The sequence below is a fragment of the Paenibacillus graminis genome, from assembly GCF_000758705.1.
Classification (GTDB): domain Bacteria; phylum Bacillota; class Bacilli; order Paenibacillales; family Paenibacillaceae; genus Paenibacillus_AQ; species Paenibacillus_AQ graminis.
Window position 1 is genome coordinate 1,094,909 of the sequence record NZ_CP009287.1, and the last position, 230,686, is coordinate 1,325,594.

The following is a 230,686-nucleotide window of genomic DNA, read 5'->3' on the forward strand; positions in this document are numbered from 1 at the left end:
GCAGGCGAATCCGCTCGTTCACATTCCGCAGCCCGATGCCGAACATCTCGCCGTCGGCTCCGTTTCTCAGGCTGCCGTTCAAGGCACGCAGGGTGTTCTCATCCATACCAACACCGTCATCTTCAATGCAAAATACAGCTTTGCCGTCCTCTTCCCAGCCGATGATCCTCAGTGTGCCGGGACCTTCCTTGGGTTCCAGGCCGTGGAAGACCGCGTTCTCGACAATCGGCTGAAGAACCAGCTTAATGACGGGCAGCGGCAGAAAAGCCTCCGGAACTTCAATATTCAGCATGAATTTGTCCGGGAAGCGGATCTGGAGCAGATGCAGATAATTCCGCACATGGTCCAGTTCATGGCGGATCGTGACCATCTCTTCACTGCGGACAATGCCGTAGCGCATCTGTAATCCCAGAAGATAGGTCAGCTTTGCTACACGGGGGTCCTCGCTGCTCTCTGCCAGCATGCGGATGGATTCCAGCGTGTTATAAATGAAATGCGGGTTAATTTGGTTCTGCAGTGCCCGCATATCGGCTTTCTGTTTTCTTTTCTCCGTTAGGGAGACCTCATGCAGCAAATCCTTGACCCGGATAATCATCCGGTTGAAGTGGCTGCCAAGCATGCCGATTTCATCGTTGTATTTGGGATGCAGCCAGACGTCCAGATTGCCGTGCTGAACCTGCTTCATCAGCCGGACCATTGATTTCAGGGGCTTGGTCAGCGCATGAGAGATAATGGTGGCGACGAACAGGGCAAAAGCTATAATCACGAGCGTCGTCAGAATTAGTGTATTGCGGTTTTTCTCCATCGGCGAGAGGATGCTGGAGAGCGGAATGGTGACCAGGGTTGTCCAGCCGGTTTGCTTCGATACAGTATATACAGCCAGATAAGGTACCCCGTCCAGCTTGATCTGAAAATGCCCCTGATCCAGCTTCACTTTGTCCAGCAGCAGTTGTCTGGTGAGCGCCTGTTCTTCCGGGGTCTCCCCCTGTTTGCCCTCACCGGCGTACAGAAGATTCCCCCGATCGTCCACCACCAGTGTATTGCCCTGGGTGACGGCATTTACCGGCTCCAAAATCCCCTTGAACAGGCTGATGTCGACATCGAAGACGAGAATCCCGATTTTTTTCAAAGTGCTTACAGAATTAATGGTGCGCAGAACACTGAATACTTCCCGCTGTGCGGATGAATTTACCCGGATGCTGTGTCTGCCCTGTATAACAGGAGCTGTTCCTCCGGCTTCGCTGAGCTTTTTCCATGTGGACAGCCGCTCTGCCGGAAAAATCTCATTAATGCCCACAGCCGTATCGTAAAAAACAGAATCATGCTGGTCTGCCATATAGACCGCCAGTATTTCGTTTTTCATGTGTTTCAGATAGCTGAGGAACATCGACATCCCGGTACTTTTTTCCCAATCGGTATTCTTCTGTGTCAGATAGAACTGCACATCGGTATTATACAGCGGCAGAGAAGTATACCGTTTCAGGTCGGCCACATAGCGGTCAATGGTATCCGAGGCGTTGGAAGTCATTTGACCCGCCCGCTCAGTGGCATTCACCAGGACGGAGTTGAACATGGAGCGGGAGGACAGATAGCTGACATAGGTGATGGGCATAGAAATCAGGAATACAAACACAACAATCAGCTTCCGTTCCATTGGCAGGTTAGCCAGGAACAGCCACATTTTGCGAAAAATCCTCAGGATCGTTGACACTACGTTTATTCCTCTCCGCACATCCCCCTTATTTGACCGCCCCGCTGGTTACACCTTCAAAAATATAACGCTGCAGGAAAAAGTACAGAACCACTGTCGGCAGCAGAATCAGCAGGATCGCAGCGCAGATCAGATTCCATTCGCCCGAGTTAACCCCCTGAAAGCGCATCAGGACGGTGGTGACCACGCCAAGGCTCTGTTTGGGCATATAAAGATAAGGGATGTACATGTCATTATAAATGCTGATCGTCTTCAGAATCACCAGCGTAGCTGTGGCCGGAGTCAGGAGCGGGAAGATGATCGAACGGTAGATTTTGAACAGGGAAGCCCCCTCAACCATGGCGCTCTCATCAAGATCCACAGGAATGTTGCGGATAAACTGCAGATAAAGAATAATCTGAATCACGTCTGCACCGATGTAGAGTACTATAGGGGCACCAAGCGTGTTGTAGAGGCCCATATTTTTTATGATACCAAAGGTGGCAACCTGAGTAGTGATGCTGGGAATGATGGTAGCGACCAGGTAAGCTCCGAATACAACGGGCTTCATTTTAAATGAGAAGCGGCCAAGCACGTATGCAACCATTGTCCCAAACAGAATGTTCAGGGTCAATGTAATTATTATGATGACGAGGACATTGCCGAATCCGCTGAGGAGCCCCCCGCGCTGGAAGACGGCGACAAAGTTGTCGAAGTTCAGGAAGCTTTTGGGCAGTGCCATCGAACTGCTGGAGTTGAACTCATCCGTAGATTTGAAGGCATTCACTACAACTACATATGGAGGAAAGAGGACGACAAACACTCCGATCAGAAGCGAGAAGTATTTGATGAAATCAACAAAACGGAATTTGGTGTGTGCCATGTTTACTTGTCTCCTCCTCGGTTAAGAACCAACTGCTGCACCAGCAGTACAATAACGACAAAGAACAGCAGAATGATGCTCATAGCCGAAGCCAGCCCGTAATTGTTAAAAGCGAATGCCGTATCGACTACGCGCTGCACATAGGTCTGGCTCGCGCCCGCAGGTCCGCCTTTGGTGAGCACGAACGGCAAATCGAAGACTTCCAGCGCACCGGTAACGGTCAGGAAGAGATTCAACTGGATAACCGCCTTCATATTCGGCAGGGTAACTCTCCACAGGGTCTGGAAAGAGCCTGCTCCGTCGATCTTGGCCGCTTCATAAATATCGCGCGGAATGGCCTGCAGGGAGGCGATGTAGATGACCATATTGTAGCCCATGAACCGCCAGAAGCCGGTGGAGGCCAGGGAATAGTTGACAAGCCCTTCGGTCCCGAGCCAGCTGGTCTGCGCCAGTTGATGAAGTCCAATATTGTTCAAAAACAGATTCAACGAGCCGTTGGTGGTATCAAACACATAACCGAACATAAATGCAACCGCCACACCGTTCATAATGTAGGGCAGGAAGAGCATAATCCGGAATCCGTTGCGGCCCCGCAGCTTGCTGTTCAGCACCACAGCGAAGTAGATAGCCACTATGTTTTGGACAAGCCCCATTACGAAATAGGCAAAGTTATGAGTAAACACCTTGAAGATATCAGGATTGCTGAACACCTCACGGTAATTGGCCAGCCCCACCCAAGGCTTCTCTGGGCTGTAGCCGTCCCAGTCCGTGAAGCTGTAATAGATCAGCTTAATAGCCGGGTAATATGTGAATGTAGCGAGTAGTAACAACGGAATAAGCAGGAATGACACTATAATAATAGTCTTCTGTTTGTTATAGGATAACGTTCCGAACATCGCTTTACCTTCTTTCCTTTATAACCTTTGTTATTGACGGCAAAATGGATTATCCGTGAAGGCGATAATCCATTTTGCGCCGTGTTTATGGAATTGCTGCCGTTACAGCTTAATCTTTAGATCAATAACCAAGGTCTTTCTTAGATTTAGCCCAGGCTTTGTTCCATTTATCAAAGACGCTTTGCGGATCTTTGGCAAGTACAAATTCCTGGAGCATAGCCGGCAAATCAACCTGTGCTTTGTTGCCAATTTCAGTGACTTTGGCATCATCAGGAGATGCTTCCTGAAGCTGTACACCGGTAGCTTGGAATTCCTGGATCTGAGGCAGTTTAGATTCTTTGCCCTTCAGCGGTGGAAGGAATCCGGCGAAATCTTCATATCCTGATTCTTCGATCATCCATTTCACGAAAGCTTTGGCAGCGTCTACATTTTTGCTGTCTTTAGAAACGGCATAGAAGAAGTCAGGACTAAGCGGAGCGGTAATTGTACCTGAGTTGTCATATGGCAGCGGGAAGAAACCTACGTTGTCGGAAGTGGTGCCGGCATTGATGACTTGGTTGATAACCCAGTTGCCCAGGAAGTACATGCCGAATTTTCCGGCTGCGATATCTTTCTTGGACTGTTCCCAGTTGGTGGAGTTAATGTCTTTTTCCAGGTAACCCTTTTCATTAAGCTCTCTCAGCAAACTGAATGCTTTGCCGTATCCGTTATCCATTGTGAACGGAGCTTCTTGGTTCAGCTTTTCGTTAGGGAAATCGGCTTTGCCTTCAATGACGCGTGGCATGTCGTAAACCCAGTTGTTCAGCGGCCATTTGTCCTTGAAGTTGGAAGCAAGCGGAACGATGCCCTTGGCTTTCAGCTTTTCGCAGGCAGCAAGGAATTCATCCCAAGTCTTAGGCAGTTCCGTGATGCCTGCATCGGCAAATGCTTTTTTATTGTATACAATACCGGTTGTGGAGTTGCCGCTCGTGATGCCGTAGACCTTGCCATCAGTGGCTTTGAAATCTTTGAACGTAATTTGATCATTCAAGCCGAGATCATCCAGAGGGGCGAAATATTTCGGCAGGTCGGAGTTAGGCACTGTCGGGATAAACATGATGTCAGGAAGCTCTCCGCTGGCCATTCTGACTTTGGCTTGCTGGTTATAGTCGGTTTGGGAAGCTTCGAATTCCACCTTGATGTTCGGATATTTCTCATTAAAGCGCTTTACATATTCGTCATACTCTTTGCCGATCATGTCGGTTCTGTTGGTGAGGAACGTGATTTTGCCGCTAATGTCTGCTCCGCCTGCCGCTGGTTCGGTTGCTGTCGAATTTCCGCCGCTGTTACTTGGCTCAGCAGATGCTGCTGGCTCGTTAGTGGCTGTCGAGGCATTATTATTGTTGTTGCCGGAACCACAGCCAGTCAGAGATAAAGATAGAGCTGTAACGATAACGAAACCTAACGGAAATAACTTTTTCTTCATTGTGCTTTCCCCTTTTCATTTTTGTTAGCGTTTACAATAGTAATTATACCGGTAAATTTCCGATCAATAAATGGCTTGAATTATTATTTATTGTCTTTATTTGTTCTTTTTAAAAGAATATAATTAGCATGTTGATAACAACAGAATAACAAAATACAATAGAAATGAAAGCGATTCATGAAAGCGTATGCTCACCAGACTCCAGGCGTATGCTTCTGCCGACACCACTTATAGGAGGTTCCATGAAACTACAACTGAAATTGGACAACTGGCAATTTAGAGCCTGCGGGGAAGAAAAGTGGCTTCCGGCAACTGTGCCGGGAACAGTGCATACCGATCTGCTCCGCAATGAGCTGATCCCTCCCCCTTTTTATGGAAAGAACGAGCATGAACTGCAATGGATCGACAAGAAAGACTGGGAATACCGGACGGTTCTGCAACTGGACGAGGAGTGGCAGCAGCGTGCTGTTACTGAACTGGTTTTCAAAGGACTAGATACCTATGCAGATGTATATGTGAATAATGTGCACATACTCTCGGCGGACAATATGTTCCGGGCCTGGACCATAGATGTCAAGGAGCTGCTGCGGGCCGGAGAGAATGAGATCCGCGTGCGGTTCCGTTCCGTAGTAAATGAGGATCTGCCGAAGCTGGAACAGCTTGGTTATGCGCTCCCGGCGCCCAATGACCAATCCGCGCTGGGAGGACTTGGGGAACAGCAGATCAGCGTATTCGCCCGTAAAGCGCCTTATCATTACGGCTGGGACTGGGGTCCAAGATTCCTGACCAGCGGTATCTGGCGCGAAGCTGTGCTGGAAGGCAGGGATCAGGTTGCTATTACTGATTTGTATATCCGCCAGAATGCGGTGAATCAACAAGAAGCCCGGCTCACTGCACTTGTGGAGGTGGATGCTCCATCGGCATGGAACGGTCTGCTGCGGATCAGCTGCGGCGGCCGGGAATGGACCAAATCAGCTTCGCTCCAACAGGGCAAGCAGAGGCTGGAACTGGAAATCGTTCTGGATCAGCCCCGTCTCTGGTGGTGCAACGGCCTCGGGAAACCTGAGCTGACTGCCTTTCGGGCAGAACTGCTGAAGACAGGGGAGGCCGCAGCGCAAGCTGAAGTTACCACCGGTCTGCGGGAGATCAAGCTGGTCCGGGAGCCGGATGACCGGGGAGCTTCCTTTTATTTTGAGCTGAACGGCGTACGTATATTCGCCAAGGGCTCCAATCACATTCCGAACGACAGTTTTTCTACGGAGGTTACGGAGGAGCGTTACCGCCATGAGGTCGCTTCGGCTGTCGCCTCCAATATGAACATGCTGCGTGTGTGGGGCGGCGGGATCTATGAAGAAGAGACTTTTTACCGGCTGTGCGATGAGTATGGTCTGCTGGTCTGGCAGGATTTCATGTTCGCCTGCAGCATGTACCCGGGAGATGAGCCGTTCCTGGAGAATGTGCGTGAGGAGGCAGTCTATAACGTCCGGAGATTGCGCAACCATCCGTGCATCGCTTTGTGGTGCGGTAATAATGAGATGGACTCGGCCTGGTCCCACTATGAGGATAACATGGGCTGGGGTTGGAAGGAAAAGTTCAGCCAGGAGATCCGTGAGAAGCTGTGGAAGGATTATGAGGCGGTTTTCCACCGGATTCTGCCTGAGGCCGTGGCCTCCTGCCACCCGGATGTGGCTTACTGGGCATCTTCTCCAATGCGGAATCTGACTTATGACATGAAGCAGCACGCTACACGGATGGCCGGTGAAGGGGATGTGCACTATTGGGGCGTATGGCATGGGAGCGAGCCTTTTGAGAACTACAATGTTAAGGTTGGCCGCTTCATGAGTGAATACGGCTTCCAGTCTTTCCCCGAGCTGAAATCGGTGCTCACCTATGCTGAAGAACGTGATATGGAGCTGGAATCCGAAGTGATGCTGGCTCATCAGAAGAACGGACGCGGCAATCTGCTGATTAAAGAATACATGGATATCTATCTGCCCCGGCCAAAGGATTTCAAGAGCTTCCTGTATATGAGCCAGATTCTTCAAGCGGAGGCCGTGCGGACCGCCATTGAAAGCCACCGGAGAAACAAGCCTTACTGCATGGGCACGCTGTACTGGCAGATGAATGACTGCTGGCCGGTTGCCTCCTGGGCGGGCATGGATTATTACGGGCGCTGGAAGGCGCTGCAATACACGGTACGCAAAAGCTATAAAGATCTGCTTCTCTCTATCGACAGTCCGGACGGGGAAAATCTCCGGATTCACGCCGTATCTGACCGGCAGGAGGGAATGGCAGGCGAACTGCGGGTCCGGCTGCAGGACTTTAGTGGAGCTGTGCTGCAGGAATGGATACAGCCGGTAACCCTTGCGGCTGACTCGGCAAGCGTTGTGTTTTCAGAGAAGCTTACGGCATTGCTGCAGGGCCGCGAGCCTCGGCGGGTGCTGCTGGCTGCCACTTTGCAGGCGGGCGGACAGCAGCTTGACCACAAGCACCATTACTTCGTTCCCGGGAAAGAAATTGCATGGACCCGGCCGGCAGTTAAGGTAGAAGAGGCTCCGGGCAGCGGTGGACTAAGCTTCATAGTCACAAGCGATGCGCTTGCCAGAGGCGTGTATCTGACAGCGGAAGAAGAAGGCATCTTCTCGGACAATTTCTTCGACCTGCTTCCGGGCGATTCGAAAACCGTGGAATTCTTCCTGAGCGGCAGCGGGGAACAGGATTTCACTCCGTCTGCCCCGAGGGGCCTGGAGATTTACACAATGGCAGATTATATAGATGAGAACCTGCTGTCTGAGGCATAAACTGCATGGTGAAAGGATAGGGGGGAAGCCAGCGCAACAGGGGAAGCCGGGGAAATCGGCTTCCCTTGTTTGTGTTTGAACTATGGAGGGATGGCCCCGGACCTTACATGAATGTATGGCAAGCGGCGTAGTGGGCGTGAGGCGCGGCGCAGCAGATGGCAGGGAAAGAACGGCAGAAATGCCGTTGTTGAGGTACCACGCGGCAGATGGCAGGGAAAGAACGGTAGAAATGCCGTTGTTGAGGCGCGGCGCGGCAGATGGCAGAGAAAGAACGGCAGAAATGCCGTTGTTGAGGCGTGGCGCGGTAGATAGCAGAGAAAGAACGGCAGAAATGCCGTTGTTGAGGCGCGGCGCGGTAGGTGGCAGGGAAAGAACGGCAGAAATACCGTTGTTGAGGCGCGGCGCGGTAGGTGGCAGGGAAAGAACGGCAGAAATGCCGTTGTTGAAGCTCCGTGCAGCAGATAGCAGAGAAAGAACGGCAGAAATGCCGTTGTTGAGGCGCGGCGCGGTAGGTGGCAGGGAAAGAACGGCAGAAATGCCGTTGTTGAGGCGCGGCGCGTACCTCTGATCCAGCCATATATGGTTGTTGAGTAAAATAAGAGGTATAAATACCTTTGAAAATTCCCGTCCATAAGCAGGCCACTGGGCCAAACGGTGTTATCGAATTCCCGGCGGCCGTGCTTCCGGCTAATTTTCTACTTTTGAGCGGTACGGCAAAAACGGCAGCCGCGCCTACTTGCCTGATCGGCGGAGTCACCATTAAGTGGGGCGCCATTGCTGCCAAGTATTCGCATGACAATCACAATCTGCTGGTCGTGGGTCACGACCTGGAGGACATGGCTGTAGCGGCTAATACGGTGATTGCGGAACAAGGCGTGTCAAAAGCAGCAGTTGCACGAAATTCTGCTGTACAAAGTGCAATTGAATGCAGTAGCCGGCCTGATCCCGAAAGGGACCAAGCAAGCAGGTAAGTAGGCAGTAAGGTGTAGACAGTTGGGCAAGCAGTTAGTCAGGCAGGTGGGCAAGTAGTCAGGCAATTAGGCAGCAGGTAGGCTAGCTGACAAGTAGGCAAGTAGTCAAGGAGGTAGGCAGTTAAGCAGGTGGGCAAGTAGTCAGGCGGCCATCTCATAGCAGTGCTGCATGCAGCTGGCTGTCTGGCAAGTAGCTAGGCAGTTTGGCAGCCAGTCAGCCATCTCATAGCAGTGCAGCCAGCCCTGTTCTCCTTGCTCTCCTTCAAGCAATCTTGCCCATAAAGTTTTGGCTTCCAGGACATATTGTATATAATGGAAGTATTTCTTGATTCCGGAGGAGGCGGTTGTGATGGCAGAGATGGAGCGGGCGGAAAGCTCAGATTATGCGGACAACCCGGGGCAGCGAAAAAGTTCCGGGAAACGGAAAAAGCCAACTTTTATGCAAATCTACCTGATTGTGTTCCTGCTCGGGATTGCTGTATTCTGGGTAGGTTCTTTCATCCAGATGTTCAGTTCGTTTGAGGAACGGGTATCGGGCCGCATCAATCTGCAGGATATTACTTCTATTGAAATCATCCGCTCGTTGCCCTCAACAACTGACGAAGTGAAGGTCACAGTGACCGATCCTGCCAAAATTGCCGGCATCATGAATGCCTTTGCCGGTGTTAAATTGATGAGTTCTAATGCTTCCCACAATTTTAACAGAAGCTACTGGATCAGTATCATTGTAGGCAAATCTTTAAGGTTCGGCGTTCGCCTGGACAACCAGAAGTATATCTACATTAATGACTTGGCCAGAAAAGATAAATACAGCAGCGGGTCTTTTAAAATTATCAATCATTATGACATACGGTCAATCGACAGCCTGTTCGACTGAGTGGGCGGATTCCATTGACTTGCAGATGCCCCGCGCCTATGATGATTAATAATATAATTGTGAAACGCACAGAGGAGAGAGACAGCATGGATATGGAGATTGAACGCAAGTTCCTGCTGCCGGAGTACCCGGAGCGGCTGATTCAGGAAGGCCGGGTGCAGGTGATTACGCGGCATAGCATTGACCAGACTTATCTGGCGATTGAGGACGGGCAGGAGCTGAGAGTACGCAAGATCACTGACCTGGATTCGGGAGAGATTACGTATACCCACACCTTCAAGGATGGCAAAGGCATCAGCCGCAAGGAGATTGAATATTCCATCTCTGAGGGATTATATAACCAGATGATCGAAGCCGTGAAGGCTGTGCCGCTGGTGAAGACACGCATTACCGGCATTTGGAACGGCGTGACCGTAGAGATTGACCTCTATACCCAGCTTGAGCTTGCCGTACTGGAGGTTGAATTTGATTCGCTGGAGGCAGCGGAGAGCTTTGTGGCCCCCGAATGGTTCGGCAAAGATGTCAGTGTAGAGAAGAAGTACAGCAACAAGACTGTCTGGAAAGAGCTGCAGAACAGATAACGTGAAGCTGCCCTGCGGCATCCCATGGTTACGCAAAAAGTTAACATAGAAGTAACGGACTTTAACGCTTAAACGTGTTAATATAGAATGAGTTTAAGGCTTGGGCAGCGCGGCTTCATTTTCAGCATACCGGCCGGCCTATATGAGGGTTAACTACAGAGGGGTTCAGGAGGATGAGAGAGGTATGGAGTATATAAGCACAAGAGGCAATGTAAAAGCTAAGGGCTTTATTGATACGGTTCTGATGGGGCTGGCCGATGACGGCGGGCTGATGGTGCCCTTCCAGATTCCGGTGATCTCCCCCGAGAAGCTGGCGGAATGGCGGAGCCTGAGCTTTCAGGAGCTGTTCCTTGAAATTTTCTCTTACTATACCAATGATGAAATTCCCTACGATGCACTAAAGGAAATGGTCTACACCAGCTACAGCAATTTCCGTGCGCCGGAAGTGACGCCACTGCACAAAGTGAATAATTCCTTGTATGTACTGGAACTGTTCCACGGGCCAACCTTTGCCTTCAAGGATGTGGCACTGCAGTTCATGGGCGAGTTGTATTCCTACATTGCTAAAGTGCGGGGCGAAATCATCCATATTCTAGGAGCGACCTCAGGCGATACGGGAGCGGCGGCGATCCAGGGTGTACGCGGCAAGGAAGGGATCAAGATCTGTATTCTCCATCCGCACGGCAAGGTCAGCAAGGTGCAGGAGCTGCAAATGACAACCGTGGACGACAGCAATGTGCTGAATCTGTCCGTTGAGGGCAACTTCGATGATTGCCAGAAGGTGATTAAGGAACTGTTCGCCGATCTGGACTTTAAGGGCAAATATCATCTGCGGGCGATCAACTCGATTAACTTCGTGCGCATTCTGGCGCAGACGGTCTATTATTTCTATGCCTATCTGCAAATTGAAGGCAGTGATGAGAAGAAGATCAACATCAGTGTGCCATCCGGCAACTTCGGCAACATTTTCTCCGGTTATTTGGCGAAAAAGATGGGATTGCCGGTCAACAAGCTAATTATCGCCACGAATGAAAACAATATCCTGGAACGGTTCGTGAACACTGGTGAATATAAGCCGGGAAGCTTCACGAGCACTTACAGTCCTTCGATGGATATACAGGTAGCCAGCAACTTTGAACGGTACCTCTATTACCTGGTGGGCGAGGATGCGGAGAAGCTCTCTGCCTATATGTCCAAGCTGCAGACCGAAGGGAAGATTACTATCGCCGGAGAAGCGCTGCAGCAGGTGCAGGCTGATTTTGCCGCACTGGGTGTGAAGAACCAGCAGTGTCTGGATACGATCGGGAAGTATAATGAAGAGTATGATTACCTGCTCGACCCGCATACGGCCTGCGGTATTGCAGCATACGAGCAGTTTAACGGCGCAGGGGAAACGGCCATTACTTTTGCGACAGCCCATCCGGCCAAATTTGACGAGTCCATTGCCTTGGTTGGTATCAAGCAGGAGTTTCCGGAGCAGATCGCGGCCTTGTTCTCTTTGCCTCAGCACCAGACTGTAGTGGAGCATGATAAAGATGTGATTGTACGCGAGCTGCAGGCCTTTTACGAATAGTACAGTCTCCCGGCTGTTTTCTGCAAGCTTCCTCATATTGTAACAGCCCCCGTTCTTGGGAGAGAACGGGGGCTGTTTGGCGTAAACAGGCATCTTCACGGCATCGGTAAGGAGGAGGTGTTCTGCCGCTTCCGGGCTTTTTGGCAATAGTCCGCGATTTTGTAAGAAATATAATAGCCCAGCATTTTTTCGGAGTCGGAGAAGGGGGTTTCAAGCAGTCTGCTGATATGATCCAGCTTGTATCTGAGGGTATTCCTGTGTATATACAGTTCTTCGGCAGTGAGCTGCATGTTGCGGTTATTTTTGAGATAGACAAAGAAGGTATGGTACAGGTTGGATTGATGGGCAGCATCATATTCCTGCAGCTTCAGCAGCTCGGGATCGCGGTAGCCGGGTTCCTCCATAGACAGGGCATCGGCAGAAAGCAGCTCGTAGAGATGGATATCGGAGTAGAAAGTCAAATGCTGCCCGGGGCAGAGGATGCCACCGATCCGGATCGCGCTTAGGGACTGGAGAAAATGTGTTCTGCACTGGGGAAGACTGGAGAATTTGCTGCTGACCCCAAGCATGATTCCGGACTGGGCCAAAAATTCCCGCAGATGGGCAGGGATATGCTCTTTGGACAGAACCCCGTCATGGATCATCACAATATGTCCCTCATAATAGGTGAAAGGGCTGCCGGGAAACAGCTGTTGTAAACGCTCTCTTAAAAAGTCGTCATAATGTCCTGAACCCTCATAGCGGGAAAGGTCGAACAGCAGCACAAGCAGATGCTGGCCAAACCTCAAGCCTGCGCTTTTCATCCTGTCCCGGATGACATGGCTGTCCTGAAACTGCTGATCCAGCAGTGCGCAGATGAAATCCTCCACCTTCATATTCCTAGTGTTGCGGTAGTAGCTGTTCTTGCCCATCTCTTCCCCCAGGATGGTGGCGGCAATGGCCAGCAGTTCCTTGTCTTGGGGACGGAGAGGATGCTTGCAGCCAAGAAGCAGCACGTTGCCGATCGGTTTGCTGCCAACTTTGATCTTGGAGATCAGCTTGGTGTTTGCGGTTTCCTCGCAAGTGACTTCATAAGATTCGTCGGTCTGCTTTCCCCGCCGGACACTGTCCAGCTTGTTCACAGCGGCAATAAAGTCGTAAGAGCAGTAACCCTTGCGGATATTCTCGCTCCATAAGTAATCGGTAATCTCATCCGGGTCAGAGTGGGCCACAATTTTGAAGCTGGAATCAAATACAATGACGGGATTGCGCAGGAGTGCTGCAGCGGTCTGTACGATAGCGGACAAGCCTGCGCCTGAAATGTAAGCCGTGAATAAGGATGCGGTGTAATGCTCCATTTCGATCTTGTCTGGCCGCAGTTCATCTAGAGAAACATCCATGGGGATCACCCTTTTTGAGGAGTTTTTTTTATCATAGTGCACAATGCACTAGAAAGAAGTGATTTTTGGCTCTTGTTCATATATTCACAAAGTTTCGGAGGGCTTACACTGATGGTGGAGGTGCTAAGCAGATGAAATACGAGAAACTGATGGCCGCAGGGAAAATTGGCCGCCTTGAGCTTAAGAACAGAATTGTCATGCCGGCTATGGGCACATCCCTGGCAGCGGCCAGCGGAGAAGCTTCGGATGAAATGATTGCTTTCTATGAGGAGCGTGCAGCAGGAGGCTGCGGCCTGATCATTACTGAAATTACCCGGGTGGACAATGAGACAGGGGTGGGCACACCTAACCAATTGAACGCAAGCGATCTGCTATTTGTTCCGCGGTTGGAGAAGCTGGCCAGGGCGGTCCATCGTCATGACAGCAAAATATTTCTCCAGCTCCAGCATCCGGGCCGGCAAAACCACGGGCGGCTGATCGGCGGCAGGCAGATCGTTGCTCCAAGTGCGGTGATGTCCTCGGCAATCGGAGAAATGCCCCGGGAGCTGTCGGCCCAAGAGGTAGAAGAACTGGTGCGGAAATTTGTTTTTGCAGCCCACATAGCCAAAACTGCGGGTATAGATGGAGTCGAAATCCATGGCGCTCACGGGTATCTGGTCGGACAGTTCCTAAGTCCGCTTACGAATTTGAGAACCGATAAATACGGTGGTTCGCTTGAGGGCAGAATGTTGTTCCTGACGGAGATTGTGCTCGGCATCAAGCAGGCCTGCGGGGCGGGGTTCCCGGTCTCTGTCCGCATTGACGGCGATGAGTTTGTTCCGGGAGGCATTACGCTGGATGAAGCGCTTGAAACCGCGAAACACCTGGAGAGCCTGGGTGTGGATTGCATAAATGTAAGCAGCGGCACTTATGAATCATCGAATACGATTATTGAGCCGATTTCCTATCCGCAAGGGTGGAAAAAACATCTCGCCGCAGCCATGAAGCAGGCCGTTCGAATTCCGGTGATCGCCTGCGATGTCATCCGCAAGCCTGAATTCGCGGAAAGTCTGCTCCAGGAAGGAAACACGGATTTTGTCGCAGTCGGCAGAGCCCAATTGGCCGATCCGGAATGGGGCAACAAAGCGGCAGCGGGAAAGGAATCCGGGATCAGAACTTGCATTTCCTGCCTGTACTGCATCCAGGAAGTGATGGAGTGCAAGGTCATCAAGTGTGCCGTCAATGCCAGAGCCGGCCGGGAGCTTGAATTTGCGGAACCGGCAAAGGACGGGGGAAGCAGAGCGGTGGCTGTAATCGGCGGCGGACCTGCGGGCATGGAGGCTGCGCGGATTCTGGCGCAGCGGGAATTCAAGCCGGTGCTGTTTGAAGCCAGGGATGTGCTCGGAGGCAGTGTAGAGCTGGGGAGCCGCCCGCCGCTGAAGGAGAAGCTGAACTGGTTCATCGACAATATGCAGCATCAGCTGGAGCAGTTGGAAGTTGATATCCGGCTCTCTACGAAGCCTACGCTGGACCAATTGAAGGAGCTTGAACCATATGCGGTAGTGGTGGCTACCGGGGCGCAGCCGGTTATACCAGCTATTCCTGGAGTGAATAAGGCGGCGGTCTGTACGGTTGTTGATGTTCTTGGTGGTAATGCTGTGATCAGCAGCCAGCGGGCCGTTGTGATCGGCTCCGGCATGACCGGCCTGGAAACCGCCGAATACCTTGTGGACAGGGGGAACCGGGTTACGATAGTGGAGATGCAGCCGCGGATCGGCCCGGATGCCTATCTCCCGAATCTGATCGACATCGTTACCCGGCTGAAAAAGTCCGGTGTCGAGCTGCTCGCTTCAACGAAGCTGGTAGAAGTGAAGGACGGATCTGTCGTGCTTGAGAATACCTCCACGGGCGAAGTCACGGAGAGAGAAGCCGATGCCGTGGTTCTGTCCATTGGAGTTACGCCGGAATCTTCCTTCACGGAAGAGCTTAAGCAGGCTTTGCCGAATGTGAAGGTGATTGGCGATGCCGGCAAGCCCGGCAGAATCGGGCAGGCGATTCAAACCGGCTTCGAAACGGCTTATATGCTGCGTTGATACCAATTTGAGGAGGTACAGTCATGGGGAGTTTTGTGAAAAGGTTCACGGATATCCAGAAGTATGGAGGCAAACCGACCACTTTTTATGATGCGGAGATGCTGACACTGTATTGGGAAACGAAGCCTGAGATCATCGCGCGTCTGCTGCCGAAGCCGCTGAAGCCTGCCAGCCGGCCGCTGGTTAACGCTTTTGTAGCCAATTATCCGGCGACGAACTTTTGTCCGCCTTACCGCGAAGCCGGATTGTTCGTGCTGGCGGACTATAACGGCCAATTGGGCAACTATTGCCTGTCGATGCCGATTACGAGTGATATCGGCATGGCAATGGGCCGGGAAGTCTGCGGCCTGCCCAAGAAAATGGCTGATATCTCCCTGAACAATGCAGAAGGCTTCATGGGCGGGACGATCAGCCGGCACGGCATTGATTTTGTCAGCATGGAGGCGCGTATAGAGGACAGGTTCAATGACAGTGCAGCCGGGGAAATCCTGGACGAATATTATGGCAAAGACATTCCGCTGTACAACATCAAATATGCCAACGCCATTGACGGAAGCGGCTTTGATCTGCTGCCAATGCTGGTTACACAACGCCTGGTCAGCGACGTCAAGGTCTATAAGGCGGCTGAGGCTGCGATTACGTTCCAGGATTCCCCGCATGATCCTTGGAGCGAGCTTGAAGTCGTCAATATGCTGGGAGCCGTTTATACCGTAAGTACAAATGTGCTCGAAAAAGGCAGGGTGCTGGAACCGCTGAATCCGATGGAGTTTCTGCCTTACTGCTATCTCCGCTGGGACTGGTGGGAGAATAAGCTGCAGTCCGGGGCGTTGTGAACGAGGTAATCCCATGAAGGGGATGCTAACAACATTTATTAGGAGGCTAGACTATGACTAATCTTTTTGATTTAACCGGAAAGAAAGCTGTCATTGCAGGGGCGTCCAGCGGAATCGGGGTTCAATTCACCGAGATGCTGGCCGGACAAGGGGCGGATGTCGCAATATTGGCGAGAAGATATGACAAGCTTGTTGCGGTGGCGGAGGAGATCGGAGCCAAATACCCCGAACGCAGAATTATCCCCATCCAGTGCGATGTGCGGCAAGAGGACGAGATTATAGAAGCTGTCCGGAAGGTTATGGAAGCTTTTGGCCAGATTGATATCCTGCTGAATAACGCCGGTGTCGTGGACGCCGTGCCGATTGAAGCGCTGGAGGAAGAGGCCTGGGACCGTGTGCTGGATACGGATTTGAAGGGAGTTTTCCTGATGTCCAAACATGTCATCCGGCATATGAAGGAACGGAAATACGGCAAAATTATCAATACCGCCTCAATGCTGGGGCTTACCGCCTCCGCTTCGGTCCCTACACACTCTTACAATGCAGCCAAAGGGGGAGTGATCCACCTGACCCGGGGAGTAGCGGCTACGTATGCCAAGCATGGAATTACTGTCAATGCGATCGGCCCAAGCTTATTCCGCAGCGAAATGACGGAGAATACACTGTTCACGGAGCAAGCGCTAAAAATGTATAATGCCGTTTGCCCGATGGGCCGCCCCGGAAATCCGGGTGAGCTGAACGGCGCGGTGCTCTATTTTGCCTCGGATGCTTCCAGCTATACTACCGGCCAGACCCTGTTCGTAGACGGTGGATGGACTATTATATAATGTATTGGAAGGAGTAAGGAGCGCCTGCAGGCATGCAGGTGCTTTTTTTCACATTCTCAAGCAGCAGAATTTGTCGGAAAATTGTCCGGAAAAGTGGACATCACTACCCTGGAGTGAGAAAATAGCATGTAGAGTCAGTATGAACTAAAAAGGACGGGATCACTTCATGACAATTCGATTCGGGGTTATTGGAACCAACTGGATTACAGACCGTTTCATTCAAGCGGGTCTTGAGAATGAGGAATTTATCCTTACTGCTGTATACTCCCGTACGGTGGAGAAGGGGCGCGATTTTGCGGCAAAATACGCTGGAGCTTCCATATATACGAATCTGGAGGAAATGGTGGCCAGCAGGGAAGTAGATGCGGTATACATTGCCAGCCCCAATTCAATGCATGCCGAACATGCGCTTGTCTGTATGAACCATGGGAAGCATGTAATCTGTGAAAAGCCTGCGGCCTCCAACAGCGCGGAGCTGCGGGCGATGATCGAAGCGGCGCGGAACAATGATGTGCTGTTCATGGAAGCGATGAAATCCACCTTCATGCCCAACTTTGGGGTAATCAAGGACAACCTGTACAAGCTGGGCCAAGTACGCCGGTATTTCGCGGGCTATTGTCAATACTCTTCAAGATATGATGCTTACCGCCAGGGAACCGTGTTGAACGCCTTTAATCCAGCCTACTCCAACGGTTCCCTGATGGATCTGGGCATCTATTGCCTGTACCCGATGGTAGCGCTGTTCGGCAAACCGGAGTCAGTACGGGCGGTAGGCCTGATGCTGGCTTCCGGTGTAGACGGCGAGGGCAGCATTGTAATGCGTTATCCGGATATGGATGCCGTAGTCATGCACTCCAAGATTGCCGACTCCTATCTGCCGGCCGAGATCCAGGGGGAGAATGGCACAATGGTGATCGACAAGATCAACCAGCCTTACCAGGTCAAAATCCACTACCGCGACGGTACGGTTGAAGAACTTACCCTGCCGCAGGTATTTGAGCCGATGTATTATGAGGTGGAGGAATTTATCAGTCTGATCAAGAACGGGCAGCGCGAGAGCCATGTGAACAGCCACGCCAATTCTTTGGCCGTTGCCGAGGTGATGGAAGAAGCCAGAGCACAGATCGGCTTGCGTTATGCCTCGGACCTATAGCTGAAGCTTTCGGACGAATGTTGAAATGGGGAGCGGAACTTGAAAACCTTTAAAAAAGTCTACATCGAGATTACAAGTGTCTGCAACCTGGCTTGCAGCTTCTGTCCGCCCACAGAGCGGCAGAAAAACTTCATGAAGCTGGATACCTTTAATACCATTCTCGACGAGATCAAACCGCACAGCAATCATATCTACCTGCATGTCAAAGGCGAGCCGCTGCTTCATCCGAAGCTTGGCGAACTGCTGGATGCCGCCCACGCTAAAGGGTTCAAGGTCAACATCACGACCAATGGTACATTGATTCATAAGGCTGGACCCAAGCTGCTGGGCAAGCCGGCGCTGCGGCAGATGAATTTCTCGCTGCACAGCTTTGACGGCCATGCGGGCTCGGAGAACCGGGAGGGGTATGTGTCAGAGATTATTTCTTTTGTGCGTGAAGTCACGTCACAGGGGGTTATTGTCTCCTTCCGGCTGTGGAATCTGACCGAGGACAACCGGACGAATCTGGAGAAAAAACGCAACCGCGAGACGCTGGCGCTGCTGGAGGAAGCCTTCAATCTGGATTTCAACATTGAAGAAAAGGTGGTGCCCGGCAGCGGGGTGAAGATTGCCCCGCGCGTCTATCTGAACCAGGACCACGAGTTCAGATGGCCTGCCTTAAGCGAGCCGGAGGATGACGGCAAAGGCTTCTGCCACGCGCTGCGCAGCCAGGCGGCGGTGCTGGTCGACGGCACGGTGGTCCCGTGCTGTCTGGATGGCGAGGGTGTAATCAACCTCGGCAATATCCATGAGAAGCCGTTCTCCGAGATTGTTGAGGGCGAACGCGCGAACAATCTGTTCTATGGCTTCTCCCGCCGGGAAGCGGTTGAGGAGCTGTGCCGCAAATGCGGGTACCGGCAGCGGTTCGGGACGTAGAGCTGTTCTATGAAATAGAAGCACACGAACATTTATAAGAATTACGGATAAGACCGATATTGATATAGAATATACTTTATTTAGTATATACATATACAATTTAGGAGGTGACTTATGAATGTATCGCGTTCTATTCAGCGCCCGCCATTTCCGGTAGCCGATCATGACCGGCAGCAGCGAAGGGGAACAGAACAGAACCCCGGTTCAAACATGAGGATTCCGGGAAAACCGGAATCAAAGCTGCTTGATCATCTGAACAAGCAGAAGCAGTCCCTGATGGACAGGCGTTCCGAGTATCTGGGCAACGCCCTCAAAAGAGGGGAGAGTCAAGAAGCTATCAAGGCCGAGCTTGCCTCAATAGATGAGCAAATTCAGCAGCTGGAGCAGCAAATTCAAAAGCAGGCTATCGACAACCAGAACAAGACAAAAGGTCTGGAGGAAGACAACCCCAAAAAGAAGGAGGAGGCTCTTCAAGAATCGTGGAGTCCGGACAACCAAACGCCTGAAGAGCAGCAGCTTGCCTATACTACATACAACATGAACGGCGTCATATCTGCAGGCAATGATCTGAAGCAAAGCAGTGCTGTGCGAATAGCCCAAACCACCTTGCAGACTGAAGCGAAATCCTGGGAAAAAAGCAACCCGGCGAAGTCAGCAGGTCTCCTTCAAAAAGTGACCAATCTGGATCAGAAGCTAATAAGCATTGCTAAGGACATCCAGGAACAAATGAAAGAAAATGTACAATCGGCACCTTCGCCGGTTATCCGGGACGAATCTCCTGCGAACGTGCAGGATAAGGAGGACCCGGCCGCCGACACCGCCGAAGGCAGTCCTTCCCGGCCGGAATTAGAGATCTACGCAGAAGCTAATAAGACAACGGCTCCCCCGGGCAGCCGGATTGATAAAGTAGTCTAGTATTTTTTCCAGAACAGCACTACGAATCAAACAGCAAGCTTCCATCCGGGAGCCTGCTGTTTGAGGTTACGGCCTATACAACATGATCAGGAGGCGATCCGCATGCTGAAATCCCTGCAAGCCATTGAAGCGTACCGTGAGGACGGCAAGCTGTCCGGCGGGAATTATCCCTGGCTGGACTATATTGTTCAAGCGGAAGAAACCATAGTCAATCTTGAGCGGGTTGACTCGCTGCAAGAGCTGGAATATATCAATCCGGTGCTGGAGTATGTGGAGCGGAGCCTTCGCCTGCTGGATAGTCTGCCTCTGTCCTACTGGATTAAGGAGCTGGCGGAGGAAACGCTGATCTGGGCAGAAACAGCTAAGGGCGGAACTCTGCGCCAGCGCCGTCTGTGGCAGGCAGAGGGCATTAATATTTTTGTACATAATATCGGTTCGGCTGAGTTATACCTGAGACATACGGGGGGGACCGGGATGGGGGCGTATGGCGGGCAGGGGGTTCCGGCGCTGGAGCCGGGGGGGACCGAAGCAGCCAAGCAAGAGATCGTGCACCGGCTGATCGGGACCCATGGACTGATCGGGCAGCAGATCCGCGGTGAAGTGCCGCCATCCGTAAATCGTCCGCTGGCGTCGTTGGTGGAGGAAGGGCTGCTGACCGCCGATGAGCTGGAGCGGCTGCTGTTCGCTCTGAATCACTGCATTATTTCCGCCGTGTCCCCCGAGCTGTGGCAGGCGGTGCGCACCGAGGTGATGGGGCTGATTGCGGTCATCTCTTCCGGGGATCTCCATGCTGGGGTGCCAATGAAGGAGCGCCTGCGCAGAATGCGTGCCGGGGCGATTACCGGAGGTGAGGATTATGATGCGGAGTGGAGCAGCCTGATGGAGGAGGGCTTCAATCCCGATGTCCTGGAACCTATGCAGCCTATCACCTTCTGGTATGTGGAATCGGCGCTGCAGACCTTTTCGCTGGAGCAGTTTCTCAAGATTATGGCGCTCACCGCCTGCGGCAGCAAGCTGTCCGGCCTGAACCATATCAGCTACGAGGCAGTCATGAACAGCATTTATTATGACTACAAGGGTATCAAGAAAATCAATGTATACAAGAAAAGGATTATCGAAAAGTATCTGTCCGGCCTGGCCTGGGAGGATATTCTGAATAGAGCCACCCCGTTGGGCAATCCGCATCTGGTTCACCGGCTGCGGCGGGAGGAGCATCTGCCGGACACACTTTTCTTCAATTTCGAAATCTCTCCGGCGGCAGAGAAGCTGATCGAGTTCTGCATGGAGGCCGAAAAGTCGGCACTCTACGAACGGGCCGTGCTGATGTTATTTGATTTATTCGAGCTGCGCCGCGATGCCTTTGACCGGTTCCATAATGAGGATACGTACTTAAGCCAAATGAATGAGACGGCAGACTATAAAGCGGTCATTCTGGAGTATGTCACCGGCCGGAAGGTGCTGGACATCGGCCCAGGCGGCGGTGTGCTGCTGGATCTGATCGAGGAGCGTTTGCCGGGAGTCATCCCGGTCGGCATCGATATTTCCAGCAATGTGGTGGAGGCGCTGCGCCAGAGAAAGCAGCGGGAGGGACGCCTCTGGGAGGTGCTGCAGGGCGATGCGCTGAACCTGAAGGACTTCGTAGAGCCGGGCACGGTGGATACTGTGATTTTCTCCTCGATTCTGCATGAGCTGTATTCCTATGTGCCGCTGAATGGCACGAAGTTTAATCATGCGACCGTAGCAGCGGCACTGGTGAGCAGCTTTGAAGTGCTGGCCGAGGGCGGGGCAATCATTATCCGTGACGGCATTATGACCGAACCGCCAGATCAGCGGCGGCGGGTCCGTTTGCTGGAAGCGGACGGAATGGCGGCGCTGGAACGTTATGCCAAGGATTTTGCCGGACGGGCCATTCAATATGAAAGGATAGATGAACAAGAGGTGCTGATGCCGGTCAACGATGCCATGGAGTTCCTGTACACCTATACCTGGGGAGAAGAAGCCTATATCCATGAGGTTCAGGAGCAGTTCGGCTACTTCACCCCATCCCAGTACAAGACCTTTATTCAGCAGACTCTGGGCGAAAGGGCGAAGCTTGAAGTTTTCCGCCATTATTTGCAGGAAGGCTATACGGACGCTTTGCGGGACCGGGTAATGGTTATGGATGAAAGCGGACAAGAGGTGCCGCTGCCGGACAGCACCTGCTTTATTGTGATACGGAAGAAGGGTTAGGCTCTCAGGCTGCTTGTTTCCATTCCGGGAGAGAATAGCTTCTATATAGATTCAATAGGTTCAATAGATTCAATAGGTTCAATAAACTCAATAGATTCAGTTCAACCCCTCTTAGGTAATTGGTAAAAGGTTGGGCACCCTTTAGTTGGAATTTCCCCACTTCATGGTGCCCTAATTGAGCTGCGGAAGAGCGGTAGTTGGAATTTCTCCACTTCATTCGGCTGATTTCGGCCTGAAAGGGAGGCAAAGGCTGAATGAAGTGGAGTTTTTCCACCTATTTCTGATAACAACGCAAATATGGCGGAATTAGTGATCCTTTTTCCACTTAAATTGACTGGGGGCATTAGCGGTGCAGCGAATGCAGTTGGCCGTGTATGCGTAAGCTGGCTGTGTATGAATCAGTTGGTTTATACGCAAGTAAGTTGGCTGTGTATGATTCAGTTGGTTTAAACGCAAGTAAGTTGGCTGTGTATGAATCAGTTGGTCTATACGCAAGTAAGTTGGCTGTGTATGAATAGTTGGTTTATACGCAAGTAAGTTTGGCTGTGTATGAATCAGTTGGTCTATACGCAAGTAAGTTGGCCATGTGCCCATCAGTTGGTTATACGTAAGTTTGCTGTGTATGCTTATTGGCAGTGGATGGAGCTTGGCTAGTTGGCTGTCTATGCGTAAATTGCAGGCAATTGGCTAGTCTTTCAAGCATTGCAGATTCTGGTGTGAAAATAGTGCCGGGTTTTTGCGCCGCGACTGGGCAATCGGCCCGGCCCTATGGATACAGCTGCCCCTGTGCAGATACCTGACCCTGTCCTTTGCGGAACTCTGAAGGCGAGCATTTCATTGCCTTGCGGAACACTTTAATGAAATAGCTGACGTTGTCGAAGCCCACCTCAAGGGCGATGTCAGAGATTTTACGTTCCGTTTGCTGCAGGAGATCTGCCGCCTGGCGTATACGGTAAGAGTTGATATAGTCGACCGGGGTTTTGCGGGTCATAGCTTTGAAGAAGCGGCAGAATTGACCCTCGCTCATCGGAATGAGCTCAGAGAGATCGCGGGTCCGGATCGGTTCCTGGTAGTTGTCCTGAATATAGAGAATGATCTTTTTGAGCCGGTTGATCTTGGTTGTATCGGCGCTCTCCGACTGGCTGTGGTTCACAGAACGGCCCTCGATGGCGATCTGGGAGAGCATGATGAGCAAAGTTCCTTTCATAAAGGACTCGAATCCGGGCAATTTATTATCATATGCCTCCATCATGCGCTCCAGATGGCGCAGCAGCTCAAGCTGCCACGGGATGGCCGGGGAAATATGCCGGGGGAAGCTTTGACGTTTCTCCAGAAGCGGCAGAATCACTGTCTGCTGAATGGTGTCATATTGGGCGCTGGCCAGGAGATCAGGATGAAAGACCAGTGCGCAGAACCGGCAGGGGCTGTCCTTGAGCGCATAAGCGGCATGGATGTCACCGGATTCGATGAACACAGCTTCGCCTGCACGGAGCGGAAAATAATCGGTATCTACCTGAAACATAATCTCGCCTTCCAGCAGCAGAAAGAATTCAGCCTCCTCATGCCAATGGGTATCCAGGACAGGGGTTCCGGCCGGAAGCTCGATCCAGTAAGCGGCGAGCGGAAACATCACATCGCCATGCACTCGGTCTTCCTTGAGAAGACGCTGCGAGGTGCGGTCCATAATAAACCTCCCTTTTTGATGAAATATAAGAAAGTATAAGTTTCGCCCTATCCTCTACTCTAGCCTTCCATTTCCCGCTGAAACGGATTCCGGTCCTTTTATGGACGGCAAAGCCGCTTCTACTTGGGACGTCAGAATAGTGTTATAAATGAGCTATAATATATTAGTTTTGTCTAATTATTATCGTTATAATGCAACTATAAACACCAAATTGAAGGGTGGCAAGTATACACATGAAATTTACAGACGGCCTCTGGCTGGTTCGCGACGGAATCAATATCAACGGTGCGGTTCAGAACTATGTGGTAGAAAAAACTGCCGAAGGTTTGACCGCTGTTACGCAGACAACTCCAATTACAGGACGCGCGGCGACACTGAACTCTACGCTCCTGACTGTGAAATTCCATTCCCCGCTTCCGGGTGTGGTAGGTGTTAAGATTATTCATAATGATGGCGTAGTGGACCACGGTCCGGCTTTTGAATTGACCAAGGGAACCGGCGATCATGTCCAAATCGAGGAAACCGGAACACAGACCGTGCTGATCAGCGGCGGGCTTCGTGTGGTGATCAACAAAGGCACCCACTGGTCCGTGGACTTCTACCGGGGCGACGAGCGTATTACCGGCAGCGGTTTCAAATCGATGGCCTACATTACAGACCAGGACGGCAACACGTTCATGCGTGAAGAGCTGGATCTCGGCGTAGGCGAATTCGTCTATGGTCTGGGCGAACGCTTTACCGCTTTTGTCAAAAACGGACAGGTGGTAGACATCTGGAATAAAGATGGCGGCACCAGCTCCGAGCAGGCCTATAAGAACATTCCTTTCTATGTAACAAGCAAGGGCTACGGCGTATTCGTCAACCACCCTGAACTGGTTTCGTATGAAATCGCTTCGGAAAAAGTGAAAAAAGCCCAGTTTAGCGTAGCAGGCCAAAGCCTGGAGTACTTTGTAATTGAGGGACCTTCCATTAAGGAGGTCATTACCAAATATACATCTCTCACCGGTAAGCCTGCACTGCCTCCGGCATGGACTTTCGGCCTGTGGCTGACCACTTCGTTCACCACCGACTACGATGAAGCGACTGTCAATTCCTTTGTAGAAGGCATGGCCGAACGGGATCTGCCGCTGCATGTGTTCCACTTCGACTGCTTCTGGATGCGTGAATACCAATGGACCGATTTCCAATGGGACCCGCGCGTATTCCCGGACCCGGTCGGGATGCTGAAGCGTCTGAAGGAAAAAGGCCTGAAAATCTGTGTGTGGATCAACTCCTATATCGGACAACGTTCACCGCTGTTCGAAGAAGGCAAGAAAAACGGCTATCTGATCAAAAAAGCAAACGGCGACGTATACCAGACCGATCTGTGGCAGGCGGGCATGGGACTTGTAGATTTCACAAACCCTGCAGCGTGTGAGTGGTATGCCGGCTACCTGCGTGATCTGGTGGATATGGGCGTAGACAGCTTCAAGACGGACTTCGGCGAACGGATTCCAACCGATGTGGTGTACTTTGACGGCTCCGACCCGCAGAAAATGCACAACTATTACACCCAGCTGTACAACAAGGTGGTCTTTGAAGTATTGGAAGAGAAGCTGGGCAAAAATGAAGCCGCCGTATTCGCACGCTCGGCAACGGCCGGCGGGCAGCAATTCCCGGTTCACTGGGGCGGCGACTGCTACGCGGACTATGAGTCGATGGCAGAGAGCCTTCGCGGCGGCTTGTCGCTCGGCCTGTCCGGCTTCGGCTTCTGGAGCCATGATATCGGCGGCTTCGAGAATACCGCTCCGGCGCATGTGTTCAAACGCTGGCTGGCCTTCGGCCTGCTCTCCAGCCACAGCCGCCTGCACGGCAGCACCTCGTACCGCGTGCCTTGGGCATACGACGACGAAGCCGTGGATGTTACCCGCTTCTTCACCAAGCTCAAATGCAGCCTGATGCCATACCTGTATGATGTCGCCGGACAGGCGCATGAGCAGGGCTGGGCTTCGATGCGTGCGATGGTGATGGAATTCCCGGAAGATCCGACTTGTGAAATTCTGGACCGTCAATATATGCTGGGCGATTCCCTGCTGGTCGCTCCGATCTTCCAGGAAAACGGCGAAGTGAAGTACTATCTGCCGGCTGGACGCTGGACCCACCTGCTTAGGGGTGAAACGGTACAAGGCGGATCATGGCGCAAGGAAACACATGATTTCTTCAGCCTGCCGCTGTTCGTCCGCCAGAACTCGCTGCTGGCTACAGGCAGTGTAGATACCCGTCCGGATTATGATTTTGCGGACGGTGTGAAATTCGGCCTGTATTCGCTGGAAGACGGGGCAGCAACGGCTGCAACGGTCCGCGACATCAAAGGCGCGCCTGAGCTGACCGTTAAGGCAGAGCGCAAAGGCAGCACCATTTCCGTTACTGCCGAAGGCAGCGGCAAGCCATTCACCCTGGCAGTGAAGGATCTCGGCGCTATCGCTTCCGTGGACGGTGCAGAACAAGCAGACGAAGCTACAGTGAGAGTAAACGCCGGAGCCAAATCCGTATCGTTCACGATTACACTGAAATAAAATGAATGCATCGATAAAATAGTTGAACTGCAAAAAACCTCTCTGTACGATATGGCTGCGAAGGCTGCCATGCGGGGCTGGGAGGTTTTTTTGCTGTGGCGGGACTTGTCCGGCTGAGCGCCGAAGCTGTCTGGAAAGGGACAATCCCCCGGGCCAAAATCAGAATTGTGTTATATATCGGCTGAATCGTATTAGTTTAAAGGCTATAATGTCCGTATACTGTGATTGTTTACAGATCCGTATGAAAGAAGGAGTTACATCACGATGCACAGTCAAGAGAACCAAGCCGGAGTGTTCAGCCAGTCTGAGTACACCTCGGCTACAGCGCTGTCCACAGCTGCCAATTATATTATGAACAGGGCGGAGCCATTCATCCACACCTATCGGACATACATCCGTCTGCGCGGGAATGGCAGCCTGACTCTGAAGTTTTGGCATAGCAATGCGGTGGATTCCACCTGGGACATGGGGCTTGAAGCGAAAGCGAGCGAGCCGGGAGGCGAATGGAGCATTGAAGCGGCTTATATTGCCGACGGAGGACCGGAGCCGGATGGTACGGTCCTGCCAGGCACGCAGGTGCCCGTAACTTTCTGGGGAGAAGCAGCGAAGCAAGTAGCTCCAGGGGAAACTTTTTGGAGTGACGAAGCGGTTCTTATGCTGCCGGAGGGCCACTATCTGGCTTTTACCTGGACGATAAGAACTGCTGCTCCCGGCAAAACCTTCCCTTACAATGTGGAGGGGATGCTGGTCTCGGCCTACGATGCCTCCGGAAATTACGCCGGGCAGGAATCGAACGCTGCTTTCAGCGTATCGGACAAGCTCCTGGTGCTGCCAAGCTATATCGGCTACAAGAAGAAAGTGGCCAAAAGACTCGTATTGCTGGGAGATTCCATTACGCAAGGGGTGCGGACAGCAAAGGATGAATATTCCTACTGGGCGGCGCGGATTGCCGATGGGCTTGGAACCGGTTATGGGCTGTGGAATCTCGGATCAGGATGGGGGAGAGCCTATGATGCGGCCACTGACGGATCTTGGCTGGACAAGGCTAAGCAGGGGGATGAGGTGCTGATTGTGCTGGGCGTGAATGATCTCGATATCGGCAAGCGCTCGGCTGCAGGGCTCCTTGCAGATCTCACGCATATCGTCTCTCTGATCAGAGAGGCTAACCCCGAAGCGGGGATCATCCTGGGCACCGTGCCGCCATTTAACTTCGAAGGCGAGCGGGAGGCGGCGTGGAGAAGTGTGAATGCACAGATTCTTGCGGCCCCGCCTGCGGGGGTGAGCCGTGTATTTGATATCGCGGCCGTACTGTCCATGCCGGCTCCATTAGACCATAGAGTCCGTCCGGAGTACATGAGCAATACAGACGATCCGCATCCGAACGGCACCGCCGGCAAGGCGGTGGCGGACGCTTTTCTGGAATGGTATACATAGAACTTAGCGGCAGGTATGGAGGTGAACACAAGTCTGAAGAACACCCATAGCACACTGGGCATATTATGTAGTACTTTAAACAGGAAGGTAGTGCTTGCCATGGGTATCCAGATGGGATCACAGCAAAAAGTGCTGTATCAAGCAGATAACAATTATGTCCACAACCTGACATCTGTCAGAAAACACTTACACAGTATATGCAGACAACATGCAAATCAGTTTGTTCGGGTACAAACATTGGACGGTCAAGTAGTCACCGGGAGAATTTTGGGATGCGATCGGGGTTTATTTTATTTGGGAGTGAAAAATTACGGAGAACAACGGGCTTTTTTCGGAAGCAGCAGTGATGAAGCGATATTAACCCTTGTGCTCTATGAATTGCTTGTAATCACACTGTTGTACACTTAATAATCGAATGAGAACCTACATGATTGTAGGCTCTCATTTTTTTTGGCTTATGGCTGATTAAAATGTTTTAAGGATGATCACCAACAGAATATACAGTACCAAGATTGTAGTAGTGGAAGTAACAAGTCCTCCAATATTTCCGCAACCGCTCATTGCACTACCTCCTTCGCGTTATTATCTTACAGACCCAAGATATGCACCTTCCCCAATCTCTGTATGGACGATTGACCAGATTAAAAAAATTGAATGATCAGGGGATGATCTGGGCCCGGTAGTCCTTGGGCGAGAGGCCAACCTGTTTTTTGAACACCTTGCTGAAATATTTGACGTCGTGAAAGCCGACCATCTCCGAGATCTGCGACAGCTTCAGGTTGGGATTCTGCAGCAGCAGCTTGGCTTTGTCGATTCTGACACTGCCGATATAATCGGAGAAGTTAATGCCGTATTCCTGCTTGAATTTGCGTGAAATATATTCACGGCTGACATAGAATTTGCCGGCCACTTCTTGCAGCGATAAGTCGGATGGATAGTTCTGTTCGATGTATTTCACAATTTCTGTCATCGGGTTGCGTTCCTTCACCGCTCTGGCCGTAAGCTCCTGTGAGAGGCGTTGCAGCAAAGCAAAGGACCAGTCGCGCCAGGCGAACAAAGAGAAGGAATAGCCGCTTGGCAGGGGTGCCGGGGTCAGCGTGTCCGCCCGCTCAAGCTCTGCCAGAGCGCTGTCTGCTTGTGCGCCGAGGGCCTCCCGTACCAGCCGGGAACGGAACAGCAGGGCATCGGCCTTCCAGGAATTCAGCATCTCGGGGGTAACAACACCCCGGCGGCTTAGCTCCCGGGTCCAGTGCTGGGCTGCGGCTGACAGCACCTCCGGGTTGCCGCTGATCACCGCCATTCTCCACTCCTCCTGCACGTCGGCAAAGATAACCGGAGGTTCACTTCCGGTATCTGCAGGATCGGAGGAGGAGGGGGAATGGCAGTAGTCCTCATGTCTTAACAGGTTCCGCCGGAGCAAGGCTTCGGCGGCTTCTGCGCGTTCAGCCGGCAGCCCCCCCGGCAAGGCTCCCACCGAGCTGATGCCAAAATGCATCCGAAACTGCAGCGTCATGTAAATTCCCTGGTTGATCCGGTTGATCAGCTCGGCTACAGATTCCTGAACATCCCACAGGATAATAGCGATTTCCGGCGGCCCTCCCCAATACCGGAAGGCAATCCCATTGCTCTGCAGCTGCAGGAATTCATTGCAGATGTTAACGATGGCGTAATAGAGCAGCTCGCTGTCTCCTCCGAACCGTTTGATCAGCGGGTTGTTGCCGGGATCGGTCTGTACCAGAATCAGCCGTGAGGCTTTGGCGGTATGCGGGATCACCCCATCGTCCCAAAGCCTGCGCAGTGAAGCTTCGGCATTGATCGGATCATCGATCAGCGCCGACAGCAGCTTTTCCCCATAGATGGGTCTGATTTCATTCAGGCGGATGCTTTGCTTCTGCCGGTGGCTGCGTTCTTCCTCCTCCGACCGCCAGGCGGCTACTGCCTTGGATACTGCATTATTGATCATTTCCGGCTCAATGGGCTTCAGAATATAGTCAATCCCGCCGTGGCGGACGGTCTGACGGACAAAATCAAAATCATTATGGCCGCTGACCACAATAAACTTGGTGTTTCCGGCGAATTCATTGACCCAGGCCATCAGCTCGATCCCGCTGCCCGATTCCATCATCATGTCCATGATGACCAGGGCAGGCTTCTCCTTGCGGATCAGTCCGATGGCTTCATTGCCGTTTCCGGCTTCTAGAATTTCCCCGATCTGATGGGCATCCCAGTCGACCAGAAGTCTGACCGCCTTCCGGACTCTGGCTTCGTCGTCTACAATCAGCGCTTTCATATGGTTTCACTCTCCACTACAATATCAATTTCCAATCTGACGATTACTCCGCCGGCCTTATCATTGTCCACGATCAGCAGAGCGCTGTCCCCGCAGACCAGCCGCAGCCGGGCCAGCACGTTGGGCAGGCCGATCCGTGCCCCCGGAGCATCCCGCTTGCTGTCGGTGCTGTCCGTTTCTTTCAGCGTGTCTATATCCAGCCTGCCGGGATGCTGAAGCTCCTGCCGGAGGGCTTCCAGCTTCAGCACAGGAATGGAGCTGCCGTTGTTCCGGATGATAATCTCCATCCGCCCGGAGGCAAGCCGGGCCGCCTTAATTTCGATCAGGCCGTCGGTGCGGGCGAGATTGAAACCATGCTTGAAGTAATTCTCCACAATGGGCTGAAGGATCATTTTGGGCATCAGCGCATTCAGCAGCGAATCTTCCATATCGCAGCGGAAAGTGAACTTATTTTCAAAACGTTCCTTTTGCAGCTCGACATAGGCTTTTACATGCTCCAGCTCATTTTGTACTGTAACAATCTTCTCATCATTGTACATGCTGTAGCGCATCATCTTGGCCAGCGCGGAGAGCAGGGCATAGATCTGCGGCACCTTAAGCTCCAAAGCGAGGGTGCCGATAATCTGCAGCGTATTGTTCAGGAAATGAGGGTTGATCTGCGACTGCAGCGCCCTCAGCTCATTGGTTTTATTCGACAGCTCCAGCCGGTACTCCCGCAGAATCAGATTGTTGATCGTATCCATCATGCTGCGGAAGCGCTCGGTGACAAGGCCGATTTCATCTTTTCCCGCCGGGCGGATATCAATCTCCAGGTTCCCGGTCTGGACCTGATTCATATACCGGGTCAGCTGCTTAATCGGGGCGGTTATCCGGAACGAGACAAGCACGGTCAAGACAATGATTGTAATGAGCAGCAGCACCAGCAGCAGGATGTTGATAACGGCCGCCTCCTTGGCTTCCCGGAACAGATAGGAGACAGGGATTTGCTTGACGAGAGTCCAGTTTAGACCGGTGCTTTCAATCTTTTGATAAATGAACACGGATCCGTCCTGCTCAAAGTAACCCTGGTCACCTGTGATGTCAGCGAACTGCTTGCTGTACCACGCTGCATTCAACGGCTTGCCGAGTGAACCGGCATCCTGGCCATAGACCAGCGTTCCGGTACTGTCTACCAGGTAGATGTTTTCCTGATCCTGATCGTACAACTGGTCTATAATATCGCCAAGTGCTGCCAGTTTGACATCAATCGACAGATAGCCGAGTGGTTCAGAGGAAGGAATACGCTCAATTCTTCGATGCAGCGTAAAAACCGGCTCTGGTATGAACTGCGTCAACGGCAGTTTTAGCCCATAAGCGTCATTTAGATGGGTGCTTTGCACTTTCACCGGGGAACTTCCTGTAACGTGGGATTCCTCATACGGGGCGTTTCCAAGCCAGCGTTTGGGCGTTGTATTATCGGTGATCAGTGTTGCTTTGCCATCCTTGACACCATACAGGTACACCTGAGAGATATTGGGCAGCGAGGTGGAGATGTAGCTGAGTGAATTATAGATGGCGATATCAGAGGACAAATCATCATAGCCGGCTTCAAGCAGACGGTAAAAATCCGAGTCGGAGTATACAATCAGCGACAGCCGGCTAATCTCCTGGACCAGGCTGTTGATATTTTTATAGCCTTGAAAGAGCAGGTTTTTATTCTCATCCACGGCCCGTGTTCTTAGCGACTGTGTGGTATAGGAATAGCTGATAAACATCGTTGCGATAATACAAACTAGGGTTGGAAGGAGTAAAAAAACAATCAGTTTCGTGCGGATACTGTTCCATTTCATCGATTCTTGTCACCTCCGATCAATATTTTACACCTGAAAGATCACCTGAGTAGGTGTAAGAGGCCCCTCAAAAAACAGATAATATGTTTAGATCATAAACAAGTAAGTGAGTAAAGGAAAGGGGGACGGGTGAATGCGCGGTTCAAAGTTGTCCCAATTGGGTCAACAGACTTTTTTCGTCGGTCCGGCATTATTGTTTTTCACCCTGATTACGATTATTCCATTTCTGATGGGGATGTACTATTCTTTCACGGACTGGAATGGGGTATCGGGGAACGTAAGCTGGGTTGGCGCTGATAACTTTACAGCGATATTTACAAACGATCCGGATTTCTGGTCATCCTTCTGGTTCACCGTAAGATTTACTGTGCTGGGAGTTGTTTTGACCAATATAGTAGGTTTTTTTCTGGCCTATTTTCTGACAAAACCATTAAAAACACGCAATATGCTCCGTACCATTTTTTTCATGCCGAATGTAATCGGGGGATTGCTGCTTGGGTTTATATGGCAGTTCATTTTTATCAAGGGTTTCGCCACGATGGGCGATATCACCGGCTGGTCCTTCTTTAATCTTCCCTGGCTCGGAGATGCAACCACCGGCTTCTGGGCGATTGTCATGGTTTTTGTCTGGCAGTCTTCGGGTTATCTGATGGTGATCTACATTGCTTCACTCAGCAATGTCTCCAAAGAGGTGCTGGAAGCAGCTGAAATTGACGGGGCCTCCCGTATGCAGGTGCTCCGCAGCATTATTGTTCCTTTGATTATGCCTGCGGTAACGATTGGTTTGTTCCTGGCCATTTCCTGGTCCTTCAAAATGTTCGACCTGAACCTGTCCCTGACGAAAGGCGGACCGTTCAAATCCACAGAATCTGTGGCCATGAATATTTACAATGAAGCCTTCCTGAACAACCGTTATGGTCTGGGTACGGCCAAAGCGCTGCTCTTCTTCCTGATTGTAGCAATTATCACCGTCATTCAGGTTCGTGTGACAAAGAGCAAGGAGGTAGAAGCTTAATGAAAGCAAAGTCTAACGGCAGATGGAACATCGGAATTGAAGTGCTTATGATCCTGCTGGCCTTGCTGTTTCTTTCCCCATTCTACTTCCTGCTGGCGAACTCGGTAAAATCCTTTGGTGAGATTCTAAGCAATGCGGCAAGCTGGCCGCAGGAATTCATGTGGTCCAACTACACGAATGCCTGGAAGTTAGCCCGCTTCTCCGAAGCGTTCCGCAATTCGCTGATCGTAACTATAATCTCTGTGGTTCTGATCTCGCTGTTCAGCGCAATGGCTGCTTACCGGATGGTCCGCGCCAACACACGGTTCAATCAAATTCTGCTGCTGCTGTTCGTAGCGGCGATGGTGGTTCCGTTTCAGACGATTATGATTCCGATCCTGAAAGTCGTTAATATCCTTGGGGTCAATAACTCCTTTGCCGGTCTGATTATCTCCAATCTGGGGTTAAGTATTCCGATGGCGATCTTCCTGTTCCACGGCTTCATCAAGTCGGTTCCTCTTGAGATTGAAGAGGCGGCAACGGTCGACGGCTGTAATCCGATCTCGGCATTCTTCCGGATCGTGCTTCCTTTGCTGAAGCCGATGCTGATGACGATCATCGTCTTGAACGCACTGGGCATCTGGAACGATTATCTGCTCCCGTCGCTGATTCTTCAGGCGCCCGGGCTGCGCACCATTCCGCTGGCTACCTTCTCGTTCTTCGGGCAATATACGAAGCAATGGGATATGGCGCTTCCGGCACTGACCCTTGGGGTGGCTCCAATCGTCATTTTTTATCTGTTCATGCAGCGTTACATTGTTGAGGGAATAGCGGCCGGCTCGGTGAAGGGTTAATTCCCGGGCCCCCGTTCCAAATATAACAGCAGTTAATTTATTCTAGGGGGAAATTAGAAATGATGAAGAAACGTTCTGCATTGATGCTGTCATCTGTAATGCTAATGTCAGTCATGCTTGCGGCATGCGGCGGAAATTCCAATAATACCGCATCTAATAATGCATCAAATGGAAGCGCTGGCAACACGTCCGGCGCAGTGAAAACGGTTAAAATCTTTCAGTTCAAAACGGAAATCGTTGAAGGCCTGAATGAGCTGAAGGTTGAATTCGAAAAAGAGCATCCTAACATCAAGCTGGATATTCAAACCGTCGGCGGCGGCGCGGACTATGCGGCAGCCCTGAAGACCAAGTTTGCTTCCGGGGATGCGCCTGATATTTTCTCCAACGGCGGATATGCCGAAATGGACCTGTGGGGAGACAAGCTGGAAGACCTGTCCGACCAGCCTTGGGTGAAGGACCTGATCCCTTTGGCGGCAGAGCCAATGACTAAAGACGGCAAAACCTATGGTATGCCAATGAATCTTGAAGGTATCGGCTATGTGTACAACAAGGATCTGTTTGCCAAAGCCGGCATCACCGAAACTCCAAAGACCATCACCGAGCTTGAAGAAGCTGCTAAAAAGCTGCAGGCTATCGATGTCACACCTTTCGGCAACGCGTATCAGGAATGGTGGCTGCTGGGCAACCAGGGCATCAGCGTAGCCTTTGCACAGCAGGATAATGTAGATGAGTTCATCAAAGGCCTCAATGGGGGCACTGCAAGTATCGTAGGCAACCCGGTATTCAAGGACTGGAGCAACCTGCTTAATTTGACGGTAAAATACGGCCAGAAAAATCCTCTGACTACCGATGCCAACACTCACCTGGCGATGTTCGCCAAGGGCGAAACGGCTATGATGCAGGAAGGCAACTGGGCCCAAACGCTTGTGGACAACATTACGCCTAACATGAACATCGGCATGTTCCCTATGCCAATCAATGATGACCCAGCGAAAAATGACAAGATGACTGTAGGGATTCCTGCCAACCTGGTTGTAAATAAAGATTCCGGCTCCAAAGAAGAAGCCAAAACATTCCTGAACTGGCTCGTAACTTCCGATATGGGTAAAGAATATATCACTAAAAAATGGAAGTTCATCCCTGCATTGAAAACCATTGAAGCTACTCCAGAGGATATCGGAGCACTCGGTTCCGATGTATGGAAATACGTGCAGGACGGTAAAGTATACGGTCTGCAATCCTCCAAATTCCCTGATGGTGTGACTCAAGAATTTGCCAGCGTAATTCAAGAGCTGATCGCCGGTAAAACGGACGAAGCCGGTTGGGAAAAAGGCATGCAGGCAGCTTGGGATAAGCTGAAGAAATAACCATAGCGGCATACACTGCGATATAGAGTCCTATAGGACCATACTTGATTTGGAAAAGCGGATTTGCAAAGGGACGTCTCCTGGCTCAGGCGGAAGGATGGCGTCTTTTTTTCGTCATCCGGGAGACAAAGGGGAGCAGCACGGCTTGCGGATTAATTTTCGGGCCTGCAGTCTGTTGCTGTGGGCCCTGAAGCTCATCACGGTGAAGCAGATCCAGCAGATCATATACGCTTTTGATTTCACTGGTATTGATAACCTGTTCTCTGCCGTCCGGGTCCCCGGGCACCTTGAAACTCCAATCCTTGTTTTCCATTACTCCCACTCCTTTGAATTTTTAATAACCGATTTGAACCTTGAATCACCCGGCAAATGAACTTCGGATATGTATACTTAAGCTCATTTTGTCTCTGTTTTCATCATAATCCGTGAAGCGGATCATGTATAATGAAGAGAAATGATGGACGACATCACTGCGGCTGATGGCAGATCCGGGGGGGAGAGGGGCGGACTATGGATATTGGTCTTCTTAAAGTGTTTCAGGCAGCCGCTGAAGAAGGGAGCATTTCCAAAGCGGCCCAACGCCTGAACTATGTGCAGTCCAATGTGACGGCAAGAATTCAGCAGCTGGAGCAGGAGCTGAAAACTCCGCTCTTTTACCGGCACAGCCGGGGCATCACGTTGACTTCGGCCGGACAGACACTCATGGAATACACGCTCAAAATAATAAATCTTCTGGAGGAAGCAGCACAGGCGGTTCTGGATTCGCCGGTTCCGAAGGGCTCGATCACGGTCGGCTCGGATACGACGGCTGCCGTGCGGCTGCCTGCCATCCTATCCGCTTATCGCGGGTGTTACCCTGACGTCGAGGTTCAGCTGCAGATCGGACGAAACAATGATCTCATCGATGCCGTCCTGCAATATACCGTGAACGGAGCTTTCGTGGACGGACCGGTCGAGCATCCGGAAATAGTCCAGGAACTGGTCATCCATGAGAAGCTTGGGCTTATCATTCCGGATACAATCGACTATCAGGGCCTTCAGTCGGTACATGACAAGACGCTGCTGATCCTGAATGCGGAATGCATTTACCGCACCAGGCTGGAAGCGTGGCTCGGAAATGAGGGCTGCCGGCTCGGGAAGGTAATGGAGTTCGGGACCATGGAAGGATTGCTGGGATGTGTAAAAGCGGGGATTGGATATGCGGTTCTGCCCGTATCTTATTTCAACCGGATGAATGTAACAGAGGGAATCCGCTGCTATCCCTTTCCGGAGAGGTATGCGGAGGTTCCGACAGTGTTTATCCGGCGGCGTGACCTGTATATGACCAGCGCCTTCCGGGAATTCATAGAAGAGCTGAAGATGCGCCTGCCGGAAGCTGTGTGCGGAGCGGATATCCCTGCGGAGAACCCGGCGGAGCCGTAAAATTACAGGGAGCGGTCCGGTACTCGGTCCATGGGTCTGAAGGCATCAGCAGGGGTGTTACTCATGGGTACTAACGGGTATAATGGATAAAAGGAGATGATTTCCATGTCTGACTTTTTGAATGCTGGTCCTAACGTGCCCAGTCCGGATCCCGACGCCCACAAAGCCAAACATGATGCCGACGTGCGCAACTATCATCAAAAAGGCATAACGGGCTTCTGGAGGCAGGTTACCGATCTGGTGATAGCGGTGGCGGTGCTCGCAGTTATCGTGGGTCTCTGTATCTGGCTCTTTTAACGGATTTGCCCTCATGGTCTTTTGTAGGATTTGTCCAAATATACACAAGCAGCGGCACTCCGGCTGGTTCAGCCCCGGGTGCCGCTGCTTGTGTTCTGAATCTCTTCCGGAATGGACTATATAGATTGAACTAAACAATTTTATGAACAGAGCTAGTCATCCTTAGGGAAAAAGGATCACTAATCAAGCTCATTCGGCTTACGGAGTGACTTATGTTGGAAAAAGGATCACTAGTTTAGCTGAAAATTCCTATATGAGATGAATATGCACCAATTAAGTATACAAATTCCAACTAAAACCTACCCATTGCCAGGATTTCAGCAGATTAGGTTTACTTTTTCCACTTAGATTAGTTCCTGATGACCCTCACTCACGTTCCTCAAACTACTTTCCAGTTCTCCAACCCATATAGAGATTCAATGCAGCCGCCGGAATTGATCCGGTGTGGTTCCGGACTGCTTGCGGAAGGTGGCCACGAAGTGGCTGACATCGCGGAAGCCGACCTGCTGCGAAATGGCTTTTACTGTTAGATCGGGCTGGCTGACCAGCAGCTCCTTGCTCTTGCGGATACGCAGGCGGACAAAATAGGCATATGGAGAAAGGCCGAAGGTCTGCAGAAACAGGCTGTTAAGGTAGCGGCCCGACACATCAAGCTGCACAGCCAGGTCATGCAGGCCGATATCGGGATCGCCATAATGGCCGTCCATCCATTTGAGCAACGGCTGCACCTTGTCCACGTTGCGGGAGATGGAGGTATTGTTATGCAGGTGCCCGTATTTGCTGAGCGTCAGGAGGAACCGGTAGGCATCGGTAGAAGCACCAAGGCTGAACATATCCTCGGCGGCATCGTGCCGGTCGAGCATTTCCTTCAGCATCAGGGGCAGCGGAGCCTCACTCTCCCAGCGGTAATAGGAGTTGGCGTTCATCCCGAGTGAATCCAGAATCTGCCGGGCAGAGCTTCCCCCGAAGGTCAGATAATAGGTACACCAAGGTTCAGCAGACAGTGCTTCGTATCTGTGGGAGATCCCCGGGAGCAGAAGTACGCCGCTGCCTTCGGCGAGCGTAAGTTTTTTATTCTCAAAATGGATAATTCCCTCACCCTGCGAGGTCTGGAGCCAATGATAGGCGTGGTAGCCCTCAGGACGGGATACCTTCTCCTGATCGGGGTTGTAGCCCATGCTGTCGAGTGTAATCGGCAGGTGGTTTCCGCCTTCCTGGCCGAACACAATTCTGCGGGGGGCTGTCACGGGCAATTGTATCCTCTCCTTTTGTTCCATATTATTATATGTCCTGGCGGTAATTTTATATTTAAAGGGAAACGTAAAGCGTTTACAATAAGAATATACTTATACTATAAAGGATGTGCGATACGTGATCAACGATAAATTGCCGAAGATTTGGTACGGCGGAGATTACAATCCCGAGCAGTGGGACGCTCCGGTATGGGCAGAGGATGAACGGATGTTCAAGCTGGCGGGCATTGATGTCGCTACGATTAATGTATTTTCATGGGCGCTGATTCAGCCTTCCGAGGATACCTATGATTTCTCCGGACTTGATGAATTGATGGACCGCTTATATAACAATGGAACCTATGTCTGCCTGGCTACAAGCACAGGGGCCCATCCGGCCTGGATGGCCCACCGTTACCCTGAAGTGACCCGGGTCGATGTGCAGGGCAGAAAGCGCAAATTCGGCGGACGCCACAACTCCAATCCGAATAGTCCGGTCTACCGTAAATTCGCTGCCAAGCTTGCGGGCAAGCTGGCTGAGCGCTACAAGGACCATCCGGGCCTGGTCGCCTGGCATATTTCCAATGAATATGGCGGCTACGACTATTCCGAGCAGTCTGAAGCCGCTTTCCGGGTCTGGCTGAAGAACCGTTACGGCTCACTGGATAAGCTCAACAAAGCCTGGAACACCCGCTTTTGGGGCCATACCTTCTATGATTGGGAAGAAATTGTTGTGCCAAACGAGTTAAGTGAGGAATGGAACGGCAACCGGACCAACTTCCAGGGAATCTCCCTTGATTACCGTAGATTTATGTCACTTAGCCTGCTGGAATGCTACAAGCTGGAATATAACGCCATCAAGGAGCACAGCACAAATGTTCCGGTGACAACTAACCTGATGGGCTTCTACCCTGAGCTGGATTATTTCGAGTGGGCGAAGCATATGGATGTTGTCTCCTGGGATAACTATCCTTCCCTGGATACACCGGTCAGCCATACGGCTATGACGCATGACCTAATGCGCGGTCTGAAGAACGGCCAGCCGTTTATGCTGATGGAGCAAACGCCGAGCCAGCAGAACTGGCAGCCGTACAACTCGCTGAAGCGTCCAGGCGTAATGCGCCTGTGGAGCTATCAGGCGGTAGCGCGGGGTGCGGACACGGTGCTGTTCTTCCAGCTCCGCCGCTCCATCGGCGCCTGCGAGAAGTATCATGGTGCCGTCATTGAGCATGTGGGACATGAGCATACCCGGGTATTCCGTGAATGTGCCGAGCTTGGCAGAGAGCTGGAGCTGCTGGGCGATAAGCTGTTGGATGCGCGCAGTGCAGCGCAGATCGGCATTATCTACGACTGGGAAAACCGCTGGGCGCTTGATCTGTCCAGCGGACCTTCCGTAGCGCTGGATTATGTGAACGAAGTGCATAAATATTACGACGCGCTGTATCAGCAGAATATCGAAGCCGATATGATCGGTGTCGAAGAAGACCTCTCCAAGTACAAGATTGTTATTGCTCCGGTGCTGTATATGATCAAGCCGGGATTTGCCGAGAAGGTCGAAGCCTTCGTGAAGGCGGGCGGCACATTCGTTACGACTTATTTCAGCGGGATCGTGAACGAAAATGATCTGGTTCCTGTCGGGGGCTACCCGGGCGAGCTGCGCAAGGTGCTCGGCATTTGGGCTGAGGAAATCGACGCGCTGCTGCCGGGAATGGGCAATGAAATCGTGATGAGCAAAGAGTGGGGCGCGCTGAACCGCACTTATCCGTGCGATCTGCTATGCGATCTGATTCACGCGGAAGGCGCTGAAGTGCTGGCTGAATATGGCGCTGATTTCTATAAAGGTATGCCGGCTCTAACCGTGAACCGCTTTGGCGAGGGCAAAGCTTACTACGTGGCCACCAGTCCGGATGCGGCGTTCCTGCAAGGGTTCCTGTCGAACCTGTGTGCAGAAAAGGAGATTCAGCCGCTGGTCAGCGCCCCGGAAGGCATCGAATCCGTACAGCGCGTCAAGGACGGTGTATCTTATCTGTTCCTGCTGAACCATAAGGAAGGGGAGCTTAGCGCCGATATCGGTTCCGTGCAGCGCACCGATCTGCTGACGGGCCAGACCTTCAGCGGCACGGCCGTTGTCCCGGGACGGGGGGTTCTGATTTTGTCGGACAAGAGCTAGGATTAGTTCGGAAGAGTGGGGAAAAGTAGATTTAACTTGGGCGAATTCACTTGAAAAGGTAGAATTGGACGGAATAACTATCCTTTTTCCAGCTAACGCTTGCGGGGAAGCGGGATTAGAAAGAATTAAGTTCACTTGCCTATCTGATAGACACGTATTATTACGCGTGCTAAAATAGTGGGTATAAAGAAGATCAACGGTTTCGTATAAATTGCTAGTTTAAGCGAAACCCACCGTTAGGGTGCCAACCTATTCGCGGTGGGTTTTCGCTTGTTCCGAAGTTTCCGATGCAGCACGACACAAGGTTGACCAATCGGCGCCACCCCCTTTCGGTAAGCTGCGCCGTGGTCCGAAAACATCCACCACATTAAAAGTCCATGGAGCAAATTATAGCATCCCATCCGCTCACATTACTATTCATTCAACCCCAGAACAAGAAAATGGTTTGGAAAGATAAAGGATGTTCGATCTTTGCTTTTGCGAACTTCGTTAATTGATTGCGAAGAGTAACGGTTCAGGAGAGAGGCAGCACATGACAACATTACTGGTAACAGGCTACCGTGCGCATGAGCTCGGGATTTTTGACAGCAAACACCAGGGGATTCCTTATATCAAAAAGGCACTAATGAACAGATTGGTCCCGCTCGTCGAGGAGGGGGTAGACTGGATCATTACACCCGGCCAATACGGCGTGGATCTGTGGGCCTGCGAAGTGGTGCTTGAGCTGAAGCAGCAGTATCCCGGTCTGAAGCTGGGCATTATCACCGCACACGCTTCGCCGGAGGACAAGTGGAAGGAGGACAAGCAGAACGAGTACCGGCGGATTATTGCCGGGGCCGATTATTGTGGGGCGGTCAGCAATGCCCCGTATGACGGGAGCTGGCAGTTCCGGGCCAGAGATGACCTGTTGTTCCGCAAAAGCGATGCGATTCTGCTGTTCTACGATGAAGATGCCGCCGAGGGTAGTCCGAAATTTTTCAAAGAGCGGGCATTGAAGCTTAATGCAGAAGGAGACTATGGCCTCTATCTGATGCATGCCGAGGAGATTCAGAATATTGCTGATGAAGAGAGCCAGCAAGGCTATGAATAAGGAGGACAACCAATGGGTTCTGTGAATAGCGAAGAGGATATTTGTTATGTCATTTTGTTAAGTCCAACCCCGCAGGACCGGAGGGATATGAATATCATCCGGGCGCATGTCAAGCATCTGCAGGAGCTTGAGCGCAGCGGACAGCTTGTCATGTGCGGACCCTTCAGCGACAGTCCGGGAGGCATGGTCATCATCTGTGCCGATTCCCGCGAAGAAGCAGAGCAGATCGCACAGCGCGATCCGTACATTCTCACGGGAATCCGCAGCTATGAGCTGCGCACCTGGGGACTGTCGCATGCAGGGAACCGGCACATGGGCATCGCAGAAGAATAGAAGAGGCAGCTCTTCCCGCAGAAACGGTACCGTCTCATTAGAGGGCGGTATCGTTTCTTTTACAATATAAGACTGCTATAAGCTTCCCTTCTATTTCCCGCAGAAACGGTGCTGCCCTTTATAAAGCCGGCGGTGCCGTTTTCCGCTTATATAAAGCTTTGCAGGGAAGGTGCTTTGCGGACCTTGTAATTCTGCTCGTAGGCATAGGCCAGCCGGATCAGCACCGGCTCCTCATAGGCCCGGGCAGAAAAGGTCACGCCAAAGGGAGCGCCGGCGGAGGTGTAGCCGGCAGGCACGACGATGGACGGATAACCTGCCCTTGAGGTAATCCGCGCGCCGAAATCGGCCGGGAACAGCAGTGCGTCAAGCTGGTGCTCCTTCATGGCGGCATCGATTCCGAGCTCCTTACAGAGCCGGAGATCCGTTGCCCGGTCGCGCAGATACTGCGGCTCGGTGAACGTCCCGGAGGAGGTATATTCGGCATCCAGCAGCGTGGATTGTCCATATCTCAGCGTCTCCACAGGATGGGCATGGTTGAAATCGATGATGTCCTTCAGCGTTCGCATCGGGGCTCCCGGGCCGAGACGGGCCAGATAGGCATTCAGTGAGGTTTTGAATTCATTCAGCACAACGGAGGAGTATTTGATTTCCCTTGCTGTCCGGATGTCTGCGGGATCAATGATGATGGCGCCAAGCCCGCGCATCCGCTCCACCGAGGCATTGAACAGCGCCGACTGCTCGTCTGTCAGCTCCTCAAAATAATAATCCCGCGGAATGCCGATCCGCGCGCCCTCCAGCCCGTTCGGGTCGAGAAACACCGTATAATCCTCATGCAGACGGCCAACGCTTGTGCCCATGGCGGCATCGCTGTTATCCTTGCCCAGCATCGCGTTCAGCAGCAGAACAGCATCGCGGACCGTGCGCGCCATGGGACCGGCGGTGTCCTGTGTGTTGGAGAGCGGCAGTATGCCGGAACGGCTCAGCATGCCTACAGTCGGCTTGATGCCGATGACCGAGCCGAGATTCCCGGGATTCAGAATCGACCCGGAGGTTTCCGTGCCTACGGATACTGTGCAGAAACTGCAGGCCACAGCTACTGCAGAACCGGCACTGGAGCCGCCTGTCGGAGTGGATATGTTGTATGGATTAAGCACCTGTCCGCCGCGCGAGCTGTACCCGGAAGGCATGCCATTCGTCATGAAATTGGCGAATTCCGTCATGTTGGCTTTGCCCATAATGACCGCCCCGGCTTCTCGCAGCCTAGTGACAATAAAGGCATCTTCCCCGGCAAAAGAATCTGCCAAAGCCAGCGAGCCTGCGCTGGTATGCATTTTATCGCCTGTGTTGATATTGTCTTTGAGCAAGACCGGTATACCGTGCAGCGGCCCGCGCGGCCCCTGCAGGGAGCGTTCCGCATCCAGAGCTTCGGCGATGAAAAGGGCATCGGGATTAATCTCCAGGACGGAGTTCACCGTCAGCCCGCTTTTGTCATGCTCAGCGATGCGTTCAAGATACATGAGGACTAATTGCCTGGACGTCATTTGGCCGGTTTCAAGCGCAGCCTGAATCTCCGGAATGGTAGCCTCTACGATTTCAAAACTCATGCGGTTCACGCTTCTTTCCCTCTAGGTTATGGCCTTCTTGTTCATCTAAACATAATTTGCCTTGTGTTGATAGGGGATACTCCACAGCTCCTTCGGCGTCTGCGTCGGCCGCACCTGTAGAGCAAGCCTCAGAGCAAGGGGTTCCAACGTTAGACGAGCTTATCCAGAAGTCGGCAGAAGCCGCCAAGGACCTGAAAAGCTTCGGGATGGATTCGCAGGTCTCTCAGAATATGACCATTAAGGGCGAAACGGCCAAGCAGCAAAAAGTAGAAATGACCACTAAATCTGAATTAATCAAGGAACCGCTGCAAATGCACCAGACTGTCAAGGTAGATACAAACGGGCAAGGTGTACAGAATGTGGAGCAGTATATCACCGATTCCGGTATCTACTCCCAGACAGGCGGTCGATGGTTGAAAATCCCGACAGAGATGTCGAAACAGATAACAGCTTCGCTGGAGCAATCCGCCAACCCTGAGGCGCAACTGGAGCAATTCAAAACCATTGCCAAGGATACGAAGGTCACCGCACCAAGATGAAGACAACGATCAATCAGCATAATGAGATCAGTGAGATTAAAGTGCCGGAAGAAGCACTGAGTGCCAAGGAAGTACAGATGCCTGCTACGAAATAATGCGGGTAGTGACAGGCTGCTATCAACTGTATAGTCTTTTGTATTTAAAAAAGGACAGTTCCGAAGCCGAAACGGCTGCTGGGACTGTCCTTTGTAGCCTTTGTTGTCCGATAGGGATCAGCGGTCTTTAAGTCCGGGAACCCCTCCCGGTCGTTCCGGACACAGCAGCCCTTATTTCTCTGAATTCTCCTGTTCAGCCATTCTTCCGGACAGAGAAGACGTTATATTGAGAGTCACTGCTGTGCTTGAATACTTTGGCCAGACGCCCGAGCCTATGGAATACTCTAGCCCTGAGTCCGGGCAAATCCTTCTTCCGCCAGATATTCCTCGGCTTCCTCAAGTGTCTCAAAGGCCATCTCCAGCTGAAGCCCGGCGTAGAGATACCACAGGTCATCCTCCGGCTTCAGGCTCAGCGTGTGCCCTTCATGATTGGTCCACAGCGACTCTGCAGCGGGTGCCGTTTTTTTCTTCCTTTTGCCGGGTGCGGGCGCCTCCGGAATAAACATGGACAGGGAGGCAATAGACGCCTCCAGCAGGCTCCGCAGCTCGGACTCGCCGTAGTCGCGGATATTCACCATGCCCTTGTCATCGGTCTCATAGCCCCGCAGCAGTCCCCCGTACACAAACCCGTTGCCATTCGGATGGAGATGGAAGGCTACGGTCTTTTTCTCGTGGCGGCTTTGCTCAAAGTGATAATTCACCCGGCCGAGCGACACGTTTCTCCGCTCAAGCTCGGGATAGGAATCAAGAATCGCCAATTTCTGTTCAAAAGTAAGCATATACAGCCTCCGGTTTACGGTTTCAAATACAGTCGTCTGATTATACCATGCCGCCCGCTTCAAGGACCAGAACCGGACGCCAGCCGGCCGGGGTCTACCGCCATAATGGCAGGGTTATTACAAACGTGCAGCCTTGCTCCGGCCTGTCGCCAAGCCGGAGGCTTCCGCCCATTGCCTCGGCAAGCAGACGGCTGAAGGTAAGGCCAAGCCCCAGCCCCCGGAGAACGCTTTGCTTGCCGCTGCTGCGGAAGAAGGCCTCGAAGATCCGCCCGCGGTTCTCCTCGGGGATGCCCGTTCCATTATCCGTGACGGTAATCACTGCATATCCCTGCGGGTTCTCCTCCAGGCGGAGGTCCAACTGGAGCATCTGTCCCGGCGGCTTGGCCTGAACGCTGTTGTTCAGCAGATTGACCATAATCTGCTGAATGCGCAGCGGATCGCCCCGCAGGAACAGGGGCAACTTCGGCAGCTGAAGCTCCGGCGTACAGACCTCCACGCTCTGGGTCAGCTTCCATTGATAGACGATCTCCTCCAGCAGCGGAACGGCCTCCAGCCTGTCATGGCGGATCGCGACAATGCCAGCGGCCAGGGCGTTGTAATCCAGCAGATCTGCGACCATGCGCTGCAGCCGCCCGGCCTCCAGCAGGGCAATGTCAAGGAATTCGCTGGCCTCCCCGCCTTCGACAATGCCCTCACGCACCGCATGCACCAGTCCCTTGATGGAGGTAACCGGGGTCTTCAGCTCATGGGACACCCCGGCCAGCATCACTGCCCGGGACTGCTCGAATTGCTGCAGCTTGCCTGCCATCTCCTGGAAAGAGAGCAGCAGCTCGTGAATCTCGCGCTCCTTGGCCTCCGTCTCCAGGATGATGTTATATTTCCCCCCGCTGATCTGCGAGGCCGCGGAGGCTACCCGCTGAATCGGCTTGGCCAGCTTGATGGACAAGAGATAGATGGTCAGCCAGCTTAAGATGATCAGGAAGACGATCAGAATGGAAAAGAAAGTGATCTCCTCCCGCGGAATGTATCGCAGCGAGCGTTTGGACTGCAGCACCATCACCTGTCCCAGTGTCTTGCCGTTTCCCTGAATCTGGGCGCCGGCCGCCTTGAACCCTGGGCTTCGCGCCGCATCCAGGCTGTCGTTAAGCTCGTAGCGCATTTCCTTCTCGGTCATCTCCGGCTGCGAGAACAGCAGCTCGCCCTTGGGACCGGTGATGATGACGCACATTTCCTGCGTCAATTTGAAGAACCGCTTGCGGTCCTCAATCAGCCCATGCAGAGCCGGAGTGACATTCAGGCTGCCGTCTGCACTGACGCTGCGGTCGGCAATCTCCTGGGCGAGCAGGGCGGTGGTCTGCATCCGGTTGTTCATCGCTTCCTGCTGAATCCACCAAAAGGTCACAAGCGCGGTGAGCAGGAGGCCTGTGCCAATAATCAGCAGATAGCGGACTGTCCAGTAGGAGAGGATGGAGGTGCGCTTTTTTTGCTGCTGCTTCTTCTTCAGGCGGTCCATAATTGATACCCCGTTCCTCTAAGCGTGCGGATTTCGCCTTCCCCGGCAGGCCAGTGCGAAAGGGCCTGGCGCAGCCTTTTGATCGACAGATCCACCGCCCGGTCGCTTCCGTCATAATCCATTTCCCATACATGCTCCAGCAGCTGGTCCCTGGTGCAGATCTGATTCGGGCGCTCTGCGAGGAAGAGCAGCACCGACAGATCACGGGGGCTTAACGAAACCTCGGCCCCGTTCAGGAATACACTGCGGGCGCCAAAATCTATAAACAGGCTGCCATAATGGCGCTTGCGGCTGCCGTCGGACCACTGCGAAGGGCGGCGCAGCACCGCATTTACGCGGGCCACCACCTCTTCGGGAATGAAGGGCTTGGACATATAATCGTCGGCCCCTCCGTCCAGTCCGGCCAGACGGTCGCCGATAGAGTCTCTGGCCGTCAGCATAATCACGGGACAACTGCTTTTCTCCCGGATCAGGCCCAGCAGCTCGAAGCCGTCCATGTTCGGCAGATTAATATCAAGCAGGATCAGGGAAGGCGGCGCAGCCTCGAAGGCTTCCAGTGCAGTGCGCCCGTCTGCAGCGAGAGTGACCTGAAAGCCCGCCTTTTTGAGATAGGCCCCAAGCACGCGGGCAATCGCTTCCTCATCTTCGACAATCAGAATGGATTTTATCATAATATAGTCCAGTCTCCTTAACGACATTCAACGGTTAGTTAAAATTACGACAATTTTACCACAAATGCCGGCCACACTGCTTTGACTTATTCCCGACATATTGCTTTGTTAGAATGGGAACCAGGCCATAGAGGGCATATGCAAAAATTTGGATGGAGGGAATAGGATGAAGAAAAAAACAACCGCCATAATCGCCGCCGGAGTCGTTATCGCAGGAGCAATTACCGCATTTGCTTTCTTGAATAACACCTTGGGCAACAATGTTGAAATCGAGTCCGTTATTCCGACACAGGAGACAGGGGCGTCGAACGGGACGAACACGGCGAATGCGGCAGCCGCACCGACAGGAGCCGCCGTTACAGCAGAGCAGTTAAATGGTGTCTGGAACATCGCCGACACTTCCAAAGTATACTGGTCGGTAACGACCTCCAAGGAAACAGTCAATTTCGTAGATCCTACAGTTACAGGAACCTGGAATGTGAACCTAAACGACTCGGGCGCGATGACCGGTGAAGGAACGGTAGAGATGAGCGCCCTGGACTCCGGCAACGCGAAGAGAGATGAGCATGTAAAAGGAGCGGACTTCCTGGCAGTCACAGAATTCCCGCAGTCCACCTTTGTCGTCAAATCCTTCTCGGAGCTGCCGGCGGAATGGACGGAAGGTACAGCGGTACCGGTTCAACTGCAAGGCACGATGACAGTAAAAGGCAAAGAAAAAGAGGTCACCTTTGATTCCCAGGCTGTATACAGCGGCGGGCAGCTTATGCTGTCGGGTACAACCACTGTGACCTTCGCGGATTTCGGCATGGCCAACCCGCACTCGATTGTATTGGACACCGAAAATAATCTGGAGGTCCGTCTGGAGCTTGTACTGTCGAAATAAAAGAACCAGCTCAGTAAAATCAATGAAAAAACTCTTCCCGGCTGCTGCCTATTAGCGGCTTTCAGGAAGAGTTTTTTGATTTTCGCTGGATATCCAACCTGCTCAGCGGTATATTTTTACTTATACTGTGTGGAGGGGGAAGCTCTGTGATTGAAGTAGCAGCGGCGATTATATATAACCATGAAGGCCGTATCCTGATCGCGCGGCGGAGGCAGGGCAAATCCCAGGCCGGCTTGTGGGAATTTCCCGGCGGCAAGCTGGAGGACGGCGAAGACGCGCCGGCTTGCCTCCGCAGAGAGCTGATGGAGGAGATGGGGATCGCCATCCTGCCTTATGCGGCTTTTGGTGTGAATGAGCATAACTATGACGGATTCACAATCAGGCTGATTGCCTGGGAGGCCGAATATCTGGAAGGCAGGATCACGCTGAGCGACCATGACGCTTTCCGCTGGGTGACTGCGGAGGAGCTGGACGGGTTTGCTTTTGCTCCGGCCGATATCCCTTTTGTGAACAGGCTGCTGGAGCCGTTAAGGTAAGCGGGCCAGCAGACGATATACTATATAGTGGAAAAGTACGTACTTGAGCTGCGGATTTCAATAGCGGTTTATTTACTGCGGGTAGACGCAGGCAGCTTGCTGCGCACCCGATGTTTGTAGCAACAGGAGGTTGACAATGTATGTTCAAAAGCAGACTGACGATGATCGTATGCAGTGCTGCGGCGATGGTTCCTATCGTGCTGTATTTCTATCTCTACTCGCGGATGCCGGATTTCGTGCCGATTCATTACAGCGGAGCCACGGCTGACCGGTTTGTAAATAAATGGAGTATTGATGTCGCCATGCTCTGCCTGCTCAGCTGGTTCGGCTTCGGCTTTATGCGGCTGCTGCAATTTTTATTGCGCAGAATGTTCCTGAGCAGCTATATCCACAACATGGCGTCCATTCACCGGATCTGGAATGCGGCAACCCTGCTTGTGACGGCGGCCTTTGCCGCGATTAGCATCTGTGCTCTGCTCGCTATGCTGTAGCGGGGATGCTCTTTCCGAAAGTTATATTAGCAATCCGATATTGTAGCTATAATAAGGAATATAGAATAAAACCTATTCTTAACCCTTTCGGCTAAACTAACTCGAATATGGGAGAGCAGAATGAACAAGAGGCAAACAGAGATAATGCGGAATTTGTTAATGGAACCAGAACGCTTATGGCTGGTGCAGGATTTGGCGGATCAGGCCGCCTGCTCGGATAAAACCATTCGAAGTGATCTGAAGGTCATTCAGGATTATATTAACAAGCATTCCAAAGCACAACTTGTGAGAAAGCCGGGGCTTGGGATTTATCTGGAGCTGGGTGAAGAAGACCAGTCTGTTTTGCTTCATCTGCTGTATTCCGAGGAGCATAAGACAGAACATGAATCTGATGAAGAAAGAGTGCTGCATATCGCCTACCGGCTTCTGATGAACGCCAGCCCGGTGACTACGCAAGAGCTTGCTGAACAGTATTATGTGAACAAAACGTTAATCCGCAGAGATCTGGAGAAGATTGAGCACTGGCTGCATAATCTTGACCTGGCGTTAATTATCCGGCCCCGCATAGGTCTTATGATTAAAGGCACCGAAAAGAATAAACGCCTGGCCCTTGCCAGGCTGAACCAGCTGATTGACAGCCCTGAACTTACGGGACAATGGATGCGCAAACAGTTTGAATCACATGAAATTGCAGCTGTAAATCATGAACTGAAAATATTTCAGGAACAGCACAGGCTCTTGTTTACAGATGAAACCTTCGAAGGGTTGATGCTGCATATTCTGCTGATGGTCAAACGGACCAAGCTGAACCAGCCCGTTTCGCTTTTGGAACAGGATATTTCCTTCCTGCAGGAAAAAGAGGAATATACTTGGGCTGCAGCATTTTTACAGCAATTGCATAAGCTCTTTTCAGTTTCATTCTCACGGGAGGAAGCAGCCTACCTGACCCTGCATTTGCTGGGCGGAAAATTCAGATATGGGCAGGAGGAGACAGAGGGAAGACGGACCCTGTTGGCGGACAGCCATCCGCTTCTGCCGGAACTGATCAGGCAGCTGGTCCAGCGGATGTCGGAACTGAATATGATCGAGTTCTCCAGGGACCAGGTGCTCCTGAACGGACTCAAGATTCATTTGTACACTACACTGAATCGTCTCCATTATGGCTTGAAGGTAACCAATCCGATGCTGGCCGATATCAAAAAGATGTATCCCTACATGTTTGACCGTGTGATTGAGGCTCTGGAAGCGGCAGGCCAAGCAGTTCGGCAAACGTTTCCAGAAGAAGAGGCGGCCTATATCACTCTGCATTTTCAAGCTTCTGTTGAACGGCTGCAGCAGAGTGAGCGGCAGCCGCAAAAGGCCGTCATTGTATGTCACATGGGCATCGGGATGTCTCAATTGCTCCGTACCAAAGTGGAACGCAAATTCCCGTCGGTGCATGTGGGAACAACTATATCCAAAGCTGAGGTCAGGAGATATCTGGCCGCACATGACGTGGATTTGGTTATATCCACCGTGGCTCTCCCCGAGGACGTTCAGCATATAGTCGTCTCCCCGCTTCTGGAACCCAGGGATGAGCGCTTGCTGGAGCAGGCCATCCGGCGGCTGGATGAGCCTGACCGCAGGGTGGAAGAATCCGTTTTTCTAAAGTATACAACCCCGTTCCTGGTCTTTCTCCAGCAGGAGGCGCAGCGTCCCGGAGCGTTAATTGCCAAGCTGGCAGGAGTTCTTGAACAGAAGGGTTATGCGGAACAGGGTTATGCGGAGAGTGTGCTGGCCAGAGAAAAACTGTCCAATACCGCCATTGGCGGAGGCGTGGCTATCCCGCATGGGAATTCGGAGTATATCAGACAATCTTCTATTGTTATTGCTGCGCTGAAGCAGCCGCTGTCCTGGGGGAGCGAAACCGTACAATTGGTGTTCCTGCTTGCGGTCAAACCTGACGAACGGGAAGAAATGCGGAAGCTGTTCAGAGAATTGTCCCGGATTAGCGAGCAGCCTGCACTGGTCAGCGCGTTGGCCAAAGAAACGGATGCAATGGTCCTGCTCCGGAAGCTAAACGGATAAATTACAAATGGAATATGCGTTGGAGGAGGGGTGTCTCAAACAGCCATGAAGCGGCTGCTTGGGATACCCCTCGTTTTTTGGGCAGAATGGACCTGGGCACTTATGGAGGATGGTGATGCTTTTGTTAGTATTAATCCGTTTTTCCGGAAGTTCCGGTAAAAAGTTTATCCGATATCGGTATATAAGGCGGGTATACTTTTCAATGTAAGCGCTAAGAATACTCGAAAAGGATGATGACTATGAAAATATTAGCGATAACCTCGTGTCCTAACGGCATTGCACATACCTATATGGCAGCTGAGAATCTGCAGAAGGCAGGAAAGAAATTAGGCATCGAAATTAAGGTTGAGACACAGGGCTCCATCGGTGTGGAAAATGAGTTGACGGAGGACGAAATTCGTGAAGCTGACGGCATCATTATTGCAGCGGACAAGACCGTAGTGAAAGACCGGTTTGTCGGGAAGAAGCTGCTGGTGGCCGGAGTGCAAGAGGGTATCCGCCATCCGGAAGAACTGATCCAACGGGTGATTAAAGGCGAAGTGCCAGTGTACCAACCACAGTCTCGCTCTACCGACAGCCGTCCGGGGGATAAAGCGCCGAAACAAAACCCGGTTTACCGCCATTTAATGAATGGAGTCTCCTATATGGTGCCCTTTATCGTCATTGGAGGGCTGCTGATCGCAATTGCCCTGACGATTGGCGGTGTGAAAACGCCGGGCGGTCTAGTGATACCGGAAGGCTCCATCTGGAAGAACATTCAGGATATCGGTTCTGCTGCATTTACCTTTATGGTGCCAATCCTGGCAGGATTTATCGCATTGAGTATTGCAGACCGGCCGGGACTTGCTCCGGGTATAGTCGGCGGATTTATCGCCGCGAACGGAAGCTTTTATGGCAGTGAAGCAGGGGCAGGGTTTATTGGCGGGATTATCGCTGGTTTTCTGGCAGGTTATGTAGCACTCGGCATCCGTAAAATTAAGGTTGGGCGGGCGTTACAGCCGATTATGCCCATTATCATTATTCCCGTGCTCTCCTCACTGATTGTGGGTTTGATCTTTATCTTTTTCATCGGAGCTCCTATTGCCCAATTGTTTGTAGCGTTAACCGGCTGGCTTGCCGGGATGCAGGGAACAAGCTCGATTCTGCTGGCTTTGATTCTGGGCGCTATGATCTCCTTCGATATGGGTGGTCCGGTTAATAAGGTCGCCTTCCTGTTTGGATCGGCCATGATCGGTGAAGGAAACTATGAAATTATGGGCCCTATCGCCGTAGCTATATGTATTCCGCCGATCGGGATGGGTCTGGCTGCAATGATCAGCAAACGTAAATTTGCATCTGCTGAACGTGAAGCCGGGAAAGCGACATTCACCATGGGGTTGTTTGGGATTACTGAAGGCGCGATTCCTTTTGCTGCCCAGGACCCGCTGCGCGTGATTCCGAGTATTATGGCCGGCTCAATGGCTGGTTCGGTCATTGCGATGCTGGGGAATGTAGGCGACAAAGTAGCCCATGGTGGACCTATTGTAGCTGTATTGGGTGCTGTTGACCATGTTGTTATGTTTTTCATTGCCGTTATCGTCGGCTCTGCCGTGACGGTGGCCATGGTGACTCTGCTGAAGCGGGACGTTGCAGCTGAGGATTATCATCCAGAAGAACCGGCTGATGCTCCAAAGAGCACGGGAAATGTTCAGCTGGCCAAACCAGCCGGGACTTCAACAGCCGTCAGCGCGGAAACGTCTTCTGGACATATTGAGAAACTGACGGATATTGTAACACCGGATCTGATTGAGCTGAATTTAGCTGGAACCACACAGGACGCTGTTATTGATGAAATGATTGCAGTTCTGGTTGGAATCGGGGCCATCAGCTCTGCGCGCGACTTTAAAGAAGGGATACTGGCGCGTGAGGACGAAAGCTCTACGGGCATCGGCATGAATATTGCCATCCCTCATTGTAAGTCGGATGCGGTCTTGAAGCCGAGCGTGGTTTTTGGCATCAAGCAGGACGGAGTGGATTGGAAAAGTGTAGACGGCAGTCACGCGAAGCTGATATTTATGATTGCCGTCCCGCGCAACAGCAAGGAAAACACACATCTGAAGGTGCTGCAAATGTTGTCCCGCAAGCTGATGGATGATGATTTCAGAGAAGCGCTTCTTGCGGTTGCGACGAAGGAAGAGGCTTATCAGCTGCTGGGGCAGGTGCACTAATTCAGGGTGGAAAAGTAGATACAGGCTGGCGATCCCCAACCCCGGGGACCGCCAGCCTGTTTGTGTGCCGTTCCCGCCTAGCCTGTACTCGCAAGGTATAGTTTGATAGAATCAAAAGTACCTCAGGCCAATCATAAGGAGGATTCATCAATGACAATCGGTAACGCTTACAAGGTAAAATGGGGAATTCTCAGCACAGGCTGGATCGCGCACCAGTTCGCAACCGATCTGGCCCATGCATCGAACGGGCTTGCCTATGCTGTAGGTTCGCGCAGTCAGGAGAGTGCAGATGAATTTGCCAGAAAGCACGGCATTCCCGTAGCCCATGCCACGTACGAGGATTTGGTCAATGATCCGGAGGTGGATGCTGTTTATATCGGGACACCCCATCCTTTTCATAAAGACAATGCGCTGCTCGCACTGCGTGCAGGCAAGGCGGTACTCTGCGAGAAGCCGTTTACGGTGAACAGCGGTGAGCTTGAAGAGATTGTGGCGTATGCCCGTGAGCATAAGCTGTTCCTGATGGAAGCTATGTGGAGCCGCTACCTTCCGGCTAACGTCAAGGTCAGAGAATGGATTGCCGCGCAGCGGATCGGAGACGTCCGGCTGGTGAAGGCGGATCTCGGCTTCCGTGCCGATTGGAACCCGGAGGGCCGTCTGCTGAACCCGGCGCTGGGCGGCGGTGCGCTGCTGGACGTCGGCATTTATCCGGTTTCTTTTGCCTCAATGATCTTTGGACCCCACCCGGAGAGTGTGGCCAGCACTGTACATATGGGGGAAACGGGGGTAGATGAGCATTTCTCGCTGCTGCTGTCCTATGGCGGGGGCAAATCGGCTTCCTTAAACGGCGGGGTACGCCTGAATATGATGCAGGAGGCCTATGTGTTCGGGACGGAAGGCCATATTGTCGTAAAGGGCTCTTTTGTAAATCCGAGGTCAGCCGAGCTGTATGCCGGCGGTGAGCTTGTGGAGACCTTTGAAGATGACCGGACTTCTACCGGATATGCCTTTGAAGCCGAAGAAGTGGGGCGCTGTCTGCAGGCGGGGCTTACGGAGAGCCCGGCGCTGACGCTGGATGAATCTTTAGCCGTTCTGAAGCTGCTGGATCAGGTTCGTGCGGAGTGGGGACTCGTGTATCCCGGGGAATAAACGACACGATGATTGCTCCGTTCAATGACGGGCGATAGACAGAAGATGGATAACAGGAGGTGCGAAATGACACTGGACAGCGACCGGTATCAAGGCTGCCTGCAAGGGCTGGCAGCAGGTGATGCGCTGGGGACTACCGTCGAGTTCAAGGCGCCGGGGACGTTTGCGCCACTGGAGGACATTGTCGGCGGCGGAGTGTTCGGGCTGCAGCCGGGGCAATGGACCGACGATACCTCGATGGCACTGTGCCTGGCGGACAGTCTGCTGGCGGCTCCGGGCTTTGATCCTGCCGATCAGATGCGGCGGTATGTGCGGTGGTTCCGCGAAGGGTACCTGAGCAGCACCGGGGAGTGCTTCGACATCGGGAACGCCACGCGCTCTGCGCTGCTGCAGTTCGAGGCCAGCGGCGAAGCATACAGCGGCTCGGAAGATCCGCGTAGTGCCGGGAACGGCCCGGTCATGCGCCTGGCCCCGGTGGTTATGTACTATGCGGAGGACCCGGCGGCGGCCATAGAGTATGCTGCGAGAAGCTCGCGGACCACCCATGCCGCCGCAGAGTGCGTGGATGCCTGCCGCCTGATGGCCGCTTATATCCTCGCCGGGCTGCACGGCTGGAGCAAGCAGGAGCTGCTGGCCCCGGACGCCTTCGGCGGCTGGCTGGAGGAGGAGACGCTATCTCCCGGCATTCTGGACATTAAGCGCGGTTCTTACAAGCTTAAGGCACCGCCGGAGATTAAAGGCTCCGGCTATGTGGTGCAATCGCTGGAAGCGGCGCTGTGGGCATTCCACAGATCGTCCAGCTTCGCCGAAGGCGCGTTGCTGGCCGTTAACCTGGGTGATGATGCCGATACCACCGGCGCGGTTTACGGCCAGATTGCCGGAGCCTATTACGGCCTCGGCGGCATACCCGCGCAGTGGTCGGGCAGACTTGCCATGCGTGGTCTGATCAGCGATTACGCCGGACGGCTGTTCGGCGAGCGGGCAGGAAGGTAAGCGGATAGCATCAGGCAGGAAGTAAAGTAAATAGAGCAGGTAGAAGCTCCGCGGCGGCGGAGCTTTTTTGAGGTTCGGGAAGTTATGATATTCTTCCGTTTTGGATAGGGGAGGATTCGTGGCGGGTTCGCTTTGAACCGCCGCAGGCGGGAACGGGATGAAACAACGGCAGAAATGCCGTTGTTGAAGCGCCGCAAGCGGGAATTGGACGAAACAACGGCAGAAATGCCGTTGTTGAAGCGCCGCAGGCGGGAACGGGACGAAACAACGGCAGAAATGCCGTTGTTGAAGCGCCGCAAGCGGGAACGGGATGAAACAACGGCAGAAGTGCCGTTGTTGAAGCGCCGCAAGCGGGAACGGGACGAAACAACGGCAGAAGTGCCGTTGTTGAAGCGCCGCAGGCGGGAACGGGACGAAACAACGGCAGAAGTGCCGTTGTTGAAGCGCCGCAGGCGGGAACGGGATGAAACAACGGCAGAAATGCCGTTGTTGAAGCGCCGCAGGCGGGAACGGGATGAAACAACGGCAGAAGTGCCGTTGTTGAAGCGCCGCAGGCGGGAACGGGATGAAACAACGGCAGAGGCTCCTAGGCCCCCTAATGGACAAGGTTTTTTACGAGGAGTTTGCCCCGGATTTGGATTCGGTTATGACCAAAAGTACCAATGACATCTACTATCTGACCGTTGACCATTTTATCCACCAGAGCTATACGGATATTGCGCTGCTGTCGCCGAAGCTTTTTGCCAAAGGCATTGACCCGGTGCATACTATCGATATCACCCGTTCTTATGTGGGAGCTTTCTTTGACCAATATTTAAAAGCGGAGCCGCAGCTGCTGCTGGAAGGGCCATCGGCTGATTTTCCCGAGGTAAAGTTTGATCAGGACTATACGAGCTGAGGAATCCAGACTGCTGAGCGGGTGCTTTTCCGCCTTTCCCGACAGGAGGGAACGACCCGGACAGGCAGCGTCTTGTGCAAGCGATGGAGGTTCTTGGAAGTTGAATGCGAAGTGGAAAAAGTAAAACTAATTCGCTGGTAACCGCTCCTCAGACGATGGTTAGTGGGAATTAGTATACTTAATTCGGGGCTTTTAACCGCTTATCGGCCGACATGGATAAATTAGATTTACTTTTTCCCACTAAGCTTGATCTAGCGGCGGACGGCAGGAAATTAAGCCTACTTTTTCCACTAAGGACCCTGGGTTCTGCTCTGGTACCGCCCTGGTACCTCTATGGTACTGTTCTGGTATTGCTCTGGTGCCGATTTGGTGCCTCTCTGGTACCGCTTGGTACCTCCAAGTGTAAGACTTACCGGCTCAGTGTTGCGGTGAACAATGTATCGATAGGCAGGGGGATTAGGCATGGAAGGAATGACACGCGGAAAGTTGGCGAAACGGACCGGGCTGAGCATGGCAGCCATCCGTTATTACGAGGACAGCGGCGTTCTCCCTGTCCCCGCGCGGATAGCTAATGGCTACCGGATCTGTACGGAGGATTATCTGGTAAAGATTAAGTTTCCCTGGGGTACTCGCTGAAAGAAATCCAGGAAGTGCTGCATATGCTGGGTCAGGACATGGATGCTGAAGCTTTAAGAGAACGGGTCCGGGGCAAAATCGCGGAAATTGACCAGCGGATACAGGCGCTGCGTTCCATTCAGGATATGCTTGCCGGTCTGCTTCAAACGCCCAGTGATGAGGTTCATAATTACCTGAAATCCTTTCGTCCGCCGGATAAGGACTAGGCCTGTTGTCTGGCCAGCAGTTCTTCTGTGGCTACCGGGAACAAGGTTTTCACGATTTCAAGGATTGCTTTCGCGTAGTCCTGGATCTCTTGCTGGGCATCATGCTCCAGCCGCTGGTTCAGAAAATGGGCAACGGACTGCAGGGAAGCCGTCCAATACCAGCGAACATACAGGCCGTATGCCGCAAGGAACAGTCTGGCCTGTTCGGCGCAGATGCCATCGGCCAAAGCGGCTTCATATTTCTGCATGCCCAGCTGGGTGTACTCCATAAGTTCTCGCGTATATTTCTCGCCAAGCTCCCAAGCCACCAGACCGCCGCTGCCTTGTTTTGAATTCTCGGGAGCTCCTCTCCACTGTCCGGCAGAAGGAATATAAAAAGCCGGTTCCTCCGTAATATACCTGCGGCTGGATTCATTCCACGCCTCCAGACTGTCTCCAGTGCCCTCATAATGAGCTGAACCCACTACATATTTCCACCACTGCCTGGCGACCATGAGCGGAGCATAGATTTCCAGTTGGATTACGATATAGTAAGCTCTCTAATTCTTATTCGGGAATAGGGGGCTTTCTCCTGCAACAAGCGGCAGTCTCTAATTCTCTAATCGATATGAGCATGGTATAATTTCCCTGGGTGATCATCATTTCTATAGGGTTAAAGGAAGTGACAGCAGGTGCAGCTTAGGCAAATGGCCGTAGCCTTCATATTTAATAAGCGCAGGGAAGTGTTATTTCTGCAAAAGAAACCAACCAGTGCGTTTCTTCCCGGACTGCTTGTTCCCGTCGGAGGACATATGGAGAGCGGTGAGATCAGCGATCCGAAGCGGGCATGCCTTAGGGAGATTCAAGAGGAGACTGGGCTGGGAGAACACGCGCTTACCGGATTGGAACTCCGGTACATCGTGCACAGAATGAAGGATGAGCGGGAGATCCGCATTCAATACATTTTCACAGGAGAGGCAGCGGCGGACAGCGAACTGGTTGAGAGTGATGAAGGCCAACTGCTCTGGGTGGACTGCAATGAAGTATCCAGCCAGCACGTCTCAGCTTCTACTGAAGCAGTGATACGGCACTTCCTTGAAACTGGAATATATAATCACAAAACTTACATTGGCACCATGCACGGTAAGCAGGGACAAGCAGCAATGAACTGGGCGGTGCTCGAGGATTGGGAAAGCAGGGTGAGTCTATGAACGGAACGGTGAGCATTTTAGGTGTGCCATTTTCCAAGCTGACGCTTGAGGAGACGACACTTCATTTAGCTGAACAAATTGAGAACAAGCGGGACAAGCTGTTTCATCTGATCACGGCCAATCCTGAAATAACGCTCGCAAGCCAATCGGATGAGCTGCTGCAGCGCATAATCCAATCAGCGGATATGGTTGTTCCAGATGGTATCGGCATCGTATTGGCGGCGAGAAGACAAGGTAATCCCATCCCCGAAAGGGTTACGGGATATGATCTTCTGCTGAAACTATTGGAGCAGGGGAATAAGCGGAGCTGGAGTTTTTATTTTTTGGGTACAGATGAAGAAACCAGCAGGCAAGCGGTGGAAAAGATCAAGCACAGTTACCCAAGAGTCAGGATTGCCGGCAGGCATCATGGATTTTTTGACGCAGCGGAGGAAACGGAGATCATCGCCGGCATTCAACAGTCCAAGCCGGACATTCTTATTCTTGCTATGGGTGCTCCGTTCTCGGACAAATGGCTTCATAGGCATAAGAGTGAGCTTGCGGGAGTTCAACTGGTTTTTGGCGTAGGGGGCAGTCTGGATGTGATTTCGGGAAAAGTAAAGCCTACACCTCCTGTATGGAAAAAGCTTAACCTCGAGTGGGCACACCGCTTGCTGTTTTCTCCCGTTGCCAAGGGACAGAAATCGCGCTGGCGCAGACAATCCGCGCTGCCGAAATTTGTATACCGGACGATGATCCGTCAGATGATCCGGAGATAATGGAGGGCAGATGGACAAAGAGAATAATGATAAAATACTGCGGCTTATTTCGCTAATTTCAACTGGAGCAGAGGATTACGTCAGGACTGCTTTTGCCAAACAAAGGGTAACGGTTGTGTACTATGAAGAATCCGGGGATAATCAGGGTGTGTTTTGTTTCGCAGAGGATGACGATTGCATTATCGCTTACGCTGTTTTTAATCAAATAGCCCGGATCGGTTTATTGTTAAGGGTTATAGAGAATAGTATGAAGCCTTACCTGGAAGCGGATGAGTGCAGAGAATTGTGCTTTAATGTATATGGTGAAAATAGGGATGTTATTGAATTTGTCAGATCCCTTGGTTTTGTCTCAGATATGGAAGGGTATCAGCTCATGTATGACTCTGCTTCGCAGCTTCTCTTGGACGAACAGTCTGAATTATGGGAACGGGAGTTCACGCCGGATATGCTGGAGTCGTTTATTGAATTATTTGACGGAGCATATTATTCATTAAATGAAGACAATGGCTGGGAAGTAGATCGATACCGGAACAACCCGGATACCTTTATGAGGACACTTACCGGATACGGATCGGCTGGAGGGGTGCAATCATTTTGGCTGCATCATCAATTAGTGGGTGCATGTATTTCAGAAGGACAATTTATCCGCGATGTCGTTGTAGCACCACAATACCAGAACTGCGGGTATGGGCGAACCATTTTGCAGGGCTGTGTTAAACGCATGAGGGCCTTGTATGCCGAGGGAAACATCTATCTGCGGGTGGCGGCAAGCAACACAGGGGCTAAAAGATTCTATGAAAGAAATCATTTCGTCGAGTGCGGCTTTTTTGCTGATCATACTTACCCAAGTCCAGACCGCTAAAAGGCTCTATATGTACACTCGGCAAATTGGCTGTGAAGTTTGTTGAACCTTCCGCTTAAGGAAGTCTGCCGTCTTGCTGTCCAAGATCATTTTGACCAATCCATGAAGACAGTGAAGGAGAGATGCCTGGTGATCCGATTGTGCGAGAAGAAGGACGAGGAGAACATGTACCAGATTATCAACGATGCCGCTAAGGCATACCAGGGTGTCATTCCGGCGGACCGTTATCATGAGCCGTACATGAGCCGGGATGAACTTGTACGGGAAATTCAGGATGGGGTCGTCTTTTGGGGATTTGAAGACAATGGGGAACTGTGTGGTGTGATGGGGATTCAGGATAAAGGCGAGGTGTCACTAATCAGACATGCCTATGTCCGAACGGCTCAGCGTCAAGGCGGGATTGGAAGCAAGCTGCTAAAGCACATTATAGAACGTACAAGCAAGCCAATCCTGATCGGTACATGGGAAGCGGCAAATTGGGCAATCTCTTTTTACATCAAAAATGGCTTCAGGCTGGTACCTGCCGACGAGAAACGACACTTGCTCAGCCAATACTGGAGCATCCCGGAACGGCAGGTCGAAACGTCAGTAGTTCTTAGTAACCAGGGCAGGCCGGATAGATGATATTTTGATCTGCCGGACTGTGCTTTCGTACAGGTCCATCTTTCCAGTTCCACAACCCATAGACTGGGGCTTATCATTGAAGAGAACGTCAGGTGCAATGCTTTAGATTTGATGTACTAATAGAGAGGGGGTATCCCAAATGGGATACCCTCTTGCTGTGAAGTGCAGGAAGGCTATCTGCCATCCTTGCGGATTCTGGAAGAACAGAGTGCAAAAACAAGCGCCAGGGCACTGACGAGCGCGCCCAGCAGGCATACCCCATTCCATCCTGCGTAACTGTAGACCTGGGTAGAGGCGATAGAGCCGGAGGCGCTGCCCAGAGAATAGAACATCATATAACCGGCAGTGAGTCTGCTGCGTGCCTCGGGCCGTACCTTAAAGATCAGGCTCTGGTTGGTGACATGTATGGCTTGTACCGCCAAATCCAGGATGATAATGCCTATGACCAAAACAAAAAGCGAATGCTCCGCCCGGCTGATCGGCAGCCAGGACAACAGCAGGAGACTTAGGGCGATGACGGTGGTGTGCCGGCCGAAGCCCCGGTCTGCAAGCCGTCCTGCCTTGGCTGCGCCTAAGGCTCCGGCGGCCCCGGCCAGACCGAAGGCTCCGATAGCGGTATGCGAAAGTGAATAAGGCGGAGCACTGAGAGGCAGCACCAGTGAAGTCCATAATATGCTGAAAGCGGTAAAAATGAAGAAAGCGAAAACGGCGCGTACCCGCAATATTCGTTCATGGGCGAACAACAGGAACACGGAATGTACCAGAGTCAAGTAAGACAAGGATTTTTTGGCGGCCCCTGCAGCAGGAAGTACTTTGTACAATGCCGCGGCCATAAACAGTGTCATTCCCGCAGATGCCAGATAAACAGACCGCCAACCCGCAACATCCGTCAATAATCCCGCAAAAGTCCGCGCAAGCAGGATACCTATCACGATTCCGCTGGTCACCACACCCACAATCCGCCCCCGCTCGGCGGGAGAGGCGAGACTCGCGGCGAACGCTACGAGAGTCTGTGCGGCAACGGCGAGTAATCCTACCCCGGCTATGCCTATGGACAGCATAATTCCGCTTGAGGCCGTCCCAACTATTAAAAGAGCCAAGACGGATAATAGCATCTGTCCGGTGATTAAGCGGCGCCGGTTCAGCAAATCGCCAAGCGGAACCAGCAGCAGCAGTCCTGCCGCATAACAGATTTGAGTAAGCGTGATAATAATGCCGACCGCAGAATGCCGGATACCGAACTCCGCGGCGATGGCATCCAGCAAAGGCTGGGCGAAATAGATGTTGGCGACGGAAAGCCCGCTGGCGGCTGCAAACAAGAGGGCGGTCTTTCGCGAGATGGAAGGGGTCGTTTGTGGGCTGTGTTTCTCTTGGACCTTCTCCATGGGCGCTGGTTCAACTCCTCCAAAAGTATTGTGGATCAGTAACATACCGATCAGTACATTATAAATCCTGCTTAATATAACCCCTAAAAATAAGTAATGTCAATATTAATCCGTGGATGTAAGGGGCATGGGGATTACAATTGACAACCCACACTTTAAAAACTAGAATTATAACATACCAATCGATATGTAAAGGAGGAACTTATGGTGCGGCCACGTGAGTTCGACGAAGAGAAGGCGCTGCATGCTGCCATGCAGATCTTTTGGGAAAAAGGCTATGAAGCGACCTCGCTAAGCGACCTTACTGCAACAATGGGCATTCAGAGGCCAAGCATATATTCGGCTTTCGGAGACAAGAAGGGTTTATTTGAAGCTGCCTTGCGGATGTATACCAAATCCCATGCGGCCAGTGTGCGGGCCAGTCTTCAGAAGAAGGCTCCTGTGAAGGCGGCTTTCCGCACTTTTTTTGAACATTTGGTGGAGGAAGAGTACAGGGAGGAAGGTTCGAATAAAGGCTGTTTCTGCATCAACACAATGGTGGAGCTATCACCGCATGATCCGAAGTTTGAGATACTGACCAGAGAACACCAGATGTATCTTGCCGTGATTTTTCAGGAAACGTTGGAACGGGGGATGCGGACAGGTGAGCTTGATCCCCGTACGGATGCCAAAGGGCTGGCCCAGTCGCTGGTCATTGCACTGATTGGGCTTACTGTAATGATGAAATGCCGTCCCGAGCGGAATTTTATGGATCAGGCTGTACATTCGATGCTTAGCAGTAACGGCTTATATTAAGTGTGTAAAAGCAAGAGGGTGTCCAGCAGGAGACACCCTCTTTGCATGAGGTTTATGAAGGCTGCTTCCGGCCAGCAAGTACGGTCAGATCCACCGAAATCTCCAGTTCGTATAGCTGAAGCGCGTTCCGGAGCCTGGCTTTGTCTGCAGCCCAGGACAAGGGAGTCATGCTGATCACTTGCTGTAGGAGAGGTGGTTGCAGGCAGACCTTGTATTGGAAGCGCCGGGCCTCAGTTATTTCAAAAGTCTCACTAAAGCGTTCACGGATTTCGTTATCCGCGTTCGTCTGTCTGCTTAAGCACCCATAGAGCAGCTCGCGCAGCTCTTGAAGATAACCGGGGCCGGGAATGACTTTGACGATGATTCCGTCAGGAGTAAGCAGCCGTTGAAATTCCGCATAATTGGAAGGGGCAAGGATGCTCAGAACCGAATGAAACTGCCCGCTGCCAAAGGGTGAATGTGCAAGATCGCCTACACACCAGATAGTACTTTCGCTATTGTTCTTGGCAGCGAGCGCAATGCCTTCTTTCGAGATATCGAGCCCCACGCCAAGCAGTGAACGGTGCGGACCAGCCGCTGCGAGTCCCTGAATGGCTGCCAGATGCGAGCCTTCACCGCAGCCGGCGTCGAGAATCCGGTGCGGCCCGTTCCCGGCAAGCTCCCTGCCTGTAATCAGGCCGGAGATATAAGTATCTACAGGTGCAAAGAACCCGCTGTTTACGACAGCTTTTCTGGAGGCAAACAGTTCCTTCCCGTATTTTCCTCCCGCCGGGCGGGGGAGCAGATTGATATACCCGCCCCTCGCCAGGTCAAAGCAGTGATGATTGCTGCAGATCAGGCTTTTACATCCGGTAAGGCTCATCGGACATGCACAAAGAGGACAGCAAAACAGCCCCGGATTAGCAGCCATAAGCCCGGCCAGAATTATTTTTTTAGTGGTTGCGGACATGTGAATACACCCCATTCATTCGTTTTGGTTGAATGAAAAAGGCACAAACAAATAAACCCGGGGCCTTGTCTTTTCAAAAAAAGACCGGGTTTAATGCACTGTGCCTCTCATTAACGCAAACGAATGAATTTTATGATCATGGCCGCCCGCTCCAATCCCAAAGAGTGTGGGGAGATCCCCTTTTCCAATATAGCATCACTGGTCTTGGGGTCAAAGCGGCAGGAGAATATTCCCTTGTGGGCGAATCCTATCTAGATGATGTTCAAGTTTGAGGAAAAGAGGTTTTGTCATGTCCCGAACCTTTCAGGTTGTGCTGAAAAAGGTAGTCGATGACTCCTACGCGATTGAGATCGGGGAGTTGCTGTTCGATTCGCTGATTGCGGATTTGCAGCAAGGGCTGGTGCCGAATGTGAGCAAATACGCCATTATTACTGATTCTACGGTTGAGCCGCTCTATGGCCGTCCTTTGCTTGAACGGCTGCGGCAAAATGGCTTTGCAGCTGAATTGTTTTCTTTTCCGGCAGGGGAAGCGTCCAAAACCCGGGAAACGAAGGCGCTGCTGGAGGATCAGCTGCTAAACCGCGCTTACGGGCGGGACTCCTGTATCATCGCCATAGGCGGCGGGGCGGTGACTGATCTGGCCGGATTTCTGGCCGGAACCTTTGGCCGCGGAGTGCCAAGCCTGAATTATGCAACAACCCTGCTGGCCGCAGCTGACGCATCGGTCGGCGGCAAAACCGGTGTGAATACGCCGGTGGCCACAAATCTGATCGGCCTCTTCCACCAGCCGCGTAAGGTGTACATAGATTTGGCTGCTTGGCGCACGCTTCCCGCACGTGAATTCAGAAGCGGGCTGGCCGAAACCATCAGGCATGCGTGCCTGGGGGATGCGGATTTTTTCAGCTACCTGGAAGAGAACATGGGCAAGGTCATTTCGGACCGCGGACAGCTCGTGCTCGATGCCGGAGTCTGTGAGCATATTGCGCTTGCCAACTGCCGGATCAAATATGAAGTGGTAGAGCAGGATGAGCGTGAGAGCAATTTGCGGCAGATTCTCAATCTGGGCCACACCGCCGGGCGGGCGCTTGAGGCGCTGAGCGGCTATAGGCTGCTGCATGGAGAAGCGGTTGCGATCGGGCTGGTTGTTCAGGCTAAGCTGGGAGTGAAGCGCGGATACATGAGCGAAGATCAGGCGGAGCGATTAATTGCGCTGCTGAAGAAGGCGGGATTGCCGACGGAAATACCGGCTTCCATCTCGAACAGGCAGCTGGTGGATAAGATGTATACCGATAAAAAAGTACGCAGCGGCCGCATCCGTTTTGTGTTCCAGGACGGGATCGGTGCGATGAAATGTTTTGCGGATGGCTCCTATTCCATCCCGGTCGAAGAAGCCGATATTCTGGCAGCGCTGGAAGAGATGCCGCGTATGTAGGGTTTCTTATGGCATTAGTAGAATCAGCCGAATTCAATCGCCTTTTTCCAGCTAACAGCTAACGCTGGCGAAGAAGCCGGTGAAAGGTATTAGTTGGAAAAGCGTTTTCCACTTGGAATGGCCGAGGAAGGCCACGTAAAGGGTTCCCCTAAGGTGTTAACCCTCGGAAATCTTGCACGGAATACAACAAAATGTGCCATAAGCAGGCCGAATGGATGAAGATCTTGTACGGTATACAACAATCCGTGCCCTAAGTACGCGAAATAGACGAAAATCCTGCGAATAGTACAACAATGTGGGCCTGGCTCCACCTATTGGTCACAAATCCTGCATGTTGTGCAACAAATGCGGCCTTCCACAGAAACAACAGCCTTCCGCAGAAGGCCCTCCCAGAGGTTAACGCGGGTTCTGCTCAAAACAACAAGGGCTGACCCAAGCAGCCATTTTATGGCTTTTGAGCCAGCCCCGAACTTCCGGCCGGTTATTTGGTTGATACCGACTTGTACCAGTCGTTGACTTCCTTCGTGATTTGGTCCCCGCCGTTAGCTTTCCAGTTGGTGACAAATTCGTCAAAGGCATCAACCGGCAATTTGCCGTAGATGATTTTGTTGAAGGTTTCCATCTCGGACTGGCGCAGCAGGTTCCACTTGGAGACCATAGTCGGTGTGGCTGCACCGGTAAAATAGTTCTGCTTGCGGATATCTTTCTGCGACATTACGATCTTGGCGGCAGCCCAGTTCTCCGGCTTGCGGAACTCAGCCATTTGTTTTTCATAGGGGGTTACCGGTTTTTCACCGTTTGCAAGCTTGACGAGTGTCTTCATATACAAATCAGGAATACGGGCCGGGCCGGTCAAGAACGGGAATTCGTTGGAGAAGTCCTTGATCTTTTCTTTATCGCTGGTTGGCTGGCCATCAATGATATCCCAGTCGTAGCCTTTGGCAAAGCCATATTCGTACGGGCTGCCAGCAGCCGGATTAGCCAAGTTGTCGAGCAAATAATTGTAGTACAGGAAGATCGCTTCCGGATGCTTGGCATCCTTATTAATCATAATGCTGGCGTTGACACCGGAATTTTGCCATTTGGTGCCGATCAGACCATCCGGTCCTGCAGGAATCGGATAGGCCTTGTACTTGGAGCCTTTTACATTCTTGAGCAGATCGGGAGCAGGCCAGTCCGGTACCCAGTTGGCCCCTGGCAGAATGCCCGCGGTGCCTTTGGTCCAGCTTTCGGCTGATTTGGCTTCATCCCAGAGAGCGGAGTCCGCATGAATATAACCTTTATCCATCCATTCCTTCAGCTTCGCAAGAGCTTGCTTCGCACCCGGATTTACAGAACCATACTCCAGATTGCCGTTTGCATCCTTGTTCCATTGCTCCTCGATGGTGCCGTAAGCGCCAAACAGCCAGTCCAGTGAGCCCATCCAAGTGTTTGTATTGTTTTTTAGTGAAATCGCGAGCGGATACACATCTTTGGGAGCCAGGCCATCAGGGTTCTGATTCTTGAATTTGTCCATAATATTTTCCAAGTCGGCGATGGTCTTGGGCGCCTCCAGATTCAGCTTCTCCATCCAATCCTCACGGAGCCACAGCAGCGTATCGTCATTGTCAGTGTATTCCAGAATCGGCATATTATATTTCTTGCCGTCTCTCATGAACGGATACCACAGCTCAGGATGTGCCGCCGCATGGTCCTTCAGAATTTTGTTGGCGTACTTGTCAAACAGCTCATCAATCGGAATGAACTGGCCGGAATCAATCAATTGGTTGGTTAATACCGCATTGGTCGGTACCGATACGAAATCAGGCAGCTTCTCGCCGGAGGAGATGGCAAGCTGAAGCTTTTGTCTGTATTGGTCGTCATTGGCGGGGTACCAGGTATCTTTATGTTTGATCCCCAGAGTCTCCAGCATCCAGCGGTCATGTACATTGTTTTCCTTCGTGTCGCCGTGCACGTATTTCTTCGGCATTAATACGGAGCTGATTTCAATCGGCGGATCGTATTTGCCTTTGGCGAAGGCCGCATCGGCTTCAGACGTGCTGGCACTGCTATTGGAAGCCGCATTGCCTTTTGATGCATTCTCATCCGATGTCCCGCTGCAGGCTGTGAGTGTGACGAGAGCCGTAATCATGAGGAACGAGCCTAATTTGTTGAGCTTAACCATCATCATTTCCCCCTACTGAGTGTAATCCTTACATGTGTACTGTACCAACTTCGAGGGGAGGGTATCTATATGAGTTTCTTAGTTTCGATAGGACTCTATTATGCTATTTTTTCCCGTCCCGGTATTCCTGCGGCGTGACCCCAAACTGGCGTTTGAATACTTTGATGAAATAGGCAGGGTCCATATATCCAATGTCCGTGCTGATTTCATACACCTTTTTGCTAGTAGTCTTCAGCATATGGCAGGCACGGTCCATACGCAGGCGTGAGATGTATTCGCTGATGCCTTCGCCCGTTTCGATCTTGTAGATTTTGGATAGATGGGTCGGATGCAGATTGACATGGTCTGCCAGAACCCGCAAGGAGACATCAAGATGCAGATTCTTATCCGTAAATTCCTGAATCTTCTTCACGTACAGGGAACGGATGTCTTTGATCTCGCTGGAGGTCCCCTCTTTCAGCTTGGCAAGTACGCTGAGTGACCACACTCTAAGCTTGTTGATGGAGGTAAAGGCTTCCCCGCTCTGCAGCTCTTCAATATCTGTCCCCAGCAGCTTCACCAGGGTAAGGCCATTCCGGTGCGCCAGGTTGGAGAAAGCAGCCGTGATTAAGAATCCGGCCTCCATGCAGTGCTCCCAGGATTCGGGCCATTTCTCATCCAGCTCTGCGCATACATCCATCAGCTTGGCCCCGGCTGCTTCCCAGTGGCCGGATTCAAGCAGATTAATCAGGGAAGGCGGGGTGTACAGTGCGTCCAGCGGCCCTTGCTGGGACGGTTCGTGCAAGTCGCTTACCCTCATGACGAATTCCCGCTCGTCTCCGACAATCTGGCGGAAATAGGCTGACGCCCGGCGGAACTGTTCGGGCAGCTGGTCAGGGAACCTGAACCATTCCGTAATCACTATCGACAGGGAACCCTTCAGGAATTGCTTAACCTTGTACTGCAGCTGCACGGACAGCTGCTCCAAAAGGCCGTCTGTCCCCAGGTCTGCGGCTTTTTCCTTCAGCTGCAGCAGAAATACAAGATACCCATGCTCTTCCTTGACGCCCCAGACCTCCATACATTCGCCAATGATCTCTTCGGCCATATTGATAACCGCATATTCAATGAGCGGCTGGCCGTTGTTCTTATATTGTCCGAATTCTTCCTCCAGCCGGACAAGCATCAGAGCACAGTCTCCAGTGCGGAAGGGAAGACCGTAATTTTCCAGCTTGCGTTCCCATTCGTCGGCCGGCATCCGTTGCCCCTGAAGGGCACTCAGCAGGAGCTGGCCGCGCAGCAGCGGCAGATTTTCCCTCAGCGTATATTGGGTCCGTTCCAGGGAGCTGATCAGCTCCCACTCGGCGTTCAATTGTCCAATCGCGGTTTGGACGGCACCTAACAGTTCGCTGTCTGTCGGCGGCTTGAGCAGATAATCGACTGCGCTGTGCTGAATGGCGCTTTTGGCGAATTCAAATTCCGAGTGCCCGGATAAGATAATGCATTTGATTTTCTTATCCCGTCTCCGTATCCGCTCCATCAGCTCAAGTCCCGTCATTTCAGGCATTTGAATATCAGAGATCACAATGTCTATAGGGTGTGTCTCAATAATCTGAAGCGCCTCGGAAGCGGAGTAAGCCTTGTGTACTTGTTCAATTCCCAACGTGTGCCAGGGTTTGGTCGTGGACAGGTTGTCCACCCAGTGGGCTTCATCGTCAACAATGATCATTTGCATGTGCTGTCTCTCCTCGTAAGTTAGTGGGCAGGGAATGCTCCTCCTGGACCGGAATCTCCCAGACAATCTCTGTCCGGAAGCCCCCCAGCGGCGATTCCGTGAAATGCAGAGCGGATTGATTGCCGAACTGGTGAATGAGCCGCTGATTCGTATTCCAAAGACCGCAGCCCATCTCCTCCTGCAGCGGCTCCCGCATCTTGCGGTTGAGCGCTTCCTGCTGCTCCGGGCTTAGACCCGGTCCGTCGTCGTCGATATACACCCGGCAGCAGCCGCCGGAGATCCCGCCGCTGATCCTGATTTCACCGGAGCTGTAAGACTTGCCGACCCCGTGGATGACGGAGTTCTCCACAATCGGCTGCAGGAGAAGGCGGGGGATAGAATAGCCCAGCATTTCCTGCGGGATATCAATGTGATACTCGATGCGGCCATTTCGCAGCTTTTGAATATCCAGATAGTTGACGAGCAGTTTGACTTCATCGTTCAAGGTGGCTGTATCCCGCTCCATCCGGGTCGTATAGCGATAGTAGGCGCTGAGATTATAGGCCATCGATACGACGGCTTCCTCATCCTTCATCTGGGCCATGTTGATAATATAACCCAGGCAATTGTAGAGAAAATGCGGATTGATCTGGGCTTGGAGCTGCTTCAGGGTGGCTTCCCGGGCCCGGATTTTTTCGTTGAAGACATTTTCGATGAGATCCTGAATCTGATGGGACATGTCATTGAACCGGTAGAAGAGGAACGAGAATTCGTTATGATCCTCCGAGTGAAGGCGTACGGAATAGTCGCCCCGCTGCACCCGCCGGAGTCCTTTGATCAGTTTTTTGATGGGCCGCTGCACATTCTGGTAGAGCAAAATGGAGGCCGAAATTCCCACAACAAACAGCAGCAGCATGGATACATAGAATAAATCGCGGCTGACAGATATAGGCCCGAGGATGCGGTCAAGTGGCACAACGTCAACCAGATACCATTCCAGATAAGAGGATTTGACGGAGCTGACCAGATAATTTTTATGTCCCAGACTGATTACGTGCTGCGTGCTGCTGTCCGGCGAATGCTTATCCAGATAACCGATCAATTCAGCAGTTAACTTCTGGTCCGCGGTACGGTTCAGGATCGGCGTTTCGCCTTTGTGATAGAAGAACGGGTCCCCCTGTCCCCCCGTTTTATAGGTATCCAGCATGTTCTGGATATTCTCCGAACTGAAGCTGGCCTCAACCACCAGATCGCTTCCGGTAAGCGTTCCCTGCGGGGCGATAGAATCGCTATGGAACCAGTAAAAAGCCTTGGATTTGCTGGAGGAATCCGTTTCGTCATCACTGTAGGTCCATTTGCCACTCATATTTTGAATCAGGTAATTTTCATCATACCCGGTGGGTTTGTCGTAATTAGAGATGACATCCTTGTTCTGCTGGGAATATACAGCGTACCTGGAAGGCCAGACGTCGGTTAAGCCGGACTGAAGCATCATCTTCTCCCGAATGACAAAACGGGTCTGCATCCGGTCATAGCGGTCCTCCCAGATGCCCAGGCCGTTGAATTTCCGCACATTCGGGTCCTTGGAGAACACCAGGCTGAAATCCATCATCTGGTTGATCCGTGAATCAATCTGGCTGGACAAGAAAGTAAGCTGTTTGGTGTTAGACTCCTGCAGCTCTTTGCTTACCACATCGAAGGTGACGTTGTTTGAATACGTATACACAATAATGATCGGCACAAACAGTACAATAATCAGACTGTTCATTTTGGCGAATAAACTGAATCTGCTCCAGGATTTTTCTTTCACGATCATAAAAGCTTGGCTAAAACCCATTTTTGTCCCTCCAGACAATGCCCCTAATAAATCCCTATGTGAGCCTAACAAAGTAATATAGTCAAAGCTCAGAAATGCTTGCTACTATTTATATCAGAGATTCATACAACACACAAAATAATTTTTTTGAAAGCGGGAGAGAGCGATGGAAGCTAACACTATACAGCAGGTCAATCCTGGAAAAACGCCGCGCTTATCGGGGAAGAAGAGGGTTAAGCAGCCGTGGATGCTCCACTTTATGGTGCTGCCGGCGGCGGTTATGGTGTTTATATTTTCTTATATTCCCATGGGTGGAATCCTTATGGCCTTTCAGGATTATAAGCCGAAGCTCGGGCTATTAGGCTCCCCTTGGGTAGGACTGAAACATTTCGAATACATGTGGGAGAACGATTACTTCCTGCAGATTACCTGGAATACACTGTTCTTTGCCGGCACTAAAATAATCATGAACTTGATTATCCCGTTTTTCTTCGCTTTACTGCTCAATGAGGTCAGAAAAATGGCGCTCAAAAGAACCATCCAGACGCTGGTCTACCTGCCGCACTTTCTATCCTGGGTTACTCTTTCGGGGATTCTGATTGACATGCTTGCCCAGACGGGGCTCATCAACCAGTTCATTTCCAGTGTCTTCGGCATTAAGCCGATATTCTTCCTGGGCGACGGCAGCTGGTTCCGGTTCACGATCATTTTCAGTGATGTCTGGAAGGAATTCGGGTTCAACATGATTATCTTCCTGGCCGCGCTGTCCGGAATCAGTCCCTCCCTGTATGAAGCTGCGGAAGTGGATGGGGCAGGGCGCTGGAAACAGACGGTCTATATTACCATTCCGGCGCTGATCCCGATTGCGATTGTGGTAGCCACCCTGGCACTGGGCAACGTGCTGAACGCGAACTTTGACCAGGTGTTCAACCTGTACAGTCCTTTGATCTATCAGCAAGGCGATATTATTGACACGTTTGTCTACAGAGAAGGTCTCCTCAGCGGACAGTTCAGCTTTGCTACGGCCGTGAATTTGTTCAAATCGGCGATAAGCTTAATTCTGATCGTGATCTCCTATCGGCTGGCGTACCGTTTTGCCGGCTACAGAATTTTCTAGAAAGGATGACATCCCATGTATCACAAAACACTGTCCTACCGCGTATTCAGCGTATTCAATAATGTCTTCCTGACGCTTATTTCCGTACTGTGCCTGCTTCCGCTCTTTCATCTGCTGATGGTGTCGCTCAGTTCAACGGCTCCGGCCAATGCCGGGCTGGTGACCTTTTGGCCGATCGGATTCACCCTGGAAGCCTATGCAAAAACGTTTGACAACGCCAACTTCCTCTCCTCCCTGTGGGTGTCGGTAGAACGTACCGTGCTGGGAACGGCAATGGCTTTGGTGGTGAACACCATTGCTGCCTATGCACTCTCCAAGGAAACGCATGTTTTTCGGGCACGCAATATTTACCTTTGGTATTTTGTCATCACGATGCTGTTCAGCGGCGGCCTGATTCCCGGCTACATCCTGATTCTGAAGCTTGGGCTGATGGATTCCCTGATGGCGCTGATCCTTCCGGGACTGGTGGCGGTCTTCAATATCATCCTGCTGCTGAATTTCTTCCGGACGGTGCCCAAAGATCTCGAAGAAGCCGCCTTTATTGACGGGGCAGGGCATTTCCGGACCTTTTACAGCGTGTACCTGCCGGTTTCCATGCCCGTGCTGGCCACGGTCTCCTTATTCATTATGGTTGGGCACTGGAATGCATATTTTGACGGGATTATCTATATCAAGGATGCTTCTAAGCTCCCGCTGGCGACCTTTATGCAGACCATTATCGTGCAGGCCGACATGTCGAAGCTTGATCCGGCTGCCGTAGCCAATCTGTCGCAGCGTACTATCCGGGCATCACAGATATTTATCAGCGCCTTGCCGATTCTGCTGGTCTATCCTTTTTTACAGCGGTATTTCGTAACCGGGATTGTGGTCGGTGCTGTAAAAGAATAGCCGGATCTGCAAAAGGATCTGACTCTATAAGGAACATATAAAGAAGCCGATACTCTCCTTTCACAGGGGGCATCGGCTTTTTTGTTATTTCTCAGGAAACTACGCTATCCTTTTCAGAACCTGCGGGCTTTGCTTGGAAAAACTATGGAAGGGCTGTGGAAGGACAAAGGGGAGGATCGTAGGTGTAAGGCTGCACGGCAATGCAGCGGAGTATCCTTTTCCAGCTAGTGTTTGCGAAGAAGCAGGTGAGCAGTGCTAGTTGGAAAAAGGAGACTTATTCCTCCTGAAAATCAACAATCGTGGGGGTGTAAGTGGAAAAAGGAAACTTAATTGGGCGTTATTTACTCGTTAGGAGTGAAATGAACTGAATAGTTACCCTTTTTCCATTTAACCTGCGAAGAATATGGTACTGGAGCAATTTAGTTAACCTTTTCTTTTTCCACCTATACAAGCAATTGTGGCAGGATGACTAATGAATACCATAGACTCTGAGTACAGAAGTAGGGGAAGATTTAAGTTTACTTTATCCGCCTGGAGTTGCAATAGGCTGCTGTAAGATCTCCCCTTATGGATTAGGGATTGGATTCGTACTCCCCAATGATTCTACTATAAATACAGGCACGTATTCCTCTCCGGCATCGGTCCCCGCATAATCATAGCCGTACTGGAACTGGCCGGTTGCCAAGGCAGGCCCGGTTACGGTACCCACATTTCCTTGCAGCGCCAGATAACGCCCACCCGCGATGGCCACTGGTCTGCCGGTGGTATCAATATAAATATCAACCTGCAAGGTTACAGTCTCCAGAGGGTGAAGCTCCAGCTCCGAGGCGTCGATTAGCGGATACTCCTGATAGATTTCAGCAAATTGGTAAACGCCATTCGTCTGGCGGTATATCGCTGTCTGGCCTTCCGAACCTTCCCCCATATCCGCATTGGCGACGCGGATGGAAGCATCATCCGGCTGCAGCTTGTAGCTGCTGCCGGCAAACGAGAAGAGCAGGGAGATTCCTTCAGGCTTGATGGTATAGCCCGCGAACGAAGTCCGCCCATCTTCGCGGCTGCCTTCAGCGACCACAACCGGCACTCCGGCAAGAGCGGAGAGCTGGTCATCAAAAGCAAGGCGGCTCAGCGTCTCAAAGCCGGGAATAACCTCTCCGGTCCTTGTAGTAACAGCCCCGTCTTCGCTCATGTCCGCATAGTACAGCTGTCCGCTGCTGTCCGTTCCGGCGACAGCGAGTCTGACTCCGTATTTTCCGCTGACAGAAGTGGTCAAGACATATTTGCCCGGCGTTTCTCCGCCGGGAAGGAGACGCGCAGGCTCGGCCATATTCCATGCGAGCTGTGCAGCGGCAATTTCTGCCGTTGTGTCCTGAAGCGGGGACAGGTCGCTATAGCGTTGAATAGCCTCGGCGTACCCGCCGTTTCGGACCAGCCTCGCTGCACCCCGGAGCAGCTTCGCGGCGGTGCTGTCGATCCGGGACAGCACCTTGGAGGAAGCCAGGCCAGCCGAAGCGGCATATTTGCGGTATGCCGCAGCATGAGCGGAGAAGGCGGCAATCTGGCCGCTGTCCATGTCTTTGCTGAGGATAAGCTTGGCGCTTTCCTCTATCTGGCTGGCTATCCAGGGAGCCGTATAGCTGTGGCTGCTGTAGGCATCGGCAAGAGACAAGGCGTAATCCAGCATGGGGGAGAAGCTGCCCGCTGCTGCAAGCGCCTTAAGCCGGGTGATGTCATAGGTTTTGAACTCCAAAGCCAGCAGCTCTTTTTTGGCGTCTGCCCCTCCTAAGTACACATCGGGAATGCGCAGCAGATTCCATTTGAAGATGTCTGCTTCATTAATGGCGCTGCTGCTCCGGCTCCGGCCCGCCGCCAGTTCGGCAAGAAACTGCACCTTGAATTGCTGGAAGCCTGTTCCGAGCTGATCAGAAACGCCTGAATCCGCCGACAGCTGGCGATAGTAGGACTCATAGGGACCGCCAGATTTCATATATTGGCTTTTCAGACTCAGCAGGGAGGCATAGCTCTCCATGAAGCCGTCAAAATCTTTAGTCGTCAGCTGGTCTTCAATTTTCAGCTTAAGCAGTTCCAGTCCGCTGCGGATCGCTGTAACCGGAGCCAGCTCTTGTAATCTTGCGGCGGTCTCCGCTTCCCTGTAGTGAATGGAATCATTTGCTTGCGCCAGACGGTACTGATTTTCGGCGGCAACCAGGTCACCGGCGGCGTAGAGCCGGCCGGCTTCCCGGACCGTCCCGATCTTGCTGTGGAGCCTGATGCCCTTCTGTCCCAGCAGGACCAGCATCAATATACACAAAATGATCATAATATTCCGCAGGGATAAGGCTTGTTTGATCGTCATATTATAGTAGCCTCTCTGTAAATTACATTACATGTCCGGCTTGCGGTACTCTATTTAGAAATCGGGGTCCCAGCGGTACTTGGCTTCGCGGACTTCCGACACTTTGAGATCCAGGCCATTCCAGGCCTCATACGGACTGGAGGCGATCATTTTGGACAACCGCAAAAAACGGTCCTTGGGCAGCTCTTGTATGTATCTTCCAATCATAGAGGAGTAGAGCAGCACGTAACGCTTTAACCGCACAGCTGCTGCGGCCACCGCAGCCAGAATCGCTGTCCCTTTGTCCATTTGAAGAATCTGCACCTCATAGGTTTTGACATAGCGTAAAGTGCGGTCCTTGATAAGCTCGGGCCGCACTTTGGCAATCTCACCGATATATTCGGCCAGCAGCGGCTCGAAATCCTTGAGCAGCAGCTGCTCAAGCTCCAGTTGCATGTCCTTGCGCAGCTGGAAGCCGTGGAGCAGGGCAATGCGCTGGCGGGCGACCCGGTCGCCACGGAGCAGAATGGAGATTTCGCGCAGCTTCTCATAGGCCAGCACATCGTTCTCGCGCAGAACGGATACTGCCTCCTGGCGGTTGATCTCCAGGCCGTCCCGGATGCTGTCAATGCTGCGGCCAAGCAGCGCATTCAGTGCATACAGATTTTCGTTCTGGCGCACTTTACGCTGCGTAAGGAGTAGCAGTCCGGCCAATACGATTCCGCCGGCCCCGCACAGCGCCATCTGCTGCAGGCTTTGACCAAAATAGACCGCCCCCAAAGTCAGCAGGAGGATGAACAGGAGCCGGGTATGCATTTTGCGTCCGGCAAGGGTAACGGCGTTCTGCTCTACTGCCGTCAGGGCCGCACGGCCGCATTGGCCGCACCGGTCTTCACTGAGTGCGGTATAACGGCCGCAGCGGCGGCAGATGCGCAGCTTGTCATAGGCATACCGCGGAGTCTTGAATGGCCGGAACGTCACGGGTTTCTTGTTATTTACGGGCATGGTCGCCTCCGTTCAGCGCAGCCAGCAGCCGCTCATCAATGTCATCACGGGTCAGCGGCTTGCGCTGGCGTGAAGCATAAATGAGAATCTGAATGACAGCATAAAGAAACGTAATCCCGAGAATGGCGTATGAAATCATGGAACTCTTCCTTTCTTCTTGGCAGCAGGGCGACCCGGGGTGCGGAGTTTAGCCTTGGAATGGCAGGGCAGCAATGCAAACAACGTTTTTATCCAAATTTCAGGAACGTAGTCTATACTAAGGCAGTTGAATGAATTCCTGAATAACGACTCTTAGAGCCAGCCCCGGTCCTGCGGTCCTAAAGTTGAAGTTTACAAGGTTTAATTATATCATAATGGCATGCTATTGACAGAATTTAGCTATACTGACGACTCTGCCGTACCTGACCTAATTTAACACAAGAGGAGCCCTATTTATGCTTCGTACACCGTTTAATCATTTCAAGACAGCCAAGAAGATACTGCGGCCTATTGCTCTGCTGCTGCTGGTATTGTGCATTTCTGCCGCGCCATTTGCGTCCGGCAGAGCGAGTGCAGCATCGCCCGCGCCCTCTCATATTGACGCTGTACTGCTGATCGATGTCAGCAACTCCATGAATAAGAGCGACAAGAATAATATCGCGGGTGAAGCGATGAAAATGTTCATAGATATGCTGTCGGCGCAAGGTGATAAGGTCGGAATTGTGGCCTACACCGACAAGGTCCAGCGGGAGAAGGCGCTGCTGCAGATTGGCTCTGCCGCCGACAAGCAGGATTTGAAGGACTTCATTGACGGCCTGGACCGCGGAGCCTACACCGATATTGCCGTCGGGATGAAAGAGGCCGTGAAGGTGCTGGAGAACGGCAGCGATCCGGGGCATGAGCCGATGATCGTGATGCTGGCGGACGGCAACAATGACCTTAACGAAGCAACCGGCCGTACGCAGAGCCAGTCGGACCAGGAGCTGGATGCTGCTGTGGAAACGGCCAAGCAGAAGGGCTATCCGGTCTATACGATCGGGCTGAACGCCAACGGCAAGCTGAACAAGGAGATTCTGGCCGGGTTGTCCAATAAAACGTCCGGCAAGGCGTTCACCACCGATTCGGCGGATGATCTGCCGCAGATTCTCAGTGAGATTTTTGCCGACCATTTGAAACTGAAGGTTGTTCCGGTGCAGTCCATTACGGCGAACGGCAGCTACCAGGAGGTCACAGTTAATGTACCCAACGGCAGTGTGCTGGAGGCCAATATTTCCATTATGTCGGCACAGCCTGTTACCGCGAAACTGACAGATCCATCCGGCAAGGAAGCGGCTATCCCCTCGAACGGTGTGCTGCTCTCCAAATCCAGCACCTACAGCCTGATCAAGCTGCTGTCGCCGGAGCAGGGGGACTGGAAGCTTCAGGTGAAAGGCGTGCCGAAGGACAAAATCGATATCAATCTCGTGTTCAACTATGATCTGGAGCTGAAGCTGGACGCGCTCCCGTCCAAGACTTACAAGAAGGGCGATACCGTAGAAATCTCCTCCCACCTGTTCAGCAATGGGGCTCAGGTAACGCTCAGCAGCTTATATCAGGATATGAAGGCGGTGCTGCTCGCGACAGATACCGATACGGGTAAGGTGCAGGAGCTTCCGATGGATAATTCGGGTGCGGTGTTCAAGGGCTCCTTTGAGATTCCGGAGGGCCATAACTATGAACTGAAGGTGCGGGCGGAGGAGAGCAGCTTCTACCGCGAAAGCGATGTGCTCACGATCAATGCCAAGACGGGTGCGGTGGCCACAAGCCCGCCTGCTGGAGCAGGGGGCACTGAACCGGTACAGGAACAGTCTTCATCCAAAACTCTCTATTATATCATTGGCGGGATTGTGCTGGTATTGGCGGCGGCTGTGGTGTTGTGGCTGCTGCGCCAAAAATCAAACCGCGGCTTTGTCGGGCAGATGGTAGTGGAGGTGCTGGACGGCAACACTGGCGAGAAGACCTATCCGCAGTATAAGAAGCTGTCGGCCTTCAGAGGCAAATTTACACTCCACCAGCTGCTGCAGCTGGCGCCGGAGCTGAAGGAGAGCGAGAAGCTTGTGTTCACTCCAGGCAAAAATGACCGCCTGATGCTGCGCGGCAGCGAAGAGATATCTGTTGAACGGTCCGGACGTGTGGTCGATACGGCACGCGGTCTGGAACTGAAGAGCGGGGACCGCATTTCCGTAGCGCTGCAGACAGTAGACAAGACCATTTTACTTGAGTATTTGATATAAGGGGGAGCACTCATGAAACCGGTAGTAAGAGAACATATTCAGCAGCTCGACGTATCGCTGGGCGGAGGAATCGTCAGCGACAAAATCAGAGTAGATACCATTGACAACCCGATCCTCATCATTGGCCTGGGGGGCACGGGCATCGACGCCCTGCTGCGGCTGAAATACCAGATTAACCGCCGCTTCAAGCTGCCTGAAGATCCGTTGTCCAAGAAGAAACGGGATAAGCCGGACAACGTGGAGTTCCTGGCGTTTGAGACGAATGAGCAGGACCGCGGCAAAAAATACAAGGGCATCGGCCTCGACCCGCAGAATGAATTCGTGCTGCTGGCCAATGCTGAGATTGGCGGACTTCTGCAGAACCGCAGTATTCTTGAACCGTACATTACGGACTGGCTGTCGCCTGAGCTGAGCATTACCGATGGCATGAACGGGGCCGCCGGGGTGCGCCAGGCCGGACGGCTGCTGCTGTTCACGAAAATCAATCAGGTTGTGTCAGCTATCGACAAGAAGATTAAGACCCTTTCTGTGGGCACCAGCAAAAAGCTGATGGTATTCCTGCTTACCGGCTTGTCCGGGGGAACGGGCAGCGGCTCGTTCCTGGATATTGCCTATATTGTGCGCGGGATTATTGAACGCGACTACGGTTCGGCCGGCATCGACCGTGTGAATACGCTCGGTTATTTGTTCACGCCGGATGTAAACCTGTCTAACAAAAGCCTCAGCGAGCATACCCGTGAATATATCCGCAAGAACGGCTATGCAGCGCTCAAGGAACTGGATTACTGGATGAATGTCGACAGCCGGGGCGAGCGGTTCCGCCAGCAGTACGGCAATATTTTGACGGTGAATTCACCGCTGCCTCCGTTCAACCTGTGCCATCTGATCTCTGCGACCAATACTGAAGGCAAGCTGCTGGAGAATGCCTATGACTACTGCATGAACGTGACGGCGGAGAATATTACGAACTTCATGGCCAGCGAGGAAAAGCAGTCGGGCGAGGAATTCGCGATCCACGACTATATCAGCAACATCCGCACGAACATTGCGCAGATGAACAAGACGTATCCTGCCAATTATGAATACAACATCATCGGCGCTTCTTCTGCGGTGCTGCCGATTGAGGAAATGACGACGTATCTGGCATTCCGCCTGTTCGACAAGATGGACAAAATGTTCCAGCAGGCACCGGGGCAGGAGGATGTGGAGAAGCTGGCGCGCAAGCTGGGCATCGATCTCGACAGCATGATCAAAACCTTCGAGTCCCGTGTGCCGGAGCCGCTGCCCGGCTATGAGAACAGCGAGCGCCTGAACCACAGCAATGTCATCAAACACCAGGTGGTGGATATGGATACGGAGCTGGAACAGAACTTTCTGGCCCGTGCCCGTGAGGAATATATCAAGTCCAAGAAGCAGCTCCCCGGAGAAATCACCGGACGTTTCGGAGAAGAGCTGGAGCGTATCTTCCTGCATCCCGAGCAGGGTCCATTCTACGTGTCGCGGCTGCTCTATACCGAGAAGGGCTTCTGTATTCTGAAGCTGATCCAGTCCTATATCGAAGCGCTGCGCGAGAGCCTGCTGCGGCTGCCGCGTGATATTGAGACGGCGCAGGACAGCGCGCAGGAGAAGCTGGGCGATGCGCGGAGCGCTTTTGTCTCCAAGGAAAAGAAGAAAAATGCCTATATCGAAGCCAAAATCAATGAATACTGGCTGCACGCCGACGTGGAACGCACGGAGCAGATGATTGAATTCTATGAAGATCTGTTTGAGCTGCTGAATGAAGAGAATAACCGGATCTATGGGGTGTTTACGGAGATTCTCAGCGCGCTCAGCACGATCTTTGAGAAGAATGGCGACATCCTGATCAACGGTGAGGAGCAGGCCGACCACAAAGGCAACAAAACCTACTATTGGAATATCGTCAATGTGCCGGACATTGCGTCAACCATCTCCAAGGTGATGGACCAGAAGGACGGCGACGATCTGATCCGCGACTTCACGCGGGAGATGCTGAAGCATTCGGGGCGCTGGGTCAAGGAACAGGAAATTGACATTGTACGCTCCATTTCCGAGTTTCTGAGCGATAAGTTCGGCGACCTGATTACCCGTTCCATGGAGGAATTCCTGGTAATGAAATACGGACGCGAGGAGCCGCTCGACAAATTCGTGGAGCGGATTATCGCCGGACGTCTGGATGAGGATGCCGTACCGATTTTCCACCTGAGCAACAGCTCCGGCAGTCTGCACTTCCCGTCCTGGGGATTTGTTTCTGTGCCGGTCAAAGCGCCGGGCATCCTGAAGGGAATCCGCAATTACCAGAACAATGCGCTGGGCAAATCGCAGTTTACCATTAAGGAAAGCCAGGTCAAAAACCGGATTTTCTGGCTGAATACGCGCAACGGGGTGCCGCTGTTCGTATATACGCCGCTGCGGGTGTACGAAGAGAATTATGAGCGGACCATCCTCGACAAGGAAGGAATCGGACGCCATCTGGTAATGACCGACAAGAACAACTGGACGTACCTGCCTTCGCCGATTCCGGAAAAATCCTGGGGCGATACTTATGTCAACAACCGTGTCCGTGAGTACAATGCCAGAGTGCGGGCTGATTTTGCCAGAGCGCTGGAGAATGGGGTCATTATCGAGAAAGGCCTCGACGAAAATACGAGCAGCCGTTTCTCGGTCATCCTCACAAAGGCGTTTGATGTGGATAAAATGCTCAGCGGCTATGACCTGCAGCTTGGCATGTCGCGCCCAAATCTGGGGGAAGTGAAAAAAGCGGCCGACGAGCTGAAGTCGCTGCGTGCAAACGGACTGGAACGCGAAGGCGTTAAGGACATTTTTGGCAGCATTAACAAGGAAATGGCGCAGGAGAATCTAATCCGTTCGCCGCAGCTGATTGCGAGTGTCCGCGAGGAATTGGCCAAATATGACGCGCTGGCAGCCAAAGCGGCTGAACTGGAAGGGCTGCTTCATCAATATCTTGACGAAGACAATTGGATCGACCAGTTCATTGAGGCGCTGTACACCGACACTATCACCAAAAAAGGTGCACTGTACGTCTATGACCGCGACGAGGAAGAGGACGCTTGGGAGCCGTTCGCCAACTTAATGAAGGAACGGAGCTATGTGGAGTATGCCGTCTACCGGCATTTCCGCGGGCTGGATGAGAAAAGCCGCAGCATACTGCTGCGCAAGGCGGCGCGCCGTGCCGGGGAAATGACTGCTGCCGAGGATGTCACTCCTCTGCTGTATAAGCTGGAAGGATTGTACGTCTCCTTCCTGGAAGCGCGCGACAGCCTGGAATACGAGCGGGTAGAGCATGCGGATGGCGATGAAATGTACAGCTTCTACCAAAGCCTGACCGGCAAGCTCGGCAGCATCCGCAGAAAGCTGAAGTAAGCCTATGATCAAAGCACAGGCATTAACCTATGCAGAACAATATGCGGCGCAGGAAGAAGCGCAGCGGAGCAAAGGGGACGGGCGCAGCAGCATCCATTATCCCGCTCTGTTCCTGTTCCTGGGCGATAAGGTGGCTTCGGCTATCGGCCCGGTGCTGGACGGCTGTGAGCGGAAATGGGACAATGCGGGCGGGATTATGGCGCTTCATGCCGCTTCCGCCTGCGCAGAGCAGGCTGGTGACGGAAGCCCGTCACAGCCTGAGTACGCCAGCAGGAACCGGGTGCAGGCCGAGGGCGGCAGAAAAGAGCGGGTTATGGGCATGGCCCTGCCGGAAACAGCGGGCCGTGATCCCCGCACAGTCCGTCAGGATATCTACCGCGAGTTTCACGAAGACAGCCGGTTTCTGGCCGCGATGAACCGCAGCCTGCGGCGCTTAAGCAACAGCATAGCGGATTATGGACGGCTGTACTCTTCTTTTGACGTTATCCATCTCTCCATCATTACGCGGGTCGATGACCCGCTTAATGTGCTGCTGCCGGAGGTTGCCCTGTTGGCCCGGGCTGTGCTCAGCCAGTCGTTCAAGTCGGTGCAGACTGACCTGTATGCGCTGATCAATGAGCGGGAGCAGGGGGACAACTTCGGTTACTCCAGCTCGGTAGGGCTGGCTTTTCTGCGTGAGCTGGACGGGATGCAGCAAACGGATTACACCCTCAGCGCTCCGCTGCTGGTCACGGAAGACGGATTGTCCATTCCGGTGGCCCATGGGCCTTCCGCACTTTTTGATCTTGTCTACCTGCTCTCGGACAAAAACGAACGGGGCATGATGTCATCTCATGGCATGGACGACAACTATGAAATTATTGCCCACATCAGCCTGCTCAAGAACCGAGTCCGCCCGGCAACAGATACGGCTACCGGACATGGCGGTTACAATAATATGACTTTCAAAAGCGGCATCCGGGGCAGCTCTGGAAGGCAGGGTTATGCTTCTGCCGGTTTCTCTGCGGTACGCCGGCCCAACCGGCAAATCGCTCTTGCAGTGCTGTATCATGCTTTTCATTATCTGGCTGCGAAGCTGCAGGAGGGCGGGGCGGCCAGCCTGCGCGAGCGGCAGGCGCTGCTTGGCCTGAGCGCCGATTCCCTGCGTGAACGGGCAGCGGCGCTGCTGCCGGATGAAGCGGGCATTGAAGAGATGACCGGGCTGATGAGCCATGGCCGGCCCTCCTATAGCGAGCTGAAGCCGTTGTCGCTGCGCGAAGCCGAGGCGCTGCTGTTCGGAGACGGCGGGCAGGCCTATTTCCGCAGCAATTTTGCGGAGGTGACCGCCAGAAGGGTGGCGGACACCGACCCTGCCCGCGAGTGGGCCGCTGTGCTGTCGGCCCAGGAGAAGGCGGTTCCGCCGCTGACGTTCTACCAGCTGGCGGAATGGACCGCCGAGCAGCCTGGCGGCGGCAGTGTGCTGCATGCGCTGCGCCAGCATATGGCCGGGCTGCGCGCGGCGATTCTCTCTGCGCAGGAGGAGCTGGAGCAGCTCTACGCGGAGAGCGTCGAGCGACAGCCGTTCCAGCGCGTGCCGCTGCTGGACAAACGGACCGTGCGCAATTTCATTCATTATTTATTTGCGCAGCTGTACAGCAGGAAATATGAGCTGCTGCGCATGGAGAGCGAACTTGCGCTGTGCCTGCGCTACGACGCGGCGCTGGAGCAGCTGCACGCGGAGAGCAAAGCCAAGGTGCAGACCATGGAAGCGCTGGAAGAGGAGCTGCACGGTCTGGCGCTTGCCAGCATCGGGCGGACCAGCGAGACCGTGGACCAGAACATTATGGAATATTACCGCAATGTCACAGAAGAGGTTATGCGTGATATTGAAGCGCGGCGCGGTCCCGGGATCTTCTTCAGCGACCGCTTCCTGGGCAGCGTTTCGGAGCTGCTGGGCCAGGGCAATGCGGCAGCAGCGGAACGGCTGATAGAGCTGTGCCGCCGCGAGCTGCTGACGGCGGAGGCGTTCGCGCTGCCTTTCGAGGAAGAGCTGCTGCGGCGCGCCAATGTTGCGGCAGCTTACGACAACCGCGAGATTGTCTCGCGGGAGGAGCTGTTCAAGCGGCTCTACCGCAGCCTGGAGGACGAGGCCAGCATCAACGTCCGCCTCTTCGAATACACGCAGGAGCACCGCCACGAGGAGAAATATTTCTTCGGCGACAGCAGCTCCGAATTCCTGCGTTATGCCTTTGGTGCGGATGAGACGACACGCATCTACCGCCTCGGCTTCGTGCATGAGCAGCGCAGAAGCGGTATTGAGAAGCTGAACCTGATGGGCGGCTTCCATCTGGAGGATCTGCTCTACTACCGCAACGGCAAAGTCTACTATGAGACCTACGCCGCCAGCGGCTACCGGCTGCACGGTATAGCCGAGGAACAGCTGCCGGAGCTGAGGTAACCCGCGGCGAAGGAGCAATCTATTGCAGCATGTGCACTAGAACGGCTCCGAATCCGCGGGGAAAGAGCAAACTACTGCACTTTGTGCAGCAGATTTCAACGGATTCGCCTGAATGTGGCTTTTCTTGCATATTCCATTGCACGAAATGCAATAGAATAGGAATATGGCCTCTTTTCGAGCCATTCTGCTGCATTAAATACATTAGAATGGCAGCTGCTCCTCAGACTGCGCCATCAGAGATTATATGTGCTTAAATCTAGTTTTTCCCGGAAAGGGTGGATAGCGATGCAGCGTAAAATCAATCTGCTTTTGCTTCTCTTCAGCCTGCTAGGCGGTGGAGTGGCCTTTGTGCTAGGCGAGCTGCTGCTGGACCAAAGGCCGTACGATCTGCCGTCGATTGTGCTGGTCGGCATCTATTTTGCTATAGTGGCACTTGGGGTCGGCCTGGGCTGCCTGCTAGCGGAGATGATCTCGCCAAAATTGAACGGCTTGTCGTGGAAGCAGCGGTATCTGGGTTTTTCGTGGAAGATGCTGCCTTTGACGCTGGTGCTGCTGTTCGCGGTGGGCTCCGTAATGGAGTTTGTGTATGAGCTGAACTTCGGCGGCGTGAAGCCGGTCAAAGATGTGGTCATGGTCATTGATGACTCCGGCAGCATGATGCAGAGCGATCCGGACAACAGCCGCTATAAGGCAGCCGAATCACTGGTGCAGCGCATGGATGAAGATAACAAGGTGGCTGTGGTCACGTTCAGTCAGGACGCCACGGTGGTTCAGCCGCTGATCCCGTTGTCCAGCTCAGCGAACCGTGAGCAGGTAACATCAGTTATTAATAGTCTGAAGACCACAGATGGCGGTACAAATATCAGCGGTGCGCTCACAGAAGCCATGGGTGTAATTAACAGTGACAATCAGTCTGGACGGGGAGCCATGGTAATCCTGCTGTCCGACGGCTTCAGCCAGTTTGACACCTCTAAGGAACTTACGGAGTACGTAGACCGCGGGATTGCCGTAAATACGATTGGCCTGGCGCTGGATGATCCGTCAGGATCAGCGTTGCTCCAGGATATTGCCACCACTACCGGCGGGCAATATTATGATGTGACCAAGGCAGATCTTCTCGGAGGTGTGTTCCAGCAAATCTATGACCGGCTGGGCGACCGGACACTGCTGACTGAGCGCAGTGATTATACGGCGGATAGCCCGTATTATGCCGGAGTACGGATTTTGGCGCTGCTGCTTGTGGGTACGGCTCTGGGGATCGGACTTGGCATCGTGTTTGACAACCGCCATTTAGCGCGTAGCTTTGGCGTCGGCGGTGCGGTTTCCGGCTTGCTTGCCGGACTGATTCTGGAATTTGGCCTGGACGGCCATGCCTTCGGTGATGCTATGACCCGTTTGCTGGCCCTGCTTGTTCTGGCTGCGATCATTGCATTGTTCACCTTTGTGATCCCTTTTGGAGAAGGACGGCTTTCCCGCAAAAGAGGACGAAGCACCGATGCGGCTGCTCCATCGTCCGCAGGCTTCCCGTCTTCGCGCAGAAACCGGGGCAGCAAAGGGTTTTGACAGCGGATGCTCAATGAAGTAAAAATGCCGCACCGGTCTCTGACCAGCCCACCATGCTGCGTGATACGCGTACAGCGGTTGAGATGCTGTAAGAGAAATTGAATGAGATACTGTAAAAGAAATTGATAAGGAAAGACGTATTGAAAGGAGCCTACAGTCATGAGGTACGCCGAGGTTGATTCCTCCACACCGGTCATTACGGAAGTGTCCTCCCGGGTGGAGGACAGATTCTGTACGCTGCGGTGGCGCTGGCCGGACGGCGTGCAGGCGGTCTGCATTCATAAGGCACCTGCGGAGGCGGCGGACAGCGGAGAGCTGCCGCCCTCCGGCATGAAGCTGTACACCCGCGAGGAGTACAAGGCAAATAACGGATACCGTGACCGGCTGGACGACATCGGACTGGTTGCCTATACGGTTTACGCACGGATGACGGAGGGAACGGATACTCTGCTGGTGCGCCAGCGGGATGGGGCCAACCGGACGCTGGTCAGCGCGGGCAAAGCACGGATCTACTATTCCATCCAGCAGAAAAAAAGCCTGTTCGGCAAGCAAAAAACCGTACATATGACGATAACGGCTGAAGTGCCGGTATCCAAAGATGTGCTGTGCTATGTCAAGAAACGGGGCGGCTTCCCGGCATCCAAAGACGACGGCGTACTTTTCCCGTTCGTCCAGGACTTTGCTGCCGGACGCAACATCCTGCCGCCGATCGAAATCGGCAAGGAGGACGCTGTGCGCATCTTTTTTACGGATGGCCGTAAATATGGCTTGTTTTACGAACTGGTGCCGGAGTGAGCAGAGGCAGCGGGAACATCCGGTGAACGGATGCATGGCTTTCAAGCAGGGGCAACGGAACTGTAACTGCATTTCGTACATGTAAAAGCTGCCTTTTCAGCAGAATCAAACGCTTAATTGTACTTTGTACAACTATATTTTGGAAATCATCTCACTTTGGGCATTTTGCCTCTCTTTACCTGCATGAAATACAGTGAAACTAGAGGGACAGGCAGGGGGCTAATATAGCTGTACAAAGTGCAGTTATAGCTAAGCAGCAGGCTGGATGCAGGAACTGAAGGTTTCACCGTCCGTTATGCGTTCAGCACAATTAGGAGTTAAAGGGAGCCCGGGCAGTTGTGCTCACGCTATATAAGCTGAACTTGAGAATGGCAGCAGGCTGTCCAGTGGATTTTCAGAAAACACAGAGTTTCCATCAGACATCAAGCTAGATTCTTAAGTTCACTCTATTTCCCTGCGAGTCAATGCTTCCGAAGCGTGTTTTGTTCGAAGCGACTCAAGGGAGCAGAGGCTCACAAAACTTAAGCGTATGCTTTCGAAGCGAGTTTTGCTGCAAAGATTCTCGAAAGAAGCGGAGATTCCGCAAAACTTTTAGGAGGACAAGAGATGTCTTTTTTTAACCGGTTTAAGAAAAAGAATCAGCCGCAGGCGCGGCCGCTTTTTTATGATATTGTCTGTCCGTATTGCTTCACGCGGTTCGAACCGGAGGATGTGGTATTCCGGGCCATGCACAGCCGCGAGGATGATGAGAATTATGCACTGGGCGAAGATGATGCACTGAACAAATACCGCGAGCGCTTCGGTCTCGATACGGTTGACGATATGGAGGCTATACTGAATCCGGCGGATATTCCGGAGGAGTACCACCACTATACGGACCATGTGCTGACCGGTCTTACAGACCGCTATGGCGTGCTTACCCGCAGACGGCTCTGTCCGTCCTGCCATAATGAGCTGCCTGTGACTGCGGGCAAAGTGCCGAGCAATATTATCTCAATCATTGGCGCTTCCCAGGTGGGGAAGTCGGTGTACATGACCTCGCTGATCCATACGCTGCAGCATACGACGGCGGGACATTTTGACGCAGCCTGCATGCCGCTGAATGCCGAGATCAGCCGCAAGTTCCGCACACTGTACGAAGAACCGCTGTTCGAGCGGGGGGATTTGCTGGCTTCGACCCAGAAGGAAAAGATGCAGGAGCCGTTTATTTTCCAATTTGTGTTCAAGGATGAGTCCAAGCCCCCGTTGACGCTCGTATTCTTCGATGTGGCCGGTGAAGGGATGGTCGATCAGGATTATCTCGGGCTGCATGGCCAGCATATCAAGAACTCCGCAGGTATTCTGTTCATGGTCGATCCGCTGCAAATCCGCTCCATCCGCGAGAAAATCCGGATCAACTTCGGGGACCGCCCCGGTGAATGGGTCTCCCAGTATGACGAGCCGCGTGATGTAGTGCTGACCATGTTCGGTGATTTCATCGCCTACCAGGAAAAGAGCAAAACCGATATCCCCACGGCCGTTGTGCTCGCCAAAAGCGACATGCTGCATTCGCTCAAGGATGAGGACGGCGATTACATCAAGTCCAACAGCAATGTGTTCAACAACTATGTGCACCGCAAAACGCTGAATCTGGACGAGTTCCACAATATCGACGGCGAAATCCGCCGCTTCATTGAGAAGGTGGACCGCCCGTTCAAGGATACGATGGATGTGTATTTTGCGAACACGGGGTATTTTGCCGTATCGGCACTGGGCAGCAATCCGGTGAATCAGAAGGTGGAAGGTGTGGTCAGCCCGATCCGGGTGGACGAGCCTTTCATCTGGCTGCTGCACAAGCTGAATTACATTGAGGGGAGCGACGGGCCGTGAACAGATTTTCGGGGTCCATGATCGCCCAGCAGATGTATACCCGGGAACGGCGTGGTGTGTACCGGGCGACAGAAGGATTCGATACGGTAGCGAAGTCGGAGAGCCTGGACAATAATTTTGTCAAAAAAATTCTGCATCCCTTCTGTCTTTACGATTCTCCGGCAGAGCTGGCAGCACACGGCGAGAAGAATGAGGAGCTCTACCCTGCCGCGCTGCACTTATTCCATACCGAAACGAATGATACGGTGATTGGGCAGAGCCGGTATTTGGCGGCAGATTTCACGGGTCAGCGGAGTGCTTTTTTTGCCCATAATTTCGTGGTGCCGCCCATCCGCTCAGAGGAGATTCTGGAGGGTTACGGGAACTTTCTCCATGCGGATTTTGCCGGGAGCTATGCGGGAGAGCTGGGCGGAACGCTGCCGGAGCTTACGGCTATCCCTGTATCACAGCTGGAGCAGAAACCCCATCCGTTAAGTATCCTGCGCGGGCTCGGCATCACGGAAGAATTGTTCAAGACGCTGCTGCAGGCAGTGATGGTCTCCGTGGCCGGCAAAAAAAAGCTATACATAGCCCTGGACGTTCCGATCGGAGAGCTGTCCCGGCGCGCGGTAGAGCTGACGGAGGTTCTTTTCAGGGCACTGCCTTATGATTTCCGCCGCAGGCTGGGTGTGATCACCTATGCGAACGAGCCGAAAAGCCGCAAATATATTCATCTGACCTTCGTGGAAAAAGGCTCGCTCCGCCCGGGTGACCGGAACATTGAGAAGGACTTTGTATTCGATCTGGCATCGGGCCGGGTGCAGGGTGCAGACTTTGGCGATTCGCAGCAGCCGTACGCAGAGCTGGCATGGAAGGCATTGCAAGAGCCGGAACGCGGGCTGGAGGACTTTGCGCGTTTTGCTGACTCGCTGCTGCCCGGAGAGAGTGTGGAGCGCAAACTGTCGCTCGCGCTGTACAATGAGCTGGCGGTGTTCTATGAAATTGAGCAGGGCAATGAGAGTCTGTACACAGAGAACAAGCAGGCTGTGCTGGGCGGATTGCTGGCCTATCTGAAGCCGGAGGGTGCGCTTGAGGCACGGGTGCGGCTGAACGATATGTTCCTGGAGCGGTTTGACCGCGAATATGACCTGATCCGCCAAAAAGGCGTTCCGGTGCCGGAGATTATGGAGCGGTTTGTGGAGTATTTTGCGCTGAAGGGCCATACTTACCGGGTCAAAATCGTGGATTATTTCATCAACGGCATGCTCAATGCCCATTCTGCGGGCCGTGAAGATGCGCTGGCGGCGGCTTACCGCATTATTGAGAGCAATGACGAGCTTAGTGCGTCTTTCTTCAAAAGAGTGCTGGCTCAGCCTGTGTTCCGCCGGGCACTGCTGGAGCCTTATATGGAATCCCGGCTGTCTGCGGCGGCAAGCCCGGCGGATATTTTGCGGTTTGTGGCTCATTGGGGCCGGTTCCTGCCGGAAGCACTGCAGCAGTCTTTTGTCCGGGACACAGTGAAGGAGTACTTGCTGGAGAAGCTCCAGCAAAACCCCAATCCGGTGGGAGAGGTAGCGGCGATCCATGATTCGGTGGATAAAGCGGAAAAAGAACGCCGCAGAGGCAGCGGCATCTATCCCGAAGCGCTGTCGCTGCTGGAGGAGCTGATGACGGCTTCGGACCGCTTCCTGCTGAACCGGGTGTCGCTGGAGGAATTGACACAGGAGCAGCTGCTGGACATTTCTTTTTTGCGCTACCGCGATGCTGCCGACTGGCAGCCGCCGCTGGATTCCATTACCCGGCGGAAGGCAAACGCCCTCCGGGCTGCTTACCGGTGGTTCGGGGAAGAGAAGCCGACGGAGGAGATTTTTGCCGGACTCTCCCCGAGAGAACTCGATGATGTGCAGCTGCTCGGACGGCGCTGGCTGAAGGACTCCCGCAGTATTGAACCGTTCGAGCGGCTGCCGCTGGCCTTTTACCACAGCAGTGAGCGTCAGGACGGGCCTCTGGACTATGAGACGCTTATGGAGCTGGTGAAGCGCAAGGCGGGGGATAACAAGGAGACGGTCTACCGTTTTCTGGCTTGGTCTCAGGGGAATCCGCTATTTTCCATTTCAAATAAAAAGCTGTGGCCGGGTTACCGCCGGGCCATTCTGAAGTACTTCCAGAGCAGTGACCGCGAGGCGTTCAAGAGCCGCGATTTCCGCAAAAGCTATGCCGCCGCCGCAGGTCCGGCACTGCAAAATGTCTACAACGAAGCGCGCTCCCAGCTGGCTTCGCCGCTGGCGCGGTGGGTCAGCCGCAGCCGATTTCAAATCCTGATCTCCGGCTGCATCCTGGGCATTGTGCTGATAGGCGCAATTATCGCCATCAGCCTGCTCCGGCCGGACCCTGCGGACACGGCCGAGCCGGTGGGCAGTGCACTGCCTAGCGCCACGGGCGGGGCCGGCGCGCTGGCTCCTGCCGCCGTCCGGCTGGGCGGCGGGGACACGGGCAGCGGCCTGGTGTTCACCTTTGCCGCTGCCGCGGACTGCTCCGCCTTCAAGCCGGCGGAGATCAGCGTAGTGTCCTCCGGCGGTGCCACGGAGGACTACAAGGTCACGGCGACGACCGGCAATTGCCTGGTCGCGCCGCCGGAGGCAGGCGCCGCGGGGGCGGACGGCGGTGCCTCGGGTAATGCGGCTGCGGGTACGCCAGCCGCTAGCCCTGGCAGCGGCGGGAACGCAGCCGCCGGGACAGAGGGCGCGAAGGCAAGCGCGCCCGCAGGGAATGACGGCGCGGACGCAAGCGCCGACACCCAAGGGGCCGCAGGCGGGAACGCCGGCGCGGCCACGCCTTCACCGGCGGCCGGCAGCGCCGCGCCGGGAGCCACTGGAGCCTCGGGAGCGGTGCCGGAGGCACCCGCATACGAGGTGACCGTGCAGCTGGAGGCCGGCGCGAAGCTGGCCGCAGGCGACATGATCATCGCCGGGGAGTACAAGCTGACCCTGAAGCCGGCTTCAGGCGCGGCAGCAGGCAGCCCCCCGGACGACGCCGGAGCGGATGCCTCTCCGAGCCCTGAGCCATCCCCCACAGCGACGGGGGATACAACAACCGAATGAGGTAACGCAGCTCGCAGCGGCTTTTAACACATTAACCTGAACAGCACGATATGCCGAAAGAGTGAGGCTATCGTGCTGTTCAGGTTTTTATTGATTTACAGTATGGGATGAGAGGTAAAGGTACCGTTGATTTCTCCGAAAGCGGGCTCCGGCGTGGAATGAGAGGTAAAAGTACCTTTGATTTCTCCGAAAGCGGGCTTCAGCGTGGAATGAGAGGTAAAAGTACCTTTGATTTCTCCGAAAGCGGGCTCCGGCGTGGGATAAGAGGTAAAAGTACCTTTGATTTCTCCGAAAGCGGGCTCCAGCGTGGAATGAGAGGTAAAAGTACCTTTGATTTCTCTGCAGAGAACAATAGTCTCGTTTGAGTTTGTTCTGGATGCGGAAGCATAGCCTTTACTTTATTGTGCCTCAGAATCATACAGTGTCGGGAAATAACTTAGTGCTATTCGTGTAGAGGACAAAATATCTAGAAACAACGGCAGAAATACCGTTGTTAGGAGCGCCGGTGCTGGAGCAGGTGGAAACAGCGGCAGAAATGCCGTTATTAGGCGCGCTGGTGCGATAAGCGGTTGCTGCTGATCAGGAGTTCCAAATGGAGGGTTACCCTTAATTACTGCACCCCCAACGGTTGCTGCATAGTCATTTTGTCTGGATAGCCGCCTAACACTTGCTGTATAATCCCAACTGCCCGGAGAACGACTCAACGTTTGCCAGACCGTCGCTCGATTATTCCCAACTATCCGTATACTAGCCAACACTTGCTGTATAATCCTCACACTTGCTGTATAATCCCAACTGCCCGGGCAACGCTCCAACGGTAGCCGGGCTGACACCCACAAGGTTCTGCCTTGAAGTGACGGCTCTGATTGGGAGTCGTCGGGTTTTTCAATATTACTGTGGAGTGGAACAACTGCTACAGAGGGTAGCGGGCGTTTTGCACCCGCTAAGAAACGGTTTTTCTATAGACATACAAAGGAATACTAGATATGATTATGGATATTAAAATTTAATAGGTTAAGAGAAAGGTGCCGGTTCGATGCGTAGAATCAGAAATCGGCTTAAAAGGGAAGCACGGTGCAAATCCGGCGCGGTCCCGCCACTGTAAATGCGGAGCGGCTCTTAGAGCGGCCACTGTCCGGCTGGAAGGATGGGAAGGCCAAGAGCAGCAATGAGGCATAAGCCAGGAGACCTGCCTTTTTCGTGAACGTTTCTATTCTTCGTGGGGTAAGAATGCGGAACATATGCAAATGGATGAAGTCTGGAGCTTGGAGCACCGCTGCCTTCAAATTTGTATTCTTCCCTGGCCGCCCTGAACAAGGGCGGTCTTTATGTTGTCCCGGCTGTCCGGCTGCAAGGCAGTACAAGTATTTATTTTATAACACAGGAAAGAGGTTGACGATGAAGACATTTTATTCTGCCAAGTCTTTTGTGCTTGGTCTGGTCTTATTGCTGGTAATTTCGGTTACGGGTACAGCGGTGGTTCCTGCTGGACAGGTTTTTGCCGCGGCGGAAGCCGCCGCTAACACAGGCACGGACAGTGTCACGGACGCAGTATATGCTGCTGATACTTTTGCGGAAGGAAAAGCCGGTGCTTCCCTGGCTGCAGCGGATACCGGGGAACAGGTAACTGTCTCGCAGGCAACGTATTCGGCTGCAGAATATATACTCAGCGGCGGTGTAACGTCGGAATGGCAGGCGATCGGCTTGGCCCAGGCGGGCTACCGGGTGCCGGAGAGCTATGCCAAGTCGCTTGCGCAAAAAGTACAGGCAGCGGGAGGCAGCTTCCCGAACGTGACGGATTATGCGCGGATTGTGCTTGCTGTGCGGTCGGTCGGCGGGGATCCGGCTAATTTTGCCGGCAGCGGATCGGGCGCAGGCTTCAATCTGCTGGAGGGCATCTACAACAGCGACAAAATCAGCGGCCAGTCGCTGAATGCTGCAGTATACGCGCTGCTCGCGCTGGACTCCGGCAGCTACATGCTTCCCGGTGACGCCAAATGGAATCAGGCGTCGCTGCTGGGCGAAATTCTGTCCAAGCAAAATAGCGATGGGGGGTTTGCTCTGTTCCCGGGAGGAGCGAGCGAACCGGATATGACCGCTATTGTGCTGACTGCGCTCGCTGCGCACAAGAATGACCCCGCTGCCTTGACAGCGGGACAACAAGCAGTAGCCTGGCTGGCAGCCAAGCAGGACAGCAGCGGCGGCTACGGGGACAGCAGTGAAAGTGCAGCCCAGGCTATTATCGGTCTGTCTTCCTTTGGCGTGGACCCTGCCAGCGGCGAGTTTGCCAAGAATAATACCGACTTGCTAAAACGGCTGCTGAGCTTCCGGCTGGCTAGTGGAGCCTTTGCGCATAACCAAGGCGGGAGCGCCAACGTGCTGGCTACGGAGCAGGGCCTGCAGGCCCTGGTGGCCTACAATTTGTTCAGCGGCGGAGCAAACGGCAAGCTGTATGATTTCTCTAAACCGGTGGTGCAGAATCCGCTGGTCTACGTGCCGCTGACAATCGAAGGGCCTGAGAATACATTGGGCCAAGGCAGCGCCTACGCGGGGAATGTACTTGAAGCATTGGAAAAAGTAGCCGCTGCGAACGGTCTGCCGATTACGAATCCGTCCGGCAGTTATGTTACTGGCATTGGCAGCATTCATGCAGGAGCTACCGGCGGTTATGACGGCTGGATGTATGCAGTCTCTCGTGGCGGTGAATGGGTAATCGCAGATGTAGGGATGAAAGACTTCAAGCTGAAGGAATCAGACCGGGTGCTGGTTTATTATACAGGCAGCGCTACGCAGCTTGTCGATAAAGTGACCCTATCTAAGGCACAGCCGAGAGAGGGTGAAGCTTTTACCGTCACAGTCACCCAAAAAACATGGGTATGGGATGGCTCAGCTTCCAATCCGGTGACTACAAGCGCCGCCGATGTGCAGGTGACGGTTGGGGACAAGACCGCAACAACAGATAAAGACGGCAAAGCCGGGTTTACAGAGGGTTTCGCTGCAGGGAATTATACACTTTCCGTTACAGGATACACAGCAGGGAAGGCGCCTAAGATTGCAAAATATACACAGACGCTTAAGGTAGCTCCTCTCAATGTAAAAGCCACAGTATCGGTTGAGGGGCCACAGGGCTCCATCACCGAAGGTACGCTGGAAGCGGCTAATGCGCTGGACGCACTGAAGAAGCAAGCGGCATCCGGGAATATTCCGCTGGACATTACGGAGTCTTCTTTTGGCAGCTATGTCTCGGGCATCAATGGAATTCAGAGCGGAACCTATAACGGGTATTGGAGTTTTGTAGTTTCCCGCGGAGGGGAGTGGATTTATCCGTCTGTGGGGATGGGGGAGTTCATCCTTCAGCCTTCCGATCATGTGCTGGTCTATTACGGCGGGGGAGCTACCCAAGTTGTCAACTCCGTAACGCTCTCCGCTGCCCAGCCTAAACCGGGCGAAGCATTCACGGTAACCGTTGCCCAGAAGCAGTGGGTGTGGAATGATAAGACATATACCTCTGATCCGGTTGTTACCCGGGCGGAGGGTGTGCAAGTAAGGATTGGAGAGACTACAGTAACAACCGATAAGCAGGGTGCAGCGCTCTTTGAAAAGGGCCTGCCTGCGGGGGCGTATACGCTTGCCGTGACGGGATATGTTGCGGACAGCACGCCGAAGATTGTCCGCTACACGCAGCCATTGACCATTTCGGATACAGCAGTGGTGCCTCAGCCGGTATCGGCAGCCATTTCGGTTATCGGCGACAGCGCTAAGGGGACTATACTGTCCAGTACCACAGTAGCTCTGAATGCCGGAGAAACAGCGTACAGCCTGCTGATCCGCCAGCTGGGAAGCCGCGTGGCAGCTACAACCTCCGGCGGAAGCACTTATGTCGTTGCTATCGATGGCTTGAAGGAGTTTGACCGCGGGCCAAAAAGCGGATGGAAATATTCCGTAAATGGCAGCGATCCGGGATTCAGTGCCGGAGATTACAAATTGAACAATGGGGATGTTCTTGTCTGGTATTATACGACAGATTATGATACTCCTCCGGCAGGTACGGGTGGTCTCCCTGGTAGTGCGGGAAGCGTCGCCATCGCAGCGGACAACACTCTTCCGCTGAACCAGGTGGGGCAGACGACAGCAGTTACAAATTCAGGTGCACCAATGACGGCGTCTGAAGCGGCAGCCTTGAGTCAAAAACTAACCGCCAATACGGCTGCCTTCGAGCAGGAGGTTACTCCCGGTGCGGGAGCGGCTTTGAAGGACAGCGGCAGCGAGGTACAGCTGCTGATTCCGGCCGGTGCAGTCTCCGGAACAGTGAAGATCAGCATGAAGGAGAACAGCTCCAGCCGCGGCGAGCTGGTGTCGGGTATCTATACGTTCGGACCGGACGGAACGAAATTTGTGAAGCCGGTTGAACTTTCCATCACCGTGCCGGTAAAAGCCGGCAATCCAGCTAATCTTGCTTTGGCTTGGCTCGATCCGGCCACAGGCCGCTGGATTCCGGTTCCTTCCGTTCTGGATGCCAAGACAGGTATCATTACCGGAAAAATCAGCCATTTTACAGATTACGCAGTAGTTGACCGCAGCAAGTGGGAGCCGCAAGCTGAGCAGTTGAAGAAGGACATAGCCGCTACAGCCAAAGGGATAACAGCCGCAGAAGAGCTAAGTGATTGGCAGGCTCTCGGGCTGGCCCGCTCGGGTTATAAGGTGCCTGCTGCTTATCTGGAAGGGGTAAAGGAGCAGCTGTCAGCCAGCCAGGGCCAGCTCCGCAAGGTTACGGACTATGAGCGTCTGGTGCTGGGTGTGGCCGCTGCAGGTGCAGATCCGCAGAACTTCGGCGGCTATAACCTGATTGAAAAAATCTATAACAATGACAATATGACCAGCCAAGGCAGCAACGGTCTGATTTTTGCCCTGATCGCCCTGGACAGCGGCTCCTATACGGTGCCTCCGGGTGCCAAGTGGACCAAAGAACGTCTGGTTCAGGCCCTGCTGGAAGTTCAAAGCAAGGACGGCGGCTTCCCGCTGACCGCGGGCGGAGCAGCTGATCCCGATATCACGGCTATGGCGGTTACCGCACTGTCAGCTCATACCGGTCAGACAACGGTTGCAGCGGCAGCAGACAAAGCCATCGCCTGGCTGTCGCAGCAGCAGCAGGAAGACGGCGGCTACAAGCAGGCAGGTGTAGAAAACAGTGAGAGCACAGCGCAGGTCATCATTGCCCTGGCTGCAGCGGGTATCGGCCCGAATGACTCGCGGTTTGTCAAAGCCAAAGGCGGATTGCTCAGCCATCTCGCTTCCTTCCGTCAAGCGGACGGGGGATATGCCCATACCCAGGGGCAACCGGCTAACAGCGTAGCCACCGAGCAGGCGCTGCTGGCATTGACCGCCTATAACCGTTACCTGACGGGCGGGGGGAACCTGTTCAGCATTTCTCCTTCCGGGGTGGCCGGTGGGGCAGTGTTCACCGACGAGAACCTGATTTCGGCCTGGGCGCTGGAATCCGTGCATCAGGCTTACAGCAAGAAGCTGATGGAGGGCATCAGCGGGAACAGTCTGGTTTTTGCGCCGAAGCAGAAGATTACCCGGGCGGAATTTGCCGCCCTGCTGCTGAGATTGACCCATAACGAGCCGTCTGCGGCTACCGGTGCGCCGGCATTCAGCGACGTCAAAACCGGCGCATGGTATTATGGAGTAGTGCTGAAAGCGAAAGAGCTCGGCATTGCCGATGGGATCACAGACACAACCTTTAATCCGAACGGAATCATTTCCCGCCAGGATATGGCTGTCATGATTACAAGAGCACTCAAGCTGGACAATACAGCTACTGCGGCAGCCCCGCAAGCAGCGAAGTTTACGGACGAAGGCCGGATCAGCAATTATGCGCTATCCGCTGTCCGTACAGTTACGGAGCTGGGCTATATGACCGGATTCGGCGGAACCTTCGACCCGGCATCGGCTGTGACCAGAGAAATGGCCGCTGTTGTGGCGGTGAGACTGCCATAAGCACATCTGCTTTCGCAGCAGTTGATCAACGGCGGCGCTTAAAAGGCCAGCGCATCAACGTCCGGGTAACTTAACTGCACGAAATACAGCTAACTGCAATAAAGCCAGAAAACCGGTGATCAACAGCCCATACCAGCTGCAAGGAATGCTGTAAACAGTCATTACCAGGTGCGTGGATGTGTTGTAACAGCAAGAGTGTGTTGGGATGATTCACCACTAATCATATTGCCAAAAGAACGGAACGGGGGAGCAGTTGCAGCCCCGTTCCTTTCCCTTTTTTTTCGGAGGTGTCCATGTTTATGTCCAAGTCCATCCAGCAATGGTTGTCCGCCCCGCTGCTGCTTCTGTCCGCAGCGGTGCTGCTCGCCGGCTGCGCATCCGGCGCAGACACAGCCGGCGGGGTGCAGAGCCCCGCCGCGAGCACGGCTGCGGTGCAGAGCCCGCAGCCCGCAACCCAGGCGTCCCCTCTCCCGGGGGACGCCGCAAGCCCCGTGCCATCCGCCTTAGCGGACGGCAAGGAGGCCCCGCCGTCCGGCGCGGAATCCGCCGGGACGCCTGAGGGGGCGGCTGTGTCTGCGCCGCCCGTCTCCTCCGGCGCGGCAGCAAAGCCCGCGCCGTCTGCCGCTGCCGTAACGGAGCCAGCTTCCGTTACGGGCAGCGCAGCCCCGGCCACGGCGAAAGCCTCGGCCGGGCCAGCGAAGCCTGCAGCCGGGGCGAAGCCGGCAGCTAGCACGAAGCCTGCCGCCACGGCGAAGCCGGCAGCCGGCACCAAACCGGCGACAGCGAAGCCTGCCGCCACGGCGAAAGCCCCGGCAGCCTCGCAGCCGGCGGCAGCAGCTTCAGCCGCCCCGGCGAAGCCTGCCGGGGCCGTAAATACCGTCACGCTCTCCATTGTCGGGGACAAGGAGCACGGGACCATTTTTGCGGCGGCTGCCGTTGATGTCAAGGACGGCGAGAGTGCGCTGGAGCTGCTGAAGCGCGTCACCCGCAGCAATAAAATTCAAATGGAATACCAGGGAGCCAAAAGCTTCGCTTATGTGGAAGGCATCGATAATCTGTATGAATTTGACCAAGGCCCCGAGAGCGGCTGGATCTACAAGGTTAACGGTGAAGTTCCGGGCAAAGGGGCAGGCAGCTACACACTGCAGCCGGGCGATACCGTGGAGTGGCTGTATACGCTGGATATGGGCAAGGATGTAGGGGCGGAAGTGCAATGAGCAGCGGCTTCCGTGCAATGCATCCCTCGGTGGCGCTGCTCTACTATGCCGGGCTGCTGTTGTTCGCCACCCTGCTGTTTCACCCCCTGTTCCTGGCTACAGAGATTGCCGGACTGACCCTTCTGCTGGTGCTGCAGGGACAGGGGCGGCAGCTGCTGCGCGGACTCCCTTTTTTTCTGCTGATGGCTGTTTCAGTTGCCGTGCTGAACCCCTTGTTCTCACACAGGGGGGCGCATATTCTGTTTTATTTTATGGATCAGCCGGTTACACTGGAGGCCGTTTTGTACGGGCTGATGATGATGTCGGTCCTGTTGACTGTTTTTATTCTGTTCATTTCTTACAGCTACACGGTCACCACGGATAAATTCATGTATCTGTTTGCTGGGGCTGCACCCCGGACTACTCTGCTGACGCTGATGGCGCTGCGATTTGTGCCTTTGTTCCAGCGGCGTCTGCGCCAGATCACCATGATCCAGCGGATTCGGGGAGTGGATGCCGGCAAAGGCAGCCTGCGCTCCAGAATGAGGGACGGCATGACGCTGCTGAAGGTGCTGCTGACCTGGTCGCTGGAGGAGGCGCTGCAGACGGCGGACTCGATGAAAGCACGGGGCTACGGCATCCGCAAACGAAGTGTATACGGAATTTACAAGCTGGACCTGCAGGATAAAGTCATTTTGCTGCTGCTCGCGGCAAGCGGGTTGATCCCGCTGTTGTTTTGGATAAAAGGGTACGGGGTGCTGGAGATTTATCCGCGGATGAAGCCAATGCACTTCGGCTGGGCCGATGCCGCGATGTATGCAAGCTTCTGTGTGTTCGTGCTGATGCCACCGGCCCTCGAAGGAAAGGAGAAATGGTTATGGAGATCCTCGCGGCGGAGCGTTTATCCTTCAGCTATCCCGAGGAAGACAGGGACTCGCTTCATGAGCTCTCATTTACGGTAGAGGAAGGTGAGTTTGTCGTGCTTCTCGGCCCTTCGGGCGGCGGCAAAACCACGCTCCTGCGCCATCTGAAGTGCGAGCTTGCGCCCGTAGGCAAGGCCAGCGGGAAGATTGCTTATAAGGGACAGCCGCTATCCGATCTGCCTGCAGAGCTTGCAGCCGCAGAAATCGGGATGGTGTTCCAGAACCCCGACGCACAGATCGTGATGGATACGGTGTGGCATGAGCTGGCCTTTTCGATGGAGAATATGGGCTATCCGCCGGCGGTAATGCGCAGCAGGCTGGCGGAGATCGCCGGCTTGTTCGAACTGGAGCCGCTGCTGTACAAACCGGTGCACGAGTTATCCGGCGGGCAAAAGCAGCTGCTGAACCTGGCCTCGGTTCTGCTGCTGCAGCCCAAGCTGCTGCTGCTGGACGAGCCGACCTCGCAGCTTGATCCGGTCGCCGCACGGGAGTTCCTCCAGACGCTGCACCGGCTGAATGAAGAGATGTCGGTGACGGTCATCATCAGCGAGCACCGCCTGGAAGAGGTGCTGCCGCTGGCTGACCGGGTGCTGCTGCTGGAAGAAGGGGTACTGCGGTTCCAGGGGACGCCACGTGACTTTGTACGCGAGGCCGGGCAGGAGCTTCACGCTCCGCATATGGCGTATTTGCCCACTGCTGCGCGGCTGTTCCTCACACTGGAGCCGGATGCGGTTCAAGCGCCCCGCGAGTCCATCCCGCTGACCGTGCGGGAAGGCAAGCGCTGGCTGCATGCCCTGGCTGCTGCGGGAGAGCCGGGGATGGGGGCGGCGGCCACAGGCGCGTCCAACCTCGCTGCTCCTGCATCTGAGTCCGGGCTGCTGCTCAGCTGCCGGGAAGTGACCTTCCGCTACAGCAAGGACGGAGCAGAGGTGCTCAAGAAGCTGTCGTTATCTCTGTACCGGGGAGAGCTCCTGGCTGTGATGGGCGGAAATGGAGCCGGGAAATCGACGCTGCTGCATGTCCTGAACGGCCTGCTTAAGCCCCAGCGCGGCAAGGTGACGCTTGCTAAGGGGGTTACAAGCGGCTTCCTGGCCCAGAATCCGCTGCTCTACTTCAGCTATGATACGGTTCAGGAGGAGCTGCAGCAGATGGCCGAGTATGCCGGATTGTCCAAGGAGGAGTCGGGCCGGGAAATTGCCCGCCTCCTGGAAATCTTCCAGCTTGGCGGCCTTCTGCCCAGCCATCCGCATGATATCAGCGGCGGGCAGCAGCAGAAGCTGGCGCTCGCCATGGTGATGCTGCTGGGCCCCGGTATTTTGCTGCTGGACGAGCCGACCAAGGGACTCGATCCGGGAGCCAAAGAACGGCTCGCAGCTTTGCTGGGAGATTTGCGCAGGCAGGGAGTCAGTATCCTGCTGGTGACGCATGATGTCGAGTTTGCCGCGAGATATGCCTCGCGCTGCGCGATGCTGTTTGACGGCGGCATTACGTCGGAAGGGACGCCGGAGGAATTTTTCAGCAGCAACTATTTCTATACAACGGCAGTCAACCGCATGGCCAGAGAGCTGCTGCCGCAAGCCTTAACGATAGAGGATGTGATGAACGCGTGGTCCGCTTTCGCTTCCCGCTCCTGATTGCCCTCGGGCTGTTTGTGGCCGGCCTTGCGCTGACCTCAGCGCTGAAGGACCGCCACTATATGCTGCTCAGCCTTGTGCTGCTGGCGGTAGCCCTGCTGCCGCTGTTCATCCGTCTGGAACGGCGTCCGCTTGAATCCAGAGAGCTGGTGCTGCTGGCGGTGCTGTCCGCTGTCGCTGCGGTCAGCCGGATTCCTTTTGCCGCCTTGCCCAGTGTGAAGCCGGTATCGGCCATCGTTATTCTTTCGGCCTATGTCTTTGGGGCTGAAGCCGGATTTATCATCGGCGCGGTGGCCGCGCTCGTGTCCAATATCTACTTTGGGCAGGGACCCTGGACGCCCTGGCAAATGTTCGCCTGGGGCATGGTCGGTCTGACCGCAGGCTGGCTGCGGAATACCTGGTGGATGAATAAAAAGGGCGGAATGCTTGCATTCGGCTTTGTCTGGGGATTTTTATTCGGCTGGATTATGAATATCTGGTATCTGATCAGTCTGCCGGATGCGTTAAGCTGGGGGCTCGTGGCTGCCGCGTATGCGTCAAGCTTTTATCTGGACCTCGCCCATGCCTTGTCTAATGTCTTTTTCCTGGCTGTTCTGGCCGGAGGCTGGACCAAAGTGCTGAAGCGGTTCCGCAAAAAATACGGCTTGCTCCAGGAGTGAAGCACAGGAGAACTCTCAGGAGCATGTAGTGCCGCTCTCAGTTCCGGTTATCTGGGCACGAAATCCTGCTCTTTTTTATAGAATGGACTGGAAATCCACAGCGTTCACGTCAGATAACAATAAAGGATTTGTTATAGACAGTACTTTCTGCAATAGAATGCCCAGAGTTCTGCGATGAATCACATTCTACTGTACATAAAGCAATAGAACGGCGTTCATACCCTCACTTGAAAGAAAGGTAAATCTGGCTTCAGCTTCTGGATGGGACTGTTTGGTCTCGTTCTTCATTTTTGAAAATCAACTTATTAGTCATATAGTCACAGAAAACAATAAATTACTCTCTTTTTCGACATATTTTTCAGCAGAAACATCATACTTTCGACCTTTTTCTCCGATAAATTAGGTACAGCAGGAGATGAAGAGGGCGGGAACAGAATAGATGAGACATCTTAAGGTAAGACATAAAATGATATTGCTGGTAATTGTCTTTATGCTTATGCTTTTTGGGATCGGGGCTGCCGGCATCATCAGCACCAAGCAAATGGCAACAGGGTCCGGTAAGACCTACAGCCAAAATTTGCAGCCGATCTATCTGATAACAGAAATACGCGGAAACAACCGGGCGATTGAGTCTTTGCTTCTGGAAAGTCTGATTACCAAAGACGATGCCAAAAGCAAAGAGCATACGGCGGCTATCGGGGAGTATATCCACACAAACAATGAGCTGATCACTCAGCTAAAGGCTATATCCTTCAGCAACAAAGCTGTATCGGGAAAAATCAATGAGTATCTGTCCCTGCTTCCGGATTACCGGGCACAGCGTGACAGCATTGTCCAACTGGCCGGGAATAAGCTCAAAGCTGAAGGTTATCAGATCTTCTCGGGGAGTGTATTCAGTGAATCGCGGGAGATCATGCTGAACCTGCTTCAGGATACAGCCGTGCTGCTGGTTCAAGATGCCCGTAATTATAACGAAACCAGCCAGCAGGATGCTCAAAGCTCTGTAACCTTAATCATTTTGCTGATCATCGCTGCCTTGCTGCTCATTATGGGTATCAGCATCATTGTCTCAAGAATGATTACGAAACCGCTTAACGAGCTGCAGGTGCTGATGAAGGGGGCAGAGACAGGAGATCTCACCGTTTCGGCTTCCTATCAATCGAGGGACGAGATCGGACAGCTCCACCACTCGTTCAATACAATGCTGTGGAGCCTTAGGACCATGATGCAAAGAGTGTCGGAGAGTACCGGAATGCTGTCTTCCGCCTCGCAGGAGATGAGCGCCAGTGCGGAGCAGACCGCCCGTACTTCGCAATGCATTGCCGAATCCTCAGGTGAAATTGCCGCCGGTTTCGGGGAGCATGTGAAGACGGTTGAACGGGCTGCACATTCCGTGCAGGCGATAGCGGAGGAGATTGCTGCCGTCCAGCAGAGCAGCCATGAAATGACCGGACTGATGGCGGAGGCTGCTGCTTCGGCTGATCATGGAGCTGCTGCAGTGGAGGTTATCCTAGCACAGATGAAGGAGATAGATTCCAGTGTCTTCTCCAGCCAGGAGAGGGTCAGCCGCCTGGGCCGTCTTTCAGAGGAGATCAATATCATTATTACGGCGATTCAGGATTCCATTCGATCCGCTGCACGGCAGTCGGAGGAGATCCGTGAGGCTGTCGGACATGTTTCAAGCGAAGCACTTACAGTATTGCAGGCAATGGAGCAGGCAAGTGAAGGGTCCCATAAGGGTGTGGAAGAGGTGCAGAACAGCAGCACAGCGAGTGAAGAGCTATTGACCGTGATGGGCGAAATGTCGATGTCAGCCCAATACTTGACGACACTCGCCGAGAATTTGCAAGTGGATTTGGCGCGCTTCAAGTTTAATTAATCAACAAACAGGCCTCTGGATGTTATGCTCGGGAGGCCTGTTTGATTGTGCAGTCACCTGGTCGGTGCAAGTAGGCCGGTTGCGGAGTGCAGCTGCGGAGTGAAGTGGAATTAGTAAACTTAAATCGGCTCAAAAGAGCCTGGCAGAGACTTGTAGTGGGAATAAGTATACTTAATTTCAGCGAATTCATCATCAAAGGTGCAAATGGGCCGAATTAGATTTACTTTTTCCAACTAACTCTTATGAAGGGGCTGCAAGGGGAGGAATTAAGTTCACTTTTTTCACTTCTTTAAAGCGAAATTGAGAAACGGACCTAGGGAAAAGGGATGGAGAGGAAGTTTGGAACTGTAGGAGCGAATGCGTCCGCCTGAAGGCTTTCTGCAGAAAGGCCCGCTATCTTCAGCCTAGACAGTTTGCGGACTTCCACTGCGAAGAGCGGTAATAATCAAGAAATCTGCAAATGGGCCGGGGCCGGAAGTCCAGACATTTTCCGTAGTCAAGTCTAAGTCCCGAATGTTATCCGAAAATATAGCTGAACACGAAAAAATGGTCCGTCCGGCTGCATATACCGGGCGGACCATTTTTTATAATCTGAAGAATTCAATTGATTCTGGCCTTAAGCGTACCAGCCCCATACGAAGATGTACAAGGTACCGTAAATTGTGACCAGACCCACAAACAGCGCATATGCGATATTGATGTACAGCTCTTTCTTGGTATCTGCCGATTCCCCGATGTGCATGAACACGAACAGCTGCAGGGAAGCTTGAATAATGGCTGTGACCAGCAGTACGGCCATATTGGCGCCCTTGGACAGATCACCATAGATAACGATCAACGCTGCGGCGGAAAGGACCAGAGAGGCCAGATAACCCATCACATGGCGAATTGGAAACAGTTGCTTCATCATGTCACATCAGTCCTTTCAGGTAGACGAAGCTGAAGATAAAGATCCAGACCACGTCCAGGAAGTGCCAGAACAGTGAGAAGATAAATGCTTTGTTGGCTGTAGCCGGGTTGATGCCCTGGCGCCACAGCTGAATCATAATTGCTGTTCCCCACAGGAAGCCGAAGCTGACGTGCGCCCCGTGTGTTCCCAGCAGGACGAACAGGCTGGATAGGAAGCCGCTGGTCTGCAGCGTGGCTCCTTCATGCACATAAGTGACGAACTCGGTGATTTCAATGCCGATAAAGCCCAGACCCATCAGCAGCGTGAGGGCCATGAAGACCATCATCGCTTTTTTGTAGCCGAGACGCATGGCGTGAACCGCAAGACCGATCGTGAACGAGCTGGTCAGGAGCAGGAAGGTTTCAATCAGCACCGGGCCGATTTCGAACAGTTCACTTCCGCTCGGTCCACTGGCAAAGCGGTCCACCATGACAAAGAATACCGTGAACAAGGTGGCAAACAAAGGGATTTCAGCTCCGAGAAAAACCCAAAAGCCGAAGATTTTATTGCTGTTCTCTTCTGTAGAGTATTCCAGCGGCTTGGACGCATCTATTTTCATACAGTCTCACCCCGCATCAATTTCTTTTCTGTAGCCATAACTTCATCCACTGAGATGTAGTAGCCGTGATCCCGGTCAAAGGACATGGCTGCCAGCATAATCAGCACACCCACTCCGGCAACAATCGCAGGAATCCACATGCTGAAGACCAGGAAGAATCCGAGGAAGAAGAAGATCACACCCAGGATAAACGGCTTGCCGGTATTGCTCGGCATGTGAATCTTGGTGATTTTGTCCTCGAACAGCGGCATATTCTCCTGTTTGGCGGACCAGAAGGCGTCACGGGTCCGAACCTTCGGTACAACCGCGAAGTTGTAGACCGGCATTGGACTATGTGTAGCCCATTCCAGGGTGCGTCCATCCCAAGGATCGCTTGTGGTATCTCTCGGCATATAGCGTGTACTCCAGTAGATATTGTATACCAGAAGCACGAAGCCGATCGCCAGACCTACCGCGCCCACGAAGGACAGCATATTGAGCGGACCAAAGCCCGATTCCTCGGAATAGGTGTACATGCGCCGCGTCATGCCCATCAGTCCCAGGAAGAACAGCGGGAAGAAGGTGACGTTGAAGGAAATCACGATCCACCAGAAGGAATGCTTGCCCAGCCGTTCGTTCAGGCGGAAGCCGAACACTTTCGGGAACCAGTAGTGGAATCCGGCAATAACGGCGAACACGGCGCCCGGAATCAGCACGTAGTGGAAATGCGCAACCAGGAACATGGTGTTGTGGTACTGGTAGTCGGCACTGGCCATTGCCAGCATGACACCGGTCACCCCGCCGATGGTAAAGATCGGAATAAATGCCAGGGTGTACAGCATCGGTGTAGTGAAGGTGATCCGCCCTTTTCGGAGCGTAAACAGCCAGTTGAATATTTTTACCCCTGTCGGCACAGCGATCGCCATGGTCGTGATGGAGAAAAAGCTGTTGACCATTGCGCCTTGCCCCATGGTGTAGAAATGGTGAGCCCAGACCAGGAAGGACAGGAGCGAGATAATCAGCATACTGAACACCATGGAGGTGTATCCGTACAGGTTCTTTTTGGAGAAGGTGGCAATAATTTCGCTATAAATACCGAATGCCGGAAGAATAACGATATATACCTCCGGATGGCCCCAAACCCAGAACAGGTTGGCCCAGAGCATATCCATCCCGCCGTTGGCCATCGTGAAGAACTGGGAGCCGAAGAGGCGGTCGAACATCATTAGCGCAAGCGCCACGGTCAGTACCGGGAAGGCGAAGACGATAATTACGTTCGTAATGAGCACGGACCAGGTGAACATCGGCATTTTCATCAGCTTCATGCCTGGAGCGCGCATTTTGAGAATGGTGACGATAAAGTTGACGCCTGTGATCAGAGTTCCGATACCGGAAATCTGCAGCGCCAGGGAGTAATAGTTGTTCCCGACCGTCGGACTGAACTCCAGACTCGCCAGCGGGAAGTAGGCTGACCATCCGGCATCCGGCGATCCGCCGATGACGAAGGAAATGTTAAGCAGCATGGCCCCGAAGAAGAAGAGCCAGAAGCTGACGGCGTTGAGGCGCGGAAAAGCCACGTCTCGGGCACCGATTTGCAGCGGTACAATCACATTCATCAGACCGATGATAAACGGCATGGCCATGAAGAGGATCATGATCAGACCGTGGGTGGTAAAGACCTCATTATAATGCTGCGCATCGAGGAATTTCATTTCAGGCGCTGCCGTCTGCAGACGCATCATCATGGCGTCCACGCCGCCGCGGAACAGCATGAGCAGGGCGGCCAGGATATACATGACGCCGATTTTCTTATGGTCGACCGTAGTCAGCCATTCGCGCCACAGGTAGCCCCATTTTTTGAAATAGGTAAGCCCGACGAGAATCCCGATGGTAGCGAGTGCGATACTGATCATGGCTCCATATATTAAGGGTTCGCCGTGAACCTTAAATTTGTCTAAATCCATTAGGGTGGCTCCTTTCAGGTTGTTTCTTCAAGCCTGTCATTAAGAATTGCTGTCGTGTGTATGTTCATCCACCGGTGAGCTTGGCAGCGGCTGTTCGACTTCCGGATTCGGTTTACTGTCGAACTCCGTCTCGCTGGAAGGCTCAGGTGAAGGATGGATTTCTTTATTGTCCTGATGATCCATATTTCCGTTGTCCATATCCATCTCTTTACCGCCGCCGCTCATATGCTCGCTGTGTTCTCCCGGAGGAGGGCTGAATTCAAGATGGGTGGATGAATAGGTTTTGCGTCCAAGATAATCGGTGGCGAGCAGGCCTTTGAATTCCTTTTCCGTAAGCTTCGGAGCGGTTTCCTTGACCTCTTTTACCCAGTCCTCATAATCTTTGCTGCTCATGACCAGCGCTTCAAACTCCATGTGGGCGAAGCCTTTACCGCTAAAGTTGGCATTTCTGCCCATATAAGAGCCTTCGGTATCTGCGGAAAGGTGAAGCGTTGTGAGCATGTCGCTCATGGCGTACTTTTGTCCGGCAAGCTGCGGAATCCACAGACTGGTAATGGAACCAAAAGAGTACATTCTGAACTCTACCGCCCGGTGAACCGGCATATTCACATAGTTTACAGTTTCAATGCCTTCTTCCGGATAGCTGAAATGCCATTTCCAGTTGGAGGAAGAGGCATAGATAACCAGCGGAGTCTGGTCTTTATACTCTTTGGCCTGATTCTCGACGGCGTTGGTCGTTTTGACCGTCACGACGGACAGGAAGGCCACGATAATGATCGGGATGACGATCCAGATCGTCTCGAGGACCTTATTGCCCTCCTCATGCTCCGGAATGTATCCTTCATTGCTTTTCTTGGCCCGGTATTTCACCAGCACAAAGATATATAAGATGTAGACAACCGCCAGAACACCAAGCATAACCAGAATGGAAAGGATAATGGTGTCAGATAAAGTTCGGGCAGACGGCCCCTTCGGGTTCAGAACGGTGAGTGAACTGCATCCCGGCAGGAGGAGGATGAGGCTGAGAAACAAAGCGTATAACGGTCCCTTTTTTTTCATATAGAACTCCTTCCTTCAATAGTTCTTTTCATTCGCCGATCGTTGCGGGCAAACATTAACCTGTATCTATAGTAAGAACTACTTACCCATAATGCAAAATACATATTTTGTAAAAAAATACACAATAGACCTTAAAAATGTACATTCGGTTAAATATATGTGATCAAATTGTTACAAGAGTCTTAACGTATGATAAAGATCACAGTAACGGTGCGCCTTAAGGTTATTTTAAGAAAGTTCAAATTTTGTTCATGATTTCACAAATGTTACTATTTTCGTCACAATTATTTAAACTGAAAACACCCTGATTTCGCGGTTTTGCTTGCTCTGACAGCACTCGACAGAATATGGTTATTTTCTGAAAAAAATGACGATATGTCATTTCTCACAGCCAAACAGTTACAATTTTTTGTGCTCATGGTTACAATCTCTCAAATTACGTTATATCTATTTATGCTAAAGTAGTAGGTAAATATACATAGATTGGAGATTGTTTCACGTGCCTATCAAAAAAGTAGTGCTCTTATTCATGTCTTTTATTCTTTGCTTCGGCATCCTGCAAATTACAGCAGATGCAGCGGGAGCAAACAAATCTTTGAAGCTTGGAGTGAACGACTCATTAACCGGAATCACAGCTGTTTCGGAAAAAAGCACCTATTATGTCCCACTCCGCGCTTTGGCAACAGAGCTGAAGTGGACCCTCACCGGTCTTCCGGATGGCATTCAGGTGGAAGGCGGGGGGCGCATCCTCCGTCTGCTGGAGAATAATGGGGGAGCCCGGCTTCAGGATGGAACGGTTGCAAAGGCAGACACGTTTCTCCGGGATGGAGCACTGATGGTTCCGCTGAAGATCAGCGCTTACCTAGGATATAGAATATCCTTTGAACCGGATAAATATTTACTGCGGGTCCAGGATGGTTCGGCGGCACTTGATGACACTGCGTTCGTAACCAAGTACAAAAACGAACTGGCACCGCCTGCGCCTGCGGAACCTGCGCAGAATCAGCCGGCGGCCAAACCGGGAAAAACGCTGTATCTGACTTTTGATGACGGCCCGTCTGCTACAACGTCTGAGTTGCTGGACATTCTGAACAAGTATGGGGTCAAGGCTACATTCTTCATGCTTGGACCGAACATGAACCGCTATCCATCCCAGGTTAAGCGGATTGTGGAAGAGGGGAACGGGCTGGGACTGCACGGCATGACCCACCGCAAAGAGAAATTCTATGCTTCTGCCTCTGCTGCGCTGGCTGAAATGAACAGGGACAACGATGTACTGCGGAAGATCACCGGCACCGGCACAACCCTGATCCGTCCCCCATATGGCAGCAAGCCATATTTCACTAAGACCTTCAGGGATAAAGTGCTGGGTCAAGGCTACCACCTGTGGGACTGGAACGTGGATTCCGATGACTGGAAATATAAAGAGGACAGTGTTACCATCTACAACACCGTAATGGGCCAGGTTCATAAGCTGCAGAAGTCCAAAACCAATCCCGTTATTCTGATGCATGACCAGAAAGCAACACTTAAGGTGCTGCCGCGCCTGCTGGAAACATTGAAGAAAGAAGGCTACACCTTCGAGATTGTCACGAAGGACATCGAGCCGGTAAATTTCTGGAAGGACAAACGTTAACGATTGTCAGGATATCAAAAGAGCAAGCTGCGAGGTGAGACCCTCGCTGCTTGCTCTTTTTGCGGTTTAAAATTAGTTGATTTATGAGGTGATTGCACTTCATGCAATAGAGTATTTATTGTTGTGCGTCGGATCGCATTCTGTTATGAGAACTTCTGCTGCAGAAAGTGCAACAGAATGTGCGCCTGAGCAAAGTCATTTGTACAAATAACTAACAATCATATGTACCAGCTCGGATTTCAGCCGTTCAGTTGCGATACGCTGCTGGGAGAAAGAGATAACGTCAACGATGGCGCTTACCGTTTCGAACACGATCACGGAAGCGGCCTCCATGTCTTCAGTTTTTAGCTCATCCTGTCCCATCTGCAGATACTCAAGTGTTCTGATGCGGCCTGCTTCATACTGTGCATCCATTAACTGCTTAATCTCCTCATCGCTATGGTACATGATGGTCAGCTCTCGATGGTAGCCTATAAAGGCCTCATGGGAGATCAGGAGGGTGTCGACCAGATGCATGATCAGCTCGGAGCGGTCGATGGTTAAGAAGTTGATCTCTGACATCGAAGCGTCGATCCGGGCTAGAAGATCTGCACCATAGTTCTTCAGCACTTCAATGAAAACGGCTCTTTTATCTACAAAATAGGAATAGAAGCTGCCAGTCGATACTCCGGCCGCCGCTGCGATTTGCTTGGTGTTGGTCTGATGGAAGCCCTTGTCCGAGAACTGCTTCATGGCTGCTTGGACAATAGCCTCCTTGGTCCGGATACTGCGTTCCTGCCGTGGTGTTCTGATCTTGTCTTCCATATCACTCATGTCAGATTGCTCCCCCTTGTAGTACTGATTGTAGAGGAGGGAATTCAGGCTGTCAATAAAAGTTGAACTTGATTTCATATTTAATCATTGACAAACATGAACTTTAGTTCATATAATCTAAAACATGAACTTGGGTTCACATTTATGATGGCCTTTTGGAGGATGATGAAGATGAGTGTAAGAATGCGCAGAGCTTTATCTTTTACAGCAATCGTACTTGGTTTTTTTATGGCGCTGCTGGATACGACGATTATTAATATCGCCCTGCCGGAGATGACGCGCCATTTCGGCGGAAGTGTGTCGCGGATTTCCTGGGTGATGAACGGGTATAACCTGGCTTTTGCCGTGTTCATCCTGACTGCCTCCCGGCTGGCTGATCAATTTGGCCGGAAGAAAGTGTTTATTTTTGGAGTTGCTCTATTTACTCTGACCTCTCTGCTAGCCGGGTTTTCAACATCCCTGGGGATGCTGATTCTGCTGCGGGTGATTCAGGGCCTGGCCGGGGCAATTATTGTTCCGGTCACCATTCCCCTGACTACGACCACTTTTCCAAAAGAGATGCATGGCCTCATTATTGGCATATGGGGAGCCGTCTCGGGGGTGGCTGCGGCGAGCGGTCCGGCGCTTGGCGGAATTCTGACGCAGAACCTCAGCTGGGAGTGGATCTTTTTTGTAAACGTGCCGCTGGGTGTGTTGAGCATTGTGCTGACGGCTGTCTTCATTCAGGAATCGCGGGATGATACGGCAGGCCGTTCCATTGATTATGGCGGGACCCTTGGAATTACCGGAGCGATGTTCTTCATTACGTACGCTCTGATCAAGGTGCAGGATTATGGCTGGAGTTCGGGAGTCACCCTTGCGCTGCTGGGTGCGGGAGTATTGTTCCTGCTGCTGTTCATCTTCACACAGTGGAAAGGGAGGGAACCCATGCTGCCTTTGTCACTGATACGGATACGTACATTCAACAATGCTTCCCTGACCCTGCTGATTGTCGGAGCGGCGCTGATGAATCTTTCCCTGCTGACTTCCTTCTTCCTGACGCGGATGATGGGGATGACCGAGCTGAAGGCCGGGCTTGTGCTGTCCATGGTCGCGGTGGGCTCGATTGTCAGTTCGGCGGTTTCGGGGCCGCTGTCCGCGAAATACGGCAGCCATCTGTTCGCTGCAGCAGGTATTGTAATCACGGGCGGGGCGATGTATTCCATGAGCGGGCTTCACGCTGAATCGGCAGTGGCGGAGGTGGTGGTGCGCCTGCTGGTCGCAGGTGTTGGCATAGGCCTTACGATGGCGCCGGTGATGTCTTCCGCCGTCCGCAATGTTCCGGAGGACAAGGTGGGCATTTCTTCGGGAGTCACCAATATGGCGAAGTCGCTGGGCAGTGTCATTGGAGTAGCTATTATAGTGACTGTGCTGCAGCACAACATGGACAGTGAACTGGGGAAGGCGGGGACTCACCTGTCTGAGGCTGTTCAGGCGGATGTTAAGCTGCAGCCTCTTGTCAAAAATGTTCTAGCGGAAGCCGTAGCTTCCATCAGTAAGGAGGGGGCTGCACCGATGGGAGGAAACAGCGGCAAAGCTGATCCTGCGGCAGCCGTAGTACATGCGGTGGAGCTTGCTGCGGCAAAGCTTCCGCCTGCGGAACAAAAGGCTTTTGCAGCGGACAGCGCCAATCAATTCCGGGAAGCCAAGCTGCTCTTGTCTCAAGCAGGGAACGGGATGCAGCAGGCGGCTGTTGAGGGATTCCGCCGGACCTTTGTTTTTGCCGGCCTGCTGATGATTCCGGGGATACTGTTCGCTCTCCTGAGCGACAAGCGGCGCAAGCCCGAGGAGCCGGCGGCAGTTGCCGAACCGGCGGTGCTGGAGCGGTAGTTCCAACTCAGAAAGGCTCAAGCAAGCGGCTCTTTTTACAGAGCCGCTTCTTTTTATGTTGACAGATTAGTATACTGTATTAATAATAGTAGTACAGTTAATACACTATATGGGTTGAACTTGAAAATATACAAACTGGAATGTTTGAAGGATACAGCACACGAAAGGAGGACTGTCATGTTCGAATTGGACGTCCGCAGCCGCAAGCCGATCTACGAGCAGTTGAACGATAAAGTCAAGGAGCTGATTATGCACGGGATTTTGCGCGCGGATGAGCAGCTTCCGTCGGTAAGAACCTTGTCCTCACAGCTTACAGTGAATCCCAATACCATTCAGAAAGCCTACCGTGAACTGGAGCGGGAAGGCTATATCTATTCTCTGCAGGGCAAAGGGAGCTTTGTGGCTCCGCTGCAGCAGGGCCAGAACGAGAGCAAAAGAGCAGGACTCAGGGAAGAGCTGCTGCGCCTGATGGCAGAAGCGGTCTATCTCGGATTTACCGCAAATGAAATTGGGGCATTGTACCGTCAGGTGCTGGAGCAGAGAGAGAAGGGAGAATAGCCATGATTGAAATACGCGGAATCAGTAAAAGCTTTCAGGGAGAAAAGGCTGTTGACAGCCTGTCGCTGACGGTACATAAAGGCGCCATTTATGGCCTGCTCGGTTCCAACGGAGCAGGGAAAACCACCCTGCTGAAGACACTAGCCGGCATCTACCGGCCTGAGGAAGGAACCGTTAAGATCGGCGGCCAGCCAGTTTTTGAGAGTCCGCAGGTGAAGCAGAACCTCATTTTTATGCCGGACAGCCCATACTTTTTCCCGCAGGCCTCGCTCAAGACGATGGCCGCCTTTTACCGTTCGGTGTATCCGGGTTTCAGCGATAAACGTTTTGAGGAGCTGGGCACGGTATTCCGGCTCGATATGGGACGCAAGCTAAGCCGTTTCTCCAAGGGCATGCAGCGCCAGGCGGCCTTTTGGCTTGCGCTCAGCTGCAGACCGGATGTGCTGATTATGGATGAGCCGATAGACGGGCTGGACCCGGTAATGCGCCGCCAGATCAAGAATCTTTTGTTCCAGGAGGTCGCCGAGCGGGAGCTGACCGTTCTGATCTCTTCGCATAATCTGCGGGAGATTGAGGATCTGTGTGACCATGTCGGCATTATGCACCAAGGCCGGATGCTGGTCGAGAAGGATCTGGATGATCTTAAGGCCGATACGCATAAGGTTCAGGTAGCCTTTCGCGATGAACGTCATGCGTCGGCACTTGCGGCCAAGCTGCAAATTCTCCATCAGGAGCGGCGGGGCAGCGTGGATCTGTATATCGTAAAAGGCGACCGGGAGCGGATTTCGAAAGTGATCCATGTCTATGAGCCGTACGTGTTCGATCTGCTTCCCTTGACGCTGGAGGAAATCTTTATTTATGAAATGGGGGATGCCGGGTATGACGCGCAGCCGATACTTCTTTAACAGCAGTGTTATCCGCCAGAATTTGCGCCAGCACGGCTGGATTGGAATCATCTATACCTTGGGCTTGCTGTTCTCGCTTCCGCTGCAGCTCTTTATGCGCAGTTATCCGGGTGCTGAGCCGCAGGAGATAGATACGCTGTTCCAAGTAGGCGGAGATCTACAAATGCTGTTCATCATCTCACTGCCGGCCGCTGCCGGGCTGTTCCTGTTCCGCTATTTGCAGTCCAGAAGGGCTTCCGATCTGTGGCACAGCCTTCCGCTGCGGCGGGAGCATTTGCTGACAGCGCATCTGGCTAGCGGATTAGGACTGCTGCTTCTTCCGGTATGGCTAACCGCTGCAGTCACAGCTATGGTTACTCCGATGGACGGAAATATGTACATTTATCAAGGAACGGATATCTGGAACTGGTGCCTGGCGGTCAGCATCCTTACGCTGTTTCTCTTTGTGTTCAGCATCTTTGTCGGCATCTGCACGGGACAAACCGTGATCCAGGGTATCATCATTTATATTCTGCTGATCCTTCCGGCGGCGCTGATTGAATTCGTCAATCACCATTTAAGCATGTATCTTTATGGTTACCCGGAATGGTTTGGCCTCAGTGAGGACAGATTGATCTGGTCGCCCTTATTACATCTTATTGTTCTGGGGGAAGAGCCCTTCAGTACGGGAGAATTATGGACCTACAGCGGTTTGTCGCTCTTATTCATCGTCTTTTCGTACATACTGTACCGCAAGCGCAGTGTGGAAAAGTCCGGGCAGGCTATTGCCTTCACCTATTTCAATCCGCTGTTCAAAGCTGGGGTAATGCTATGTGCGATGCTTCTGGCGGGTACGTATTTTGGGGCCGTTAAGCCGCATCAGGCGGGCTGGGTTCTCTGCAGCCATCTTGCCGGAGCGCTGCTTGGCTATATCGCGGCAGAGATGGTTATCCGCAAAACCTGGCAGATCATGACCCGTAAAGTGCCGCTTGAATTCGCAGTATATGGAGTACTGCTGGGTTTGCTGGTCTACATTCCGGTGTCCGGATTAACCGGATATGAGGACCGGGTGCCGGCCGCAGAACATATCACTGGAGTGTATGCAGGAAGTAATTACAGGATGTATAACGATGATTCATATAACGGATTTGCCTCCAGTGAGGTTGCAAAAGATTCATCCGGCAACAGGGTGCCTTTCGCTGGCGGTCAGCAATATATTGAAGCTGTCCGCAGCCTTCACCAGACGCTTATTACGGTGCGTCCCGACTATAACATCGCCCCGTCTGAGGAATATAACCGCGGCGGCAGAATGTTCACCTTGGCATATCGATTGGATAACGGACGCATGGTGGTGCGTGAGTACCGGATTCCAGCCAAGGGCTTTGAGCCGGAAATGAAAGCGGTCATGGAAAATGAAGATTTCAAGCGTGCCGAATATGATGTTCAAGCACTGGATGCGGAAATTGAAAGCTTTAGGTTAAGCTACCGGGAACGGGTGGTTAGAATTACGGACCCGGAGGACGTTCGGGAATTCAAGGATATCCTAATCAGAGAAAAGCTGAATATGTCCTATGAGGACCAGAATGAGGGACAATTGCCAATTGCGTATATCCAGCCTATCCAAAAGCCTGCAGACGAAGAAGGCGGCAGTGGAAGGGTAAATGCAAGTGTCACTCGCAATTACGAATGGCTGCCCTCCTACAAGAAACTGGGTAATTGGATGGAGGAAAAGGGGTTTGCGGAAAAAATTCGATCCACAGCAAAAGACGTACAATCGGCTGAAATTATAAAAGATGATTATAAGGGCAGGATTTCCCCGGGGGAAACTTACAACCTTGAACTGCACATGTCGCTGGCCCGCCAGCAGAAGCTTTCAGTTGTTACCCGGGATAAGAAAGTGATTGCCGGCATCCTGGAACATCAGCGCGAGTATTTGGGCAAAAACGGGATGTATGCAGCCAAGCTGGAATATACAGACGGAGATACCCAATATGTATCCATAGATATGGAGGGACTGGAGCCTGCCCTGAAATCGCTGCTCCCTTAACTCTCCCGAAAGAAGCTGTATTCTTGGCTGACTACTATACTGTGCCCCTTGCCGGTGATTGTTCCGGCAGGGGCACTTTTTTTGCTCCAAGTGAGGCGTGTGCTTACATCAATTCAGGTTGACAAAACCTGGAACCCTGAATTATGCTTTTGGAATATTAGATAGCCAGCTTGATGTCACTCAATGAAGCAAAAGCCCACTACAATTTCAGGAGGTCAGGACAGATGAATGAACAAAGAAAACATTCGTACCTTCACAATCCCAATATGTTTCCTGTTCAGCGGTCCGCCTCGTTCGGAAGGTTAGCCCTTGCAGCGGTATCTGTATTTCCGGCAGCAGCATGTACAGTTGTTTTCCGGTAAGTCTATACCTTAATTTGCATAGCGGAGCCTGGCCATGGACGATGGAGTCCATGGCTTTTTTTGTATTTTTTTGTGGACAAGAAAAGGAGAGGTGCCTAATGTCTGATATTCATACATCCATTATCCGTGAGCTTCGCACCATCGAATCGGAAGAGAATGTCCGTATCCTGTATGCTTGTGAATCCGGCAGCAGGGCCTGGGGGTTCCCTTCCAGAGACAGTGACTATGATGTGCGGTTCCTTTATCTGCGGTGCCCGGAAGCGTACCTGTCGATCTTCGAGCAGCGGGATGTTATTGAACGCCCGATCAGCGATTTGCTGGATATCAACGGATGGGATCTGAAAAAAGGGCTTACCCTTTTCCGCAAATCCAACCCGCCGCTCCTGGAGTGGCTGCAATCTCCGGTCCGCTATGAAGAGAACTACACCGTGGCAGAGAGCATCCGCAGTTTGTCGCCGCTCGGATTTTCGCCCAAATCCTGCATTTATCATTATCTGAATATGGCCCGGGGGAATTACCGGACTTACCTGCAAGGCAGCGAGGTTAAGATCAAGAAGTACTTCTATGTTCTCCGTCCGCTTCTGGCCTGTGCCTGGATTGAGAAATATCAGGAGGTGCCGCCCCTCGACTTCACAATACTGGTAAAGGACCTGATTCCTGAAGGCAGCGAACTGAGAGAAACGGTCGATAGGCTGCTGGTCCGCAAAATGTCAGGCGATAAATTGAATCTGGAGCCGCGGATTGAGGGGATTAACAAGTACCTGGAGCAGCAGATCAGCCATTTTGAACAGATTGCGGCCCAGTTTGGATCAGGGAACGGGGTAGAAGACAGCGTGCTGGATGAACTGTTCCGTTCCGCACTGCTTGAGGTGTGGGGCGGTGAAAGCCGCTGGACCCCGTAGAGAGAAAATCAAGTGACGTTAAGGAGAGATGGACGCTATGCATTTAATCATTAGAGCGACTGGCGCGGGTGCGGGCATGCTGTCCCGCCTGCTGGCCAAAAATCCCAATAACCTGTACGACCGGATGGAAAAAGAAGCCCGTGTACGCATCGTCTTCACCGCCTCTTCGGAGGAGGAAGCGGAAGCGGTCATTTATGTGACGCCTGACCCGGTTGAGCTGGTAAAAGGCGCTTCTTCGGCGCACAATGATATTACGCAGTATATCAATGACCGTGAATTTGTGGTGAGCAGCCTGTTCTGCACCTACATCCGTTCTGCACTCGGCACGGCGCTGAACGGTAAGACGAAGGAAGCTTATTTACCCTGGGTTGAGCGGAAGCTGGCCCTGGAGCTGACCTTTGGGCCTGTCGCATCGAATTTGCCGGACAGGACGCTGGAAGAGCTGTTCACCGCGCTGGGCTATGAGGTGCTGGTGGAGCGGGGCGATGCCGAATATAACTTTGTTCTGAAGAGCCGCAGCTCTGTCCGGTACATTAGGCTGAAGGGGATGCAGACGCTGCAAACGGCGCTCCGTCAGCTGTTCGTGCTGATTCCTGCACTGGATGACTACAAGCATTACTACATCAGCGATGATGAGGTGGACAAAATCTGGCGTTACGGGGAAGGCTGGCTGGAGAATCATCCGCAGCGCGGACTGATTCTGAAACGCACCCTGCGTTTTGCCGGGGCAATCCGGCAATATGACAGTCTGATGAAGAGTAGTGATCATCTGGAAGGGACTCAGGCGCCGGATGAAGCATCAGGAGGAATGGCTGAGGAGGAAGCCCTGTCCCCGCCGGTGGCGTCAGCCGCGGCCGAGGCTGACGCAGCACCAAAGGTCCGGCTGAATGATCTGCGTTATGCTGCGATCGCGGACGTGGTAGAGCAACTCTCGCTGAGGCGCAGCATCGTGGATTTCGGCTCCGGGGAAGGGAAACTGTCAGCGAGGCTTGCCAGTGTGCCGGGGGTCCGCGAGATTAAGGCGGTGGAGCCTTCCGCCACGGCACAGCTGCGGGCGATAGAGCGTTTCGCCAAGCTGGAAGGAAAGGCTGGTGTTCCTGTACCGGAGCCGGTGACGGGATCTCTGTTCTATTACGATGAATCACTGCGGAGCAAGGATGTGATGATTCTCTGCGAGGTGATTGAGCATATTGATGAATACCGGCTTGGCCGGGTGATGGATACGATTTTTCACGAATATGCCCCGGGGACGCTGATCCTTACTACACCGAACAAGGAATACAACGAAGTATATGAGATGGATCAGGAGGAAATGCGCCATGGCGACCACCGTTTTGAGTGGAGCCGGGAAGCTTTTGCCGCATGGTGCTCCCGCTGGACTGAGGCTTATAACTATTCCGTCCGGCTGAGCGGGATTGGAGAGTTCGCGCAGGATTATGGATATCCGACGCAGATGGCCATATTTACGAAGGAGGATACGTTGTAATGACTGACAGACAAGAAGGGCAGCGGGTGATTCCTTTTCCGCACGGAGGCATTGTTGTGCTCGTCGGGCCTTCGAACAGCGGCAAAACCACCCTGCTCCGCAGACTGGTGCAAGAAGGCGTACTGCTGCAGACGGAAATCATCTCTTCAGATGATTACCGGACACTGGTGGGGGATGTTGAATACATCGACTGGAAAGGACGTCCCCGGGAGGAAGCTGACATTTTGTACAACGATTATCAGCTCCAGTCTAAGCTGGCTTTTGAGGCGATGAATGCCGTGGTGTCGATGCGCTGCCGGCTGGGCAAGCTGACGGTGGTGGATGCCACACATCTGCAGCCCGAATACCGCAGGAAATATATCGACTTGGCAGCCGGGCATGATCTCCCCTGCACCGCCTGGATTCTGGATCTGCCGGAGCAGACCCTGTTAGAGCGGGATCAAAGCCGGGACCAGCCGCGCGGAAAGCAGCGTGTGAAGCAGCAGTTCGTCCAGTTCAAACGTTCGCTGTGCGGACTGCGTGATGAAGGCTTCGACTTCACTTATATGCTCAAAGAAACCGAGTCCATTCAATTTATCCGCAAAAAGAACCCGCTGCTCGCTGAAATTGGCGCAGGGGTGGATGTGATCGGCGACATTCACGGCTGTTATGACGAAATGCTGGAGCTGCTGGGACAGCTGGGTTATGCGCCGGATAATGCAGGACTTTACCGGCATCCGGACGGCAGAACGCTGGTCTCCGTGGGAGATGTGATGAGCCGTGGTCCGAGATCGCTGGATACCATGAGATTCTGGAAAAAACACTGCGATGCCGGGGCCGCCCGCATGATCGACAGCAACCACGGCTGGAAAATCGCCCGCTACCTCAGCGGCCGTCAGGTAACCCTGAGCCATGGCGATGAGAATATCGCTGCGGAGCTTGCGCAGGTTGCCCTTGAAATAGGCGAGGGGGAAGCGGATGCGCTAAGAGAGGAATTGAAGCAATTTCTGCTCTCCGCACCCAGCCATCTGGTGCTGTGCCGTGAGGGGGTTCGGCGTGTAGTTGTTGCCCATGCCGGAATACGGGATGAATATATCGGCAAGCAGTCTAAGCGGATACAGGACTTCTGCCGCTACGGCGATACGGATGGCACGGATGCCACAGGAGCACCTGTGCGTAAGGAGTGGTATGTAGAACATGAATCCGGGGAGCTTATTGTCTGGGGACATGATCCAAGGCCTTACCCGACAGTGGTGAAGAATACGGTAAATATTGATCAGGGTGCGGTTTTTGGCGGTTCCTTGACGGCCTATCGGTACCCGGAGCAGAAGTTTGTCAGCATCAAGGCTTATCAGGATTATGCCCGGGACCCGGACAGCCCGCTGATCCGCTGGGAACGGGGGAGATTCTCGCCGCCTAATCTGCGCAAGCTTGTGGAAGGGTATTCCGTCATGACAGGCACCTATGGCGAAATCTCTGTGCGCGGTGAATCTGTAAAAGCGGCGATAGACACGGTGTCCCATTTCACCATCCCTATGGAAGAGCTTGTCTACATTCCGCCCACAATGAGCCCGGCACCCCAGGTATCCGCCGATGAAGCTTATCTGGAGCATCCCCGTGAAGCAATTGCTTACTACCGTTCTCAGGGCGTTAAGACTATGGTGGCGGAGAAAAAACACATGGGCAGCCGCGCCGTTCTGCTGCTGTTCCGCGATGAGGCTGCTGCTGTGCCTTATGTGGGCCGTCCCACGCTGGGCACGATTTACACGCGTACCGGCCGGGCTTTCTTTAACAAAGATACCGGTCCTAATGTGCTGTCCCGGCTGAATTCGGATTTGCACCAAGCCGGTTACTGGGCCCGCCACAATACGGATCTGCTGCTGCTTGACGCTGAAATCATCCCGTGGAACCTGAAGGCGCGCGAGCTGATCGCCACCCAATACGCCCATGTCGCCGAAGCTGCGGCGATGGACCGCGCGCAGCTCCTGAGGAAGCTGCGCGAAGCGGAACATGCCGGACGCGATGTGTCAGGCTGGGTGCAGGAGATGGAGGGTAAGCTGAAGAACGCCCGCGTATTCCGTGATGCCTTTCAGCAGTACTGCTGGGACACGAGCGGCCTGGACGGCGTCCGGATTGCTCCGTTCCATACGCTGGCGCACAGCGGACAGACCTTTTTTGACCAGAGCCATCTTTGGCATATGGAGCATGGCCGCGAGCTGGCCGGGGCGTCGCCGCTTTTTATGGAGACGGAATACCGGACGATCGCCAGTGAAGCTGACGAAGCCGCTGTGATCCGCTGGTGGGAGGAGCTGACAGAGGACGGGCATGAAGGCATTGTGATCAAGCCGGAAACTTTCATTGTCCGCAGCGGTAAAGGGTTAGTCCAACCTGCGCTCAAAGTCAGGGGCCGCAAATACCTCCACATTATTTATGGGATTGACTATCTGCAGCCGGACAATCTGGCCCGGCTCAAACTGCGCAAAACCGGCAAAAAAGAGCGCCATGCCCTGATGGAATGTGCCTTGAGCGTAGAGTCGGTGGAACGTTTTATCCGCAAGGAGCCGCTGGAACGGATGCATGAATGCGTGCTTGCCGCCTTGTCTCTTGAATCCGATCCGGTCGATCCGCGGTTGTAGGCAGGGAGAAAAACCAATGAAGAGGGCAGTACGTTAGTGGGAAAAAGGTTCACTAATCGAACTCACTCGGCTTATGGAGTACCCTATGTGGGAAAAAGTACCACTAATCCGGCTGGAAGCGGCCATATGGGATGAAGTTACATGAATTAGGTGTATAAAATCCGACTAAAGCCTGCTGTAGCCAGGGTTTTAGCTGATTAGGTTTACTTTTTCCACTTAGGCTCAGTCTCTTACTAGCTTCATTGTTTTCCCCAAGAGTTTAACCTTCTCCAGTTCAACTCATGTAGCAGGTCGTTCCATTCCGGATTTTCATAATCATGAATGTATAAGACAGCAAGGAACGAGGTGGAAAAATGTTAAATCATACCGCTGAGGTTTCGCTCAGCAAATTTATGACCAAGCTGCTCCGGCATACACCGGCAGAGTATGGATTGCTCCTTGATCCTGAGGATGGCTCCTGTCTGCTGGAGGATCTGCAGCGTGTCATCCATGCTGCCCCAAAATGGGCAGGGATCACCGAAGAGGATATCCGCCAGGTCGTCCGGAACAGTGAGAAACAGCGCTTCGCCATAGAGGAGGACCGCATCAAAGCGAGGTATGGCCATAGTCATGCCAAGCTTGCATATGAGCCGGGAGTCCCGCCGGAGGTTCTATATCATGGGACGCATCAGGCTGCGCTGCCTTCGATCTTTAAGGAAGGGCTGCTCCCCATGGGAAGGCAGTATGTACATTTATCAGAAGGGCTCCATTTTGCCAGCCTCGCCGGGAGCCGCAGGGGCAAGCTGATTCTGCTGGCCGTGGATACGGTTAAGGCAGTACATTTGGGAGTAACCTTCTATTATGCAGGCAATGAAGTGTGGTTGTCAGAGCCGGTTCCACCTGCTTGTATTGCGTTGCGGGAAGAGCCGTAGGTGTTCATACTGCCAAGCTTGAGCAGCGAAACGATTGTGCAGGACAGCATTGTACCGCCAGCTTCTACATGAGGGAGGGATATACCATGGATGAAGTGCCGGATCACTTGGACCACGGCTTGCAGATTGTTTTTATCGGGTTCAATCCCAGCCTCCGTTCGGGGGAAGTAGGGCATCATTACGCTAATCCGCGCAATAATTTCTGGCGCATTCTGGAGCGCTCCGGCCTGACGCCCCGTCTCTATGATGCTTCAGAGGACGGGGAACTGCTCCGGCTGGGCATGGGCTTCACCAACATCGTCGCCCGCCCGACGCGTGGTGCGGAAGATATTACCCGGCAGGAGTATGCCGAGGGCCGGCAGATTCTCCGGGAGAAGCTTGCCCGCTACCGGCCGGCGATCGCCTGCTTTGTCGGCAAAGGCGTCTATACGGAATTCAGCCGCCGCCCGAAGGCGGACTGGGGCTTCCAGGATGGCCAGCCTCCCATCGTGGACGGTGTGCGGGAGTTCGTCGCCCCCTCGTCCAGCGGTCTGGTCCGTATGCCCCTGCTGGAGATCGTAGCCATTTACCGCAGGTTGTACGATTATATTCAGGAGGGGCCCTGAATTTATTGCTGGAAACGGGCAAATCAAAGTAAGTACCTCGGATTCCGCCCGTCTGACTAGAAACGGGCGAAACAAGGGTAAAAGCTCCGAAAGTACCTCAGATTCCGCCCGTCTGACCAGATGTGGGCAAAACAAAGGTAAAAGTACCTCTGATTCCCCCGTCTGACCAAAAACGGCCGGAACAAAGGTAAAAGTACCTCAGATTCCGCCCATCTGATCGGAAACGGACGAAACAAAGGTAAAAGTACCGCAGAATCCACCAGCAGAGGTGGGGAGGTGGAAAAAGGATACTTAATTTTCCTATAAATAAACAATTATGAGATTTAAGTGGAAAAATGGACTTCCGTCAAGAAAGTGGACACAAAAAAATAGATTTAGGCAGTCTTTCTCTTCTTGAACTTCGCTGCAAATTGGGCAGGGGAAACATAACCCAGCGCACTGTGGATTCGCTTGCGATTATAAAAAAATTCAATGTACTGGAACATCTCGTCCTGCGCGTGCTGCTTCGTTTTGAACTTGGTGCAATAAACAAACTCTTTCTTGAGTACGCTATGAAAGGATTCGATGCAGGCATTATCATAGCAATTTCCCTTACGGCTCATGCTCGCCTTCATGTGATATTTTTTTAGACGTTTACGGTAATCGGCAGAGGCGTACTGTGATCCCCGATCGGAGTGATGGATGAGTCCCTTTGGGGGCCGCTTGGCCTTGTAGGCGTCGTCCAGTGCGCCCAGTACCAGATCCGTCGTCATTCGTTCCTCCAGTCTCCAGCCGACAATTTCTCTCGTGCAGAGGTCGAGCACACTGGCCAGGTACAGCCTACCTTGCCGGCAGGGAATGTAGGTAATGTCTGTGACCCAGACTTTGTTAGGCTCGGCCGTCGCAAATTTTTGATTCAGCAGATTGGGAGCAATGGGCAAATTGTGATTGGAATCCGTCGTTTTTACACGAAACCGCTTGGCTACACAGGAACGTAATCCGAGCTCTCGCATGTATTTTCCTACCGTCCGCTCGCTAATGGTGAACCCTTCTTTCAGCAAAAGCTCGGTAATTTTGGGGCTACCATAACGTTGTCTGTTGTCCTTGAAATGATAGATGATCCGCCGGAGCACCAGCGCCTTACGCTCGGCTTGAGGGCTCGAGGTAGCGCTTCGCCATTTGTAATACCCGCTCCGGGACACTTCAAAAACGCTGCACATCTTCTCCATTCGAAACTCGGAGCGATGATCTTCGATGAACTGAAATCTCAGTTCTTTGGTTTGCTGAAGATGTGCACAGCTTTTTTTACGATGACGAGCTCCTCTTCGACGTCTGCAATTCGCTGCGCCCTTGCCTGTAATTCTTTTTCTTGTTCCGCCAGTCGCTGCTCAAGTTCGCGAACCTTTTCCGCACTGTTTACAGGTTCATTCCCGAACTCCCGATACTTTGCCAGCCAGTTGTGCAGTACGCCAGGGGAGATGCCCAGCTCCTCCCCAATCTCCGTCACCGTCTTCGTCTGTTCCTGAATGTACTTGACCGCTTCTCTTTTAAATTTTTCATTATACCGTTGCCGTTGTTCACCCATGTGAACACCTCCTCGTTAAGTTCATTATTCATACTCTCTTAACGGGTGTCCACTTTTTATTCTACTTACAAAAGGGAACCTAATCGGGCTAGATTACCTTGTTTGGAGCAAATTGAGCCCCATTTGTTGGACTTTTTCCACTTAGACTGCAGAATGCAAGGTGCTTGAGCAAATTAGTTAACCTTTTTCCCACTTAACCTGCTACGGAGACAGAGCTCCTTAAAGACACGTACGCCCTACACATACTTCTTGATGCTATCGCCATCTGATTGGAAGCAAACAAGGCAAGGGTAAAAGCAACTCTTAATCCGTCAACCTATATAGATTAAGCTTAAGAATCTAACTTGATGTTATGGCTAGGCCCTTGGTTTACAAGATATTCACCAGTCATCCTACCGCAATTTTTAGGTTTAGCTTATATAGCTGGAACGTGCGAATCAAAGGTCAATAAAAAGTACCTCCCAAAAAACACCCTTGATCCTAGATCAAGGGTGTTTTTGCTGCCAATCTGTAGTCCGCCCTATCTGTGCCCCGGAACGGAACGTTGCCAGCCGTACTGCCTGGCAACGTATTGTTATCCGCAATGTCAAATCCAGCCTGCCCCAGCAGCAGCCCCAGCCGGTGCAAGTCCGGCATGTTGTCCCTCTCCAGCCCATGTCATCTCTAGTCCGCTTCTGCCCTAGCCGTGATCAGATCTGAATCAGCAGCAGGATAATGGAAGACAGTGACAGGCACACGCTGGCCAGATACAGCACGGCAACGACCTGCTTTTGGTTTAGGCCGGCTTTGAGCAGGCGGTAATGGACCTGGGTCGCATCAGCCTGATAAATGGACTTGCCTTGCACAAACCGTTTGATGACGACAAACAAATTGTCGAAGATCGGCACGCCGAGCGCGAGAATCGGGATGAACAGGGACAGGACCGTCGCCTGCTTGAACGCCCCGTCCAGCGCGATTACGGCCAGGATGTAGCCGAGAAAAGTGGCCCCTGCGTCCCCCATAAAGATTTTGGCCGGAGCTTTGTTGTACCGCAGGTAGGCAATAGTGACGCCCACCAGAGTGATCGCCATCATAGCCGAGGCGGATTGGCCCTTCGCCAAAGCAACCACGAACAGCGTCACTGCGGAGATAGCCGTAAGACCGCCGGCCAGACCATCCATACCGTCCGAGAAATTAATCACGGTAGTCACACCGAAGATCCACAGAATAGTTAGTACAAATTGCAGGATCACCGGCAGCGAGATATAATCGCCGGAGAAGGGGTTGAAGAATCCGGTGAAGGCATTCCCAGACAGAAAGACCAGAATCGCCGCTGCGATCTGAACGATGAACTTCGGCAGCGCCGGGAAGTCCTTGCCTTTGGTTTTGTACCAGTCATCGACCGTGCCTATGGTCAGCAGGAGCACACCGCCAATGAATAGAGCGAGAGTACCCAGCGAGAGATCGCGGGTGAACAGCAAATATGTAATAAAAAAACCGATGAATATAGCATAGCTGGCTGTCAGCGGAATGGGCTCCCTATGTATTTTGCGCTCCACATCCTGCCGGGGCTTGTCCACAAAATCAAGCCGGAATGCGAGCCTGCCAAGCGGAGGAATCAGCAAATAGACGATGCAAAAGGATACCAGAAACGCTAGAACATAAAAAATGACAATCACCGCCATTGATTTTTTGAAAAGGCCTGTCTGAATTATATCGCAGATGGCTACCGCTTGTCGATGAAACGCGAAATTGGAGGAAATAGAAAGATGAAATATGAGGTTATTTTATTTGATGCCGATGATACCTTGTTTGACTATGGGATGGCTGAGAGCAGGGCGCTGTATAATGCTTTTGCCCATTTTGGCCTGCCGACGGGTGCTGGGGATTATGCTGCGAGCTACAAAGAAATCAACGCTGCACTGTGGAGGGATTTGGAACAGGGACGGACCACCTCTGCTGTGCTGCGGGTTGAACGGTTCAACCGGCTGTTTGCCGCGCATAAGCTGCAATTGAGCCCTGAGGCGTTTAGTGAAGCATATTTGAAGTTTCTGGGGGAAGGAACGTACCTTATACAGGGAGCGGTAGAGCTGTGTCAGGAGCTGGCCGGGTGCAGGCTTGCAATTATCACCAACGGAATCAAGGATGTGCAGCTATCCAGAATTCAGGGCTCACCGCTGAGCGGTACCTTTGAGCAGATCATTATTTCCGAGGAGACCGGGTACCAGAAGCCGGAGAGGGGGATTTTCGATTATGCTTTTGCCAAGCTGGGGAGCTCTGACCGGAGCAAAGTGCTGATCGTCGGCGATTCGCTGACTTCTGATATCCAGGGGGGGATGAATTACGGAATCGATACCTGCTGGTTCAACCCGCTGGGTAAGGAAGGCGTCCCGGGCATTCATCCGACCTATGAGATCCGGGAGCTGTCCGGGCTTCTGGAAATTATCCGCTAATGTACTGTCTTAACAGCATGGCAGGTTGAAAACTTTCTCTGGTGATTAATTATATTAAGATGACTTATCATTCTCCATCATCAAATATATACAGGGAGAGGATTCAATTGAAGAAAAAATGGCTGATTGCCGCAGTAGCTGCGGGCATGACTATAACCGGTTCGGCAGGTGTATATGCGGGAGCGAAGCTGGAGCAGATCAAAGCCTATCTGAACCACAGCATCGGTGTGGTCGTGGATGGCACCCCTTATTGGCTGAAGGACGGCAACGGCAAAACTTTAACGCCTATCACTTACGAAGGTATCACATATCTGCCGGTCCGTTCGATCGCCGGTGCGCTGAAGGTGCCGATTACTTATGACGCCGCGAACTATAAAGTGAGAATTGGCACCGGTGCCGAAACCGGAGGAACCCCGGGAACAGGTGCCGGGACTACTCCCCCTCTGGTAGAGAGCACCGAACGGCCGGCTAATCTGCCAAAGGATTTTCCAATTCCGGCGGATGCAATCATAGCAACTACACTGGATACGGATGCAGACGGAGTGAAGAAGGCTGCCTTTACCTATTCCACACAGGAAGACCTGGCAACAATGGGCTTTGTGTACAGTGAATATGTGCGGATCAAGAGACTGGAAAATGCTTCTCAGACGGTTAGCGCCAGCACGGTCAGAATCTCCGGCAAGCTGGGCGGGACGAGCCCGCTGTCCATCACTGGCAAGGCTTCAACCGCCCGTCCGGGCTTCAATATCTTCACCGTCACGTTCTCGGAGAGCTGATTCATCCTTTCCGGCAAAAAACAGCTGTGCCTCAGGAGGCCGCAGCTGTTTTAAATTTACGCTGTATTTACTGAGCGCTATAACGGAAACCGCCTCTTGCAGAGAACAGTGAAGCCGGTCCGCTTGCACAAGGTGTTTTGCTGACCCCCAAGCAAAGGCCTATAAACAGATCTGTTACCCCTGCTGCCGGGTATCCAACGGCTTCAGGTGTGCCTCGATCTGCGTACGTTTATCTTCGAGGAAGGGCGGCAGGGCCAGGGATTCGCCCAGATGCTCAATATCCTCATCGGTGGCGAAGCCCGGACCGTCCGTAGCCAGCTCGAACAGGATTCCGCTAGGCTCGCGGAAGTAGAGGGAGCGGAAATAGAAACGGTCCACAAAACCCGAGTTCTGCAGTGGATAGCTGCTGATTCGCCCGATCCACTGCTTCAGCTCTTCTTCGTTGTCTACGCGGAAGGCGACATGATGCACACCGCCGCGTCCAAGCCGTTCCTGCGGCAGATCCAGGCGTTCTTCCAGGTGGATTTCTGCACCGGAACCGCCTTCGCCGGTTTCGAACACACTGACATCCGGCTGTCCTGCAACCGGGGAAGGATAAGTGCCTTTGCGGCGGAATCCAAGCAGATCCGTAAGCACCTTGGCGGAAGATTCTGCAGCCCCGACGGTCAAATGGACCGGACCCAGTCCAAGGATGCCGTATGCCGCCGGGACCGGGCTTTTGTCCCAGGGCTTGCCACCTGCGACCCCCTGGTTATGCTCATCCGATACAAGAATCAGGCGCTGTCCCTCATGATCCCGGAAGGCCAGCGTCTTGCGGCCGCCGCGGTCCTGGATGCCCTCATGCTCCACCTGGAATTCCGCCAGCCGCTGCGTCCAGTACTCCAGCGCCTTGTCGTCAGGTACGCGGAGCGACAGCGCGGAAATGCTGTTATTGCCGTCGCGGTTGCGGCCTGCGTTCGGAATCTCGAAGAAGGTAACCTCAGTGCCGGGATTGCCTGCCTCGTCCCCGTAGAACAGATGGTAGACGGAGACATCATCCTGGTTCACTGTTTTTTTAATCAGCCGCAGTCCGAGCACTTCGGTATAGAACTTGAAGTTTTCAGGGGCTCTGGCGGTAAGGGCGGATACATGGTGTAGTCCTTTTAGTGTTAAACTCATAGTAATTCCTCCTGAAGTTTGGTGTGCATTGCTGAATGGACCGTAAAATTATAGTTGGAGTGAAATTAATTTAATGAACAATATTAAGTTACTTACATTTTAATAGTAATATACGAAAATGGCAAGCATGAATTTCATTATCCGCAAAGGAGATTAATATGATACATACACAAGCAAGCTTAATGGAGCAGCTTAAAGGAATGGGGATTGATCCCCGGGGGACGGCGCTGGTCCACTCTTCACTGAAAAGTATCGGCGAGGTCCAGGGAGGGGCAGACACGGTGCTGGATGCACTGTCTGAATATATGAGACAAGGGCTGCTGGTTCTGCCGACGCACACCTGGTCATATATCGATGCGGATAATCCCCAGTTCTCCGTTCAGCAGTCCCCCTCCTGTGTCGGAATCCTGCCGGAGCTGTTCCGTAAGCGGCCGGGGGTTATCCGCTCGTGGCATCCCACCCATTCCGCAGCTGCGCTGGGCAAGGATGCAGCGGAGTTCACCTCCGGTGACGAGCGGTGGGACACGCCCTGTGCCCGGGGATCAGTCTACGGCAAGCTGCTGGACCGCAAGGCCGACATTCTTCTGCTCGGCGTAGATTTGCGGAGGAATACCTTCATCCACGGGATTGAAGAGTGGCTGGATATTCCCGGCAGAATGACGGATAGCCGTGAGCAGCTGTATACGGAAACTCCCGGCGGAGAAGTGATTTCAGTACCCTCGCGCAGGCACTGCGGGCTCTCCTGGTCCGAGCATTTCTGGAAGGTGGAGCAGGTGCTGGAGACGGGCGGAGCGCTGCGCAGAGCCAGCTTTGGAGATGCCCCTGTGATGATCTGCGGGACCGTGCAGACGACGGATATCCTCAGCCGGATGCTGATAGCCGATCCGGAGCTGTTCTCGGACAATGAGCCGCTGGACGGCGGAGCGGTGCCTGAGCCGCTGCCCAAGACGAAGCGGGGATTACCGGAATAGGATGAACCATTTACTGCAGCCTGCCAGTGGGAGTTTCCGCAGGCAGGCTGTTCTTTTATCGGATACACGGGGTAATGTATCCTGGGTTCTTGTCCGCAATCTGGCGGGCTCCTATCAATGTATGGTATATTATTCTCACAAAAAACAAAGTAAGGAGATTGGAAATGGAAAAAACTTTGATCTTTGGACACAAAAATCCGGATACGGATACAATCTGCTCGGCCATCGCCTATGCGGCGCTTAAGAAGGAATTAGGTTGGGATGTTGAGGCGGTTCGTCTCGGAGAAATCAGCGGAGAAACCCAATATGCGCTTGACCATTTCGGCGTGAAGGCTCCGCGCCTGGCTGAGAACGTTGCAAGCGAAGCCAAACAAGTGATTCTGGTTGACCATAATGAACGCCAGCAGAGTGCCAATGATATCGACCAGGTCCGTGTCGTTGAGGTCATCGACCACCACCGGATCGCTAATTTTGAAACGGCTCATCCGCTCTACTACCGTGCAGAACCGGTAGGCTGCACAGCGACAATCCTGAATAAGCTGTATAAAGAAAACGGAGTGGCTATTCCAAAGGACATTGCCGGTCTGATGCTGTCCGCAATTATTTCTGACTCCCTGTTGTTCAAATCGCCGACCTGCACCGAGCAGGATGTGGCGGCTGCGCGCGAACTGGCTGGAATCGCCGGTGTGGACGCAGACAGCTACGGGCTTGCGATGCTGAAGGCTGGTGCCGACCTTAGCGACAAAACGATCGCCCAGCTGATTTCCCTGGATGCCAAGGAATTCAAAATGGGTGAATACAAAGTGGAGATTGCCCAGGTTAATGCGGTGGATGTTAATGATGTGCTCGCCAAGCAAGCCGAATTGGAAACAGCCCTGACAGCCATCATCGATGACAAAGGTCTGGATCTCTTCCTGTTCGTCGTTACAGATATCCTTAACAATGATTCCGTAGGTTTGGCACTGGGCCGCGTTGCAGGTGCGGTTGAGCAGGCCTACAATGTGAAGCTGGACGACAACAAAGCGGTACTGAAAGGCGTCGTTTCCCGCAAATCGCAAATAGTGCCGGTGCTGACCGAAACCATTGCCAAGCTGTAAAAAGCAGCTTCAGCACACGGCAGCCAATTTTGTTTTTAATGAAATAAGACAGGTTCCAACCGGCTGTGCGCCGTTCTCATGGGAGGCGCGCAGCCGGTTTTTTAACTATTGGGGTCCCTGCAAAGCACCTTAATCAGCTTCCATCAGCTTCCATGTAAAGGCCCCGCTTTGTAGGGCGATTTGGTACATTGTGAGAATACATAACTCCAAAAGCCTCGTTTTCAGCTTACATAAGTGCAACTTATTTCCATTCGGGCGGTATAATTAAGCATGGACTATTCAGAGGGGGATAACGAATGAGGACGATAAAAAAGCTGATCTTCGCCACAATGTGCCTGATGATCATCTCAGGGGGGAGCCTGCTGTATGCCGCAACGGGCAAGTCGGACATTGCTGTCTATCTGAATAATGTGCTGTTGAAGAATTCCGGCCTGCTGTCGGAAGGGGTGCCTTACCTGCCGGTCGAGCAGCTGCCCGAGAGCCTGCACGCCGTATTATCCTGGGATGAGTCTGCTCAAGAGGTGCGGATTTACAAGCCCAATGTGAACATGGTGCTGCTGGACGACCAGGGGAAAATCTTTGGCAAGGTGAGAAGCGCGGCAAGCAATACTTTTTCTGTTCTGGTACAGGTGGATCATCTTAAAACTGATATTTCCGATCTGAAGATTACCATCACTGATCCTCTGAACAAAACAGATATCGTGGATAATCAGCCAATTAAAGAGAAGAAGGACAGCTTCTGGTTCAAGTCGGCGAATTACAGCTACACGTTTAATGAGAAAGGGAATTATATGATTCAGGTCTACATAAAAGACAGCTCCTCCAAAAGCTGGTTCATCGTTTCCGAAATGCAGATTTCCACCATTTAATCATTAGTGGTATGTTGAATTCTTTTGCCAAAAACGGGCGGACGCCCTATACTTAACCTTACATACATGGTGCAAAAGGAGCGGGGAAACATGACCAGAACACGAAACAGCGGAGCGCCTCCATATAAATCGTTTGTACTGGTGCTGCAGGCGCTTATCATTATGGCCCGTAAAGAGGGCAACACCTGTTCCAGCTGTGAAATCGCCGGATATTTGTCGTCAGAACCCACGGTTCTGAGAAAAGCGCTGGCCAAGCTGACCAAGGAACAAATCCTGGTGACCCGTGAGGGGCGGGATGGCGGTTATATGCTGAACCGGTCCCCGGAAGAGCTGACGCTGGCGGAAATATACTGCGCGATGGAGGTCGACGGGCTGCAGAGCAATGCGGTGATTGAGACCATGTACGGGAACACTTTTGGGGCCCAGATGAAGTCTGCATGCGGAGACATTCTGGAAGAAATGAACCAAAGTGCATTAGGTATTCTGCAAAAGTATACGCTGGGGGATCTGGTGCGGCGAACGGGATGTTGACAGCGGGCTTTTTTATGAATTATACTGTGCCTATTAAGACACAGTTAAACCAGACACTCAATTTGGATAGGGAAGAGGAGGATTAAGTTATGGCGTCAGAATTAAAAGTAGAACAGGAATTCAGTAAGGTGATCCGTGAACGGCGTTCGGTGCGGAAATATGATTCTTCCTGGAAAATTCCCGATGAAGAGATCAAGGAGATTCTTGCAGAGGCTATCCTTGCACCTTCTTCCTCCAATCTTCAGCCTTGGCGGTTCATCGTCATCACCGATCAGGAAATCAAGGCCAAACTTCTTCCTATCGCGCACAACCAGGCACAGACCACCGAGTCCTCGGCAATGATTGCTGTACTTGGAGATACCGAAGCTTACAGCAACGCGGAGACGATCTATGGTCAAGCCAGCGCTATGGGACTTATGCCTGAGGATGTTGCTGCAACCATGGCCAAACGCAGCCGCGAAGGCTACTCCAGCCTGCCGAAGGAGAAGCTGGAAGACATTGCCCTGGTTGACGGCGGACTGGTGTCCATGCAGCTGATGCTGGCAGCCAAAGCGAGAGGCTATGACACCGTACCAATGGGCGGTTATGATGCTGCCGCACTGAAGGAGCTGTTCCAGATCTCAGACCGTTACATCCCGGTGATGCTGATCGCGCTTGGCAAAGCTGCGGTCGAAGGACGGGCGACAAACCGCTTGCCGCTGGAGGACGTTGTGCATTGGAACGGATTCCAGGCGTAAGCCGGACATTCGTGCACTTATACTATACAAGACTTTAACTGCCGGTATCCCTGTCCTGATGCCGGTGGTTCATTGATAACAGGTACCTTCCTTTATTATGGAAGGTACCTGTTTCATGTTGACCGGGAGATTAGGCGGGATCGCTTATTTCTGATTTGCGGCGCTTTCTGCTACACTGGAATTAGCTGGATTAAGCATACGGTGCAACCGGAAATTGAATACCGTCCAAGTCTGTACTGGGATTAGAGTGTATCAGTGTTCAGACATCCCTTCACTCTGACATTCAAAGTGAAATGAATGTAGGATATGAGGGTGGTGTAAAGGCATTTTTATCTAAAAAGGATAAAATATATTGACAACATTCTCTAAAAGGACTAGCTTTGTTATGAAACGTAACATGTAAAAAAGTAGAGACAGGAGAAATGAGACTAATGGAATTGTTTGCAGCAATGGAGCGGGACGATTACGAGGAACTTTTGTTTTGTCAGGACAAGGCATCAGGGCTAAAGGCTATTATCGCCATTCATGACACAACACTCGGTCCCGCACTGGGTGGAACAAGAATGTGGACCTATGCTTCGGAAGAGGACGCGATTGTAGATGCTCTCCGGCTGTCTAAAGGTATGACCTACAAAAATGCTGTAGCCGGGCTCAATCTGGGCGGCGGCAAAACCGTGATTATCGGCGATCCCAAAAAAGACAAAAACGAGGCGATGTTCCGGGCCTTTGGCAGATACATACAAGGCTTGAACGGCCGCTACATTACAGCCGAGGATGTGGGCACCACAGAAGCAGACATGGATATCATTCATCAGGAAACGGATTATGTAACCGGGATCTCGGCGACTTACGGTTCTTCGGGCAACCCGTCTCCGGCCACAGCCTTCGGCGTATACCAAGGCATGAAAGCGGCGGCGAAGGCAGCGTTTGGCAGCGATTCACTGGAAGGCAGAACTGTGGCAGTACAAGGTGTCGGCAATGTATCCTTCACACTGTGCAAGTATTTGCACGAGGAAGGTGCGCGGCTGATCGTAACCGACATCAATAAGGATGCCGTGAAGCGGGCCGTAGAAGCCTATGGAGCTACAGCAGTTGATCCTGCCGACATTATCTCTGTCAAAAGCGATATTTATGCGCCCTGCGCGCTCGGCGCCACGATCAATGATGACTCACTGCCGCTCCTTCAGGCGAAGGTTATCGCCGGCGCGGCCAACAACCAGCTGAAAGAACCGCGCCATGGCGATGCTCTGCATGAGATGGGAATTATATATGCTCCGGATTATGTGATTAATTCAGGCGGCGTAATCAATGTGGCTGATGAATTGAACGGCTACAATAAGGATCGGGCCTATAAGCAGATTGCCAAAATCTATGACAGCATCACCCGCATCCTGGAAATTTCCGCTACTGGCGGAATTCCCGCCTATGCTGCTGCAGATCATCTTGCCCAGGAGCGTATTTCCCTGCTGAAGAACAGCCGCAGCACCTTCCTGCGCGATGGACATCATGTCCTCAGCAGAAGATGAGGCTGTTGAAGTAGAATAAGTACTTGCCGTATTGCCGATAACATCAAAGGGCCTCTTCCCCACCCGGGAAAAGAGGCCCTTTGCGTTGATTGCTGCGGTTATAGAGTGATAGCAGGAGAGTAACCGTCTACTGTACCTTCTCCGGTTCAGGGTAAGTGACGCCAAGCGTATCGACGGTAACCTTCTTCATGACCGGCGGCTGCTCCGGACGGTCTGAGCTGTCGCGCGGCAGGTTGACGATGGCATCTACTACATCCTGGCCTTCAGTAACCTTGCCGAAAGCGGCATATTGGCCGTCCAGGCTCGGATACGCTGCAGCCATGATGAAGAACTGCGAGCCGCCGGAGTTCATATCCTGGCTTCTCGCCATGGATAGAACACCTTGTGTGTGCTGCAGGTTATTGGTGAAGCCGTTCGCCGTGAACTCACCGGCAATGCTGTAGCCCGGTCCGCCCATGCCTGTGCCATCGGGATCGCCGCCCTGAATCATGAAGCCGGGAATGACACGGTGGAAGATCGTTCCGTCATAGAAGCCTTTTTGAATGAGAGAGATGAAATTATTGACGGTATTGGGAGCGACCTCTGGGTACAGCTCGGCCTTGATGATGCCGCCGTTGTCCATCTCTATCGTAACTACCGGATGGCTTGCTGTTGCCGAAGGTAACCCTTCGGTAGCTGCGGCAGCGCTCTCCTGGGGAGCAGGACTTGCTGTATTGTCCGCAGCATTGCCTGCCGCATTCCCCGCAGCATTGCTGCTGTTTCCGCTATTTGCCGCATTGTGGTTCGCGGGTTTGCTGCCGCAGCCTGCGGCGATGACCAGCAGGAGAGTCACCAGCAGCAGGATGACAGGTTTTTTTCTTGTACGCTTCACGTTTTCAATCGCTCCTTTGATCTTTGAATATCGATTGCCACACGCTTAATCATACCCTGTTTGTCCCGCCCGTTGCAAAGCCCGGCAAGCCGCCTTGGGATTGGCACAACCCCGAAAGAGGGTTAGAATGAAAGGATGATGCTTCCAAGAATACACAGAAGGGATGTGTGCAGCATGGGTTTTTCATGGAAGCGGAACCTGATCGTGCTTTGGGTAGGGGTGTTTTTTTGCAGTACGGCATATTCGATCTCGATTCCGTTCCTCTCGATTTTCCTGAGCGACCAGCTTGGTGTTACGAATCATTTGGAGATCTGGTCAGGGGTCAGCTTTGGCATTACCTTCCTTGCCAGTGCGCTGATATCGCCTTACTGGGGGTCGCTCGCCGACAAATACGGGCGCAAGCCCATGCTGATCCGGTCGGGCTTCAGCCTCGCGGCGCTGTATTTGATCAATTTTTTCGTACATGATCCGTATGTTTTTATTATTGTACGTATTTTTCAGGGACTTCTGGCGGGTTTTGTGCCGGCTGCCATTGCTATGGTCGCCACCAACACCCCGGAGGAGAAAACCGGTTATGCGCTCAGCATCATGTCTACGGCCGGTGCCACGGGGAGCATCATCGGCCCGCTGATCGGCGGTGTGGTCAGCTTTTATTCCAGCAACCGCAGCGCGTTCCTCTTCTCAGCGGTGATTGTGCTGGTATCGGCACTGATCGCCACTTTTTTTGCCAAGGAAGAGAATTATGACCGTTCGGCGCCGAGATCGCATGTGCGTGATGATATCCGGGAGGCTGCGGCGAATCCGGCGTTTATGACGCTGCTGATGCTGGCGGGGCTGGCTACCTTTTCCGTGATGATATTGGAGCCGCTGCTCCCGATCTATCTGTTGGACATGGGGATTTCTAAGAACAGCGCTTCTTTAAGCTCAGGCATCGTCTTCTCCGCTGTAGGCATTGCCACGGTAATTATGGCTCCGCAGTGGGGGAGGATCGGCAGCCGCAAGGGGTTCGGTTTTATTTTGTTTATCGGCCTGGTCGGCGGGGGGATCGGAAATATTCTGCAGTATTTTGTATCGGGTTATGTAGAATTCGCCATCTTGCGTTTTGCTTACGGCTTGTTCTATGCCGGTGTGCTTCCATCGGTAAATGCCATGATTGTGCAGGTTATTGACCCCGGCTTCCGCGGGCGGGCTTTTGGCCTGAATCAGGCGGCGACCCAGCTGGCAACCATGGCCGGGCCGATTATCGGCGGACTGCTCGGGGCTTTTATTCCGATCCGCTGGGTATTTGTCATTAACGGAGTGATGCTCCTTGTGGCGGCCGTACTGGTGAAAACCCGCAAACTGGAGGCAAAAGTGGAAGCTGTGGAAGCTGCCCATGCCTCGGGGCAGACGGCAATCCTGGAAAACTCGTAAAAGAAGATATGAAAGGCTGTCCGCTTGAAGGCTACTCTTCAGCGGACGTTTTTTTTTGTTGTGCGCAGCTGATTGACGGTTCCCAGCGTGGTACCTTCAGGAATGCGGACCCACTCACTCTTGGAGATTCCGATCTGTTGAGAGGTGTAGATGCCCGAATGGCCGGAGAACAGGTAGCTTATAAGGCATGCGATGAACATGTAGACGGCTCCGCCCGAGCCGAACAGTTCAATACCCATAAGGAAGCAGGCAATCGGCGTATTGGTGGCACCGCAGAAGACGGCGATGAATCCCAGCGAAGCCAGGAAAGGCGCATGAAGATGAAGAAAACCGGCCAGGCTGTTGCCCAGGGTTGCTCCGATGGCAAAGAGCGGAGTCACTTCTCCCCCCTGAAATCCGGTGCCCAAGGTGAATGAGGTGAAAATCAATTTCCATAAGAACGCAAGGGGCGCCACCCCGGTCTGAAAAGAATCCTGAATCAGAGGGATGCCCAGACCCAGATAATCCCGGGTGCCGGCAATATAGACCAGCGCAATAATAATGAAGCCGCCCAGCGCACTTTTGAGCATCGGATTCTTCACTAGCAGGGTAAAGGTTTTTTTCAGATAATGGGTGAGCTCACTGAAGAGGATACTGGCAAGCCCGAAGAGCACAGAGGCCAGGATCACTTTCAGCAGTATGGCGGCAGTTAGCGGGGGGAAGAAATCCACGTGATAATGGATGTGCTGGACCCTCCACAACCGGGTAGCCACGATATCCCCGATGAAGCTGGCTGTGAAGCAGGGAAGCAGGGCCTTGTGGCTGATCAGGCCGATAGCAATAACCTCCAGGCCGAACAGGGTTCCGGCCAGAGGCGTCCCAAAAATCGAGCCAAAGCCGCCGCTGATCCCGCACATGAGCAATATTTGCCGGTCAAGCGGACTGATGCGGATCAGCTTGCCGAATCCTTCCGCCAGGCTGCCTCCCATTTGCACAGCCGTTCCTTCCCGTCCTGCAGAGCCTCCGAATAAATGGGTAACGAGTGTTCCGAACAGCACCAGAGGAGCCATCCGCAGCGGAATGGCCTCATTCCCCTGCTGAATCTGTTCCAGGATCAGATTATTCCCTTTGGCGCTGTTCTTGCCGTAACGCATGTACAGGTAGCTTACCAACGCTCCGCCCAGCGGCAGCAAGTACAGCAGCCAGCCATGATTCAGCCTTACCTCCGTTACAGCATCCAGGCTTTTTAGAAAAATGGCCGAAGCCGAACCGGATAGAATACCGACAGTTCCCCCCAGCACAATCCATTTGATGAAGGTGCTCCACAGCGCCAGGAAATGGTTCCTTTCCATAAGCTTCAGCCAATATGTATGTATTGCTCTCATCCTGCCATCCCCCAATAGAATAATGCTGCAAATCATTGATTCGCTAAAATCAAACAGACTCCTACCAGCGAAGTGACCGCTGGTAGGAGTCATTAGTCTCTAAAGACGGTTAATGGCGAACTCCATCGCCGTATTGAATTACAACCAATACTAAGGATATCGTGCTAAAAAGTCAATGCGGAAATTAACAATGTTACCCTTCCTTAAGTCCTATTCTTCCTCACCCGTTGAGCCATTCAGCACATCCGTACCCGGCATGACATCAATGGGAGGTGCGGCCGGATCGATGGCTGTTCCGGGCTGGAGTTCGTCGGCATCGGGTACATCCTCCAGCGGAAGCTCCTCTTCCTCATCCACAAGCTCTTCATCTCCGGCATAGTCAATGGCACCGCCGGCCAGTCCGGCCGCACCGGCAGCGAATATCGCATCGGACTCCAGCACTTCATCCCGTTCGGATGGCGGCGGGGAGGTCATGCTCCGCACTCTGTCGGCCCTGCGTCCAAGAGCCGGTTCAGGAGCATTAAGGTCAATATCGGCAGCGAGAATAGGGTCGCCCACCAAAGCCGGATCGGAGCCGTCATCGACAACGCCATCCCAATCGACAGGTTTTTCGTGGGCCGGGTCATGGCTGGCCAGTGCGGATTCCATAGGCCTTAAGTCCGCTCCGGCAGTTCCATCACTGGGGCTTTGATGCGTAATCGTCCCCAGCGGCCGCAGTTCCTCCAGCGGAATATCCTGCTCCGGGGAGACATCTCCCAGTTTGTTGTACCGCTCATATACAAAATCGGCTTCAGTTTTGTTGAATTCATTACCCATAGCCGTTCCACTCCTTTTGGCTGATTGCTTCTTGTTTGCCTATAGTAATTCTATACCCTAATCTCAGATGGCGAATCTGTAACCTTTAGGCGGCCTATTCTTAATATAATCATTCTGCAGGAGGATTAACCATGATCTGCGATATAACGGCTTTTTTCGAGATGGTTTGCAAAGTATGGGCAGGTAAAGTGCGAACGTTGTCGAAAATTAAGAGGTTAGATGTACTACATAAATCCAACTATAGACTTACTGAGGTGCCATAATGAAGTTGCCATCAATGAAGGCAGCGGCAGCTATTCTTATGCTGTTTCTGCTGATTTCCATAGTGCCTATCGGTATCGCAGCGCAATGGGGCGGCGGGGCAGGATTTTCTATACCGGACTCGGAATTGAAATGGGAAACTTCAGACGTATGCGATCCTGCCGCAGCAGCTGAAGCTCCTGACAGCGAATGGGTACAAGCAGACATGAATTCTGTGAGGCCAGTGGCTCCGGCGGATGCTACGGCAGCTTGGCTCCGTTTTCCCCTCCCGATAACGGGAGAGCCTAACCCTGCCCTAATGATTAATAAATTCGCCGGACATAACCTAAGGGTCTATGTGGATCATAGGCTTATCTATGAGTTGCAGGATTTGATTAATTATGATGAAGGCAGGGTGCTGATCCCCTTGTCAGGTACAGAGGGGCATTCCTGGTTATATCTATGGAGCAGCGGAAGCGGCCAGGGCTTTGGGGGGATTAAAGGGGAAATCACAGCAGGGAACTACGGCAAGCTGCTGGCATTCTATGTGAAGCAGAACTTGCCGGATATGGTGATTGGTGCGGCATTCCTATTTGTAGGTGCGGCACTTATGGGCTGTTTGCTATTTCTCAAGCTGGACTTTTTCAAAGGCGGTTTTTTTCTTGTCCTGGTCATCGTTTCCTTCGGGATTCTGTTCATCACCTATTCACCGTTTCTGCCGGTTATTCTGCACATCCCGGACCACTGGACCCAGACCTTCTTTGATCTGGCTCTATTTACATTGCTGCCGTCGTTTACGATCTACTTTGAGCAGATTTTCGGCCCAGGCAAGCACGGGCTAATCACGAAGCTGCGCAAATTCCAATTGGGTTATTCGTTATTCTGTCTGGTATTTCTTATTGTCAACACTCTGCTGTCTCACCGTCTGGACGAGTTGTATAGAATCGCAACCGTTGATTTTCTGGGCCTCATGATGATGGTGCAGTTCATCTATTTACTGTATGTGACTCTCGAAGCTGCGTTCAAAGGCAATCGTGATGCTGTCATCTTTTCAACCGGCTTCTCTATTTTTGCCTTATTGTCTTTAACTGAGCTTATTCTCTACTACGCCAATAACAGCTACCACTTGCAATGGTGGAAGTGGGGAGTGATTGCGTTTGTGGCCTCGCTTATTCTCATTTTGGGCAGGAGATTTGCAGGCAATCATGAGCAGGTGCTCGAATATTCCCGTGATCTGGAGAAATTCAATGACGATCTGCAGCGGTCTGAGAAAATGGAGATCATCAGCGAGCTCGCTGCTTCGGTGGCCCATGAAGTGCGCAATCCCCTGCAGGTGACCCGCGGATTCTTGCAGATCCTGGGGGAACGCTCTGATCAGAAGGAGAAGGAATACCTGCAAATGGCTATGGAGGAGCTCGACAGAGCGTCGCTTATCATCACGGATTTTTTGACCTTTGCCAAGCCGGGAATGGATACCCTGGACAGATTTGAGGTGGCGGAGGAGCTTCGGCATGTCTCCGGCGTTCTGGTACCGCTGGCCCATCTGCAAGGGGGGACCATTGAGCTTAAGCTGCAGAGCGGACTTCAGGTGCTCGGCAGCACCTCCAAGTTCAAACAGGCTTTTATCAATCTGATCAAGAACGCTATTGAATCCCTGGAGGAAGATGGGCTAATAACGGTTGCCGCATGGAGCTCTGGAGAGCACATTATCGTCAGTGTCCAGGATAACGGGGAAGGCATGAAGATGAGCGAACTGGCGCATCTGGGGGAACCCTATTATTCGAATAAAAAGAAAGGAACAGGCCTTGGACTGATGGTCACGTTCCGGATTATTGAAGCAATGAACGGCTCCATTCAGTTTCAGAGCAGAAAAGGGGAAGGTACCGAAGTCATTGTGAAATTACCATCAGCCGCAAAAAAATAGGAATTATTTTGCTTAATACCGTTTTTTTGAAGGGATGCGCTGTGAATGGGGCGAAGTACTACTAACAACAGAACTAAGCTTCTGAAATTTTCTTCTGAGGTGCTTGCATGCGCTTGTTCGCTAAAACTTTACATCTAACCATAGTTCTATTCGTACTTTGTACGGCCTGTGGTGCGTTCCAGGCATCGGCAGCAGGCCAGCACGCCCCCCGGGAATTGACAAGCTGGCAGATACAATGGGGAAGTCCGGGTGAAGATACGGGCCAAGAGGTACCGCTTGGAGAGACTCAGGGCTGGATAGAAGCTGATGCCCGTCAGGGGACACCGGAGCTTCCCAAGGGGATATCCTCCGCGTGGACGCGGATCACGTTGCCGGAGAGTCAATACACTTCGCCCGCGGTTTATATTAAGACGTTATATGCCCTGCATGTTAAAGTATACGCGGGTGAACGTCTCATCTTTGAAGACAGCCGCAGCTATATCCATGACAATTATTCAATGCTCATTCCGCTTAGTACAGAAGATCTTGGGAAGACCCTATATATATGGACGGCAACCCTGCAGGACCGGATCGGAATTAAAGACAGAGTAATTGTGGGCGAGCACAGTGATCTGCTTAAGGATTATTCTAAAAATGGACTTGCTGATATTGTTTTGGGCGGAGCCTTTCTGTTCGTGGCTCTCGTTTTGTTCGTATGCACCTTTTACCTGAGCAAAGAGTATTTTTCCATTGCAACCGCACTGTCCCTGGTAATTGCCTCCACGGGAGTTCTGTCCATTACCTATTCTCCTTTTACGTACACCTTCTTCAGTTATTTGGGTCCGGTCAGCGTCGTATTTTTCGATCTGGCACTGCTGTCGCTGCTCCCTGCATTAACCTTTTTGTTTGAGAAAATATTCGGCAGCGGAAAGTTCGCCATCATCCGGCGTTTCCGTAAATTTCAGGTAGCCTATTCACTGTTCTGCATAGCCTGTCTGATCTTGAACATCCTCTCGGGCAACCGGCTGGTGGAATTTTATTATTTTGTGTCCGCCACCATCGTCGGATTCATTATGATTCTGCAATTCATCCTGCTGATTGCCTGTGTTATCCTGTTCTCGCTGCGGGGGAACAAGGATGCAATCACCTTTGCCCTCGGTTTCGGAACGGCAGCTTTGACCGGAGCGGTTGAACTGGCCTGGTATTATTACCGCAAAGGCAATTATGATCTCATCTACTGGAAGTGGGCGCTGGTAGTGTTCATTCTATCCTTGATCATCATTCTGGGACGCCGTCTTGCCCTGAATCATCAGCAGGTGGTCAAGTATTCACGGGAACTGGAGCTCTTCAATAATGAACTGCAGCGTTCCGAAAAAATGGAGATCATCAGCGAGCTGGCTGCATCTGTTGCGCATGAGGTGCGCAATCCGCTTCAGGTGACAAGAGGATTTCTGCAGCTGTTAAGCGAGAAGTCGAGCGGCGATGAGCAGAAATACTTGTTCATGGCCTTAAGCGAGCTGGACCGCGCATCCAATATCATTACGGATTTTCTTACGTTCGCCAAACCTGAATTCGAGAAGATCTCCCTGCTGAGCGTCCTGGAAGAATGCAAGCATATCGAGAGCATAATGCTGCCGTTGTGCCACTTGAACGGAGGCAAAATGGTGCTCGAGGTCACCGGGGATCTATGGGTAAAGGGCAACTCCTCCAAATTCAAGCAGGCTTTTATCAATATGATCAAGAACAGTATTGAGTCGCTCGGGGAGGATGGCAGCATTCATATTAAGGCCTATGCCAAAGGGGATAAAGTGTTCATTCATATCAAGGATAACGGGGCGGGCATGGACCCAGGAGTTCTGAGCAGGCTGGGTGAGCCTTATTTCTCTTCCAACAAAACAAAAGGGACAGGCCTTGGGCTGATGGTAACGTTCAGGATCATAGAGGCGATGGGGGGAGAGGTCCGCTTCATGAGCAGCAAAGGAGCCGGAACCGAGTCCATTACCATTCTGCCTTTGGCAGAAGCTCCGGAGGGTTCTGGCTCCTAACGGGACAAAGTCTTATCGATCTTACCAGGTACTAAGTGTGGTTAAGTCTGTTTTCATTACGCCTGATGCCGGACTGGGCGGGATAACCAGGTAGAATTCATTGGACCCTTCTTCAACGGTTTTGAGGGTAATATTGTCGGGAAGTTCAATGCCTAACGCTTCTTGGAGGGCTGCCTTCGGATTTGTGAGTAATCTTTGCTTGAAACCTGGATCTTCCCATGCCTTTTGAATTACTTGATTTCGGAGAATTGCTTCTGACAAAATAATCACCCTTTCCAAAATGGTTATATTTTCCTGATTAGTATAGCATAGCCCACTCTATTAATCTACATCCTATCTCCTATTTACAGATTCATATGTTTGGATAACCAGTAACTCAGACCCCCGCCTTGCAAAAGCTGTTTTTCTGCTTCGACCGCTGCTGCCATGTGCTGCAGATTCTTGACCATAAACTGATGGAAAGCAACAAGATGAGGAGCGTTCAGACGGCAGTCTTCAAGCTTTCTGTGATGATCAGAGGCCGCCCCGGCATACGCAGCAAGCCCTCCTTTTGTAAAGATATAATCCTTGACCTGTGCCTTGGTAAGCGCAGCCTGATCTATGCCCGTTAGATGTCCGGCCTGGGACAGCAGGCAATTGTAGCTTCCTTCAGCAAGATCTTGCTCCCAATCCTCGAAGTCGTCCAGCATTTGCAGGGTAAGCAGTACGGTATGGAGAACATCTTCCGCTTCCGGTATCAGAGAAGCATTGCCGGTGTGCAGCAGAATAGCTGTGCTGGTAAGCTTCAGCGGACTGGCTTTATGGGAGATTTTCAGCCGGTCATTCCAAAAATAATCCCCATGCGCCTCACCGGCCACACTCTCCGCCCATTCCAGAATATAGCGGTTGAAGCAGAGCCAGAAAAGAGATTCCGGCGGAAACAGCGGCCTGTACCTGTTGAGGAACTCAACATACAGCAGATTGGCCAGCGGCAGCATCCGGGATGCGCTGTTATCACTGTCCATCAGATCATCCTGAATAAAGAAATACAGCATGCAAAAAATATTGCCTGCCGACAGCCCGCGGGCTTCGGCCTCTGTAAGGCCGTAACCGTCCCTAAGCCAGAAGGGGAGCAGATAACTGATATAATTTTTGTGGCTGCCTGTGCTAAAAACGTTAAATTGTTCGAGATAGGACAATCCTTGAATGCGAAGGGAATCAGGGAATCCGGAAATCACACTGCTGCAGTCCTGAAATACCATACGGAGCTCCTTGTCGTAATCGTGCAGCCAATCCATCGTTTTGCCTCCTGTCTTCAATTTTTTTGATGCAAAGAGTTATGTATATGTATTAGGTAAAAAATGGTTATTCGTGATGATTATAATCTTCCTGGCCGTTGATTTCAATCTTAATTCGAGGGGGATTCGGTATGGAGTGGTATACATTCGGGCAAATGCTGATACATATCCGTCTAGGCCAAAAAGCTGCCACACCTGACGGGCGCACCGTGCTGCGCACCTCTGCCGGATTACTCTGGCAAGGGGGCAGGCAGGACGGTGACTATGTGCAAATTAAAGATTATCTCTTCTCCGATATATGGCGGATCTACGAGGATGAAGCGAGCCTGAAAGAAAGCTGTGGCCGGGGTATTCATGAGCAGAAGGAACGTGAAATGCTGATGAATCAATATGAAGAGCAGCGCTGGAATGAGCTCGGGATTCGGAGAGCCCGGAGGGAAGACTGATTTTACTCCCGGGACGGGCTTGGGAAAAGGTGCCGGAAGGGCAAGACTTATAGCGGAGGGATTACGGTATGGAGAAGGTTGTATTTGGACTGGTGGGCGGAGGCTGGCGGGCAGAGTTTTATCTGCGGATTGCGAGAGAGCTGCCGGAGCAATTTGCCGTTGGCGCTATGTTCGTCCGCAATAAGGAAAAGGCGGAAGCGTTGAGCAGAACCTGGGGAGTGCGGGTGTACACCACTATCGGGGATTTTATATCGGCAGCATCCTATTCATTTGCAGTAGTAAGCTTGAAAAAGGATATCAGCACAGCGTATATGATGAGACTGGCAGAAGCCGGAATTCCGGTGCTGGCCGAAACGCCTCCCGCCCCGGATCTGGAACAGTTGAAGGAACTGTGGAACCGTGTGGGCAATTCTGCAACCATCCAGATTGCCGAACAGGTTATGTTTCAGCCGATGCATGCGGCAAGGATTGCGCTTGCTGCCTCGGGCAGGCTTGGAACTGTCAGCCAGGCGCAGGTATCGGCTGCACACGGGTATCACGGCATTAGTCTGATCCGCCGGCTGCTCGGCACCGGCTTCGAAAATGCCAGCATCCGCGCGCAGCATTTCCGTTCACCTATTATTCAGGGACCGCAGCGCAGCGGTCCCCCTTCCGCCGAAGCGAGAATGCAGAGTGTCCAGACACTGGGTGCGCTGGACTTTGGAGACAAGCTGGGGGTGTTCGATTTCACCGGCGACCAGTATTTTTCGTGGATTCGCGGCAGCCGGATGCTTGTGCGCGGGGAGCGGGGAGAAATTATGAACCATGATGTCTCTTGGCTGCAGGCCTATGATACACCCGTATACAGCAGGCTGCGCCGGATCGACGCTGGCCACGGCGGCAATCTGGAGGGCTTTTACCTCAAGGGAATCATGCTGGACGGAGAATGGCTGTACAGGAATCCTTTTGCGCCGGCCCGGCTCTCGGAGGATGAAATCGCGATCGCAGAGAGCATGATCCGGATGCAGCGGCATATCGGGGGCGGGCCATCCTTTTACAGCCTGGCTGAAGGCAGCCAGGACCAATATTTGGCGCTGCTGCTGGAGCAGGCTGCCGAGAGCGGCGAAACCGTAGTTTCGCAGCGCCAGCCCTGGGCGGCGGAGTAAGCCTGCGGGCCGGAGGGACAGAAACAACAGCAGAAAGGCCGTTGTTGGGGCGTCGGCGGTAGCTGCGTGGAGAAACAACGGCGAAAGGCCGTTGTTGGGGCGTCGGCGGAGGTGGCTGCGTGGAGAAACAACGGCAGAAAGGCCGTTGTTGGGGCGTCGGAGGTGGCTGCGTGGAGAAACAACGGCAGAAAAGCCGTTGTTGGGGTGGCAGGTTGGGTTACGGCTGAACTTGTAGTACCTCTTATTTCAGTCGGCAATCCAATTACTGCGAAATGAGGTACTTATACCTCACATTTGCTCCCTCGGGCAGTTTACAGCGAAATGAGAGGTACTAATACCTCACATTTGCTCCCTCGGGCAGTTTACAGCGAAATAAGAGGTACTTATACCTCACATTTGCTCCAATGGGCTGTTAACAGTGAAATGAGAGGTACTAATACCTCACATTTGCCTCATTGGGCAGCAGACAGCGAAATGAGAGGTACTAATACCTCATATTTGCTCCGATGAGCTGTTTACAGTGAAATGAGAGGTACTAATACCTCACATTTGCTCCCTCGGGTAGCTTACAGTGAAATGAGAGGTACTTATACCTCATATTTGCTCCGATGAGCTGTTTACAGTGAAATGAGAGGTACTAATACCTCACATTTGCTCCAATGGGCTGTTAACAGTGAAATAGGGGCTTAGCCGGAATTAGAGGCTTAATCGAAAGCTTTTATTAGAGCGCCAGCGGAGGCAGCGGAGTAATACAACGGAAAAGAAGCGTTGTTGGAGCGCTGCAAGGAGCAAGCCGGGAACAACGGCAGAAATGCCGTTGATATCACTAGGCAGCGGCTCTGCAGAGTAACCTGCGGAGCCCCTGCCTTAATGCCGTTATGCCTGGTGCTATAACGCCGCCGAATCAATCAGCTCTGCTGCCAGCCGGGTGTACTCGGCGCGCAGCCGGACCAGCTTCGAGACGCTCTGTTCCAAGCCGCCAGTCCGGTTGCGCTGGACCCACAGCTGGCGGTAGTGATGAAGCAGGATGTCGAGGTCTTTGATCTGGCGGTGGATCAGCTCAGGCTGAAGTGTGGAGGGCCCGTCGGCCAGCTGCTTTTTGATCCGGGCCAGCTGCACAGCATGCTTTACAAAATGAATACCATTCCGGAGCTCTGCAGCAACAAGTCCGGCATCGCTGCATTCCAGCTCCGTCTGTTCAAGCCGGGCCTCGATCTCCTCTACATACTGCTCCAAATGATCGAAATGCTCCCCCGTAAGCTTGCCGACAAGCTGTACTTGCTGCAGGGGAGTACGCAGCAGCATGGACATTTCCGTATCATTCGGACGGACGACGCCGGACTCCAGCTTGTAGTAGTTGCCAAGATCCAGCAGCAGCTGGCCGATTCTGCCCGCACGGTCGTGGAAGACGGCTGTGTTCAGGTATGCGGCCACATCTGCCTCCAGATTGTTCTCCACATTCCAGGCGACCGCTGCACCGTAGGCAAATCCGGGATAACTGATGGGCAGGTGCTGCCAATGGCCGAAATCGCCCCAGTCAGTAATCAGATAGCCGATGGCGCCGTTGTTTTTGCCGTGGATTGCGGCACTGCGCAGATTGGCCATCATGTTGTCGCTGCGGCCCGTAAGAGAGTTCCAGGAACTGGTTCCCGGGCAGACGTAGAAAGGAATCCCCGCTTCGCGGAATTTCATTGTATCGGCTTCGAACGGGTGGGCTGCGCTGTAGCCCCATTCCATGGCAACAATATCTTTGGGAAGCTGGGGAATGAGCTCAGGATGCTGAATAATAATGTCGCCCCAGAACTGCATAGTTTTCCCGCGCTCCAGGACCAGCGCATGAATTTTCTGCAGAAAAGTCAAGTACAGCTGGCCTTTGCCATCGGCGTCTGCCGCAGGTTTGCTTTTGCCAAGCCCCAGCTCATAGGTCTCATCACAGCCTACATTAAAGTGTTTTGACGTAAAGTAGGGAAGAAGGTCATCGTACATGGTGGCGAGCAGCTGCAGCACTTCAGGGTTTTCGGTATGGAAGGTTCCCGGGTGCATGAACAATCCCTCCGGATACATTTCGCTGTCGTACATATCCTCAGGGAGCATGAAGCCTTCCGGAATCTCAGCCAGGGCATTGAACTCAGGGCGGGTCAGCCATCCTTCCATGTGCCCAAAGCTGTTTTGGTTCGGAACAAGCTCGATATAACGTTCCTGGCAGTAGGTATCCAGCTGCAGAATTTCCTCTCCGGTTATAGGGGTTTCAAGCTCCCAGACCTGGGGAAAGGATTCATAGGCAAAGGGAGAACCTTCTATATATAACTGCAGCTGGTTCAGCTTAAGATCCGCCATGAAATCAATGATCCGGTACAGGGTTTCGAGCTTGGGGATTTTATTGCGGCTGATGTCGATCATCAGTCCTCTGGCTGCAAAGTCCGGCTGGTCGCTGATATGCAGAAACGGAAGGTTCCTGCCGCACTGCAGCAAAATTTGTTTCAGTGTGGCAGCCGCATAGTAGGCCCCTTCGGGCGAACCGTAAGTTACGGTGATTCCGCCCTCATCCACATGGATTTCATAGCTCTGGGCAGGCATCATTGGACTATAACTAAAGTGGTAGACGGAACGGACGGATACGCGTGTGCCTACAGACAGGGATAGGTTCAGTTGAAGGACCTGGGACAGGGTTAGCTGGAGCTTGCGCGCAGCAGGAAGAGCGGCACGGTCGGCTTCGTCCGCAAGAACGATGTTTCCCTTGGCGGGAAGATGGAACCGGCCGTCAGATACTTCCAAGACCTTTGGATTCGGAAACAGCTGCAAATGATGGTTTTCAGACATAGCGTGGACACCTCTTGTTCATGTAGAATATGATCATCTTCAGATTAACCATATCACTCCTGAACAAAGGGAGGAATGCACATCATGTCCGAGGTCATGGATTATATGATCAGTCCGTACCCTGTGCGGATTATTGATCCCAAGGTAGAGTCCTCCAGGCTCAGGCTGAAGGCTATCCGGATAGGTCAGGCGGGTCATCTGCCGGGAAGAATATGGTTTCGGTCTAATGTTGTATTCGAACATTGGGCCCTTGTCTATATCATTTCCGGGAACGGCACATACATGGAGAACGGCGGTAGGGTCCAGCAGGTACGCGCCGGAAGCCTGTTTTTTTTCCGCCCGGGCTGCAGCTACAGCTTTGGACCTGCTCCGGGGGGCAACTGGGATGAATACTATATCAACTTCAATGGAACCCGTGTAGCTGAATGGGTGGAGTCGGGACTCCTGGAGGGGGGGACCGTATTTGATGCCCATGCTTCTCAGGAACTGGCATCAGTATTCGAGCAGGTGCTGGCGCTGATGGAAGGCGGTGTCCCGGCGGATGCCGACCGGGCGGCAGCGATGCTGGAGGGGCTTCTGCTGGAGTGCTCCCTGATTACTGAGGATCATTACCGCACCCGGCAGCCTGATATCCTCCCGCTAATCCGTGAAGAGTTGAACGCCTGTATCTACGGAACGCCTGATTTATGGGGGATTGCAGCCAAATACCACATCTCGATGTCCACGCTGCGCCGTCTTGTAAGGCGCAGCAGCGGTTACCCTTTGCATGAATATATCCACCGGCTCAAAATGGCGGAAGCGAAGCATCTGCTGCTCAATACTTCGCTGCAGGTGAAGGCGATAGCGGGAATGCTGCATTATGCCGATAATTTTTATTTTTCAAGATTATTCAAGAAATATATGGGGGTATCTCCGTTAATCTGCCGTAATAGCTTATAATTAGCGACATGTTTCTGCCTAAACCGACGAAAGCATGTCGGAATTTGTGGTTTTTTATTGACATGGTCAAAAATGGAATGTTATTATTTAGGTAATATTAGCAGATCAACGATAGTTCTTATAGACTATGCCGGAGATGAAGCCATGAGAGAATATTACTGCATCAGTTGCCGCAGTCTCCATAAGGTGGATACGCAAAACCATTCTGTACGTATTTTGTCCACCGGGTATCATATCGTTGGCGAACAACGCTATCAGATTTGTATTTGTAATTCATCCAAGTTACCTAAAACTCTGCCGACGGTGGCCGATTAGATCTGCGAATGAACGGTATGCCTTGATGACAACCATAGATTTTTGCTGCCGAAGCAGCCTGTTCGTATTTGCTGACAGGCTGCTTTTTGTGCGTTTTAATATGTGGAGTTTTTGTGAATTCGCTATCATTTGAAAATATGGGCTTTTTTCAATAAACTCCTGAAAAAAAAGCTGGAAATTATGCAACATTCATCATTTGTAAACGTTATCATTGAAAAGGGGAACTTGTTATTGTGATTTTTCTCATGTATGATGCTTTTAAACAAAGCTTAGAATAAGCTCGCATTTTCCACAAACTGGAGAATAGGGTGGTGGGATGAATATCAAAGCAACCGCGGAAGACAAAATAATAACCATTTACAGAAACATATCTTTGTCCCTCACATCGCTGATGTACCTCTTGGACCATACGGGGCCTTCCGTCTTTTATAAATCCCTATTAATCATGGTGTTATTCTTATTTGCACAAGTATTCTCGATTTATTACCGGAGGTTGCGTAAATGGCCGCGTGTTCTTATGCTTGCCGTAAGCATTGAGATGGCGGGGCTCATTGTTCTCACATTGAGTACTGGCGGGTATGACAGCCCTTATAAGCTGTATGTCCTGAATCCTGTCCTCATCGCGGCAGGTTCCTTGTCTATTTATTTCAGCTGGAGCTTGCTATTCAGCTATTTTGGTGTTATTTCCGTATTTTGTTATTTTTTCTTGAACTCTTCCGGAAAAAGTTTCGCTGAAGCCGTGCTTGACAACGGCAACCTGTTTCTAGTCATGGTACTTACGGTTATAATTATGCAAATGGTTAATCGGATCAAGCGGCAGCGGGAAGCGGCCAATGCACGGACGAACGAAACCATGGAGCATATTAAGTCGCTCTATCACATTGTGGAAACCTCAAGCCAGCATGATTTCATGAACATCGGCCAGGTTATTACGGATTATGTGGTGAAGCTTACCAAGCTGGACAAAGCGTTGTTCTGGTTCGCCCAAAAGAGCGGCGAGCCCGCACCACAGAGCCGGCAGACAGGCTGGCATCAGGAGGAGGAACGGTTTCTTTTTTCAGAGCTTGAAAAACATGAGCATGAATGGCGGCTGCAGCGTGAACCGGTGTTCAAGAGCCTACCCGGACTCGGAGATTTTCTGCTTATGCCTGTTAGAATGAGTACGCGGTTCGTCGGTATGATCGGTGTAAAGCTGGAAGCATCGGAAGGCCTGGAAGGACGCAGGTGGTATATCCAGCAGCTGATGTTTCTCTCGGAGCTGAGCGCGATTATTCTTGAACGCCATGAACTTGGTGTGATTGAGAACCGGCTGATTATCACGAACGAACAGAACCGGATTGCTGACGAGATGCACGACAGTGTATCGCAGAGCCTGTTCGGAATTGTATATGCGACTCATTCGCTAAAGCAGACATGGCGGAAGATGTCCGAATCCGAGCTGGAGGAGCAAATTGAACTGATTCATGATTCAGCTACCAAGGTGGCTAAGGAATTGCGCATTACCATTTACAGCCTCAGCTCTAAGAAGAGCGGCGGCCCGACATGGCTGGGTATGGTCAGATCACATTTGAAAAGCTTGTCCAGGCTGAACGATGTGGAAATTGAGTTAAAAATAACGGGGGATGATTTCAGTCTCCCTTATCCTTATCACAAGGCGCTCTTCCGGATTATATCCGAAGCGACAGGCAATGCCATTCGACATGGTGCTGCCAGCCGGGTGGATGTCGAACTGTCACTTAAGCCGAAATGGATCAGGCTTTCGATAATCGATGATGGTGTCGGTTTCGATACTGATCTGCTCTGGACCGAATCCGAGGATAACACCGGCGGACTAGGCATGAAGAATATGCAATACTTGGCACAGTCTTTAGGCGGTGACTTCCAGTTGTCCAGCAGTGAGAATGCAGGCACCAGAATTTTAATTTCGATACCTGTCGGCATGGCTGAACTAAAAAATGCATAAACTTTAGGCAGGAGGTCGTTCTAGTGAAAATCGTCATCGTTGATGATCACCCATTGGTTAGGAGAGGACTCGCGGCGGTCATTTCCATGCAGTCCAATCTGCATTTTGCCGGCGAAGCAACGAATGGCCAAGAAGCGCTTATGATCATTGAAGAGACGCAGCCTGATCTTGTGCTTATTGATCTTAAGCTGGCCGATGAATCAGGTCTGGATGTGATCAAAGCAGCGCGTTCGCGCGGACTCATCAGCAAGTTTATCCTGCTGACCTCTTCGGCGAGCCGGGAGGATTTCTTGAAGGCAGAAGAAGTACTGGTTGATGGTTATGTGCTGAAAGAGGCGCTGCCGGAAGAACTGCTGTTTGCCATTCAACTCGTTCATAAAGGCCGAAAGTATTATGACCCCGGCTTGATGGAAGACAAGATGCGGATGAGCGGCAACAGTCCAACCGACGAATTGACTCCGAAAGAAAAGGAAGTGCTGATCGAGCTTGGGCAGGGGGCCAGCAACCGGGAAATCGCCTCACGGCTGTTCATCAGTGAATTCACGGTGAAGAAGCATGTAAGCCAGATTCTGGCGAAGCTTCAGGTGGCAGACCGTACACAGGCTGCACTCTACGCCAATGCGGTAGGGCTCACGAAATACGAAATGTCATACGATTAATTTCCATTAATTTAAAAATATGTTAGAAGCACGGACATTGATGTCCGTGTTTTTTTGTTGCGCTTTGGGGGCAGCATGCCCGGAATTATGAATTACGACTCAAGATAGCAGACCGATCTGAACAAAATCTGAACAGCCTGGACTGCCGAAAACCCTGAGAATGTAGCGAATATTGCCACACCTTGTCAGGTTTTCCCAGGCGTATGGTACTAAAGTATACCATACGCCTACACTTTAGGGGTAGTCTACCTTACTCGAAAGTGAAGATTAAAGTGAAGGTATGACCCATGTGGTGATCCGTAGAGATTGATAGAATAAAAGCAAGATATCTGAAACTTTCATGATTGCTTTCAGAATGCAATGAATGCGGAAGGAGGGTTACTGTGGAAAAGACGATTTTGGATTACATTAACCTGATTAAGAAGAGGTTATGGTTAATCATGGTATTTGTATTAATCTCCTGCGCCACCACCTTCTATGTCAGCAAGAACTTCGTCGTGCCTGTCTACTCAGCCTCCGGACAGCTGCTCGTCAACAACGCCGCGAATGTCCCCGAGAGCAACAACCTTAATAATCTGAACTTCAGTCTCAACCTCATCGAGAGCTATAAGGAAATTTTGAAGTCGCCAACGATTATGAAGAGTGTAGTAGCAGAACACCCGGAATTCAATCTGACAGAACAGGCATTGGCTGGCAAGCTGCAGATTAAATCTTCGGAGAAAAGCCAGGTTATCAACCTGAGCGTGCAGGACGAGAGTTACACCAAAGCGGCTACGATAGTAAACGCGGTTTCGCAGACGTTCATCCGCAGCTTGCCGGCGCTGATGAATCTGGACAATGTAACGTTCCTGACACCGGCTGATCCGGCAGATGCTCCTGGTCCTGTCAACAGCGGTTCGACAATGAACATTATCATCAGCTTTGTAGTTTCGCTGATGGCTGCGATCGGAATTATTCTGCTGCTGGAAACCTTGAACGGTACACTCCGGACGGAGAAGGAAGCGGAGTTCGATCTTGGGCTGCCGGTGATCGCCAGCATTCCTGCGATCCGCAAACGGGACTTAGGCAAGTCGGCAAATGCCAATGCAAGAGTAGGGGAGGGCACTTATGTTACGGCTGAATAAAAGTCTGATCACAGACATAAATCCTTCCTCGCATATCTCTGAATCCTTCCGCTCGCTGCGCACCTACATCAGGCAGCTTGGGCTGCTGAAGGGCAGTGGAGGACAGGTGCTCCTGTTTACCTCCGCAGAAGGCGGGGAAGGCAAAACCACTATTTTGTCGAACCTTGCAGTATCCTTTGTCCAGGATGGCAAGAAGGTAGCCGTTGTAGACTGCAACCTTAGACATCCCGGCCTGCACAGCGTATTTGAGGTAGAGGGCAGCCACGGTCTGGCCGCATACCTCGGAGGCAGGGAAGAGGCCAAGGATATCGCGGTTTACGGCAATCTGGCCAATCTGGCTGTGATTCCGGCTGGGATTACCAACATCAGCCCGCCGGATCTGCTCGGAAGCGACAAAATGGCTGCTCTGCTGGAGGAGCTGAAGATAAGCTTCGATCTGATCCTGCTGGATGCGCCGCAGGCGGTGGAATTCAGCGATGCACGCATCCTGGCCCCATTGTCAGACGGATTAATCATCGTTGCCAGACACGGCAAGACAAAACGCGAGTCACTCAAAAAGCTGAAGGGCCTAATGGAGCAGACAGGCGTAAAGATTCTCGGAATTGCTATGAATCAGACCAGATAGTACTTCCAGCGGGTTTTGTTCTAAAGAGAAAATGAGTGGAGCCAATACTTACAAAACCTGGTGTATGCTTCCGAAGCAAGTTTTGTACGAAGAATATTCGGATGAGGCATATGCTTACAAAACTCTTAGGAGGTAAGTGCGATGAAAAAAGTAAAGAAGGTAATTATCCCTGCAGCAGGACTAGGAACGCGCTTCCTTCCTGCCACGAAAGCAATGCCTAAGGAAATGCTGCCGATCATCAACAAACCCACTATTCAGTACATCGTGGAAGAAGCGATCGCATCCGGCATCGAAGATATCATTATTGTTACAGGTAAGGGCAAACGGGCAATCGAGGACCACTTCGACAACGCTTTTGAGCTGGAATCCAGATTGCTGGAAGACGGTAAACTGGAGCTGCTGAAAGAAGTTCAGCGTTCCTCGAAGGTTGAAATTCACTACATCCGGCAAAAAGAACCCAAAGGCCTCGGCCATGCGGTATGGTGCGCCAGACGTTTTATCGGAGACGAGCCCTTTGGCGTAATGCTCGGGGATGACATCGTAACCGGCAAGACTCCCTGCCTGAAACAGCTGATTGACCAATACGAGGAAACGCAGAATTCAGTAATCGGCGTACAGGAAATTCCTGATGAATTCACCAACCGTTACGGAATTATTGAACCCGACCTGCAGGACGGACGGCTGTACCGGGTTAATAATTTTGTCGAAAAACCGGCGGCTGGCACAGCTCCTTCCAATCTGGCGATCATGGGGCGTTATGTGTTTACTCCAAAGATCTTTAAGTACCTGGATCTCCAGGAAAAAGGCGCAGGCGGCGAAATTCAGCTCACCGATGCCATTCAGAAGCTGAACCAAAGCGAGCGCGTGTACGCTTATAACTTTGACGGTACAAGATACGATGTCGGCGAACGGCTGGGATATATTTTGACTACACTTGAATTTGCACTGCAAAGCGAGGATCTGCGGTATCCGGTGATGGATGCAATGGCGGAATATCTGAGCAAAGCGGGACAGACTCTGAATAGTTGAAAACCAAGTTTAGACTTTCAAGACGGGTTTTGGACTGTGAAGGGTCAGTAAGCACTCAGGCTTACACAACATTTAGGAGGAATGAGGAGAGATGAGCATGCAAAAACTGCCGGAAGACTATGAGGCCGTCCTGCCGAAACTTTACATGCTACATGCCAAAGAAGGAAGCAAAGAAATGGATTCCTATCTGGTGATGAAGCGGATTATCGACATTTTTTTCTCCGCTCTTGGCCTTCTCGTACTGCTGCCGCTGTTCATAGTGGTGGCGATCCTGATCAAGCTGGAAGATCCGAAAGGAAAAGTGTTCTTTCGTCAGAACCGGGTTGGCAAGGACGAGAAGCTGTTTCCCATGTATAAATTCAGATCCATGGTCTCCAATGCCGAGGAGCTGAAGGCGAACCTGATGGCCTACAATGAGGTCAGCGGGGCGATGTTCAAGATTAAGAATGATCCCCGCATCACACGTATTGGCAGATTTCTGCGCAAGACCAGCATTGACGAATTGCCTCAGCTCTGGAATGTGCTGCTAGGGCATATGAGCCTGATCGGGCCGCGCCCCCCACTCGTGGAGGAGGTTGCACAGTACACGGATTATGACAAACAACGGCTTATGGTTACACCGGGCTGCACCGGCTATTGGCAGGTGAATGCAAGAAACAGCGTTGGCTTTGATGAAATGGTTCAGCTGGATCTGACTTACATTTCCATCCGCAGCACGATGCTGGATCTCAAAATCATCGCAAAAACCGGACTCATGCTGCTTGGCTCCAAAGATGCGTATTAAAAAAATGGAAATTGGGTGAATGCCGATGCTTGTATACGGAGACGTTCCTAAGATTTCCATAATCATCTGCACCTATAACAGGTCAGCTTTGCTGCTTAAGACGCTTCAGTCGCTTTTACCGCTGGAGAATCTGGGTCAGGCCGAGATCATTGTGGTGGATAACAGCTCCAAGGATGATACGGCGGCAGTGGTCAAGCGGTTTATAGAGGCTGAGGGTGCAAATATGGATATCCGTTACATTCTGGAGCCGGTACAAGGGTTATCGGCGGCCCGGAATACTGGGATTCTGGCTTCCAAATCGCCGCTCATCGCTTTTCTGGATGATGACGCGATTCCTTGCCGGAATTGGATTACAACAATTGTAAGTACGTTTGAACAAAAGCCTGAGGTCATGGCCATGGGCGGCAAAATCGCTCCGATCTTCGAAAGCAGGCGTCCAGATTGGCTGATTAAACCGTTCGAACTGCCTTATACCATCGTGGATTTGGGCAACCGCATCAAAGAATATCCGAAACGGCTTCATCCCTGCGGCGCCAATATGGCGATGCGCAAGGTAGCCTTTGATATCAGCCTGTTTCCGCTGGAGCTTGGAAGAAAAGGAGATTCGCTTCTCTCCGGTGAAGAGACCTGGCTGTTTAATCAGATTGAAAGTCAAGGACATTCCATTCTCTATCATCCGCAGATGGCCGTCGATCACTTCGTACCGGCTAACCGGTTGACGGAAGATTGGATTATGAAAAGATATTACAGCCAAGGCATATCCAACGCGATGAAAAGCGAAGGTGTGAAGGATAATCTGCTCCTGCTGGGAAAGACGGCCGCGAAGATCATGTATATTGCGGGTGACTCGATCCTCTCCCGGAGCCAGGGGAAAAGACTTCTGAACAAATGCCGGCTGGAGAGTATTCGCGGAACTCTTCATATGATCTGGAACCGGAAGAGGGAATCCGCAGCGGGGTGAGGGAGACAATGATGAATTTTGAGTGGGGCTCCAAAATGAACGTTTTGCCATACGGAATGCTCTACCTCATGTCCGCACTGTTCCTTGGAGCGGCGGTCATCTACCAGCCGGTAATAGCGGTAGCAATCGTGCTTCTGATTATGTTGCTGGTTGTCTCTATCTCGCGTCCTGAACTCATCAGCTATTTCGTTCTGTTGACGACGGCGATCTCTATTAACTTTCTGTATCCCGGCAGCATGTTTGGCGTTGAAATACTATCGCTTTACAAGCTGGTAATCCTGATGCTGCTGGTGCCCTGCATTCTGGTAAATGGATTGAAATTCCGCCTTAGCCAGCCTCTGTGGGCCATGGTGGGACTGCTGTTCATCACCTTTGGCTCTTCGATTTGGCTGCCCGAAATGAGCGGTTCCATTGCAGTCAAGGCGTTTATCGGATTGTCCCTTCCTTTCGTTTTTCTCTTGATTAACTGGAAGAAGGAAGTGGCCGAGCGGCAGATCCGCATTATCACTATGCTTCCTCTGGTAAGCGTACTAGCCGGAATCGTGCTGCAGATGGTGCATCTCCACTCTTTTCTCGATGTGGAGTTCACTGGCGCTGTACGGGTTCAGGGAGCGAATATCCCGGCGCATCTCGCGATGCTGGCCTTCATGGGCGTGGGAATTGCATTCATTGAGATCAAGCGCAGTACACAGCATATCCGTTTTTTCTACATCATGCTGGCACTGAACTTTCTGATTCTCATTGGAACAGGGACACGGGGGCCGATATTGGCACTGGTATTAATGGTCCTGTACTACTTTTACGATATATCGCGGCAATATTTGAAGGGCAGAACACAATATCTGATTCCGCTCCTGTGCTCGGTTATTCTGATCTTCTCGGCGGTATACCTGCAGCTCGACAATATTAAGAAGCGTTCCTTCGAACGCACAACGGATACGGCAGTGGACTTGTCAGGCCGGGCAGAAGCCTGGGAATACTTCCTGAACAAGGCGGCGGATTCTCCGTGGTCGGGCAGAGGACTTGGAGCAGTGACAGTGGCGAACGACGGGACACTTTACAAAGGGTTCGTGGTTCCCCACAACGAGTATATCCGCTTTTACTTTGATGGAGGGTATATCGGAGCCATACTGCTGCTGATTTCATTATTGGCTGTGTTTATTCTGGTGTACAGAGCTTTGGCACCGCCGGTCAAACCGTATTATCTGCTCTTTATAGCAGGGTTTATGATTTATTCGTTTTCCGACAACACGCTGTCGACGGTCCAATCGATCATTCCGTTCTGTTGGTACCTGAACTGCCTGTATCGATCTTCACAGCCAACCGATTCCCCACAAAAAGAAGTGATACGATGAACCAAGTGAACATGTTCGATGTCAATTTCGATAACTATGATTTCATGGACCTGCTTGATTACATTGATAAAACGATTCAGGAACGGTCGCAATCGTACATCCTGACCTGCAACGTCGATCATGTCATCAAGCTGCGCAAGGACAAAGAATTCCAGACCGTGTATTCCCAGGCAGGTGCTGTAGTGGCAGACGGAATGCCGCTGATCTGGGCTTCGAAAATGCTGGGTAAGCCGCTGAAGCAAAAGGTATCGGGAGCAGACCTTTTCAGCCGTCTCGGCAATGCCTTTGAGCAAAGAAAGTACCGGCTGTTCTTTCTGGGCTCTGCACAAGGCGTGCCGGAACAGGCTACCAAGAATCTTAAAGCGGCTTATCCCGGAATGAATATTGTCGGCTGCTATTCTCCTTCCTACGGCTTTGAGCACAACGATGAAGAGAACCAGCGTATTATCGAAATGCTGACGGAATGTCAGCCGGATATTGTGTTCGTAGGCGTGGGAGCGCCGAAGCAGGAGAAGTGGATTTACCGGCATTATAACTCATACCGGGCGCCAATCTCGATTGGTGTGGGAGCCACCTTTGACTTTTTGTCAGGCTCGGTGAAAAGGGCGCCGGATTTCATGCAGAAAACAGGCCTGGAATGGTTCTGGCGGCTCAGCCAGGAACCGGGCCGTCTCTGGAAAAGATATCTGGTCGATGACGCCCAATTCCTGGTCCTTCTGCTCAAGGAGCTCCGCAAACGGGATAAAGTAAAGGGAGGCAGGCTGGAATGAACGTGAGTCTTCCATCCATGAAGTCAGCAGGAATGCTGCTGCTGATTTGCGGCATCTGTCTGGGCCTTCCGCTGATGATCGGTTTTGCCAGCGCGAAGCTCAGTTCGTCCAATAGTCTTCAGGGAGTAATCCTGGCGGGCATTCTGTTTCCGGCCTTCCTGCTGGCTCTGCTGAAGCCGAAGGCGCTGATCGCCTACACCCTGCTGGTCTGGGCGGTAGCACCGGAGCTGCGGCGTATCGCCGACTGGTCGGAAGGGGTCTACCATTCCGTATCTCTGCTTAGTCTGGCACCGCTGCTGACGGGGGCTACCCTGGCCATTCCGGTGTTGAAGGAGATTCACCGCATCCGCAAATCCTCCACCCGGATCATCCTGCTTTTCTCGGTGGCACTGGCTTACGGGGCGCTGATAGGGCTCGCGAAGAACGGCATTGGCTCTGTGTACGACCTGGCGAATTACATCGTACCCCTGCTGCTGATTCCGTTCTTTGCGGTAACGCGTTTTAGACCGAAGGACATTGACCGTCTGCTGTATGCTTTTGCCAATATCGCGGTTCTGGTATCCATTTATGGAATTATCCAGTATTTAACTGTACCTCCATGGGATGCCTTCTGGATGAAGAATGCCGACATGATGTCAATTGGTACACCGTATCCTTTGGAAATCCGGGTTTTCTCTACGCTGAATTCTCCCGGGCCTGCGGCAACCTTCCTGGTATTCGCTCTGGTACCGATGATTCTGGAGAAAAGATGGCAGGGAACGCTGCGCTGGATTGGGGTCATGCTCGTTGTCATCTGCCTGTTGACCACACTGGTCCGTTCAGCCTGGCTGGTGATGCTGGTGATGCTGCTCGTATACATCGCTTCCTCTCCCTCCAAAGGGAAATGGAAGGCGCTGCTCCAGCTGGTATTTGTCGCTGCCGCGCTGTTCTGGATTGTCCCTAAGCTGCCGGGTGCCGAAGGGTTGGTCGCCCGTATGGAGACACTGACCTCCGTCCAGGAAGACCATTCCTACAATGAACGCCTGAGCCTGTGGCAGAACATGCTGCCGATGGTAGCTGCAAATCCGGTCGGGCAAGGGATAGGCAGTGTCGGCCAGGGGACAAAGATCGGCAACGGCGGCGAGCTTGGCGAATACGGAAATATGGATAACGGTGTTATCGCCCTGCTGCTTACCTTCGGAGTCCTGGGCGCTTTGTTCTTCTTCGGCGCTCTGGGCGCTGTGATTAAGCAAATTGTAGTCAGAGTCACCAGCAGAGACAGCCTTCAGCCCTATGCCCGGCTGTCGCTGGCAGCATGGATGGGGGCAGTGATCAGCCTGGTATCGGACAACGGGTTTCCCGGGCTCAAAGGCTACCTGGTCTGGATGCTGATTGGCCTGGGCCTCGGTGCCAAAGAGATTATTGAGAGCAGAAAGAAGGGAACACCACATGCAGCCATTGAACGCGAAATCACTTCCCACTAATACAGTCTGGTCTTCGCTTCGGCGGTTTACCAAGAGTAAAGACAACAGTTCTGCCGCAGTGAAGACGATGTTTGTCAGCGTGCTGATCCTATTGGTTAATATGCTGACGGGTGTGCTGACCGCACGTTACCTGGGTCCTACAGGACGCGGGGAGCAGACAGCTATGGTGAACTGGTCACAATTTCTGGCGTTCAGCATGAGCTTCGGTATTCCTTCAGCCCTGATCTACAATGCCAAAAAGAATCCCGAAGAGGCCGGAGTACTCTACCGGGTGGCCCTGCTAATCGCCCTGGTATTCGGAACTCTGGCTATGATTGTCGGGATTGTGGTCCTTCCCTACTGGCTGAATTCATTCAGTCCGGATGTCGTGCTGTTTGCGCAATGGTCGATGATCCTGTGCCCGCTGATTGTGGTGTCACAGATCAACAATGCGGCTTTTCAGTTCAGAGGCGACTACAAGACGTTCAACTGGCTGCGGTATCTGCTTCCGCTGCTGACGCTGGCGGCCATCGGGATTTTGATTCTGACCCGCTCGATCAATCCTTTTACAACCGCCTTGGCGTATCTGGTGCCGTCCGTTCCAATCTTCATCTGGATGACGATTACACTGCTCCGCACCTACAGGGTGAAGATGAATAACGCTTACCTGAATTTCAAAAGACTGTTCACTTACGGACTCGGTTCGTACGGAAATGACTTGCTCGGGCAGTTCTCTTACTATATCGACCAGATCATTATTGCCGGCCTGCTGCGGCCAGCCGATCTGGGGCTGTATGCGGTAGCGGTCAGTCTCTCGCGGATGGTCAACTTCTTCTCGAACTCGATCACCGTGGTGCTTTTTCCGAAAGCCTCTGAGCTGTCAAAGGACCAGGCGATTGCCCTTACCTTCAAAGCCTTCCGGATCAGCACAACCTGCACCCTGCTGGGCTCGCTGATCCTGATGCTGGTAGCTCCCTTCGTGATTCCGCTGCTGTACGGCAAGGACTTCAACACCGCATTGACGGTGTTCCGCCTGCTGCTGCTCGAAGTGACCATCAGCGGAGGCACCTTGATACTGGCCCAGGTGTTCATGGCCCTCGGCAAGCCGAAGTTTGTATCGATTCTGCAAGGCGTCGGACTGATCCTGGTAATCCCGCTGCTGTTCCTGCTGGTGCCGAAGTTCGGATTGTTCGGAGCAGGGGTGGCAATGCTGTCTTCAGCGGTGCTCCGCTTCCTGTTCATTATTCTTAACATCAGATACAACCTGAAGGTCAGACTGCCCCGCCTGCTGATTAACGGGGATGACATTCAGTGGATGAAGACAACGATGAATTCTTATATCCGCAAAAAACCTATGGATACCTAAGCAAGCGAGCAAAGGCATTATGCGAGCCGCTTTTCTGCTTAACAAACAAATGGACGGTGTCAGAGGAACGGAGAGAAAGTGTGGAGCTGGAGAAGCGTAGCGTTCGCCTTTGTCTTCTGATTTCAACCGTGAATACGGTGTTAAATAAAGAAATCAGAAGACAACAGCGATCGGAAGCCCAAACATTTCTCGAAATGACGGTGGACGCCGGACATACCAAGAAAAGGAGGATACCTACATGGATTCAGTGAAAAGCGTGCTTGGCGGCCCGGGCAGTTACCCGATATCGGCTGTCATCATTGCTCAGGATGACGAAGTTCGAATATCCAAAGCAATTCAGTCCTGCCGGTTGTTCGCCGATGAGGTGGTTGTAATCGACGGGGGGAGCAAAGACGGGACGGTGCAACTCGCCGAAAGTTTGGACTGCCGGGTGTTCGTCAACCCCTGGCCGGGATATGCGAAGCAAAGGGAATTCGGAGTGGAACGCGCCGTCCATGATTGGGTCTTCCTGATTGATACCGACGAAGTGGTCAGCGAGGAGCTGGCGCAGGACATTCTGGACCGCAAGCCGGGGCTTACAGACAGGGCGGTAGCCTTTTCACTGTACCGGATTGGTGATTTCCTGGGCAGATGGCTGGATAAAGGGGAATACCTGGTACGCCTCTATAACCGCAAGGAATACGGCATCCGCAACAGTCTGGTGCACGAAATGCCTGAGGTATCGGAGGAAAAGACGGTCAAATTGAACGGGATACTCTGGCATCAGGGATTCCGCAGCATCAATGACCATGTCGCCCGCTTCAACAAATATACCGATCTCGAAGCGCAGGCTGCCTATGCCAGCGGCAAGCCCTTTAAGGTCAGCCATTTGCTGCTTCGCCCGCCGGCTCGTTTCTTACAGAAGTATTTCCTGCACGGCCTGTTCAAGAAAGGCATCTCAGGTTTTGCGGTATCCATTTTCTGGGTGATGTATGAATTCATGGTCGGCTTCAAGCATTACGAATTGAACAGCTCCGGCAGACTGGCCCGGCACAACGCATTGGGCCAGGCGGAAAAAGAGAAAAAGGGGGAGAGAAGCTATGCCGTACAGTGACGGTTTGAACATTATGACGACCGGCCTTAGCTGGCCCTCTTTACAGCCAGGCGGACTCAACACTTATTTCAAATCCGTTTGTGAGCAGCTCTCTTCACGCAATAAAGTGCATGCGCTGATCTGCAGTCAGGAAACGCCATCCACTCCCAAAGAGCTGATTATCCATAACGCCGGCGATCCGAAGCAGACGATCTGGAAGCGCAAGGATGCGTTCCAGCGCAAGGCGGCGGACCTGATGGGGAATGGCAGCGGCCGGATCGATATTCTCTATTCCCACTTTGCGCCCTACGGGATCGGCCCGGCGATTGAAGCCAAGAAACGCGGAATTCCGGTGGTGATGACCTTCCATGGCCCATGGAATGAAGAAATGAAGATCGAAGGCCAAGGCATCAAGCACCGGGTGAAAACAACGATTGCCAAATCCATTGAACATAAAGCTTATAAGCTTGCGGATAAATTCATCGTGCTCAGCGAATATTTCCGCGACATGCTGCACAGCCTGCACGGCGTGCCGCTGCACAAGATCATAGTCATTCCGGGGGCGGCGAATGTGGAACGGTTCGTGCCCGCCGCCAACCGGCTGGCGACCCGGCGGACGCTGAATCTTCCGGAGGGAGCCACTACTGTGCTTACCGTGAGACGTCTGATGAACCGGATGGGGCTGCTGCAGCTGCTGGAAGCCTGGAAGCAGGTGTCCGAGCGGTTCCCGAATGCGATTCTGCTGATCGGCGGCAAAGGGCCGCTGCGCGGAGAGCTGGAAGAAAAAATCTCCGATTATGGACTCGGCAACAAAGTAAGGCTGCTGGGCTACATTCCCGATCATGAGCTGGCATCCTATTATCAGGCAGCGGACATGTTCGTGGTCCCTTCCCAGGCGCTGGAGGGATTCGGATTGATTACGGTTGAGGCGCTCTCCTCCGGACTTCCGGTGATGGCCACACCGGTGGGCGGAAACAAGGAGATTCTTCAGGGCTTCCGGCCGGAACTGCTGTTCAAAGGCTCAACCAGCGACGATATGGCGGAAGGCATGATCCACATGCTGAGCAACCGCAAACTGCTGCCGGGCCGTGATGAATGCAGAAATCATGTGCTTGAGAAATACACCTGGCAGCATGTAGGCGACCAGGTGGAGTCCGTATTCCTTGAAACTTTGGGAAAGGGGGTGGCAGCAGGATGCTAAAAGTTGCTTACATCGATCACACCGCCAAATGGAGCGGCGGAGAGGTAGCCTTGTTTAACATTCTCACCAACATCAGCAATCAGATCGAGCCGCTCGTGATCCTCGCTGAGGAGGGCAGACTGGCCGAACGCCTCCGGGAGAAAGGCATTGATGTCCGTGTCATCCCGCTGAATGAGAGCATCCGCAACCGGGGACGGAATGCCGTCAACCTGGGCGCTCCGGCTGCTGCGCTGGGACTGCTGGCTTACGGACGCAAGCTGGCTCCTATCCTGAAGCAGGAAAAAGTGGATTGTGTGCACACCAATTCCCTGAAATCGGCATTCTACGGGGCCGTTGCCGCCAAAAAAGCAGGTGTGCCGCTAATCTGGCATATCCGGGATCACATCGGTGCCCCTTACCTCAAGCCGGTTGTCGCCAAGGCGATCCGGCTGCTGTCACGCCTGCTGCCGAATGGTGTCATTGCGAATTCGCATTCCACGCTGAATGCGCTGGAGCTGCCCCGCACCAAGAAAACGCTGGTCGTGTACTCTGCTTTTGCCAAAGCGATTGGTGAAGGAATCGGCAAACGGGAGCAGCAGAAAGAATTCAACGTCCTGCTGGTAGGCCGGCTGGCACAGTGGAAGGGCCAGCATATCGTACTGGAAGCCGCCAAGGCTTTTAAGAACGACAGCCGCGTGAAGTTCTGGCTGGCCGGGGATGCCCTGTTCGGAGAAGAGGCGTACAAAAATGAATTAATTCAGAAGATGCAGCAGGATGAGCTGACCAATGTTAGCCTGCTGGGTCATGTGGAAGATATACAAGGCCTTATGAGCAAAGCTGATTTGCTGATTCATACCTCGATAACGCCTGAACCGTTCGGCCAGGTGATTGTCGAAGGCATGGCGGCTGGACTGCCGGTAATTGCCTCCAATGAAGGCGGACCGGTAGAGATTGTGGTTCCCGGTGTAACGGGAATGCTGATCCAGCCTGGAGACCCAGTCGTACTTGCAGACTCTATCACCTGGATGCTGAACCATCCTGAAGACCGAAGACGGATGGCGGACAGCGGGATGAAGCGGGTGAAAGAGCATTTTGTCATCGAAAATACGGTCAAAGATATCGTTGATTACTATAAAGGGTTGCTCGCGGCAACCTGACCGCAGGTAAGCCAAGAGCTTCAAGCCCAATCAGGAACCAAAACATCCATACATTCACTACTTGCTAATGCTGCTCCATAAAACTTTGAGGATGATTTACATGAAAATTGCGATAGCGCACGATTACTTAATCCAAATGGGCGGGGCGGAAAGAGTAGTGGAGGTATTCCACCACATGTATCCGGATGCTCCGATCTTCACGACGGTATTTAACGGAAGCCGGCTGACCGACAACCTCAAAGATGCGGATATCCGGGCCTCCTGGCTGCAAAAAATCCCGGGAGTGAAGACCAACTTTAAAGGGGTGCTGCCGCTTTATCCCATGGCCATCCGTGATTTGGACTTTCGCGGGTATGATATCGTCCTGAGTTCCAGCAGTGCTTTCATGAAAAGCATACAGGTGCCCGAGTCTACATTTCATCTGTGCTACTGTCATACCCCGATGCGGTTCGCCTGGGACTATGATACCTACATGGAGCGGCAATCGAATTCCGGATTGTTCAAAAGACTGCTTAAGGTCTACATGCAGCGGCTGAAGAATTGGGACCAGCGGACTTCCAAAAATGTAAACCAGTTTGTCGCCAATTCTTCCGTGGTCAAAACACGGATTCAGAATTACTATCACCGGGATGCGGATGTGATTTTTCCGCCGATCAACACTGCACGCTTCAGCAGTTCGTCTTCCATAGGCGATTACTATCTGATCGTGTCCCGGCTGGTCTCTTACAAAAGGATTGATCTGGCGGTGGAAGCCTTCAACCGCAACGGGCTGAAGCTGTTCATCGTCGGCGACGGCCCTGACCGCAAGCGTCTGGAAGGCATGGCCAAAGAGAATGTATCGTTTCTGGGCCGGCTGGAGGATGCCGAGGTGACGGGGCTGATGTCGAAGTGCCGGGCGTTTATTTTTCCCGGAGAAGAAGATTTCGGCATTACGCCGCTTGAAGCGAACGCTGCAGGAAGGCCGGTTATTGCCTATCAGGCCGGAGGGGCGCTGGATACCATCGTTCCTTATGTCAACGGCGTATTCTTCCAGCATCAGGAAGTTGATGATTTACTTAAGGCCATTTACGAAGTGGAGTCCTATGCGTGGGACATTGGGCAGATCATGGGCCATGCGCGTAAATTTGATGAACAGGCGTTTATGGTTCAGTTCAAGCAATATGTGGAACAGGCCTACGTCAATTTTCTAAAAGGAGGATGATTGTATGAAACTGACAGTAATCGGTACCGGCTATGTCGGTCTTGTCTCTGGCGTATGTTTTACACTGAATGGTAATCATGTTATTTGCGTGGATAAGGATGAGGAAAAGATCAAAAAGCTCAGCCAGATGGAATCCCCCATCTATGAGCCAGGTATTGAAGCACTGATTGAAATGAATTTGCGTGAAGGCAGATTGTCCTTCTCCTCGGATCTTCACGAATCGGTACGCCGGTCTGATATCGTCATTCTCGCTGTAGGGACGCCTTCTCTTCCCGGCGGTGAAGCAGATCTGAGATATATTGAGGGGGCAGCTACGGAAATCGCCCAGGCTATGGAAGGCTACAAAATCATTATGACCAAGTCTACCGTTCCTGTGGGCACAAATGAAAAAATCCGTAAAATTATCGCCTCCCACACGAATCATCCCTTCGATATCGTCTCCGCTCCTGAATTCCTGCGTGAGGGGTCAGCCATCCAGGATACACTCCATCCTGACCGGATTGTTATCGGACTGGATAACCCGGAGCTTGAGCCTGCGATGCGCCAGCTTCACCAGGGCTTCACGGAAAATGTGTTCGTAACCGATATCCGCAGTGCTGAAATGATCAAATATGCATCGAATGCTTTTCTGGCAACGAAGATCTCTTTTATTAACGAGATTGCCAATATTTGCGAAAAAGTGGGAGCTGATGTAACCAAGGTGGCAGAAGGCATGGGAATGGACCGTCGGATCGGCTCAACCTTCCTGCAGGCCGGTATCGGTTATGGCGGCTCCTGTTTCCCGAAAGACACTAATGCGCTGATTCAAATTGCAGGTAATGTGGACTACGAGTTCAAGCTGCTGAAATCGGTGGTTGAGGTGAACAAAGACCAGCGCTTTATGATCATCTCGAAGCTGCATGAGTCGCTTGGCAATCTGCGCGGTGCAGTAATCGGCATCTGGGGCCTGGCCTTTAAGCCAAACACCGACGATGTCCGGGAAGCCCCGGCCCGGGAAATTGTTGAGAGCCTGGTGGCCGAAGGCGCTACAGTGAAGCTGTATGATCCGATTGCTGTTGAGAACTTCAGACAGCAATATGATCATCCGCAGCTGCGCTGGTGCGGCCTGCCGGAAGAAGCGGCGGAAGGCAGCGATGCGGTCTGCCTGCTGACCGACTGGAGCGTGTTCAAGGACATCGATCTGCACAAGCTTGCGGAGAGCATGCGCCGCCAGGTGCTGATCGACGGACGCAACGTCTACTCCAAAGAGCAGATCGAGGGAACAGGCTTTGAGTACCATTCTGTCGGACGTCCGCAAATGGGGGGCCTCAGCGGCTACTCCCCCAGCGTAGCCGGGGCGATCTAAGTTTTAACTGCCGCCAAACAAGTGGCAATGCCGGAACTTTGGCAGGGAGCTTCGCCTGCCGGGTGAAGCAGCTTGGGCGAACTAATTCCATTGGCTCGTTTTCCAGTGGAAATGCTGCAGGGAAAGCTGTTAAGGGAGGAACGGAGAGGAATTTTGGAACTGTAGGAGCGAATGCGTCCGCCTTTGTCTGTGGATTTCCACCGCGAACAGCGGTAACAATCAAGAAATCTGCAGACAACAGCGGCCGGAAGTCCAAACATTCCTTGCAGAGACTCCCGTAACAGCCGATCTGAAGTATTGTCACGCAACATAATGCGTCAGTGACATTCCTGCCTTTCATGCGAAAGCCACCCGGCAGCAGCTCACAATAACAATCCGATATTTACGCGACAACACATAAATAGGAGGGTTCACTTATGAAACTGGTACTTCTATCTGGCGGTTCTGGTAAACGGCTCTGGCCTTTGTCCAACGATTCTCGTTCCAAGCAATTTCTGAAAGTGCTGCAAAGCCCGGCAGGTGAACCGGAATCTATGGTACAGCGGGTATGGAGACAATTGCAGGAGACAGGGATGGCGGACTCGTCTTATTTGGCTACCGGCCGCAGCCAAGTCGAAATGATTCAGAGCCAGCTCGGCGCAGAGGTGCCAATCATTGTGGAGCCGGAGCGCCGCGATACCTTCCCGGCCATTGCTCTGACTGCAGCTTACCTGTATTCAATGGCAGGGGTGTCTCCAAGTGAGACCGTGGCTATTCTCCCCGTCGATCCGTATGTGGAGGCTTCATTTTTTGAAACCGTCGTCCAGCTTGAGGCAACGATGCAGGAAAGCGGCGCAAATCTGGCGCTGATGGGCGTGGTCCCTGAGCTTGCATCCGAGAAATACGGCTATATTATTCCTACCAGCGATGAGGCGGCGGCAAGCGGCTATATGCAGGTGAGCCACTTCCAGGAGAAGCCCGACCGCGTACAGGCCGAAGAGCTGATCAGCCGGGGGGCACTGTGGAACTGCGGAGTATTCGCTTTCCGCCTGGGCTATCTGCTGGATATTTTGCAGCGCAAAGGTCTGCCTTTGAACTATGAGGAACTGCAAAAGCAGTATAAACTGCTGTCGTCCATCAGCTTTGACTACGAAGTGGTGGAAAAAGAAGAGAATATCGTCGTTCAGCCTTATGCCGGGTTCTGGAAGGATCTGGGTACCTGGAATACCCTCACCGAGGAAATGAGCAGCAATCATGTGGGGAAAGGCTTCGTGACCGATGATTCCGAAGGGACTTGCCTAATCAATGAGCTGGATATTCCGATCACAGTAATCGGAGCGAAGGACCTGATTATCGCAGCCAGCCCGGACGGCATTCTGGTGACCCACAAAACGGAAAGCCCGCGCATCAAGGAAGTGCTGAAGTCTTTTGAACAACGACCGATGTACGAGGAGCGCCGCTGGGGCCACTATAAGGTCATTGATTATGTGAAGTACGATGAGGGCAATGAAGTGCTGACCAAGCGGATTTTCATCGCAGAAGGTAAAAATATCAGCTATCAGCTGCATCACAAGCGCAGTGAAATCTGGACGATCGTCAGCGGCGAGGCAAGCATTGTGCTGAATGAGAAGATGCATAATGTGAAAGCAGGGGATGTAGTCCGCATACCGGAAGGGACAAAACATGCCATTCTGGCGCTGACAGATGTGGAGTTCATTGAAGTGCAGACCGGCTCGGAACTGGTAGAAGAAGACAATATCCGCATTACGCTGGAGTGGGAAGATATCGCTCTGCAGCAGTTTATTTCGTAAAAAAATGCGCTGATGGCGCTGTCGAATCCGATGAAATTATCCCGGTTCATGTCGATTTAAGGGTTTGGAGATAGGGCTAAATAATCTATTTACCCAAATGTTACAATTCCAAAACAGGTATTAAGAACCATTTATTAAGGAAAGTTCATTAATGCTCTAAACTAAAAATTTAATAGAGACGATACTTACGGTAAGAGGGATAAATCCTTCCAAAACGACAAAGGCAAACCTAATCGAAAGATAGGGACGCAAAGCTATAGGGCCTTCGAAAGAGTGGCAGCCTGGCTACCGAAAGGAAGATGAATTTTGACAACTTACCGTAAGTCGCGTCTGGTGTCCATCATGTTAACTATTGCCCTGTTTCTGACTGCAGTGCCGCTTGGCCTGGGGGGCGCGCCATCGAAGGCAGCTGCTGCCTCGGATTCTCCAGCTCCGGTTAATCCCAATGCTTCAACTGCTGCCGTCAAGCTGCTTGACGAATTAAACGCTATTTCAGGAAAAGGCATTATCACTGGCCAGCATGACTATCTGGAGAGCCCAGATGAATTCAGCAACAAACTGAAGGGGACGAGCGGAAAGTACGCGGCCCTTCACGGCTACGAGCTTGGCTTAATCAGCGGCCAGTCGGAAAGCACTGGAGCAGCGCAGCGCAGAAATGTAGTGTACAGCGCAATCAACTGGTACAAAAATGGCGGTATCGTCGCTATGACCTTCCATGAGCAGCTGCCCGGCACTTCGTATCAATGGGCGAATGTGCAGAAGACGCTTAGCCAAGCGGACTTCAATAAGTATGTAACACCGGGAACGGCTCAATACAACAGCCTGATCGCCGATCTGGACAAAGTGGCCGTTTCGCTTAAGACCTTGCGGGACGCTGGCGTCCCGGTCCTATGGAGACCTTACCATGAAATGAACGGCAACTGGTTCTGGTGGGGCAAGAAAAATAATTTTGCGGAACTTTGGAATATTATGTATGACCGTTTCGTAAACGTTCATCAATTAAACAACCTGCTGTGGGTGTGGAACCCCAATGCTCCAAATGCCTCATCCGATCCTTATGAACTAACCTATCCGGGGGCGGATAAGGTAGACGTTCTCGCAGCAGATATATATAACAATGATTATATGAACAAATATCATGACAGCCTGCTGAGCCTCGCGGACGGCAAACCCATTGCCATTGGTGAAAATGGCGAAATGCCAAGCACAGCCAAGCTGCAGCTCTCCCAGAGACAATGGGTCTATATGATGAACTGGGGAAAAATGCTCTATGAGAACAACAGCACCACCACCATCAAAAACTTTATGAATGACGACTACACGGTAACACTGGATCAATACAAAGCTGGGCTGGATGTACCTGCGGCTCCACCTACTCCGGCGGCTACGCCAACCCCAGTGCCGACGGCTACACCGACACCGGTGCCAACGGCCACGCCAACACAGGTACCAACGGCCACGCCAACACCGGTACCAACGGCCACGCCGACACCGGTACCAACGGTTAAGCCTACGGCCACACCGGTACTATCTCCAGATAATGGTACGGTGGTTTCTCCCGCTCTAAATGGTCTTCAGGGAGAATATTTCAAGAATATGACGCTTTCGGGTACACCTGTACTCGTGCGTAACGACGCAGTAGTCAATTTTAACTGGCGGCAGGCTGCACCGGATAGCTCGCTTGGGGTGGATTCGTTCTCGATCCGCTGGACCGGGCTGATCAAACCGTCTTACAGCGAGACTTACACGATTTCCACGACTTCAGACGATGGTATCCGTGTCTGGATTGACGGTACAGCCGTGATCAGCAGCTGGACCAAGCAGAGCGGAACCGAACGTACCGGGAATATCACCTTGAAGGCAGGCCAGCTCTACGATATCAAAGTCGAGTATTACGAAAATGCAGGCGATGCCAACATTCGTCTAATGTGGCAAAGCCCTAGCCAGACCAAAGCTACCGTTCCAACCAGCGCTTTGTACGTCAATACCTCAGCAGCCAGCTCAAGCAAAACATTGCTGGCCGTAGCGCCGACCCTAGCGCCAACGCCGGCAGCGACACCGGCAGCAACGCCGGCAGCAACTCCGGTGCCAACGCCGGCGGCGACCCTGGCGCCGACACCGGCAGCAACGCCAGCAGCGACCCCGGCGCCAACGCCGGCAGTGACCCTGGCGCCGACACCGGCAGTGACCCTGGCGCCGACACCGGCAGTGACCCTGGCGCCGACACCGGCAGCAACTCCGGCGCCAACGCCGGCGGCAACTCCGGCGCCAACGCCGGAACCTGCATCGGCACCGGCTCCGGAACCGCCGTCGGCTCCAGCAGCAGCGCCTGCCGATAACGGACTGCAGGCGGAATATTTCAGCAATATGCAGCTGTCCGGTACTCCGGCAGTTGTACGCACCGATGCTGTGCTTGATTTCAACTGGCGGTTGGGTTCGCCGGATGCTGCAATCGGTACCGATTTCTTCTCGGTACGGTGGAGCGGCAAGATCAAACCGCTATATAGTGAAACCTATCAGATCTATACAACATCAGATGATGGTGTCCGCGTTTGGGTCAATGATACTCTTGTGATTGACAGCTGGATGAAGCAGAGCGGAACCGAACGCACAGGAAGCATAAGCCTGCAAGCCGGGCAATTGTATGATATCAAAGTGGAGTATTACGAGAACCAAGGGGATGCAAAAGCGCGGCTGATGTGGGAAAGTCCAAGCCAAGTCAAAGAGACGGTTCCTGCCAGCGCCCTTTTCCTTCCTTCCGCTTCCTAAAGAAATACTGCTGAATTCATCCCGAACGCCGATACTGGTTAAGCCGTTACAATATTAATCCTAAAAGTCCGATGGCCCTGCTGATCAGCAGGGCTACTAAGCTATAGTCCTTCTAAGCTGCATACGGGTCAAACTTAAGGTTCACCCATGTGCGGATTGGAAGCCACCTACGGCTGGAGAGAGGAGATTACATTGAACACTTACCGTAAGTACCGGCTTTTTATTACGATCCTGCCTATTATTTTTATCCTTTCTTTGCTGCCTTGGAGTGAGGCGCGCAGTCTCTCTATTGAACGGAATGTGGTGATTCCCCCGGAGGCAGTCACACCGGTGAATCCATCGGCTTCGCAGGAAGCCGCCGATCTGCTGGATTATCTGGTTGATCTCGGAGGAAAGGGCATAATCTCCGGACAGCATGACTATCTGGAGAGTCCGGACGAATTCAACAACAAGCTGAAGAATGCCACAGGGGAGTACGCAGTGCTGCATGGCTATGAGCTTGGAGCGGTTAACAACCAGCCGAAGGGGACTATTGCCCGGCAGCGCCAGGCTGTAGTGGACAGCGCGATTCAATGGCATGAGGATGGGGGCATCGTGGCGATGACGTTCCATCAGAACCTCCCCGGAACCTCTCCGGAGTGGGCCAACGTGCATATGAGCCTGAGCCAGGAGAAATTCGATGCCTATGTTACACCGGGTACGGCGGAATACAAAAGCCTGCTAGCTTCACTTGACGATATTGCCGTCTATTTGGGTGAACTGCGGGATGCAGGAGTTCCTGTGCTGTGGCGTCCGTATCACGAAATGAACGGGAACTGGTTCTGGTGGGGGCAGAAGGATAACTTTTCCAAACTCTGGGATATTACGTACGACCGGCTGGTGAACCAGCATAAATTGAATAATTTGCTGTGGGTATGGAATCCGAATGCTCCGAATGAGTGGGCAGATCCTTACAGTGCCTATTATCCTGGTGCAGATAAGGTGGATGTACTGGCGGCTGATATCTACAATAATGATTACAAACAGTCTTATTATGAAGGCCTGCTCGAATTGGCTAATGGAAAGCCTATAGGCATTGGAGAGAGCGGGGAGCTGCCGGATCCTGCTATATTGTCTCAAACCCAAAGTAAATGGGTATATACGATGACATGGGGGAAAATGCTGACCGAAAATAACAACCTCCAGAAAATCCAGAGTTTTATGACCAATCAGCATACGGTATCCAGACAGGATTACGTTCAGTCGCTTAATACCAAAACGAATAATTCAGCAGGCATCATTCCGAAGAATGGCTTGAAAGGCCAGTATTTCGACAATGCCGAACTCTCAGGAACGCCTGTGCTCACCCGCAATGACAAGAAGATTGACTTTAACTGGCATGGAGATTCTCCGGCGGCAGGTGTAAGCAAGGATTCCTTCTCAGTGCGCTGGACCGGGAAAATGAAGGCGGTCTACAGCGAGGAATATACGTTCACCGCTTCCTCGGATGATGGCGTCCGTGTATGGATCGGTGACAAGCTGATTATCGACAGCTGGAAGAAGCAAAGCGGTGTCAGCCGCGTGGGGAGTATTAAGCTCACAGCAGGAACCTCGTATAACCTGAAAGTAGAATATTACGAGAACCGCGGAGACGCAAACATCCGCTTGATGTGGAAGAGTCCGAGCCAGAAGCCTGGGCTCATCCCCCAGAACGCCCTTACCCTTCCATAATGAATGAAGCAAAATCAGGCTTACAGAGCCTGAGCACACACCCCCGGAAGAAAGCGAGGACATGGGAATGAGAGCTAGGACTAAGAAAAAAACACGCAAACCTCTTCATCTTTTACTAAAATTCACAGCACTTGCCATCTTGTTTCTGTTATCCATCTCTGTCTTCGGAGAGGACGGGACGAATAAAGGCAAAGTGGAGGTTGACATGTCTGAACTGTCCGCCGCCAATGATGCGGGACCAGAGCTGCCGGAGGGCACGACCCTCTGGCAGTTCGGACAGCATGACGGGTCGGATGCGGAATTTGCAGAGACCGGCGCCTCTGATGGGGACGAGATGATTAATGTTGCTTCTACGGCTTTGAAAGCCTCTGCACTCCAGTCCATTCCTTCTGGGCTCAGAGGCGATACCAACCCTGAACTGCGGATTAAGTACAAATTGGATAAGATCCCGGAGAACGGGGTCTTATTTCGCGTAAGCATCCTCGATGCCTACAAATCCGTTCCGCAGATGAGCGTCTTTTCCAACCGCCAGCTATCGGGGATTATTCAGATTGCCGGTATCGCCGGAACGGACAGCAAATATAATTTTCGTAAAACCTATGAGCTGTATATTCCCAAAGAACAGCTGGTTGCCGGTATTAATGAACTGAAGCTCCGGACCGCACGCGGAATATATTCCTCAGATATGGAGGATAAATACAACTGGTGGACCTGGGATAACCTTAGTCTGGAGGCACTCAAGACGCCGATCAAGGAGCCGATTCACGGCAGCTATACACTGACCGGCACTATGGTCAACAATAAGCAGTTTTATTTTGACGAAGGTGCGGTTACCCATCTGCCTTATATCATGAAGTGGCTCGGTGTAGCGTACAGCGGCAATATTATGCGTACCAGCTGTGCCAGCGATGTCGGACGCTCCTGTTCGAATATGGAAGAATACTATAAGGTGCTTAAGGGTTACAATATGCAGGCTGTAGCCTTGTATCTGTATACTGGCGATATCAAACTTAATGAAGACGGCTCACTGCCGGAAACAGCAGAGAAGAAGCTGACGGATTATTTCGAGAAGTACAGCCCGTACTTCCAGTATTATGAAGTGGACAATGAGCCGGGGCTGTTTAACCGCTCCAAGGCGGTCAACCTGGCAATTGCCGACTGGCTGAACAAGAAGGGCAAAACAATCGCCCCCCATTTGCAGACCGTGGCTCCAGGCTGGGCCTATTGGCCGGATTACAGCGATGATTCCTGCGGCAATCAGAAGGGGACCGTGCGCCAGTGCGGCGACCCGGACGGCTGGGAACGTGATCCGAAGCAGCGGGACGAGCTGGAGGAAGTAACCGACCTGACCAATGGCCATTCCTATGGCGAATCTTATATATTCAGCAACGGAGGCAGCTTTACCGAGAATCTGAAAACCTTCGGCGGAGCTGCAGACGGGCTAGGCAAAAAAATGCTGACGACTGAATTCGGGACCTCCGACTCTCATGTGGATGCTTACCAATATGGAGCCTCCGAACGGACGGCGGCGGTGTTCGACCGGATTATGCGTGCGCATATCGGCTATGCGGATATGTTTGTCCAGCATGCCGCTTTTTTCAAAAACTTCAGCCTGTTCAAGTATGGATTTAATCTGGAAGACCATGATCCGGTAAAAACGGAGATTTATTATACCAAGAAAGGCGAGGATTCGCGTGTCAGCATCATGAGGCGGCTGGATCTGGCTTACGCCACACATGGCGCTCCGTTAAGCTACGAAATCACCAATAAGGATGCTCTTGCCGACAAGCTGGTGTATGTCCGTGCGGTCGATACCTCCACTCTGGAGCCTTTGGCCGGAACTGGAGCCACCTCGAACAAGGTACTGGTAAACTTCGTCAACTTCGAGGAAACGCCGCAAACCGTCACTGTGAAAGTGAAGATGCCGAAAAAAACAGTGTATGAGGGCGAACGCTTCGGCAACGGAGATACGTATGAAGAAGCCCGCAGCTATGTTACGGGAAGAAGTGCTGCACCAACGCTGGAATTTAACGAAACACTCGCTCCCGGTGAGGCTGTACAGTATATTCTGGAGCCCTCCTCCGAGGTAGCGGATGTTGCACCCCAAGGTTTAAAAGCAGCAGCTGTCAAAGGACCGTCTGTTAAACTGAATTGGCTGGAGGCCCCCGGAGCAAGCTATGAAGTGCTCCGGGCCGACAGCTCCGGCAGTGAGCTCAAGGTAATTGCCACCGGCATCAAGCAAACAGAGTATACGGACGGCAAGCTGCAGGAGGGCACATTGTACACATATGCGGTTCGTACAGCAGGTTCAAGTGTGATGTCGGAGAAAACGCAGATCACTGCTACTGGACTGGTCCCCCTGGACCGTTCGGAGTGGAAGGTGTCGTCCAATGTGAACACTCAGGCTTCAAGTCCGGCAAATGCCATTGACGGAGACAGGCAGACACGGTGGGATACCGGCAAACATCAGGCTTCCGGGGAATATATCCAGATTGATCTGGCGGGTGTGCACTCGGTGGAAGCGGTAGATTTGGACTATACCTTGTCTTCTTATGATTATCCCCGGGGATACGAGCTATATATTTCGGATGATGCAAAAAGCTGGAACAAGATCGCCTCCGGTAAAGGAAAGCTGGAAAAGACCAAAATCGGATTCCCTGCAGTCAAAACAAGGTATCTCCGGATTGTGCAGACCGGCTCGGGAGGAAATTACTGGTCCATTCATGAAATGCAAGTCTATTCAAGAGAATAAGCCCATCCGAATGACCTCCGTGGATTTATGGACCACTGGGGTTTTTTGCTGTGAATTGGGAAAGCTGAAGAAGGGCAATTGTTGCTTTGGGGTTAGCGGGTATGGGGTAATAACGTACATATCAGACCAGCCTGATGTGAAGGGCGTTACTTACAGGAAAGGCGGTACCCTAGATATGACTCATCTTGCGGACAATATTATTTTATTGCTGGCAGTGCTGCTGCTGGTCGGTGTGCTCTCTACCAAATTCTCCACGCGCTTTGGCATGCCTGCACTGGTGCTGTTCATCGCCGCGGGAATGGTGCTTAGCCGCTTTGTGTATTTCAACAATGCCTCGTTGACGCAGGTTGCCGGTATTTTTGCGCTGATTGTCATTTTGTTTGAGGGCGGCATGCAGACCAGTATCAAGGACATCCGGCCGATCATGGCCCCTGCACTTTCTTTGGCGACAGTGGGTGTGCTGCTGACAACAGCGATTGTAGGAGTTTTCGCAAGGTTTGTGCTGGATGTGCCATGGGCGGAAAGTCTGTTGTTCGGAGCCATTGTGGGTTCTACTGATGCGGCAGCGGTGTTCTCTGTCCTTGGCGGCAAAAATATTGACAAACGCCTGACGTCTACGCTTGAGGCGGAGTCAGGCAGCAATGACCCCATGGCAGTGTTCCTGACCGTATCGCTGATTGAATGGATTCAGCATCCCGATACCGCCATCTGGAGCCTTCTGCTGTCCTTTGTATGGGAGATGGGGATAGGGCTGGTGATGGGAATAGCGGTTGGTAAGCTTGCCGTCTACCTGATCAACCGGATTAACCTCGATTCCACCGGGCTCTATCCGGTCATGGCAATTGGGTTCGCCGTGCTGACCTATGGACTTGCAGCCATGGTCCACAGCAGCGGCCTGCTGGCGGTATATGTCATAGGCCTGACTTTGGGGAATTCCGAGCTTATGTATCACCGGACGATCATGAATTTTAATCACGGCTTCGCATGGATGATGCAGATTGCTATGTTCACCTTGCTGGGGCTGCTTGTGTTTCCGTATGAACTGGCGGACATTGCCTGGCAGGGCCTCCTGCTGTCCGTTATTCTCATGCTGATTGCAAGGCCGGTAGGAGTGTTCCTGAGCCTGCTGTTTGCCAGATTCTCAATCCGGGAGAAAACGTTGATCTCCTGGGCCGGCCTTCGCGGCGCGGTACCGATTGTACTGGCAACTTATCCGCTGCTGGCGGGTCTTCCGCAGGGACGTCTATTCTTTAATGTTGTATTTTTTGTGGTATTGACCTCGGCGGTCATTCAGGGGACCACCATTTCTCCACTGGCCTCCAGATTAAGACTCGTTGGGAAGGACGATGCCCAGCCTTCGCTTATGGAGCTGGTGGCACTCGGCAAAACGGATTCGGAATTCAATCATATTGCCATTGACAAGCATATGCCTATAGCTGGTATGCAAATCGCGCAGATAGGGCTCCCCGAGGATATACTCTTCACCGCCATCATCCGCAATAAAGGCATTGTGACCCCACATGGGAGCACGGTCATTGAGCCGGGAGACACGGTATATGTGCTGAGTCCGAAATCAAAGCGTGATGAGATGAGGGCGATCTTCCGCAGCGGTAAAGGGAAGGCGGCAGAATCCAGCATACCAACAATGTAATCTTATCTGCCGCAAAGGAGTAATTTATGTCAATTTGGCTGCAATTGGCTAAATGTGATAGAAATAATAGGTGCAAAAGAGGGAGTGTGCTAGAATTTGCAGCAGCATAAATACGTAAACGCCTTTGAGGCACCATCAGAGGATGGAATTCAGAATAGTTTGCAAAACCCTAAAAGATGTGTTAAATTGTATATAGATTTAGAACGAGTCTAAATATAAAAAAACAAATAAATAGGCCATAGGAGGTTGTTCGAATGAGTACACAAATCAAAAGTCATACTGAACTGTATGCTGCCTTAAACCGCCAGACCGCAAATTGGACACTGCTGGGAGTGAAGCTGCATCATTACCACTGGTATGTGAGTGGACCGCAATTCTTCACCCTGCATGCCAGATTTGAAGAGCTGTATACGGAAGCTGCCACATATGTGGATGATCTGGCAGAGCGCCTGCTGGCTATCGGGGGTCAACCGGCTTCAACGATGACACAATATCTGGCTCTCTCCGAGCTTAAAGAAGCGGCTGGAGGAGAAACGGCACAGGAAATGGTAGCCCAGCTGATTAAGGATTTTGCTGTTGTGGCCGAAGAACTGAAGAGCACGATCTCAGCTGCGGAAGAACTGAGTGATCAGCCTACTGCCGACCTGCTGACTGGAATTAGAAACAGCGTGGAGAAATCCGCCTGGATGCTGAATGCATTCTTGGCTTAATCCAGGAATCCGGGGCTCATAGCCCGGCCTTAACGGTTCACTGCATCAGAAGATAAGAGATTTGCATACCCAAAGAGCGCCACGCGAAGTATTCGCTGGCGCTCTTTGGCAATATACAGCCTATCTCAGGCTACTTAATGAAGACTCCCCCAAAGGGCAGGACCTCACGCAGAAAACGCTTGATAACCCCGTCCTCATTATTGTCGCGTTCGAAGCGGCGGCTCTGGCGTCCAGCCTGAAACATCACCGGTCCGTGGCCGGTCATCTTCCAGTGATAGCTCATATGCTGGCTGGCCAAGTGATTGCCGTAGACGGTGAGCTCAAGCTTGGCGTTTTCGGGATAAGCGATAATACTGCCGGCATCCACATATAGTGGATCAAACGGATGCAGCTCGGCTTCGCATACCGTCCCCTCGGTCAATATGCCGATACTGCCCGGACCGGAGAACTTAACCTTGATGATATCGCGGGTGACAAGCATATTCTTCATGCTCAGCACCCTTGTCTCCATAGTCACTCCTTTGCTGTAGAAGAACAGATGCCGGAAATCATAGAGCAGATCGCTTTTTCCGTCCAGCTGGAAGGTTTTAACCCTGTAGCCGGGAGGCAGGGCGGCAACGAAGCGGCAAGGCCCGGTCATATCCGAGCGGATCAGCTTGCGTTTGCGGTACATACCCTTGACATCCATCAGCCGGTCGGCGCGGCCTGAAGAAGGGCCTTGATAAGCGATAATCTGCTGCGGATGCAGCACATGAATTTCCTCGTTTTCTTCAACTGTGAAGGCCACGGCTTGTCCGCTGCCGCTGTCGCCTTCATCCTGGACATCGACGTTCATAGTTTACACTCCCTCATGTACACATCAGCGCAGGCGGTCGCCTTTTCTGGATCTGTGGCGCATGCCAAGGCGCAGCACCCGGATCAGCAGGAAGTAACCGAGTACCAGCGCAAGTCCGGTAATTACCGTAACTTTAATCCGGTTATAGTAGTTCTCCCTCGCTGTACGGTCATTTTTCAGTTCATCCACCACCTGGCTGAGCTGGCGGTTCTGCTCCTGCAGGGCCGCATTCTGGGCCTGATAATCAGCCATCTGCTGCAGGGTTTGCCCAAGCTGTTCCTTGGTCTGCTGCAGCTCCTCCGTCGTCTGTCTGTAGCTTTCCTGCAACTGGTTGACCTCACCCGGAAGCTCCGAGAAGTTCTGCAATCCATTATATAAGTCACTGAAATAATTAGCCTTTGCCGCAGGAGCGGGAAATATGACTGACAACCCCAGGAGCAGCAATACTGAACATAACAGCTTTGCATAAGTGTGTTTTACTTTTGGCTTCATTTCTGCAATCACCACCTGGTATAGACTGGGCTTCCTTTTTATTTTAACATAGCTGAACTAGCTTGGCTTGGCATCTGGTGCCGCAGTATGGCGTGATTTGGCGGTTGGGGCGGTATTTTGTCTAAGCAGAGTTTATAAGTGTTTACCCTGGCGCCAGGGAGGATAACCATATCTACAGGTAATACCGGATAGAGGCTGACATGGTTTCTATTTAAATGTAGGAATTTATGAATTATACTTTGTACGGAAAGGGGCTGCATGCTATGAATAAATGGCTCAAAACCCTGCTGTTTCTTGCAGGTTCCGCTTTACTGACCCGGCTGATTCCTTTTTCCTCTCTGTTCCGCAATCTGGATACCATGTTCCATGAATTTGGCCATGCCCTGGTCACGCTGCTGCTCTCGGGAAGTGTGCTGCGCATTGAATTGTATGCAGATCATAGCGGAGTAACCTACTCGGCTATAGAAGCTGGCGGGAAAGCGGTTCTGGTATCACTGGCGGGCTATACGCTGGCGTCATTATTCTCACTTCTGCTGTTTTATTTGTATAACAGAGGGCGGTATAGATGGGGGCTGCTGCTGGCATCCGGTGTGGCGCTGGTGATGCTTGTCCTGTATGTGCGGGGCGGATTCGGAATGCTCTGGCTGGGCGGGTTCATCCTGCTGAATCTGGTGATGCTGTTCGTCTGGCCAAAGGCCGGCAAATATTATTATTTATTCCTGGCCTTTCTGACCCTGGAGGAATCTGTCGTGGGTTCACTGTATCTAGTTTCGGCTGCAGCGTTTACCCCAGGACGTGCAGGAGATGCGGCTAATCTGGCACGGCTTACACCGCTGCCTGCGATTGTCTGGGCGCTTCTGTTTTTTGTATTCTCGCTGTTGTGTGCAAAATGGGCGCTGGGATTTTTTTTCAAGGAGGAGCGGAGCAGACACAGTCCTGCAAGCTACTAAAATGCGTATTTATCGTCATGTTTCGACAAAAGAATGTTCTTTCACAAAGAGGAATTCTCCTTTTAAAGGAGAGTGCCTCTTTTTTTGTCGATATTATAGGACCGAACATATATTCCATGACAAGGAGTTGTCCGCCAATATTGGTACATTAATAGAAGACCCAAAAAAAGAAAGAGGTGGAAATATGCAAGCAAGTTTTCAGCCCATACTTACGTGGAGCCAGGAACGGGTTTTTGCAGCCGGTGCGCAGAATGTAGTTCTGCTTATCGAGTGGAAGGGAATCTCCAATCCTGAGGAATCCCGCAAGCGGACCCGGAAGGTGGTCGCCCGCGAGATTGAACTTAGAATCTGGCTGGAAGCACATGTAACCTTCAAGGGATGTCATGGCTGCAACGCAGAAGTCGGGGAGGGGCGTTCTATACTGCTTAAGCTTGGCAAACTATATTCCGAAGCACGGAAATACATCGCTTTGGAATTCACGATGGCAGCCAAACCGGCCGGGATTCATGAAGTCCTTTGGCTGCAATGGCAATATAAACAGCCTCCGGTAGAACGGATCCGGGAACTGCCTTTAAAAAAGCTCAGCTTGGAATATACACATCATACAGATGTCCTGTCAGAACGGTGCTGCTTCCACGTCGAGAAACACCTGGAGCTCTTGAAGACGGAGAAGCTGCTGGAAGAAGCGGCGGTGCAGCGCACCAAAGGCAGCATCGAGACAGAGTTCGAGCATCTTCGGAGACAGGCTGACGATTTACTGCTGCTGGCGGCCAGGTCCGGAGATATGCAGCTTGTGAAAGAAGCAGAAACAGTGTATAAACAGCTTGACGCAAAGAGCCAAGCCTCGTGGAGGACAGCATCAAGATAGGGACGGCGGTAATTGTACACAAACCTGCCAGTACATACATAAGCGTATTCATTCATAATCTTAGCGGGGAATAGTTAACAATTAACCGATTTATAATTGTGGTGGTGTAGTAAAATAGTTCTATTATATTTATTAATTTGAGTTATTACATCAATAGTTATAGATATATATAACTAATTTATTTAAAATAATGGGTCTATTTTACCATGAACTCAAGGGGAACTGAAAATGACAGACCGATTAATCCGGCTAATGCGCATTATTACGCTAGTGCAAGCCAAACCGGGAATTTTAGCCCGCGAACTGGCGGAACGCTGCGGCAACAGCGAGAGAACGATATACCGGGATATGGATGCGCTCAGCGCCATGCACATCCCTATCATCCATTTGGGACATGGGAAAGGATACGCTTTTATCGGTAATTTTGCATTATATCCTCTGGATTGGTCGGAAGAAGAATCGGCCGCATTTTCACAGCTGCGGGACATTATGGATGACATCAAAAACACACTGCCTCCCAGCTTTGAGAGCGCCTATGAGAAGGTAATGGCCGCAGCCTACAAGCAGAAGGCGGAAAGGGAAGAAACGATGGAGACTGCCAAAAGAGAAGCTGGACAGCTATGGATGGAAAGAAGCGGGTACCAGGATGAACCGCCGCCCTTTTTAACCGAGGTATTGAACGCCATCATGAAGCAAAACAGCATTCTGGCCGACTATAGCGAGAATGCCTATGCTGAAAGAAACATTCAGATTGATCCATACTGCCTTGTTCCCTTGGAAAATCGTTATCATTTAATCGGTTTTTGTCATCGTTTCGGGATTATCCGGACTTTTCATCTTCATGGGTTCTCGAATGTGAAGCCGACGAATCTTTGGTTTTCCAAAGAGCAGTTTGATTTGCAGGCCTTTATGGAGCAGAAGTGGTCACTGGACCGGGATAGTCTGCAGGTAGAGTTCAAAATCAGGTTTTCGGAACGGGTGCTGGACCGGATCAAATACGAGGATATGTTTGTGAAACCCAACAAGGTGGACCTCCACACCAGGTGCCTGCATTTTAAAGTGGCAATAGAACAGGACATCGGCTTTGTCCGCTGGATTCTGAATTTTGAAGAAGAGGCCGAAATTATGGAGCCGTTATATTACCGGGAGATGCTGAGAAATCAGTTGGAGAAATGGCTGTCGCTATATAAATAGCACAGTTTTTTCTTTTATTGAGGACTGGAGTTATTCCTATATAAACACTGGTGTTAGTTTTATGTGCAAAAACATCTTGTCTATCCAGAATTTATATAGTAGTGTTATACCATTAAATAACAATAATGTAGACTTATCCCGATTATCTATCGCCTAATGTAAGGTGTTGGTTATGCTTTATTTCGTCTATGAGGTAATTCATCGTTCTTCCATTTGACCTTTGTTCAATTTCTATTCGTTCAATTTCCAATAGAAAAGAGGGTTCATTGTGGTCCAGCCTATTCTGAAAGTTGAGGAATTGCACACCCATTTTTTTACTGAACGCGGCGAAGTGCCGGCAGTGGACGGGGTGGATCTGTACATCAATCCGGGAGAAGTTCTGGGCGTGGTGGGCGAATCGGGCTGCGGCAAAAGCGTCACTTCGCTATCCATTCTGAAGCTAATTCCTAATCCGCCGGGCAAGATCGTGAGCGGGCGTATTTTGCTGAAGGGTCAGGATATCGTACCGCTAAAAGAAAAAGAAATGCGCAAAATCCGCGGCGATGCCGTGGCGATGATTTTTCAGGAGCCGATGACTTCCCTGAACCCGCTGTTTACTGTCGGCCAGCAAATTATAGAAACCGTCCGGCTGCACCGTGGCCTGTCCAAGAAGGATGCCCGTACCCATGCGGTGGACAGCCTCCGCAAGGTCGGCATTCCCCGGCCGGAGGCGATTATCGATGAGTATCCGCATCAATTGTCGGGGGGAATGCGGCAGCGGGTGATGATTGCGATGTCGATCTCCTGCAGTCCCGAACTGCTCATTGCCGATGAGCCGACAACCGCGCTCGATGTTACGATACAGGCACAGATTCTGGACCTGATCCGCAAGCTGAACGAAGAGCAGGGAACTGCCGTTATGCTGATTACCCATGATCTTGGGGTGGTGGCGGAAATGTGCCAACGGGTTGCCGTAATGTATGCGGGCAAGGTGGTGGAGGAGGGGTGTGTGCGCGATATTTTTAAGAATCCTCTGCATCCTTATACCCGGGGGCTGATCCAGTCGGTACCGAGAATGGGCGAAACCAGGGAGCGGCTGTACTCGATTCCCGGCAACGTGCCCATCTTGAGCGCAGAAATGCAGGGCTGCCGGTTCGCGCCGCGTTGTTCCCATGTGATGGAGCTCTGCCGGCAATCCCTTCCGCAGCTGAAGCTGCAGGAGGATAACCACAGCTGCAGATGCTGGCTGCATGATAGTCAACAGGAGGATGCGGTATGAGCGATAACCTGCTGGAGGTCAAAAACCTCAAAAAATATTATCCGGTCAACAAAGGGTTTTTCAATAAAACTCAAGCTTATGTCAAAGCGGTCGATGATATATCCTTTTCTGTCAGGAAGGGCGAAACCTTTGGCCTTGTGGGTGAAAGCGGCTGCGGCAAATCAACGACCGGCCGTTCATTGCTTCGTCTGATCGAGCCTACGGCGGGAGAAGTCTGGTTCGAAGGCCGGGATATTACGAAGCTGTCTATGGAGGAGATGCGCAAGCGCCGGCGGGAGATGCAGATTGTTTTCCAGGACCCGTTCTCTTCCCTCGACCCGCGGTATACCGTGCAGCGTATCCTGGAGGAGCCGATGATTGTGCATAACGCAGGCAACGCGAAGGAGCGGCGGGCGGCTGTTGAACGGCTGGCCGATGTAGTCGGTCTGGCCAAGGCACATCTTCAGCGGTACCCGCATCAATTCTCCGGCGGCCAGCGCCAGCGGATCGGGATTGCCAGAGCGCTGTCCCTGCAGCCGAAGCTGATTATCGCTGATGAGCCTGTGTCTGCCCTTGATGTGTCCATCCAGTCCCAGGTCATCAATCTGATGCAGGATTTACAAAAAGAATTCGGACTAACTTACATATTCATAGCTCATGACCTTAGTGTGGTGAAGCATATCTGCGACCGTGTTGCCGTGATGTACCTTGGACGGATTGTCGAGATTACCGATAAGAATAAGCTGTATGACCAGCCGGAGCATCCTTATACACAAGCGCTGCTGTCAGCGGTTCCGGAACCCGATCCGGATATCCGCAAGGAGCGGGTCATTCTGCAGGGGGAGGTGCCGAGTCCGGCGAATGCGCCGGCAGGCTGTGCTTTTAATACCCGTTGCCCCCGGGTGATGGATGTCTGCCGTAGTACAAGGCCTCCGCTGCTGGAAACCGGACCCCGGCATCTAACCGCATGTCATTTGTATGGCGGAGAGACCCGTACCCATCTGACTTAGCATGCAGTGAGACTCAATTCTGCAAGCAATCTTGGCCTTGGTATATGGCAGCGCTTTGGCGCGACTCCATATAGAAGTTTTAACACTTTAACGAAAGAAGGGAGTTTTTCAAAGGATGAAGACATGGAGCAGTCTTGCATTGGCAGTAACGCTGGGGGCGGTTTTGTTCTTAAGCGGCTGCGGAGGTAACAACAACAATGCCGGTACAGAAGCAACAACGGGTTCGAATGCAGCGGCAACCACCGCACCGGAAAGCTCGCCTGAAGCGGCGGCAACGCAGGATACATTGATCGTAGGACGCGGCGGCGACTCTGCCTCGCTGGACCCGGCCATTGTGACCGACGGTGAATCGCTGAAGATCGCCCATCAAGTGTTCGACTCTCTGCTGGAGTACAAACCCGGTACCTCTGAAGTACAAGCTTCACTTGCTGACAGCTGGGAAGTTTCTGCCGACGGTTTGACCTATACCTTCAAGCTGCATCCGGGTGTGAAGTTCCATGATGGAACGGATTTCGACGCCGAAGCGGTAGTATTCAACTTCACCCGCTGGAGCGATCCGGCTAGTGAATTCAAATTTGAAGGGGACTCCTTTGATTATTATGATTCCATGTTCGGTCCGGACGGCAGCCGTGTGATCAAGGAAGTGAAGGCTGTGGATGCTACAACCGTACAATTTATTTTGAACCAGCCGCAGGCGCCATTCCTGCAGAATATTGCAATGACCTCTTTCGGAATTGCCAGTCCTGCTGCCATTAAGGAAAAGAAGGAAAACTTCAAGAATGAGCCTGTGGGTACCGGACCTTATGTGTTCAAGGAGTGGAAGCACAATGATTCCATTACACTGGACAAGAATTCCGGCTACTGGAAAGAAGGGCTTCCTAAGCTGAACAAAGTTATCGTTCGCTCTATTCCGGACAACTCGGCACGCTTCAACGCCCTGCAGAACGGCGAGATTGATCTGATGGAGGATCTGAGCCCGGATGATCTGTCCACGCTGGAAGGCAACACTGAACTGCAAAAGATTGAACGTCCGCCGTTCAATGTGTCTTACCTCGGCTTCAACTTCAAAAAGAAACCTTTCGACAATGTAAAAGTAAGACAGGCGCTGAACTATGCTGTAAATAAACAAGCAATTATCGATGCCTTCTTCTCAGGCCAGGCAACTGCAGCAGTAAACCCTATGCCTCCATCCCTCTGGGGCTATAACGATGCTGTGAAAGATTATGATTACGATCTGGATAAAGCCAAGGCACTTCTGGCGGAAGCCGGATATCCTGAGGGCCTCCCGGACCCGGTAACCTTGTATGCCATGCCAGTATCCCGGCCTTACATGCCTGACGGCAAGAAGGTTGCTGAAGCCATCCAAGCGGATTGGGAAAAGATCGGCGTAAAAACCGTTATTGAATCACCTGAATGGGCGACTTACCTCGATGATACCAAAGCCGGGGAAAAGGATGATATCTACATGCTCGGCTGGACGGGCGACAATGGAGACCCGGATAACTTCCTGTACACGCTCCTGGATAAAGATGCTATTCCAGGTAACAACCGCAGCTTCTACGTAAATGAAGAACTGCATACCCTGCTGATCAATGCCCAGAAGGAAACGGATCAGACCAAACGTTCAGACCTGTACAAGCAGGCGCAGGAAATTATCAAAGCGGACGCGCCTTGGATTCCACTGGTGCACACCACTCCGCTGCTGGCTGCGAAAGCCAACCTGAAAGGGTATGTTCCAGGTCCGACAGGTACGGAATATTACAGCGGAATTTACTTCGAATAGTATGCTCCGTAAGTATTTCTTGCCGCTGCTGCCTGGGGCGGCAAGTGATGCTTAAGGACCTCTGGAAGGTGAGCCGAATTTGAACTCCTACCTATTAAAACGCATCATCGTGTTGATCCCTGTGCTGATCGGGATGACAATTATCGTTTTTTCCATTATTCATGCGATACCGGGTGATCCGGCGGAGACGATTCTGGGCCAAAAGGCTACAGAGCAATCCAAGCAGGCGCTGCGGGAGCAGCTTGGACTGGACAAACCATGGCTGCAGCAGTATTTCAATTATATGGGTGATTTGCTGCAAGGAGATCTGGGAACCTCAATCCGGACCAAAACGCCGATCGCCAAAGAAATTATGCCTTATCTTGCAGCGACTCTGGAGCTTACGGCGGCCGCTATGCTGTTTGCAACGATTGTAGGTGTCAATGCGGGGATTCTGGGCGCCTGGCGGCAAAATTCATGGTTCGACTATACCGCGATGATTATTGCACTTATTGGCGTCTCTATGCCGATCTTCTGGCTTGGGCTGATGGAGCAGCTGTTATTCGCGCTGAAGCTGCATTGGCTTCCATCCATAGGAAGGATGGACCAGCGCAATCCGGTGGAGAGCATTACCCATCTCTATGTGATTGATACGATTATTGCTGGACAGTGGGGACAGCTGTGGACGGTTATGAAGCATTTAATCCTGCCAAGTATCGCGCTCGGAACCATCCCGATGGCAATTATCGCCCGCATGACCCGTTCCAGCATGCTGGAGGTTATGAATTCCGACTATATCCGTACGGCAAAAGCCAAAGGCATGCCGCAATTCCTGGTCGTGTACAAACATGCGCTTAAGAACGCGCTGATTCCTGTGCTGACGGTAGTCGGCTTGCAGACAGGCGCTCTTCTCGGCGGAGCCGTGCTGACTGAGACGATCTTTGCCTGGCCGGGCGTGGGAAGATATATATTTGAAGCGATCAGTTCCCGTGACTATCCGGTGATTCAGACGGGCATTCTGATCATTGCCTTTATTTTTGTTGTGATCAATCTAATTGTGGATCTGCTCTACGCTGCTATCGATCCGCGCATCAATTACAAGTGAGGGGAGACTTATGGGACAGGCATCAATTAACGTAACGCCCCCGCATGTACCTGCCGACAAGGTTTCCGGACCCTGGCGCGATGCGTGGAAGGCCTTCCGCAAGAACAAGACGGCTATGCTCGGTTTATGTATTATCGTGTTTTTTGTACTGATCGCTCTGCTGGCGCCGCTTATTGCCCCCTATGGCTTCAAGGAGCAGGAGCTGGTCAACCGGCTGAAAGCGCCGTCTGCCGGTCATTGGTTCGGGACGGATGATCTGGGAAGAGATATGTTTACCCGCATTATGTATGGAGCGCGTATCTCACTGTGGGTCGGTTTCTTTGCCGTCATCGGATCTATTATTGCAGGCACATTTCTGGGCATCCTGGCGGGATTCTACGGCAAATGGATGGATATGCTGATTTCACGCCTGTTCGATATTCTGCTTGCTTTTCCGAGCATTCTGCTGGCGATTGCTATCGTCGCGATTCTGGGGCCATCCCTGCAGAATGCGCTGTACGCTATTGCTATTGTAAATATCCCTACGTACGGCCGGCTTGTACGGGCGAAGGTCCTCTCCCTGAAGTCGGAGGAGTACATTACGGCGGCAAGAGCGATCGGGATGACCAACACCCGTATTCTGCTTACCCATATCCTGCCGAACAGCCTGACGCCGATTATTGTGCAGGGTACACTCGGCATCGCCACGGCGATTATTGAAGCAGCGGCACTAGGCTTCCTTGGCCTTGGGGCCCAGCCGCCAGACCCGGAATGGGGCAAGATGCTCTCCGATTCACGGCAGTTTATCCAGAAGGCTCCTTGGACAGTGGTATTCCCGGGGCTGTCCATTATGCTGACTGTCCTGGGCTTTAACCTCATGGGGGACGGCCTGCGGGATGTGCTTGATCCGCGGATGAAGAATTAAGGTTGTTACCAAAAGTCCTGTTAGGCGTCTGTATTACGCCAAACAGGGCTTTTTTACGGGATGATAAGTCAACAAGGAGACCCTTTGCAGGTTGAGATGAGAGGCAAACGTGCTTTTGAATTTTGCGTAAGCAGGCTATGAATCGGGAGGGGTACAACAAGCTAAGTCCGTTAGGCCCATCCTCCAATGAGTAGCCTTAAAACCCCTAGGGTGATAGCCTTTTTTCAACACAAGTTGGCGAAGAAGCAGGTGAACAACCGCTAGTTGGAAAAAGGGAACTTATTTCCACTCTAAATCAACAAATGAGAAATTTAAGTGGAAAAGGGAAACTTAATTGGGCAATTTTACTCTTCCAGGAGCGAAATCTGCTGAATTAGTGATCCTTTTTCCAACTTAGGCTGCGGAGAACGGGGTGCTGGGGCCAATTAGTGATCCTTTTTCCACTTGGAATTGCCGCAGGATGCATGAAAGGTTCTATAGGCAAACGCTAAATTGAAATCCAAAACCGCTACGTTATCCGGTGAAGGGCGGCGTTGCCGTCTTGGTTTTAACTCCTGATATGAACTATACATAACTAAATATAAACAAACATAATCAAACACATAGATAAACGAAAAGAGATATGCTAGAATATCACTCAAATATACAAGATACATAATGGGAGGAATGGAAATGTTCAAGAAATTAGCAGTGGTTGTAATGGCTGCACTGTTGGCGGTTGCTCTGTCGGCAATGCCAGAAAAGCAGGTGCAGGCGGCCGGCAAGACTGAGATTGTTGTGTCCGCCGCAGCGAGCCTGCAGGACAGTCTTGATAAGATTGCCGTTCTGTATGAGAAGCAGCATCCTGATATTGATCTTGTCTTCAACTACGGCGCTTCCGGCACTCTGCAGAAACAGATTGAGCAAGGCGCACCTGCTGACCTGTTCTTCTCAGCAGGTGATAAGCAAATGAAAGCTCTGGTCGATGGAGGCCTTATCTCTGACAACAAGCAGCTATTGAGGAATCAGCTGGTGCTGGTTGTTCCTTCGAACTCCACGGCATCGATTACAGCCCTTACACAGCTTACGGATAAAGGCTTCAAAAAAGTGGCTGTCGGACAACCTGAATCGGTTCCGGCCGGCCAATATGCGCAGCAGTCATTGACAGCGAAGAAGGTATGGGATAAGCTGCAAAGCAAGCTGGTATTTGCCAAGGACGTGCGCCAGGTGCTTTCTTATGTAGAAACAGGGAATGCCGATGCCGGATTTGTCTACAAAACGGATGCCCTCACTTCGAGCAAGGTGAAGATTAGGCTTACTGTGGGTGCCCATGTACACAAGGCGATCAATTATCCGGTCGGCATTGTGAAGGATTCCAAGCATACGGCGGAGGCCAAAGCCTTTTACAGCTACGTACAAACCAAGGCGGCGAGCGATATCTTTACAAGCTATGGATTTAAGCTTGCTGATTAAATCAACGGGGTGAGCCGGGATGGAGATCCATTGGACCGATTATTTCGCCCCGGTCTGGCTTTCGGTCAAAATCTCAGTCATAACGAGCATTATTGTCTTTCTGCTGGCGACTCTGGCAGCGAGGGCAATGGCGGGGAGACGGTTCCCGGGCTACAGCCTGGTTGAAACGGTGCTGCTGCTCCCGCTGGTACTGCCGCCAACCGTGGTCGGATTTGTGCTGCTGGTGATCCTGGGCCGGCGGAGCTGGATCGGGAAGCTGTACGAGCAATTTACGGAGCATACGATCCTGTTCACCTGGGGGGCGGCAGTCATTGCTGCGGTTGTGGTTGCTTTTCCTCTCGTATACCGCACAGTGAAGGCGGGCTTTGAAGGCGTGGAGAAGGATCTGGAGGATGCAGCACGCGCACAGGGAGCCAGCGAGCTTCAGGTGCTTGCGTTTGTCACACTTCCGCTGGCTGGCCGTTCGCTGGCTGCCGGTTACGTGCTGGGATTCGCCCGCGGGCTGGGGGAGTTCGGAGCCACCATCATGGTGGCTGGGAATATCCCTGGCCGGACGCAGACTGTTCCCACCGCTATTTACGTGGCTGTCGATGGCGGCAATATGACGCTGGCCTGGCTGTGGGTGTGTTCAATTATTGCCATCTCCGCACTCATGCTGATGTTCGTCAACCGCCGTTCCTGATTGTGGAGTGATTTGGGATATCCAATTATATCTAAGGGCAGGACCTGCGCATGCGAGCACGGGGTCCTGCTTTTTGCTGTAAGCTTATTTTAATGAGTTCACCTGGTATGGAGGATTCTCTAATTCACTGAAGCTTAAATAAATTTGTGAATTTTCGAACAAAGATCCTGATGCCTTCGTAATGTGGTATGAAAGGGCGGGCAGAGGAACATGATCACTGATAAGCAGCTCATCGAAGGATACAGGACGGGCAGGCGGGAAATGCTCGAATTCCTGGTGGAGAGGTACAAGGATGACTTGTACCGGTTCTGCCGCCACCTCACTCTGAATGCCCTGGAAGCGGAGGATTTATTTCAAGAGGTGTGGGTCCGGGTCATCCGCAAGCTGGATCGTTATGATCCGGAGCGGTCTTTTAAGGCATGGCTGTTTCAGGTGGCCTTGAATATGTACCGGGACAGATACCGGAAATGGAAAAGGCTCTACGCCCGGCTTGCCGAAGATAAATCCTGCCGTGCCCCCTTTTCGGAGCTCAGGGACGGGGCCCTGCTGACAGAGGAGCAGATTCTGCGGAATGAACGGTATGCCCACTTGGAAGAGGGACTCCGCAAGCTGCCGAAGCGTTATTTGGGTCCGCTGGTGCTCTATTATTATGAGGAATTCAGCTATGAAGAAATCGGAGAAATGCTGGGCATTCCTGTGGGGACGGTGAAATCAAGGCTGAATCAGAGCAAAAAACTGCTGCAAAAAGTAGTGGAGCCATGGAGGGAGGATTACCGATGAGAGAAAAGGGATGCGAAGAGAAGCAGGAGGAACTGCTGCGGGAGTATTACAGCGGACAGCTTCCGGCCCCTGCAGGACTGTATGCGGCAACCTTGCAGCGGCTCCGCAGGACAGAGGGAATGAGTAAAGGCGCTGCAGTGCTGGGTGGAATGGGGGCACTGGCTCTGCTGCTGTTGTGGGGATGTCTGCTGAGCGGACCGATACCATTGCTATGGAAACTGACACTCCTGCTCTCTTTTGGGGCAGCACCGGCTGTTGCCGCCGTGGTAGTGGTGCTGTATATGTCCGGCAGAGAAGCGGGAAGTGTCCAAAACTAAAGGGAGCGTGGGGAGAGGGATGCAAAGGGGCGGAGGTGGAAGGAAATGAGGAACTTCAAATATTTTGGCCTGCTGGTATTCTGGATCATTACATCCGGTATGCTGATTTTTATGGCCGTTGCAGGCTCATGGATGATTCCTTATATGGCCGATCTGTTCAGCGAGGACCCGGTCTGGTTCACTACTACAGTGGTGGCCGTGCTGCTGTTTATTGGCTTGTACGTGACTATGGGGGTGTTCATTTATAAGGACTCCTCGCGCAAAAAGATGAACACCTGGCTGTGGTTAACTGCGGTTTTCTATATTCCTAATTTTATGGGGGTTGTGCTGTATTTTTATGCCCGGCGGCAAAAGAGTCTGGCTGCAATTGAAGTGCCCGCACAAATCTGCCCGCACTGCGGACATATTATACATACTGGGGAGTGAACGGGAATGAACACAAAAGGACAAGGGCGCAGGCTGCTTTTGCTGGCACTGATAGGGACCTTGCTGCTTGCGGGCTGCGAAAAACAGCTGATGTATGCAGGCAGCAATACGCCGCACCAAATCAAAGCTTCTTACCGGCTGTTATCCGGCAAAGAAAAGAAAACGCTGAAGCTGAAGGAAGGGGACACGGTTTTTTTGAGCTATGCCTCCAAGGTAGAGAAAGGCGAGCTGTCGATGAAGCTGTATGATCCTGACCACAAGCTGTTCAAGGAACTGGAGACGAACAAGGAAGGCGAGGAAGAATTGAAGATACAACAATCCGGCTCCTACAAGCTGGAGATCGTAGGAACCGACACAAGGGGGAGCTTCAAAGTCAGTTATAAAATCAAAAAAGAGGTCTCCGAATAAGCAGGAGAAAAAGGCGCAGGAAGAGGCTTAGGTCACGTTAAGATTCAGGTCTCATAGATGACCGCGCCAGTCTCACTAAGGTCATAGCCGTGAATGGAGCTGAGCTCATTCTTAAAGGCTGCTGAGCGCAAAATATCGAGAACTGTCCTGATCAGGGTTTCGTGCCCCGGTTTCTTAAGCATCACCAGATCGTACCGTTCCTGTATGAGCGGGATGAAATCAATGCCGTCAATAATCTTGGCGGCTTTTTCTGTGCCGATGCCCACATCGGCTTCACCCCGGGCCACTCTGCCGGCTATGGCAAAGTGGCTGTTCTCTTCGATAGCATACCCGCTGATGTGTGAGGAAGGAATGCCATGCAGGCGCAGCTGCTCGTCGAGCAGTACCCGTGCGCCCGCCCCGCGTTCGCGGTTGATGATCCGGATTCCGTTCTGCTTCAGATCGGACCAGCCTCGGATTCCCTGAGGATTGCCCTTCTGTACATAGAAACCTGCACTACGCGTCAGCATATGCACTACGATATAAGAAAAGCCAACCAGCAGTCTGCGGATATAGGGCAGGTTGTACTCCCCGCTGTCCCCGTCCAGCAGATGGGTGCTGACAATGTCAGATTCCCCGTGGTACATCGCGATCAGGCTGTCCAGACTTCCGGCATACGACCGCAGCGGACGGAAGGAAGTTTCACTTCGCTCCAGATGTGTAGCCAGTAAATCCAGCGACATATCCTGGCCGGTTATTACCACATTATCGGTGGCGGCTTTGCCGGGTTGTACCGGCAGCTGCGTATGCTGCAGCTGCGGGGCGGATGAGGGGGTGAACAGGGGAGTTTCCGCTTGCGCCGGGACTGGCGGGATACTCCCGGAGATGCCGCTGCGCGAATGCTGCTTGTACGCCTCCAGATCGGAAAGATCCACGCGCATCTGCTTGCCGACCCGGTAGGAGGGCAGCTCGCCTTTTTTGATCAGATCATATACCTTAAGTTTGGATATTTTTAATAACCGGGCGATTTCTTCGGTCGTATAGGAAGTGTTCTCGGACATGGTAAAGCCTCCTAAAGAATGAACTGCGGCAGATCTCAAAATAACGCTACGATAGCTCAAGACTAACCTATTTTAAGATGCTGCGCAATTAAAGAACTCGGGAGACAGAGCGGGAGAGCGCTTTAGAAAGCGGGGGGTCTCCTGTTTTTGGCCTGCTGTGCACCGGGAGCCCGATCCATTCAGAAACGGTGAGTGAAAGTTCCGGGAAAAATGACTATAATGAAGTACTAAATACAGATCAAGGATAGGGGCAGCGGATATGACACTAATTGAAAAAAGAGAACACCGGCAATATCCGGAGATCACCCGTCTGGAAACCTCTAGAGCCGCATATGAACGCGATTATTCGCGTCTGATCCATTCGCCGACCTTCCGCCGGCTGCAAGGCAAATCCCAGGTGTTCGGCGCAGGCACCGGGGATTATTACCGGACGCGTCTGACCCACTCGCTGGAAGTGGCGCAGATTGCCCGTGAAGCGGCCAAAAGCCTGCTGCGCGCCTACCCGGAAGTTGAAACGGGACAAGCGGAGAATCCGGGGCTGGTCATTGATCCGGAGGTGGTGGAATGTGCAGCGATCGCCCATGACTTCGGCCACCCGCCGTTCGGCCACAAGGGAGAAGAGGTGCTGGACAGCATTTTGGAGCAGCTTGTGGTGAAGAAGACGGCGGAGGCGGTGCGGAAGTCCGGCGCAGGCCCGGTGCAGCAGCAGACGATCCGCGAGAATATGAGGCGGAAGTATGAGCATTTTGAAGGCAATGCCCACAATTTCCGGCTGATCATGTTCCTGGAGAAACGCGAGAATATCGACGGGCTGAACCTCTCGGATGCGGTGCTGCTGGGCATTAATAAGTATCCGTTTCCCGGGACGGTATTGAAAAAGGGGATGTATCTGCACGAATGGAACTACGTTTCAGCCATCCGCAGCCAGTGGGGGATTCCGGACGGGAAGAAAACGCTGGAAGCCCAGCTGATGGATCTCTGCGATGATATCGCGTATTCCGCGCATGATCTGGAGGATGGGATTAAGGCCGGCAAAATCGAGGTGCATGAGCACTTCATGCATGATGCGTATATCCAGCGGCTGATCGTAGAGAAGATTACTACCCTGGAGGATGCCTTCTGGACCGGCTGGAAGGAAGCCGACATACACATCAAGGTTGAAGAGGTGCTGAGCTCCTTCCTGCGCGTATGGATGGAGAAGATGCCCACCTGCGAGAACGACTATTCCCGCACCCGCCGGGAGGTTAAGGCTTATTGGGTCAGCACCTTTGTGGCCAGCCTCGGTGTCATTGAGGACGGGAACTGGAAGAAAGTTACCTTCATTAAAGACGGTCAGGAAGATGAGGATATGCTGCGGACGGTCAGTGTGCTCAAAAGCTTCGCCTGGGTCACGATGATCCGTGATTTGCGGGTGCAGCGGCTGCAGAAACGCAGTGAGTGGATTCTGCGCCGTTTGTGGGAGGCGTTCCTGGACCCGGAAACCTCGCGGGCCATTATTCCCAGCGATTGGCTGCAGCGCTTTGAGAAGGATCAGCGGCAGGTCAAGCCGATCTGGACATGGGAGCATATGGTGATTGATTATATCGCCGGGATGACGGATGCTTTTGCCGAGAAAATTTACAATGAGCTGTACGGCCTGAAGGTCGGCTCAATATATGATTTGGATTAGAAGGATTATCGTAAGCCGCACCTGGAAGGGGGCGGTTTTTTTCTGGGGTTGTAACTGAAGGAACGGCAGCATCTGACTTATATGCAGACTTCCACCACAAACGCGGTACAAATTCAAGTAGTCTGCAGAGCTTTTTATAGTCCTGCCTTGTGATTTCTGGTCTTCAGTTTGGAATTCTGGTGTTAACTTGCTCTATTTTGTTATTATTTTGTTATTAATTTTTGTAGGGGTTTGTAATTGGTATCTGGAATTTGAACAGCGGAGAACGTAAAGGATAATCCTTGCTTTTATTGAGTTTTATAAATTTACTGATATCTGTATCTGTTTTATTCAACCAATGAATTATGAAAAGTTTAATGAGAATTTTATTTTTGTTATTGTTAAATAGCATTTATAATGCTAATATTGCCAATGTAGTTATTGTGCTTCCTTGGATTTGAAAGCACTTACACTTACGGAGGAGGATGATTGAATGAAGCGGTTCAAAAAAGGGCTCACAACGCTCCTGACCACCATTATGCTTGTCTCAACGGCGGCACCTGCGCTTGCTTACGTCAAGCAGGATGAACATTTGGGGACGCATTGGGCGAAGGACAGCATTGCCAAGTGGCAGGGGAATGGAGTAATTCAAGGTTATCCTGACGGCTCGTTCAGACCGGACAACAAGGTGACACGGGCTGAGCTGGTCAGCATGGTGAACAAACTGTTCGGCTTCAGTGCTGCATCGGAGACGTCTTTTGCAGATGTGCCGGCCGGGGTCTGGTATGCCAGGGACCTGTCGGTTGCCAGACAAGCCGGCTATTATAAAGGCTTCCCGGACAACAAAGCGAAAGCGGATACACAAGTTACCCGCCAGGATGCGGCCGCCTTGTTGGCAGCGGTTTTTTCGCTTAAACCAAGTGCGGGAGCGGCTTCGGCTTCATTCACGGACAATGCGGCTATCAGCAGCTATGCCAAGGAAGCTGTCCGGGCGCTGCAGGGAACACTCCAAGGATACCCGGATGGCAGCTTCCGCCCGGACAGTCCGGTTACTAGAGCGGAGACGGTCAGCATTGTCGACAGGCTGGTCAGCCGCTACCACCACACGGCCGGGACTGCTGACGGGGGAGCTGTACAGGGCAATGTGCTGGTCAACCATACCGGAGTTACTCTTAAAGACAACGTAATTTCAGGCAATTTGTATTTGGCCCCCGGGATCGGCAACGGCGAGGCTTCTCTGGAGAAAGTAACGGTGCAGGGTGACGTTTACATTGCCGGAGGCGGGGAACATTCCATTCATATGAAGGGTGCCAAGCTTGCACATGTTGTCGTCAACCGTCCAGACGGTAAGGTGCGGATCGTTGGCACGGGTGCTACAGCTATCAAGCGGATGGAAATTGAAAGCGCTTCGATAATCGAAATGGAAACGGATGCAGTGATTTCCGAGGTTGTAATCGCTGCCGGTGCCGCCGGCACCTCTATTGTGGGCAAGGGTACGGTCAGCAAGCTGGATGTCCGTGCAGGATCGGTTGTTCTGAATGGACAGCCTCTTGCTGCCGGAACTTATATGGTGAAAGGTGGAGCAGCCTCGCCATGGACTGCAGCTGGAGGCACTCCAGTTCCAAGCCAACCAGCTTCCACACCTGCGCCCGGCAGCGGCAGCGGAGGAACAGAACCGACGGCCACACCTACTCCGGGCAGCGGTAATGGAGGGACAGAACCACCGGCCACCCCTGCTCCCAGCAGTGGCAATGGAGGAACCGAGCCGTCCCCGCGAGTCGTGAATCTTGCGGATGCTGACGCGTCGTCTGCTACCCGGTCACTGTTCGTCTATCTTGACGATGTCCGGGGCACAGGCACGCTTTTCGGGCAGCAGCACGCAACGGACGAAGGTCAATCGATCGCGAAGCGCGACGGAACCGAATCCGATGTGAAAAATGTCGTGGGTGCGCATCCCGCCCTGTTCGGCTGGGATACGCTCAGCCTGGAGGGCAAAGAAAAGCCGGGTGTGGCGGGAGATGTGTATGCCAGTATTGATAACCTCGCTGACAGCATGAAACATGCTTATGAAGCGGGCGGTGTGCTAACACTTAGCGCCCATATGCCTAACTTTGTGACCGGCGGCGATTTCTATGACCTCAAGGGCTCGGTCGTCTCGCATATCCTGCCCGGCGGCGACAAGCATGCTGAGTTCAACGCTTTTCTGGATAATATTGCGGTGTTTGCGAACAGTCTGAAGGATGACAGCGGCAGTTCCATTCCGGTTATTTTCCGCCCGTTCCACGAACAGAGCGGCAGCTGGTTCTGGTGGGGGCGCGCTTTTACAACGGAAGACCAGTACAAAGAGTTATACCGGTACACTGTGGAATATCTGCGGGATATTAAGAATGTCCACAACTTTCTGTACGCGTATTCTCCCGGCGGCGGGTTTGGCACAAATGAGCAGCAGTATCTCGAAACCTACCCGGGTGACGATTATGTAGATGTTCTGGGCTTCGACAGTTACTACAACGGGGAAGGGCAAAGCTGGTTCGACGGCGTCGCAACAGAAGCTGCAACCCTCTCAAAGATTGCCGATGCAAAACACAAGATTGCGGCATTGACCGAATTTGGTTATCAGAACATGAAAGTGTCGGGCAACTCCACTCCGGACTTCTACACCCGTCTCGCCACAGCGCTGAAATCCAACCCGGATGCCAAAAGAATGGCCTTCATGCTGACCTGGGCCGACTTTACTCCTAGCGAGAACTCTTATGTTCCCTATCCGCTCGCTTCAGGACAAGAGCATCAGATGATGGCTGACTTTAAGTCCTTCTTCGACGATCCGTATACACTGTTCAGCGGAGAAATCAACGGAGCTTACACACAAGCTGTTGACACTGCCGGGGAGCAGGTCTTCATGCACATAGCTTCTCCGACTAATCAGGCTACAGTGGCGGAAGGCACAACCCTGATCCGTGTCCGCGTCCTGAACGGGTCACCGGCAAAAGTGGTGTACACGGTGGGTGAATCGGCCCTGGAAACGCCGCTCGTGCTGGACCCGGAAACCGGATTTTATGTCGCGGACTGGTCGCCGGATGCAAAGCTGAACGGCAAAATTGCCGCGGTAACGGTGAAGGTATACAGTGAAGACGGGACTGTATTATTAGAGCAGACGAACTCCGTTTTTGTAAAAATCAGCGAAGTGCTGCTGGGAGCCTATACGTTCGACAACGGCATTGACGGTGTTCAGAGCAACGGCGGCTATCAAGCGGCAATTGACTCCATCGGGCCGGGGCAGTTCAACGGCAGCGGTGTGCTGAAGGTCAATGCAAGCGGGATGAACCCTGCGGATACCTGGCAGGAGCTGAAGCTGGAGCTTAAGAACGCTAAGTCGGTTATAGACAGCGTCTACCTGACAGAGGCGACGCGCGTTAAGCTTGATGTATGGGTGCCGGCCACAGCGCAGCCGGAGAACGGCAATGCAAGTCTGCAGGCTGTCGTGCAGCTGCCTCCGGATTGGAACGGCAAGTATGGAATCGGGACCACCCAGATTTCTTTTGCGGATCTGCCGAAGGAAACCATTGATGGCGTGGAGTATGTGCATTTCACACCAACAATTGATATGACCGATGCAGCTGCGCTCCTGGCAGCCGACGATATTGCAGTTTCCATTGTGGGCAGCGGACTGGCAAGCGGCAGCATTCCGGTATATATCGACAATATCGGATTATACAGTACTTACGTAGAAACTGGCTCTGACCCGGCTGTGGTCGACGATTTCGAGAGCTATCTGGGCAGTGACGAGGCGCTGAACACGAAATTTGTCCATGCGGGAGGCGATGCAACGGAAACGGCGCTGGATGCGAACAAACATGGCGGCAGCTACGGCATGAAGTATACCTATACACTGGGCGCGAGCGGATATGCCGGCGTGACCAAGGCGCTTAATGTTGACTGGACCGGCTTCAACGCACTGCAATTCTGGTATAAGCCGGATGCCAAGGGGCAGAAGCTGGTAATACAGATTAATGCAGGCGGAAGCACTTATGAGTACTATCCCGACACTACTACTGAGCAGGCGGCACTTGTGACTGCAAAGTTTAGTGAATTCGTCCCGGCCAATGGCGCAACAGGAACGCTGACCAAGACCAACCTGAAGGATGTTCAAAAGTTCTCGATCTATACCAATGCCAAGCCGGACGGCACGCAGCTGACATCTTCGATGTACTTTGACGACATCAAGGCGGTCAATGATCCGGATGCCGGGACCGTTCCTGGAGGAAGCGACGGCGGGGGGACCGCTCCCGGGATGCTGTTTGACTTCGAAGGTTCTGAGCAAGGCTGGACTTTCGGAACCAATACTATGGGGGCCAGCCATTTAAGCCCGGCAACTGACGGCGGCAAGGGCGTACTGAGCGCGGACTATCCGCTTGATACAGCTGCCGCAAATGTCTTTGACCTGAACTTTGTAGGCGATCAGGATCTGAGCAACGGCGGCACACTGAAACTCCATGTCCGGGTTTCCGCGGGAACCGCCAAGGGCAAGGTGTTCCTGAAAAGTGGAGCGAACTGGGACTGGGCCAATACAGATGAAGTGGCCCTGACCGATCAATATCAATGGATTTCGCTTGATCTGAACGGTTTTGACTGGACAGGAAAGGTCAAGATCGATAAAACTATGGTTCGCGCAATGGGCTTGGAAATCTATTCTTCAGACAGTGCGGCTACAGTATATATAGATGACGTAATCCTGGAGTAGCAGTATTTCTGACAGTTAAAGGTAGCAGGCAATGCCTACCAACTTTGCATACATTATACCCCGTGCGGCGGCACGGGGTCTTTCTTGGAGTAAAGTACCGGCAGAGCCGTTTTACGTACATCTTACATCCTTCTAATATCCTATTCACATACCTTTCGTAGTATAAAAATCTCAGTTTGTTCTGCCGAAATAAAGACTAAAGTCTTTATTTGTGCCTATTCGTGAAAATGAAAAGAAACAAATGGAAGTCTATGCTATGTTTTGCAAAAGCTTAAGGGGGCGCAGGTATGAAGAAGGGGCTGGCGATGGAAGGTTCCGCAGGCAGATGGAATGGATTATTGAAGCAGGGTGCAGCGAAAATCAGAAGCAGCATCGCGATTAAAATCGCCTCCGGTTATGTGGTTTTGGCCATACTGGTTATGGTATTAGGGGGAGTCTCCCTCTATCAAATGAACGGAATGCATAAGAATACGGGGGAAATTGTAAATAAGATGATGCCCGCACTGAATCAGATACATAATATTAATTACTATACAGAACATATTATGTCTATCAGCATGCAGCATATTCTCGATACGGAAGGGAAGAACAAGGCGGCGCTTGAAGAGGAGCGGGATGTATATATCCGTAAAATAGCTGATACCATGAAGAGCTATCAGGCCGGACTCCGTAAGGACGTACAATTGCAGCAATTCCGGGCCCTCAGCAGCAAATGGGAGGCGTTTATGACGATTAATGACCAAGCCATCAAGCTTAGCGGCTCAGGCGATGAGAAGCTTGCATTGGAGGTCTCGCAAAAAGGCATATCCGCCTTCAACGCTATGCAGGTTGACCTTCAGAAACTGGTGAATTCCAGTCAGGATGAAGCGGAAGATAAGGGAAAGCTGTCATCCGGAATCTTTCATACTGCACAATCTCTGAGTCTAGTCACGGTGCTGCTGGTGCTGATTGTGATCGGAGGAATCAACATGCTTATCCGGCGTTTGCTGATTAATCCGGTCAAAAAAGTGACCGCGCATCTTCAGCGCATCGCCAGCGGGGATTTGACCGCTGCGGATACACTTATTTCCAACACGGATGAAATCGGCCTGCTGGCCAAGACGGTGAACGGGACCAACCGGACCCTGCATGAAATTGTCGGCCGGATTAGAAACGTTGCCCGGATTATTGCGGAGCAGAGCGAGGGCCTTCTGAATAATGCGAACCAAACGAAGGAAGGCGGCAGCCAGATAGCCCTAACCATGGAAGAGCTTGCCAAAGCGTCGGGAAGCCAGGCCGAAGCAGCTGTTGATGCTTCCCGGGCTGTGGAGGAGCTGAACCGGCTGATTGAGGATTTTGCCGGCAAAGGCATGGAACTGTCGGAGCATTCCGAGCAGGTCCGGTTGAAGGGCGACAAGGGTAAGGAATTGATGGAAAGCTCAGTCGCACAAATGAGTAGTATTGCCGAGGTGGTGTCGCAGTCCATGAAAACGGTGGAAGAGCTGAACCTCAAAAATGAGGGCATATTCCGGCTGGTGGGCTCGATCCGGAGCATCTCGGAACAGACCCATCTTCTGGCGATTAATGCTGCGATTGAAGCGGCCAGAGCCGGGGATAGCGGACGCGGATTTGCCGTAGTGGCGCAGGAGGTCCGTAAGCTGTCGGAGGATGTGCAGCAGACTGTCTCGGAGATTACCGGTATCACACAGGGCATCCAGGAGGATTCGAGGGAAATGGTTCAGAGGCTGCGCAGCGGTGTGGAGAAGACAGAGGAAGGCAGCCGGCAAATCATTGAAACGGGCCAAGCCCTGGCAGAGATCAATCAGTCCGTCCATGTGATGGCCGGTACCATTGAAGTGATGGGCAATGATCTGCAGCAAATGACCGGGGCCAGCGAAACCATGAATGAATTCAGCCAGCACATCTCAGCCCTGGCTCAGCAATCGGCGGCCAGTGTCGAAGAGACGTCAGCATCAGCCCATGAGCAGGTCAGTGCGACCGATGAGGTGGCAGCAGGCATCGTACAGCTAAGAACCATGCTGGCAGAGCTTGAAGAATCAGTGACGCGGTTTCAAGTATAGCTGAGCTGTGAGCAGCGGACGCTTGCGGGTGAGCGGCTTCTTCGCTAAATATGAAACGGGTGCTGTCCTTGAGAGAGGACAGCACCCGTTTTGTTTGAAGCGCCGCCGGCCAGTTTGGCTGGAAACAACGGCAGAAATGCCGTTGATGGAGCACCGCCGGCCAAGTGCTCCTCCGCTTAATACTGGCGGCTGTAGTCTACGAGATTACGTGAAGGAGTTCCTGATTTCAAATAGGATTTCATATTCTCTATAAAAATCTCAACCACCCGGTCGGCATAACGGTCAGTTACCCCGGCACAGTGCGGCGTGATGACGACCTGCTCCATTCCCCACAGCGGATGGTCTTCCGGCAGGGGCTCCGTCCCGAATACATCGAGACCGGCACCGGCCAAGTGTCCGCTGTTCAGGGCATCCATCAGAGCTTGGGTATCGGTTGTGGCTCCGCGGCCGATATTGATATAATAGGAGCCCTGCTTACAGGCTGCAAAAATTTCCGCACCAAACATAAGCCGTGTCTCATCTGTAAGCGGTAGGGTGTTGATCAGGAAATCCCCTTGGCTCACAACATCCTGAAGCCGGTCAGTGGTATAGACCTCATCGAAGCCTTCGGCCGGCTCGCCGGAGCGGCTTACACCTAAGGTCGTCATCCGGAAGGCTTTGGCGATTCTGGCCGTTTCACTGCCGATGGAGCCGGTACCGGCAATGACGGCGGTTTTGCCGGTCAGCTCGCTCTCGCTGCCTTCAGAGTGCCATTTTCGGTTCAACTGGTTGCGGACCGCTGTATGCAGATTCCGGGTGAAGAGCAGCATGAAGCCGAAGATTACCGCCGTAATCGGTTCGGCGTGCACACCGCTGGCGTTGGTTAACAGAATTCCTTTATTCTCCATGGCTGTAAGAGGAAGCTTCTCAACTCCAGCCGACCAGGTCTGCACCCAGCGCAGCGGTGATTCAGAGCTTAACAGCGTATCGCTAATCCCCTTGCCCCAGCCGATGACAATTTCGGCTTCGGCGAGCTGTGCAAGGTCAGGGGCTTTGCCGTCTCCCAGGGTCAGTGTATAGCCTGGAGCAGCGTCACGGATTAAGTCCTGCTGCCGGTGTGATAGTTTCTGTAAACAAACGATGGATTTCGTCAATAGGATTCCCTCCGTGAGATTATTTAATAGAGCTCGCTGATGCTGTATAGAATAAGGATAACAAATCTGCCCTGAAAGGTGAAATTGAGATGGAACGTAAGGTGTCTGAAGCAGAAATGGAGCGGCTGTTCATCGCGCTAAAGCTTCCTTTTGCGCTGTGTGTAAAACTGGAAAAGGAACGCAGTGTCTTGTCGGGCAAACTGAATTTTGCCAAATGGACACATTCTGAGGATTATCACATTACCCTGCAGTTTCTCGGAGATACGCCGAAACGGTCAATTCCCGGCCTGCTTGAAGCTTTGAAGGAGATCCCCGCAGCTTGCTCCCCCTTTCATTTGCGGCTTACGGAGTGGGGGACTTTTGGGCGCCCTGAATCGCCAAAGGTGCTTTGGGCGGGGGTTTCGGGAGAAACGGACAAGCTGAAGGATCTTCAAAAGCGTGTGATTTCCGTTACCCGTCCTCTTGGTTTCATACCCGAAGCGAGAGCGTTTAAACCTCATCTCACCTTGGCCCGCAAATATCGGAATGAGCTGCCTTTCAGTCTGGAAAAGCTTGCTCTTTTGCGCACTGAGGAAGCCTCAGGGGAGGGGGAATCTGACATCGCGGACTGGACGGTGGACGGTTTTGTGGTGTATGCTACCAGGATGCATGCCATTCCTATGTATGAAATGATCGAAAAATTTACGTTTTTCTGATAGAAAATCGGCAAGAAAGTTTTCAAAGCTTCCATTTTCGGTTACATACAATAGGAGTGTGCCGTAAAATAGGAGGTAAATAATGGTAATTTTCAAACAAAACCGCTGTATTGCGCTGCTTGTTGGCGTTATTCTAGTGTGTTTCTCTGCGATAAGCCTGATGGGCCTTGTAGGTCCCGCCAAGGGCAAAGATACAGTACAAATGAATCAGCTGCAGTCGAACGCTCATCCATCTGACCGGATAAGCTCTAGTCAAGCCTTAACAGCTTTGCTGAGGACTAAGAGTTCCTCGGGACCCATGCTTTACACCACAGCCGCCTATCTGGTCCAAACCCAGAAGATCAGGCATGCCGCAGAATGGAGCAGTCTGGATATACTGAAGCCGCAAGGCGCAGCCGCCAAGACTGATATTCTCCGGCAAAAGGCAGCTGTGGTGAAGTCAACTCCGCCCATGGCGCAGCAAGCGGCCAAGACGGCGGCGGCTAAGGGGAGCCAGACCGTACTTACGAAAAAAACGGCAATTCAGCAACATCCCCCCACACAATTGTTCTTCTCTCGGACAAAGCTATTAAGCCAGGATCAGCGAAATCAAGCGACCTGGACCTACGCAGTATCCGAAGGAGACCTGCTACTGCTGCAAAAAATCGTTATGGCAGAAGCAGAAGGCGAACCGTACCAGGGCAAAGTGGCAGTCGCCAACGTTGTTCTGAACCGGCTGCGGTCAGCCAATTTTCCCGATACCATACATGATGTGATCTATCAGAAGAGTCAGTTCAGTCCTGTGGCCAACGGGCGTCTTAAGCGTGTGAAGCCAAACGCAGACTCTATTAAAGCCGTCACCGCCGCGCTCTCCGGAACCAAAGCAGTAACGGACGATACGTATTTTTTCCTGTCGCTGAAGCTTGCCCAGGATCTCACGGTACATCATTCCAGACAATATGCTAAAACCATCGGCAATCATACTTTTTATAAATAAACGGACTATATGAATTGAACTGGAGAACCTGAAAGCTCGGGAACATAGGTGAGGCTCATCAGGAACTAAATCTAAGTGGAAAAAGTAAAACTAATTCGCTGAAATCCTGGCTGCAGAAGGTTTTAGTTGGATTTTGTACAACTAATTGCTGCCTATTCATCCCATACAGCCGCCTTCAGCCGAATTAGTGATACTTTTTCCAACATAGGCTACTCCATAAGCCGAATGAGCTTGATTAGTGATACTTTTTCCAACATAGGCTACATCATAAGCCGAATGAGCTTGATAAATGGTGCCTTTTCCCACTAAGGGTGACTAGCTCTATTCATATAATTTTTAGTTCGGTTTATATCACGGGAAAACCTGCGGTTGTCGCAGCATGATACCTGCGGATATCCGCCATCCCAATGCGCTTGCAGAAATCTGTGGAGTATTTTGTAAAAGTTTTTGCCGGGCATGGTTTAACCTGGTCATGAGGCGGCGTAGAGAAGGAAGCGGAGTTAAACCGCCTGTATTACACATCAAAAAACGGTACCGGCCATATGAGGCCGGTACCGTTTTTTGACTCTAGAATCTTTCCAAAGCTGTCTCTTCGCTTAAGGTGTAACATATACCGCTTCTTCGTTCCGCGGCTGGGTGGCGGCAGCTGCGGCTACAGCCGCCCGTGCGCCGCGAGGATCCTGGGGCATTCCGGCTGCAGACTTGCCCAGCAACTGCAATACGGTGGATGCACAGTGGCTTGGCTGCTGGCGATCAGGGGCGGTACGGCGTCTGCGCAGCTCCTCCAAGCCTGCGTATTCACGCAGCAGCAGTGAGAACCATTTGTCCACCACATCCGAATCCAGCACTTCGGCCAGCCCCAATTCTACGAAGTATTGGCAGTTCTTCTCCTCCTGGCCGGGAATGGCGCTGTAAAAAAGCATCGGAATACCCTTGGCCTGGCCTTCCGTACAAGTCATTCCACCAGGTTTGGTAATCAGCAGATCGGAGGCGTCCATCAGCTTGTTAATCTCGCTGCTGTACCCCAGAATTTTCACGTTGGGATGGTTCAGGAGCGGATTGGCCCGCATTTTGGCTACGAGCTTTTCGTTACTGCCCATGCAGAAGATCAGTTGGATATGATCCACCCTCGCAGTGAGCGAGTCCATAACATCCTTCCCGAACATGAGCCCCCAGCCGCCGCCCATAATCAGCACTGTAGGGATATCGGCCAGCCCCAGTTCCTTGCGGAGCAGTGTTTTGTTCGAACGCCCCCAGAACTTGGGGTGCAGAGGAATTCCGGTAACCGCTACTTTCTCTGGAGATACGCCGCGGCCGGTGAGAATCGACTTGACCCGGGAAGTGGACACCAGGTAGCGGTTCGCCTCCTCATTAATCCAGCTTCCGTGTGCATCATAATCTGTAATCAACGTATACAGAGGCACATCGAGCCCCTGCTGTTTCAACCGGGAAATGACAGCTGCTGGAAGCGGGTGCGTACAAATAATCAGATCGGGCTTAAGCTGCTCGATGACCTGTGAGGCATGTGTATAAAAAATCCGGTGAAGTGCCAGCTTGGTCAACCGGTTCAGAGATTTATGATATTGGGTCTTATACATCATGCCGACCAGCTTCGGCTGGCTGCTGACTGTTTTGCGGTAAGCTGAAAGAATCCAGGGAGCGACCGTAGGATTAAGGAATTTGCCAAGCTCAATCACCCTGCACTGCACATCCGGGCTAAGCCGCTTAATTCCTTCGGCCAGAGCATAGGCTGCCCCTGTATGGCCCGTACCGAAGCCTTCCGAAAACAGCAGTACTCTTTTCTTTCGCATAAGTTCACCTGCTACTTTCTTTCATTGGGTAGGATAAATCTTCTCTTACATTATACTAGGGAAATTGTCTCTTTTCTCACATTATACAAATAAGACGTAAATAGAAAGTTAAAACACTGCAAAAAATAAAAAAATAAAGATTGCGCCCAAGTATTGCAAACGCGGAGGCAAAGTGATAAAGTGGGTATTGACCGATTGACCGAAATAGTAAAACAGTCACATTATGATGACTGCATTAATTCAGAAAGAGAGGAAGTGCGCAGGTGGCTGTGGTAGATCGAAGGCAGCAGGTGCTCCAGGCAGCGACCAAGTCTTTTTCATTATTTGGCTACAAAGCGACTACAATGGACCAGGTCGCGAAGATCGCCAATGTCGGCAAAGGAACCATCTACACCTTTTTTACGAACAAGGAGCAGTTGTTTGATGAGATTCTTCGTGATGTCATAATGGATATGAAGGGGATTGCTGAGCGGGAAATCAAGCGGGACCGGTCTTTTTTTGATAATCTGCACCGTGTTCTGGATGCCCTGCTGGAATTCCGCAGTGAACATGAATTGTTCATCAAGCTGTCCCAGGAAAGCCGTGATTTCGGAACCCCACAGGCTAATGAAGGACTCGATAAGATTGAGAACGTCGTATTGGAATACTTGGAGCGGGAGGTGGAGCATGCGATAACCCAGGGGGAAGTCAAGCCCTGTGAACCCAAGATTGTATCGCTGGTGATGTTCAGGTTGTATATTGTGCTTACAGCCGAACTGAGCAAGGTACATGTACCCTTAACGAAGGAGCAGATCAAATCCTATTTTCATCTGTTTCTGGCAGAGGGGCTTGCAGAGTAACTTCATAACTTGTGAAATGGGCAGCTTCAATCGACTCCGGTAGGAGTTTTTATTTGCTCTCCATTGACCAATTGGGTAAAACGGTCACTCGGTGTTACTGCAAGTTTTCAAAAGAACCGCATTCTTAAAACAGTTTTATAGCATTTTAAAGAGAGCATATGATCAGAAGGAGAGAACCAGAATGAAATCTTTATCCGTATTTGCCAAGGACCTGGGCGCAGCGCTCAAGAATCCCAAGGTGCTGATTCCCATGTTTGTCGTCCTGTTCATTCCGGTACTATACAGCGGATTGTTCCTGAAGGCATTCTGGGACCCGTACGGCAAGATGAATGAGCTGCCTGTCGCAGTAGTCAATGAAGATAAAGGTGCCGACTATGAAGGCACGAAGCTTGCAGCAGGGAATGACCTGGTGACAGAGCTTAAGAAGACCGACGGGTTCAAATGGAACTTTGTAACCCGGGCGCAGGCTGAGGCCGGCTTGAAGGATAACACCTACTATATGGCTATTGTGGTTCCGGAAGATTTCTCCCAGAGTGCCACGACCTTGCTGGAAGCAGACCCGAAGCCAGCCAAAATTATTTATGAGCCAAATGAAGGCTACAACTTCCTGGCCGGTCAAATCGGCGGTACGGCTGTAAAAGATATCAAGACTAAAGTATCAGCCAAAATTACTGAAGCTTATACCACTTCTGTTTTTGACAAAATCAAAGATATCGGAAGCGGTCTTGGAGAAGCGGGAGACGGCGCCACCAAGATTGCGGACGGTGCCTCCAAGCTGGATGACGGTGCGCTCAAGCTGAAGGATAATCTGCTTGTGCTGACCGAAGGCACCGGCAAGTTGCTGGATGGTGCAGCCCCGCTTACAAAGGGTGTAGCGGATCTGAACAACGGTGCGGCCGCATTGCATACAGGCAGCAGCACGCTTGCGGGCGGACTCCAGCAGCTGTCCTCAGCGCATAAGCAGCTCCAGGACGGCGTATCCCAGACGGCAGCAGGCAGCAAACAGCTGAATGCCGGATTACAGAAGACGGCAGCCGGTGCAGCCGCGCTGCAAGCAGGCACGAAGTCTGCGGTGGATGGAACGGCTAAGCTTCAAGCCGGTACCCAGACTGTTGTCGACGGCAGTGCGAAGCTTGCCGCTGGACTTACCTCCTCCATGGACGGCAGCGCGAAGCTGGCAGCCGGACTTCAGGCTTCGAAGGATGGCAGCGCGAAGACCAGCGCAGGAGCTAAAGCGGTAGCGGATGGCCTGCAGCAGCTGGCCAAATCCAATCCGCAGCTGGCGGCCAGCCCGGATGTGCAGAAGCTGCTGGCAGCAAGCGCGGCAGTCGCCCAAGGCACCGCACAGCTGGATCAGAGCCAGCAGCAGCTCCTCGAGGGCGCAACTGCGCTGCACAGCGGCCAGGAGCAGCTGGTGCAGGGAGCGAACCAACTGCACGCCGGTTCGCAGCAGCTGGATGCCGGTGTCACCCAGCTGCATGACGGAGCGCAGCAATTGAATGCCGGCAGCACCCAGCTGCTGGATGGACAAAAGCAGCTCCTGGCCGGAGCCGGAGCGCTGGAAACCGGCGGCAGCAAACTGGCCGCAGGCATGAAGCAGTTCGGCGCGAAGCTGAACGAAGCTGCAGCAGGCGGGGCCAAGCTGGCTGACGGCAGCAAAACGCTTGAAGCCGGAACAACGAAGCTGCTGGCCGGAGCCGGACAACTGAGCAGCGGCCTCAGTTCAGTAGCAGACGGCTCGAAGAAGCTTAGCGATGGAGCCGGACAGCTTAAGAATGGGCTGGATGACCTCAAGAGCGGCTCGGGCGAGCTGGCAACGAAGCTCGGTGATGCCGCAGCGCAGACCAGCTCAGTGAACTCAAGCGATAAGCTTGTATCCATGTTCGCCCAGCCGGTACAGATTGATGTGCAAAAAGTGAGTGCGGTGCCAAACTACGGCACAGGTTTTGCCCCTTACTTCCTGTCTCTAGGTTTGTTCGTTGGTGCATTGATCTGCACCCTGGTAATTCCGATGCGCGACTCTGAGGTTATCGGCGCAAGCCGGTTCAACCGTTTCATCAGCCGCACGCTTACCTTCTCGATGATGAGTGTGCTCCAGTCCTTGATGGCTGCCATTATTGTTCTGTATGGACTGGGCCTGAATGTACAGAATGTCCCGCTGTTCTATGCCTTTACCTTCATTACAAGCATCGCCTTTATGTGGATGATCCAAGCCATTGTCACTTGGATGGATCAGCCTGGACGGTTCGTTGTCATTGTTATCCTGATCTTCCAGTTGACCACAAGCGCAGGAACCTTCCCGCTTGAGCTGATTCCGTCCTGGATGAAATTCTTCAACCCGCTGCTGCCTATGACCTACAGTGTCAAAGGCTTCAAGGCTGTGATTTCCACCGGTAATTTCAGCGCAATGTGGAGCGACGCTGGTCTGCTGGCGGTTTACGGAGTCGTATTCCTGGCCTTTACCTTCACCTACTTCATGACCCGTGACCGGGATAATGAGGTCGCCGTGAAGAATGAACAAATACTGACTGTATAACAGCGGGCTATTTATAGGAAAAACAAACAAGAGCGCTCCATTCCGGGGCGTTCTTTTGTTATGATATGGGGAAACAGACAGAGTGTGTCCGTATGAATCGCAGAATGATCGTGACTCTGTCCGCTCCAGCCTTTATTTACCATCCAGGGTAATTGTGTTCTATATAAGTTGAACTTAAAGAATTTTGTCACCGGAATTCAACCGCTAAAGGCGGTTCCAATCAAGAAATTCTTACGGCAACAGCGGCTGGAAGTCCAAACATTCCCCGCAGTGACGACCATCCCCCACAATGTAAAACAAAAGTTCAACTTATATAGAAATTAATCTTATGTGCCTCGTCGGCTCAAATGAAGCATGTATATCAATTTTACAGAATTCTCTTCCCGGGCTCGTATTATAAAACCGTTTTCCTTATTCAGGAATAATACAGCCAAAAAAGTGCCATGAATGTGTCAGGAAAATGAATGGAGCGTTTTCATTGAATAAGTTCTTATTCGTTTTTGATGCATATTTATGCATAACTAAGATTTTTTACGCTTTTATTCACTAAAGCTGTAACGCAAAAGCATTTGTTAATCAAGCTCATAAAAAAGTTTAAATTGCGCTCATGTCAGGTCGATGATAAAATAATATAACCAATCTGTCTTGAATATTTATTAAGATTTCCCTCTGAAAATTTTTCCTGAAATCCGTCTACTTTATAATAGAAAGGTTGCGTACAATGAGACACACTGAACTGCCCGCCAAACAGGGCCTGTACGATCCCCAATTCGAAAAGGATGCCTGCGGAATGGGGTTTGTCGCCCATATCAAAGGCAAGCCGTCCCATGATATTGTAAGTAACGCTTTGACCATGCTCTTCAACATGGAGCACCGGGGAGGCCAGGGAGCAGAACCAAACTCAGGTGACGGAGCCGGCATTATGCTGCAAATTCCGCACCGTTTCTTTGCCGGGGAAGCCAGCAAGCTTGGCTTTGAACTGCCTGAGCAGGGACATTATGGCGTGGGTATGATCTTTTTGTCTCACAACGAGGAAATCCGTGCCCGTCACGAAGCGCTGCTCAGCGAAATCATTGCCGAGGAGGGCCAGCAAGTCCTCGGCTACCGCGATGTACCTACCTTTGACGAGATGCTGGGCAAGACCGCCAAGGCGGCCAAGCCTTATGTGCGCCAGGTATTTATCGGACGCTCCGAAGGCATCAGGGATGATCTGGCGTTTGAACGGAAGCTGTATGTCATCCGCAAACGCGCTGAGCTCTCCATCCGCTATGGCGGAGCAGAAGAGAGTGAATCCTTCTATGTGCCTAGCATGTCCTGTCGGAAGATTGTATACAAAGGCATGCTGACTACTGCGCAGGTAGGACAGTTCTATCTGGATCTGCAGGATGAGACGCTGGAATCGGCGATTGCGCTGGTTCACTCCCGCTTCAGCACCAACACGTTTCCAAGCTGGGAACGTGCGCATCCTTACCGTTTCATGATTCACAACGGCGAAATTAATACTCTCCGCGGCAACGTGAACTGGATGCATGCGCGCCAGTCGCTGTTCAAGAGCGAAGTGTTCGGGGAAGACCTGGGCAAGATCAAGCCGGTAGTGAATCCTGACGGCTCCGATACGGCCATGTTCGACAACACATTCGAGTTCCTGTACCTCAGCGGACGCTCTCTGCCGCATGTAGCCATGATGATGGTTCCTGAGCCTTGGAGCAACCATGACAGCATGGACGAGAAGAAGAAGGCGTTCTATGAATACCACAGCACGCTGATGGAGCCTTGGGATGGACCGGCCGCAATGGGCTTCACCGATGGCGTTCAGATCGGTGCGATCCTTGACCGCAACGGCTTGCGTCCGGCGCGTTATTATGTAACCAAAGATGACTTGATTATCCTATCCTCGGAAGCAGGCGTGCTTGATATTCCTGCTGAGGATGTACTATACAAAGACCGTTTGAGACCAGGACGCATGCTGCTGGTGGATACGAAGGAAGGCCGGATCATTTCCGACGAAGAGGTCAAAGCCGCTATTGCTTCCGAGCAGCCTTACCGCCAGTGGCTGGATGAGCACCTGATCGGCCTTGACGAGCTTCCTGATGCGCCGGAGCTGCCGAATCCGAAGCATGACAATGTGCAGCAGCTGCAGCAGTCCTTCGGATATACCTTTGAAGATCTGCGCAAGGTTCTGGAGCCCATGGCTTCCACCGGTGCTGAGGCTGTCGGCTCGATGGGCTATGATGCCCCGCTGGCCGTACTGTCGGACCGGCCACAGCGTCTCTATAACTATTTTAAACAAATGTTCGCCCAGGTAACCAATCCGCCGATCGATGCGATTCGCGAAGAACTTGTTACCTCCACTGCTACAACCATCGGACCTGAGCGCAATCTGCTCAAGCCGGAACCGGAAAGCTGCCGGCAGATTTCACTGGAATCACCAATTCTGTCCAATGAGGATTTCGCAAAGATCCGGCATGTCCGCCGTGCAGGGTTCAAGTCGATGTCGATTCCGATTCTGTTCCCGGCAGAGCTTGGAGCGGAAGGGCTGCGCATCGCACTGGAGCGGATGAATGAGGCTGCTGACCGCGTCATGGCCAAAGGACATAACATTCTGATTCTGTCCGACCGCGGCGTAGACCGTGAGAATGCCGCTATTCCGGCACTGCTGGCTGTTTCCAGCCTGCATCACCACCTGATCCGCTCGGGAACACGCACCAAGGTCAGCATTCTGCTGGAGTCCGGTGAGCCGCGTGAAGTCCATCATTATGCGCTGCTGCTAGGCTATGGGGTAAGTGCGGTTAACCCGTATCTTGCTTTCGAGAGTCTCGACGACATGATTGGCCAAGGCCTGCTGCGCGGAATCTCGCATGAGAAGGCTGTGAAGAATTATATTAAGGCTGCGACGAAGAGCGTAGTAAAAATCCTGTCCAAAATGGGCATTTCGACGATTCAATCCTACCGTGGCGCACAGATTTTCGAAGCTGTAGGTCTGAATGCGGAATTCGTGGACCGTTACTTTACCTGGACGCCTTCCCGCATTGGCGGCATCGGCCTGGAAGAAGTGGCGGCTGAATCCCTTGCGCATCATAACCGCGCCTTCACAGACAAGGACGGCAATGACAAGGTGCTCGATTCCGGCGGTGAATACCAGTGGCGCAGCGACGGGGAAGAGCATCTGTTCAACCCCCAGACCATTCATCTGCTGCAGCACTCCGTGCGGAGCGGCGATTACGGGCTGTACAAGAAGTATGCTGCACTGGTGCAAGGCGAAAGCGAGAAGCATCAGACTCTGCGTTCCATGCTCCAGTTCAAGCCTGTGAATGCACCGGTTCCGCTGAATGAGGTTGAATCTGCAGAATCTATCATGAAACGGTTCAAAACTGGCGCCATGTCCTTCGGCTCGATCAGCAAGGAAGCGCATGAGACACTCGCCATTGCTATGAACCGCATCGGGGGCAAGAGCAATACCGGTGAAGGCGGAGAAGATCCGGCCCGCTTTACTCCGGACAGCAACGGCGATTCGCGCCGCAGTGCGATCAAGCAGGTGGCATCGGGACGGTTCGGGGTGACCTCGAATTATCTGGTGAACGCCGACGAGATTCAAATCAAGATGGCGCAGGGTGCGAAGCCGGGTGAAGGCGGACAGCTTCCGGGCCGCAAGGTATACCCTTGGGTAGCCGAAGTGCGCGGCTCCACAGCGGGTGTAGGTCTGATCTCCCCGCCGCCGCATCATGATATTTACTCCATTGAGGATCTGGCTGAGCTGATCTACGATCTGAAGAATGCCAATCCCCGTGCGAACATTAATGTTAAGCTCGTGTCTGAGGTCGGTGTCGGAACGATTGCCGCCGGAGTAGCCAAAGGCCGTGCCGATATTATCCTGATCAGCGGCTACGATGGCGGTACCGGCGCATCGCCGATGAACTCCATCCGCCATGCCGGTCTGCCTTGGGAGCTGGGTCTGGCCGAAACGCATCAGACGTTGATGCTGAACAATCTGCGTGACCGTGTTGTGCTCGAAACAGACGGCAAGATGCTCAGCGGACGCGACCTCGCTGTCGCTGTGCTGCTGGGGGCTGAAGAATATGGATTTGCCACCGCACCGCTTGTGGCTGTGGGCTGTATCATGATGCGGGTATGTCAAATGGATACCTGTCCGGTTGGCGTAGCTACACAGAATCCGGAGCTTCGCAAGAACTTCACCGGTGATCCGCAGCACGTCGTGAACTTCATGACCTTTGTGGCTCAGGATCTCCGTGAGATCATGGCGGAACTTGGTTTCCGTACAATCGAAGAAATGGTTGGCCGTACCGATTGCCTGGATGCAGTGAAAGCCTCCAGCCATTGGAAGAAGAAAGGTGTCGATCTGAGCAGCCTGCTGCACACCCCGGCTATGCCGGAAGGAAGCACGCGCTTCAACAGTCAACGCCAGAATCATGGCCTCGAAGAAACACTGGATATGTCGAAGCTGCTGGATTTGGCCGCACCGGCTCTGGAATCCGGCACTGCAGTTGAGGCTTCGCTGCCGATCACGAACGTTAACCGTGCGGTTGGTACGATCCTGGGCAGTGAGCTGACACGCAAATACGGTGCTGCCGGCCTCCCGGATGATACAATCCGTCTGCACTTCACCGGTTCAGCTGGACAAAGTTTGGGCGCATTTGTGCCGAAGGGAATCACCATCACCGTTGAAGGCGACTCCAATGACTATGTCGGCAAAGGGCTTTCCGGCGGGAAGCTGATCATTAAGCCATCCCCTCAGGCGACTTTTGCTGCTGAAGACAATATCATCATCGGGAACACGGCGCTGTACGGGGCTACCAGTGGTGAGGCATACATCAGCGGCATTGCCGGAGAACGGTTCGCCGTCCGCAACTCCGGAGCAAACGTGGTTGTTGAAGGTGTAGGCGACCATGGCTGTGAATACATGACCGGCGGCCGTGTGGTTGTGCTTGGCGCCACCGGACGCAATTTTGCGGCAGGTATGTCGGGCGGTATCGCCTACGTGTACGATCCGGACAATACGTTCATCAAGCGCTGCAACCTGGAAATGGTGCTTCTGGAACGCGTGGAGGAGCCAGCGGAAATTGCCGAGCTTCAGGGTCTGATTGCGCGTCATACCGAGCTTACCGGCAGCAATGCCGGACAACGTATCCTCGATGCATGGGATGAGGCCCTGCCGAAATTCGCCCGTGTGATTCCGAAGGATTACAAACGGATGATGGAGCAGATCCGCAAGGTGGAACAGACCGGCTTGACCGGCGAAGCTGCCCTGATGGCTGCGTTCGAAGCGAATATGCGCGAACTTGCCCGTGTTGGCGGCTAACCGCCCCGTAATGCAAACAGCTATCTTGGCTGGCTGATCTAAAGGGACAACATCCCCTCCTTAACCGGAGGGAGGTTGTCCCTTTTACTATTGCTGCACTTTTTTCCGGTTTTCAGGAAAAAGGGAAGTTGTGGTAGAATAAAAAAGTGGACTGAAAATTTCTGGTACTTTAAAAGGTGTAAGTAACGGAGGGGAAGTTTGGAACTGGAGGAGCGAATGCGTTCGCCTTTGTTCACGGATTTCAACCACATAAAGTGGTTCCAATCAAGAAATCTGTGAACAACAGCGGCCGGAAGTCCAAACATTCCCCGCAGTTACGGCTAGCCACCGAATAGGAGCCTTAGATTTTTCAGGCACTTTTACAAGAAAGGAAGTGAGACCATGCCGAACACGGCAGAAGTGGTGAAGCCCGTTGCCAGTCTGATGGGCGTAACCAAAAAAATCGGCAGCAAGACGCTGGTCAGCGACTTGACGCTTGATATCCCGCCCGGACAAATCTTTGGATTCCTCGGGCCGAATGGTGCCGGCAAAACAACCACTATTCGCATGATGGTCGGACTGATCTCGATCAGCCGCGGGGATATCCTGATTTGCGGCCGCAGCATTAAAGATCATTTTGAAGAAGCTGTGGCGAATATTGGAGCGATCGTAGAGAATCCGGAGATGTACAAGTTCCTGACCGGCTACCAGAATCTGCGCCAATACGCGCGTATGGTTCCCGGTGTGGATAAGAAGCGGATTAATGAGGTTGTAGAGCTGGTCGGACTGGGGCAGCGGATTCATGACAAGGTGAAAACTTATTCGCTGGGAATGCGCCAGCGGCTGGGTGTAGCTCAGGCGCTGCTGCACCGTCCGAAGCTCCTGATTCTGGATGAACCGACGAACGGCCTTGATCCGCAGGGAATTCGCGAGCTGCGTGACTATTTGCGCCGTTTGTGCCAGGAGGAGGGAACTACGGTGTTCGTCTCCAGCCATCTGTTGTCCGAGATGGAGCTGATGTGTGACTCGGTGGCGATCATCCAGAACGGCAAACTGATTGACGTGAAGCAGCTCAAAGCCGTAGGGTCTGAAATACTGCCTGCCGGCGAGACGCTGTTTGAGGTTAGTGATCCTGAAGCCGCGCTGGTTCTGCTGGGGACCGGGGTCCTGAAGGATGGAGGAGTTGCCGTCGCAGCGGACCGCGAAGTGATCGCGGAGCTGAATGCGAAGCTGGTAACGGGCGGAGTTAAGGTCTACGGTATTCGGGTGCTGTCCCGTTCACTGGAGGATCAATTCCTGGAAATCACCGGAGGTGAAGGCATTGGGTAATTTCGCGGCTCTCATACATAATGAGAACGTCAAAATCTACAGTCGTATACGCACATGGATTATGCTGATAATTCTGGCGGTGATGAGCGCACTGTTTCCGGCATTGTTCTACTTTACCAGCAGTGATCCCTCCACAACAGAACTGTGGAACAGCTTCCAGACGACCGTGAGTGTTTCTTTCTTCTTGAATACGATCTTTACCGTGGTGATCGCTTCCGACTCCGTAGCGGGCGAATTTTCCTGGGGAACGATTAAGCTGCTGCTGATCCGCCCTTGGAGCCGTTCCAAAATACTGCTGTCCAAGTATATTTCCCTGATCCTGTTCAGCCTGCTGAGCACCGCTGTGCTGATCGTTTTCGGATATGTGTCGGCGATGATATTCTCGTCTTCGTCCGGGCTTGGAGGAGCTTCCGTATCGGATTGGAGTCCGGCTGAGTACACATTCCTGGGCATCCTGTGCAGCTATGCCGAGCTGTTTGTCACCGCTGCGCTGGCCTTCATGGTTTCCAGTGTATTCCGTGCAAGCGGGCTGGCCATCGGATTGTCGCTGTTCATTATGTTCGCCAAGGATATTATCGCGGCGATCTTCAGCCCTGAGCGTTACGAGTGGGCCAAATACCTGATCTTCACCCACATGGATCTGCATGGCTATTTGCTGACAGACAAAGGTCCAGGCGGTTCCACGCTGGGATTCGCCCTCGTGGTGCTTGCCGTCTATTATCTGATATTCATGCTGGTGTCATGGATTGTATTCCGTAAAAGAGACGTTGCGGCGTAGCCCGGGCCGATTTCCCGTATTTTCGCCTGCTTCAAGGCGTTTTGTGCCAATATAACAATTGACATGTCTTAGCGGCTAAGCCGTTTCTGCTTGTTTGGAGCCGCGTTTGCCGGCTTTGTCCGCATGCTCTTTTTTCTGAAGTCCGCCTGCTTTTTCTGTGGCGGGCTCTTCGGCCATGGCAACGGAGCCATTGAGCACGCTGCCTTCCATGATGCTTAGGCTGCCGGCCAGAATATTGCCATGCAGCTGTCCGGTGTCTGTCATCATCAGCCGCTGGTCAGCAATCACATCACCGTAAACTTTGCCTGCGATGATGATGTCCTGTGCTCTGATACTGGAACGGACGGTTCCCTGCTCACCGACAGTAACCGTTCCCTGGCAGTGAATTTCTCCGCTGAAGTTGCCCTCGATCCGCAAATTTGTGTCGCAGTTCAATTTGCCCTCCAAAGTGCCACCGTGCCCGATTAAGGAGTCGGTAGGCTTTACTGGCAGTTGCAGTTTATTTTTCCCCCACATGCTTTCATCCTCCTTCATATCTATTCCAGTTCCCGGCTTATGGCTGGACATAACCCAAGGGATTGACCGGCTTGTTTTGTTTGACTACCTGAAAATGAAGATGGGGTCCTGTACTGCGTCCGGTATTGCCGAGCAGGGCGATCTTCTGGCCCTTGCTGACCTTGGTGCCCGGAGCAACAAGCATTGTGTTCAAATGCATGTACCAGGTCTCCAGTCCGTTATCGTGTTGGAGAATAATATATTTGCCGCGTGCGCCCATTTGCTCGGCGGAAGTCACCACACCGTCCATTGCTGCATAAATAGGATCACCGATGCTGCCGGCAATATCAATGCCGGAATGATAGGCCGAAACTCCATTAAAAGGGTCAGAACGGTAGCCGAAGCTGGAGGTGATCACTTTGGAGTGTGTAGGCCAGATGACCGCCGGTGCCAGCCGGGCTTTTTCAGCGCGTGCCTTTTTGGCCTGCAGATTGGCCTTGGCGGTATTTGCCTCTTGAGCCTCTGTAATGGTTGAAGTGATACTGCTCATCATTTCATCCAGCATGCTGCGGATTTCCTCATAGTCATCCTTCGTCTCCCGTACCAATTCCAGGGGATCATTCTGGTAGACCGCGATATATTCTCCGCCGACCTGCGGAGTGACGGTGCTGCCAAACGTTGCCGGCATCGCATCCAGACGGAAATGTACAGCAGACAGCGGGGGGATGGCAGAGACAGAAGAGACGACAACAGGGGGACTGCTGGGTATGCCTGTCAGACTGTGAAGTGCAGTTGCAGCTGCCGCCGCAGAGACTATAGGCAGTTTGCCTGCGGGGGCGGAGCTCTTGGTAGCAGAGGTTTCTTCCTTACTGCCGGAGGCCGCACTGCTGTCTTTGTCAATCAGGGACTGAAGCTGCTGTTCCAATTCGCTGACACTTTTCAGCTTTTCTTTAATCTGGTCTGCTTCCTCCGATAGTTCGGTTACCTGACTGCGGAGCTGCAGCAAGGCCTTATCCTTATCGGCTACCTTCATTTCCATCCGCAGATTGGTCAGGGACAGTGCTGCAGCTTCGGCTTCCAGCTCGGATATGGAGCGGGAGGCATGAAAATGCATGGAGGTGACCAGACTGGAGAGAGAAAGGGCCGCTGCGGCCGGCAGCACCAGAGCGAGCGGTTTGGATAGCTGAAGCTGTCTTACCGGACGCCCGGCTTCGCGGACAACGAGCAGCGTAATCCGGTTATGATCGGGCTGTTTCTTCATAGCTTCTCCTTCCTGCGGCTCGTGCAGCCGCCTTGTGTTCACTAAGGCCTTTCTTACTCGGGCTTATCCGAATCGTCCTACTACTCTATGTATTCCATCTTTGTAGGGAACATGACAAAGGTTTGCTTGAATAAAGAAGGAGACTTCAGGTAAAAGCTGTACTAGAATCGGCCGGAATTCAAGAGCGGAAGCATAAATTCTCCGGGGGGAAAGCCGGAATGCAACGGGCGATGCCTTACTATAAAAAATATTCGGGAGGGTGAAGGAGTGAAAATATTCGCGTTAATTCTATGTCTTTTTATCCTGCAGATTGCTGTCATCCTTCTGTTTGAATTCCGCCGCCCGCAAAGAGCCTTAGCCTGGTTGTTTATTGCCTTCTGCTGTCCGCCGCTCGGTCTGCTGTTCTATTATTTTTTTGGCCGGGATTACTGGCAGAGCCGCAAGCTGGACAAAAGATGCATTTCGTTGTTCCGGGAAATCCGCGCTCATCTGACCGGTAAAATAAAGCTTGTAGCAGATGCGGCAGATAGCGGAAATCCGCATTTTGCAGACCACAATGAACTGCTGCACCTGCTCTCCCGGCTGTCCGAGATTCCGGCCACCGGGCGGAATAAGTGCCAGGTGCTGTTAGACGGGCGGGAAGCCTTTGAGTCAATGCTGGCTGCCATGGAAGCGGCGCGGGATAATATTCATATGGAATTCTATATTTTCCGCGATGATGAGATCGGAGAACGGTTTCAGGACGTTATGATCCGCAAATCGCGCCAGGGGGTGAAGGTGCGTCTGCTCTGTGATGGCCTCGGCAGTCATAAGCTGGGCCGGAGATTCATTCACACGCTCAGAAATGCCGGAGTGGAGGTCCATTTCTTCCTGCCTCCGATGATCTCCCTGCTGGACCGCCGGTTCAACTTCCGTAATCACCGGAAAATCATTGTGGTCGACGGGCGTGTGGGGTTCACCGGAGGCTTGAACATAGGGGATGATTATCTGGGGAAAGATCCGAAGCTGGGATATTGGCGGGACACCCATCTGCGTCTGGAAGGGGATGCGGTCTACAGTCTGCAGTATGTTTTTCTCAAAGACTGGCGGCTGGCAGCGGGTGAGGGGATGAACCATCCCCGGTTTTTTCCGAAGCATGAATGTACGGAAGAAGAGGCAGTTCTGGTGGTTGCCAGTGGTCCGGACGGGGCGCTGGACGCCTCGCAGGAGCTGTTTTTTGCAGCAATGGTGGCGGCCAAGCAGCGGGTATGGATTACCTCCCCTTATTTTATTCCGGATCCTGCGATCTGCCGGGCGCTGAAGAACGCTGTGCTGAGCGGAGTGGATGTGCGAATTATCATTCCGGCGGTACCTGACAACAGGCTGGTGTACAATGCTTCTCTGTCGTACGTGGAAAATCTGCAGGACGCCGGAGTGAAATTTTACCGCTATCAGAAAGGGTTTATGCATGCCAAGGTGATGATTATCGATGATCTGCTGGGGACAGTGGGCAGTGCCAATCTGGATATGCGCAGCTTTTACTCCAATTTTGAGTTGACAGCAGTCCTGCTTAGACCCGGGGTGATTGCCGGACTGGCGGCCAGTTTTGAACAGGATTTGCAGCACAGCGAGTTTATTGAGCCGGTAGTCTTTCGAAGAAGAGGAGCTTATGTCAAGCTCATAGAAAGTCTTTGTCAGCTGTTATCGCCGCTTTTATGACAGATTAGGTGAGATAAACTTGTGTTTTCGAAGGTTCTAACATGTTCCATCCGTAAATGGCCCTCTTTTATGATATAATAAAGGTATAAGACTTTAAATATACTTTTTATAGGGGGAGTTCTATGACTGTAAGCCAGAAAATATTCACGAATGAGGAGCCGAAAAAGCCTCATAAATCAGAAGCCTTTAAGCGGGCCAAACTGATCCAACGGATCGTAATGATGGTGCTTGGAGCAGCAATGATGTCTGTGGCGCTGGAAATTTTCCTCGTTCCCAATCAATTGATTGACGGCGGCATTACCGGTATTTCCATTATGATATCCCATATTTTTCATATCCCTCTGGGGATTATATTGACTCTGCTTAACTTGCCGTTCCTTGTCATCGGCTATAAGCAGATTGGTAAAACCTTTGCCTTATCCACCCTGTTTGCTGTAGTACTGATGTCCATTGGCACTCAGCTGCTGCATCCTGTTGCTCCGCTGACCGGTGAACCGCTGCTGGCCGCAGTCTTTGGGGGCGTTATTTTGGGTGTAGGTGTGGGGCTTGTAGTGAGGTACGGAGGATCGCTGGATGGAACAGAAATTGTCGCGATTTTAGTATCGAAGAAGCTGCCCTTCTCCGTAGGCGAGGTAGTCATGTTCTTCAACCTTTTCATTCTTTCCGGTGCAGGCTTTGTGTTCGGCTGGAATAATGCGATGTTCTCATTGATTGCGTACTATATTGCTTTTAAAGTGATTGATGTTACGCTTGAGGGTCTGGATCAATCGAAATCGGTATGGATTATCAGCGATAAATTCCGTGATATCGGTGAAGCGCTGACGGAGCGTCTCGGACGCGGTGTTACTTATCTGGATGGGGAAGGCGGCTTCTCCGGAGATAACAAGAAGGTTATATTTGTAGTCATTACCCGTTTGGAAGAAGCGAAGCTTAAAACCATCGTTGAGGATTGGGACTCCGATGCATTTGTGGCAATCGGCAATATCCATGATGTGAAAGGCGGCCGTTTCAAGAAAAAAGCAATTCATTAGCAGCACCCGTAATATGGGGAGCACTGACCGAAGGAAGGTATATTTACGAACATCAGAGTGACCATTTCGGCGTCTTTATCTAGCTTCGCCGTATTCTCATATATAATACCTTCTGTCCATACAATGGACACCTGATAAGCCCGCAGCCTGGATAGGCATCTGCGGGCTTATTGCTTGTTCCGGGTTAAGGAAGCTTGGGGATAAGAGCTTCCACCGGCTGCGGCGGCACCTTCGCAATCAGATCACCCATGATGCTCAGACGGTTCTCAATGTTGAGCAGATGGAAATCCGCAGGCGAAACATTGTGCTGGACCTCTTCCCATAAAAGAGGAGTGGAGACCGTGGCCAGCGGCCGGGCACGGGGCGTGTACGGAGCAGCGAGCGTTTTGCCGCCATAGTGCTGAAGGTAATCAAAATAAATATTGTCGCCCCGGTTCTTCTTCAGCCGCTCCAGCGTGAACAGATCCGGGCGTTTCTCAGTGACATACCGGCCGACAAAGTGCCCAATCCGGCGCAGGCCATCGAAAGTGACTCCAGGCCGGATAGGAACGATAATTTGCACCCCGGTTGCTCCTGAGGTTTTGGGGACTGAGGCAATCCCGAGCGACTGCAGTACCTCGCCTACAACAGCAGCCGCTTCCATAATCCGCGGCTCGACTTCGAGGGACGGGTCCAGGTCAATCATCCATTCGCAGGGCAAACTGCTGCCGACATAATGCAGTGAGGGATGAAACTCCAGGGCGGCCATATTCCCCAGCCAGAGCAGGTCGGGCAGCCCTTGCAGGACGATATAAGTAATGTTGTCGTGAGTTGCCGTACGTACATAATCCGGCAAAGGCTCCGGCGCATTTTTCTGGTAAAAGGACATGCCAGGAACACCGTGCGGATAGCGGATCACGGTCAACAGCCGGTCACGGGAATAACGCAGCAGATAGGGGGAGAGGGCGGCCAGCTTTTGCAGATAAATCCGTTTGGTAATGCCTTGCTCCGGCCACAGCAATTTCTCCGGGTTCGTTATGGCAATTTCCTGTCCTTCGACGGTAATGGAGCCCCTGATGGTTTTTGGCATGCGGTTTTCTCCTTTCCATAGTTTGTGATCCCGCTGTCAGCCCTTCTGCTCTATCCGGCACGACAGAGGGGGATGATCCAATTGGGCCTGGATGACCGGATGCCGCAGGGTTCCAGAGCTGTTCCACTCCAGATAATGCAGCTTGAATACGAGCTGGGGTTTGATCCAGACAGCCCCCTTGCTGCGCTGCGGTACTGCCGTAAAAGGCATATCCCCGGTTCTGAGCTGCTGCGCCTGTGCTGTTATAGTCCGCCAATCCTGTGCCGTCATCCGCCCTGCTCCGGCATGTCCGATATAATGCAGCTGGCCTTTGCTGTCAAAGAGGCCGAAGAGCAGCGCATTTACAAGTCCATCGCGGTAAGTCACACCGCCGGCCACAGCATTAACATCAAAAACGATCTTGCGCTTCTGCCAGCGGCTGTCTTTGCCGCCCGGTGCATAAGTGCCGTTGATATCCTTGCACACAATCCCTTCCAGCCCGCCGCTCTGCGCAGCGGTGAACAGTTCGGAGGGACGGGCGTAGCTTGGCACGTTCTGAACATGGGGATGAGGGAGCAGCATTTCGCCTAACATTTGCTGGCGCCTGGACAGCGGCTGGTCCAGAAGCCATGTGCCATTACAGTATAGGATGTCAAATATCATATACAGCACAGGAACCTGCGGACTTACGGACTTGATCGCCGCGGCATTCTTCAGGCTGTCCCGGCGCATCACTTCATGGAAGGAGGGTTTGCCGCCGCTGAGTGCAATCACTTCCCCGTCCAAAATGACCGAGCCGGCCCGGCAGTAGGCTCTGGGGTCGGCGATTTCGGGATACTGCAGGGTGCGCCGGTTGCCGCGGCGGTTAATCAGTTCTGCGTCATTCCCGTCACAGTACGAGAGCATGCGCACGCCATCCCATTTAATCTGGGCAATCCACTGATCGCCCTCCGGCAGCTGTGATGCCAGCACAGGCTCGAAGGGAACAACGGGCTGCAGCTTCATAAGTTAAGCCCCCGATTCTTTACTCTTGGCTGTGCGCCGTTTCGGTTTGGGCGAAATGACCGGAATCGGTCCGGTAGCCTCGTCAACGACGGGAACGCCGTCAGCGGTTTTATCGGGTTTGGCCGCGACTGTTTTCTTCCTGGACACCGCTCCGGCTTTCGGTTTGGTTGTGGCGGAAGCCGCAGATGGGCCGGGATCGGCAGGAATATGCTGCACGGCTTCGATACTGGCTTGAAGCGCAGCCATCAAGTCAATTACATTGCTCTCCTGGCGGGCGGGAGCAATATGGAACTCTTCACCGGCAATCTTGTGAGTAATCAGATCAAGCATGCGCTGGCGGTAGTCATCGGTGTATTTGCCCGGCTCAAACGGCATCGACAACTGTGAAATCAGCAGCTTGGCCATATCCAGCTCCTTGTCGTTTACGATGCCGGGCTCCGGCAGTCCTGGAACCTGGGATACAGGCCTAACTTCATCGGGATAATAGATGGTTTCAATTGCCAGGCAGTCAGCCAGCACGCGGATGGCGGCGAGGCTGCTTTTGGAGCGGATGGAAATTTTGGCAATTCCGATCTTTCCGGTCTGGCGCATGGCCTCCATCAGCAGACGATACGCATTGGCTCCCGCCTGATCCGGGGACAGGTAATAGGTTTTCTGGAAATAAATCGGGTCGATCTCGGTCAGGTCCACAAAATCCAAAATGGTAATGCTCTTGCTGCTCTCCTCCGTCAGCTGGTCCAGCTCTTCTTTGTCAAAAAGGACAAACTTTCCCTTTTCATATTCGTAGCCCTTGCCGATTTCCTCCCAAGCCACCTCCTTGTCGCAGACGGGACATTTGCGCACATACGACAGCGGGCTGCCGCACTCCTTATGGATATAGCGCAGCGAGATGTCTTTGTCCTCGGTAGCGGAGAACATTTTGACCGGAACATGGACAAGCCCGAAGCTGATGGCCCCTTTCCAAACGGTATGCATGGTGATCGCCTCCTGATCCAAAGTTCTTTCCGCTTAGTATGGGATGACAGAGCTTTTTCTAGCCTGATGCATTTTTTGCGCAGGCTGGGAAAAAATAAGCCCGGACGTTAAAGAAAATCTGCGTTTAAATTGGAGGAAAGCGAATGGATCGGGAACGGAACGACTGGATGGATGCATTATCAGAGCAGGACATTCCCGCTGAAGCTGTGGATTGGGAGAGCATTGTAGATACCGGGAAAGTGGATGAGCTGCCCGAAGATTTTGAACGGCTGGACGCCGAAGCGACGATTGGCGAACCGCCTGCGCTTGAGGATTAATTCTGCCGCTTCTGCTATTTAAAACTTTAGGAGGAACCCAATAATGGACGTACAACGGGCAAAGGCGATTTATGCCTCTAAGGATATGATTTCTGTGCACCTGGACGGAGAGCCTGTCTGGATAGAACATGTGGATGCGGAAAACGGGATGGCCACGGTGCAGGTAGGGTCACGTCCGACGAATACACATACGGTAGGTGTGGAGCGTCTGGAAGAACAGGAGAGCTGAGACTGGAACCCATTCAGGACCTAAAAGCCGATTGAAGGGAGAAAACCCGTTCAATCGGTTTTTTGATGTCTGCCGGGGGCAGCAAATAAAGAACGGCTGTTGCGGTAGAAGTATCATACCGATATAATTGAAACGTATTGTGATATCGATTTATTGGGTTACGCATATCGCTCCTGGTGCAGGGGCGTGGATTGAAATTAAAAGGTGGTAGTTGCAGCTTGAACAACATCGCTGAAACGGTGTTTATTTACCGTTCATATAGCCTGGATGATACAGAGCAGCTAGCGGCTGAACTGGCCGCCTCTGCAGAACCGGGCATGGTTATCGGACTGGACGGAGATCTGGGCGCTGGGAAAACAGCGTTCTCACAGAGCTTCGCCCGTCATTTGGGTGTGCAAGGGATCGTTAGCAGCCCGACATTTACAATTATCAAGGAGTATGAAGGGCGTCTGCCGCTCTATCATATGGACGTATACCGTATCTCGGTCCAGGAAGCGGACGAGCTGGGGCTGGATGAATATTTCTATGGGCAGGGCATCTGCCTGGTGGAGTGGAGCCGTATTATTGCAGATTTGATGCCGCCGCGGCATCTCCATATTGCTATGGAAACATGCGGGCCGGAGCAACGGCTGATTACAGTGACCGGAAGCGGGGAGCCTTACGGCGAGGTGTGCCGGGCTCTGAACCAGAAGTGGGGTAATGAAAGATGAAGAAGCAAAATGAGGAGCCGCGCAAGCGGTTTTTGGCGCTGGATACTTCCACAGCTATCCTTGGGGTAGCGATTACGGAGAATGGCAGGCTGCTGCATGAAACGAATGCCTCAGGGGAGCGGAACCATTCCGTGCACCTGCTGCCGATTATTGAGCAGGCGCTGCAGGCTACCGGCACAACCTCCGCCATGATCGGCGGAGTTGCTGTTGGGCTGGGACCGGGATCGTATACCGGAACGCGTATTGCTGTAACTGCTGCCAAGACACTGGCGTGGGCCTGGAAGGTGCCGGTAGCCGGCATCTCCACCCTGCAGGCGCTGGCCTGGGGCGGTTTGGCCGCTGCTCTGAAGCAGCAGGAGGAAGCACCAAGCGCGGGGGAACCGGCGGTACAAGAACCAGCCGGGACTGGCCCCGACTGGATTATTCCGCTGCTGGATGCGCGCCGGGGGCAGGCCTACACCGCACTGTTCGCTTCGGATGGGGAGCATGCGCCCCGGAGGCTGGAGCCGGATGCTATCCGGCTTATGGCCGACTGGGTACTGCTCCTGGCGGATAGACTGAAGCAGGCGGAGGCAGAAGGCAGGAAGCCGCGTGCCATCTGGTTCGTCGGCGAGACCCTGCTGCTTGGCAGCGGGGAATCAACCGGTCTGCTGCGGGAAGCGGGGAATGTACACGCTGTGCCCTATGAGCTGGAAGGCCGCTGGGCAGGGTATTTAGGGGAAGAGCGCCTGCAAGCGGGAAGCGATGATCTGCACAGTCTAATCCCGAATTATACTCAGCTTTCCGAAGCGGAAGCCAATCTGCGCCGGAGCAGTGAAGGGAGCCTGAATCAATAATGATGGAATCGGACCCGGTAAGAGATCAGAGCACAGAGCTGGTCTTTCGCCTGATGAAGCTTGTAGATATTCCTCATATTCTGATTATTGAGCGGGAAGCTTTCACAATGCCTTGGACGGAGGAGGCCTTCCGCAACGAGCTGACCCATAATCATTTTGCCAAATATATGGTCATGGAGCTGCACGGGCACATTATTGGCTATGCGGGAATGTGGGCCATTGTGGACGAAGCGCATGTCACGAATATCGCGTTGCTTGAGGCGTACCGGGGACGCAAATGGGGCGAGAGACTGCTGGACGAGCTAATGAAGACGGCCGCCTTTTTGGGCATGAAGTCTATCACACTGGAGGTCCGGGTCTCGAACGAGGTCGCCCAGAATTTGTACCGCAAAAAAGGCTTCCGACCGGCAGGCACCCGCAAAGGCTATTATTCAGATAATCGCGAGGATGCGCTGATTATGTGGGCGGATCTGCCGGAATACGGGGAGCAAGGCATGATGGAAGGAAGCGTGGACCTGAAATGAAGACAGAAACGGGTGAAGTTCAGCCTGTACTTATATTGGCTATTGAAACCAGCTGCGATGAAACTTCTGTAGCGGTGGTCAAGGACGGCTGTGAGGTGCTTTCGAACATGATCTCCAGCCAGATCGAAACCCATCGCGCGTTCGGCGGTGTCGTGCCTGAGGTGGCATCCCGCAAGCATGTAGAGGTGATTACACTGGTGATAGAGCAAGCGCTGGCAGCGGCAGGCGTTCAGCCCGAACAGCTGACGGCAGTTGCGGTTACCCAGGGACCCGGACTTGTCGGAGCACTGCTGGTAGGTGTTGTAGCTGCCAAAAGCCTTGCGCTTGCCTGGGGCAAGCCCCTGATTGGCACACATCATATTGCCGGTCATATTTATGCCAACCGGCTGGTTAAGGAGCTGCAGTATCCCAACATGACGCTGGTGGTATCCGGCGGGCATACGGAACTGGTCAGCATGGAACGGGAGGGCAGGTTCCGGATTATCGGCCGGACCCGCGATGACGCTGTGGGCGAAGCCTATGACAAGGTAGCGCGGGCACTCGGGTTCCCTTATCCGGGCGGCCCCCATGTGGACCGGCTGGCCCGCGAAGCGGAGGAAGCGGTGCCGCTTCCCCGCGTCTGGCTGGAGCCGGATTCCTACGATTTCAGCTTCAGCGGCCTGAAGTCAGCCGTGCTGAATGTGGTCAACCAGAGCAGGATGAAAGGCCTTGCGCCGGATGTGGCCGGGATTGCCCGCGGCTTCCAGGAGTCGGTTGTCGAGGTGCTGGTGGAGAAGGCGGTTCGTGCTGTAAAAGCTAACCAAGCCAAGCAGCTTCTGCTCAGCGGAGGCGTAGCCGCCAACAAGGGCCTGCGCGGGGCGCTGACCGCCCGCTGCAAGGCGGAGGGGATTGAGCTGATTATCCCGCCTCCGGTATTCTGCACCGACAATGCGGCTATGATCGGTGCGGCCGCTTACGTGAAATGGCGCCATGACGGCAGCACACCGCTGGATATGGTCGCTGATCCGGGGTTCTCGCTGGAAAATTGGTCAGTGGAAGCCTATTGACATCTGTTGGGGACGGCAGGTATAATCAGTTCAATCATTATCTATAATTTGAACAAACGCGATGAATGGAAGCAGTAAGGAATCTCCGGGATAAGAGAACTGCGGGTAGGTGCGACGCAGCCGAAGGAGGCCTGAACTCGTCCGGGAGCGGAACGGTGGAAGCAGGAGGTTCCTTCAGGAACGTCAACCGGGGCGTAAGCAGCCCGGACCTTTCGTACACCGTTACGGTTCGCCTCCGTAAGAGGGTAGCCTGCAGAGTGACGGAATAAGCGGTTGCTTCCGGTTTCCTTGCAAGGCTGTAGAGTGGATATTCAGGAACGGCTAAAGCGCTGGCTGAACCGGATATCAACAAGAGTGGTACCGCGAAGGTGAACAGCCTGTCGTCTCTTGAATGAGGCGGCAGGCTTTTTTGCGTGAATTGACAAGGTCATTGAAGAAGTTAACGGATGTTATAGCGTACACGTGATGAACGGGAGCAGTAGATGAACAAGGTGAGCAGAGAGCTGCGGGGTGGTGCGACGCAGTCACCGGAGGCATTGAATCTCGCCCGGGAGCGGAGCGGCGGAAGCAGCAGGATGTATGCCGCTACGGATGTCCCCGTTACCGGACCTTCATGGAGTGCTGCCGGGCATTAGCGCCTGGCCGGTATTCCGTGGGGAAGAGCAGGACGCAGCTTGAAGCTTTGCTGGTATAGAAGGCTGTGCGTCAAAAAGAGTGGTACCGCGGAGGGGGAACCCGCCGTCTCTTTAATAGAGATGG

General features: G+C 52.5%; 184 protein-coding genes, 1 pseudogene, 3 riboswitches and 1 other annotated feature (1 of these 189 only partly in view). Of the genes and pseudogenes, 135 read left to right on the plus strand and 50 right to left on the minus strand.

Features of this window, described 5'->3' with window-relative positions; genetic code table 11:
• The 4 genes from PGRAT_RS04695 to PGRAT_RS04710 all read right to left on the minus strand — a co-directional run.
• Positions 1 to 1,711: the 5' portion of a sensor histidine kinase gene (locus PGRAT_RS04695; RefSeq protein WP_025707160.1), read on the minus strand. Its footprint begins 104 nt before the window's first position; 1,711 of the gene's 1,815 nt are visible here — the first part of the coding sequence; the start codon lies at positions 1,709 to 1,711; its stop codon lies beyond the left edge, outside the window.
• Positions 1,712 to 1,739: 28 nt separating this feature from the next.
• A complete protein-coding gene (locus tag PGRAT_RS04700) occupies positions 1,740 to 2,573 on the minus strand; it encodes a carbohydrate ABC transporter permease (protein WP_025707159.1) in 834 nt (277 codons plus the stop codon).
• Between the two features lie 2 nt (positions 2,574 to 2,575).
• Complete coding sequence (locus PGRAT_RS04705) at positions 2,576 to 3,469, minus strand: carbohydrate ABC transporter permease (protein ID WP_025707158.1); 894 nt, start codon at positions 3,467 to 3,469, stop codon at positions 2,576 to 2,578.
• Between the two features lie 121 nt (positions 3,470 to 3,590).
• Positions 3,591 to 4,934: an ABC transporter substrate-binding protein gene (locus PGRAT_RS04710; RefSeq protein ID WP_025707157.1), complete on the minus strand. Its 1,344-nt coding sequence runs from the start codon at positions 4,932 to 4,934 to the stop codon at positions 3,591 to 3,593.
• Between the two features lie 242 nt (positions 4,935 to 5,176).
• On the opposite strand from PGRAT_RS04710, the gene PGRAT_RS04715 reads away from it, so the two are divergent.
• The 6 genes and pseudogenes from PGRAT_RS04715 to thrC all read left to right on the plus strand — a co-directional run bounded on the left by PGRAT_RS04715 (position 5,177) and on the right by thrC (position 11,737).
• A complete protein-coding gene (locus PGRAT_RS04715) occupies positions 5,177 to 7,735 on the plus strand; it encodes a beta-mannosidase (RefSeq protein ID WP_042266110.1) in 2,559 nt (852 codons plus the stop codon).
• 115 nt (positions 7,736 to 7,850) lie between these two features.
• Positions 7,851 to 8,303 carry a hypothetical protein gene (locus PGRAT_RS04720; protein ID WP_042266111.1) on the plus strand — a complete coding sequence of 151 codons (453 nt, stop codon included), beginning with the start codon at positions 7,851 to 7,853 and terminating at the stop codon, positions 8,301 to 8,303.
• Positions 8,304 to 8,429: 126 nt separating this feature from the next.
• A pseudogene (locus PGRAT_RS34195) lies at positions 8,430 to 8,610 on the plus strand (adenine deaminase C-terminal domain-containing protein); the annotation flags it as partial.
• A gap of 445 nt (positions 8,611 to 9,055) precedes the next feature.
• Positions 9,056 to 9,583 (plus strand): hypothetical protein, encoded by a 528-nt coding sequence (locus PGRAT_RS04730; protein ID WP_025703914.1) that lies wholly within the window; start codon positions 9,056 to 9,058, stop codon positions 9,581 to 9,583.
• 86 nt (positions 9,584 to 9,669) lie between these two features.
• The gene (locus tag PGRAT_RS04735; protein WP_025703913.1) at positions 9,670 to 10,164 is read left to right on the plus strand and encodes a CYTH domain-containing protein; all 495 of its coding nucleotides are present in this window, start codon (positions 9,670 to 9,672) and stop codon (positions 10,162 to 10,164) included.
• A gap of 184 nt (positions 10,165 to 10,348) precedes the next feature.
• Positions 10,349 to 11,737, plus strand: a complete 1,389-nt coding sequence (gene thrC, locus PGRAT_RS04740) for a threonine synthase (RefSeq protein ID WP_025703912.1) — start codon at positions 10,349 to 10,351, stop codon at positions 11,735 to 11,737.
• A 95-nt stretch (positions 11,738 to 11,832) separates the two neighbouring features.
• Here the strand turns inward: thrC and PGRAT_RS04745 are convergent, their stop codons facing one another.
• The gene (locus PGRAT_RS04745) at positions 11,833 to 13,116 is read right to left on the minus strand and encodes a PucR family transcriptional regulator (protein ID WP_025703911.1); all 1,284 of its coding nucleotides are present in this window, start codon (positions 13,114 to 13,116) and stop codon (positions 11,833 to 11,835) included.
• Positions 13,117 to 13,247: 131 nt separating this feature from the next.
• Between PGRAT_RS04745 and PGRAT_RS04750 the strand changes: the two genes are divergently transcribed.
• The 7 genes from PGRAT_RS04750 (at position 13,248) to PGRAT_RS04780 (ending at position 22,060) form a co-directional block, all read left to right on the plus strand.
• Entirely contained in the window at positions 13,248 to 15,188 is a 1,941-nt protein-coding gene (locus PGRAT_RS04750; RefSeq protein WP_025703910.1) for an NAD(P)/FAD-dependent oxidoreductase, read from the plus strand.
• A 23-nt stretch (positions 15,189 to 15,211) separates the two neighbouring features.
• The gene (locus PGRAT_RS04755) at positions 15,212 to 16,021 is read left to right on the plus strand and encodes an acetoacetate decarboxylase family protein (RefSeq protein ID WP_025703909.1); all 810 of its coding nucleotides are present in this window, start codon (positions 15,212 to 15,214) and stop codon (positions 16,019 to 16,021) included.
• A gap of 53 nt (positions 16,022 to 16,074) precedes the next feature.
• Positions 16,075 to 16,848, plus strand: coding sequence for an SDR family NAD(P)-dependent oxidoreductase (locus tag PGRAT_RS04760; RefSeq protein WP_025703908.1), 774 nt, complete (start codon positions 16,075 to 16,077; stop codon positions 16,846 to 16,848).
• Between the two features lie 166 nt (positions 16,849 to 17,014).
• Complete coding sequence (locus tag PGRAT_RS04765) at positions 17,015 to 18,001, plus strand: Gfo/Idh/MocA family protein (RefSeq protein ID WP_036703391.1); 987 nt, start codon at positions 17,015 to 17,017, stop codon at positions 17,999 to 18,001.
• Between the two features lie 39 nt (positions 18,002 to 18,040).
• A complete protein-coding gene (locus PGRAT_RS04770; protein ID WP_025703906.1) occupies positions 18,041 to 18,916 on the plus strand; it encodes a radical SAM/SPASM domain-containing protein in 876 nt (291 codons plus the stop codon).
• 114 nt (positions 18,917 to 19,030) lie between these two features.
• Positions 19,031 to 19,831: a hypothetical protein gene (locus PGRAT_RS04775; RefSeq protein ID WP_025703905.1), complete on the plus strand. Its 801-nt coding sequence runs from the start codon at positions 19,031 to 19,033 to the stop codon at positions 19,829 to 19,831.
• A gap of 102 nt (positions 19,832 to 19,933) precedes the next feature.
• Positions 19,934 to 22,060 carry a class I SAM-dependent methyltransferase gene (locus PGRAT_RS04780; protein WP_042266122.1) on the plus strand — a complete coding sequence of 709 codons (2,127 nt, stop codon included), beginning with the start codon at positions 19,934 to 19,936 and terminating at the stop codon, positions 22,058 to 22,060.
• 766 nt (positions 22,061 to 22,826) lie between these two features.
• On the opposite strand, the gene PGRAT_RS04785 is transcribed toward PGRAT_RS04780, so the two are convergent.
• The gene (locus tag PGRAT_RS04785; protein ID WP_025704748.1) at positions 22,827 to 23,744 is read right to left on the minus strand and encodes an AraC family transcriptional regulator; all 918 of its coding nucleotides are present in this window, start codon (positions 23,742 to 23,744) and stop codon (positions 22,827 to 22,829) included.
• 233 nt (positions 23,745 to 23,977) lie between these two features.
• Here PGRAT_RS04785 and yicI point away from each other — a divergent pair, with 233 nt between their 5' ends.
• Positions 23,978 to 26,299: an alpha-xylosidase gene (gene yicI, locus PGRAT_RS04790; RefSeq protein WP_042266124.1), complete on the plus strand. Its 2,322-nt coding sequence runs from the start codon at positions 23,978 to 23,980 to the stop codon at positions 26,297 to 26,299.
• A gap of 264 nt (positions 26,300 to 26,563) precedes the next feature.
• Positions 26,564 to 27,733: an SGNH/GDSL hydrolase family protein gene (locus PGRAT_RS04795; RefSeq protein ID WP_025705414.1), complete on the plus strand. Its 1,170-nt coding sequence runs from the start codon at positions 26,564 to 26,566 to the stop codon at positions 27,731 to 27,733.
• A 465-nt stretch (positions 27,734 to 28,198) separates the two neighbouring features.
• Here the strand turns inward: PGRAT_RS04795 and PGRAT_RS34200 are convergent, their stop codons facing one another.
• The 3 genes from PGRAT_RS34200 to PGRAT_RS04810 all read right to left on the minus strand — a co-directional run bounded on the left by PGRAT_RS34200 (position 28,199) and on the right by PGRAT_RS04810 (position 31,852).
• On the minus strand, positions 28,199 to 28,294 hold the full coding sequence (locus PGRAT_RS34200; RefSeq protein ID WP_020425876.1) for a hypothetical protein: 96 nt from the start codon (positions 28,292 to 28,294) through the stop codon (positions 28,199 to 28,201).
• A 97-nt stretch (positions 28,295 to 28,391) separates the two neighbouring features.
• Positions 28,392 to 30,023, minus strand: a complete 1,632-nt coding sequence (locus PGRAT_RS04805; RefSeq protein WP_042266126.1) for a response regulator transcription factor — start codon at positions 30,021 to 30,023, stop codon at positions 28,392 to 28,394.
• The gene (locus PGRAT_RS04810) at positions 30,020 to 31,852 is read right to left on the minus strand and encodes a cache domain-containing sensor histidine kinase (protein WP_025705411.1); all 1,833 of its coding nucleotides are present in this window, start codon (positions 31,850 to 31,852) and stop codon (positions 30,020 to 30,022) included. The genes PGRAT_RS04805 and PGRAT_RS04810 overlap by 4 nt, the downstream gene beginning before the upstream one ends.
• Positions 31,853 to 31,985: 133 nt before the next feature.
• Here PGRAT_RS04810 and PGRAT_RS04815 point away from each other — a divergent pair, with 133 nt between their 5' ends.
• The 3 genes from PGRAT_RS04815 to PGRAT_RS04825 are packed head-to-tail and all read left to right on the plus strand — an operon-like array spanning position 31,986 to position 35,067.
• Complete coding sequence (locus tag PGRAT_RS04815; protein ID WP_025705410.1) at positions 31,986 to 32,867, plus strand: carbohydrate ABC transporter permease; 882 nt, start codon at positions 31,986 to 31,988, stop codon at positions 32,865 to 32,867.
• Positions 32,867 to 33,700, plus strand: a complete 834-nt coding sequence (locus PGRAT_RS04820) for a carbohydrate ABC transporter permease (RefSeq protein ID WP_025705409.1) — start codon at positions 32,867 to 32,869, stop codon at positions 33,698 to 33,700. The genes PGRAT_RS04815 and PGRAT_RS04820 overlap by 1 nt, the downstream gene beginning before the upstream one ends.
• Positions 33,701 to 33,759: 59 nt before the next feature.
• Positions 33,760 to 35,067, plus strand: a complete 1,308-nt coding sequence (locus PGRAT_RS04825) for an ABC transporter substrate-binding protein (RefSeq protein WP_081758805.1) — start codon at positions 33,760 to 33,762, stop codon at positions 35,065 to 35,067.
• Between the two features lie 85 nt (positions 35,068 to 35,152).
• Here the strand turns inward: PGRAT_RS04825 and PGRAT_RS04830 are convergent, their stop codons facing one another.
• A complete protein-coding gene (locus PGRAT_RS04830) occupies positions 35,153 to 35,380 on the minus strand; it encodes a hypothetical protein (RefSeq protein WP_025705407.1) in 228 nt (75 codons plus the stop codon).
• A gap of 197 nt (positions 35,381 to 35,577) precedes the next feature.
• Between PGRAT_RS04830 and PGRAT_RS04835 the strand changes: the two genes are divergently transcribed.
• A complete protein-coding gene (locus tag PGRAT_RS04835; RefSeq protein WP_042266128.1) occupies positions 35,578 to 36,489 on the plus strand; it encodes a LysR family transcriptional regulator in 912 nt (303 codons plus the stop codon).
• A gap of 105 nt (positions 36,490 to 36,594) precedes the next feature.
• Complete coding sequence (locus tag PGRAT_RS04840) at positions 36,595 to 36,786, plus strand: hypothetical protein (RefSeq protein WP_025707733.1); 192 nt, start codon at positions 36,595 to 36,597, stop codon at positions 36,784 to 36,786.
• Positions 36,787 to 37,202: 416 nt separating this feature from the next.
• Here the strand turns inward: PGRAT_RS04840 and PGRAT_RS04845 are convergent, their stop codons facing one another.
• Positions 37,203 to 38,033, minus strand: coding sequence for an AraC family transcriptional regulator (locus PGRAT_RS04845; RefSeq protein WP_238326883.1), 831 nt, complete (start codon positions 38,031 to 38,033; stop codon positions 37,203 to 37,205).
• A 124-nt stretch (positions 38,034 to 38,157) separates the two neighbouring features.
• Between PGRAT_RS04845 and PGRAT_RS04850 the strand changes: the two genes are divergently transcribed.
• From PGRAT_RS04850 to PGRAT_RS04860, 3 genes are all read left to right on the plus strand, one after another.
• Entirely contained in the window at positions 38,158 to 40,188 is a 2,031-nt protein-coding gene (locus tag PGRAT_RS04850; protein ID WP_042266131.1) for a beta-galactosidase, read from the plus strand.
• 532 nt (positions 40,189 to 40,720) lie between these two features.
• Positions 40,721 to 41,278, plus strand: coding sequence for an SLOG family protein (locus PGRAT_RS04855; protein ID WP_025707191.1), 558 nt, complete (start codon positions 40,721 to 40,723; stop codon positions 41,276 to 41,278).
• A 12-nt stretch (positions 41,279 to 41,290) separates the two neighbouring features.
• Entirely contained in the window at positions 41,291 to 41,611 is a 321-nt protein-coding gene (locus PGRAT_RS04860) for a YciI family protein (protein ID WP_051424769.1), read from the plus strand.
• 146 nt (positions 41,612 to 41,757) lie between these two features.
• On the opposite strand, the gene PGRAT_RS04865 is transcribed toward PGRAT_RS04860, so the two are convergent.
• Positions 41,758 to 43,215, minus strand: a complete 1,458-nt coding sequence (locus PGRAT_RS04865; RefSeq protein WP_025707189.1) for an amidase family protein — start codon at positions 43,213 to 43,215, stop codon at positions 41,758 to 41,760.
• A gap of 56 nt (positions 43,216 to 43,271) precedes the next feature.
• On the opposite strand from PGRAT_RS04865, the gene PGRAT_RS34755 reads away from it, so the two are divergent.
• Both PGRAT_RS34755 and PGRAT_RS34760 read left to right on the plus strand, forming a co-directional pair.
• Complete coding sequence (locus tag PGRAT_RS34755) at positions 43,272 to 43,754, plus strand: DUF6612 family protein (protein ID WP_025707188.1); 483 nt, start codon at positions 43,272 to 43,274, stop codon at positions 43,752 to 43,754.
• A complete protein-coding gene (locus PGRAT_RS34760; protein WP_337588170.1) occupies positions 43,751 to 43,849 on the plus strand; it encodes a hypothetical protein in 99 nt (32 codons plus the stop codon). Before PGRAT_RS34755 ends, PGRAT_RS34760 begins: the two co-directional genes overlap by 4 nt.
• Before the next feature lie 284 nt (positions 43,850 to 44,133).
• On the opposite strand, the gene PGRAT_RS04875 is transcribed toward PGRAT_RS34760, so the two are convergent.
• The 3 genes from PGRAT_RS04875 to PGRAT_RS04885 all read right to left on the minus strand — a co-directional run bounded on the left by PGRAT_RS04875 (position 44,134) and on the right by PGRAT_RS04885 (position 46,809).
• Positions 44,134 to 44,628 (minus strand): hypothetical protein, encoded by a 495-nt coding sequence (locus PGRAT_RS04875; protein WP_025707187.1) that lies wholly within the window; start codon positions 44,626 to 44,628, stop codon positions 44,134 to 44,136.
• Between the two features lie 94 nt (positions 44,629 to 44,722).
• Positions 44,723 to 46,141 (minus strand): sensor histidine kinase, encoded by a 1,419-nt coding sequence (locus PGRAT_RS04880; RefSeq protein WP_025703610.1) that lies wholly within the window; start codon positions 46,139 to 46,141, stop codon positions 44,723 to 44,725.
• Positions 46,129 to 46,809: a response regulator transcription factor gene (locus PGRAT_RS04885; RefSeq protein WP_042267818.1), complete on the minus strand. Its 681-nt coding sequence runs from the start codon at positions 46,807 to 46,809 to the stop codon at positions 46,129 to 46,131. Before PGRAT_RS04885 ends, PGRAT_RS04880 begins: the two co-directional genes overlap by 13 nt.
• 169 nt (positions 46,810 to 46,978) lie before the next feature.
• Between PGRAT_RS04885 and PGRAT_RS04890 the strand changes: the two genes are divergently transcribed.
• The 11 genes from PGRAT_RS04890 (at position 46,979) to PGRAT_RS34770 (ending at position 56,878) form a co-directional block, all read left to right on the plus strand.
• Positions 46,979 to 47,695 carry a YceI family protein gene (locus PGRAT_RS04890; RefSeq protein ID WP_025708517.1) on the plus strand — a complete coding sequence of 239 codons (717 nt, stop codon included), beginning with the start codon at positions 46,979 to 46,981 and terminating at the stop codon, positions 47,693 to 47,695.
• A gap of 146 nt (positions 47,696 to 47,841) precedes the next feature.
• Entirely contained in the window at positions 47,842 to 48,231 is a 390-nt protein-coding gene (locus PGRAT_RS04895; protein ID WP_025708516.1) for a (deoxy)nucleoside triphosphate pyrophosphohydrolase, read from the plus strand.
• A gap of 140 nt (positions 48,232 to 48,371) precedes the next feature.
• Positions 48,372 to 48,722, plus strand: a complete 351-nt coding sequence (locus PGRAT_RS04900; protein WP_025708515.1) for a DUF1648 domain-containing protein — start codon at positions 48,372 to 48,374, stop codon at positions 48,720 to 48,722.
• A gap of 120 nt (positions 48,723 to 48,842) precedes the next feature.
• Positions 48,843 to 50,789 carry a BglG family transcription antiterminator gene (locus PGRAT_RS04905; RefSeq protein WP_025708514.1) on the plus strand — a complete coding sequence of 649 codons (1,947 nt, stop codon included), beginning with the start codon at positions 48,843 to 48,845 and terminating at the stop codon, positions 50,787 to 50,789.
• Positions 50,790 to 51,028: 239 nt separating this feature from the next.
• Positions 51,029 to 52,996: a PTS fructose transporter subunit IIABC gene (locus tag PGRAT_RS04910; RefSeq protein ID WP_025708513.1), complete on the plus strand. Its 1,968-nt coding sequence runs from the start codon at positions 51,029 to 51,031 to the stop codon at positions 52,994 to 52,996.
• 150 nt (positions 52,997 to 53,146) lie between these two features.
• On the plus strand, positions 53,147 to 54,145 hold the full coding sequence (locus tag PGRAT_RS04915) for a Gfo/Idh/MocA family protein (RefSeq protein ID WP_025708512.1): 999 nt from the start codon (positions 53,147 to 53,149) through the stop codon (positions 54,143 to 54,145).
• A 66-nt stretch (positions 54,146 to 54,211) separates the two neighbouring features.
• The gene (locus PGRAT_RS04920) at positions 54,212 to 55,138 is read left to right on the plus strand and encodes an ADP-ribosylglycohydrolase family protein (protein WP_042266141.1); all 927 of its coding nucleotides are present in this window, start codon (positions 54,212 to 54,214) and stop codon (positions 55,136 to 55,138) included.
• 132 nt (positions 55,139 to 55,270) lie between these two features.
• Positions 55,271 to 55,804 (plus strand): hypothetical protein, encoded by a 534-nt coding sequence (locus PGRAT_RS04925; RefSeq protein WP_042266143.1) that lies wholly within the window; start codon positions 55,271 to 55,273, stop codon positions 55,802 to 55,804.
• The gene (locus PGRAT_RS04930; RefSeq protein ID WP_218918643.1) at positions 55,773 to 56,036 is read left to right on the plus strand and encodes a hypothetical protein; all 264 of its coding nucleotides are present in this window, start codon (positions 55,773 to 55,775) and stop codon (positions 56,034 to 56,036) included. Before PGRAT_RS04925 ends, PGRAT_RS04930 begins: the two co-directional genes overlap by 32 nt.
• A gap of 462 nt (positions 56,037 to 56,498) precedes the next feature.
• Positions 56,499 to 56,672: a MerR family DNA-binding transcriptional regulator gene (locus PGRAT_RS34765; RefSeq protein WP_337588173.1), complete on the plus strand. Its 174-nt coding sequence runs from the start codon at positions 56,499 to 56,501 to the stop codon at positions 56,670 to 56,672.
• Between the two features lie 23 nt (positions 56,673 to 56,695).
• The gene (locus tag PGRAT_RS34770; RefSeq protein ID WP_337588172.1) at positions 56,696 to 56,878 is read left to right on the plus strand and encodes a MerR family transcriptional regulator; all 183 of its coding nucleotides are present in this window, start codon (positions 56,696 to 56,698) and stop codon (positions 56,876 to 56,878) included.
• On the opposite strand, the gene PGRAT_RS04940 is transcribed toward PGRAT_RS34770, so the two are convergent.
• Positions 56,875 to 57,405, minus strand: coding sequence for an FAD-dependent thymidylate synthase (locus tag PGRAT_RS04940; protein WP_342342273.1), 531 nt, complete (start codon positions 57,403 to 57,405; stop codon positions 56,875 to 56,877). The two genes, PGRAT_RS34770 and PGRAT_RS04940, sit on opposite strands and share 4 nt — an antisense overlap.
• A gap of 144 nt (positions 57,406 to 57,549) precedes the next feature.
• Here PGRAT_RS04940 and PGRAT_RS04945 point away from each other — a divergent pair, with 144 nt between their 5' ends.
• The 4 genes from PGRAT_RS04945 to PGRAT_RS04960 all read left to right on the plus strand — a co-directional run bounded on the left by PGRAT_RS04945 (position 57,550) and on the right by PGRAT_RS04960 (position 60,312).
• Positions 57,550 to 58,068, plus strand: coding sequence for an NUDIX domain-containing protein (locus tag PGRAT_RS04945; protein WP_025707526.1), 519 nt, complete (start codon positions 57,550 to 57,552; stop codon positions 58,066 to 58,068).
• The gene (locus PGRAT_RS04950; RefSeq protein WP_025707525.1) at positions 58,065 to 58,826 is read left to right on the plus strand and encodes a WecB/TagA/CpsF family glycosyltransferase; all 762 of its coding nucleotides are present in this window, start codon (positions 58,065 to 58,067) and stop codon (positions 58,824 to 58,826) included. The genes PGRAT_RS04945 and PGRAT_RS04950 overlap by 4 nt, the downstream gene beginning before the upstream one ends.
• Positions 58,827 to 58,836: 10 nt before the next feature.
• Complete coding sequence (locus PGRAT_RS04955; protein ID WP_025707524.1) at positions 58,837 to 59,688, plus strand: GNAT family N-acetyltransferase; 852 nt, start codon at positions 58,837 to 58,839, stop codon at positions 59,686 to 59,688.
• A gap of 129 nt (positions 59,689 to 59,817) precedes the next feature.
• The gene (locus PGRAT_RS04960; protein ID WP_025707523.1) at positions 59,818 to 60,312 is read left to right on the plus strand and encodes a GNAT family N-acetyltransferase; all 495 of its coding nucleotides are present in this window, start codon (positions 59,818 to 59,820) and stop codon (positions 60,310 to 60,312) included.
• 173 nt (positions 60,313 to 60,485) lie between these two features.
• Here PGRAT_RS04960 and PGRAT_RS04965 read toward each other — a convergent pair whose 3' ends face one another.
• Positions 60,486 to 61,697, minus strand: coding sequence for an MFS transporter (locus PGRAT_RS04965; RefSeq protein WP_025707522.1), 1,212 nt, complete (start codon positions 61,695 to 61,697; stop codon positions 60,486 to 60,488).
• Between the two features lie 204 nt (positions 61,698 to 61,901).
• Between PGRAT_RS04965 and PGRAT_RS04970 the strand changes: the two genes are divergently transcribed.
• Complete coding sequence (locus PGRAT_RS04970) at positions 61,902 to 62,492, plus strand: TetR/AcrR family transcriptional regulator (protein WP_025707521.1); 591 nt, start codon at positions 61,902 to 61,904, stop codon at positions 62,490 to 62,492.
• 52 nt (positions 62,493 to 62,544) lie between these two features.
• Here the strand turns inward: PGRAT_RS04970 and PGRAT_RS04975 are convergent, their stop codons facing one another.
• Positions 62,545 to 63,441: a putative RNA methyltransferase gene (locus PGRAT_RS04975; RefSeq protein ID WP_025707520.1), complete on the minus strand. Its 897-nt coding sequence runs from the start codon at positions 63,439 to 63,441 to the stop codon at positions 62,545 to 62,547.
• Positions 63,442 to 63,730: 289 nt separating this feature from the next.
• Between PGRAT_RS04975 and aroB the strand changes: the two genes are divergently transcribed.
• Positions 63,731 to 64,873, plus strand: a complete 1,143-nt coding sequence (aroB, locus tag PGRAT_RS04980) for a 3-dehydroquinate synthase (protein ID WP_025707519.1) — start codon at positions 63,731 to 63,733, stop codon at positions 64,871 to 64,873.
• A 481-nt stretch (positions 64,874 to 65,354) separates the two neighbouring features.
• Here aroB and PGRAT_RS04985 read toward each other — a convergent pair whose 3' ends face one another.
• The 3 genes from PGRAT_RS04985 to PGRAT_RS04995 form a co-directional block, all read right to left on the minus strand.
• Positions 65,355 to 67,037: a type 2 periplasmic-binding domain-containing protein gene (locus PGRAT_RS04985; RefSeq protein ID WP_025707518.1), complete on the minus strand. Its 1,683-nt coding sequence runs from the start codon at positions 67,035 to 67,037 to the stop codon at positions 65,355 to 65,357.
• 103 nt (positions 67,038 to 67,140) lie between these two features.
• Entirely contained in the window at positions 67,141 to 68,751 is a 1,611-nt protein-coding gene (locus PGRAT_RS04990) for a response regulator transcription factor (RefSeq protein WP_025707517.1), read from the minus strand.
• The gene (locus tag PGRAT_RS04995) at positions 68,732 to 70,567 is read right to left on the minus strand and encodes a sensor histidine kinase (RefSeq protein WP_025707516.1); all 1,836 of its coding nucleotides are present in this window, start codon (positions 70,565 to 70,567) and stop codon (positions 68,732 to 68,734) included. Before PGRAT_RS04995 ends, PGRAT_RS04990 begins: the two co-directional genes overlap by 20 nt.
• 145 nt (positions 70,568 to 70,712) lie before the next feature.
• Here PGRAT_RS04995 and PGRAT_RS05000 point away from each other — a divergent pair, with 145 nt between their 5' ends.
• Both PGRAT_RS05000 and PGRAT_RS05005 read left to right on the plus strand, forming a co-directional pair.
• Positions 70,713 to 71,663: an ABC transporter permease gene (locus PGRAT_RS05000; protein WP_025707515.1), complete on the plus strand. Its 951-nt coding sequence runs from the start codon at positions 70,713 to 70,715 to the stop codon at positions 71,661 to 71,663.
• A 15-nt stretch (positions 71,664 to 71,678) separates the two neighbouring features.
• A complete protein-coding gene (locus tag PGRAT_RS05005; RefSeq protein WP_025707514.1) occupies positions 71,679 to 72,551 on the plus strand; it encodes a carbohydrate ABC transporter permease in 873 nt (290 codons plus the stop codon).
• A gap of 565 nt (positions 72,552 to 73,116) precedes the next feature.
• Here the strand turns inward: PGRAT_RS05005 and PGRAT_RS05010 are convergent.
• The 3 genes from PGRAT_RS05010 to PGRAT_RS33010 are packed head-to-tail and all read right to left on the minus strand — an operon-like array spanning position 73,117 to position 76,030.
• Positions 73,117 to 74,907, minus strand: coding sequence for a hypothetical protein (locus PGRAT_RS05010; RefSeq protein ID WP_025707513.1), 1,791 nt, complete (start codon positions 74,905 to 74,907; stop codon positions 73,117 to 73,119).
• A 54-nt stretch (positions 74,908 to 74,961) separates the two neighbouring features.
• Positions 74,962 to 75,891, minus strand: a complete 930-nt coding sequence (locus PGRAT_RS05015; RefSeq protein WP_042266146.1) for a hypothetical protein — start codon at positions 75,889 to 75,891, stop codon at positions 74,962 to 74,964.
• Positions 75,878 to 76,030 (minus strand): hypothetical protein, encoded by a 153-nt coding sequence (locus PGRAT_RS33010; protein WP_155990546.1) that lies wholly within the window; start codon positions 76,028 to 76,030, stop codon positions 75,878 to 75,880. Before PGRAT_RS33010 ends, PGRAT_RS05015 begins: the two co-directional genes overlap by 14 nt.
• A gap of 295 nt (positions 76,031 to 76,325) precedes the next feature.
• Here PGRAT_RS33010 and PGRAT_RS05020 point away from each other — a divergent pair, with 295 nt between their 5' ends.
• The 13 genes from PGRAT_RS05020 (at position 76,326) to PGRAT_RS05090 (ending at position 103,580) form a co-directional block, all read left to right on the plus strand.
• The gene (locus PGRAT_RS05020; RefSeq protein ID WP_025708758.1) at positions 76,326 to 78,143 is read left to right on the plus strand and encodes a vWA domain-containing protein; all 1,818 of its coding nucleotides are present in this window, start codon (positions 76,326 to 76,328) and stop codon (positions 78,141 to 78,143) included.
• 12 nt (positions 78,144 to 78,155) lie between these two features.
• The gene (locus PGRAT_RS05025) at positions 78,156 to 81,545 is read left to right on the plus strand and encodes a tubulin-like doman-containing protein (protein WP_025708757.1); all 3,390 of its coding nucleotides are present in this window, start codon (positions 78,156 to 78,158) and stop codon (positions 81,543 to 81,545) included.
• Positions 81,546 to 81,549: 4 nt separating this feature from the next.
• On the plus strand, positions 81,550 to 83,982 hold the full coding sequence (locus PGRAT_RS05030; protein WP_052415692.1) for a transcription initiation factor TFIID: 2,433 nt from the start codon (positions 81,550 to 81,552) through the stop codon (positions 83,980 to 83,982).
• 285 nt (positions 83,983 to 84,267) lie between these two features.
• Complete coding sequence (locus PGRAT_RS05035) at positions 84,268 to 85,545, plus strand: vWA domain-containing protein (RefSeq protein WP_025705106.1); 1,278 nt, start codon at positions 84,268 to 84,270, stop codon at positions 85,543 to 85,545.
• 159 nt (positions 85,546 to 85,704) lie between these two features.
• Entirely contained in the window at positions 85,705 to 86,340 is a 636-nt protein-coding gene (locus tag PGRAT_RS05040) for a hypothetical protein (protein ID WP_042266148.1), read from the plus strand.
• A gap of 606 nt (positions 86,341 to 86,946) precedes the next feature.
• Entirely contained in the window at positions 86,947 to 88,209 is a 1,263-nt protein-coding gene (locus tag PGRAT_RS05045) for a hypothetical protein (RefSeq protein ID WP_025705290.1), read from the plus strand.
• On the plus strand, positions 88,206 to 91,289 hold the full coding sequence (locus tag PGRAT_RS05050) for a GAP1-N2 domain-containing protein (RefSeq protein WP_052415693.1): 3,084 nt from the start codon (positions 88,206 to 88,208) through the stop codon (positions 91,287 to 91,289). Before PGRAT_RS05045 ends, PGRAT_RS05050 begins: the two co-directional genes overlap by 4 nt.
• A gap of 1,006 nt (positions 91,290 to 92,295) precedes the next feature.
• Positions 92,296 to 92,500, plus strand: a riboswitch (cobalamin riboswitch).
• A 187-nt stretch (positions 92,501 to 92,687) separates the two neighbouring features.
• Complete coding sequence (locus tag PGRAT_RS05065) at positions 92,688 to 97,289, plus strand: S-layer homology domain-containing protein (protein WP_052415694.1); 4,602 nt, start codon at positions 92,688 to 92,690, stop codon at positions 97,287 to 97,289.
• A gap of 299 nt (positions 97,290 to 97,588) precedes the next feature.
• The gene (locus PGRAT_RS05070; RefSeq protein WP_042267831.1) at positions 97,589 to 98,506 is read left to right on the plus strand and encodes a DUF4430 domain-containing protein; all 918 of its coding nucleotides are present in this window, start codon (positions 97,589 to 97,591) and stop codon (positions 98,504 to 98,506) included.
• The gene (locus PGRAT_RS05075; protein WP_025706628.1) at positions 98,503 to 99,447 is read left to right on the plus strand and encodes an energy-coupling factor transporter transmembrane component T; all 945 of its coding nucleotides are present in this window, start codon (positions 98,503 to 98,505) and stop codon (positions 99,445 to 99,447) included. The genes PGRAT_RS05070 and PGRAT_RS05075 overlap by 4 nt, the downstream gene beginning before the upstream one ends.
• Complete coding sequence (locus tag PGRAT_RS05080) at positions 99,363 to 101,042, plus strand: ABC transporter ATP-binding protein (RefSeq protein ID WP_042266150.1); 1,680 nt, start codon at positions 99,363 to 99,365, stop codon at positions 101,040 to 101,042. The genes PGRAT_RS05075 and PGRAT_RS05080 overlap by 85 nt, the downstream gene beginning before the upstream one ends.
• A complete protein-coding gene (locus PGRAT_RS05085) occupies positions 101,015 to 101,701 on the plus strand; it encodes an ECF transporter S component (protein ID WP_025707337.1) in 687 nt (228 codons plus the stop codon). The genes PGRAT_RS05080 and PGRAT_RS05085 overlap by 28 nt, the downstream gene beginning before the upstream one ends.
• A gap of 439 nt (positions 101,702 to 102,140) precedes the next feature.
• A complete protein-coding gene (locus tag PGRAT_RS05090) occupies positions 102,141 to 103,580 on the plus strand; it encodes a methyl-accepting chemotaxis protein (RefSeq protein WP_025707338.1) in 1,440 nt (479 codons plus the stop codon).
• Between the two features lie 616 nt (positions 103,581 to 104,196).
• Here PGRAT_RS05090 and qoxD read toward each other — a convergent pair.
• The 4 genes from qoxD to qoxA are packed head-to-tail and all read right to left on the minus strand — an operon-like array spanning position 104,197 to position 108,090.
• Positions 104,197 to 104,490, minus strand: a complete 294-nt coding sequence (gene qoxD / locus PGRAT_RS05095) for a cytochrome aa3 quinol oxidase subunit IV (RefSeq protein ID WP_025707339.1) — start codon at positions 104,488 to 104,490, stop codon at positions 104,197 to 104,199.
• A 1-nt stretch (position 104,491) separates the two neighbouring features.
• On the minus strand, positions 104,492 to 105,088 hold the full coding sequence (locus tag PGRAT_RS05100; RefSeq protein WP_025707340.1) for a cytochrome (ubi)quinol oxidase subunit III: 597 nt from the start codon (positions 105,086 to 105,088) through the stop codon (positions 104,492 to 104,494).
• Complete coding sequence (gene qoxB / locus PGRAT_RS05105; protein ID WP_025707341.1) at positions 105,085 to 107,031, minus strand: cytochrome aa3 quinol oxidase subunit I; 1,947 nt, start codon at positions 107,029 to 107,031, stop codon at positions 105,085 to 105,087. Before qoxB ends, PGRAT_RS05100 begins: the two co-directional genes overlap by 4 nt.
• A 39-nt stretch (positions 107,032 to 107,070) precedes the next feature.
• Positions 107,071 to 108,090, minus strand: a complete 1,020-nt coding sequence (gene qoxA, locus PGRAT_RS05110; RefSeq protein ID WP_025707342.1) for a cytochrome aa3 quinol oxidase subunit II — start codon at positions 108,088 to 108,090, stop codon at positions 107,071 to 107,073.
• 499 nt (positions 108,091 to 108,589) lie between these two features.
• Between qoxA and PGRAT_RS05115 the strand changes: the two genes are divergently transcribed.
• The gene (locus PGRAT_RS05115) at positions 108,590 to 109,726 is read left to right on the plus strand and encodes a polysaccharide deacetylase family protein (protein WP_025707343.1); all 1,137 of its coding nucleotides are present in this window, start codon (positions 108,590 to 108,592) and stop codon (positions 109,724 to 109,726) included.
• Between the two features lie 195 nt (positions 109,727 to 109,921).
• Here PGRAT_RS05115 and PGRAT_RS05120 read toward each other — a convergent pair whose 3' ends face one another.
• Positions 109,922 to 110,539 (minus strand): TetR/AcrR family transcriptional regulator, encoded by a 618-nt coding sequence (locus PGRAT_RS05120; RefSeq protein ID WP_025707344.1) that lies wholly within the window; start codon positions 110,537 to 110,539, stop codon positions 109,922 to 109,924.
• Between the two features lie 171 nt (positions 110,540 to 110,710).
• On the opposite strand from PGRAT_RS05120, the gene PGRAT_RS05125 reads away from it, so the two are divergent.
• The 9 genes from PGRAT_RS05125 (at position 110,711) to PGRAT_RS05165 (ending at position 122,778) form a co-directional block, all read left to right on the plus strand.
• Positions 110,711 to 112,408 (plus strand): MFS transporter, encoded by a 1,698-nt coding sequence (locus tag PGRAT_RS05125; RefSeq protein ID WP_042266152.1) that lies wholly within the window; start codon positions 110,711 to 110,713, stop codon positions 112,406 to 112,408.
• A gap of 177 nt (positions 112,409 to 112,585) precedes the next feature.
• Positions 112,586 to 112,966, plus strand: coding sequence for a GntR family transcriptional regulator (locus tag PGRAT_RS05130; RefSeq protein ID WP_025704404.1), 381 nt, complete (start codon positions 112,586 to 112,588; stop codon positions 112,964 to 112,966).
• Positions 112,967 to 112,968: 2 nt separating this feature from the next.
• Positions 112,969 to 113,871, plus strand: coding sequence for an ABC transporter ATP-binding protein (locus PGRAT_RS05135; RefSeq protein ID WP_025704405.1), 903 nt, complete (start codon positions 112,969 to 112,971; stop codon positions 113,869 to 113,871).
• The gene (locus tag PGRAT_RS05140; protein ID WP_156124051.1) at positions 113,825 to 115,897 is read left to right on the plus strand and encodes a DUF6449 domain-containing protein; all 2,073 of its coding nucleotides are present in this window, start codon (positions 113,825 to 113,827) and stop codon (positions 115,895 to 115,897) included. Before PGRAT_RS05135 ends, PGRAT_RS05140 begins: the two co-directional genes overlap by 47 nt.
• A gap of 460 nt (positions 115,898 to 116,357) precedes the next feature.
• Positions 116,358 to 117,161, plus strand: a complete 804-nt coding sequence (locus tag PGRAT_RS05145; RefSeq protein WP_042266154.1) for a nucleotidyltransferase domain-containing protein — start codon at positions 116,358 to 116,360, stop codon at positions 117,159 to 117,161.
• Between the two features lie 37 nt (positions 117,162 to 117,198).
• A complete protein-coding gene (locus PGRAT_RS05150; RefSeq protein ID WP_025703677.1) occupies positions 117,199 to 118,647 on the plus strand; it encodes a 3' terminal RNA ribose 2'-O-methyltransferase Hen1 in 1,449 nt (482 codons plus the stop codon).
• Complete coding sequence (locus PGRAT_RS05155; RefSeq protein ID WP_025703678.1) at positions 118,647 to 121,262, plus strand: polynucleotide kinase-phosphatase; 2,616 nt, start codon at positions 118,647 to 118,649, stop codon at positions 121,260 to 121,262. Before PGRAT_RS05150 ends, PGRAT_RS05155 begins: the two co-directional genes overlap by 1 nt.
• A gap of 353 nt (positions 121,263 to 121,615) precedes the next feature.
• Positions 121,616 to 122,173 (plus strand): RNA 2'-phosphotransferase, encoded by a 558-nt coding sequence (locus PGRAT_RS05160; protein ID WP_025703679.1) that lies wholly within the window; start codon positions 121,616 to 121,618, stop codon positions 122,171 to 122,173.
• Positions 122,174 to 122,259: 86 nt separating this feature from the next.
• A complete protein-coding gene (locus tag PGRAT_RS05165; protein ID WP_155990305.1) occupies positions 122,260 to 122,778 on the plus strand; it encodes a mismatch-specific DNA-glycosylase in 519 nt (172 codons plus the stop codon).
• A 374-nt stretch (positions 122,779 to 123,152) separates the two neighbouring features.
• Here the strand turns inward: PGRAT_RS05165 and PGRAT_RS05170 are convergent, their stop codons facing one another.
• The 4 genes from PGRAT_RS05170 to PGRAT_RS05180 all read right to left on the minus strand — a co-directional run bounded on the left by PGRAT_RS05170 (position 123,153) and on the right by PGRAT_RS05180 (position 126,006).
• On the minus strand, positions 123,153 to 124,118 hold the full coding sequence (locus PGRAT_RS05170; RefSeq protein WP_202903649.1) for an IS3 family transposase: 966 nt from the start codon (positions 124,116 to 124,118) through the stop codon (positions 123,153 to 123,155).
• The gene (locus tag PGRAT_RS33990; RefSeq protein ID WP_025706610.1) at positions 124,025 to 124,342 is read right to left on the minus strand and encodes a transposase; all 318 of its coding nucleotides are present in this window, start codon (positions 124,340 to 124,342) and stop codon (positions 124,025 to 124,027) included. Before PGRAT_RS33990 ends, PGRAT_RS05170 begins: the two co-directional genes overlap by 94 nt.
• A 480-nt stretch (positions 124,343 to 124,822) precedes the next feature.
• A complete protein-coding gene (locus PGRAT_RS33015; RefSeq protein WP_155990287.1) occupies positions 124,823 to 124,978 on the minus strand; it encodes a hypothetical protein in 156 nt (51 codons plus the stop codon).
• Positions 124,979 to 125,031: 53 nt separating this feature from the next.
• Entirely contained in the window at positions 125,032 to 126,006 is a 975-nt protein-coding gene (locus tag PGRAT_RS05180; protein ID WP_174469019.1) for an MraY family glycosyltransferase, read from the minus strand.
• Positions 126,007 to 126,090: 84 nt separating this feature from the next.
• Here PGRAT_RS05180 and PGRAT_RS05185 point away from each other — a divergent pair, with 84 nt between their 5' ends.
• Both PGRAT_RS05185 and PGRAT_RS33855 read left to right on the plus strand, forming a co-directional pair.
• Positions 126,091 to 126,774: a YjjG family noncanonical pyrimidine nucleotidase gene (locus PGRAT_RS05185; protein WP_025703094.1), complete on the plus strand. Its 684-nt coding sequence runs from the start codon at positions 126,091 to 126,093 to the stop codon at positions 126,772 to 126,774.
• A 107-nt stretch (positions 126,775 to 126,881) separates the two neighbouring features.
• Positions 126,882 to 127,550: a stalk domain-containing protein gene (locus tag PGRAT_RS33855; protein WP_051424672.1), complete on the plus strand. Its 669-nt coding sequence runs from the start codon at positions 126,882 to 126,884 to the stop codon at positions 127,548 to 127,550.
• Between the two features lie 174 nt (positions 127,551 to 127,724).
• Here the strand turns inward: PGRAT_RS33855 and PGRAT_RS05195 are convergent, their stop codons facing one another.
• The gene (locus PGRAT_RS05195) at positions 127,725 to 128,708 is read right to left on the minus strand and encodes a ring-cleaving dioxygenase (protein ID WP_025703091.1); all 984 of its coding nucleotides are present in this window, start codon (positions 128,706 to 128,708) and stop codon (positions 127,725 to 127,727) included.
• Positions 128,709 to 128,866: 158 nt separating this feature from the next.
• On the opposite strand from PGRAT_RS05195, the gene PGRAT_RS05200 reads away from it, so the two are divergent.
• From PGRAT_RS05200 to PGRAT_RS05225, 6 genes are all read left to right on the plus strand, one after another.
• A complete protein-coding gene (locus PGRAT_RS05200; protein WP_036702742.1) occupies positions 128,867 to 129,679 on the plus strand; it encodes an AAC(3) family N-acetyltransferase in 813 nt (270 codons plus the stop codon).
• Between the two features lie 164 nt (positions 129,680 to 129,843).
• A complete protein-coding gene (locus tag PGRAT_RS05205; protein WP_025703469.1) occupies positions 129,844 to 130,776 on the plus strand; it encodes a manganese-dependent inorganic pyrophosphatase in 933 nt (310 codons plus the stop codon).
• 296 nt (positions 130,777 to 131,072) lie between these two features.
• Positions 131,073 to 131,645, plus strand: coding sequence for a hypothetical protein (locus PGRAT_RS05210; RefSeq protein ID WP_025703468.1), 573 nt, complete (start codon positions 131,073 to 131,075; stop codon positions 131,643 to 131,645).
• Between the two features lie 90 nt (positions 131,646 to 131,735).
• Positions 131,736 to 132,176 (plus strand): RrF2 family transcriptional regulator, encoded by a 441-nt coding sequence (locus PGRAT_RS05215; RefSeq protein WP_025703467.1) that lies wholly within the window; start codon positions 131,736 to 131,738, stop codon positions 132,174 to 132,176.
• A gap of 89 nt (positions 132,177 to 132,265) precedes the next feature.
• Positions 132,266 to 132,913, plus strand: coding sequence for a nitroreductase family protein (locus PGRAT_RS05220; RefSeq protein WP_025703466.1), 648 nt, complete (start codon positions 132,266 to 132,268; stop codon positions 132,911 to 132,913).
• 431 nt (positions 132,914 to 133,344) lie between these two features.
• Positions 133,345 to 134,439 carry a Glu/Leu/Phe/Val family dehydrogenase gene (locus PGRAT_RS05225; RefSeq protein ID WP_025703465.1) on the plus strand — a complete coding sequence of 365 codons (1,095 nt, stop codon included), beginning with the start codon at positions 133,345 to 133,347 and terminating at the stop codon, positions 134,437 to 134,439.
• Positions 134,440 to 134,566: 127 nt separating this feature from the next.
• Here the strand turns inward: PGRAT_RS05225 and PGRAT_RS05230 are convergent, their stop codons facing one another.
• On the minus strand, positions 134,567 to 135,310 hold the full coding sequence (locus PGRAT_RS05230; RefSeq protein WP_025703464.1) for a peptidylprolyl isomerase: 744 nt from the start codon (positions 135,308 to 135,310) through the stop codon (positions 134,567 to 134,569).
• Positions 135,311 to 135,484: 174 nt separating this feature from the next.
• Here PGRAT_RS05230 and PGRAT_RS05235 point away from each other — a divergent pair, with 174 nt between their 5' ends.
• On the plus strand, positions 135,485 to 136,723 hold the full coding sequence (locus PGRAT_RS05235) for an MFS transporter (RefSeq protein ID WP_025703463.1): 1,239 nt from the start codon (positions 135,485 to 135,487) through the stop codon (positions 136,721 to 136,723).
• 38 nt (positions 136,724 to 136,761) lie between these two features.
• On the opposite strand, the gene PGRAT_RS05240 is transcribed toward PGRAT_RS05235, so the two are convergent.
• Entirely contained in the window at positions 136,762 to 138,087 is a 1,326-nt protein-coding gene (locus tag PGRAT_RS05240; protein WP_025703462.1) for a voltage-gated chloride channel family protein, read from the minus strand.
• A 76-nt stretch (positions 138,088 to 138,163) separates the two neighbouring features.
• A riboswitch (Fluoride riboswitch) is annotated at positions 138,164 to 138,226 on the minus strand.
• A gap of 71 nt (positions 138,227 to 138,297) precedes the next feature.
• Positions 138,298 to 138,903 carry a hypothetical protein gene (locus PGRAT_RS31460; protein WP_051424676.1) on the minus strand — a complete coding sequence of 202 codons (606 nt, stop codon included), beginning with the start codon at positions 138,901 to 138,903 and terminating at the stop codon, positions 138,298 to 138,300.
• 262 nt (positions 138,904 to 139,165) lie between these two features.
• On the opposite strand from PGRAT_RS31460, the gene PGRAT_RS05250 reads away from it, so the two are divergent.
• Together PGRAT_RS05250 and PGRAT_RS05255 are read left to right on the plus strand one after the other, a co-directional pair.
• Complete coding sequence (locus PGRAT_RS05250) at positions 139,166 to 141,067, plus strand: sensor histidine kinase (protein WP_081758556.1); 1,902 nt, start codon at positions 139,166 to 139,168, stop codon at positions 141,065 to 141,067.
• Positions 141,068 to 141,174: 107 nt separating this feature from the next.
• A complete protein-coding gene (locus PGRAT_RS05255; RefSeq protein ID WP_025703460.1) occupies positions 141,175 to 143,091 on the plus strand; it encodes a sensor histidine kinase in 1,917 nt (638 codons plus the stop codon).
• Positions 143,092 to 143,112: 21 nt separating this feature from the next.
• On the opposite strand, the gene PGRAT_RS05260 is transcribed toward PGRAT_RS05255, so the two are convergent.
• Both PGRAT_RS05260 and PGRAT_RS05265 read right to left on the minus strand, forming a co-directional pair.
• Positions 143,113 to 143,361, minus strand: coding sequence for an NHLP leader peptide family RiPP precursor (locus tag PGRAT_RS05260; protein WP_420329482.1), 249 nt, complete (start codon positions 143,359 to 143,361; stop codon positions 143,113 to 143,115).
• Positions 143,362 to 143,435: 74 nt separating this feature from the next.
• Positions 143,436 to 144,368, minus strand: a complete 933-nt coding sequence (locus PGRAT_RS05265) for a hypothetical protein (protein WP_025703458.1) — start codon at positions 144,366 to 144,368, stop codon at positions 143,436 to 143,438.
• Between the two features lie 131 nt (positions 144,369 to 144,499).
• Between PGRAT_RS05265 and PGRAT_RS05270 the strand changes: the two genes are divergently transcribed.
• Both PGRAT_RS05270 and PGRAT_RS05275 read left to right on the plus strand, forming a co-directional pair.
• The gene (locus PGRAT_RS05270) at positions 144,500 to 144,814 is read left to right on the plus strand and encodes a hypothetical protein (RefSeq protein ID WP_025703457.1); all 315 of its coding nucleotides are present in this window, start codon (positions 144,500 to 144,502) and stop codon (positions 144,812 to 144,814) included.
• 68 nt (positions 144,815 to 144,882) lie between these two features.
• Positions 144,883 to 145,959, plus strand: a complete 1,077-nt coding sequence (locus tag PGRAT_RS05275) for a Gfo/Idh/MocA family protein (RefSeq protein ID WP_042266158.1) — start codon at positions 144,883 to 144,885, stop codon at positions 145,957 to 145,959.
• An 888-nt stretch (positions 145,960 to 146,847) separates the two neighbouring features.
• On the opposite strand, the gene PGRAT_RS05285 is transcribed toward PGRAT_RS05275, so the two are convergent.
• Positions 146,848 to 148,779: a beta-N-acetylhexosaminidase gene (locus PGRAT_RS05285; RefSeq protein ID WP_025704304.1), complete on the minus strand. Its 1,932-nt coding sequence runs from the start codon at positions 148,777 to 148,779 to the stop codon at positions 146,848 to 146,850.
• Between the two features lie 84 nt (positions 148,780 to 148,863).
• On the opposite strand from PGRAT_RS05285, the gene PGRAT_RS05290 reads away from it, so the two are divergent.
• The 23 genes from PGRAT_RS05290 to PGRAT_RS05400 all read left to right on the plus strand — a co-directional run bounded on the left by PGRAT_RS05290 (position 148,864) and on the right by PGRAT_RS05400 (position 179,448).
• Positions 148,864 to 149,718: an AraC family transcriptional regulator gene (locus PGRAT_RS05290; RefSeq protein WP_025704303.1), complete on the plus strand. Its 855-nt coding sequence runs from the start codon at positions 148,864 to 148,866 to the stop codon at positions 149,716 to 149,718.
• Between the two features lie 808 nt (positions 149,719 to 150,526).
• The gene (locus PGRAT_RS05295) at positions 150,527 to 151,996 is read left to right on the plus strand and encodes a sensor histidine kinase (protein WP_238326758.1); all 1,470 of its coding nucleotides are present in this window, start codon (positions 150,527 to 150,529) and stop codon (positions 151,994 to 151,996) included.
• 23 nt (positions 151,997 to 152,019) lie between these two features.
• Positions 152,020 to 152,655, plus strand: a complete 636-nt coding sequence (locus PGRAT_RS05300) for a response regulator (protein WP_020426703.1) — start codon at positions 152,020 to 152,022, stop codon at positions 152,653 to 152,655.
• A gap of 383 nt (positions 152,656 to 153,038) precedes the next feature.
• Positions 153,039 to 153,779 carry a YveK family protein gene (locus PGRAT_RS05305; protein WP_025704301.1) on the plus strand — a complete coding sequence of 247 codons (741 nt, stop codon included), beginning with the start codon at positions 153,039 to 153,041 and terminating at the stop codon, positions 153,777 to 153,779.
• Complete coding sequence (locus PGRAT_RS05310; protein WP_025704300.1) at positions 153,763 to 154,404, plus strand: CpsD/CapB family tyrosine-protein kinase; 642 nt, start codon at positions 153,763 to 153,765, stop codon at positions 154,402 to 154,404. Before PGRAT_RS05305 ends, PGRAT_RS05310 begins: the two co-directional genes overlap by 17 nt.
• A gap of 141 nt (positions 154,405 to 154,545) precedes the next feature.
• Positions 154,546 to 155,433 (plus strand): UTP--glucose-1-phosphate uridylyltransferase GalU, encoded by an 888-nt coding sequence (gene galU / locus PGRAT_RS05315; protein ID WP_025704299.1) that lies wholly within the window; start codon positions 154,546 to 154,548, stop codon positions 155,431 to 155,433.
• Positions 155,434 to 155,524: 91 nt separating this feature from the next.
• Complete coding sequence (locus PGRAT_RS05320; RefSeq protein ID WP_042266161.1) at positions 155,525 to 156,217, plus strand: sugar transferase; 693 nt, start codon at positions 155,525 to 155,527, stop codon at positions 156,215 to 156,217.
• A gap of 19 nt (positions 156,218 to 156,236) precedes the next feature.
• Positions 156,237 to 157,178: a glycosyltransferase gene (locus PGRAT_RS05325; RefSeq protein WP_238326757.1), complete on the plus strand. Its 942-nt coding sequence runs from the start codon at positions 156,237 to 156,239 to the stop codon at positions 157,176 to 157,178.
• Positions 157,179 to 157,186: 8 nt separating this feature from the next.
• Positions 157,187 to 158,533 (plus strand): O-antigen ligase family protein, encoded by a 1,347-nt coding sequence (locus PGRAT_RS05330; protein ID WP_025704297.1) that lies wholly within the window; start codon positions 157,187 to 157,189, stop codon positions 158,531 to 158,533.
• Positions 158,530 to 159,303 carry a WecB/TagA/CpsF family glycosyltransferase gene (locus tag PGRAT_RS05335; protein WP_025704296.1) on the plus strand — a complete coding sequence of 258 codons (774 nt, stop codon included), beginning with the start codon at positions 158,530 to 158,532 and terminating at the stop codon, positions 159,301 to 159,303. The genes PGRAT_RS05330 and PGRAT_RS05335 overlap by 4 nt, the downstream gene beginning before the upstream one ends.
• Positions 159,300 to 160,766 carry an O-antigen ligase family protein gene (locus tag PGRAT_RS05340; protein ID WP_025704295.1) on the plus strand — a complete coding sequence of 489 codons (1,467 nt, stop codon included), beginning with the start codon at positions 159,300 to 159,302 and terminating at the stop codon, positions 160,764 to 160,766. The genes PGRAT_RS05335 and PGRAT_RS05340 overlap by 4 nt, the downstream gene beginning before the upstream one ends.
• Positions 160,732 to 162,111 (plus strand): oligosaccharide flippase family protein, encoded by a 1,380-nt coding sequence (locus tag PGRAT_RS05345; protein WP_025704294.1) that lies wholly within the window; start codon positions 160,732 to 160,734, stop codon positions 162,109 to 162,111. The genes PGRAT_RS05340 and PGRAT_RS05345 overlap by 35 nt, the downstream gene beginning before the upstream one ends.
• A gap of 238 nt (positions 162,112 to 162,349) precedes the next feature.
• A complete protein-coding gene (locus PGRAT_RS05350; RefSeq protein WP_042266163.1) occupies positions 162,350 to 163,204 on the plus strand; it encodes a glycosyltransferase family 2 protein in 855 nt (284 codons plus the stop codon).
• Entirely contained in the window at positions 163,191 to 164,384 is a 1,194-nt protein-coding gene (locus tag PGRAT_RS05355) for a glycosyltransferase family 4 protein (RefSeq protein WP_025708989.1), read from the plus strand. Before PGRAT_RS05350 ends, PGRAT_RS05355 begins: the two co-directional genes overlap by 14 nt.
• Complete coding sequence (locus tag PGRAT_RS05360) at positions 164,378 to 165,520, plus strand: glycosyltransferase family 4 protein (protein ID WP_025708988.1); 1,143 nt, start codon at positions 164,378 to 164,380, stop codon at positions 165,518 to 165,520. The genes PGRAT_RS05355 and PGRAT_RS05360 overlap by 7 nt, the downstream gene beginning before the upstream one ends.
• Positions 165,521 to 165,620: 100 nt before the next feature.
• A complete protein-coding gene (locus PGRAT_RS05365) occupies positions 165,621 to 166,721 on the plus strand; it encodes a glycosyltransferase (RefSeq protein WP_025708987.1) in 1,101 nt (366 codons plus the stop codon).
• A 4-nt stretch (positions 166,722 to 166,725) separates the two neighbouring features.
• Positions 166,726 to 168,066, plus strand: a complete 1,341-nt coding sequence (locus PGRAT_RS05370) for a UDP-glucose dehydrogenase family protein (protein ID WP_025708986.1) — start codon at positions 166,726 to 166,728, stop codon at positions 168,064 to 168,066.
• Positions 168,067 to 168,482: 416 nt separating this feature from the next.
• Positions 168,483 to 169,856, plus strand: coding sequence for a sugar phosphate nucleotidyltransferase (locus PGRAT_RS05375; RefSeq protein WP_025708984.1), 1,374 nt, complete (start codon positions 168,483 to 168,485; stop codon positions 169,854 to 169,856).
• A 212-nt stretch (positions 169,857 to 170,068) separates the two neighbouring features.
• A riboswitch (cyclic di-GMP riboswitch) is annotated at positions 170,069 to 170,149 on the plus strand.
• A gap of 13 nt (positions 170,150 to 170,162) precedes the next feature.
• Positions 170,163 to 172,625, plus strand: a complete 2,463-nt coding sequence (locus PGRAT_RS05380) for a PA14 domain-containing protein (protein ID WP_425311832.1) — start codon at positions 170,163 to 170,165, stop codon at positions 172,623 to 172,625.
• 192 nt (positions 172,626 to 172,817) lie between these two features.
• Positions 172,818 to 174,335 carry a glycosyl hydrolase gene (locus PGRAT_RS05385; RefSeq protein ID WP_042266164.1) on the plus strand — a complete coding sequence of 506 codons (1,518 nt, stop codon included), beginning with the start codon at positions 172,818 to 172,820 and terminating at the stop codon, positions 174,333 to 174,335.
• 205 nt (positions 174,336 to 174,540) lie between these two features.
• On the plus strand, positions 174,541 to 177,087 hold the full coding sequence (locus tag PGRAT_RS05390; RefSeq protein WP_025709490.1) for a discoidin domain-containing protein: 2,547 nt from the start codon (positions 174,541 to 174,543) through the stop codon (positions 177,085 to 177,087).
• A 175-nt stretch (positions 177,088 to 177,262) separates the two neighbouring features.
• Positions 177,263 to 178,738: a potassium/proton antiporter gene (locus PGRAT_RS05395; protein ID WP_025709491.1), complete on the plus strand. Its 1,476-nt coding sequence runs from the start codon at positions 177,263 to 177,265 to the stop codon at positions 178,736 to 178,738.
• 254 nt (positions 178,739 to 178,992) lie between these two features.
• Positions 178,993 to 179,448, plus strand: a complete 456-nt coding sequence (locus PGRAT_RS05400; RefSeq protein ID WP_025709493.1) for a Dps family protein — start codon at positions 178,993 to 178,995, stop codon at positions 179,446 to 179,448.
• A 130-nt stretch (positions 179,449 to 179,578) separates the two neighbouring features.
• On the opposite strand, the gene PGRAT_RS05405 is transcribed toward PGRAT_RS05400, so the two are convergent.
• Entirely contained in the window at positions 179,579 to 180,283 is a 705-nt protein-coding gene (locus tag PGRAT_RS05405; RefSeq protein WP_025709495.1) for an AIM24 family protein, read from the minus strand.
• A gap of 24 nt (positions 180,284 to 180,307) precedes the next feature.
• Entirely contained in the window at positions 180,308 to 180,775 is a 468-nt protein-coding gene (locus PGRAT_RS05410; protein WP_025709497.1) for a hypothetical protein, read from the minus strand.
• A 263-nt stretch (positions 180,776 to 181,038) separates the two neighbouring features.
• Here PGRAT_RS05410 and PGRAT_RS05415 point away from each other — a divergent pair, with 263 nt between their 5' ends.
• From PGRAT_RS05415 to PGRAT_RS05480, 14 genes are all read left to right on the plus strand, one after another.
• A complete protein-coding gene (locus tag PGRAT_RS05415) occupies positions 181,039 to 181,725 on the plus strand; it encodes a M50 family metallopeptidase (RefSeq protein ID WP_025709499.1) in 687 nt (228 codons plus the stop codon).
• A 184-nt stretch (positions 181,726 to 181,909) separates the two neighbouring features.
• Positions 181,910 to 182,593 (plus strand): hypothetical protein, encoded by a 684-nt coding sequence (locus PGRAT_RS05420; protein ID WP_025709501.1) that lies wholly within the window; start codon positions 181,910 to 181,912, stop codon positions 182,591 to 182,593.
• A 228-nt stretch (positions 182,594 to 182,821) separates the two neighbouring features.
• Positions 182,822 to 183,787, plus strand: a complete 966-nt coding sequence (locus tag PGRAT_RS05425; protein ID WP_025709503.1) for a helix-turn-helix transcriptional regulator — start codon at positions 182,822 to 182,824, stop codon at positions 183,785 to 183,787.
• Between the two features lie 268 nt (positions 183,788 to 184,055).
• Positions 184,056 to 185,045, plus strand: coding sequence for an ABC transporter ATP-binding protein (locus tag PGRAT_RS05430; RefSeq protein WP_025709505.1), 990 nt, complete (start codon positions 184,056 to 184,058; stop codon positions 185,043 to 185,045).
• The gene (locus PGRAT_RS05435; protein ID WP_025709506.1) at positions 185,042 to 186,034 is read left to right on the plus strand and encodes an ABC transporter ATP-binding protein; all 993 of its coding nucleotides are present in this window, start codon (positions 185,042 to 185,044) and stop codon (positions 186,032 to 186,034) included. Before PGRAT_RS05430 ends, PGRAT_RS05435 begins: the two co-directional genes overlap by 4 nt.
• Positions 186,035 to 186,149: 115 nt before the next feature.
• Positions 186,150 to 187,817, plus strand: coding sequence for an ABC transporter substrate-binding protein (locus PGRAT_RS05440; protein ID WP_025709507.1), 1,668 nt, complete (start codon positions 186,150 to 186,152; stop codon positions 187,815 to 187,817).
• 79 nt (positions 187,818 to 187,896) lie between these two features.
• Positions 187,897 to 188,901 (plus strand): ABC transporter permease, encoded by a 1,005-nt coding sequence (locus PGRAT_RS05445; RefSeq protein WP_025709508.1) that lies wholly within the window; start codon positions 187,897 to 187,899, stop codon positions 188,899 to 188,901.
• A gap of 10 nt (positions 188,902 to 188,911) precedes the next feature.
• Positions 188,912 to 189,805 (plus strand): ABC transporter permease, encoded by an 894-nt coding sequence (locus PGRAT_RS05450; protein WP_025709509.1) that lies wholly within the window; start codon positions 188,912 to 188,914, stop codon positions 189,803 to 189,805.
• Between the two features lie 672 nt (positions 189,806 to 190,477).
• Positions 190,478 to 191,257: a molybdate ABC transporter substrate-binding protein gene (modA, locus tag PGRAT_RS05455; protein ID WP_425311834.1), complete on the plus strand. Its 780-nt coding sequence runs from the start codon at positions 190,478 to 190,480 to the stop codon at positions 191,255 to 191,257.
• A gap of 19 nt (positions 191,258 to 191,276) precedes the next feature.
• Positions 191,277 to 191,939, plus strand: coding sequence for a molybdate ABC transporter permease subunit (gene modB / locus PGRAT_RS05460; RefSeq protein ID WP_036706602.1), 663 nt, complete (start codon positions 191,277 to 191,279; stop codon positions 191,937 to 191,939).
• A gap of 210 nt (positions 191,940 to 192,149) precedes the next feature.
• On the plus strand, positions 192,150 to 192,719 hold the full coding sequence (locus PGRAT_RS05465; RefSeq protein ID WP_025708269.1) for an RNA polymerase sigma factor: 570 nt from the start codon (positions 192,150 to 192,152) through the stop codon (positions 192,717 to 192,719).
• On the plus strand, positions 192,716 to 193,036 hold the full coding sequence (locus PGRAT_RS05470) for a hypothetical protein (protein ID WP_025708270.1): 321 nt from the start codon (positions 192,716 to 192,718) through the stop codon (positions 193,034 to 193,036). Before PGRAT_RS05465 ends, PGRAT_RS05470 begins: the two co-directional genes overlap by 4 nt.
• 45 nt (positions 193,037 to 193,081) lie before the next feature.
• Positions 193,082 to 193,462 carry a PLDc N-terminal domain-containing protein gene (locus PGRAT_RS05475; RefSeq protein ID WP_025708271.1) on the plus strand — a complete coding sequence of 127 codons (381 nt, stop codon included), beginning with the start codon at positions 193,082 to 193,084 and terminating at the stop codon, positions 193,460 to 193,462.
• 6 nt (positions 193,463 to 193,468) lie between these two features.
• On the plus strand, positions 193,469 to 193,870 hold the full coding sequence (locus PGRAT_RS05480) for a hypothetical protein (protein ID WP_025708272.1): 402 nt from the start codon (positions 193,469 to 193,471) through the stop codon (positions 193,868 to 193,870).
• Positions 193,871 to 193,914: 44 nt separating this feature from the next.
• Here PGRAT_RS05480 and PGRAT_RS05485 read toward each other — a convergent pair whose 3' ends face one another.
• A complete protein-coding gene (locus tag PGRAT_RS05485; RefSeq protein ID WP_025708273.1) occupies positions 193,915 to 194,910 on the minus strand; it encodes a substrate-binding domain-containing protein in 996 nt (331 codons plus the stop codon).
• A 259-nt stretch (positions 194,911 to 195,169) separates the two neighbouring features.
• On the opposite strand from PGRAT_RS05485, the gene PGRAT_RS05490 reads away from it, so the two are divergent.
• The 3 genes from PGRAT_RS05490 to PGRAT_RS05500 all read left to right on the plus strand — a co-directional run bounded on the left by PGRAT_RS05490 (position 195,170) and on the right by PGRAT_RS05500 (position 203,359).
• Positions 195,170 to 196,579: a deoxyguanosinetriphosphate triphosphohydrolase family protein gene (locus tag PGRAT_RS05490; RefSeq protein ID WP_042266168.1), complete on the plus strand. Its 1,410-nt coding sequence runs from the start codon at positions 195,170 to 195,172 to the stop codon at positions 196,577 to 196,579.
• A gap of 472 nt (positions 196,580 to 197,051) precedes the next feature.
• Complete coding sequence (locus PGRAT_RS05495) at positions 197,052 to 201,299, plus strand: glycosyl hydrolase (RefSeq protein WP_047171578.1); 4,248 nt, start codon at positions 197,052 to 197,054, stop codon at positions 201,297 to 201,299.
• Between the two features lie 287 nt (positions 201,300 to 201,586).
• On the plus strand, positions 201,587 to 203,359 hold the full coding sequence (locus tag PGRAT_RS05500) for a methyl-accepting chemotaxis protein (RefSeq protein ID WP_025703585.1): 1,773 nt from the start codon (positions 201,587 to 201,589) through the stop codon (positions 203,357 to 203,359).
• A 176-nt stretch (positions 203,360 to 203,535) separates the two neighbouring features.
• Here PGRAT_RS05500 and PGRAT_RS05505 read toward each other — a convergent pair whose 3' ends face one another.
• Complete coding sequence (locus PGRAT_RS05505) at positions 203,536 to 204,492, minus strand: D-2-hydroxyacid dehydrogenase (protein WP_042266170.1); 957 nt, start codon at positions 204,490 to 204,492, stop codon at positions 203,536 to 203,538.
• An 89-nt stretch (positions 204,493 to 204,581) separates the two neighbouring features.
• Between PGRAT_RS05505 and thpR the strand changes: the two genes are divergently transcribed.
• Positions 204,582 to 205,187: an RNA 2',3'-cyclic phosphodiesterase gene (gene thpR, locus PGRAT_RS05510; protein ID WP_036707190.1), complete on the plus strand. Its 606-nt coding sequence runs from the start codon at positions 204,582 to 204,584 to the stop codon at positions 205,185 to 205,187.
• 82 nt (positions 205,188 to 205,269) lie between these two features.
• Positions 205,270 to 206,163 carry a cell wall hydrolase gene (locus PGRAT_RS05515; protein WP_025709126.1) on the plus strand — a complete coding sequence of 298 codons (894 nt, stop codon included), beginning with the start codon at positions 205,270 to 205,272 and terminating at the stop codon, positions 206,161 to 206,163.
• A 596-nt stretch (positions 206,164 to 206,759) separates the two neighbouring features.
• Here PGRAT_RS05515 and PGRAT_RS05520 read toward each other — a convergent pair.
• The gene (locus tag PGRAT_RS05520) at positions 206,760 to 207,974 is read right to left on the minus strand and encodes a UDP-N-acetylglucosamine--LPS N-acetylglucosamine transferase (RefSeq protein WP_042266171.1); all 1,215 of its coding nucleotides are present in this window, start codon (positions 207,972 to 207,974) and stop codon (positions 206,760 to 206,762) included.
• 263 nt (positions 207,975 to 208,237) lie between these two features.
• On the opposite strand from PGRAT_RS05520, the gene PGRAT_RS05525 reads away from it, so the two are divergent.
• The 5 genes from PGRAT_RS05525 to PGRAT_RS05545 all read left to right on the plus strand — a co-directional run bounded on the left by PGRAT_RS05525 (position 208,238) and on the right by PGRAT_RS05545 (position 218,752).
• A complete protein-coding gene (locus PGRAT_RS05525) occupies positions 208,238 to 208,813 on the plus strand; it encodes a TetR/AcrR family transcriptional regulator (RefSeq protein ID WP_025703894.1) in 576 nt (191 codons plus the stop codon).
• A 181-nt stretch (positions 208,814 to 208,994) separates the two neighbouring features.
• Entirely contained in the window at positions 208,995 to 211,349 is a 2,355-nt protein-coding gene (locus PGRAT_RS05530; RefSeq protein ID WP_025703895.1) for a YhgE/Pip domain-containing protein, read from the plus strand.
• 721 nt (positions 211,350 to 212,070) lie between these two features.
• Positions 212,071 to 216,666: a glutamate synthase large subunit gene (gltB, locus tag PGRAT_RS05535; RefSeq protein ID WP_025703720.1), complete on the plus strand. Its 4,596-nt coding sequence runs from the start codon at positions 212,071 to 212,073 to the stop codon at positions 216,664 to 216,666.
• A 381-nt stretch (positions 216,667 to 217,047) separates the two neighbouring features.
• The gene (locus tag PGRAT_RS05540) at positions 217,048 to 217,974 is read left to right on the plus strand and encodes an ABC transporter ATP-binding protein (RefSeq protein ID WP_025703721.1); all 927 of its coding nucleotides are present in this window, start codon (positions 217,048 to 217,050) and stop codon (positions 217,972 to 217,974) included.
• Positions 217,967 to 218,752 (plus strand): ABC transporter permease, encoded by a 786-nt coding sequence (locus PGRAT_RS05545; RefSeq protein WP_025703722.1) that lies wholly within the window; start codon positions 217,967 to 217,969, stop codon positions 218,750 to 218,752. Before PGRAT_RS05540 ends, PGRAT_RS05545 begins: the two co-directional genes overlap by 8 nt.
• A gap of 75 nt (positions 218,753 to 218,827) precedes the next feature.
• On the opposite strand, the gene PGRAT_RS05550 is transcribed toward PGRAT_RS05545, so the two are convergent.
• The gene (locus tag PGRAT_RS05550; RefSeq protein ID WP_025703723.1) at positions 218,828 to 219,268 is read right to left on the minus strand and encodes a bactofilin family protein; all 441 of its coding nucleotides are present in this window, start codon (positions 219,266 to 219,268) and stop codon (positions 218,828 to 218,830) included.
• A gap of 37 nt (positions 219,269 to 219,305) precedes the next feature.
• Positions 219,306 to 220,508, minus strand: a complete 1,203-nt coding sequence (locus PGRAT_RS05555; protein WP_025703724.1) for a M23 family metallopeptidase — start codon at positions 220,506 to 220,508, stop codon at positions 219,306 to 219,308.
• Positions 220,509 to 220,775: 267 nt separating this feature from the next.
• Here PGRAT_RS05555 and cls point away from each other — a divergent pair, with 267 nt between their 5' ends.
• Together cls and PGRAT_RS05565 are read left to right on the plus strand one after the other, a co-directional pair.
• Complete coding sequence (gene cls, locus PGRAT_RS05560; protein ID WP_025703725.1) at positions 220,776 to 222,206, plus strand: cardiolipin synthase; 1,431 nt, start codon at positions 220,776 to 220,778, stop codon at positions 222,204 to 222,206.
• 122 nt (positions 222,207 to 222,328) lie between these two features.
• Positions 222,329 to 223,237, plus strand: a complete 909-nt coding sequence (locus PGRAT_RS05565) for a YitT family protein (RefSeq protein ID WP_025703726.1) — start codon at positions 222,329 to 222,331, stop codon at positions 223,235 to 223,237.
• 184 nt (positions 223,238 to 223,421) lie between these two features.
• Here the strand turns inward: PGRAT_RS05565 and ligD are convergent, their stop codons facing one another.
• Genes ligD through ku form a run of 3 tightly spaced genes read right to left on the minus strand, consistent with a single transcriptional unit; the run spans position 223,422 to position 226,265 of the window.
• A complete protein-coding gene (gene ligD / locus PGRAT_RS05570; protein WP_042266172.1) occupies positions 223,422 to 224,306 on the minus strand; it encodes a non-homologous end-joining DNA ligase in 885 nt (294 codons plus the stop codon).
• Positions 224,307 to 224,342: 36 nt separating this feature from the next.
• The gene (locus PGRAT_RS05575) at positions 224,343 to 225,290 is read right to left on the minus strand and encodes an ATP-dependent DNA ligase (RefSeq protein ID WP_025708560.1); all 948 of its coding nucleotides are present in this window, start codon (positions 225,288 to 225,290) and stop codon (positions 224,343 to 224,345) included.
• A 3-nt stretch (positions 225,291 to 225,293) separates the two neighbouring features.
• Positions 225,294 to 226,265, minus strand: coding sequence for a non-homologous end joining protein Ku (gene ku / locus PGRAT_RS05580; RefSeq protein WP_042266173.1), 972 nt, complete (start codon positions 226,263 to 226,265; stop codon positions 225,294 to 225,296).
• A gap of 143 nt (positions 226,266 to 226,408) precedes the next feature.
• On the opposite strand from ku, the gene PGRAT_RS33025 reads away from it, so the two are divergent.
• The 6 genes from PGRAT_RS33025 (at position 226,409) to tsaD (ending at position 229,927) form a co-directional block, all read left to right on the plus strand.
• Positions 226,409 to 226,582 carry a hypothetical protein gene (locus PGRAT_RS33025; RefSeq protein ID WP_155990553.1) on the plus strand — a complete coding sequence of 58 codons (174 nt, stop codon included), beginning with the start codon at positions 226,409 to 226,411 and terminating at the stop codon, positions 226,580 to 226,582.
• A gap of 43 nt (positions 226,583 to 226,625) precedes the next feature.
• Positions 226,626 to 226,811: an H-type small acid-soluble spore protein gene (locus PGRAT_RS05585; protein WP_020429434.1), complete on the plus strand. Its 186-nt coding sequence runs from the start codon at positions 226,626 to 226,628 to the stop codon at positions 226,809 to 226,811.
• 218 nt (positions 226,812 to 227,029) lie between these two features.
• The gene (tsaE, locus tag PGRAT_RS05590) at positions 227,030 to 227,521 is read left to right on the plus strand and encodes a tRNA (adenosine(37)-N6)-threonylcarbamoyltransferase complex ATPase subunit type 1 TsaE (protein ID WP_042266174.1); all 492 of its coding nucleotides are present in this window, start codon (positions 227,030 to 227,032) and stop codon (positions 227,519 to 227,521) included.
• Positions 227,518 to 228,357, plus strand: a complete 840-nt coding sequence (gene tsaB / locus PGRAT_RS05595; RefSeq protein WP_025708899.1) for a tRNA (adenosine(37)-N6)-threonylcarbamoyltransferase complex dimerization subunit type 1 TsaB — start codon at positions 227,518 to 227,520, stop codon at positions 228,355 to 228,357. Before tsaE ends, tsaB begins: the two co-directional genes overlap by 4 nt.
• Positions 228,357 to 228,881 (plus strand): ribosomal protein S18-alanine N-acetyltransferase, encoded by a 525-nt coding sequence (gene rimI, locus PGRAT_RS05600; protein WP_154968413.1) that lies wholly within the window; start codon positions 228,357 to 228,359, stop codon positions 228,879 to 228,881. The genes tsaB and rimI overlap by 1 nt, the downstream gene beginning before the upstream one ends.
• Complete coding sequence (tsaD, locus tag PGRAT_RS05605) at positions 228,878 to 229,927, plus strand: tRNA (adenosine(37)-N6)-threonylcarbamoyltransferase complex transferase subunit TsaD (protein ID WP_025708903.1); 1,050 nt, start codon at positions 228,878 to 228,880, stop codon at positions 229,925 to 229,927. Before rimI ends, tsaD begins: the two co-directional genes overlap by 4 nt.
• A 456-nt stretch (positions 229,928 to 230,383) precedes the next feature.
• Positions 230,384 to 230,676, plus strand: a binding site (T-box leader).
• Positions 230,677 to 230,686 lie beyond the last annotated feature (10 nt).

Excerpts from the sequence above, each read along its gene's own strand:
- PGRAT_RS04700 (WP_025707159.1), bottom strand. The coding sequence starts at position 2,573 with ATGGCACACACCAAATTCCGTTTTGTTGATTTCATCAAATACTTCTCG.
- PGRAT_RS04705 (WP_025707158.1), bottom strand. The coding sequence starts at position 3,469 with ATGTTCGGAACGTTATCCTATAACAAACAGAAGACTATTATTATAGTG.
- PGRAT_RS04710 (WP_025707157.1), bottom strand. The coding sequence starts at position 4,934 with ATGAAGAAAAAGTTATTTCCGTTAGGTTTCGTTATCGTTACAGCTCTA.
- PGRAT_RS04715 (WP_042266110.1), top strand. The coding sequence starts at position 5,177 with ATGAAACTACAACTGAAATTGGACAACTGGCAATTTAGAGCCTGCGGG.
- PGRAT_RS04720 (WP_042266111.1), top strand. The coding sequence starts at position 7,851 with ATGGCAAGCGGCGTAGTGGGCGTGAGGCGCGGCGCAGCAGATGGCAGG.
- PGRAT_RS04730 (WP_025703914.1), top strand. The coding sequence starts at position 9,056 with ATGGCAGAGATGGAGCGGGCGGAAAGCTCAGATTATGCGGACAACCCG.
- PGRAT_RS04735 (WP_025703913.1), top strand. The coding sequence starts at position 9,670 with ATGGATATGGAGATTGAACGCAAGTTCCTGCTGCCGGAGTACCCGGAG.
- thrC (WP_025703912.1), top strand. The coding sequence starts at position 10,349 with ATGGAGTATATAAGCACAAGAGGCAATGTAAAAGCTAAGGGCTTTATT.
- PGRAT_RS04745 (WP_025703911.1), bottom strand. The coding sequence starts at position 13,116 with ATGGATGTTTCTCTAGATGAACTGCGGCCAGACAAGATCGAAATGGAG.
- PGRAT_RS04750 (WP_025703910.1), top strand. The coding sequence starts at position 13,248 with ATGAAATACGAGAAACTGATGGCCGCAGGGAAAATTGGCCGCCTTGAG.
- PGRAT_RS04755 (WP_025703909.1), top strand. The coding sequence starts at position 15,212 with ATGGGGAGTTTTGTGAAAAGGTTCACGGATATCCAGAAGTATGGAGGC.
- PGRAT_RS04760 (WP_025703908.1), top strand. The coding sequence starts at position 16,075 with ATGACTAATCTTTTTGATTTAACCGGAAAGAAAGCTGTCATTGCAGGG.
- PGRAT_RS04765 (WP_036703391.1), top strand. The coding sequence starts at position 17,015 with ATGACAATTCGATTCGGGGTTATTGGAACCAACTGGATTACAGACCGT.
- PGRAT_RS04775 (WP_025703905.1), top strand. The coding sequence starts at position 19,031 with ATGAATGTATCGCGTTCTATTCAGCGCCCGCCATTTCCGGTAGCCGAT.
- PGRAT_RS04780 (WP_042266122.1), top strand. The coding sequence starts at position 19,934 with ATGCTGAAATCCCTGCAAGCCATTGAAGCGTACCGTGAGGACGGCAAG.
- PGRAT_RS04785 (WP_025704748.1), bottom strand. The coding sequence starts at position 23,744 with ATGGACCGCACCTCGCAGCGTCTTCTCAAGGAAGACCGAGTGCATGGC.
- yicI (WP_042266124.1), top strand. The coding sequence starts at position 23,978 with ATGAAATTTACAGACGGCCTCTGGCTGGTTCGCGACGGAATCAATATC.
- PGRAT_RS04795 (WP_025705414.1), top strand. The coding sequence starts at position 26,564 with ATGCACAGTCAAGAGAACCAAGCCGGAGTGTTCAGCCAGTCTGAGTAC.
- PGRAT_RS34200 (WP_020425876.1), bottom strand. The coding sequence starts at position 28,294 with ATGAGCGGTTGCGGAAATATTGGAGGACTTGTTACTTCCACTACTACA.
- PGRAT_RS04805 (WP_042266126.1), bottom strand. The coding sequence starts at position 30,023 with ATGAAAGCGCTGATTGTAGACGACGAAGCCAGAGTCCGGAAGGCGGTC.
- PGRAT_RS04810 (WP_025705411.1), bottom strand. The coding sequence starts at position 31,852 with ATGAAATGGAACAGTATCCGCACGAAACTGATTGTTTTTTTACTCCTT.
- PGRAT_RS04815 (WP_025705410.1), top strand. The coding sequence starts at position 31,986 with ATGCGCGGTTCAAAGTTGTCCCAATTGGGTCAACAGACTTTTTTCGTC.
- PGRAT_RS04820 (WP_025705409.1), top strand. The coding sequence starts at position 32,867 with ATGAAAGCAAAGTCTAACGGCAGATGGAACATCGGAATTGAAGTGCTT.
- PGRAT_RS04825 (WP_081758805.1), top strand. The coding sequence starts at position 33,760 with ATGATGAAGAAACGTTCTGCATTGATGCTGTCATCTGTAATGCTAATG.
- PGRAT_RS04830 (WP_025705407.1), bottom strand. The coding sequence starts at position 35,380 with ATGGAAAACAAGGATTGGAGTTTCAAGGTGCCCGGGGACCCGGACGGC.
- PGRAT_RS04835 (WP_042266128.1), top strand. The coding sequence starts at position 35,578 with ATGGATATTGGTCTTCTTAAAGTGTTTCAGGCAGCCGCTGAAGAAGGG.
- PGRAT_RS04840 (WP_025707733.1), top strand. The coding sequence starts at position 36,595 with ATGTCTGACTTTTTGAATGCTGGTCCTAACGTGCCCAGTCCGGATCCC.
- PGRAT_RS04855 (WP_025707191.1), top strand. The coding sequence starts at position 40,721 with ATGACAACATTACTGGTAACAGGCTACCGTGCGCATGAGCTCGGGATT.
- PGRAT_RS04860 (WP_051424769.1), top strand. The coding sequence starts at position 41,291 with ATGGGTTCTGTGAATAGCGAAGAGGATATTTGTTATGTCATTTTGTTA.
- PGRAT_RS04865 (WP_025707189.1), bottom strand. The coding sequence starts at position 43,215 with ATGAGTTTTGAAATCGTAGAGGCTACCATTCCGGAGATTCAGGCTGCG.
- PGRAT_RS34760 (WP_337588170.1), top strand. The coding sequence starts at position 43,751 with ATGAAGACAACGATCAATCAGCATAATGAGATCAGTGAGATTAAAGTG.
- PGRAT_RS04875 (WP_025707187.1), bottom strand. The coding sequence starts at position 44,628 with ATGCTTACTTTTGAACAGAAATTGGCGATTCTTGATTCCTATCCCGAG.
- PGRAT_RS04880 (WP_025703610.1), bottom strand. The coding sequence starts at position 46,141 with ATGGACCGCCTGAAGAAGAAGCAGCAGCAAAAAAAGCGCACCTCCATC.
- PGRAT_RS04890 (WP_025708517.1), top strand. The coding sequence starts at position 46,979 with ATGAAGAAAAAAACAACCGCCATAATCGCCGCCGGAGTCGTTATCGCA.
- PGRAT_RS04900 (WP_025708515.1), top strand. The coding sequence starts at position 48,372 with ATGTTCAAAAGCAGACTGACGATGATCGTATGCAGTGCTGCGGCGATG.
- PGRAT_RS04905 (WP_025708514.1), top strand. The coding sequence starts at position 48,843 with ATGAACAAGAGGCAAACAGAGATAATGCGGAATTTGTTAATGGAACCA.
- PGRAT_RS04910 (WP_025708513.1), top strand. The coding sequence starts at position 51,029 with ATGAAAATATTAGCGATAACCTCGTGTCCTAACGGCATTGCACATACC.
- PGRAT_RS04915 (WP_025708512.1), top strand. The coding sequence starts at position 53,147 with ATGACAATCGGTAACGCTTACAAGGTAAAATGGGGAATTCTCAGCACA.
- PGRAT_RS04920 (WP_042266141.1), top strand. The coding sequence starts at position 54,212 with ATGACACTGGACAGCGACCGGTATCAAGGCTGCCTGCAAGGGCTGGCA.
- PGRAT_RS34765 (WP_337588173.1), top strand. The coding sequence starts at position 56,499 with ATGGAAGGAATGACACGCGGAAAGTTGGCGAAACGGACCGGGCTGAGC.
- PGRAT_RS34770 (WP_337588172.1), top strand. The coding sequence starts at position 56,696 with ATGCTGGGTCAGGACATGGATGCTGAAGCTTTAAGAGAACGGGTCCGG.
- PGRAT_RS04950 (WP_025707525.1), top strand. The coding sequence starts at position 58,065 with ATGAACGGAACGGTGAGCATTTTAGGTGTGCCATTTTCCAAGCTGACG.
- PGRAT_RS04955 (WP_025707524.1), top strand. The coding sequence starts at position 58,837 with ATGGACAAAGAGAATAATGATAAAATACTGCGGCTTATTTCGCTAATT.
- PGRAT_RS04965 (WP_025707522.1), bottom strand. The coding sequence starts at position 61,697 with ATGGAGAAGGTCCAAGAGAAACACAGCCCACAAACGACCCCTTCCATC.
- PGRAT_RS04970 (WP_025707521.1), top strand. The coding sequence starts at position 61,902 with ATGGTGCGGCCACGTGAGTTCGACGAAGAGAAGGCGCTGCATGCTGCC.
- PGRAT_RS04975 (WP_025707520.1), bottom strand. The coding sequence starts at position 63,441 with ATGTCCGCAACCACTAAAAAAATAATTCTGGCCGGGCTTATGGCTGCT.
- aroB (WP_025707519.1), top strand. The coding sequence starts at position 63,731 with ATGTCCCGAACCTTTCAGGTTGTGCTGAAAAAGGTAGTCGATGACTCC.
- PGRAT_RS04985 (WP_025707518.1), bottom strand. The coding sequence starts at position 67,037 with ATGGTTAAGCTCAACAAATTAGGCTCGTTCCTCATGATTACGGCTCTC.
- PGRAT_RS04990 (WP_025707517.1), bottom strand. The coding sequence starts at position 68,751 with ATGCAAATGATCATTGTTGACGATGAAGCCCACTGGGTGGACAACCTG.
- PGRAT_RS04995 (WP_025707516.1), bottom strand. The coding sequence starts at position 70,567 with ATGGGTTTTAGCCAAGCTTTTATGATCGTGAAAGAAAAATCCTGGAGC.
- PGRAT_RS05000 (WP_025707515.1), top strand. The coding sequence starts at position 70,713 with ATGGAAGCTAACACTATACAGCAGGTCAATCCTGGAAAAACGCCGCGC.
- PGRAT_RS05005 (WP_025707514.1), top strand. The coding sequence starts at position 71,679 with ATGTATCACAAAACACTGTCCTACCGCGTATTCAGCGTATTCAATAAT.
- PGRAT_RS05010 (WP_025707513.1), bottom strand. The coding sequence starts at position 74,907 with ATGACGATCAAACAAGCCTTATCCCTGCGGAATATTATGATCATTTTG.
- PGRAT_RS05015 (WP_042266146.1), bottom strand. The coding sequence starts at position 75,891 with ATGCCCGTAAATAACAAGAAACCCGTGACGTTCCGGCCATTCAAGACT.
- PGRAT_RS33010 (WP_155990546.1), bottom strand. The coding sequence starts at position 76,030 with ATGATTTCATACGCCATTCTCGGGATTACGTTTCTTTATGCTGTCATT.
- PGRAT_RS05020 (WP_025708758.1), top strand. The coding sequence starts at position 76,326 with ATGCTTCGTACACCGTTTAATCATTTCAAGACAGCCAAGAAGATACTG.
- PGRAT_RS05025 (WP_025708757.1), top strand. The coding sequence starts at position 78,156 with ATGAAACCGGTAGTAAGAGAACATATTCAGCAGCTCGACGTATCGCTG.
- PGRAT_RS05030 (WP_052415692.1), top strand. The coding sequence starts at position 81,550 with ATGATCAAAGCACAGGCATTAACCTATGCAGAACAATATGCGGCGCAG.
- PGRAT_RS05035 (WP_025705106.1), top strand. The coding sequence starts at position 84,268 with ATGCAGCGTAAAATCAATCTGCTTTTGCTTCTCTTCAGCCTGCTAGGC.
- PGRAT_RS05040 (WP_042266148.1), top strand. The coding sequence starts at position 85,705 with ATGAGGTACGCCGAGGTTGATTCCTCCACACCGGTCATTACGGAAGTG.
- PGRAT_RS05045 (WP_025705290.1), top strand. The coding sequence starts at position 86,947 with ATGTCTTTTTTTAACCGGTTTAAGAAAAAGAATCAGCCGCAGGCGCGG.
- PGRAT_RS05065 (WP_052415694.1), top strand. The coding sequence starts at position 92,688 with ATGAAGACATTTTATTCTGCCAAGTCTTTTGTGCTTGGTCTGGTCTTA.
- PGRAT_RS05070 (WP_042267831.1), top strand. The coding sequence starts at position 97,589 with ATGTCCAAGTCCATCCAGCAATGGTTGTCCGCCCCGCTGCTGCTTCTG.
- PGRAT_RS05075 (WP_025706628.1), top strand. The coding sequence starts at position 98,503 with ATGAGCAGCGGCTTCCGTGCAATGCATCCCTCGGTGGCGCTGCTCTAC.
- PGRAT_RS05080 (WP_042266150.1), top strand. The coding sequence starts at position 99,363 with ATGGAGATCCTCGCGGCGGAGCGTTTATCCTTCAGCTATCCCGAGGAA.
- PGRAT_RS05090 (WP_025707338.1), top strand. The coding sequence starts at position 102,141 with ATGAGACATCTTAAGGTAAGACATAAAATGATATTGCTGGTAATTGTC.
- qoxD (WP_025707339.1), bottom strand. The coding sequence starts at position 104,490 with ATGATGAAGCAACTGTTTCCAATTCGCCATGTGATGGGTTATCTGGCC.
- PGRAT_RS05100 (WP_025707340.1), bottom strand. The coding sequence starts at position 105,088 with ATGAAAATAGATGCGTCCAAGCCGCTGGAATACTCTACAGAAGAGAAC.
- qoxB (WP_025707341.1), bottom strand. The coding sequence starts at position 107,031 with ATGGATTTAGACAAATTTAAGGTTCACGGCGAACCCTTAATATATGGA.
- qoxA (WP_025707342.1), bottom strand. The coding sequence starts at position 108,090 with ATGAAAAAAAAGGGACCGTTATACGCTTTGTTTCTCAGCCTCATCCTC.
- PGRAT_RS05120 (WP_025707344.1), bottom strand. The coding sequence starts at position 110,539 with ATGAGTGATATGGAAGACAAGATCAGAACACCACGGCAGGAACGCAGT.
- PGRAT_RS05125 (WP_042266152.1), top strand. The coding sequence starts at position 110,711 with ATGAGTGTAAGAATGCGCAGAGCTTTATCTTTTACAGCAATCGTACTT.
- PGRAT_RS05130 (WP_025704404.1), top strand. The coding sequence starts at position 112,586 with ATGTTCGAATTGGACGTCCGCAGCCGCAAGCCGATCTACGAGCAGTTG.
- PGRAT_RS05135 (WP_025704405.1), top strand. The coding sequence starts at position 112,969 with ATGATTGAAATACGCGGAATCAGTAAAAGCTTTCAGGGAGAAAAGGCT.
- PGRAT_RS05140 (WP_156124051.1), top strand. The coding sequence starts at position 113,825 with ATGAAATGGGGGATGCCGGGTATGACGCGCAGCCGATACTTCTTTAAC.
- PGRAT_RS05145 (WP_042266154.1), top strand. The coding sequence starts at position 116,358 with ATGTCTGATATTCATACATCCATTATCCGTGAGCTTCGCACCATCGAA.
- PGRAT_RS05150 (WP_025703677.1), top strand. The coding sequence starts at position 117,199 with ATGCATTTAATCATTAGAGCGACTGGCGCGGGTGCGGGCATGCTGTCC.
- PGRAT_RS05155 (WP_025703678.1), top strand. The coding sequence starts at position 118,647 with ATGACTGACAGACAAGAAGGGCAGCGGGTGATTCCTTTTCCGCACGGA.
- PGRAT_RS05160 (WP_025703679.1), top strand. The coding sequence starts at position 121,616 with ATGTTAAATCATACCGCTGAGGTTTCGCTCAGCAAATTTATGACCAAG.
- PGRAT_RS05165 (WP_155990305.1), top strand. The coding sequence starts at position 122,260 with ATGGATGAAGTGCCGGATCACTTGGACCACGGCTTGCAGATTGTTTTT.
- PGRAT_RS33990 (WP_025706610.1), bottom strand. The coding sequence starts at position 124,342 with ATGGGTGAACAACGGCAACGGTATAATGAAAAATTTAAAAGAGAAGCG.
- PGRAT_RS33015 (WP_155990287.1), bottom strand. The coding sequence starts at position 124,978 with ATGCCGGACTTGCACCGGCTGGGGCTGCTGCTGGGGCAGGCTGGATTT.
- PGRAT_RS05180 (WP_174469019.1), bottom strand. The coding sequence starts at position 126,006 with ATGGCGGTGATTGTCATTTTTTATGTTCTAGCGTTTCTGGTATCCTTT.
- PGRAT_RS05185 (WP_025703094.1), top strand. The coding sequence starts at position 126,091 with ATGAAATATGAGGTTATTTTATTTGATGCCGATGATACCTTGTTTGAC.
- PGRAT_RS05195 (WP_025703091.1), bottom strand. The coding sequence starts at position 128,708 with ATGAGTTTAACACTAAAAGGACTACACCATGTATCCGCCCTTACCGCC.
- PGRAT_RS05200 (WP_036702742.1), top strand. The coding sequence starts at position 128,867 with ATGATACATACACAAGCAAGCTTAATGGAGCAGCTTAAAGGAATGGGG.
- PGRAT_RS05205 (WP_025703469.1), top strand. The coding sequence starts at position 129,844 with ATGGAAAAAACTTTGATCTTTGGACACAAAAATCCGGATACGGATACA.
- PGRAT_RS05210 (WP_025703468.1), top strand. The coding sequence starts at position 131,073 with ATGAGGACGATAAAAAAGCTGATCTTCGCCACAATGTGCCTGATGATC.
- PGRAT_RS05215 (WP_025703467.1), top strand. The coding sequence starts at position 131,736 with ATGACCAGAACACGAAACAGCGGAGCGCCTCCATATAAATCGTTTGTA.
- PGRAT_RS05220 (WP_025703466.1), top strand. The coding sequence starts at position 132,266 with ATGGCGTCAGAATTAAAAGTAGAACAGGAATTCAGTAAGGTGATCCGT.
- PGRAT_RS05225 (WP_025703465.1), top strand. The coding sequence starts at position 133,345 with ATGGAATTGTTTGCAGCAATGGAGCGGGACGATTACGAGGAACTTTTG.
- PGRAT_RS05235 (WP_025703463.1), top strand. The coding sequence starts at position 135,485 with ATGGGTTTTTCATGGAAGCGGAACCTGATCGTGCTTTGGGTAGGGGTG.
- PGRAT_RS05240 (WP_025703462.1), bottom strand. The coding sequence starts at position 138,087 with ATGAGAGCAATACATACATATTGGCTGAAGCTTATGGAAAGGAACCAT.
- PGRAT_RS31460 (WP_051424676.1), bottom strand. The coding sequence starts at position 138,903 with ATGGGTAATGAATTCAACAAAACTGAAGCCGATTTTGTATATGAGCGG.
- PGRAT_RS05250 (WP_081758556.1), top strand. The coding sequence starts at position 139,166 with ATGAAGTTGCCATCAATGAAGGCAGCGGCAGCTATTCTTATGCTGTTT.
- PGRAT_RS05255 (WP_025703460.1), top strand. The coding sequence starts at position 141,175 with ATGCGCTTGTTCGCTAAAACTTTACATCTAACCATAGTTCTATTCGTA.
- PGRAT_RS05265 (WP_025703458.1), bottom strand. The coding sequence starts at position 144,368 with ATGGATTGGCTGCACGATTACGACAAGGAGCTCCGTATGGTATTTCAG.
- PGRAT_RS05270 (WP_025703457.1), top strand. The coding sequence starts at position 144,500 with ATGGAGTGGTATACATTCGGGCAAATGCTGATACATATCCGTCTAGGC.
- PGRAT_RS05275 (WP_042266158.1), top strand. The coding sequence starts at position 144,883 with ATGGAGAAGGTTGTATTTGGACTGGTGGGCGGAGGCTGGCGGGCAGAG.
- PGRAT_RS05285 (WP_025704304.1), bottom strand. The coding sequence starts at position 148,779 with ATGTCTGAAAACCATCATTTGCAGCTGTTTCCGAATCCAAAGGTCTTG.
- PGRAT_RS05290 (WP_025704303.1), top strand. The coding sequence starts at position 148,864 with ATGTCCGAGGTCATGGATTATATGATCAGTCCGTACCCTGTGCGGATT.
- PGRAT_RS05310 (WP_025704300.1), top strand. The coding sequence starts at position 153,763 with ATGTTACGGCTGAATAAAAGTCTGATCACAGACATAAATCCTTCCTCG.
- galU (WP_025704299.1), top strand. The coding sequence starts at position 154,546 with ATGAAAAAAGTAAAGAAGGTAATTATCCCTGCAGCAGGACTAGGAACG.
- PGRAT_RS05320 (WP_042266161.1), top strand. The coding sequence starts at position 155,525 with ATGAGCATGCAAAAACTGCCGGAAGACTATGAGGCCGTCCTGCCGAAA.
- PGRAT_RS05325 (WP_238326757.1), top strand. The coding sequence starts at position 156,237 with ATGCCGATGCTTGTATACGGAGACGTTCCTAAGATTTCCATAATCATC.
- PGRAT_RS05330 (WP_025704297.1), top strand. The coding sequence starts at position 157,187 with ATGATGAATTTTGAGTGGGGCTCCAAAATGAACGTTTTGCCATACGGA.
- PGRAT_RS05335 (WP_025704296.1), top strand. The coding sequence starts at position 158,530 with ATGAACCAAGTGAACATGTTCGATGTCAATTTCGATAACTATGATTTC.
- PGRAT_RS05340 (WP_025704295.1), top strand. The coding sequence starts at position 159,300 with ATGAACGTGAGTCTTCCATCCATGAAGTCAGCAGGAATGCTGCTGCTG.
- PGRAT_RS05345 (WP_025704294.1), top strand. The coding sequence starts at position 160,732 with ATGCAGCCATTGAACGCGAAATCACTTCCCACTAATACAGTCTGGTCT.
- PGRAT_RS05350 (WP_042266163.1), top strand. The coding sequence starts at position 162,350 with ATGGATTCAGTGAAAAGCGTGCTTGGCGGCCCGGGCAGTTACCCGATA.
- PGRAT_RS05355 (WP_025708989.1), top strand. The coding sequence starts at position 163,191 with ATGCCGTACAGTGACGGTTTGAACATTATGACGACCGGCCTTAGCTGG.
- PGRAT_RS05360 (WP_025708988.1), top strand. The coding sequence starts at position 164,378 with ATGCTAAAAGTTGCTTACATCGATCACACCGCCAAATGGAGCGGCGGA.
- PGRAT_RS05365 (WP_025708987.1), top strand. The coding sequence starts at position 165,621 with ATGAAAATTGCGATAGCGCACGATTACTTAATCCAAATGGGCGGGGCG.
- PGRAT_RS05370 (WP_025708986.1), top strand. The coding sequence starts at position 166,726 with ATGAAACTGACAGTAATCGGTACCGGCTATGTCGGTCTTGTCTCTGGC.
- PGRAT_RS05375 (WP_025708984.1), top strand. The coding sequence starts at position 168,483 with ATGAAACTGGTACTTCTATCTGGCGGTTCTGGTAAACGGCTCTGGCCT.
- PGRAT_RS05390 (WP_025709490.1), top strand. The coding sequence starts at position 174,541 with ATGTCTGAACTGTCCGCCGCCAATGATGCGGGACCAGAGCTGCCGGAG.
- PGRAT_RS05395 (WP_025709491.1), top strand. The coding sequence starts at position 177,263 with ATGACTCATCTTGCGGACAATATTATTTTATTGCTGGCAGTGCTGCTG.
- PGRAT_RS05400 (WP_025709493.1), top strand. The coding sequence starts at position 178,993 with ATGAGTACACAAATCAAAAGTCATACTGAACTGTATGCTGCCTTAAAC.
- PGRAT_RS05405 (WP_025709495.1), bottom strand. The coding sequence starts at position 180,283 with ATGAACGTCGATGTCCAGGATGAAGGCGACAGCGGCAGCGGACAAGCC.
- PGRAT_RS05410 (WP_025709497.1), bottom strand. The coding sequence starts at position 180,775 with ATGAAGCCAAAAGTAAAACACACTTATGCAAAGCTGTTATGTTCAGTA.
- PGRAT_RS05415 (WP_025709499.1), top strand. The coding sequence starts at position 181,039 with ATGAATAAATGGCTCAAAACCCTGCTGTTTCTTGCAGGTTCCGCTTTA.
- PGRAT_RS05420 (WP_025709501.1), top strand. The coding sequence starts at position 181,910 with ATGCAAGCAAGTTTTCAGCCCATACTTACGTGGAGCCAGGAACGGGTT.
- PGRAT_RS05425 (WP_025709503.1), top strand. The coding sequence starts at position 182,822 with ATGACAGACCGATTAATCCGGCTAATGCGCATTATTACGCTAGTGCAA.
- PGRAT_RS05435 (WP_025709506.1), top strand. The coding sequence starts at position 185,042 with ATGAGCGATAACCTGCTGGAGGTCAAAAACCTCAAAAAATATTATCCG.
- PGRAT_RS05440 (WP_025709507.1), top strand. The coding sequence starts at position 186,150 with ATGAAGACATGGAGCAGTCTTGCATTGGCAGTAACGCTGGGGGCGGTT.
- PGRAT_RS05450 (WP_025709509.1), top strand. The coding sequence starts at position 188,912 with ATGGGACAGGCATCAATTAACGTAACGCCCCCGCATGTACCTGCCGAC.
- modA (WP_425311834.1), top strand. The coding sequence starts at position 190,478 with ATGTTCAAGAAATTAGCAGTGGTTGTAATGGCTGCACTGTTGGCGGTT.
- modB (WP_036706602.1), top strand. The coding sequence starts at position 191,277 with ATGGAGATCCATTGGACCGATTATTTCGCCCCGGTCTGGCTTTCGGTC.
- PGRAT_RS05465 (WP_025708269.1), top strand. The coding sequence starts at position 192,150 with ATGATCACTGATAAGCAGCTCATCGAAGGATACAGGACGGGCAGGCGG.
- PGRAT_RS05470 (WP_025708270.1), top strand. The coding sequence starts at position 192,716 with ATGAGAGAAAAGGGATGCGAAGAGAAGCAGGAGGAACTGCTGCGGGAG.
- PGRAT_RS05475 (WP_025708271.1), top strand. The coding sequence starts at position 193,082 with ATGAGGAACTTCAAATATTTTGGCCTGCTGGTATTCTGGATCATTACA.
- PGRAT_RS05480 (WP_025708272.1), top strand. The coding sequence starts at position 193,469 with ATGAACACAAAAGGACAAGGGCGCAGGCTGCTTTTGCTGGCACTGATA.
- PGRAT_RS05485 (WP_025708273.1), bottom strand. The coding sequence starts at position 194,910 with ATGTCCGAGAACACTTCCTATACGACCGAAGAAATCGCCCGGTTATTA.
- PGRAT_RS05490 (WP_042266168.1), top strand. The coding sequence starts at position 195,170 with ATGACACTAATTGAAAAAAGAGAACACCGGCAATATCCGGAGATCACC.
- PGRAT_RS05495 (WP_047171578.1), top strand. The coding sequence starts at position 197,052 with ATGAAGCGGTTCAAAAAAGGGCTCACAACGCTCCTGACCACCATTATG.
- PGRAT_RS05500 (WP_025703585.1), top strand. The coding sequence starts at position 201,587 with ATGAAGAAGGGGCTGGCGATGGAAGGTTCCGCAGGCAGATGGAATGGA.
- thpR (WP_036707190.1), top strand. The coding sequence starts at position 204,582 with ATGGAACGTAAGGTGTCTGAAGCAGAAATGGAGCGGCTGTTCATCGCG.
- PGRAT_RS05515 (WP_025709126.1), top strand. The coding sequence starts at position 205,270 with ATGGTAATTTTCAAACAAAACCGCTGTATTGCGCTGCTTGTTGGCGTT.
- PGRAT_RS05520 (WP_042266171.1), bottom strand. The coding sequence starts at position 207,974 with ATGCGAAAGAAAAGAGTACTGCTGTTTTCGGAAGGCTTCGGTACGGGC.
- PGRAT_RS05530 (WP_025703895.1), top strand. The coding sequence starts at position 208,995 with ATGAAATCTTTATCCGTATTTGCCAAGGACCTGGGCGCAGCGCTCAAG.
- gltB (WP_025703720.1), top strand. The coding sequence starts at position 212,071 with ATGAGACACACTGAACTGCCCGCCAAACAGGGCCTGTACGATCCCCAA.
- PGRAT_RS05540 (WP_025703721.1), top strand. The coding sequence starts at position 217,048 with ATGCCGAACACGGCAGAAGTGGTGAAGCCCGTTGCCAGTCTGATGGGC.
- PGRAT_RS05550 (WP_025703723.1), bottom strand. The coding sequence starts at position 219,268 with ATGTGGGGGAAAAATAAACTGCAACTGCCAGTAAAGCCTACCGACTCC.
- PGRAT_RS05555 (WP_025703724.1), bottom strand. The coding sequence starts at position 220,508 with ATGAAGAAACAGCCCGATCATAACCGGATTACGCTGCTCGTTGTCCGC.
- PGRAT_RS05565 (WP_025703726.1), top strand. The coding sequence starts at position 222,329 with ATGACTGTAAGCCAGAAAATATTCACGAATGAGGAGCCGAAAAAGCCT.
- ligD (WP_042266172.1), bottom strand. The coding sequence starts at position 224,306 with ATGCCAAAAACCATCAGGGGCTCCATTACCGTCGAAGGACAGGAAATT.
- PGRAT_RS05575 (WP_025708560.1), bottom strand. The coding sequence starts at position 225,290 with ATGAAGCTGCAGCCCGTTGTTCCCTTCGAGCCTGTGCTGGCATCACAG.
- ku (WP_042266173.1), bottom strand. The coding sequence starts at position 226,265 with ATGCATACCGTTTGGAAAGGGGCCATCAGCTTCGGGCTTGTCCATGTT.
- PGRAT_RS33025 (WP_155990553.1), top strand. The coding sequence starts at position 226,409 with ATGGATCGGGAACGGAACGACTGGATGGATGCATTATCAGAGCAGGAC.
- PGRAT_RS05585 (WP_020429434.1), top strand. The coding sequence starts at position 226,626 with ATGGACGTACAACGGGCAAAGGCGATTTATGCCTCTAAGGATATGATT.
- tsaB (WP_025708899.1), top strand. The coding sequence starts at position 227,518 with ATGAAGAAGCAAAATGAGGAGCCGCGCAAGCGGTTTTTGGCGCTGGAT.
- rimI (WP_154968413.1), top strand. The coding sequence starts at position 228,357 with ATGATGGAATCGGACCCGGTAAGAGATCAGAGCACAGAGCTGGTCTTT.
- tsaD (WP_025708903.1), top strand. The coding sequence starts at position 228,878 with ATGAAGACAGAAACGGGTGAAGTTCAGCCTGTACTTATATTGGCTATT.